General features: G+C 52.1%; 131 protein-coding genes, 2 tRNA genes, 2 pseudogenes and 1 other annotated feature. Of the genes and pseudogenes, 24 read left to right on the top strand and 111 right to left on the bottom strand.

Features of this window, described 5'->3' with window-relative positions; genetic code table 11:
• Positions 1–133: 133 nt before the first annotated feature.
• The 6 genes from D889_RS0106915 to D889_RS0106880 form a co-directional block, all read right to left on the bottom strand.
• Complete coding sequence (locus D889_RS0106915) at positions 134–1033, bottom strand: aldo/keto reductase (protein ID WP_010631452.1); 900 nt, start codon at positions 1031–1033, stop codon at positions 134–136.
• Positions 1034–1202: 169 nt separating this feature from the next.
• The gene (locus tag D889_RS0106910; RefSeq protein WP_018962228.1) at positions 1203–1358 is read right to left on the bottom strand and encodes a hypothetical protein; all 156 of its coding nucleotides are present in this window, start codon (positions 1356–1358) and stop codon (positions 1203–1205) included.
• 376 nt (positions 1359–1734) lie between these two features.
• Complete coding sequence (locus D889_RS0106900) at positions 1735–2844, bottom strand: hypothetical protein (protein WP_010631455.1); 1110 nt, start codon at positions 2842–2844, stop codon at positions 1735–1737.
• Complete coding sequence (locus tag D889_RS0106895; RefSeq protein WP_010631456.1) at positions 2825–4033, bottom strand: glycosyltransferase family 4 protein; 1209 nt, start codon at positions 4031–4033, stop codon at positions 2825–2827. The genes D889_RS0106900 and D889_RS0106895 overlap by 20 nt, the downstream gene beginning before the upstream one ends.
• A gap of 323 nt (positions 4034–4356) precedes the next feature.
• Positions 4357–5580 (bottom strand): peptidase U32 family protein, encoded by a 1224-nt coding sequence (locus D889_RS0106890; protein ID WP_010631457.1) that lies wholly within the window; start codon positions 5578–5580, stop codon positions 4357–4359.
• Between the two features lie 169 nt (positions 5581–5749).
• Complete coding sequence (locus tag D889_RS0106880) at positions 5750–6658, bottom strand: peptidase U32 family protein (RefSeq protein WP_026039055.1); 909 nt, start codon at positions 6656–6658, stop codon at positions 5750–5752.
• Between the two features lie 168 nt (positions 6659–6826).
• Between D889_RS0106880 and D889_RS0106875 the strand changes: the two genes are divergently transcribed.
• Entirely contained in the window at positions 6827–7687 is an 861-nt protein-coding gene (locus D889_RS0106875; protein ID WP_010631459.1) for an NAD(P)-dependent oxidoreductase, read from the top strand.
• Positions 7688–7908: 221 nt separating this feature from the next.
• Here D889_RS0106875 and D889_RS0106870 read toward each other — a convergent pair whose 3' ends face one another.
• The 7 genes from D889_RS0106870 to D889_RS0106835 all read right to left on the bottom strand — a co-directional run bounded on the left by D889_RS0106870 (position 7909) and on the right by D889_RS0106835 (position 16318).
• On the bottom strand, positions 7909–8331 hold the full coding sequence (locus D889_RS0106870; RefSeq protein ID WP_010631460.1) for a ribokinase: 423 nt from the start codon (positions 8329–8331) through the stop codon (positions 7909–7911).
• Positions 8332–8346: 15 nt separating this feature from the next.
• Complete coding sequence (gene manA / locus D889_RS0106865) at positions 8347–9303, bottom strand: mannose-6-phosphate isomerase, class I (protein ID WP_010631461.1); 957 nt, start codon at positions 9301–9303, stop codon at positions 8347–8349.
• 75 nt (positions 9304–9378) lie between these two features.
• Positions 9379–10305, bottom strand: a complete 927-nt coding sequence (locus D889_RS0106860; protein WP_010631462.1) for a DUF1861 family protein — start codon at positions 10303–10305, stop codon at positions 9379–9381.
• 286 nt (positions 10306–10591) lie between these two features.
• Positions 10592–12064 carry an NCS1 family nucleobase:cation symporter-1 gene (locus D889_RS0106850; RefSeq protein ID WP_010631464.1) on the bottom strand — a complete coding sequence of 491 codons (1473 nt, stop codon included), beginning with the start codon at positions 12062–12064 and terminating at the stop codon, positions 10592–10594.
• A gap of 290 nt (positions 12065–12354) precedes the next feature.
• Positions 12355–13728, bottom strand: coding sequence for an allantoinase (locus tag D889_RS0106845; RefSeq protein ID WP_010631465.1), 1374 nt, complete (start codon positions 13726–13728; stop codon positions 12355–12357).
• 78 nt (positions 13729–13806) lie between these two features.
• A complete protein-coding gene (locus D889_RS0106840; RefSeq protein ID WP_274517443.1) occupies positions 13807–15000 on the bottom strand; it encodes a pyridoxal-phosphate-dependent aminotransferase family protein in 1194 nt (397 codons plus the stop codon).
• Between the two features lie 76 nt (positions 15001–15076).
• On the bottom strand, positions 15077–16318 hold the full coding sequence (locus tag D889_RS0106835) for a Zn-dependent hydrolase (protein ID WP_010631467.1): 1242 nt from the start codon (positions 16316–16318) through the stop codon (positions 15077–15079).
• 305 nt (positions 16319–16623) lie between these two features.
• Between D889_RS0106835 and D889_RS0106830 the strand changes: the two genes are divergently transcribed.
• The 3 genes from D889_RS0106830 to D889_RS0106820 are packed head-to-tail and all read left to right on the top strand — an operon-like array spanning position 16624 to position 19339.
• Entirely contained in the window at positions 16624–17664 is a 1041-nt protein-coding gene (locus tag D889_RS0106830; protein WP_010631468.1) for an aromatic ring-hydroxylating oxygenase subunit alpha, read from the top strand.
• A 52-nt stretch (positions 17665–17716) separates the two neighbouring features.
• On the top strand, positions 17717–17983 hold the full coding sequence (locus tag D889_RS0106825) for a ferredoxin (RefSeq protein ID WP_010631469.1): 267 nt from the start codon (positions 17717–17719) through the stop codon (positions 17981–17983).
• Between the two features lie 18 nt (positions 17984–18001).
• A complete protein-coding gene (locus tag D889_RS0106820; RefSeq protein WP_010631470.1) occupies positions 18002–19339 on the top strand; it encodes a nucleobase:cation symporter-2 family protein in 1338 nt (445 codons plus the stop codon).
• Positions 19340–19475: 136 nt separating this feature from the next.
• On the opposite strand, the gene uraH is transcribed toward D889_RS0106820, so the two are convergent.
• From uraH to D889_RS0106800, 4 genes are all read right to left on the bottom strand, one after another.
• Complete coding sequence (gene uraH / locus D889_RS0106815; RefSeq protein ID WP_010631471.1) at positions 19476–19829, bottom strand: hydroxyisourate hydrolase; 354 nt, start codon at positions 19827–19829, stop codon at positions 19476–19478.
• Positions 19830–19880: 51 nt separating this feature from the next.
• Entirely contained in the window at positions 19881–20375 is a 495-nt protein-coding gene (uraD, locus tag D889_RS0106810; protein WP_010631472.1) for a 2-oxo-4-hydroxy-4-carboxy-5-ureidoimidazoline decarboxylase, read from the bottom strand.
• A gap of 29 nt (positions 20376–20404) precedes the next feature.
• Positions 20405–22054 (bottom strand): PucR family transcriptional regulator, encoded by a 1650-nt coding sequence (locus D889_RS0106805; protein ID WP_010631473.1) that lies wholly within the window; start codon positions 22052–22054, stop codon positions 20405–20407.
• Positions 22055–22149: 95 nt separating this feature from the next.
• Positions 22150–23337, bottom strand: coding sequence for an amidase (locus D889_RS0106800; protein WP_238537604.1), 1188 nt, complete (start codon positions 23335–23337; stop codon positions 22150–22152).
• Positions 23338–23632: 295 nt separating this feature from the next.
• Here D889_RS0106800 and D889_RS0106795 point away from each other — a divergent pair, with 295 nt between their 5' ends.
• Positions 23633–25057, top strand: coding sequence for an NAD(P)-binding domain-containing protein (locus D889_RS0106795; protein ID WP_010631475.1), 1425 nt, complete (start codon positions 23633–23635; stop codon positions 25055–25057).
• Positions 25058–25134: 77 nt separating this feature from the next.
• Here the strand turns inward: D889_RS0106795 and D889_RS0106790 are convergent, their stop codons facing one another.
• The 8 genes from D889_RS0106790 to D889_RS0106740 form a co-directional block, all read right to left on the bottom strand.
• Positions 25135–26028 carry an ROK family protein gene (locus D889_RS0106790; RefSeq protein ID WP_010631476.1) on the bottom strand — a complete coding sequence of 298 codons (894 nt, stop codon included), beginning with the start codon at positions 26026–26028 and terminating at the stop codon, positions 25135–25137.
• A gap of 334 nt (positions 26029–26362) precedes the next feature.
• Positions 26363–27649, bottom strand: a complete 1287-nt coding sequence (locus tag D889_RS0106785) for an MDR family MFS transporter (protein WP_010631477.1) — start codon at positions 27647–27649, stop codon at positions 26363–26365.
• Between the two features lie 350 nt (positions 27650–27999).
• Positions 28000–29061 (bottom strand): iron-containing alcohol dehydrogenase family protein, encoded by a 1062-nt coding sequence (locus D889_RS0106775; protein WP_010631478.1) that lies wholly within the window; start codon positions 29059–29061, stop codon positions 28000–28002.
• Positions 29048–29719, bottom strand: a complete 672-nt coding sequence (locus tag D889_RS0106770) for an MtnX-like HAD-IB family phosphatase (RefSeq protein WP_010631479.1) — start codon at positions 29717–29719, stop codon at positions 29048–29050. The genes D889_RS0106775 and D889_RS0106770 overlap by 14 nt, the downstream gene beginning before the upstream one ends.
• A 151-nt stretch (positions 29720–29870) precedes the next feature.
• Positions 29871–31757: a putative bifunctional diguanylate cyclase/phosphodiesterase gene (locus tag D889_RS0106765; RefSeq protein ID WP_238537606.1), complete on the bottom strand. Its 1887-nt coding sequence runs from the start codon at positions 31755–31757 to the stop codon at positions 29871–29873.
• Positions 31758–32083: 326 nt separating this feature from the next.
• Positions 32084–32698, bottom strand: coding sequence for a competence protein ComK (locus tag D889_RS0106755; protein ID WP_010631481.1), 615 nt, complete (start codon positions 32696–32698; stop codon positions 32084–32086).
• A gap of 364 nt (positions 32699–33062) precedes the next feature.
• Positions 33063–34109, bottom strand: coding sequence for a PTS sugar transporter subunit IIC (locus tag D889_RS0106745; RefSeq protein WP_010631482.1), 1047 nt, complete (start codon positions 34107–34109; stop codon positions 33063–33065).
• A 158-nt stretch (positions 34110–34267) separates the two neighbouring features.
• Positions 34268–36619, bottom strand: a complete 2352-nt coding sequence (locus D889_RS0106740; protein WP_010631483.1) for a YfhO family protein — start codon at positions 36617–36619, stop codon at positions 34268–34270.
• A 323-nt stretch (positions 36620–36942) separates the two neighbouring features.
• On the opposite strand from D889_RS0106740, the gene D889_RS0106735 reads away from it, so the two are divergent.
• Positions 36943–37851 (top strand): aldo/keto reductase, encoded by a 909-nt coding sequence (locus D889_RS0106735; protein ID WP_010631484.1) that lies wholly within the window; start codon positions 36943–36945, stop codon positions 37849–37851.
• A 314-nt stretch (positions 37852–38165) separates the two neighbouring features.
• Here D889_RS0106735 and D889_RS0106730 read toward each other — a convergent pair whose 3' ends face one another.
• The 6 genes from D889_RS0106730 to D889_RS0106705 form a co-directional block, all read right to left on the bottom strand.
• The gene (locus D889_RS0106730; RefSeq protein ID WP_026039059.1) at positions 38166–39005 is read right to left on the bottom strand and encodes an SAM hydrolase/SAM-dependent halogenase family protein; all 840 of its coding nucleotides are present in this window, start codon (positions 39003–39005) and stop codon (positions 38166–38168) included.
• A 75-nt stretch (positions 39006–39080) separates the two neighbouring features.
• Positions 39081–39349, bottom strand: a binding site (T-box leader).
• Positions 39350–39431: 82 nt separating this feature from the next.
• Positions 39432–40124: a YczE/YyaS/YitT family protein gene (locus D889_RS0106725; protein WP_238537608.1), complete on the bottom strand. Its 693-nt coding sequence runs from the start codon at positions 40122–40124 to the stop codon at positions 39432–39434.
• Positions 40125–40410: 286 nt separating this feature from the next.
• Positions 40411–41151 (bottom strand): gamma-glutamyl-gamma-aminobutyrate hydrolase family protein, encoded by a 741-nt coding sequence (locus D889_RS0106720; RefSeq protein WP_010631487.1) that lies wholly within the window; start codon positions 41149–41151, stop codon positions 40411–40413.
• 118 nt (positions 41152–41269) lie between these two features.
• A complete protein-coding gene (pepV, locus tag D889_RS0106715) occupies positions 41270–42682 on the bottom strand; it encodes a dipeptidase PepV (RefSeq protein WP_010631488.1) in 1413 nt (470 codons plus the stop codon).
• Positions 42683–42884: 202 nt separating this feature from the next.
• A complete protein-coding gene (locus tag D889_RS0106710) occupies positions 42885–44261 on the bottom strand; it encodes a sugar phosphate nucleotidyltransferase (RefSeq protein ID WP_010631489.1) in 1377 nt (458 codons plus the stop codon).
• Positions 44262–44388: 127 nt separating this feature from the next.
• The gene (locus tag D889_RS0106705) at positions 44389–46884 is read right to left on the bottom strand and encodes an excinuclease ABC subunit UvrA (RefSeq protein ID WP_010631490.1); all 2496 of its coding nucleotides are present in this window, start codon (positions 46882–46884) and stop codon (positions 44389–44391) included.
• A 237-nt stretch (positions 46885–47121) separates the two neighbouring features.
• Here D889_RS0106705 and D889_RS15585 point away from each other — a divergent pair.
• From D889_RS15585 to D889_RS15395, 3 genes are all read left to right on the top strand, one after another.
• Positions 47122–47193, top strand: a tRNA-Gln gene (locus tag D889_RS15585).
• A 289-nt stretch (positions 47194–47482) separates the two neighbouring features.
• The gene (locus tag D889_RS0106700) at positions 47483–48103 is read left to right on the top strand and encodes a ribonuclease H1 domain-containing protein (protein ID WP_010631491.1); all 621 of its coding nucleotides are present in this window, start codon (positions 47483–47485) and stop codon (positions 48101–48103) included.
• Positions 48104–48521: 418 nt separating this feature from the next.
• Positions 48522–48686 (top strand): LytTR family DNA-binding domain-containing protein, encoded by a 165-nt coding sequence (locus D889_RS15395; protein WP_010631492.1) that lies wholly within the window; start codon positions 48522–48524, stop codon positions 48684–48686.
• 45 nt (positions 48687–48731) lie between these two features.
• Here D889_RS15395 and D889_RS0106690 read toward each other — a convergent pair whose 3' ends face one another.
• Positions 48732–49376 (bottom strand): TetR/AcrR family transcriptional regulator, encoded by a 645-nt coding sequence (locus D889_RS0106690; protein WP_238537610.1) that lies wholly within the window; start codon positions 49374–49376, stop codon positions 48732–48734.
• 159 nt (positions 49377–49535) lie between these two features.
• On the opposite strand from D889_RS0106690, the gene D889_RS0106685 reads away from it, so the two are divergent.
• Positions 49536–51518, top strand: a complete 1983-nt coding sequence (locus D889_RS0106685; protein ID WP_010631494.1) for an ABC transporter ATP-binding protein/permease — start codon at positions 49536–49538, stop codon at positions 51516–51518.
• Positions 51519–51656: 138 nt separating this feature from the next.
• Here the strand turns inward: D889_RS0106685 and aroD are convergent, their stop codons facing one another.
• The 5 genes from aroD to D889_RS0106660 form a co-directional block, all read right to left on the bottom strand.
• Positions 51657–52424: a type I 3-dehydroquinate dehydratase gene (gene aroD / locus D889_RS0106680; RefSeq protein WP_010631495.1), complete on the bottom strand. Its 768-nt coding sequence runs from the start codon at positions 52422–52424 to the stop codon at positions 51657–51659.
• A 19-nt stretch (positions 52425–52443) separates the two neighbouring features.
• Positions 52444–53679: an MFS transporter gene (locus D889_RS0106675; RefSeq protein WP_010631496.1), complete on the bottom strand. Its 1236-nt coding sequence runs from the start codon at positions 53677–53679 to the stop codon at positions 52444–52446.
• A 62-nt stretch (positions 53680–53741) separates the two neighbouring features.
• Positions 53742–54959 (bottom strand): MFS transporter, encoded by a 1218-nt coding sequence (locus D889_RS0106670; protein WP_010631497.1) that lies wholly within the window; start codon positions 54957–54959, stop codon positions 53742–53744.
• 133 nt (positions 54960–55092) lie between these two features.
• Entirely contained in the window at positions 55093–55998 is a 906-nt protein-coding gene (locus D889_RS0106665) for a shikimate dehydrogenase (protein WP_010631498.1), read from the bottom strand.
• Positions 55999–56067: 69 nt separating this feature from the next.
• Positions 56068–58101 (bottom strand): oxidoreductase, encoded by a 2034-nt coding sequence (locus D889_RS0106660; RefSeq protein WP_010631499.1) that lies wholly within the window; start codon positions 58099–58101, stop codon positions 56068–56070.
• A gap of 196 nt (positions 58102–58297) precedes the next feature.
• On the opposite strand from D889_RS0106660, the gene D889_RS0106655 reads away from it, so the two are divergent.
• Positions 58298–59194 carry a LysR family transcriptional regulator gene (locus D889_RS0106655; RefSeq protein WP_010631500.1) on the top strand — a complete coding sequence of 299 codons (897 nt, stop codon included), beginning with the start codon at positions 58298–58300 and terminating at the stop codon, positions 59192–59194.
• A gap of 320 nt (positions 59195–59514) precedes the next feature.
• Positions 59515–62103, top strand: coding sequence for a bifunctional acetaldehyde-CoA/alcohol dehydrogenase (adhE, locus tag D889_RS0106650; protein ID WP_010631501.1), 2589 nt, complete (start codon positions 59515–59517; stop codon positions 62101–62103).
• A 133-nt stretch (positions 62104–62236) separates the two neighbouring features.
• On the opposite strand, the gene D889_RS0106645 is transcribed toward adhE, so the two are convergent.
• From D889_RS0106645 to D889_RS0106565, 17 genes are all read right to left on the bottom strand, one after another.
• Positions 62237–63388, bottom strand: coding sequence for a mannitol-1-phosphate 5-dehydrogenase (locus D889_RS0106645; RefSeq protein ID WP_010631502.1), 1152 nt, complete (start codon positions 63386–63388; stop codon positions 62237–62239).
• A gap of 5 nt (positions 63389–63393) precedes the next feature.
• Positions 63394–65502, bottom strand: coding sequence for a BglG family transcription antiterminator (locus D889_RS0106640; RefSeq protein WP_010631503.1), 2109 nt, complete (start codon positions 65500–65502; stop codon positions 63394–63396).
• 83 nt (positions 65503–65585) lie between these two features.
• Positions 65586–67502: a PTS mannitol transporter subunit IICBA gene (locus tag D889_RS0106635; RefSeq protein ID WP_010631504.1), complete on the bottom strand. Its 1917-nt coding sequence runs from the start codon at positions 67500–67502 to the stop codon at positions 65586–65588.
• Between the two features lie 332 nt (positions 67503–67834).
• Positions 67835–68476: a L,D-transpeptidase family protein gene (locus tag D889_RS0106630; RefSeq protein WP_010631505.1), complete on the bottom strand. Its 642-nt coding sequence runs from the start codon at positions 68474–68476 to the stop codon at positions 67835–67837.
• Positions 68477–68504: 28 nt separating this feature from the next.
• Entirely contained in the window at positions 68505–69149 is a 645-nt protein-coding gene (locus tag D889_RS0106625) for a M15 family metallopeptidase (protein ID WP_010631506.1), read from the bottom strand.
• Between the two features lie 59 nt (positions 69150–69208).
• Positions 69209–70276, bottom strand: coding sequence for an ABC transporter ATP-binding protein (locus tag D889_RS0106620; RefSeq protein ID WP_010631507.1), 1068 nt, complete (start codon positions 70274–70276; stop codon positions 69209–69211).
• 117 nt (positions 70277–70393) lie between these two features.
• The gene (locus D889_RS0106615; RefSeq protein WP_026039060.1) at positions 70394–72001 is read right to left on the bottom strand and encodes a peptide ABC transporter substrate-binding protein; all 1608 of its coding nucleotides are present in this window, start codon (positions 71999–72001) and stop codon (positions 70394–70396) included.
• 18 nt (positions 72002–72019) lie between these two features.
• Entirely contained in the window at positions 72020–73027 is a 1008-nt protein-coding gene (locus D889_RS0106610; protein WP_010631509.1) for an ABC transporter ATP-binding protein, read from the bottom strand.
• Positions 73028–73031: 4 nt separating this feature from the next.
• Complete coding sequence (locus D889_RS0106605; RefSeq protein WP_010631510.1) at positions 73032–73997, bottom strand: ABC transporter permease; 966 nt, start codon at positions 73995–73997, stop codon at positions 73032–73034.
• Between the two features lie 15 nt (positions 73998–74012).
• On the bottom strand, positions 74013–74936 hold the full coding sequence (locus D889_RS0106600) for an ABC transporter permease (RefSeq protein ID WP_010631511.1): 924 nt from the start codon (positions 74934–74936) through the stop codon (positions 74013–74015).
• Positions 74937–75033: 97 nt separating this feature from the next.
• On the bottom strand, positions 75034–75366 hold the full coding sequence (locus D889_RS0106595; protein WP_010631512.1) for a DUF3870 domain-containing protein: 333 nt from the start codon (positions 75364–75366) through the stop codon (positions 75034–75036).
• 333 nt (positions 75367–75699) lie between these two features.
• Positions 75700–76503 carry a serine hydrolase gene (locus D889_RS0106590; protein ID WP_018962222.1) on the bottom strand — a complete coding sequence of 268 codons (804 nt, stop codon included), beginning with the start codon at positions 76501–76503 and terminating at the stop codon, positions 75700–75702.
• A gap of 27 nt (positions 76504–76530) precedes the next feature.
• Positions 76531–77430 carry a C40 family peptidase gene (locus D889_RS0106585; protein WP_010631514.1) on the bottom strand — a complete coding sequence of 300 codons (900 nt, stop codon included), beginning with the start codon at positions 77428–77430 and terminating at the stop codon, positions 76531–76533.
• A 22-nt stretch (positions 77431–77452) separates the two neighbouring features.
• Positions 77453–78538 (bottom strand): mandelate racemase/muconate lactonizing enzyme family protein, encoded by a 1086-nt coding sequence (locus D889_RS0106580; RefSeq protein ID WP_010631515.1) that lies wholly within the window; start codon positions 78536–78538, stop codon positions 77453–77455.
• 118 nt (positions 78539–78656) lie between these two features.
• On the bottom strand, positions 78657–78839 hold the full coding sequence (locus tag D889_RS0106575) for a YvrJ family protein (RefSeq protein WP_010631516.1): 183 nt from the start codon (positions 78837–78839) through the stop codon (positions 78657–78659).
• Between the two features lie 74 nt (positions 78840–78913).
• The gene (locus tag D889_RS0106570; protein ID WP_010631517.1) at positions 78914–79129 is read right to left on the bottom strand and encodes a DUF2922 domain-containing protein; all 216 of its coding nucleotides are present in this window, start codon (positions 79127–79129) and stop codon (positions 78914–78916) included.
• A gap of 47 nt (positions 79130–79176) precedes the next feature.
• The gene (locus tag D889_RS0106565; RefSeq protein WP_010631518.1) at positions 79177–79395 is read right to left on the bottom strand and encodes a DUF1659 domain-containing protein; all 219 of its coding nucleotides are present in this window, start codon (positions 79393–79395) and stop codon (positions 79177–79179) included.
• Between the two features lie 178 nt (positions 79396–79573).
• Here D889_RS0106565 and D889_RS0106560 point away from each other — a divergent pair, with 178 nt between their 5' ends.
• A complete protein-coding gene (locus tag D889_RS0106560; RefSeq protein ID WP_010631519.1) occupies positions 79574–79960 on the top strand; it encodes a RidA family protein in 387 nt (128 codons plus the stop codon).
• 239 nt (positions 79961–80199) lie between these two features.
• Here D889_RS0106560 and D889_RS0106555 read toward each other — a convergent pair whose 3' ends face one another.
• From D889_RS0106555 to D889_RS0106510, 11 genes and pseudogenes are all read right to left on the bottom strand, one after another.
• Entirely contained in the window at positions 80200–80724 is a 525-nt protein-coding gene (locus tag D889_RS0106555) for a shikimate kinase (protein ID WP_010631520.1), read from the bottom strand.
• Positions 80725–80726: 2 nt separating this feature from the next.
• Positions 80727–81836 (bottom strand): prephenate dehydrogenase, encoded by a 1110-nt coding sequence (locus D889_RS0106550; protein ID WP_010631521.1) that lies wholly within the window; start codon positions 81834–81836, stop codon positions 80727–80729.
• The gene (gene aroA / locus D889_RS0106545) at positions 81833–83146 is read right to left on the bottom strand and encodes a 3-phosphoshikimate 1-carboxyvinyltransferase (protein ID WP_010631522.1); all 1314 of its coding nucleotides are present in this window, start codon (positions 83144–83146) and stop codon (positions 81833–81835) included. Before aroA ends, D889_RS0106550 begins: the two co-directional genes overlap by 4 nt.
• Entirely contained in the window at positions 83103–83708 is a 606-nt protein-coding gene (locus D889_RS0106540; protein WP_010631523.1) for a hypothetical protein, read from the bottom strand. The genes aroA and D889_RS0106540 overlap by 44 nt, the downstream gene beginning before the upstream one ends.
• 14 nt (positions 83709–83722) lie before the next feature.
• Positions 83723–84889, bottom strand: coding sequence for a chorismate synthase (gene aroC / locus D889_RS0106535; protein WP_010631524.1), 1167 nt, complete (start codon positions 84887–84889; stop codon positions 83723–83725).
• A complete protein-coding gene (locus D889_RS0106530; RefSeq protein WP_010631525.1) occupies positions 84886–86355 on the bottom strand; it encodes an MFS transporter in 1470 nt (489 codons plus the stop codon). The genes aroC and D889_RS0106530 overlap by 4 nt, the downstream gene beginning before the upstream one ends.
• Before the next feature lie 497 nt (positions 86356–86852).
• Entirely contained in the window at positions 86853–89522 is a 2670-nt protein-coding gene (locus D889_RS0106525; RefSeq protein ID WP_010631526.1) for a calcium-translocating P-type ATPase, PMCA-type, read from the bottom strand.
• A gap of 264 nt (positions 89523–89786) precedes the next feature.
• Positions 89787–91421, bottom strand: a complete 1635-nt coding sequence (locus tag D889_RS0106520) for a phospholipase C (RefSeq protein ID WP_010631527.1) — start codon at positions 91419–91421, stop codon at positions 89787–89789.
• A gap of 338 nt (positions 91422–91759) precedes the next feature.
• Positions 91760–91832 (bottom strand) — tRNA-Ala (locus D889_RS0106515).
• An 87-nt stretch (positions 91833–91919) separates the two neighbouring features.
• A pseudogene (locus tag D889_RS15825) lies at positions 91920–92099 on the bottom strand (DUF6366 family protein); the annotation flags it as partial.
• A 174-nt stretch (positions 92100–92273) separates the two neighbouring features.
• Positions 92274–93380: a metallophosphoesterase gene (locus D889_RS0106510; protein ID WP_010631528.1), complete on the bottom strand. Its 1107-nt coding sequence runs from the start codon at positions 93378–93380 to the stop codon at positions 92274–92276.
• A gap of 202 nt (positions 93381–93582) precedes the next feature.
• Between D889_RS0106510 and D889_RS0106505 the strand changes: the two genes are divergently transcribed.
• Positions 93583–94731, top strand: coding sequence for an amidohydrolase (locus D889_RS0106505; protein WP_010631529.1), 1149 nt, complete (start codon positions 93583–93585; stop codon positions 94729–94731).
• Between the two features lie 26 nt (positions 94732–94757).
• Here the strand turns inward: D889_RS0106505 and D889_RS0106500 are convergent, their stop codons facing one another.
• From D889_RS0106500 to D889_RS0106440, 12 genes are all read right to left on the bottom strand, one after another.
• Positions 94758–95048, bottom strand: coding sequence for a hypothetical protein (locus D889_RS0106500; RefSeq protein WP_010631530.1), 291 nt, complete (start codon positions 95046–95048; stop codon positions 94758–94760).
• Between the two features lie 160 nt (positions 95049–95208).
• Positions 95209–96345, bottom strand: coding sequence for a carboxynorspermidine decarboxylase (gene nspC, locus D889_RS0106495; RefSeq protein WP_010631531.1), 1137 nt, complete (start codon positions 96343–96345; stop codon positions 95209–95211).
• Positions 96346–96354: 9 nt separating this feature from the next.
• Positions 96355–97554: a saccharopine dehydrogenase family protein gene (locus D889_RS0106490; RefSeq protein ID WP_010631532.1), complete on the bottom strand. Its 1200-nt coding sequence runs from the start codon at positions 97552–97554 to the stop codon at positions 96355–96357.
• Positions 97555–97671: 117 nt separating this feature from the next.
• On the bottom strand, positions 97672–98529 hold the full coding sequence (gene speE / locus D889_RS0106485) for a polyamine aminopropyltransferase (protein ID WP_010631533.1): 858 nt from the start codon (positions 98527–98529) through the stop codon (positions 97672–97674).
• A 2-nt stretch (positions 98530–98531) separates the two neighbouring features.
• Entirely contained in the window at positions 98532–100004 is a 1473-nt protein-coding gene (locus tag D889_RS0106480) for an aminotransferase class I/II-fold pyridoxal phosphate-dependent enzyme (RefSeq protein ID WP_010631534.1), read from the bottom strand.
• Between the two features lie 20 nt (positions 100005–100024).
• Positions 100025–100834, bottom strand: a complete 810-nt coding sequence (gene speD, locus D889_RS0106475) for an adenosylmethionine decarboxylase (protein WP_010631535.1) — start codon at positions 100832–100834, stop codon at positions 100025–100027.
• A gap of 331 nt (positions 100835–101165) precedes the next feature.
• Positions 101166–102371, bottom strand: coding sequence for a teichuronic acid biosynthesis protein TuaH (gene tuaH, locus D889_RS0106465; RefSeq protein WP_010631536.1), 1206 nt, complete (start codon positions 102369–102371; stop codon positions 101166–101168).
• 68 nt (positions 102372–102439) lie between these two features.
• Complete coding sequence (gene tuaG, locus D889_RS0106460) at positions 102440–103198, bottom strand: teichuronic acid biosynthesis protein TuaG (RefSeq protein WP_010631537.1); 759 nt, start codon at positions 103196–103198, stop codon at positions 102440–102442.
• Positions 103198–103890, bottom strand: coding sequence for a YveK family protein (locus D889_RS0106455; protein WP_010631538.1), 693 nt, complete (start codon positions 103888–103890; stop codon positions 103198–103200). Before D889_RS0106455 ends, tuaG begins: the two co-directional genes overlap by 1 nt.
• Positions 103891–103897: 7 nt before the next feature.
• Positions 103898–105364, bottom strand: a complete 1467-nt coding sequence (locus D889_RS0106450; protein WP_010631539.1) for an O-antigen ligase family protein — start codon at positions 105362–105364, stop codon at positions 103898–103900.
• 37 nt (positions 105365–105401) lie between these two features.
• Positions 105402–106337, bottom strand: a complete 936-nt coding sequence (locus D889_RS0106445) for an NAD-dependent epimerase/dehydratase family protein (RefSeq protein WP_010631540.1) — start codon at positions 106335–106337, stop codon at positions 105402–105404.
• 61 nt (positions 106338–106398) lie between these two features.
• Positions 106399–107058 (bottom strand): sugar transferase, encoded by a 660-nt coding sequence (locus D889_RS0106440; RefSeq protein ID WP_010631541.1) that lies wholly within the window; start codon positions 107056–107058, stop codon positions 106399–106401.
• Between the two features lie 457 nt (positions 107059–107515).
• Between D889_RS0106440 and D889_RS0106435 the strand changes: the two genes are divergently transcribed.
• Both D889_RS0106435 and D889_RS0106430 read left to right on the top strand, forming a co-directional pair.
• The gene (locus D889_RS0106435) at positions 107516–108934 is read left to right on the top strand and encodes a lipopolysaccharide biosynthesis protein (RefSeq protein ID WP_238537619.1); all 1419 of its coding nucleotides are present in this window, start codon (positions 107516–107518) and stop codon (positions 108932–108934) included.
• A 26-nt stretch (positions 108935–108960) separates the two neighbouring features.
• Complete coding sequence (locus tag D889_RS0106430; RefSeq protein WP_010631543.1) at positions 108961–110103, top strand: glycosyltransferase family 4 protein; 1143 nt, start codon at positions 108961–108963, stop codon at positions 110101–110103.
• 11 nt (positions 110104–110114) lie between these two features.
• Here the strand turns inward: D889_RS0106430 and D889_RS0106425 are convergent, their stop codons facing one another.
• The 5 genes from D889_RS0106425 to D889_RS0106405 form a co-directional block, all read right to left on the bottom strand.
• Positions 110115–111347 carry a glycosyltransferase gene (locus D889_RS0106425; RefSeq protein ID WP_010631544.1) on the bottom strand — a complete coding sequence of 411 codons (1233 nt, stop codon included), beginning with the start codon at positions 111345–111347 and terminating at the stop codon, positions 110115–110117.
• A 111-nt stretch (positions 111348–111458) separates the two neighbouring features.
• Positions 111459–112778: a UDP-glucose dehydrogenase family protein gene (locus tag D889_RS0106420; protein ID WP_010631545.1), complete on the bottom strand. Its 1320-nt coding sequence runs from the start codon at positions 112776–112778 to the stop codon at positions 111459–111461.
• Positions 112779–113059: 281 nt separating this feature from the next.
• A complete protein-coding gene (locus tag D889_RS0106415; protein ID WP_238537621.1) occupies positions 113060–114025 on the bottom strand; it encodes a nuclease-related domain-containing protein in 966 nt (321 codons plus the stop codon).
• Positions 114026–114173: 148 nt separating this feature from the next.
• Complete coding sequence (locus D889_RS0106410; protein ID WP_010631547.1) at positions 114174–115586, bottom strand: sensor histidine kinase; 1413 nt, start codon at positions 115584–115586, stop codon at positions 114174–114176.
• Positions 115583–116281 carry a response regulator transcription factor gene (locus D889_RS0106405; RefSeq protein ID WP_010631548.1) on the bottom strand — a complete coding sequence of 233 codons (699 nt, stop codon included), beginning with the start codon at positions 116279–116281 and terminating at the stop codon, positions 115583–115585. Before D889_RS0106405 ends, D889_RS0106410 begins: the two co-directional genes overlap by 4 nt.
• A gap of 311 nt (positions 116282–116592) precedes the next feature.
• On the opposite strand from D889_RS0106405, the gene D889_RS0106400 reads away from it, so the two are divergent.
• The 4 genes from D889_RS0106400 to D889_RS0106385 all read left to right on the top strand — a co-directional run bounded on the left by D889_RS0106400 (position 116593) and on the right by D889_RS0106385 (position 121918).
• A complete protein-coding gene (locus D889_RS0106400; RefSeq protein WP_010631549.1) occupies positions 116593–117576 on the top strand; it encodes a glycosyltransferase family 2 protein in 984 nt (327 codons plus the stop codon).
• 77 nt (positions 117577–117653) lie between these two features.
• Positions 117654–119849 carry a glycosyltransferase family 39 protein gene (locus tag D889_RS0106395; protein WP_010631550.1) on the top strand — a complete coding sequence of 732 codons (2196 nt, stop codon included), beginning with the start codon at positions 117654–117656 and terminating at the stop codon, positions 119847–119849.
• A 90-nt stretch (positions 119850–119939) separates the two neighbouring features.
• Complete coding sequence (locus D889_RS0106390) at positions 119940–120788, top strand: glycoside hydrolase domain-containing protein (protein WP_010631551.1); 849 nt, start codon at positions 119940–119942, stop codon at positions 120786–120788.
• Positions 120789–120910: 122 nt separating this feature from the next.
• The gene (locus tag D889_RS0106385) at positions 120911–121918 is read left to right on the top strand and encodes an LCP family protein (RefSeq protein ID WP_010631552.1); all 1008 of its coding nucleotides are present in this window, start codon (positions 120911–120913) and stop codon (positions 121916–121918) included.
• 165 nt (positions 121919–122083) lie between these two features.
• On the opposite strand, the gene D889_RS0106380 is transcribed toward D889_RS0106385, so the two are convergent.
• From D889_RS0106380 to D889_RS0106310, 15 genes are all read right to left on the bottom strand, one after another.
• Positions 122084–123553 (bottom strand): NAD-dependent succinate-semialdehyde dehydrogenase, encoded by a 1470-nt coding sequence (locus D889_RS0106380; RefSeq protein WP_010631553.1) that lies wholly within the window; start codon positions 123551–123553, stop codon positions 122084–122086.
• Between the two features lie 174 nt (positions 123554–123727).
• On the bottom strand, positions 123728–124705 hold the full coding sequence (locus D889_RS0106375; RefSeq protein ID WP_010631554.1) for a phosphoglycerate dehydrogenase: 978 nt from the start codon (positions 124703–124705) through the stop codon (positions 123728–123730).
• A gap of 204 nt (positions 124706–124909) precedes the next feature.
• Entirely contained in the window at positions 124910–125980 is a 1071-nt protein-coding gene (locus tag D889_RS0106370) for a BtaManbiosPhlase (RefSeq protein ID WP_010631555.1), read from the bottom strand.
• Between the two features lie 13 nt (positions 125981–125993).
• Positions 125994–127988, bottom strand: a complete 1995-nt coding sequence (locus D889_RS0106365; RefSeq protein WP_010631556.1) for a beta-galactosidase — start codon at positions 127986–127988, stop codon at positions 125994–125996.
• A 200-nt stretch (positions 127989–128188) separates the two neighbouring features.
• Positions 128189–128566 carry an OsmC family protein gene (locus D889_RS0106360; RefSeq protein ID WP_018962218.1) on the bottom strand — a complete coding sequence of 126 codons (378 nt, stop codon included), beginning with the start codon at positions 128564–128566 and terminating at the stop codon, positions 128189–128191.
• Positions 128567–128690: 124 nt separating this feature from the next.
• A complete protein-coding gene (locus D889_RS0106355) occupies positions 128691–129089 on the bottom strand; it encodes a PTS glucitol/sorbitol transporter subunit IIA (RefSeq protein ID WP_010631558.1) in 399 nt (132 codons plus the stop codon).
• Between the two features lie 72 nt (positions 129090–129161).
• The gene (gene srlE, locus D889_RS0106350) at positions 129162–130178 is read right to left on the bottom strand and encodes a PTS glucitol/sorbitol transporter subunit IIB (protein WP_010631559.1); all 1017 of its coding nucleotides are present in this window, start codon (positions 130176–130178) and stop codon (positions 129162–129164) included.
• Between the two features lie 20 nt (positions 130179–130198).
• Positions 130199–130750 carry a PTS glucitol/sorbitol transporter subunit IIC gene (gene srlA, locus D889_RS0106345; protein WP_010631560.1) on the bottom strand — a complete coding sequence of 184 codons (552 nt, stop codon included), beginning with the start codon at positions 130748–130750 and terminating at the stop codon, positions 130199–130201.
• A gap of 6 nt (positions 130751–130756) precedes the next feature.
• The gene (locus tag D889_RS0106340; RefSeq protein ID WP_010631561.1) at positions 130757–131230 is read right to left on the bottom strand and encodes a transcriptional regulator GutM; all 474 of its coding nucleotides are present in this window, start codon (positions 131228–131230) and stop codon (positions 130757–130759) included.
• 30 nt (positions 131231–131260) lie between these two features.
• The gene (locus D889_RS0106335; RefSeq protein ID WP_010631562.1) at positions 131261–133171 is read right to left on the bottom strand and encodes a BglG family transcription antiterminator; all 1911 of its coding nucleotides are present in this window, start codon (positions 133169–133171) and stop codon (positions 131261–131263) included.
• 46 nt (positions 133172–133217) lie between these two features.
• On the bottom strand, positions 133218–134021 hold the full coding sequence (locus D889_RS0106330; RefSeq protein WP_010631563.1) for an SDR family oxidoreductase: 804 nt from the start codon (positions 134019–134021) through the stop codon (positions 133218–133220).
• 243 nt (positions 134022–134264) lie between these two features.
• Entirely contained in the window at positions 134265–136274 is a 2010-nt protein-coding gene (tkt, locus tag D889_RS0106325) for a transketolase (protein ID WP_010631564.1), read from the bottom strand.
• A gap of 18 nt (positions 136275–136292) precedes the next feature.
• Complete coding sequence (gene rpe, locus D889_RS0106320; protein ID WP_010631565.1) at positions 136293–136955, bottom strand: ribulose-phosphate 3-epimerase; 663 nt, start codon at positions 136953–136955, stop codon at positions 136293–136295.
• Between the two features lie 106 nt (positions 136956–137061).
• A complete protein-coding gene (locus D889_RS0106315; protein ID WP_010631566.1) occupies positions 137062–137955 on the bottom strand; it encodes an AEC family transporter in 894 nt (297 codons plus the stop codon).
• 106 nt (positions 137956–138061) lie between these two features.
• Positions 138062–138802, bottom strand: coding sequence for a YdcF family protein (locus D889_RS0106310; protein WP_010631567.1), 741 nt, complete (start codon positions 138800–138802; stop codon positions 138062–138064).
• Positions 138803–138976: 174 nt separating this feature from the next.
• Between D889_RS0106310 and D889_RS0106305 the strand changes: the two genes are divergently transcribed.
• Positions 138977–140344, top strand: a complete 1368-nt coding sequence (locus tag D889_RS0106305; protein ID WP_010631568.1) for a methyl-accepting chemotaxis protein — start codon at positions 138977–138979, stop codon at positions 140342–140344.
• Positions 140345–140519: 175 nt separating this feature from the next.
• Here the strand turns inward: D889_RS0106305 and D889_RS0106300 are convergent, their stop codons facing one another.
• From D889_RS0106300 to D889_RS0106285, 4 genes and pseudogenes are all read right to left on the bottom strand, one after another.
• The gene (locus D889_RS0106300; RefSeq protein WP_010631569.1) at positions 140520–141431 is read right to left on the bottom strand and encodes an LCP family glycopolymer transferase; all 912 of its coding nucleotides are present in this window, start codon (positions 141429–141431) and stop codon (positions 140520–140522) included.
• A gap of 226 nt (positions 141432–141657) precedes the next feature.
• The gene (locus tag D889_RS0106290; RefSeq protein WP_010631570.1) at positions 141658–143229 is read right to left on the bottom strand and encodes a TcaA 3rd/4th domain-containing protein; all 1572 of its coding nucleotides are present in this window, start codon (positions 143227–143229) and stop codon (positions 141658–141660) included.
• 6 nt (positions 143230–143235) lie between these two features.
• Positions 143236–143301 (bottom strand): annotated as a pseudogene (locus D889_RS15950) (zinc-ribbon domain-containing protein); the annotation flags it as partial.
• A gap of 176 nt (positions 143302–143477) precedes the next feature.
• Entirely contained in the window at positions 143478–144440 is a 963-nt protein-coding gene (locus tag D889_RS0106285; protein ID WP_010631571.1) for a DUF1861 family protein, read from the bottom strand.
• Between the two features lie 446 nt (positions 144441–144886).
• Here D889_RS0106285 and pflB point away from each other — a divergent pair, with 446 nt between their 5' ends.
• Positions 144887–147151, top strand: a complete 2265-nt coding sequence (gene pflB, locus D889_RS0106280) for a formate C-acetyltransferase (RefSeq protein ID WP_010631572.1) — start codon at positions 144887–144889, stop codon at positions 147149–147151.
• Between the two features lie 90 nt (positions 147152–147241).
• The gene (pflA, locus tag D889_RS0106275; protein WP_010631573.1) at positions 147242–148027 is read left to right on the top strand and encodes a pyruvate formate-lyase-activating protein; all 786 of its coding nucleotides are present in this window, start codon (positions 147242–147244) and stop codon (positions 148025–148027) included.
• 137 nt (positions 148028–148164) lie between these two features.
• Here pflA and D889_RS0106270 read toward each other — a convergent pair whose 3' ends face one another.
• The 10 genes from D889_RS0106270 to ilvB all read right to left on the bottom strand — a co-directional run bounded on the left by D889_RS0106270 (position 148165) and on the right by ilvB (position 159753).
• Complete coding sequence (locus tag D889_RS0106270) at positions 148165–149586, bottom strand: MFS transporter (protein ID WP_010631574.1); 1422 nt, start codon at positions 149584–149586, stop codon at positions 148165–148167.
• 367 nt (positions 149587–149953) lie between these two features.
• Positions 149954–150532: a 3-isopropylmalate dehydratase small subunit gene (gene leuD, locus D889_RS0106265; protein ID WP_010631575.1), complete on the bottom strand. Its 579-nt coding sequence runs from the start codon at positions 150530–150532 to the stop codon at positions 149954–149956.
• Between the two features lie 12 nt (positions 150533–150544).
• Positions 150545–151954 carry a 3-isopropylmalate dehydratase large subunit gene (leuC, locus tag D889_RS0106260; protein ID WP_010631576.1) on the bottom strand — a complete coding sequence of 470 codons (1410 nt, stop codon included), beginning with the start codon at positions 151952–151954 and terminating at the stop codon, positions 150545–150547.
• A gap of 117 nt (positions 151955–152071) precedes the next feature.
• Positions 152072–153169 carry a 3-isopropylmalate dehydrogenase gene (gene leuB, locus D889_RS0106255; RefSeq protein ID WP_010631577.1) on the bottom strand — a complete coding sequence of 366 codons (1098 nt, stop codon included), beginning with the start codon at positions 153167–153169 and terminating at the stop codon, positions 152072–152074.
• Between the two features lie 23 nt (positions 153170–153192).
• Positions 153193–154350, bottom strand: coding sequence for a 2-isopropylmalate synthase (locus tag D889_RS14890; RefSeq protein ID WP_010631578.1), 1158 nt, complete (start codon positions 154348–154350; stop codon positions 153193–153195).
• 484 nt (positions 154351–154834) lie between these two features.
• On the bottom strand, positions 154835–155611 hold the full coding sequence (locus tag D889_RS0106240) for an ABC transporter ATP-binding protein (RefSeq protein ID WP_010631579.1): 777 nt from the start codon (positions 155609–155611) through the stop codon (positions 154835–154837).
• A gap of 39 nt (positions 155612–155650) precedes the next feature.
• The gene (ilvA, locus tag D889_RS0106235) at positions 155651–156607 is read right to left on the bottom strand and encodes a threonine ammonia-lyase (protein ID WP_010631580.1); all 957 of its coding nucleotides are present in this window, start codon (positions 156605–156607) and stop codon (positions 155651–155653) included.
• Positions 156608–156755: 148 nt separating this feature from the next.
• Positions 156756–157823 (bottom strand): ketol-acid reductoisomerase, encoded by a 1068-nt coding sequence (gene ilvC, locus D889_RS0106230; RefSeq protein WP_274517444.1) that lies wholly within the window; start codon positions 157821–157823, stop codon positions 156756–156758.
• Positions 157824–157826: 3 nt separating this feature from the next.
• Positions 157827–158063: an acetolactate synthase small subunit gene (locus D889_RS0106225; protein ID WP_010631582.1), complete on the bottom strand. Its 237-nt coding sequence runs from the start codon at positions 158061–158063 to the stop codon at positions 157827–157829.
• 4 nt (positions 158064–158067) lie between these two features.
• The gene (gene ilvB, locus D889_RS0106220) at positions 158068–159753 is read right to left on the bottom strand and encodes a biosynthetic-type acetolactate synthase large subunit (protein ID WP_193379220.1); all 1686 of its coding nucleotides are present in this window, start codon (positions 159751–159753) and stop codon (positions 158068–158070) included.
• A 734-nt stretch (positions 159754–160487) separates the two neighbouring features.
• Here ilvB and ilvD point away from each other — a divergent pair.
• Complete coding sequence (ilvD, locus tag D889_RS14885; RefSeq protein WP_010631585.1) at positions 160488–162209, top strand: dihydroxy-acid dehydratase; 1722 nt, start codon at positions 160488–160490, stop codon at positions 162207–162209.
• Positions 162210–162479 lie beyond the last annotated feature (270 nt).

The following is a 162479-nucleotide window of genomic DNA, read 5'->3' as shown; positions in this document are numbered from 1 at the left end:
ACTACCTTTTAGCGAAAATGTTGCCTGCGTTCACACCTGAAACCAAAGAAAAAAATGATCTCTACCAGGAAGATGATGTTAAGTACCTTCACTGATAGGGATCATTTCAATTCTTAATCGATGATCTTACAACTCACAATACCTCTCTCCCCCGCGACACTTCGAGAATCTTGAACCAGTCCTTATTCGTCAGCCTGATGCTCTGGGCATCGATCGCCGACTGGATCCGTTCGAATTTTGTTGAGCCGACAATCGGGCAGATCGTCGCCGGGAGTTTATTGATAAAGGCGTAGGCGATTTTGTCGATCGAATCTGCACCATATTTCTCCGCCATCTGCCGGAGGATTTCGCGGACGCGGAACTGCTGGCCGGTTTCGGGATGGAAAAGCTTTCCGCCGGCGAGCGGCGACCAGGCCATCAACGGAATCTTGTGAATTAAGGCGCTGTCCATGACGCCATTGAAGAAGGTGTCGGTGTAGAGCGGATTGACTTCGATCTGGTTGGTGACGAGCGGCGTTTTGACATATTTGCTGACCATTTCAAAATAGGTGTAGCTGGCGTTGGAGATTCCGATATGGCGAACCTTGCCCTGTTTGATCAGGCTGTCCAGTCCTTCGGCGAGTTCTTCCGGATCGAGCAGCGGATCGAGCCGGTGGATCAGGAGGACATCGACATAATCGGTGTGCAGGACTTCGAGCGATTTGTTCAGTGATTCATTTAAGTGCTGCACTGAGGAATCATAGTAGTGCGCATAGCCGTTTTCCTTGCGCGGCAGGATGATGTTGAACTTGGTGACGATCTGCAGCTTGTCGCGCAGCGCCGGGTGATCCTGCAGCACCGCTTCACCGAACAAACGGCTGCTTTCGTAGTAACCGTAAATATCGGCGTGATCGAAGGTCGTCACCCCGGTATCGAGACAGCGGTCGACGAAATCGGCCATCTTGCTGCCGCTCAATCCTTCGCTGCTCGCCCGCATCGTTCCGGCAATCACTTTAGAGAACTTCAGGTCATCGGCAACAGTAACGTATTCCATCCATTCATCCCTCCAGATTACAAATTTTAAGACGATTTTCTTCCTTTATATTATATAACGGTTTCAAAAGGTTCTGTGTAGATGAGACCATTTCAGGACATAACTGGTCATCAATCCTCCCTCCTGAGAACGGCATCCTCGAAGTTCATTTTTCCGCTTTCAAATTGCTTTAACGCTTTTTTTCATCTTCGGTCAATTCCTCATCTTCAAAGGGAATTTTTGATTTTTTGAAATTATTAACCTGATGCTGAAGTTTCCATATTTCGTCGTCGGGAAGTTCCAGAATAGCTCGTATCAATTGCTCTCTGGGCGTCGGTTTTTCCATGGCCGTCTTTATCACCTCAAATTTTTTGGTACAAGCAGCAAGGATTCCGGCCAGTTCTCTCCAGAACACAGTTAACAGTTTATGTCTGCCTCATACATTGTCATCAATGAAATGTAGGCTTGCATCCTACACTATTGATTGTAAAAGGAGCCTCCCTGCTTATCAATATCGATTATACGCGAAATAGATTTTTCCACACTCGAATGCCTGAAACGAAAAATCCAGCCGTCACGGAGTAAAATCCAGCCGTCGGAGCGCAAAATCCAGCCGTTAAGGACAAAAATCCAGCCGTCACAGCGAAGAATCCAGCCGTCGCAGCATAAAATCCAGCCGTGATCCATTTTTTGGAAACCGAGGTGACAAAAAAACGGTCGTCTCAGACCGTCTGTTTCGTAAGCTTTTCAATGTTTTTGTGATTTTCCGTATACCAAAGTTCGGTGAGCAGATACGACAATGTGGATTCTGCGCCCTGATTCCGGTTAATGCCGTTGCGGCGGAGTCCGTCGTTGCCGCCGCCCTCCGCGGTGCAGGACACCGTATGCAGATCGTTGGCGCCATGGAACCAGGCGTGACATTTTCGGATCAGATCATAATATCGGTCTGGAACCGGAAGTGAGCTTGCTGCCTCATCGGCTGCCAGTGCCAGCGCCATGATTTCCACCGGCTGCTGATCCCACTGTGCCAGCTGTGTTCGGGTGCACCAGCCTTTATTACCGACCGGACGGAGGTATCCGGCCGGTGCGGTCATTTTTGTCATCAGAAAATCGAGCGACTGTTTCGCAATCGTCCGAGCCTGAGCATTCCCGGTCACTTTCCAGGACTTCAGGAGCGACCAGGGAATGATGCCGTTGCTGTAGGTGACGGCCGGTTCGAACCAGTGCCAGTCCGAATCGGCATTTTCCTGATACAGGGCGATCAGTTTTGCTTCAAACTGATGAACGCGCACACCAAGCTGCGGCTTCATCCGGTGGAGCCAGGCATCGTCTGCAACCGATGCGCACAGTTCGGAAGCGGCGGCCAGTGTATAGGCAAAGCCGCGCGGATGTTTCAGCGACGCGGCCGCATCAAAGCCCCGTTCCAGAAGCACCGACAGCGGATATTTCCGGTCCGCGCCGGGAAGATACTTCCAGGCCTGAACACACGACCAGAGTGTGCGGCCCAGACAGTCGTCGGACGGCGCTTCGTTTTCCTTATGCCGGTCGTAGGAATAGTTATTGTAAAAATGGCCGTCCGGCTCCTGCGCCCAGATCAGGAACGCAAGATAGATATCCGCCAGACGCATCAGCCGGTTCAGCATGTCCGCCGGAACATTTTTCTGCCGGCTCAGGCAGTCGTGCCATGCGGCCACGGTCCAGAGCGCCCGGGCATTGTCGTCGGTCGTATAGCCCTCGGCCCGTCGGGGAACGGCGCCAAAGGCATGTTCCAGAAGTCCGGTATCATCGGTCATCCGTTCCAGATGGGTAAAATCAACGGGGTTCGCCGGCAACTTTATCCGCCTCCGATAGGTCAATGACGTTTGCTACTGCTTTTTTTCCTGAAGCCGCTTCTTCAAAAATCCTGCTGTATTTCCGTCCGGCATGCGGCCAGCTCATCAGGTTGCCGATCCGGCTCATCTTTTCCTGATAGGTCTTCAGCGTTGACGGATCCGACAGCATCGTCGTGATCCGGTCCGACCACATCGTCTGGTTGTCAAACGGCACGAACAATTCTTCGTTGCCCTTCAGCAGATCCTGCGCATAGCGATACGGCGTTGTCAGCACCGGGCGGCCGAGACCAACAGCATAAGCCAGCGTCCCGCTCGTAATCTGTTCCATGCCCGGATACGGCGTGATATACAGGTCGCAGGCCGTGATGTAACGGGCGAGATCCTGTTCGGTCATGAACTTGTCGATCATCAGCACGTGATCCTGCAGCTTCTCGTCGGCAATGATCTGTTTGAGAAAATTGCGGTACGATTCGCCCTCAACGGCCTTCACATTCGGATGTGTCTGGCCGGCAATCACGTACAGGACGTCCGGAACTTTTTTAACAACTTTAGACAGAGCTTTCAGCACGGCTTCGATGCCCTTGTTCCGGCTGATAAAACCGAATGTCATGATCACTTTGCGGTCCGACCAGCCGAGTTTGCGGCGGAATGCTTCCCGGCCTCTCAGATCCGGAACCGGTGTGCCATGGGGAATGAATGAAATTTTTTCTTCAGGAATGTGGAATGCCCGGTTCAGATAGGAGATGGCCTTCCGGTTCATGACGACGATCCGGTCGCTTCGCTCGGCAATTTCCTTCTGAATCGGCGCGTAGGGTGCAACCGGCTTCTCAAAAACGGTATGGAAGGTCGTGACCAGCGGCTTCTTCAGCTTACGGACGAAATCGAGAATATCGATGCCGGCATTACCGCCGAAGATCCCGAATTCGTGCTGCAAGGATACCACGGAAACGGAACTCTTGTTCAGCGCTTCGGCCGCTTTTCCATAATCGCTGCGGCATTGCTTGTCAATCGACCATTTAAAAAAAGGATTGTCCGGATAGACAATATTTTTATCCTTGATCACAACAACGGGATCATCGAGTGTATCACGCTTGGCTTTCTGAACGGCTTGTCTGAGGTGACATGTATAAGTGGCGATACCACATTTCTGGGGAAGATACGTACTGACATAGGCTACCTGATTGCGCAAAATGAATCGCACTCCTTTTGATTTTACTCTCTCATTTGGCTTATCAGGAATAGTTAAAAATTAGCACTCAACACGTCTGACTGCTAACAATAGTGTAGCGCTATTGTCAGAAAATTTCAAGGTCACACCTTGACAGATTGTGAACAGGTGCACAATACAGGGATCCGTCAGTAAAAATTTTACGCCGCCTGCTGCCGGATTCAGCCAATTTGGGGTGTCATTCAGTCAAATCAGGCCCCTATTCAGCCGCTTGACAGATATTACCGGAAAAACAGTTCATACCGCTCCCATTTAAAAAAAACTCCGCTCAAAGCGAGCGAAGTTCATTTTTTCCTCATTAAAAAGTAAGGTTCGACCGGCTGATCAACGTGCATCGTCACGGTCATCATCGGGTTTGGCGCCCGGTCGATCGGCTCACCATCTTCGTTCCACAGATCGCGGACGGTCTGTTTGAAGTGAACGAATCCGGGACCATAGAACTCGACCTCTTCACCGACGCCGAAATTATTCCGCTGCTGCAGCGTGGCGATCTTCGTCTCCGGATCGTAACTCATCACCTGACCGGCAAAGGTGTACTTCGGAATCTTGCGCGGTTTGCCGAACAGCTGCTCCTTCTCGGTCGGCACCTGATAGTAGAATCCGGTCGACAGATCGCGCTGCGCCACCTTCCAGATCTCGTCGTCCCACGCCGGATCGAACGTGAAGTGTTCCGGATCGGCGCAGTACGTATCCACCGCTTTGCGATAAACGTTCGACACCGTCGACACATAATGGATCGACTTCATCCGGCCCTCAATCTTCAAGCTGTTGACCCCTGCCTCGATCATATCCGGCAAGTGATGGAGCATCGACAGATCGACGGCGCTCATCGAAAAGGGTTCCTCATCTTCCGGAATAAGGCTCTTCGCCGTGTTCCCGTCGATTTCGAACAGGTCATACTTCCAGCGGCACGACTGGGCGCAGCCGCCGCGGTTGGCATCACGGTTAACCATGTGATTGGAGAGCGTGCAGCGCCCGGAATAGGCGATACACATGGCACCGTGGACGAACGCTTCGATCTCGACATCTGTGTGGCGGCGCATTTCGCGGATTTCTTTAATCCCGACTTCGCGCGCCAGCACCACCCGCGCCACGCCGAGCTGTTTCCAGAACTCAAGCGCCTTGTAATTAGTCGTCGATGCCTGGGTCGACAGGTGAATCGGCAGACCCGGTGCGGCAGCAAAGCAAATCGTGATCATCGCCGGATCGGAGATGATCACCGCATCAACGCCGATCGCCTGCAGCGTTTTGAAAAACTGATCCGCTCCGGCCGCATCACCTTCGTGCGTCACCATGTTGGCGGCGACATAGACCCTGCCGCCGCGGCGATGCGCGAACTGCACGCCTTCACGCATCTCGTCATATGTGAAATTGCCGGCCCGCGAGCGGAGCCCGTAGGCCTGGCCGCCGATGTACACGGCGTCGGCGCCGTAGCGAATCGCCATTTTCAGTTTCTCCAGATTGCCGGCCGGAGCCAGCACTTCCGGTTTTTTTATTTGTATTTTCATTTTCTATTCCTTTCAACAGTTACGTTAAAAAGTGTGGTGAACCGCCGGATCAGTCCGCGGCCAGTCAGTTTCTGCGCAGCCTGATACTTCCTCACCGGATCCGGCCTTCCATCAGCATCCTGCCGCCGAAACCGCGTACCGGCTCGCCTTCATCAAGCCATATCCACGATTATTTTACATCATCCGGGTTTTTCAGATAGAACCCTGTGCCGAGCGGACGCGACGCCGGCTGAAACGCGCGCAGCCGATTGCTGAAACCGGCGGGCTCAAACGTGCCGTCTTCCACCGCGTCCCGCGCCGCGGCAAACAGCCGGGCAATCGCTGTAAATTTTTCCCCGTGAAGCAGGACACCGTTGAGCTTCCAGGTATGCAGGCCGGCCTTGTCGAGTTCCTGCAGCTGATCCATCAGCGACAGGTCTTCAGTAGAGAAGATATGTGTCCCGTCCTCATCTTCGAAAATCGGATACTGGCTGTCCGGATTTTTCGGGTCACGGAGATAAAGTCCACGGTCCTTGTCCGCCCGTTCCTTCAGGCCGGTATAGTGATAATAATTGGTCAGGAGCGGCCGGCCGGACTGGTGGATGCAGGTCGGGCCGTACGCGAGCACCTCGACCGGCACCGTCAGCTTCCGCTGCATCTCCTCGAGTTCAGTCAGTGTGAGTTCGCGCGCCGCCACCGCACCGGCCGCGCCGCGCTTCACCCAGAAGGCGATCTGTTCCGCCGACGTGACAAGCGTCTCCGCGTCATAGATATAGGGCAGCGGCAGACGCATCTGTTCCAGGGTAAAAATGGCACCCGGGTCCCCGATGGTGATCGCATCCGCCTTGATTTCCGCCAGACGCGAGAGATAGCCGCCCAGCCGGGAAACCTGTTCATTATGCATGATCGCATTGCAGGCCACCGTGACCTTTTTCCCGCGTTCATGTGCCATCCGGACAATCGTTTCGATCTCGTCCAGGTCAAGCGGACGCGGCAGGCGCAGCCCGAACGGGTGGCCGCCGACATAGAGTGTGTCGACGCCCGCCTCGAGCAGGGCTTCTGCCTGATTTTCCGATTCCGCCGTTGCAATGAGATTGATCACAAAAAAAGCCTCCGTATCCTGCGTCATTTCAGCTTTTTCATTATACCATGTCCCCCGCTGCTTTGTACGTCTTCTCTCAAGGCAATATTTTTCGAATCGGCGCGGCGATGTGCTATGCTTACGTCGGATACATTTTACTGAAACCGGATTAAGGGAGCGAATCAGATGATCGGATTTATCGGAATTGGAATTATGGGCAGCCGGATGGCCGGCCGGCTGCAGAACGCCGGGAAGAAGCTCGTTGTCTATAACCGGACAAAGTCCAAGGCGGATCCGCTCGTCGCCAGGGGTGCTGAGTGGGCGGACACCCCGCGCCAGGTCGGCGAAAAAGCGGACATCGTCTTCTCAATGCTGGCCAATCCTCAGGCGGTCGAAGCCGTCGCTTATGGGGACGACGGTTTGCTCAGCGGACTGAAACCGGGCAGCCTCTGGGTCGACAGCAGCACGATCAACCCGGGCAAGTCGGTTGAACTGGCAAAAGCGGCAGCGGAAAAGGGGATTCATTTCCTCGACGCACCGGTTGCGGGCTCGACGGCTCCGGCGGAAAAAGGCGAGCTGCTCTTCTTCGTCGGCGGGGATCAGAAAGATCTGGAGACGGCGCGTCCGCTGCTGGACATCATGGGCAAGGACGTCCATTATAAAGGTCCGAACGGCAGCGGAACCGCGATGAAACTGGTCAACAACCTGATGCTCGGCCAGTCGGTCGCCGCATTCTCCGAGGCAGTTGCGTTCGGCGAAAGTCTCGGACTCGACAAGAAAGGCGTGATTGAGTCGCTGTTTGCCGGACCGACTGCAGCCCCCGTGCTTCATTTTAAAAAGCAGAAAATCATCGACGGTGACTTTGCGAACGCCGACTTCAAGGTCGCCAGCATCTACAAGGATCTGGAACTCGCCTCGGAGGAAGCCTATGCGCACAACTTCGCGCTGCCGCTGTCCAATCTGGTCAAAGCATTCTACGGACTGATCAAGCAGCAAGGCAAGGGCGATTACGACTTCGCCGAGATGTATGACTTTCTGAAAAAATAAGTGCTGACAAAACAAGCCGTATTCCGGTCGCGGGTGCAACCGGAATACGGCTTGTTGTTTACCCTAATCATTTGGCGCGGAAGGTGCGAGACTCCTGCGGGATCAGCGAGCCGTCTGGCCTCGCAGGCGGTAACGAACGAGGAGGCTCACGGATCGCTCACGGATCGCCCGCGGAAAGCGAGCACCTGAAGCGGGAAACTGCCGCCACATATAAACAAAGTCTACCTTTTAAATTTCCGATTCTTGTATGAGCGCAGGCTGCGTTTTCGGAAACGGCGCTGAGCGGCCGGAAACAGCCGGATCGCCCGCTGAATTTTTTCCGAAAGTGCCAAAGCCGGGGCCGGATCGACAAGAATTTTCGCTCGGCGGTGTGCCAGCCGGGTGACCCTGCGGATGATGCCGACCGGGACGTCGAGCAGCAGCAGAATCACGCGGCTCCGGGTAATCCATTTGCCGGCTGCGCCAATGTCCGGCTGCGTCATGCCATGATCAGTGCCGTGAATCAGCACGACCAGCCAGTCCGGCTGCTCGACGACTGTGATTCCCCGGGACCGAATATTTTTCGTTTGTGTGCTGAAAGCAGACAGCTGCTCATCACTGAACAGCTGCTGCCCGATAATCGTGAGCGTCGGCTTTGGTTTCATTCACGCAGATTCATCTCAGACAGGATTGGACACAATCAGATCCAATGTCCCGTCGAGCGCCAGTTCCGGAACGGCGGACGGCACAACCAGATGATCTCCTTTTTTCAGATCATAGCGTTCTGAACCGATGACTAGCGAACCCGCTCCGTCGAGCACACTCATCAGCAGGAACGGCCAGTTTTTTTTGATCGGATCGGCATGGCCGCGGATCTCCCAGTGCGATACAGTGAACAAGTCGCAGCGCAGCAGTTCGGTGAACTTCGCTTCGGCTTTCTGCAGCACCTTATAGGTTAATTCCGGATCGACATGCGGGCAGTTGGCACAGTCGATCGACTGCTGAATATGCAGCTCGCGCGGCTTGCCGTCGATACCCGGACGGTCGTAGTCGTAAACGCGGTACGTTGTGTCGGAACTCTGCTGCGTCTCAAGAATGACGCAGCCGCCGCAGATCGCATGGATCGTGCCGCTCGGGACGAAGAAAAAGTCGCCGGGTTTCACTTTGACGCGGCGCAGCAGGCTGTCCCACTTTTTTTCATGTACTGCCTGGGCAAATGCTTCGCGCGTCGGCGCCGTATGGCCGTAGACAATTTCCGAGTCCGGATCGCAGTCGATCACATACCAGCATTCCGTCTTGCCGAACGGTACATGCTCGTGCTCCTGGGCATAGGCGTCATCCGGATGAACCTGAACCGACAGGTCGGTCCGGGCATCGAGAATTTTCGTCAGCAACGGAAAATGGTCTCCTTTATAGTTGCCGAAAAGTTCCCGGTGCGCCGTCCAGGCCTCAGCCAGTGTCTTGCCGGCGAGCGTGCCATTCTTAATCACAGCCGGTCCGTTCGGATGCGCCGAAATTCCCCAGCATTCCCCGGTATGTTCACTCGGGATATCATAGCCGAACTGATCACGCAGTTTCGTTCCGCCCCAAATTTTCTCATGCAGGGCAGGTTTCAGAAACAGAGGTGTCTGATCCATAATCGTCACTTCTCCCGTTCTGTCATTAATTCTCTATACACCCCTATTATACCATTGCCCGATCCGGGAAAAGTTTTAACCGGTTTCATATTTCAGAAACGGATCATCCATGACCAGCATCTGCGCTTCGACATCGCTCGTTCCGGCAAACAGGATCAGGTTTTTCCCCGAACGGACCGCGCCGCCGCTGAACACGATATCCTTCAGATCGGGGCGTTTGGCCGGACCGGGGAGGAAATCTTTCCGTGTCGCGATGATTTCCATCGGCGTGTGCCGCCCGGTCCTGATGTCGAAGGTAAACAGCATCGCATAATAGTGCCGGAAACCTTTTCCGTCAAATTCGGCGATATGGCCGAGCACGCCGATGCGCCCGTTCCGCAGCAGATGGAGGTCATTGGCGCCGCCCCATTCGTCAGAAGAGAACTGGCCCTGGAACAGCGGCGCATCAATCAGTCTCCGGTCGCTGAGTTCGTCCAGCCGGTTGACTATGCACCAGCCGATTTTGCCCCGTCCGGCGTGCCCGAGCTGCGGACGGGTAAGTATCACCATGCGGCGGTCCGGCAGCTGCATCATCCGTACATCCTTCATCCCTTTCGGCCCTTGAAAAAATGGGCGGAGCGACTGCAATGATTCACCGGTGTAAAAAACCATCCGCCAGGTCCGCGTCATGGTGCCGGTCTTATAAACAGACACACCGCCGACAACGATCCGCCCGTTGATCCGCGTCACAAACGGATCCTGAAGCGGCAGCACCGGCAGCCGTTCATCCAGTCTCCAGAACCTTCCATCCTTTTGGAAAAAGGCGACGATCGAGTCTTCGCTCTTCCGTGTCTCCACACGGCCGGCGATATACAGTTTGCTGCCGTCATGAAACGGCGCGGTAATATTGTAAACATCATGTTTTCCCGTTCCGGTGAAGTGCAGTTTCTCCACTGAATGGCGGACCGGGTGATGACGGTCATACTCCGCCAGCAGCAGATTGCAGTCTTTCGGATGGTTCACACGATCACCCCCGTTACTTCTATTATAGACATCGATTCCGGAGGGATTTTGATAAGCCACCAATATGTTGAACGTCGCGGAGTACCGGCGGGGAAAATCCAGCCGTCACGGAGCAAAATCCAGCCGTTAATGGTAAAAATCCAGCCGTCGCAGCGTAAAATCCGGCCGTCACGGCCTAAAATCCAGCCGTGATCCATATTATGGAAAATCAATCCCGTTTTTCAGATTTAAAAAAGCCTGCTTCCCTGGGGAAACAGGCTGAATCAAAAATGATCTTGCAAAAATTTTATCGAACTGTCTTCGGCTCAAGTTCTGACTGAACAGCTGCCTGCTCGTTCCAAACCAGTGCGCCGTACACAATGCTGGTTATCGCTACGCCAATCGGCCATGAGAAGGGGGCCACTAGTGAAAATGCCGGAACAAGGGCAAGAGGTACTGTGATAATTATGCCGATGATGAACGCAGCAAATGCTTTCACATGGTATCCTTTTGTATACCAGTAGTCATGTTCCGCGCCCTCCTGATACAGAGCGGAGACATTGATTTTCTGTTTTTTTATCAGAAAGAAATCAACGACGATGATGGCAAAGATCGGTCCGAGAAAGGCGCCCAGCCCGCCCAGAAAATAATTAACCGCAATCGGGCTGCTGTAAATCTTCCATGGCATGACGACGACTGCGAGAATCGATGTGATCATCGCACCGCGCCGAAAATCAATATGCTTCGGTGCGGCATTAGCAAAATCATAGGCCGGTGAAACGAGATTGGCTACAATATTAACGCCCATTGTCGCAATAATAAAGACAATCGCGCCGACGACCAGAAAGAACGGATTGTTCACTTTCTGGATCAGCAGTACAGGATCGGTGATCGCTTTTCCGAAGACAGTAATTGTCCCCGCTGTAATGACTACACTGGCTAATGAAAAAGCGGTGAAGTTGACCGGAAGCCCCCAGAAGTTGCCCCATTTCGTTGTTTTCGTTGATGGAGAGAAGCGTGTAAAATCACTGACATTAAGCATAATTGTCGAGAAATAAGCGATAACAAGAGAAATCGCACTGAAGAATTCAAAAATCGCCTGTCCCGGAGCGACGTGAACCGGACTGATGCCAATGTTGATTTTGCCACCTGCCTTTATAGCAATCCAGCCGATCAGAATCAGCATCATTGCATAAACAGCCGGCCCGCAAAGATTATCAAATTTCCGGATGAATTCCATGCCATATCGAAAGATCAGGAATTGCAGAAACCAGAGGAACAGAAATCCGATCCATCCAGGCAGGGACAAGCCCAGGAAAGTGGTGCCCATCATGCCTTTCATTCCCGGGAAAATCAGCAGCAGAATAGCCACAACAGCAACAGACGACAGATACGTCTGAATCCCATACCAGAACACGGCGATAAATCCGCGGATCATTGCCGGAACATTCCCGCCGAATACACCAAATGAAATGCGGGACAGTACAGGATATGGAACACCCAGTTTCGTTCCCGCCGTCCCGGTCAGATTGGTCAGATAACAGACGGCAAATGCACCGATAATTTCGGCGATCAGGACCTGCCAGCCGGTCAGTCCGAGAAAGAACAGCCCCGCAGCAAATGTGTACGTCCCGATACTGTGCACGTCAGACATCCACATCGAAAGCAGACTGTAGACATTCCAACGGCGTTCCGTTGCAGGAGCAAGATCCTTGTTATACAGGTGCTCGCTGCCATTTTCAATTGTTCCGGTAAAGATATCATGATTTCCGCTTTCCATGTCAATGACCTTCCTTCGTTATTTTTCAGCTTGACTCAATCTGTCTGTCCAGGGACTCGCAATCACGTGTAATGAACCTTTTGTCCTGAATAATGACATATAATGTTATTAATGATTACGAATACTATAATAATTCTGGCATTCCATTATGTCATTAGCCAGAATGGACAAAACTCACTGTATGAATGCAATAAAATAACTAAATAGCAGTTCCTATATGTAAGAAGATATGACAAATCCCGTATTCATCGAATACGGGATTTGGATGGATTCAGTTGTTTGCGATAAATTCAGTGCCTTGCCGACAGGGCTCTGTCTGTATGATGACGGAGCCACTGACCTTTTGCCGCCTGATTCACTTTGCCTTCTGAATAGACAAGATGTCCGCGGCTGATCGTTGCCGCAACGCTTGCCGGAAATGTGTGACCGACATAGAGACTGAATTTGTTCTTCTGGAAAAGGTGCTCCTTCGTGACTTTTTCCGGTTTGTGCAAATCCAGTATCGCCAGATCCGCATCAGCGCCCTGTCTGATCTCGCCTTTTTCCGGACTGAGTCCGAATCGTTTTGCCGGGTGGCCGGCTGTCCAGGCAGCAACCCGGGTCAGGGGCAGATGATGTTTCAGAGCGACCTCAACGACACTCTGTAACGTAAACTGGCCGCCGCTGATGCCGCCCCATGCTGTGAATACCGAATCGGTTTCTTTATCTTTCCATTCACACGGCGAATGATCGGACGTCACCATATCCACCTCATCATGGATCAGTTTATCGACCAGACCAACGCGCTCGGATTCGGAGCGCAGCGGCGGGGCACATTTTCCGACCACCCCGAGGCGGCGGAAGTCATCATGGTTGTAAAGCAGATAATGGGCGCACGTCTCCAGTGTGACGTCCTGTCCGTTCTTTTTCGCATTCTGAATTAAATTTACAGCCTCGATCGTACTGATATGAACAAAATGCAGCCGGCATCCGGTCAGTTCAGCAAACATCAGTGCCCGGGAAACGGCTTCAGCCTCGGCAAGCGGCGGTCTTGATGCTGCGTATGCGTCAAAATCGGTGAGTCCCTGAGCTTCCTTTTCCTGCTGAAGAAACGTAACGATGGGCGCACTTTCCGAGTGCAGGGCGAGGATTCCGCCCAGCGCTGCAATTTTTTTCATCCCGGCCAGGAGCGAGCGGTCGTCAACCGCTTCAAATTCCGGATTCCCGGACGGCGACAGAAAAGCTTTGAAGCCGACCGCACCGCACGTGTTCAAATCCTCGAGATCAGCAAGATTGCCCGGAACCAGTCCGCCCCACAGGCCGAAGTCGACATGGGACTCTTTTTCAGCAATACTTACTTTCTCTGTAAATGCCTGCTTGTTGACCGTTGACGGGATGCCGTTCAGCGGCATATCAAAATAGGTCGTGCACCCGCCTGCCGCCAGCATCGATGAACCCGTTTCAAAGCCTTCCCAAAAGGTTCTGCCCGGCTCATCGAAATGAACATGAATGTCGATCATGCCTGGAAAAATGGTTTTGCCCGCTGCATCAATGACTTTTTCATCCGGTTCGGACAGCCCTTCACCAATAGCGGCAATTTTACCTTTACGGATCCCGATATCTGCTTTTCGGACTTCGTCAGTCAGCACAACGATTCCGTTTTTCACCAGAAGATCAAAAGACATCGACAGTCGCATCCTTTCTTCATTGCTTAAAATGATGTAGCAGTTCACTCTCGGTCTTCAGCAGTGCACTTTCGGTCTTCAGCTGTTTTGATCGTACACATCCATCGCCGCCTGAGGACCTTTGCCGTGGTTGACTGAAGCGCCGCAGCGGATCAGTGCTGCTTCAAGTCCGGTCAGCACAGCCAGAACATGATCCTGGCGACAGCTGTAGCCCATCGTACCGATTCGCCAGATTTTTCCCTGCAATGAACCGAACGATCCGGCAATTTCGATGCCGAAATGTTTGAGCAGAACACTGCGGACTTCATCGGCGTCCACATTCTCAGGAACGGTGACGCAGGTGACCGTCGGCATCGCACAGGACGGATCACCGAAAAGTTCCAGGCCCATGGCTTCAATTCCGGCAGCCAGTGCCTGTGCATTCACTCTGTGACGGGCGAACCGATTCTCGAGCCCTTCTTCGAGTACCAGATGAAGGCCTTCGTGCAGAGCATATTCCATTGATGTCGCTTCGGTATGATGATTGAGGCGGCGTTCGCTCCAGTAATCCTGGAGCTGGCCGAGATCAAAGTAATTGCTGCGGATCGGCACATGGCCCTCGGCGGCTCTCCGGTCTTCATCGCTGGCAATGCCGCGTTCCACTTTCTTACGTTTCAGCACCTGCTGCTCCACGCGCGAATTGTACGTGATCGGCACAATGCCCGACGGAATCGACAGGCATTTCTGTGCGCCGCCGATCAGTGCATCGATGCACCACGCATCGGTCGGGATCGACACACCGCAGAAGGTCGCCACCGCATCAACGACCAGCAGCACGCCCAGTTCGCGGCAGGCCTTACCGACCTTATCCAGCGGCTGCATCCTTCCCGTCGATGTCTCGCCATGCACCAAAGTCACGACTTTCGGGTGCACTTTTTTAATTTCGGAAATGATCTCGTCCTGATCAAACACGGTCCCCCAGGAGCAGGACATTGTGTGAATTTCAGCACCATAGCGTTCACCGATTTCCACAAACAGATCACCGAAACGGCCGAAGATCGGTACAAGCATTTTATCGCCCGGTTCGATCAGCGCCGCGAGCAGAGCTTCCGTTCCGGCCCGCGATGTACCGTCGATCGGATAGGCCCAGTGATTTTTCGTCTGGAAAACGTCGCGCAGCATCGCCATGTTCTCGTTCATGATCCGGGTAAAAGCCGGATCAAACTGGCCAAGCATCGGCAGCGACATCGCGCGCAGGACGCGGGGATCCACCTCTACAGGTCCGGGAGACATGATCGTGCGCGGCGGTACAGATAGAGCATACGAACTGACGAGACTTTGTGTCATGCAATCTCACTCTCTTTCTTTTTTAATAGGCCAGCTGATAGAGTACTTTCATTAACATCCGTACGCCGACTTCCAGGTCAGCAAGCCGGGTATATTCAGACGGCGAATGGCTGATGCCAAGATGGCTTGGGACAAACATCAGAGCGGTCGGACAATACGTCCCGAAGATCTGTGAATCATGTCCGGCACCGCTGATCATTTTTCTGAAAGGAATCCCGGCATGATCCGCAATTTTCAGATTCATCTGTGTCAGCCTGGGATCAAGCTTCACCGGAGCCGCATCCATCCATTTAGAAACGTGGATCCGGATACCCAGATTGTCTGCGGTTTCCTTGAAGAAAGCCAATGCCTGTTCACAAAAGTGATCCATAACTTTAAGTTCATGATGGCGGACGTCCAGTGAGAAACGGCATTTCCCGGAAATGACATTCGGCACATTCGGATCCGCCTCAACTCGCCCGGCCGTTGCCACCAGTCCGTTCGACTGGTGGCTTGCTTCCTGGATCGCATGAGCGATCATCAGAGAGGCGGCAAAAACCGCATCATGACGCCTGTTCATCGGCGTCGTCCCGGCATGATTGCTTTCCCCGGTCAGTGAAATCGTATAGCGGCGCTGGCCGACGATCGCGCTGACCGGCGCCCACGTTTTCTGCTCCAGTTCCAGGGTCCGCCCCTGCTCAATATGTGTTTCAAGGAAGCAGGCGATGTCCTGCCTGACCGGTTGAGGATAATTTCCCTTCCCGAATCCGGCTGACTGCATTGCCTCGGCCAGAGAAATCCCTGATCGGTCAAGCAAACCGGCCGCACTTTCCATTTTATATTTGCCTGTGATCGTTCCCGATCCCCAGAAAGAGAGGGGAAAACGGCTGCCTTCCTCCTCGCAGAGCGAGACCGCTTCAATCGTCTGCTTCGGGGGGCCATACAGATGAAACAGCCGGCTGGCAGCCATTGTCGAGGCAAGGACCCCATAAGCGCCGTCATATTTCCCGCCGTCAACAACCGTGTCCACATGTGAACCGGTCAGAATGACTTTTTTATCTTCTCCCCGGCCGGAAACGCGTCCGAAGAGATTACCGGCATCATCAAACCGGGTTTCAAGATCCATGTCCTCCATTTTTTGCTTCAGTCCGTACTGTGCTTTCTGCCATGCTGCATCATATAACAGCCGGGTGACACCGCCATTTTTGGTTTTCCCGAACATGGAAAGCCACTCGATTAAATCATGCAGTTCATTTTTTAAAGTCATTGAGGTCTGATCGATCATCATTCCTCGCCTGCTTTCTCCGTTAGATCATCTAACATTTCTTGAAAGGAATAATTTTATTTTAGCAAACAACTTTTTACCGACCATCAGCAAATGATCTAATTCTCTCCATGAACATTAGTCAGAATGGCTAAAATTCATGATATAAAACAATAGCCACATTTTCGTCACATCCTACAAAGGAATTCTTGTCCTTAAACTTTACCTACAAAAATCACCATTTATTGTGAGATTTTCTGACGTATGTGTTCATTTGTTTTCAGATTTGTTATAAAATTTCCTCAATTGAGCAAGGGGGAATGGCGATGGCAATGGCGTTTACGGAAAAGCGCACATCCTGTCCGACAGAATGTACATTTACTGAAACAGACTGGAATGTCCTGGCAAAGTACTGGTATCCTGTAGCCAAAAGTGAAGATGTGATGAATAAACCATTGCCTGTGAAGCTGCTTGATGTGGAACTGGTTGTTTACCGGGCCGGCGACAAGGTAGTGGTGGCCCGTGATCTCTGCGTCCATCGCGGTACCCCGCTGAGCATGGGCTGGATGGACGGTGAGAATATTGTCTGTCCCTACCATGGATTCAGCTATGCCCCGGGCGGTCAGTGTGTCGCCATACCCGCTCATCCGGAGGCTAAAATTTCTCCCCGCCTCTGTCTGACTGTTTTTCCCTCTGTTGATCGCTACGGACTGATCTGGACGACGCTTAACGGTGAAGAAGAGACGGTTCCGCCATTTCCAAAGTGGGGCGATGCGGGCTACGTCTCGTTCATTGCCCCGGTCATCGACATCAACGGATCAGCCGGACGTCAGGTTGAAGGATTCCTCGATGTTGCCCATTTTGCCTGGGTGCATACAGCTACTTTTGCTGACCGTCATAATGCCTTTGTACCGAGTTACAAGGTCACCCGTACCGGCAGCGGGATTCACACCGACTATCTGAGCACTGTCAGCAATTATCCGAAAGGAATGAAAGATCCATCTCCCGCCGGGTTTAAATGGCTGCGCGAATATGACGTCTATCCGCCGCTTACCGCCCGGCTGGTCGTCCATTTTCCGGATGAGAAACAGCTGTGGATCCTGAATGCGGTCTGTCCGGTCTCCGCCAGAAAGACCCGTCTCTTCTGTCCGATCAGCCAGAATTTCGATAAGACGCTGTCCGTCGAAGATGCCTGTGCATTTAATCTGAGAATTTTCAATGAAGACAGGGAAATGGTTGAGAATCAGAAACCGGAAGAACTGCCTCTGGATCTGCAGACTGAAGCGCACATCATGGCGGATAAAACGTCGATCGCTTACCGCAGGCTGCTTAAAGAGATGGGACTGGGCAAGCAGTACACAAGCTGAAATTCTGCGTTTGCGGCTCCGGAGTTCTGCTAGAATAAGGAGGTATCATGCGTTGAAATATGTTATTGTCGACAAGGAGACGTGCATTGCCTGCGGGGCATGCGGCTGCGCGGCACCGGCTATTTTCGGTTATGACGATGATGGGATTTCACATGTCCTGCTCGATAACAATCAGGGGACAACAGCGATTCCGGAAGACAGTCTCGATGATGTGATCGATGCCTGTGAAGGCTGTCCGAGTGAATCAATCAAACTGAGCGGCACGCCGTTCAACGGCAATCCGTTAAAAGAAGAAGTTCTTGATTCTGAATTTTTGTGAACAGGAGTGTGATTCATCATGGAAACGACGCACAAACCCGGGAAAATTTTTTCTCTCGGTATTCAGCACATGCTTGCGATGTACGGCGGCGCGGTGATTGTTCCGCTGATTGTCGGCGGTGCCGTAGGTCTAAAGGGCGCCGAGCTCGCTTTGCTGATTTCGATTGATCTGGCCGCCTGCGGAATTGCCACATTGCTTCAGGCCTGGAAAAACCGCTTTTCCGGAATCGGTCTGCCAATCGTCATGGGCTGTACATTTACCGCTGTCTCACCGATGATCGTCATTGGAAAATCATACGGCATGCCCGGAATTTGCGGTGCGATTCTCGTTGCCGGTCTGGTCGTCCTGGTGATGTCCACCTTTTTCGGTAAAATTGTCACTCTGTTCCCGCCGGTCGTTGTCGGCTCGGTGGTCATGATCATCGGCATCACGCTGATTCCGGTCGCCATCAACAACCTTGGCGGAGGCGTCGGTGCCAAAGGATTCGGCAGCGCGCAGAATCTGCTGCTGGGCTTCGGCGTGCTTCTGCTGATCATTCTGATGAACCGTTTTTTCAAAGGATTTATGCAGACGATATCGATTCTGGTAAGCATTATTGCCGGTACGATCGTCGCCTGGTTCATGGGTCTTGTCGATTTCTCTTCGGTCGGCAGCGCCGGCTGGTTCAGCCTGATCAGTCCGTTCAGTTTCGGTCTGCCGACGTTCCATCTCGACGCGATCATTGCCATGTCGATCGTCGGCATCGTCAGCATGATTGAGACAACCGGGGTTTATCTGGCACTGAGCGAAATCTGCGATCAGCCGATTAACGACAAAGATATGCAGCATGGCTATCGGGCAGAAGGTCTGGCGATTCTCGTCGGCGGCCTGTTCAACGCCTTCCCGTATACGACCTTCTCCCAGAATGTCGGGCTCGTCCAGATGACCCGTGTCAAAACAAGAGCTGTAACGATTGTCTGCGGCATCAGCCTGATCGTCCTCGGGCTGATCCCGAAAATCGGCGCGGTGACCATTCTGATTCCAAATGCTGTGATTGGCGGTGCCACACTGGCAATGTTCGGCATGGTGATCGCTTCCGGTGTGCAGATGCTGGGCCGGGTCGATTTCAAGCGTCAGGAAAATCTGCTGATCATCGCCTGCTCGGTTGGCGTCGGTCTCGGCGTCACCGTCCAGCCTGAGCTATTTGCCAAATTCCCGACGCTCGTTCAGATCCTGACCAATAACGGGATCGTCTCCGGCAGTCTTACCGCTCTTATTCTTAATCTGGTTTTCAATGTCGGACGGCATCCTGAAAAAGAATCCGTAACCAAATTGTCCAAACAGATGGTGGCGGAAACGAGCGCAACCAAATCGTGAACGGATCGTTTCTCACAGGCACTGCGATTGTGCTGCAGAATCGTCATCCGTTCCAAATCATGGGGCAGTGAAATTATCTCTATTCACTAAAGCGGCACACGAATTTTTTTATCCGTGCGCCGCTTTAGTGTTCTGTTCAACTGCCGCGATACACCTGATAGCCGTAAGGAGATACGAGCAGAGGAACGTGGTAATCCTCCAGAGGCGAAGCCACGTTGAAGCGAACAGGGATGATGTCCAGAAAAGGATGCGCGCCTTTCACTGAGACCGACTCCCGAAAATAATCGCCAATATGAAACCGCAGCTCATAGGTTCCCGAATGCAGCTTACCGGCATGGATCAGCGGCTCGCTCATCCGGCCGTCTTTGTTCGTCGTCCGGCTGCACACAAATGTTGCCCGTGCATCGTTCACTTCGTAAAGGTCAACTCTGACATCTGCCGCCGGCCGGCCGTTGACCAGGTCCAGAATATGTGTTGTTAACGCCCCCACAGCATTTTCCCCCTATGACGGACGATTTCTCGCCGCCTGTGTCCGCTATCGCTATGATTCCATCAGGTCATCGAATCTGAAGCGGGCGATCCTGACGATTTCCCGGATTGCCGTATCAAATTCATTCTGCCTGCTGTTGTTCAGCCGCTTGCGAATCGCCCGGTCGATTTCCTGCCTGCTGCGTCCGCGGACGGCGATGATAAACGGGAAGGCAAAGCGGCGTTCGTAAGCCGCGTTCAATGCAGCCAGGTCCGCCGCTTCAGCGTTCTCCATGCGGCGAAGCCCCGCCTGCTGCTGTTCCCGGTCCGACGCTCCGGTCAGTTTCCCGGCACCGCCGAGCCGGGGATGCGCCAGAATCAGCTGTTCTTTCTGCTGCGCGGTCGCCGACAGGACAATCGCTTTTATCGTCTGAAAAAGATCATCTTTTGAAAGGAAGGGCCGGCTATTCATCGCCTCACGGATAATCCACGGGGAATGTTCAAAAATCCCGCCAAGCTGGTTCACACACCACTCACGGTCCGCTGCGTTCAGCGTTTCAATGTTCACCCTTTTCGCCCCTCTTTTGCCTTTTTGCATCACTTTTTCCGTTTGCCTGCAGCTGTTCCGGTTTCATCAATCAGCGGTTTCAGCCGCAGCGCAAAGCGAAGCTGAAACGTTATGTCGGGATCCTTCAGATCTTTTCCCAGCATCTGTTCGCACTTGTCAATCCGGTAGATCACTGTATTGCGGTGGACATACAGCTTTTTCGCCGTCTCCGAAATCTGGCAGTTCGATTCAAGATAAACATAGAGTGTATGCAGCAGCGCCCGGTTTTCTTCCTTCTTCGGAAAAGCCAGACTCTGCAGTGTATCCTGATACAATTTACGCAGATCTTCAGCCGGAACCCGGTGCAGCAGATCCGCGATCCCGCGCGCCTGATACGCCTGGATAAAAGACCGCCGGCCGATCTGCATGCCGGCGTGCAGGGCATCGACCGCTTCCTGATAGGCCGACGGGATTCCCGACAAATCCGTAAAAATATTACTCAGTCCAAAAGACAGGGTCTGCGGGAAAAAACGTGTGACCTGCTTCTGGACATTCAGTAAATAGGGCTTGAGAAAACGATAGCTGTTCTCCTCAGAGGCCATCATTTCCACAATCAGAACACAGATATGGTCTTTCACGAACAAATGAGCCGGGAAAGGGAAGGCCCGGATTTCCCCTTCGATATATTCATAGATCTCATTCGTCTCCATTTGATAATGAATAAAACTAATCGGTTCCCGGACCGTATCAAGCTCACCGGCCGCGCATACCAGGGTCTGGCCGTCCCGGAGCCCGAATTCTGTCGCCCTGCTGACAATCTCTTCATCGGTCGAAAAGGAACCAAGCACGAGATTGGAAAAGAAGGCATCCCGGACTTTGCGATCTGTTTGCCGCAATGCCTCATCCTTCATCAGCTCAAAGGCAAGCACATTCAATGCCTGCTCAACCGTCAGGGTCAATAGGCGATCCGTCTGCGGCACCAAACCCTCAATGAGTAAAAAATACCGTTTCTTTTTATAGGTGTGAAGCACAAACAGCGAAAATGTACGATGCGTCCCAATAACGGAAAACGCTGAATAAGCAGCCCGCTGCTTCCGGAAGACTGACTGATCAGCGGCGGGAATCTGTTCTGCCGTTTTAAGGCCTTTCGGTTCACGGCCGGATGCATCGATTCTTTTAAAATAGGCATCAAGTAAAACAACCTGGCAGCCGATCATATCGGACAACTGACTGAGCAGACGGCCGATGCCTTCACCGCTCATGATGTGTCTTGTAAACTGCTGGTGGGTATCGATCGCGAACTGAAGCTCCTTGGTCCGTGCATCGAGGATCATCGATAGCGTCTGGTTATCAATGTCAACAAGTGCCAGGCTGTTGGGCAGATCAATCAGCGGAAAAGACAGACGGTTGGCCAGCCTGATGACTCTTTCCGGTATTCCGCCGATAAATCTGCGTGTCTTGATCCCCAGAGCGGCACACCCCCGCCCGGCCATCTGATTGACAAGCTGATAAAAGAAATCAGGATTATCCTGCAGATGGTAACCGCTCGTAATCAGCCAGTCATTCGGCTTGAGATAGTCAATAATATCCGGAGCGTCCATCATGTTCACATTGCAAATTTCTCTGTCTGTTCCCTTTCCCCCGGCAACAAGCCGTAATTCATGGAACAACGGTATTTGAAACAGATCGGAAACCTTCATATACCTGCGCCTCTATCATGAATGGATAACTGCCTTTGTTCCATTGAACCATTTTTTGACTATTTTGTCGATTCAATAATCAGGCGAATCCAGGTTCATGCCCGGCTGTTTTTTTCATCATTTGCAGGCAGATCATGCACAAAGGCAAGCAGCTGGCGATCCGTCCCTGCTCCGGAGATGAAGGAGAGGCCGACCGGGCGGCCCTGATCGGCGAAGGGAATCGTGATCTGCGGCAGGCCGGCAACACCGGCGATGCACGTCAGTTTCATTGTCTGCGCCCTCACCCTGCCGCCTGCTGCCGCTGAATCCGTGCGTGCCGGCGCGGGGCCGAACGTCGTCGGCAGAACGATCAGGCCGTCCTGCCCAAGCAGCCGGCTCATTGCTTCCGCAAAATGGCGCTTAACCTCTGCGGCATGACGCCAGACGTCGTCTTGTTTCATTTGTGATGCAGCTTCAAAACGGCCGGCAATATCGCTGCCGAAGCGCGGATGATTTTTCTCAATCCACGCGCCGTGAGACTGCCAGGCCTCTCTTCCCTGAAGAATCCGGAAAGTTTCCGAAAGCAGCTCAGGGCTGGAGTACGGGAGTGTACATACCTCAAGACCAGACGGAAAGTACCTGAACACGGCCTCATTCAGCACCGTTCCGACCGTCGATGAGGCCACCAGATCCCAGGCTTCCCGCAGCAGATAGAAATGCCTGAACGTGCCGATCTCCTGTTCAGGCAGCAGGCATTGGCCGATTTCTTGCAGCAGGCCGGAACTCCCTGCCATCCATCCGACGGTGTCAAAGCTCGGCGCCAGCGGAATCACGCCGTCCAGTGAAACCGACCCGTGAGACGGCCGCATGCCGAACAAGCCGCAATATGAAGAGGGGATGCGCACGGAGCCGCCGGTATCTGTGCCAATCGCAAAATCCGCCAGGCCCCCGGCAACAGCCACCGCAGATCCGCTTGACGAACCGCCGGAGAAGGCATCGGGAAGCCGCGGATTAATCGTCGGCGGATAGTGGATGTTGTCTCCCCTGAGGCTGTACATCAGCTCGTCGGTGACCGTCATCCCGCGCAGTGTTGCTCCGCTCCTGAGCAGCCGGTCGATCACCTGGGCATTCCGGACAGCCGGGCGGTGCGTCTTCTCCCAGTCCGGATTGCCGGCACTGTTGCGGTGCCCGCTCACTGCAAAGACATCCTTAGCTGCAAAAATCAGATGATCGAGCATACCGCTGCTCTTCGGTTTAATAAACAGTTGATCCTGAATAAAGGCACCGAATGGATCCTGTGTCATCGTGTCATCCCCCATGATCAAAATTTCATGATAGCTGATGGCGTTTCCCATTTTAGTAACAGAATACCGTGTTTTCCATAAAACCGGAATGGGTGATCCTACAATTTTTTCCCGGCTGTTTGGTTGATTTTCTTACAGAAAAAGATCGTCATTCCTTTCAGCCTCAATAAATTGGTGATATCAGCTAACATAAATAAGAATATTTAGATCATTTTGTCTTGTATGACTTCTTTAAAAACAGTAGGATGGATACAAATAGTGTTATAAGACTTCACATCAGAGGAGCTGGTGCGTCATGAGTCTGAAAACATTGAATGAACAAGTAAGAAGGGACCTTTCCTGCCTTGGTTTCCCGGGTTCTGACTGGGTCCGGCCTGCGCGTCATCCTGAGGGCCGCGTCTATGATGCCGTCATTGTCGGTGCCGGCCAGTGCGGCCTGGGCATTGCCTTCGGACTCTTGCGCGAGCGGGTTACCAATATTCTCATCATTGACGAAAACGAAGCGGGGTCAGAAGGCCCGTGGGTCACTTATGCCCGGATGGTGACGCTCCGGACGCCTAAACAGCTGACACCGATCGACTTTGGCGTGCCCTCTCTGACTTTCCGTGCGTGGTGGGAAGCCCGGTTCGGCCCGGAGAGCTGGGCCGCCGTCGATAAGATCCCGCGCGAGGACTGGATGGCTTATTTGTGCTGGTACCGGAAAATTCTCGGGCTTCCCGTCAGGAACCGGATCAGACTCGATCTGATTGAACCGCGGGATGACGGGATCTATCGTCTGCATATTACCCGGAACAACGCATCCGGCGAAATCATACTGGCTCGGAAAGTGATTCTGGCGACAGGCATTCAGGGCGGCGGCCAATGGTATGTCCCGAAGATGATCCGGGAAAAACTGCCGAAGCCGCTTTACGCTCATACATCTGAGCAAATTGATTTCAGTGCACTCCGCGGGAAAAAGATTGCCATTCTCGGCGGCGGTGCCTCAGCTTTTGATAATGCCAATTATGCCCTTCAGGAAGGCGCGGCCGAGGTCCACGTCTTCGTCCGGCGCAACCATTTACCACGCGTCAACCCGATCCGCCAGATGGAGCCTTCCGGACTGATCGCTCACTTTCACACACTGACTGATGCGGAAAAATATGCGGTGATGGCCCACTTTTTCAAACTTAACCAGCCGCCGACCAACGACACATTCCGGCGCGCCTCTTCCCGGCCGGGATTCCACCTCCATCTCGGATCACCGTGGCTCGATGTCGGCGCAAGAGCCAACGCTGCCAGCGTCACAACGCCGCAAGGCACTTTCCGTTTCGATTATCTGATCATCAGCACCGGTCTGCGTACTGATCCTGAACTGCGGCCCGAACTGAAGCTTGTTGAAAGCCATATTGCCCGCTGGCGCGACCGCTATCACGCACCGAAAGACATCGCCAGCCCGGTACTCGATGCCCATCCCTATATGAGTTCCGGTTTTGCCCTGCTCAGCCGCGATGAACCGGGAAAAAAACTGCTGCACGGCCTGTTCGCCTTCAATTATTCAGCAATGATCAGCTGCGGTCTGTCGGCTTCAGCTCTGTCCGGTATGAAATACAGTTTGCCTGCCATTTCTTCAGCAGTGGCCGATCAGCTTTTCACTGATGATCATCAGGATTATCTGAAAAGCTTTTTCGCCTATGATGAGCCTGAATTTGTCGGCGATTGGCCGAAAAAGGTACCAGGCTGAAACGCTGATGCCAAAGAACATGAAGGAGCGGCAATACTCAATATGAGTGTATTGCCGCTCCGTTTGATTTCCATCTCTCAGACGCGTGACTCGTGCTGAGCTTTATATACCCTTTTGGCCAGAATCAGCGCTCCGGTGATGCCTGAGTTGTCGCCGAGCTCCGGCGGAACAATATAACTGTCGATGCCGCCCCTGACTTCAGGGAAGTCGATGTAACCGGCCAGCAGTTCCTGAACATTCCGCCGGATCATTGGAAACAGCTGCTTCTGTTTCATAACGCCGCCGCCGATAATGATCCTTTTCGGTGAGACAATCAAAATATACTGCATCAGTGCCTGAGCCAGGTAATCTGCCTCCATCTGCCAGGCTTCATGATCCGCCGGCAGCTCCGAAGCCGATTTTCCCCAGCGGGCTTTAAGTGCCGGGCCTGAAGCGACGCCTTCCAGACAGTCTTTATGATATGGACAGATGCCCTCGAAGTGATCCTTCGGTGAGCGGCGCACCAGAATGTGCCCCATTTCCGGATGGGACAGACCCTGGAACAGCTGATTCCGATTGACCAGCCCGGCACCGATGCCCGTGCCCACGGTCAGATACAGGCAGCCGTCAAGACCTTTGGCTGCACCGTGATACAATTCACCGAGCGCTGCACCATTGACGTCCGTAGTAAAACCGACGGGAAGATGCAACGCATCCTTCATGGTCCCGACAAACGGATAATTTGCCCAGCCCGGCTTCGGCGTTGATGTAATCGATCCGTATGCAGCGCTTTCCGGGTCCAGATCAATTGGCCCGAAAGACGCAATTCCCAGTGAATCAATCTGGAAATTTTTAAAAAAGTGAATGACCCGGTCCATGGTATAATCCGGATCTTTCGTCGCAATCCGTTCCTTTGCCAGAACATTTCCTGACTCATCGCCGACTGCACAGACAAATTTCGTCCCGCCGGCTTCAATGCCTCCCAGATACATAGAATCACATGTCCTTTCGTGACGATTTGATCAGATAATATAGTGTAAGCGTTTCCCCATCTGCTATTATAGCAGATTCATTGCCGGACAGAAGTTTCTTTTGTGCGACTTTTTTGAAATAAGCTAAGTTTGTTTAAACGATCATTTTCTGATTTATCTGCTAATTGCATCTGACTTTTAATCGTGTACGGAATCCAGCCGGAGCGCGGTTCCGTGATTCCGAGCGCTTCAAAATTTCGGCCTTGCCTCTTCACGTATTGCACTGCAAATTTTGATATAAAAAAAACCGTGCTTCCGCACAGTTCTTCGATCCGGCATGGGGACTGCCGAAGGATCAGCTATTGATCACATTAAGATCTTTTTTTCGATAAAATTGCGAGAACATGACGCCGTAGAGGACCATCCCGATGAAGGCAACAAAGCCAAGTATATAGAAGGTCTGCGAATAGCCGAACCAGACGGTCATCGGAATGGCGACCGGTGCAATCGACCGCCCCACGGACAGGCGAAGTCCGGATGCAGCGAAATACTGGCCGCGGAGGTGCTCCGGGGACAGTTTCGCTACAAAGCTGTCCTGAAGTCCGACCTGCATCAGTTCCGCCCAGGAGAACATGACGATGCACAGGAACAGTACCCAGGCATTGACCGTCGTTCCCATAATGATCATCGCCGCGCCGTAGCAGAAGGCCGAACCCATGAACACATTGCCTTCGCGGAAACGGGTCATCCATTTGGTCACGATGACGGTGAACAGGGCGACGCAGAGCCCGTTCAGCGAGACCATCATGCTGAACAGCTGTTTGCCGTCGACGGCCAGAGTCCAGGTGCCGAGTGCCAGCAGATTCTGATGCGGCACCTGACTCGTTGTGTATACGGCAATCAAGAGATCCAGCTGCATGAACGTCTGAGCCACGAGAATACCGGCGAGGAGATACAGCATGAACAGCCGGTCTTTTAAAATAATCCCGTAATCGCCAAACTGTTTTTTCAGATAGTAGAGCCAGTTTCCGGAAGTTTCCGGTGCAGCGGATTTGTCCGCACTGACGACGGGTACGGTCTCATGAATCCAGTGATTCAGCGCCCAGAGAAGAATGAAACTGACGACCGTGCAGATGCTGAGGAGAAGAAAACGGTCGTTAAAAAATAGGATACCGCCGATCAGCGGACCGATGACGACAGTCACATTGATCGATGTATAAAAGATGGCGAACACACCGGGACGGTCCTTTTCAGAGACAACGTCGGCGATCATCGCGCTGCTGGCCGGCCAGTACAGCTGGCCGAACAGACCGAGCAGGGTAAAACAGAGGAACGTCAGCATCGGCGAGTCCAGCCAGGGTGAATTCGCCAGAGCGAAGAAGACAAAACAGACCGCCTGACCGGCAGCTGAAAAAATCATCATCCGTCTTCTTCCAAAATGATCGGCGCAGTAGCCGCCGAGAAGACCGATCACCGCACCGATCACCTGCGACAGAATGAGCAGAATACCGGCTGATGTCTGCCCAAAGTGGTCGGAAAAATAAATCGCCATAAACGGAAAAAACATCCAGAACAGCAGATTGAAAATACCTTCCCCGATAAAACGGACTTTCAGATTAATATCCCAGTCACGCCATTTCATTGTAAAGCCCTCACCTCTCTCTGTCTTTTCGGATTCATCAAGGGCCGGACCGGCAGAAACAAACGTGTTTTCTCATCATGATTGAAAAGCACAAAAAGCCTGCTGATCCGGCATACAGATACATGCCCGGTTCAGCAGACTGCGTCAGTCAGCAGATTGTCAGACATGGTCAGACACTTTCGGGCAAAAGAAAGACGACAGTCTGAAAACAGGCTGTTTTAAAAACTTTCTGTTGCCCGATGCTGCAGTGAAGTGACCATGTGAAAAACTCCGATCCGTTCTCAATACTTTTTTACCAATGAATGAACCATTAACGATTATACGCCGGGTGCAGCATTCCTGCAATCGGCTTAGCCGAGCACGTCCTGCAAAATCGGATCCTCATGCAGGATCTGATGCGCGCGTTCGCGGTATTTTGCTACATGAAGATAGGTATAGCGCATCGGCTTCACATTCGGTGCCTTATCGATCGCCATGTCGAAGTCGGCCGTCGTCATTCCTGCAGATTTGGCAAAATCGAAGAACCCGGTCGCCTTCAGTACGGTAATGATCCGCTCAAACCGATGATTCTGAACCTTGCTCATCAGATAGGAAGCGACTCCGACCTGGAGGCCGTGCAGCTGCGGATGCGGCGAATACGTATCCAGCGCATGCGAGATCAGGTGCTCGCTGCCGCTGGTCGGGGCGCTGCTGCCGGCAATCTCCATTGAGATCCCGGCCATCGTCAGGGAATCCGCCAGCTCTTTGAGAAACAAGTCGTCTTTGATCGTCCCGAAGTCGGTACGGACGAAACTGTTAACGGCCTTCTTCGACAGCATCAGGGCGCAGTCGTCGACTCTCGTCCGGCCGTTCTGTTCTTCGAAAATCCAGTCTTGAGCCGCCGTGATTTTGGAAACCAGATCACCGACCCCGGAATAAATAAAGCACTCGGGCGCGTTCTTGATCACATCGATGTCGATGATGATCCCATACGGCATTTTGGCATGCACCGAGATCCGGCGGCCGTGAATCGTCAGCGACGTATTGGAACTGGAGAAGCCGTCGTTCGACATCGATGTCGGCACGCTGATGAACGGCCATTTTCTGAGCAGCGCCGTATATTTTGCGGCGTCGAGCGCTTTACCGCCGCCGATGCCGATCACCGCTTCGGTCTGAAAAGGGAGCTGGAACGCCCGGTCGACGACGCCGTCAATGTCGATATCCGCGACCTCCTCAGACTTCAGCACATCGATTCCGGACGCTTTCAGCGAGCCGAAGACCGGATCACCGAAGAGTTCGGTCAGTCCTGAACCAAACAGGATGACCACCTTCTTAAATTCATGCCGCTGGAGCAGCGGACCGATTTCCTTTAAATTTCCCTTTCGGACGTCGAGCAGGGTGGGAACAACAATCTGATGATTATCGACTGCCATGGGTCAGCGCCTCCTCATGCTCTGTCAGGTATTTCTCGACATCAGCGAAACTTGTGATCGCAACATAATCCTTCTTTTCAGCATCGAGCAGGCCCTGCAGTTTACCCTTGGCAAAAACCGTGTCGGCAAGCATGGCCGCTTTCAGATCAGGCAGGCTGTCGCCGGCAAAAAAGACCTGATCGTAGTCCTTACTCAGATCGCGTGCGACTTTTTCCTTGTCCACGCCGTATAGCCGCGAATAGTACGGCCCGTCGGCATCAACATCCAGATGAATCCCGCGATCCCGGTACACACCGGGATTGGAAATAATGCGGACATCCCGAATCCCGTATTTCTTAAAAATTCGTTTGATATAGTAATCGGTTCCCGCGCTGATGACCACAAAATCACCGCCCAGACGCCGGACATGGTCGATCACTTTCCCGGCATCAGGGTCAAAAGGAATCTGGTCAATATCCTCGTCAATGCCCGCTTGATCCCGGCCGATCGCGGCAAACAGCCGGCTCAGATACTCCAGATCGGTCATCACTTTCCTGTCCCAGTCTGAATAAAGTTTCTCACTTTCTTTCTGAAAATGGTTGTCAATCACAACATGGAAAAAATCTTTTTCAGAAAGTGTTCCGTCAAAATCCGATATGAACAGGAATCGTTTGGTCATCGACTGATTCTCCTTATCTCATCTGTTATATTACAGTTATCAGTATAGCAAAGCAGGACGAACCATGTCCGTCCTGCAAGCGTCGCCAATATGTCTAAGTGTTGAAAATCACGGACACTCCACAGTGTGCCCGGAAAACGTGCCGGTTAATTTACTTTTTGGAGACTCCGGTCATTTGTTGCGCGCTGCCTCCGTCGGGCGGCTGCAGCAGACGGAGCACGCCGCTTGCTGTTACCGGTCTGCCATAGAGAAAGCCCTGGATGATATCACACTTTTTCAACCGGAGAAAATCTCGCTGCCATTCATTTTCCACGCCTTCAGCAAGTGAGGGGATGTTCAGCTGACGGACGATCATCAGAATGGAACTGACAAACTGATTACTCTTCATATCCTGATTGATTTTATCAATAAATGATTTATCAATCTTAACCAGATCGATCGGCATCTGCTGAAGAAAGCTTAATGAGGAATAGCCGGTGCCGAAATCGTCCAGAGCGATGACGATGCCCAGTTCCCTGAGCATGTCCATTTTCTGCATGACAACCGAGACTGAATTTGACAGGGATGTTTCGGTGATCTCCAGCTCAAGGCAGTTCGGGTCGAACGCCGTTTCCTTCAATATCTGTTTCACATCATCAATAAATCCGGGATCCATCAGCTGGACAGGAGAAACATTGACCGCCAGTCTGCCGAGAAACCCGTACTGCACCTGCACCTGTTTAAAAACTTTGCAGGCCGTGCGCATCACCCATTTGCCAATCTGGACAATCATCCCGTTCCGTTCGGCGAGCGGGATAAAGCTCCCCGGAGAGACCATCCCGAATTCGGCGGATTTCCAGCGAATGAGCGTTTCAAAGCCGCGAAGCCCGCCGCTTTCAACAAAAAACTGCGGCTGAAAAACAAGGAACAGTTCATTGCGACCGATCGCTCCCTTAAGTCCCTGAATGATTCGCGTTTCTCTGACCAGCTGATCATTCATTGATTTCTGGAAAAGGCGAATCTGATTCTTCCCGCTTTTTTTTGCCTGATACATGGCCATGTCGGCAAAGCGCATCAGTTCGGGCACATGATCCGTGTCTTCCGGAAAAAAAGAAATACCGAAGCTGGCGCTGACCGACACCGTCGCTTCGCCAAGCCTGACCGGCCGGCGTACCATCTTGCCGATATAGTCGATGTATGTCCGGATTTCCTCCCTGGTCATCTTTTGGCGGATAATCAGGACAAATTCATCGCCGCCGATATGGCCGAGCGAATCACCTGTATTCTTGAGCTTGCTTAAAAGGAAACCGGTGTACCGGATCAGTTCGTCGCCCGCATGGTGCCCAAGCGTATCATTGACACTTTTAAAGTTGTCAAAGTCAATGAATGCCAGAGCAAACGGGCGGCCACTTACCCCGAACGATGCGGCGATCTGATCGAGATCGATCTGAAATTTCCGGCGGTTGGGCAACTGTGTGAGCGGATCAATATACGCCAGCCGGTACATCTGCTCCCGGTCGTCGGTGATAATTTTATTGGATTTCTCAAGTTCCTGGTTTTTCTTCCACAGCTGCTCTTCAGAAACCGATGCCTGATAATAGGCCTTTGTGATCAGCTCTTTCTTCTTCAGTGCGTCATCGTAGTTCCCGGCATTGCGCATGGCATAGAAAGCGAGCAGTGACCCTGCCAGGATCGCGTCGATGTAAAAAGTCATGGCCATCCGCGCGTTCAGCCCGCCGATGCTGCCGCCGGTTCTGACAAGATATATCTGGCGGATCAGTGCCAGTCCGTTCAGGCAGGTGGCCATCAGAAAGCCGGACCTCCGGAATCTCAGGATCAGGTAGACTGTTACAGCAAGCTGCCCCTGGATCAGCAGCAGCGTCACTACCCAATTGCGGATCAGGAAAACCATCAGTGCATCCAGAATCAGATAAACCATGCCCGCAATGGCGATCCTGACCGTTGCCAGTGCCGTATCATCAGGAAGCATGAACCGATCCGTGATGCGCCCTATGGATAATCGGCGGTTTTGATGTCTTTTTTTTGGTGTATCGCTCACAATTTCAGATCCATTCATCGAATTAAGTGGTCATTTGCCAATCATCGGAACACAGGACAATAGGACTCACACAGTTCCCTGAAAAGAATATAATCACTTTTACTATCGGCCGGAAAGTCATCGATGTTAATTCATTTAATATTTAGCATTTTAAACCGGCCGGCAGGAAAATCAAGAGATCTGTACACTTTCAGGGACTGATGACCTGTTCATTCTGTCCCGTAAAAGGGAAAAAAACCTGATCTGAACTTCTGCAGACAGTCTGCGTCCGTTCAGCCAGGTTTTTAGAATCGGGTAAGTTAGCTTATGCGTCACGTAAAGCCGGTTCATACGGAAAGGTCTTTCTCTTCTCCGCCTGCTCCGCCTTCCGTAAGCCGATTTCCCCGGTCAATCATATAGTGGCCGAATTCATTCACCACCAGGCGCCGTCCCGTCCTGTCTTCCGGCAGTTCATGGATCCTCTCTGTCCGATAAGAACTGACCCGTTCACGCAACTGGATTCTGAATTGTGCGGTCCGCATTGCTTTGCGCTCAAAAATGCTCATACGGACCGGAAGATCAATGATATCCCCATGAATCGTCAGCACTCGGACACTGTTCTTATCCTTACTGTCCGGGAGCCAGGTGCTGATATGCGAGTGGGCGATCCAGATATTGTCCCGGTGCGCTTCGGATTTCAATGGAAACAAGTAGAGATTGAGTTCGCTGCAGACGCAGATCGGCGGCATGCTCTTATAGCCGAGATACGCAGCCCCTTTCTTTCTGCCGGCATATGTGGAACCAAAATAAGCGCATGATTGCTGAACAATTTTGAGCGGTGTGGCCCTGGTAATAAATTCACGGTTTTCTTCAATGACGAAGGTCTCCAGACTTCCGTTCTCTGCGTTATGAGGCAAAAGAGCAATCGTTGTTTCATTAACCACATACTGCTTTTTTTCCATCTGCGATCTCCTATGAGGTGTAGTGATTTGGAAAGATTTTCGTCCCTCGCCGTTCCCGACATGACGGGCGCCCGCATCATGAGGGTCCGGCAGCAGTACGGACACGTGCTGAAGAAACTGGCTGGTGAATCTGAGGATTGCATGCAATATAGGCATTTTGTTCAGGTAAATATTTACCTATAAGATCTTATAGGATAATTATACAAATAATACAATTATATTCAATATTTTGACAGCAAAAAACAGAACCGTCATCATACTTTTTACCAAATTGTTCAAAAGATAGACATAAACGGAGCCGGATATTTCTCCGGCTCCGATAGGAACAGACGCAGCGGTCCTTTTCAATTTATATTATTTCTGACTAGGCACGATAATCCTGTGGCGTGTACAGATGCAGGACACGGCGGCAGAACCATTCAAAGAAAATACCGCCCGCGAACGGAACGAGCAGATAAACAAGGCCAATCACGAGCAGGTTGCCGAACCCGGATCCAGCAGGCATGAAGTGCATCGCATTGATCGGCCCGACCAGTCCGGAAAATCCGAAACCGGCGCTGATCGGTGTCCCTTTAATCTGAAAAAGGATGCCAAGTGTCCCGAGTAAAGCCGCATTCAGCATGATCGGCACAGCAATCGCCGGTTTCCGGACCATGGCGGCGATCATGATTTTCGGTGTCCCGATCAGCGCAGACAGCGATAAGCCGATGGTATTCACTTTGAGGCCACCGACGAACATGCCGACTGCGGCCGCCACGCAGCCAAGGTTTCCGGCTCCGGAAGCCAGGCCCGTCATGCCGATCGCCGTCGCAATGGCAACGGTTGAGACCGGTGAAATCATGATGACCGAGAAACTGGCCGCAACCAGAATGCCCATCAGCACAGGCTGCAGAACAAAGAAACTGTTGATCATCCGGCCAATCCCCAGCGTCAGTGCATGAACAGCCGGGAAAGTCAGCAGTCCCAGGGCACCGCCAATCACACTGATCACCAGCGGCATCAGCAGCGGTTCAAACGAACCCAGATGTTTGCCGACAATCAGCACGAGACCGCTCGCCATACTGACGGTAACCAGAATGTTGACCAGATCGCCCATTCCGGAGAGAACGACCCCTTTCGGCGTGAACGTCAGTGCCCCCGAACCGATCCAGGCTGCCGCTGCCACACACACCATCGGGATCGGCCTGAAGTGGAATTCAAACGCCACTGCCATACCGATCAGCAGCGGAACGGCCAGCATATAGATGCTCACCAGCTGATAGATTGTTCCGAATAATGGGTAGTGCCCCATCAGCGCTTTACACAGCTCGCCCAGCAGTGCGGACGGAACCAGTCCGGCAACAATGCCGACTGCATGGCCGACCAGAACATGATTGACGAACACTTTCACCGTCATTTTTTCCTTTACCAAACCTTAACAACCTCCGCTCCTGTTTGCAGTCTCTCTATATAGGAAAAAGTACTGTGCCTGCTATTTTAACAGCTTTGATCTGTTTTGTCGATAGAACGCGTTTCATCACTAAAGTATTTTGTGAAAAATAAACTGCCGATCGCAGCTGCTGAACCCGATCAGATTTTTTCAGAAAAAGCCGGGGTGCCCCTGCCCGCCTGATGAACAGCGGATCTGCGTCTGAACACCTTTTCCAACACCATCCAGCCGGAAAAAATCAGCAGCGAAACGAAGGTCAGCGCCGCTCCGGGAATCAGTCCGGGCGTCTGATAGTGAAAACGGATCGTGTTGACGCCTGAGGTAACCGGGACGATCATGAAACCGTCTGAGTTTAGAATCTTTACTGGTTTTCCATTGACCGTCGCCGACCAGCCCTTGTCATAGGGTACACTGAAGAAGGCATATTTGGCGGTGTCCGCCTTAATCTTCGAGACAAAACCGCGCGCATCATGACGGAATGAAAGCGACGACTCGGAACGGCGCTGGGCGATATCCTGCTGAATGCTGTTCCCGCCCAGAGAAAGCAGCGCATTCTCCGAGATCTGCTGCAGCTTTCCTTTTACCTGACGGATCTGTCCGTCCGACAGAACGACGGCTTTAAGCAGCGTATAATTTTTATTTTCATCGGGAATCCGGTTAAACTGTGCCCGCGTCATATAAAGGTTATAGGTAAACCCGATCGGCGGAATCGACGGATTCTCATAGATATACATCATATTCGTCCCGTTGTTAAACTGTGCGTAAAGCTTCAGCTCCGGACGGCGGACCGTATCCACATAAAACCGGTTGGACAGCAGCGGATTAATGCCGCCGTCGTTTGCCGGAATAATCGTTTTAACGTCGCGCGGCGAACCAATCGACTGATAGTACTGGAAAATCGATCCGTTAACCATACTGGTAAAAGAATTAATTGTCGGCAGTCCGGCAACCATCGCCAGATTCCATCCGCCGTCGCTGAGACTGATCCGGTAATCCTGACTTTTCGGCAGCGCCCTTTTCAGCATCTGACCGCTTTTCACCACTGTGTTATAGGTCTGAACGGGACCCTGATAGCTGTATACCGAATGCGTCACCGTAATATTGAAGAGCCCCGCGATCCCGGCAAACAGGACAACAGCTGCTGTTGTCAGCACCAGCCAGTGCTTTGCCCTGCGGAAACGCCAGACCAGAAAATACGTGCCGACGAGGCCGGCCAGTGCCAGCGCCAGATAGACAAGGAATGTCTCATAGTGAAAGATGGCATTCTTTTCACTCGGGCTCCACGGATAGAAGAGCAAAAATGCCGCAAGCAGCAAGGTTGCTGAAGCACTGGCCAGCAAGCCACCGCGGATCTGCACTTCTTCCCGGTGCTCGAGAACCACCGCGGTCATCAGTGCCATGATCAGCACCGGCATATAGAACCAGCGGGCGTAATAGGATGCGTTGAGCATGTAGAGCAGGCTGTTCAGCAGCGGGATGCACGCCATCACGGCTGTAGCCAGTGTCATCCGGCTCATCCAGCTCTTCTTTTTCCAGAGTATATAGCTGATCACGGCGGACAGACCGAAAAGCGGCAGATAGGCACCGCTTGAGGTAAAGTCCGACGGGTAGATGGCCGACTGATAGGGCATGATATCGGCCGGCATCAGAAAAGCTTTGATGATTTCCAGATAGCGGGCCCCATCGAACACGAGCGCACTCGGGCCAAACAGGAAGGAATCCAGCCGCGGATTCTGCAAGGTAAAAAGAATCGCCGGTAAAAACAGAAAGCAGGACATACCGATACCGATCAGCCCGCTGCCAAGGATCAGCGGCAGACGGCGAATACTTTGTCTGAAGTTTCCGACCAGGAAGCGGACACAGTAATAGAGGATCAGAAAAACAAGTTCCCCCATGAAAAAGAAAAAGTTGACGGTGGCGTTCAGTGCCACGGCGATGGCAAACCAGCCGTATTTGTGATCGATCATCAGCCGGTCGAGGGCAAACAGCAGCAGCGGGAACAGCGCGACGACATCGTGAAAATGATTGAACATCAAATTCACGGCGGTGAACCCGGAAAAGGCATAGAGCAGTGCGCCGATCATCGCATAGTTTTCATTTTTAACATAACGGCGTATATAAGCGAACGATGTCATCCCGGCGACGCAATATTTCAACATAAACATCGGGCCGACAAGATAAGGAAAGAAGAACGGCGGGAAGAGCAGGCTGAGCCAGAAAAACGGACTGCCCAGTGTATAAAAACTGTATGATCCGATGAAACTGCTCCCCAGATCGGTGTACCAGTTCCAGAAAATGTCTCCGCTTTTGATCGCCCGGTTGCTCAGAATATTGAACGGTATCTGCTGATAATTGAAATCGCCGACGAGTGAAAACAACCCTTTATTCGCCATCAGCGAAGGCAGGAACATGATGCCCGAAGTCAGCAGACAGAGCAGGAACACTTTTAGATAACCCGAATGGACTAGTTTTTTTATGTATACCGGCATCATGGAAAAGACGACTCCTCATCAAGCATAACTATTCGCGCAGTCTGGTAAAACGACTATAATTCTATTATGAACGATTCAGATGAAATGCGAAACACGGAGAATAATGAACCCTTCTGACAAATCGTGGTAATAGCCGCCCGCAGACTGCTATGAAACAGTCATTCGTCGGACAGAGAATTTTTCTGCCACAGAACCAGCAGGGCGGATCAGGATTCGGGGCGTTTCAAAAACCTCGGGGCACGCTTTCCAGCAAGGAACAGCACTTTCCCGCGACAAATCGCAGCATCTGAATGGCGCAGCTATTCATAAGGGGGATGTTTTTCTTGTTACAGATAGAGGACCAGAAAATAGAGAAAATCCGCCGGGCCGTTCTCAGCCGCAAGGTAAAATTTGCCGACGGCACCGAAGTACCGGCGATCGGACAAGGAACCTGGCATATGGGCGACGATCCGGAAAATCATCAGGATGAAGTCGACACACTGAGGCTCGGTATCCGCCTCGGCATGACGCTGATCGACACTGCCGAACTGTATGGATATGGAAAATCCGAACGCGTCGTCGGCGAAGCGATCCGCGGCCTCCGCGATCAGATCTTTCTCGTCAGCAAGGTCATGCCGAGCCACGCCGGCGGCCGCAATCTGGTCAGTGCCTGTGAAAGCAGCCTGAAGCGGCTCGGGACCGATCATCTCGACCTCTACCTCCTGCATTGGAAAGGCGGAGTCCCGATCGAACAGACCATTGACGGCATGGAGAAGTTGAAACAGAGTGGAAAGATCCTGCGCTGGGGAGTATCCAATTTCGACACCGCAGATATGAAGAATCTGATTCATCGTCCTGACGGTGCGCACTGTACCACCAATCAGGTCCTCTATCATCTCGGGTCGCGCGGCATCGAAGTCGATCTCCTGCCCTGGCAGAAAGCGCAGCACATGCCGGTCATGGCGTATTCACCAATCGCCCAGGGCGGGTCACTGAAAAAGCAGCTGACGACTGAGCCGGCGTTGAAAAAGATAGCGGCCGCGCATGACGTGTCGCCGATTCAGCTGCTGCTTGCCTGGTGCATCCGCCGCGCCGAGACAGACGGCGTGATTGCAATCCCGAAAGCGAGCCGGCCGGAACATGTCCTCGCCAATGCGGAAGCCGCATCTGTGCACCTGTCCGCTGAAGAACTTCAGACGCTGGATCGCCTCTTCCCGCGCCCGTCACATAAAGTGCCGCTTGACCTTCTCTGACATGATTGAAAAACACGATGACCGGCTCACTGCGATAACCACTCCGCGGCGAGCCGGTCATTTTTAATCGCGGCGATGTTAACGTTTAATATTGGTTTATCCGCTGATTTTTTCCGTATTTTCCGTCGAAACAGTGAATTTCTTTCCTGAGAACAGCGAGCCAAGCGAGCCCCCGCAGCGCTTTCATTCGATCAGCGGGGAGGCCGCGCGAAGCGCCCGCGGAAAGCGAGCGTCTGGAGCGTAAGGCAACAATTGCGTTAACATAGCCTTAATCGTAGTTGGAAGAGAAACGCATGGTCACCTCTTCCGATACCTTATAACTTTTGAAAAGCGATATGCCAGTTGCTTCCGGTGCCGATGGTGTATGCCTTGGCAAATGACCCCTGATTGATCGCCACGCCGACATTTTCCAGCGAGTTAATGTAGATCACCGGCTCGCCGATCGCCACCGCGGCAAATGACCGGGCAAAAACAACTGTATTTTTATAAACATTGCGCGTGTCGTTACGGATGGTGACTTCCAGGCGGTCGCCGTGTGTCACATCCAACGCGTGAAACAGATTGTGGTCGATATTCGTCCAAAGATTGCCGAAGCGCACATCCAGAACGTCGATCATGCCGACAACCCGCTCCCCGTCGCGATATGCAGGAATCACCGGCAGTTCGACGATCGATTCCACCGGGACCGCTTCACCGAACACGTCGAAATCGATGAGCCCGGCCGCCAGCCGCGCGCCGGTGTAAGCATAAATGTCCCGGCCATAGAATGTGTAGGATTCCCCTGCACTCGGCAGCTTGTTGGCTTTCTCATCGAAGACGTGTACGGCCTTGATACCTGCAACTTTTTTGATGTGCGTCAGCGTGCCGTTATCCGGCGTGATGATAAACTGGTTGCGGCTGGTTTTCGCAATGACACTGCGCCGTGTAGAGCCGACACCGGGATCAACCACGGAAACAAACACGGTGCCTTCCGGCCAGTAATTAATCGTCTGGCGCAGCCGGTATGAGGCTTCCCAGATGTTATATTGGGGAATATCATGAGTCAGGTCAAAAATACGCAGGTTCGGATCAACGGTATTCGCCACACCGTACATTGCGGAAACCGCCCCGTCACCCAGTCCGAAATCTGTCTGAAATACCAATGCATTGCTCATGCCGATCACCCTTTTTTTAAAATCGATTCTGCTTCTGAGCGGATTCACCGGGGCAGCAAAAAACCTCGCCCTGAAATAAAGGACGAGGTTTGAATTCGTGTAACCACCTTAGTTTACCGACAACTTACATTGCCGGCCTCAGCAAGTACGGAACCGTTTTGCAGCTCTTATACTCCGATTTTTGTAACGGGAATCCATCCGTTGCGGCTTACTCGGACATGAAGTCCCCTTTTCAGCCGCACAGCTCAGAGGCCATGTTCGAAGGTTCACCTCTGCTCCCTCTCACCTGCCGGAGCTCTCTGCGGAGAAGCCTGCCTTCTACTTTTTCTCTTCATCGCTTTTACGAGAAAATCATGATTGTTTCACTTGAAACAGTTTAATTATTGACATCTTTTCAGAAAAAGTCAAGCTGTTCTTCTCCGCAACTCAGTGATGCGTCGCATGAGCCAGCTTGTGTGCATGGTGTCCGTGATGCAGCGGCAGAAAAATGTGCCACTCCGAATCCAGATGCAGTTTCACCAGTTTATCGAACAGTACAATGAAGTACCCGGTGCAGAGAAAACTGATCGCTGTGCCGAGACTGATGCCGATCAGATCATGACGGATAAGTCCTACAGTCAGTCCGATGACGAGCGGAATGCCCAGCGACAGACGCTGGGCCGGGACGATGTGTCCATGGAAAAATTTCTCCCGCATAATCTTCATCAGGTCGTCGAACGGATGGAGCACGAGATTGATACGGAAGTAGATCGACAGCGCGCAGCCGACGCACAGAATACCGAGCGTGCAGACGGCAGTGCGAAAAATCATACCATTTACCACAATATGCTGCATCACAAACAGCCAGGCGTCGATCAGATAGCCGAAAGACAAGACATAAAGAAAGTTAAACAGATCTTTCATCCGGTTCCAGTGTCCGCGCAGGAAATCGTCGACAATCAGGACGATCCCGCCTGCAATAATCAGCGCCTGACCGACCGTAATCCCTAAAGCGGAAGACACATTCAGGCTTGCCGCCGTCCACGGTGCCGATCCCAGGGCCGCCTTTACCGTCAGCGCATTCCCGAATGCATTCAGCAGCACCGACACAACCAACCAGACCATACTCTTTGCCAACACGTCAATAAGCCCCCAACACGGTTTGCATTCTTTCACCGACTCCAGTGTCGATCTGTTTCAAAGGATGCCGCCGGTCACCGGAAACCGCATGATCCGCCGGGAAATTCGTCTTTCTCGTATCCTATGCCTGTTCTTTTACAGTAAACACATTTTATCAGCTTTGATGGGAAAAAGTAACCGGAAATCCGCAACTTTTTGTGACAACCGGCACTTTAGCGGTGAATCTCTCTGAATCGGTTCAATTTGTTAAAAAGAGCAAGGGCACTGTGCCTTTGCTCTTTTTAACCTATCTGACCTTTTCGTCGCTCAGACCGCAGGCAGTAACAAACGTCTGGAACAGGCGGCGCATCAGCGGATCGCCGCCGGCCGTCAGCGACTCGGGATGCCACTGAACGCCGAACACCCGGCTGTGGGTATCGCTCTCAACAGCCTCAATGACGCCGTCCGGAGCATAAGCCACAGCCCGGAAACCGGGTGCCAGCGCCTTGATCGCCTGATGATGAAGACTGTTGACATAAATACTCGTTTTCCCGTCGAAAAGCCGGCACAGGCGGCTGTCCCCAAGGAGCCGCACGCTGTGGCTTGTCTGCACACGCGGAATCTTCTGATCATGCAGAATCGGCTGTTTCCACTCTGCAGCCAGATCCTGAATCAACGTACCGCCATAGGCCACATTGAGTACCTGCAGCCCGCGACAGATGCAGAGCACCGGTTTGCCGGCTGCGACGGCCTTCTTCAGCAAGGTGATCTCAAAGCGGTCCCGTTCGGCGTCGAAGGGCTCGATGAAGGGTGACGGCGCTTCGCCGTAGAACCGGGGATCCACATCGCCGCCGCCGCTGAAAATGAAGCCGTCGCATAAACTCAGGTATCGGCCGGTCAGGTCATCCGGCGCAACTGGCAGGAGTACCGGCACCGCGCCCGTCAGAAACAGGGACTGCTCGTAATCCTGATGGACGTAGGGTCCCTGCGAGAATTCATTCCTTTTTGCAAATCCGGTGGTGACGCCGATAACCGGTTTTTCTCCCATATTCATCGCTCCCGCACGTACAACTTTTACAACTAATATATGCGAGATTTCCTGCGTCGTCAAACAGTTGATTCGTTTTCCTATGGGTTTAATGGGCTTTCATGCCGTGCATGGGCCGTTATTTAGCCAAATTGCCCAGTTCGTACATCGCATCGGCATAGATTTCAGAAGCTTTCAGCAGATCGTCAACCCGCACGTGCTCGTCCACCTGATGGCCGGTATACGGATAATCCGGCATGCAGGCGCCAAATGCCACTCCGGCGTCGAGATACTGTGCATAGGTACCGCCGCCGGAGGTCAGTAAAGTCACATCCTTGAGCCCCATATGCTCCTCATACACTTTTTTCAGAATCTGCACCCCAGGGTGGTTCGGATCCATATAGAGCGGATCGCTCGTACCCAGTGAACCGACTGTCAATCCCAGTCTGGAAACGGTAGCCTTCAGCGTTGCTTCAATCTTCGCAAGATCGGCCTTGACCGGGCAGCGCAGATCAAGCGACACCGAGCCGCCCTTCCGGACATCATAGCGGATCACACCGGCATTGACCGTCAGCTCCCCGGACACATCATCATGGCAGGCAACGCCGAGCCGTTCGCCGGCAAAGTCATTGTTCAATGTATCCGCCAGAAAACTGATGAACGTCTGTTCCGAGCTGGAAAATGGTGCTTTCTGAAGCGCGGAAGCAAGCAAAAAAGCGGCATTGACGCCATGGGCCGGATCGGAACCGTGCGCCGACTTCCCCTTAACGGTCAGTTTGACGCCGTCCGTCAGTTTTTCCGCACGGTATACAATTTTTTTCGCTTTAAGATCGTTTTCCGCGGCAGCCGCAGCTTTTTCCGCTTCCGGTCCGGATACCACGGCGCAGGCATGATCCGGTACCATGTTGATCCGTTCGCCGGAATAAAATGTACTTAACCGGACAGGTGCTGCTTCCCCCTTTTCCGGAAGATCGATGCGAATACGAATCTGGCCTTTTTCGGCAAAAATCAGTGGAAATTCCGCATCCGGCGAAAAACCGAACAGCGACATCGGTTCCAGTTCATTGTACTTAACGAGGCATTCGCAGCCGCTCTCTTCATCGGTGCCGACGATCAGCCGGATCCGGTGCCGGATCGGCAAGCCGGATTTCCGCAAGGCCTTCAGCGCATAATAAGCCGCCATGGTCGGGCCCTTGTCATCGATCGCGCCCCGTGCATAAAGCGTTCCGTCTTCGATGTAAGGCGTGAACGGATCGTGCGTCCACTGGCCTGTGGCCGGAACCACATCGACGTGGCCGAGCACGGCGATGTAATCTGCTGCGTCTTCCGGACCATATTCAATATAGCCGACGTAGCCTTGCAGATTTTTGGTACGGAAGCCGTCTTTTTCTGCCAGTGCCAGCATTTTGTCCAGCGCCCGGCGCGGACCCGGGCCGAACGGTGCGTCCTTCGTTGCCGCGGCCGCATCCTTGGCACTGTTTACCGACAGGAGATCGGTCAGATCCCTGAGAAAGTCATCTCTATCCGGTGTGACGGTTACTTTCTGAGTCATTGGTTCATGTCCCTCTTTCTTTTTCATTGTGCAGAACGTATACCCTCATTTTACCATATCAGGATCCCCGGTTCCGGCGTTTCTCATGTGCCGGCAGAGATCCGGACGAATGAACTGGCGCCATCACGCTTCAGTCTGAAGGTCAAAAAAGATCCGGGCATCCGCATCGGCTGCGGCGTCCGGATCTTTTTACATTACTGCTTCAGCTTTTTACTGATGAGCAGTTGGCTTCGATTTCTGCCCAGCTCATATATTTTCTGAGAATGTCTTCTTCGATCAGCTGGCTGCCCATCTGAACTTCGATCAGTTCCATCGGCTCATCGGCAATAATGGCGTGGAGCGTTTCGGCCGGAACGATGACAACGTCGCCCGGCTTGATCGAACGAATCACACCGTCTTCGGCATAACGGCCGCGGCCGCGAATCACCGTCCAGACTTCCTGGCGGAGATGATGGCAGTGGTAGCTGAGATTGCTTCCGGCTTTGATTTTCAGTTTCTTCGTCAGCACTTCTTCATGATCTTTCGTATAGCTCGTATAATCAAGCACCTGATATGAGCCCCAATGCCGCTCTTCATACATCGGCCGCTGCTGGAACCCTTTCATGACTTCCTTGATTCGCGGACTCTGATCCTTGTCCGAAACGAGGATGCCATCCGGGCTGACCGCGACGACCGCGTTGGAAACGCCAAGGACGGTGACCGGCAGATCCAGTTCATTGATCAGATTGGTATTTTTCGAATCCTCACTGATAATCCCTTTCCCAATCTGCTGCGTCGCCATTTCTTCGGTCAGAGTGTTCCAGGTACCGAGATCCTTCCAAAAACCGTCATACGGCAAAGCGACAATGTTTTTCGCCTTTTCAACGACCGCATAGTCAAAACTGATCTTCGGCAGTTTGCGGTACTGCTTCTTCAGGCCTTCATAATGGAGCGGAAGGCCAAGTGCCTGCAGCTTGTCGATCATATATTTCAAACGGAAACCGAACACACCGCAGTTCCAGAGTGCAGATTTTTCAATCAGCTGCTTTGCCAGTTCCTCTTTCGGCTTTTCGGTAAAATGATCCACTTTGATATAGCCGTCGGTCCTGCTCTTGTCCGGGACCATGTAGCCGTATTTTTCCGATGGATAAGTCGGCCGGACACCCATCAGAGCCAGGTCGGCATCCGTATTCTGAACAAGCGGTTCAAGATCCAGGATGCGCTTGAAGAATCCGGCATCCACATAAGGATCTACCGGCAGGACGGCGACCACTTCGTTCGGGTCCGTTTCCATAACCGAATAGAGATAGGAAGCTGCCAGCGCAATCGCCGGAAAAGTGTCGCGCCGCTCCGGCTCGACGATCAGCGGCACATCGGTACCCAGCTGGTTTTGCAGCGTTTCGACCTGGCTCTTCCCGGTCGCGATCACCGTCGACCCGCCGAGACCGATGGTGTTCAGCTGCCCGAAGACCCGCTGAACCATCGACAGCAGATGATTCTGACGATCCTGAAGCACGCGCAGAAACTGTTTGGAGCGTGCATCATTTGAGAGCGGCCAGAGTCTTTTGCCTGAACCGCCTGAAAGTAATACTAGGTGCATAGTTCATATCTCCCCGTCATTTATAGCCAATTATAACGATCTATTTGCGTTATCTCTATTATGCCACTAAATTCACATACTTGGCTAGTAGATCATCGGGCGGCCTGCAGGAAAAAGGGACACCCTGTCACAGACTGCCGTGTCCGGCAAGATATTTCCCCGTCAGGCTGTCCGGATTCGCCGCGACCTGTGCCGGTGTACCCGAAGCAACAATGTGTCCGCCCTCCGGACCGCCGCCCGGCCCGAGGTCGACTACGTAATCGCTGCAGGCAATCACATCCGGATCATGATCGATCAAAATGACGGTCGAGTCGTCACCCATTAGCCGGTCCAGAACGCCGATCAGCAGTTCAAGATCATGAACATGCAGCCCGGTCGACGGTTCGTCAAGCACGTACAACGTTCCGGGATGCCGGTGAACCAGTTCGCCGGCCAGCTTCATCCGCTGCGCTTCGCCGCCGGACAGACCAGGTGTCGGTTCCCCGAGGCGAAGATACCCGAGACCGACGTCGTGCAGAATCTGGAGTTGCGCCGCCAGTCCCGGATCATCCGTAAAAAAGTCAAGTGCATCGTCCACAGACATCGCCAGCACATCGGCGATCGACTTTCCCCGGACACGGACCTCAAGAGTTTCCGGCTCATAGCGGGTGCCGCCGCAATGCGGGCAGCGGACATGCTGCTCCGGCAGATACTGCATGTCCAGAGCCATGTCGCCGCGGCCTTCACAGACCGCACAGCGTCCTCCTTTGACATTAAAGGAAAAATGTCCGGCATCCCAGCCTCTGCGATTCGCTTCTTCCGTTGCGGCAAATAACCGTCGGACCTCATCAAAAAGGCCGGTATAGGTAGCCGGAGTGGACCGCGAATTTCGCCCGATCGGCGCGGCATCAACTTTCAGGACGCGGCGGATAGGATCCGCGCCTGTCAACGCAGCGACGTGAGCAGGAAGCGGCCTGCCGATCAGCTCGGCTTTCACTGCCGGAACGAGACTGTCCAGAATCAGCGCTGTCTTTCCCGCACCGGAAACACCGGTCACAGCGGTCATCCGGTTCAACGGAAACGCTGCGGCAACATGGTCCAGATTGTGCTTTCTGGAAACAGTGATCCTCATAAAAGCGGCATCGTCATGCGGCACCGGACGCCGGTTGCGGCCCCTGACCTGCCGGACGCCGGAAAGGTATTGTCCGGTCAGTGTTGCTCCTTTTTCAGCCACATCTTCAGGCCGGCCGGCTGCAACAACCCGCCCGCCGTTCACTCCGGCCTCTGGACCCATTTCAATCATATAATCTGAATGGCGGATAATCTCCAGGTTGTGATCGACCACTACCAGACTGTTGCCGTTCCGGACCATTCGCCGCATGACATTTTCCAGCCCTTCGACATTGGCCGGATGCAGCCCGACCGACGGCTCGTCCAGAATGTAGAGAATGCCTGTCGAACCGCCCCGGGCCATTGCCGACAATTCCAGACGCTGGCGTTCCCCGGTGGACAGCGTCGCCCCCTGGCGATCCAGTGTGAGATAGCCTACTCCCAGTCCGAGCAGCGGTTCCAGTTCCTCGTGGAGTCCGGAACTGAGCTTTTCCGCAACTGTCCGTACCGATTCCGGCACCGCGCGGGCCAGGCCGTCACCCAGCCGGTCAATTTTTTCCAGCGGCAGTGCCGCCGCCTCAGCGATCGTCATTCCGGCCACGGTAGTCTGCAATGCTTCCGGACGGAGCCGGACACCGTGACAGGTTTCACACGGACGGATGCTGAGAAATTTTTTCATCTTTGCAAAACGCGTCTGGTTCTTGTCGCCGACCAGTGCCTGACGTACCGAATCCAGCGCATTTTCGTAGGTAAACAGGATCGGATATTCAGCACCGGTATCCCGGTTGTGGAAAATCAGCGGGCGCCGTGTCCGCTTGCCTTCCATCACGATGTGCTTCTCTTGCTCCGTCAGCTTATTCCACGGCACATCAAGCCGCACACCGAGCAGCGCTGCCAGACGGATCATATAGCCGCGGCCGGCTGATCGCCAAGAGGCAACCGCACCCTGCTTCAGTGTTTTTGAAGGATCCGGAACAACCCTTGACGGATCCACTTCCGCCCGTTCACCGAGTCCTCCGCACGACGGGCAAGCGCCCAAGGCCGAATTGAATGAGTAAAATTCAGCACTCGGCAATTTAAATGAAACCCCGCATTCCGGGCAGATACAGCGTTCTTCCATAATTGCCTGAAGGGAAGGCGGCACCGCATGACCATTCGGACAACGGTGTGTCCCCAGCCGGGAAAAAATCAGCCGGAGAAGATTATAGATTTCTGTGATTGTCCCGACTGTGCTTCGGCGCCCGGGAACCGGCGGACACTGGCGCAAAGCCAGGGCCGGCGGAAGAAAGTCGATCCTTTCCACCGATGCCCGCTCTGCCTGATGAATCTTCCGGCGGGTGAAGGCGGACAAACCCTCTAAGTATCTGCGGCTTCCTTCAGCATAAAGTACTCCCATCGCCAGCGAGGATTTCCCTGATCCCGATACACCGGCAATCGCCACTTGTTCATGGAGCGGCACATGGACCGTAATATCTTTCAAATTATGAGTTTTTGCGTGATAAATATCGATTGTATCCGGCAGTTCATTCACCATCCGGACCCTGCCTTTCTGTTATCTCAAAATGTTATTTTCATCTATTCATTCTATCACCGGCGGAAAAAATCAGGTACCTGCACCCGGAAAAGCGGATCATAGCGGGATTTTTTAATGGATCGGGCAGTTCTATTTTCTCCGTTAAGAGAATTCAGAACTCATTGATTTTTGCGTCTTTAAGAAATAAGGTTGCATTATTCATTATTTCTGGGTATACTATTTCTTGTTCTGATTCATTACCCCATGGCCAAACGGTAAGGCAACGGTTTCTGGGGCCGTGATGTTCTGGTTCGAATCCAGATGGGGTAATCGCATAAGAGCCCGAAAGCTTTGATATATCAAGGCTTTCGGGCTCTTCTCTATGGAATGCTAAAGACTGACATCCGAACGAATCCATCCGGATGTCAGCCTTTTTTACGTCGGAATACCTCCAGTCAGTCGCAGAAGAGCAAGGGATCAGCTGCTCGATAAAGCAAAATGCTCATATGCTCCCTTTTCACAAATACCCCATCCATTCGCCCATACAGAAAAAACACCTCTGAATAAAATACGGACAAAGACACCTTTCATAACCTCTAAAGAAGGGATCTGATCCGTCATGTCTATTTACGCCATCCAAAGTGGAAAACGAGCCGGGCTCTTCTCAACCTGGCACCAGACGGAACGCGAAATTCGCGGCATCCGCAGCGCCGAATGGCGGCGGTTCGACCGCAAACGCGACGCTGTCCTGTGGCTCCTGACTGAAAGTGAACCCAATCTTGCAGAAGGCTCAGCCGCCGCTTTTGTCGACGGCTGTTACGATCCCAGAAACAGGGCTTACGGCGCCGGGGTCCTGATCGTGTCGCCGGAGGGTGATATAAACCGGCTCAGCTTGTCCATCAAAGACCCCGACTGGACCAATCTGACCAATATCGCAGGCGAGCTTCAGGCCGTCATTCACGCAGCCACACTTGCCGCCGACTGCGGCTACCCCGCACTCACCATCTACCACGACTACGACGGCATCGCCGGCTGGGCAACCGGCACCTGGAATGCTGCGACAAAGGCAACGGTCGCTTACACTTACCGTATGCGCCAGCTGGAAAAGGAGCTCGCCATCCATTTCATCAAAGTACCGGCTCACCAGAACCGCGGCAACCTCGCCGCCGACACACTCGCAAGGGCGGCGGCAGGGCTCACGCCCCGATCCAGAGGATGGGAACTGACGCTGAATACGTAAAATGCAAGCGCACGAAACTCTGCCTGGAGAATCAGCCTCCGCTATTATGCCAAGCACACCCAAAATATTTTCTCATCAATGCTTTTCTCCGGATGTACTGCGTTGATCACCATTTGTCTTCTGTACCGAACCACTTATCCTGAATCTAATGTTCATTCGGGTTAAAAATGTTACAGTCATAAAGAAGAGCAGGTGATGATCTTATGAAAATTGATGTCCGAATTGATCATGATGCTCCATTCCCATATGCCGTGATTCATATATCGTCAATAACCGGAGAAGTGAACGAGGCGATTAAATCATTAACTGCCAATTTTCGGCTATGATCATGAAAAGCTGACTCCACTGGATCCTGACGAAATTATTCGTTTTTTTACGGACAACCAACGAGTCCGGGCACAAACAATGGAACACGTCTATGAAATCCGCAAACGTCTGTAATCAATTGGAAAACCTTCTGAATCCAAGTGACTTCATCCGGATATCCAACAGCGAGATTGTGAATATCCATATGATTCAGAATCCGGAGCTGACTTTTAAAGGTACATATAAGATCAATTTAAGAGATGTTGCAATGTATTGATCGCGGTTAACACTTACAACTTGATCATCCTCGCTGATTTCAAACTCAATCAGAATTTTTCTCAGGCTTTGTTTTACACCCAATACAATCATTGCCGATACCAAGCAGTCCCCGAAAAAACATCTTGTCCAGTTCATGATCTATTTTCTGCCATAATTGAGGGGTCATCCTGAACTTATCCATATGTTCCTGATTGCGAAAGTATTGGGAGAACATGTCTATGTAAATAAAAACCGCAGTGTCGCTTAGATCCTCGGCAATGTAGCCGTCCGCCCGTCCGCGTGCAACAAACCGCCGCCAGAAACGGCTCTGACTGTCAAATAGCCGGTTCATTTCATGATTGTCGTCCTGATATATTTTAAAGAACAGATCCATCGTTTTCATATTCATATTATTGCGTGCTCGTCTCGAAAAACGTTGCATACGCTGCAGGATCTCCGGGAATGTCCGCGTCGGATCATTTAAATCATCGATAATCGTCTTCTGATACCGGGTGAGTATTCGCATCACCACTGCCCTTGATAACTCGTCTTTGCTTGAAAAATAGCTGTAAAGCGTTGCCGATGAAATGCCAATAGTGCGCGCTAATTCACGCATTCTGACTTTCTCCGGATCTGTCTTTAAATACAGTTCAGAAGCGGTCTGTAAAATGCGTTCGCGCATCATGTCCCTTCGCTCGCTTCGTTTCATATCTGCTCACTTCCGCACTTCTATTCTCATTTCTCATTCTTTCTTTGTAAAAATAATTGTAAAAACAATCTTGCATTTTGTCAAAAAAACTAAAACAAGGTTGACTTAAAGTTTTAGTTTTCGTATATTAATCCGAGATACTGAAATAGGAGGAGACTTATGCCCTTTCTCGAATTGCAAGATGTCCACAAGTCGTACTTTTTAGGAAAAGAAGAATTCCCTGTCCTGAAAGGTATTGATCTTCAGCTGGATCGCGGTGAATTCGTATCGATTTTAGGTGAATCCGGGGGCGGCAAATCAACCTTGATGAACATCATTGCCGGATTGGATCGTAAATTCACCGGTAAGGTAACCGTCGAGGGAAAACTGCTGGATCATACTAAAGAAAAACAGCTGGACAACTACCGTCGCAGTACGATCGGCTACATCTACCAATCATATAACCTGATCACCCATCTAAACATCGTTGAAAATGTTTTAATGTCCCTGGACATGACGACACTCACCGGAAGCCAGCGAAAGAAACGGGCAATCTCATTGCTCAAGAAGGTCGGTCTGGGCGATCAATTAAAGAAACGACCGAATCAGCTCTCAGGCGGCCAGAAGCAGCGTGTAGCCATTGCCCGTGCTCTGGCCGGCGATCCTGAAATCATCATTGCCGATGAACCTACAGGCGCTCTGGACTCCGGGAACACCGCAGAGGTTCTTAAACTTCTGGACCAGATCGCAGCGGAGGGAAAACTGGTCATCACCGTGACTCACTCCCAGGAGGTGGCTAACCATGGGACTCGTATCGTCCATCTCACCGACGGAAAAATCGATGGCGACAAGCGCCTGAAACCGGCCTATCCCGTTGCAGGAGAAGCTCAGTCCGGATTCCGGTCAAAGCCTCTTTCTGCCGGAGCGAGTTACACCAATGCGTTCAGACACCTCACATTTAATTTCTGGCGCAATTCGATCATCATGCTGGGAACGGCCATCGGGCTGTTCGCGGTGCTGAGCTTCAGCGGTCTGGGCAATGGGATTAATGCTTTCCTCCAGGATCAAATCAACTCAATGGTCAATCCCGATTCGGTAACTGTACTAAAGAACCCCGCTGGTAAAAAAATGAGCAGCACTGAATTGCAGCAATCAATGCAGCAGTTTGCCAGTGATCCGTCCAAACTTCTGCTTACCGACAATCAGGTAAACCGCCTGCGCCACTTAAAACACGTCAATAAGGTCGAGCCTGGTTATCAGCTAAGTACTTATACCGTTTCTTATAATGGGAAGAATTCAAACGGCTCGGGGATCCAGACATGGACCAAGGGCTTTGCCGGCGACACCGTAAAGAACGGGCATATCCCCGGAGACAACGAAATTGTGATCAATAAGAATCAGGCGATTGCACTTTCCAGCGCCAAAACCTATAAACAGCTTCGTGGGAAAACAGTCCGGCTGACGATGCAATGGATCAACAAGAAAAACCAGCCTGTTCAAATTACCGGAAAGCTTAAAGTTGTCGGATTCACAAGCAATGCCCAGACGCTGCCGGCAGCGACCAACTATCATACGATGCGCCGGATGATCGAAAAAAAGAATGGTGTGACCGAGGCAAACTATGTGTCCGTTAATGTGACGAAGTCAACTTATGTCAAACAGGTGGCTAAGACGATCCAGGGATTAAAGGATAACGGTAAATACACCTACGGCGCGATCACAGTCGGCAATATTCTCGATACGGTGAATCAATATGTCCAGATTGCCTCAATCGTCCTCTCAGCGATTGCCGGCATTTCGCTCATCGTTTCTGCACTCATGATCATCGTAACTATGTATATGTCAGTGTCTGAGCGAACAAAAGAAATCGGTATTCTGCGCGCACTCGGCGAACGCAGAAAGGATATACGCCGATTGTTTACGGCTGAATCGATTCTGATCGGCTTGTTTTCAGCAGGACTTGCGCTTATCCTGGCTTATGGCTTCAGCATGCTGCTCAACCACATACTCTATAAAATTGTTAAATTCAACATGGTTCAGATTTCAGCAGCCAATATTGTCTCAATCGTGATCATCGCGCTGCTGATCTCATTTATTGCCGCACTCCTCCCGGCAAGACGCGCTTCACGGCTTAATCCCATTGATGCGCTGTCCGCAGATTAACTTGCCGAAAGTTTCCGGATTGCCCGGGCGCGGATTTATCCCGGCAATGAATAGCCAGGTTTTCTTCGCTGGCAACCTTTATAAAAAGCAGTGGCTGAACCATTGGGGTTCAGCCACTGCTTTTTAATGCCTTCGCGATCATCGCGCCGACTGTTGATGGAAAAAGTTCAGCAGTCCGGCCAGCTGATCGGCGCGGACCTGACCGGGAGCGGACGGTTTTTCCGCACACCCGAAAGAAAGTGCCGATCCGAAAAGCTCGCCCGTCAACCGGCTCACCACGCCTTGTCCGGACATAGACATCGTTATGAACGGCCGATCGGCAAATGTAGTCCGCATCAGATTGGTTGCCCGGAGCAGAACGAGAACATCATCTGCTGATTCAGGCATGACCGCTATTTTCGAAATATCCGCACCGAGCGTCTGCATCAGGCAAAGACGACGGATAATCTCCTCTACCCTTGGCGTCTTATGAAATTCATGATTGGAAAGAATCACTTTCACACCGTACTGATGCGCTTCCTCAACAATTTTATGCACAACGGCATCACCGCGGAACAGTTCGACGTCTACAAGATCGATAAGCCCGCTCCGGATCATTTTTCGGTTCAGCGTCACATAGTTTTCAGGAAGAATCGCCTTCTCTCCTCCTTCATCTGCCGTGCGGAAAGTGAACAGAACCGGAAGATCCGGAATCCATGTCCGCAGCTTCTCAGCCGCCTGCCCGACAATGCCGGGATCGTCTCCTTTTTCAAGAAAATCAACCCGCCATTCAATAAGGTCAGCCGGAAGATTCCGAACCAGAGAAACCTCTCTCTTCAAATCGGCCAGCTTTTTCCCGACAATTGGAATTGCTATTTTCGGACTTCCCGCGCCGATTTCCACGTTCTTTACTTTTACAGTTCTCATATGTCTCACTCCACTCTCTTTACCGATTCACAGCTTCTGCAGACTTCGGTTCCAGTTCATCATCTCTGCCGGCGAGCAATCTCCTGTAACGATAGTTGACCAGTAAACCGAGCAGTATGCCCATTCCGTTAACCGCCAGGGAGAAGAAGAAAACGCCCTGAATATCCGTATTTCGCAGGATCAGTCCGGTGACAAACGGAATTCCTGCCTGGGCAATTCCTGTGGCAGTGTCGATTGTACCGGTAACGGTCCCCTTGCGATTCCAAAAAAATTCGCAGAAAACGGCAATACACAGTTGAAAGACTCCGGCGGTAAACACACCGATTAAAAATGCTGCAAAGTCAGCGACTGCGAAGGAACGGGTGATCATAAACAGCACGGTCGACAAAAAGGATGCCACCGGGAACACGGCCAGGATTGTCACCGGCCTCAGCACCTTCATCAGCAATAATGCCAGACAGACAACCGATAGAATCGCACCCATATTGTAATAGCTGACAAGCTTCAGTGATTGGCCAAGCTCCATACCGGTCACCTGCTGCCCATAGGTCGGCAGCCATGTTCCCATAATATAGAGCAACCCGGGTGCTGTAAATCCAATCAGAACAAATGCTGCTCCATCCAGCCAGAATTTTGGTTTCTTTTTAAAACGGACATGCGGCGGCGTCTTTCCGGAAACTACCGCAGATTCTTTTCTTGGAAAAGGCGCTCTGATCAATAACAGAAATAAAGTGATATAGATCAGTCCGGGCAAAAAGAAAGCCAGTCCGTAAAACAAATTCTCTTTATTGAGGAAGATAATCAGCAGCGGCAGCAGTGCCGAACCGAAAGAGATAATTGCTTTCAGAATTACCGTTGAAGAGCTGCCGTACTTTGGAAAAAACTCCATGAGTGAAGGATAAGTGCCTGTATCCAGACAGGCGATCGACAGCCCGCCGAATGCTGAAAAGCACAGTGCTACAAAATAGCTGGGTGCCAGTGGAACACCGAAAAGGAAAGCAGCCATGAATATCGTTCCAATCATAATCATTCCTTTGCGGCCGATTTTGTCGACAATCATGCCGTCGATAAATACCGTACACAATCTGCCCAGTCCGAATGCGGCAATCATGAAACTGATTCCAGCCGCGTCTGTGTGAAACTGCGCCTGCAGAAAGCTCATGTTCTGTGCCAGCATAATATAAGCCATACCAAATGCAAAATATGCGCTGTAACAGCAAACTGCCGAAAAAGTATAGCCGTCTTTTCTCTTCACCTTCTACGCCTCCCGGATTACTTCTGACAAACTGAGGCTCTGCGCCATTGCCCGCTTTTTCTTTATGAAACTTTTTCTTCAGCGTCCGGGACAATGCGGATGACCTTATGATAACGATACGCAATGATCAGTGCCAGCACAAATCCGGCTGCTGCAATCCACGTGTCGAAAACCATGATACTGGCGATGCTTGTGTTGGACAGACTGCCGGTAATTAAAGGGATCGTAAATGAGGCAATACTGCCCAGTGTGTAAAATGTGCCGGTAATCGTTCCCTTCCCTTTGGGAAATACTTCCGCCATAAGGACAAGAGCCAGCTGCATCACACCGCCGGCCGCCGAATAACCGATTACAAATGAGAAAGCAACACAAACGGCTGGATCGGGAAAGAGAACAAGTGTCAGCAGAGCGATCATAGAAATGAATGTGTAACCAACCAGAAAGAACAGCGTATGAAATCTTTTTACAAGTACTGCCGTGACGAATACGCAGATGATGGAACCAATCGCGTAATAACTCATCAGTGCACGCGAAGATGTATCACTCATTCCTGCGACGCTGCTCCCATATTTCGTCAGCCACTGACTGACGAGGTAAAATGTTGCCTGTGAAATATAACCGTACAGGCAAAAGCAAACGCCTTCAATCCAAAATTTCGGTTTTTCGACAAAGTGAATCGTTGCAGCCTGACTCGCTCCGCCATCATTCTGGCTTTTTTGCCGCATCGGCGGGAAAGGCCGGCGGAACAGGAAAATGGCATTGGCAGCAAGAATGATCGCTGCAATCAGAAATGACCAGCCGAACCAGATATTTGCTGCAACAAACAGACTAATGATCAGTGGAAGGAGAAACTGACCGCCGGAAATAAATGCCTTCAGCATAATATTCGCGGTTGATGCCGATTCCGGATAGGCTTCCATCAGGGCAGGATACGTTCCGCAGTCCAGAAATGAATTTGCCACACCGGCCAGGATGCCGAAGAGATAGGCAACAGCAATATTCGGACTGATCAGGATACCGACAAAGAAACAGATGTAAGTCGTCAGGCCGAGAAATACAAATGGTTTTCGGCCGAATTTATCCGACAGAATTCCGGAAACAAACAAGACCAGCAGACGTCCGATGCCCAGGGCAGAGATGACAATAGCGACACCGCCGACATTTGTATTCCATTGTTTCGCCAGCGCATCCATATTCTGTGCCAGAATGATCACGCCCATGCCATGAACAAAGTAGTTGATATAGAGGCCAAGTACAGTAGGAAAATATTTATTTTTCATCCGAGACAACCCCTCTTTTTAGAAAGTGAATTCAGGATAGCAAACACATGATGCCTGTCTATGACAAAAGCGCAGGATAAAATGTGATTTAATTCACATACGAATGTAAGAGCATCAATTGCTCTCTTTTTTATCACCTGGCAGATGAGGCAGAACCTTTCTTAGTGTCGTCGGCCAGGAATGGTAATGACCGGATATAATCGACCGGCATTTGTTTCCCTGTCCAGATTTCAAATGCCCGTGCCCCCTGCCAGAGCATCATGCCGAGTCCATTAAAAAAGCGGCATCCTTGTGCTTCAGCGATCTGGAGCAATTTCGACTGCCTCGGGCTGTAAACAACATCAGTAACAATAAGATCGGGCCGCAGCATTGACGGATCCTTGATCACACTCTGCCCCTCCAGAGGTTTCATGCCGACTCCGGTGGCGTTTCCGAATAGGACGCTGTCGGCAATTTCTGTCCGCAGACGTTCCGTATCATTAAGGTCAAACAGGGTTGCCCTGCAGGAGGTCTTTGAATTGATTTTTTCCACAGTCCTTTTACCATTTTCATAGAACTCGTCTTTCCGGTTAAAAATTGAGATTTCCCGGACGCCATCGAGTGCGGCCTGTACACAGATGGCCGTCGCGGCGCCTCCTGCTCCGACAATGGTAATTTTCTTGCCAATAATGTCCACACCGTTTTCTTTCAGATTTCTCATATAGCCCGTTCCGTCAGTGATGTCACCGGTCAGAACACCGTGGTCATTGACGACCGTATTTACTGCACCGACAAGTTGAGCTGCCGGAGTTAGTTTGTCAAGATAGTTGCCGATCAGACGTTTATTCGGCATGGAAACATTCCAGCCGCGTAGTTTGAGTGCACGAAAACCTTTGATGACGTCAGGTAATTCCTGGTTGTTTACTTCAAAAGCCAGATAAACATAATCCAGTCCCAGTTTTGCAAAAGCCTCATTGTGCATCGTCGGCGAAAGGCTGTGCCGGATCGGTGTGGCAATTAGTCCAATCAATTCAGTGTGTCCAGTGATTCTTTCAGTCATAAGTCATCGTTCCCTTCCTGATCGTTAATAGATTTATTTGATGTCGTGCCGGAAACAGCGATCCATAGATCACTTTATCCCGACAGCAACAGGAAAACCACTCTTCAGACTGTCAACTTTCTCAATCGTTTTAAGAATGTTTCTTCCTTCCTGAGTGCCGTTAATCAACCGGCGAGCTGCCTTACTGTCACCGATAGTTATCTGTTCAATCTTATTAGAAAGGCAGAAATCAGTCAGTTCTTTGCCCATCGGATTGAATGACCGCATTCCAAGGCAGATAAAGCCATAATCAAAGTTAACCGAACGCTCGACTCCCTCTGCGCGGACATCGAAATGGTCTGCCGCAACACGTACCAAAGCGGTATTCGTGAATTGATTGACGTGGTACTTCCTGAGCATCGCCTTCATTGATACTTTAGTAACCAGATCAAGATCTTTACCCAGAACCGGCAGCATTTCAATGATAGACACGGAACCTGCACCTCGACTGGAGAAATACTCCGCCACATCGAGGCCAACTGCTCCGCCGCCGACAATGGCTACATTTTTACCTGTAAATGGACTGAACCTCTTCAAGTCCGCCAGGAGATCGAAGACCGAAAATACTTTCCGGTCAGCTTTATCCAGTTCCTCATGCAAACCGGTAATCGGCGGAAGGAGCGGTGTAGCGCCGCTGGCTGTCACGACAATATCCGGGCGCATCTGTGCAACATCGTTGAGAGTAGCCCGATGGTTCAGAGAAATACTCAGATTGGACAGCCGCCTTGCTCTGTTCTCCAGATAATCCGGGAAATCTGCAATTCTTTTCTTATCAGGAAGTCTGGAAATCTCGCGGGCAAGCCCACCAAGATATGGCTTGGCTTCGAATAGCTGAACGTCGCAGCCAACTTCTGCTGCGGTGCAGGCGGCTTCCAGTCCAGCCGTACCGCCGCCGATGACTGTCACACGAACCGGATGGGCAACTTGATAGAGCTTGTAGTCATCGCCATGGATCAGATCCGGATTAATCGTGCAGCGGATCGGTTTGCACTGGGCAATCCGGTTGTCGGCACAGCCGATGTTGCAGGAAATACATTTTCTAAGCAGGTCTTCCTGACCATTCCGAACTTTGTTGACCCAATAGGGTTCCGCCAGAAGCCCGCGGCCGAGAGCAATGAGATCTGCCTGTCCGTCTTCAAGAATCTGCTCGGCTGTTGCAGGAGTACGAATATTCCCTGAAGTCACAGTAACTTTTCCAAACTTTTTCCTCACAGCTTCTGCCATATACGCACGCCAGCCGTCCTTCAGTGACATTTCATCGATCTGGTACTGAATTGAATCATTCAGTGCCGCCGACACATTGAAGATATCAATCTGGTTATTTAGAAAGTCCAGCAGTGCCAACGTATCTTCCAGTGAATTGCCGCCCGGTACAAACTCATCGGCACTGAAGCGCAGCGCAATCGGAAAGTGCGGACCGACTTGCCGGCGAACTTCATCAATGACCATTCGGGTGAACCGGGCACGGTTTTCCGGACTGCCGCCGAATTCATCGTGACGCTGATTGTAATACGGGGATAGAAACTGGCTCAGCAGGTAGGAATGGCCGGCATGAATTTCGACACAGTCAAACCCGGCGCGCTGTGCTCTCCGAGCTGCTTCACCGTATTTTTTGACAATCGCAAGAATCTCTTCCCGGCTGAGCGGACGAGGCACAGATCCTCCCTTTTTAGATGGAACCTCAGATGAGGAAACCGGCCGGGCTCCGTTGAGGCGTCCGGGATAAGCTGAAGCACCGGCATGGTTGATCTGGACGGAAACACAAGTGCCATATGCATGCATCGTTTCTGTAAATTTGTAAAGGCCTGGAATAAACTGATCATTATCCATTCGCAGCTGTGTTGTTCCATTCGTGCCCATCGGGTAGTCGATACAGACGTTTTCAAGAATAATCAGGCCCGTACCCCCCCTGGCCCGGTCACGATAATATGACAAATGATCTTCACTCATACTTCCATCCAGATTGGCAAAATTGGTACCCATCGGCGGCATGATGATCCGGTTCTTAATTGTCATTCTTTTAACCGTCAGTGGTTTAAAAAGCAATGGATAGTCAGTTACCATTACCAGTCACTCCTCTTCTTTTTGTGATGTAATTCACATTAAATTGATTTGTTGTAAAATGACTGGACAGTCATCATAAAAAGATTGTTAATTCATTCACAAATTTATTGTAGAATTCGCTTACATTGATTACAATAAAATTATCATCCATTATCTATTGATTTTATCTATAGTTTAATTGAAGAGGCGATTCTTGTTGAACTTGAAACAACTTTATTATTTCCGTGACCTGGCAGAGACAGAAAACTATTCACTGTCGGCAGATCGGCTGACCATTACGCAACCGACGCTCAGTCATGCCATTTCCCTGCTTCAGTCGGAACTGGGTGTATTACTGTTTGAAAAGCAGGGACGGAATGTTCACCTGACCCATTATGGAAAATGTTATTTGACCTATGTACGGAAAGCGCTTGATGAACTGAAAAAAGGAAAGGCAGCACTTGATACCCTGATTGATCCTCATTCAGGCACGATAGAATTGGCTTTTATCTATACAATGGGTGCTGCATTTGTCCCTAAAATGGTCCGTGAGTTCTCGGACAAGCCGGTATATGGCCGAATCCGTTTTAGTTTTCACCAAGGGACAACTCAGGATGTTACGAATAAACTTATCGACGAATCTTGCGATCTTGCTGTCTGTTCCTATGCTGAAGGCCATCCGGAAATTAGTTTTACCCCAGTATATCGGGAAGAACTGGTGCTGATCACGTCAAAAAATCATCCGCTCGCCAAATACGACCGCATCGATCTCCGACAAACCACCGATTATCCCTATATCCTGTTTAATCGAAAAAGCGGACTCTATCCATATATACGCGACACCTTCCGTTCACTTCGGCTCCAGCCGAAGATTGCCTGTATTGTTGAGGAAGATCAGGCAATGGCCGGACTGGTGTCGATTAACTACGGGATTGCGATCATCCCGAAAATGAAGATGCTTGACACATTTGATGTAAAAATATTGAAGATCACGAATAAGATTCCTGCCCGGATCATCTATCTCGCATATTTGAAACACAGTTTCATGAGTCCCGCAGCGGACGCATTCAAGGACTTCCTTCTGAAACAGAATCATCCGATATCATTGGATTAAGGCTTTTATGATTTCAGACGGAAATTTTGAACAAATTGTGAATTCAGAAATTTAGTGCGCTATCTGAGGCCAAAGGGTTTACAATAGTATGTGAAATATTTCACGTTTATTATTGATCCATTTAATTACATAGCACTTAACCGAGGTGACAGGAAAGCAGCAGCAAGATGTGCAGATCTTTATCCTTTCAGTTGGTAAGTCGGCAACACGAATACCGTACAGAGCGGCCGATTATTAAAGCAGGTTAGTCTTTTATGTGAACTAATTCACATAAAAAGTCCGCTCTGTGAAATATCAATCACACCAGGAGGTTTTTGATGATGGCTATTAAAGAAAGCGAAGTTAAAAAGGGACAGACCGTACAGCAAATGGTCGATCAGCTGGTCGACAATGCCCGTCAGGCAATCAAGGACTTCGAGCCGCTGAACCAGGAGCAGATTGATGAAATTGTGAAACAGATGGCGATCGCCGGACTGGATCAGCACAAGCAGCTCGCAAAATTGGCCGTTGAAGAAACCCGGCGCGGTGTCTATGAAGACAAGATCATCAAAAACATCTTTGCCACTGAATATATCTACCATCACATCAAACGTGACAAGACGGTCGGCATCATTTCCGGAAATCCTTATGATGAAACAATCAAAGTCGCCGAACCTGTCGGCATTATCGCCGGTGTCACACCGGTAACCAATCCGACATCCACCGTGCTGTTCAAATCGATCATTGCCATGAAGACAAAGAATCCGATCATCTTCGGCTTCCATCCTTTCGCGCAAAAATCAAGTTCGGCCGCGGCAAAAATTGTTCTTGATGCGGCTGTCAAAGCCGGCGCACCGAAAAACTGCATTCAGTGGATCGAACATCCGTCGCTGGAAGCAACCCAGGCACTGATGCACCATCCCGGAATCGCCCTGATTCTGGCTACCGGAGGTCCCGGAATGGTCAAAGCAGCATACAGTTCCGGCAAACCGGCTCTTGGCGTCGGCCCCGGCAACGTGCCTTGCTATATCGAGAAGTCGGCCGATATTAAAGAAGCCGTCAACGATCTGATCATGTCCAAGACCTTCGACAACGGTATGATCTGCGCGTCGGAATCCGCAGCGATCATTGATAAAGAAATCTTCGAACCTGTGAAAAAAGAACTGCTGGCCAATAACTGCTATTTTCTGAACAGTGAAGAGAAGAAAAAGGTTCAGAAAGTCGTCATCAACGAGGAAAAATGCTCCGTCAATCCGAAGGTCGTCGGCCAGACGGCGGCGTCCATCGCCAAGATGGCCGGGCTCACCGTACCGGAAAACACGAAGGTCCTGATTGCCGATATGAAGCGCGTCGGTCCGGACGACCCGCTCTCAAGAGAAAAGCTGAGTCCGGTTCTCGCCTGCTATAAAGTCAATTCGACTGAGGAAGGCTTCAGACGGTCTGAAGAGATGCTTAATTTCGGGGGCAATGGCCACTCCGCAGCGATCCATACGACCAATCACGAGATTGCCGTAGCCTTCGGGAAGCGTATGCACGCCGGACGGATCATCGTCAACGCACCGTCTTCGCAGGGCGGCATCGGCGATCTGTATAACGCCTTCCTCCCGTCACTGACGCTGGGCTGCGGGAGCTACGGCGGCAATTCCGTTTCGCATAACGTCGGCGTCGCCGATCTGATCAACGTGAAGACGATCGGCAACCGGAAGAATGAGATGCAGTGGTTTAAGATTCCGCCGAAAATTTATTTTGAAAAAAATGCGACACACTATCTGACACAGATGCCGGACATCTCACGGGCACTGATCGTCACCAGCCCGGATCAGGTCCAGTCCGGGAGCACTGACCGGATCGTCTATGCCCTCAGCACACGGCCGCATCTGGTTCGCACGGAAATCTTCTCCGATGTCACACCGTCGTCGCCGGAAACCCTGGAAAAAGGGACAGCTATGATGAACAAATTCAAACCGGACGTCATCATCGCCTTAGGCAGCGGTTCCGTCCTGGATGCCGCCAAGGGCATGTGGCTCTACTATGAAAGCCCGAATGCAGATCTGTTCGGCATGAAGCAGGCCTTCCTCGATATCCGGAAACGTGCCTATAAATTCCCGGTACTCGGCAAGAAAGCCAAATTTGTCGCGATTCCGACGCACAGCAGCAACGGCTCGGAAGTCACGCCGTTCGCAGCAATTACCGATAAGAAAGGAAATGCTTATCCGCTGACCGACTATGCGCTCACCCCTGATGTGGCCATTCTGGATCCGCAGTATATTCAGCCGGTATCCGGTCGTGAAGTCGCCGACACCGGACTCAACGTGCTGACCCAGGCCACTGAAGCCTATGTTTCCGTAATGGCCAATGACTTTACCGACGGGCTTGCCGTGAAAGCCATTCAACTTGTTTTCCAGAACCTTCCGAATGCTTACCGTGGAAATCAGCAGGCGCTGGAAAAGATCCACAGCGCGTCGACACTTGCCGGAATGGCGTTCTCAAACGCGTTCCTCGGCGTCACCCACAGTCTGGCTCACGAACTGAGTATGACCTTTAAGCTCCCGCAGGCACGCTGCTGCGCGATCATGCTGCCGGTTGTCGTCCGCTATAATGCTCAGAAACCGGAGAAGTTCGCCGAATTCCCGAAATACAAATACTTTATCGCTGACAAACGTTATGCGGAACTGGCGAAAGCCATTGACGCACCCGGAAGAACTACAGCCGATGGCGTGGACAATTACATCCGCGCGATCAAGAAGCTGGCGGCCGATGTCGGGGAGCCGATGAGCCTCGAAGCCGTCGGTATCCATAAAGAAGAACTGGAAAAGGTCATCGACGATATGGCGGATCGTGCTCAGGGCGACCAATACACGATCACCAATCCGAAATGCCCTCTCGTCAAAGAACTGGTTGACGTCTATCGCCAGGCGTTAAAGGGGTAAACCAGAATCTGATAAGGAACAGGCAGCTGAGATTCAGCTGCCTGCTCTTTTTGGTCAGACAAAAAAGGTATCTGCACGCCGCCTGGCGACTGCAGATACCTTTCTTTCATATACCTGAATTTTTTTACAGATGTTATTTGCTGACGGTTTTGGTCTGCTTGTACTGGCTGACCACTTCCTGGGTGATCGGATCGGATTCTTCCAGTCCGGATACTTCATGCAGAACCGCAATCAGGCCGTTTTCTTTCAACTTCTTCTGAAGTTCCACAGCCTCTTTGTCGGTTTCGGCGTCAAAGTGCAGGCAGGCCGCAATGGCTTTGGCCAGATAGTCGTACTTCAGGCCCAGCTTCTCCGCCTGAACGGCCGGTCTGACGAGCCGGTCCTGCGCGCCGAGCTTACGCAGCGGGGCACGGCCGACACGAGTGACATCATCATTCAGCTTCGGGTTCTGGAAACGATGGAGAATTTTTTCAATATAGGCCTCGTGAACTTCCGGCTTAAACCCGTATCTCTTGATCAGATAGGCACCGGTTTCTTCGATGGCCCCTTTAACATCCTTATAGATTTCCGGATCCTTGAGCGTTTCGTGGATCTTCTCCTTGCCGGCAAGATAGCCGAGATAGGCCGTTACCGCATGTCCGGTATTAACGGTAAACAGCTTCCGTTCGATATAAGGGGCCAGATCCGGAACCGTCTGCATGCCTTTGACTTCAGGTACCGGTTCGGACGATTCGACGATCCATTCATGATAGTCTTCAACCAGCACATCCAGCAGTTCCTTATTATGCTGCAGCGGCACGATGCGGTCGACGGCCGAATTCAGGAAGTAGACCCTGCCGTCCAGTTTCTTTACCGTTTCCGGATCAAGATGGCTGAGCACATAACCCTTCAGGAGATCCGTTGCGTTAATCTGGTTCTCGCAGGCGATGACATACACCTTTTCGTCGGTCGTCTTAAGCCGTTCCGTCAGACCCTGTGCAATCAGCGGTGCAATGAACTTGAGCACTTTCGGGCCGATCGCCGTGGTGATGAACCTGGCTTCTTTAATCGCAGCGATGACCTGTTCCGGATGTTCCTTGTTGTTGATTCCCGATACATTATGAATCTGGAAGACCTGCTGCGGATCGGATGCGGTCCGTACAGTGTAGGTTCCCTTTTCATTTAATGCATCGATAATCGGTGCTGCCAGATCTACGAAAGTGACATGATAACCGGACTCTGAGAACAGTCCGCCGATAAAACCCCGTCCAATATTTCCTGCACCAAAATGTACAACCTTTGCCATAATGATCAGTCCTTTGAGAATTTATTTAGTAGATATTGGTAGAAAATATCTTCAAGCTTCTCGCGAACGACTTTTTCGTTCGCTGAAGTAAAAACCAGTATGCTTTCTTTATCTTCAACAAGTGAGGCGCTGATTCTGCCGATGACTTCATTTCCGAACTGGTCTGTCGGCTCCGGTGCCAGCAGAATCAGGAAGTTATTCACCGGCAGTTTTTCTTCATCCATGCCGTTCAGGACGAAATACCGGTCCGAGCGGACAATTTCAAAGGTCAGCGATTTTACCGCCTGATCCCGGCAATGAAACAGAGCCATTGTGGTTCCGGGAATGGCGAGACCTGCCAGCTTCTCCCGCGCCAGCAGCCGAGCGGCAATCCGGTCCGCATCGGACACGACGCCCTGGCTCTGCAGCAGTTCCGCCGCCTTGCGGATGACCTGTTCCTTACTTTCCTGCGCCTTGAGCCGGTAGACAGTAAAATGAGCCATGATCTCCCGGATTGCAAGCTGAACATGATCCACGGCATCCATAAAATGTTCCAGTGACGGAGCCGGTCCCTCATCTGCAGCCGGTTTCATCAGCGCCGGCTCAGATGACGGCCGGACGACCGGTATTAACTTCTTCCGCGCTACCAGGTGCCGGGTCGTTGAATGAATGTCGTCGGCATCTTTTTTGCTGAGCAGCGGATTAACGAACATGCACGGGATGACCTGTTTGGGCAGATGAACGGTGGACAGAATCAGGTCGTACTGTTCAAGTTCAAGTCGTTTCATCTCGCTGATCGACGAAACCGAAACGGATAAGAATTCCGGGAACTCTTTCCTCAGCCGTGATGCCAGCATTTTTGACGCACCAATGCCTGTCGGACAGACAACCAGAGCACGAAGTTTCACATCCTGCTTTCGCTGCTCCAGTGCCGAACCGAAGTGGAGCACAACATAAGCGATTTCATCATCGGGAAAAGAAACCTGTTTGAACACCTGTTTCAGGCACTCCGCAATGATGGCGAAAAGATCCGGAAAGCGGTCTCTTACCTGTTCGGTCAGCGGATTGAATGCCGGGAGCTTCTCTCTGATCCGGAACAGCGACGGTTCAATGTGTGCCATCAGCCCCTGAAACAGGGAAAAGTCATCCGTCAGATCCACATTTACTTTTGCTGAAACCTGCAGGATCAGCTGCCGGATCGCTCTTCCTGTCGCCGCACTGTCAAAATGGACCGATTCTTCACTTCTGAGACGCGACCCCTTCAGAATCATGCTCAGAAACATTTTCTCCTGAGCCGGCAAGTGAATCGACAGGCGCTCACCGATAATGGTACTGACCTTGTCGACAAATGGCAGAATCGCTTGCGTGCCTTGCTGCCCGAATTTCCGGGCATTGGGCAGTGTCAGAGGATTGCCGCCGTGATAGCGCTGCAGGGTGATGCACACCTGAGTCAGAAAACCCATATAGTCATTGTCCGCAAGTTCTGCATACATATCCTTGATATTCTGCCGGATCGCCCGGTCTGCTTCCCACAGATAGTCCTGCCGGAAGTAGTGAAGGATCAGCCGGTCTTCCGTCACCTTTTCATCGCGCAGGTGAAAGATCGCATCCATCATTTCCTGGTTAAAGTAGTGCAGGTAATAGTTAGCCAAGGCAATACGCCGATCACTTTCAGCGCCTTCAATCTGAATGCCGACGCCTCTTTTTCTGCTGAGGCTGACCTGAAACTCTTTCATCCAGCCGGACAGTTCGTCGAGATCACTGAGCAGCGTCGCCACTGAAATGGTCAGATCACTGGCAAGCGATACGGTTTTCTGCGGACCTTTGGCGTCCAGCAGTTGAAGCAGCAGGCACAGCCGCCTTTCTTTTACCGGAAGATCCATCGGTTTGACTTTGGCCAGTGTCTGAATTAGCTTGAATATCGATCGATCCGAGCCTTCAATATGAAGATTGTTATTGTCCTCATGAACCAGCTGAAGATCGAATTGTTCCAAAGTGTTCTCGATTTTGTTCAAGTCCCGGTGCACGGTCCGGACACTGACCCGAAGATAAGTGGCAATCGACGAAGGTGTATGGCGCCCGCTTGTCTTAATCAGCAGCTCGATAATCGTTTTTTCTCTGTTGGTGACAAACATGGAATCAACCAACCTTACCTTTTTTCTTTACCGTAACACATCCGGTAACTTGCTGCACCTGCTCCGGCTGACTGATCCGCCGCTTATGAATTCTTTTCAATCGCCTGATTGATGACCTGAAGCAGCTCATCAACGGATCCGGCACGAACCATCGCTTCAACGTTTTCCATTTCTGCGCAGGCAACCGCGATTTTCGACAGAATGGCCAGGTGACTGTTGTTCTTGCCGGCAATGCCGAAGATCAGGCGAACCTTATTCCCGTCAAAGTCAATCCCCTGAGGTACCTGGACAATGACGACACCGGAAGCAATGACTTCCTTTTTCACTTTCTCTGTGCCGTGCGGAATCGCAATCGAGTTGCCCATGTAGGTCGACATATCCTTGTCACGTTCAATCATCCCGTCAACATAAGAAGGATTGACATAACCTCCGTCGACCAGCGCCTGACCGGCGAAACGGATTGCTTCCTCTTTGCTTGAGAACGATTTATTCAGGAAGACATTTTCCTTCTTTAATACCTTTTCATCGTTGAGAATCGTCTTCGGCTCACCGGTATCCGCAGCCTTGGCCGATTCATGTTTTGCACCCTTCTTCAGATCGTTGATCAGTGCGTCATAAGCCGGACTGGTCAGGAAGTTATCTACGGAAACGTGATACGCATTCGGTGCCTTGTCCTTCGCACGCGCCGTGAGTCCGGACTGCGTGACGACCACCTGGGCATCTTCAGGAATCGCACTGACTGCCGAGTTGGTGACGTAAATATCAAGTCCTGCTGCCTTGACTTTCTTTCTCAGCAGCGAGGCACCCATGGCACTTGATCCCATGCCGGCATCGCAGGCGAAAACGATTTTCTTGACTTTGGCCGGATTTAAGTTCTTCGAAGCGGTCAGAGTTCCGGAAACACTGCTCTTTTTCCCTTTCATGCTTTCCATCTGTGCCGTGGCTTTTTCCAGGTCTCCGGCTTCTGCTTCGCTCTTATCCATTTTCAGGATGAACGCAGCAACGACAAACGTTACGGTCATTGAAATCAGCACATCGAGCATATTGGCCATGAAAGCGGTCCCGGAGCGCGGTGTTGCTGCCAGTACGGCGAGAATGCTGCCAGGGGAAGCCGGCCCGACCAGCCCGCCTTTCAGTGTAACCAGTGTGAAGACACCACTCATACCGCCGAGCATCGTTGCGATGATCAGTACTGGTTTCATCAGTACATACGGGAAGAAGATTTCATGAACACCACCGATGAAGTGAATGATCGCTGCACCGGGTGCCGACTGTTTTGCGTTGCCTTTACCAAAGAAGCAGTAGGCAAGCAGAATGCCCATGCCGGGTCCGGGGTTGGCTTCAAGCAGGAACAGCACCGATTTGCCATACTGTCTGACTTGTTCGATTCCGATCGGTGTTAATACACCATGGTTAATCGCATTGTTCAAGAAGAGGACTTTCCCTGGTTCAATGAACAGACTGGCAAGCGGAAGCAGGCCCGTATGGATTAGCCATTCAACACCGTCTGCCATTGCCACACTGACGATATCGACAAGCGGTCCGATACCAAAGAAGGCAATGATCGCAAGAATGCCGCCAAGAATGCCGGCTGAGAAATTGTCAACCAGCATTTCGAAACCGGTCTTAATCTTTCCTTCGACCGACCGGTCAAATTTTTTGATGACATAGCCGCCAAGCGGTCCCATGATCATCGCGCCAAGAAACATAGGAATATTGGTTCCGACGATGACGCCAAGTGTTGCGATCGCGCCGACGACGCCGCCGCGATGGCCGTTAATCAGTTTGCCGCCGGTATAGCCAATCAGAATCGGCAGCAGATAGGTCACCATCGGCGTAACAAGCTGAGCTAAGCCTTTGTTCGGCAGCCAGCCATTTGGAATGAACAACGCTGTTATAATGCCCCATGCCAGGAAGGCACCGATGTTCGGCAAAATCATCGAACTCAGGAAGTTGCCGAATTTCTGTACCGCCAGCTTAAGGCCCTTTGTCTCTGTCATGTTAAATCCTCCTCCAGTTTGAAAAGCACGGGAATGAATGATGAAATGATTGCGCTTTCAAAGTAAGCGTTCTCACTATTGCCCTGCTTTCTTTCTACACCTTTATTATAGGTACGGCCGGACGGGGGAAACAACAGTTACTAATGCTAACTTTGTCATGGTGCCAGAGACAAAGCTTAAACGAGCTATGCCGTGCCCGGTCTGTTCTTTTTCCGGTACCGCCCAGAACCGGGATGGCACTGTCTGCAAAAAAAGGCCGTCTCATCTCCCAAAAACTGCAGATGAGGCGGCCATACGATGAAATGCAGAAGTTCACGTCTTCTGCCGGAAATTCAGAACCTGCCGACCTCCTGTTCACTGGTGCCGTTGATGATGTATGCGCCGGGACGGAGCAGCCGCACCAGCCGCTGCATTTGATCGGCCGGAACAGAGACGCAGCCGGCAGTCGGCCCGCCAGTTGCGCAATGGAGAAAAAAACCCGAGCCGGCATAAGGCGTTCGCGACCTATTGTACTGAATCACCACCGCATAGCGGTAAGCATCCGGATAGTCAGCCAGATGCTCGCTGGGCGGATTGAAGTGATCTCCTTCCTGCCAGGAATTATAATCCGGGCTCGCGCTGTCTTCCACCCACCAGGAGCGCGGCGTAATCTGCCGGAACGGAAGTTCAGTTCCGGGATTTTCCGTGCCGAACGCCGGACCGAGCGGGAATGCACCGACGGGTGTTGTCTTTCGGCCTTCTTTTGTTAAACCGACACCGTTCGCACCCACATAGCCGCGGGTCGCCAGTGTGTTGCGCCAGATCCCGTTTTCATTTTGCCAGAATGTCACCTGCGCGGTACTGCCGTCGGCTATGACGGCGACAATCTGCCGGGTACGCAATCCCGTTTTTGTACGCGCCACAACGGGTTCATGATTGTTTTTCTCTGCTTCGGCAGAGGGACCGGATGAACGCGCCGGTTTTGATTTATGCATGGCACAGTTCCCCTTTCCCGTCAGACATTCACTTCTCCGTTCCGCCATACAGGGGGATGGTATGATTCGCGTTTGCCCATGTCCGGTCCCCGTAAGAGTAATGCCACCACTCGGCTGGATTCGGTACAAATCCGGCACATTCCATCAGGTGCCTTAATTTTCGCCGGTTGTTCCGCGCCCGGAGTGCACTTCCGGATAACCCCTCTTTCCCTTCATAATAGGTGAGTCCGGCTTTGTCAGTAAAGTCATCAAAATCCGTTCCCATCTCCAGCCAGTCCTGCCCCTCCGCAAGGGTCAGATCAATGGCCGATCCTGAATAATGCGGAGCCGGACAGGCTGGATCCCGGGAAGGGAAAGCGACAAACCCGGTCATCTCCTCTTTGACTTGCTGCTCTGTATGTCCGAGTTTGCGGAAACGGGCAGCTGCCCGGTCATAGAGACACCGCTGCGTTTCATAGGACCGCCAGCCATCAATCAGAACCAGGGACAACTGACCGGGCAGACGGTCTGCCAGCCGGATGATTCTTTCGGCAACGCCCTCCCGGAGAAAAAGCAGCGGCGAGGTTCCCGGGAGCTTTTGCAGGTAATAGGAGGGATAAATCGTTATTTTTTTCGAGACATTTTCCATAGCTACAAGCTTTTCACTCTGTTTCGTGAATACACTGCTGGTCATCAAATAACAACACCTTAAATATTTAGTTAATAAGTTTCTGGTCTGAACCACGCCCTGCACTAAAAGTACAGGGCGTGGTTCAGATATGGGAAGATCGACTGGAACGGCCGGTTTTCCTCTTTATTGAAAACCTGCTTCATGCGTGCCGCGTGGCCTGATTTTGCACTGGGATGGAGGTGACAGGCGACATAATGACCTTCAGCAACCTCTTTCAGAGAAGGCTTCTCCGACGCGCAGGCCGCCATCGCCAGCGGACAGCGTGTCCGAAATACACACCCGCTCGGCGGATTAATCGGACTCGGCAGATCGCCGGACAGAATGATTCTTTTCCGTTTCTCTTCCACGTCCGGATCGGGAATCGGTATCGCCGAAAGCAGTGCCTGTGTATATGGATGAAGCGGCCGGTCATAGAGAACCCGGCTCGATGTCTGTTCGACAAGATGGCCGAGATACATGACGGCCACATCATCGCTAATGTATTTCACCATCGACAGATCATGAGCAATAAACATCATCGTGAGCCCTTTTTCCTTCTGAAGCTGTTTCAGCAGCTGGACAACCTGCGCCTGAACGGATACATCAAGTGCAGAAATCGGTTCATCAGCGATGACAAATTCCGGATTCAGTGCCAGTGCCCGCGCGATCCCGATCCGCTGCCGCTGACCGCCGCTGAATTCGTGCGGATAACGATTGAGAAAATCCGCACTCAGACCGACTTCCTGAAGCAGCTTCTCCACACGGGCGCGGCGGTCCCGGCCATTTTTGCAGAGATGGTGGATATCCATCGGTTCGGCGATCAGGTCGAGAACCGTGGAACGCGGATTCAGTGACGCATAAGGATCCTGAAAAATCATCTGCATACGTTTCTTGAGTTGAAAATGTTCCTTTTCACTCATGGCATCCGTGTCTTTGCCGTCAAATACGACTTTGCCGCCGGTTTTCTCATAAATGCCGAGAACGGTTCGTCCGAAAGTCGTTTTTCCACATCCGGATTCGCCGACGATGCCCAGTGTTTTCCCTTTCCGGATGTTCAGGCTCACGTCATCCACAGCTTTAAGCAGTCGGTCATGGCCGAGATCGAAATACTTTTTTAAATGTTTTACTTCCAGAAATGCGCTGTCCGTCATGTTTAACCCTCTTTCCCTGTCCGGTTCGCTTCAGGCAGAAGCGATGTACAGCCGGATAAAAAGCCGTTTCCTGGACTGAGGAAAGCGGCCTTCTGTCGTTGATCATTTATTTCCCGGTTATTTCGCTTTTGCTGCCCATTTCAGTTCCATATAGCCGACCGGATGATAAACAATACCGGAGACTTTCGGATTGAGCAGATATGCCTGATTATAGAAGTAAACCGGGAACAGCGGCATCTGATTGATCAGCAGTTTCTCCGCCTGATACATTGCGTTGTAACGCTTGGTGTTGTTCGCTTCCGTCGATGCTTCTTTCGTCAGCTGGTCATACTGCTTGTTGCTCCACTGCATGCTGTTCATCTGATTGCCGGTCTGGAAGTTGAGCAGATAATCAATCGGATCGGCAAAATCAGCCAGGAACGAGCCTTTGGAAAGCTGGAACTTGCCTGCCTTCTGCTGGGACTGATAGACATTCCACTCCATATTTGCCAGACCGACGGAGACGCCGAGATTCTTTTTCAGCATCGCCTGAATGGCTTCGCAGACTGCCTGGTTCTGAGGATCCGTACTGTATGTCAGCGTGATTTTCGGCAGTGTCTTATACCCGGCCTCCTTCATGCCCTTCTTCAGCAGGCTCTTGGCCAGTGTCGGATCATACTTATACAGATCGCCGTTATGGGCACGGAAATCCTGACCGCTCGGGTCCTTGAAACCCGGAGAAACAAAGCCGTAGGCCGGGACATTTTTCTGTTTGAGGACATAATCTGTGATCTGCTTATTGTCTACAGCGTACGCAAATGCTTTACGAATATTTATGTTCTGGAACGGCGCCTTTTTCACGTTCATACTGATGAAAAAAGTTCCCCCCTGCGGCGCTACTTTGACCTTCCCGGACTGGAACAATTTTGTACTCAGATCGGCCGGAACGCCTGAACTGTCAAGCTGCCCGGACTTATACATCTGATATTCCGTATCTGGATTGTTCACCATTGCCCAGTCAATCTGATCCAGTTTGACTGACTTGCTGTCCCAATAAGTATTGTTCTTCGTAAACACCATACTGGCGTTATGTTTCCAGGAAGTCAGTTTATATGGGCCATTGCCGACAAATGTTTTGGCGTTTGCAAACCACTTTGGATTCTTTTGTGCCACTTTTGCGTCAACAGGGAAGAAAGCCGGGTTCGAAATCAGGTTGGTAAAATAAGATTGTGCGGCTTTCAGTTTCACAACGAGTGTTTTCGATCCCGCGGCTGTCACCATCATGCCGCTTGCCGGACCCTTGCCGGCGTTATAAGCCTCAGCGCCTTGAATGAGATAGCCGAGAAAGGCAGCCGGTGATGCCGTCTTCGGATTCAGAAGCTGTTTCCAGGAATACACAAAGTCCCCGGCTGTCACCGGATCGCCATTGGTCCATTTTGCGTCCTGACGGATGTGGAACGTATACGTTTTCTGATCTTTGGACACGGTCCAGCTTTGCGCCATCGCCGGCTTTGGATTATTCGTCTTATCCAGCCGGGTCAGCCCTTCAAGCAGGTTGTTCAACGGGTTCAGAGAATACGAGTCAAAAGCTACGGCAGGATTAAATGTTGTCGGTTCCGACCCGTTGTTCAGTTTCAGCACGGACTTGCCAGCCGACGCATTCGGACGGGCGGTACAGCCGCTGAACACAAAGACCAGGAGTAATGAAAGACTCACAAACAAAACTCGGCTAAACCACTTCTTCAAGGCAATTCCCCCTCATTTCTATTTTTCAACCGCTTCTCTGACAGCCTGCGCTCTTTTATCTAAAAGCCAGCAAGCCGCACGATGATGAAGATCGAGCCAGGTTGTCGGCGGTTGAACATGATCACACACTTCCATCGCGAATGGGCAGCGGTCGCTGAAGGCGCAACCTGCCGGAGGAGAGAACAGATCAGGCGGCGCCCCTTCAATCGGATGGAGTTCATCCGAAGGGAGGTCGATCCGGACAATGGAATCAAGCAGCGCTTTCGTATATGGATGACGGGAATGGTAAAAGATATCCCGCTTATTCCCTGTTTCCACAATTTCACCGGCATACATGACCGCAATACGGTCGGCTATTTTCGCCACAATGCCAAGATCATGCGTGATCATGATCATCGCGACCCCTGTTTCCCGCTGGATCCGTCCGAATAGCTCGAGAATCTGGGCCTGGATCGTCACATCCAGAGCGGTCGTCGGTTCATCGGCGATGATCAGTTTCGGCTGGCAGATCAGCGCCATGGCAATGACGATGCGCTGCCTCATCCCGCCGCTGAATTGATGCGGGAATTCTTTCATCCGTTCCTGAGGATTCGGGATACCGACAAGTTTCAGCATATCCACGGCCCTTTTTCTGGCCTCGCTCCTTGGTACTTTGTTCTGATGCACCAGTCCTTCCGTCATCTGAGAACCAATGGACAGCGTCGGATTCAGCGACGTCATCGGATCCTGAAAGATCATTGAAAGGTCGACACCGCGGATCCGGCGCATCTGTTTCTTCGTCAGCCGGGTCAGTTCCTGATGATCAAACCTGATCGATCCTTGTGTTATTTTTCCGGAAGCCGGAAGCAGACCCATCACCGACAGGGACGTCACGCTTTTTCCGCAGCCGGATTCACCGACGATTGCCAGAGTCTCACCGCGGTTGACGGAAAAATCGACACCGCGCACCGCACTGACCCGGCCGCCATGCGTTTTGAAAGTCACATGCAGATGACTGACTTGAAGCAACGGTTCTTGATCACTCATCAGATCAGCTCCTCAGATTCGGATCCAGCGCGTCCTGAAGTCCGTCGCCAACGATATTGAAAGCAAACATCGTCAGCGAAATAAACAAGGCGGGAAAGAACAACTGCCACCAGTAACCCGAAAGAATCGCTGACAGCGAATCATTAACCATCACGCCCCAGCTGGCAAACGGTGCCTGAACGCCAAGTCCCAGAAAACTGAGAAAAGCTTCCGAGAAAATGGCAGACGGGACGGTCAGTGTCACCTGAACGATAATCGGACCCATCGTGTTCGGCACCAGACTCTTCCGGATAATCCGGGCAGTGCCGCTGCCGAAGGATTTCGACGCAATCACAAATTCATAGTTTTTCAGCTGAAGCACCTGCCCGCGGACAATCCGCGCCATATCTGTCCATCCGGTTGCCGAAAGGGCGACCACAATCGTCAGCAGGCCCGGACCCATGACAACCATCAGAAGAATGACAACCAGTAAATACGGAAGCCCGTACAGAATTTCAACGATCCGCATCATGACATTATCTGTCCGCCCGCCCTTATAGCCTGACAGGCCACCGTAAGCCACGCCGATCAGCAAATCAGCCAGTGCTGCAACGATACCGATGAATAAGGAAATGCGAGCGCCGTACCAGGTTCGTACAAAGACATCCCGGCCCAGATTATCCGTACCGAACCAATGTGCCGGGGACGGTGCGAGATCCTGCATAACAAGATTCTGGGCCGTAACATTATAATGGGACAGCAGCGGGCCGATCACAGCCATGATCCCAAGCATAATCAGGAAAGCAAGGCCGCCCATCGCGAGTTTATTCTTTCTGAACTGAATCCATGTATCTTTCCAGTATGATGTGCTCGGCCGTACCAGCCGTTCCGCACCATGTTTTTTCCTGCTCCGCGGCCGGAACCAGTCGTCCGGAATGGGCTGGACGACAGCGGATTGAAGCCGGGATTCTGAAACGTCATCTGCGCTCATTGCTTTCCCTCCTTCCTAATGGAGATTAATCCTTGGGTCGAGCCATCCGTAAATAATGTCAACAAGAAAGAGAAGGATGATCAGAATCGTACTGTAGAAGACCGTTGTTCCCATAATGACCGGATAATCCCGGGAGTTGATGCTGTCAACAAAGTACTTGCCCATTCCCGGTATGGCAAATATCTTTTCGATAACAAAAGTTCCGGTCAGAATGCCGGCCGCAAGTGTACCGACAACAGTGACGACCGGGAGCAGTGCGTTCCTGAGCGCATGTTTGAAAACAATCAATACCGGAGAAAGCCCCTTTGCTTCCGCCACTCGGATATAATCCTGATTGAGTATCTCCAGCATACTCGACCGAGTAAGCCGGGCAATAATCGCCATCGGACCGGTTGCCAGAGCGATTACAGGCAGCACCATATAACTGACACCCTGCCATGTCCCAACCGGGAACCATACGAGATTGACGGCAAATTCCTGAATCAAAAGTGTCGCCAGCACGAAATTGGGAATTGAAATACCGAGAACGGCGATCGTCATGGCCAGGTAATCAATGATGCCATTATGTTTCAATGCAGCGACAACACCCAGAGCGATACCCGAAATAATCGCCACAATCAATGTCCACATGCCCAGCTCAAACGAAACGGGGAAGCCTTGTCCAATCAGATCATTGACCGTCTGTGTCGGCTGCCTGATCGACGGGCCGTAATTAAATGTGATGATCGATTTCAGGTAAATCAGGTACTGAACAGGAAGTGGCTGATCCAAATGATAATGGGCCTCGAGATTTTTCATCGCCACAGCGTTGATAGACTTCCCGTTGCTCGTATTGAATGGTGAGCCGGGGATCGCGTGCATCAGTACGAATGTCAGTGTGGCGATCACCCAGATCGTCAGCAGCATCTCAAGAAACCGTTTGAGTATGTATTTTGCCATAGCCTTAACTCCTCTGTTTTAGTGTACCGGCGGCATCATGGCTCACACTGTCCGAAAACAATAAAATCCAGTCCTGATCATAAGGGCTGGATTTTATCTAGGTTTGATTACTAGATAAAGCGGCGGAAATCTGATTATATTTTTTCAGAGCGTCATTATAGGCAACAATCAGTGCCTTCTGTGATGAACCGAAATAACGGTTGCTGATATTTTCCAGAATCGCCGGGTCATCCATCAGCTGATCCACAAAAAGCGAATGGATGAACCGGTTTGTCAGCCCGATGGTTGCGGAACACTCGGCATCCACTATCCGGCCGCTGGACATATCGATCACCAGACCGAGAAAGAACTGATTGTACCGCAGTGTAATCGGGTTATTTCTACTTGACTTCGAATCTCCGATAACGAAAATCGTATTTTTACTGAACATAGTACATTTCCTTCATTATGCTTATTTCAGGTGACTCAAGGGGCTGGCAATGGGAAATTGCAGATACTTGAATCATGTAAACATGTTCAAAGGAATATTATAATTATAATATTATTCAGACAAATAAAAGTCAATGCTTCCAATCATCATTTTGTTAGATTTTATTACATAAACTGTATGCCAGTCATCTCATGTATCTATTTTATAGCGATTTATGGAATTAAAAACCATATGTATCGGTTATAACAATCCATTTTGTAAAAAATCCTGACCCTGTTTTTGATTCAGAAGACACGAGGCATCTGCCCTATTACCGATCAGTTAACCTGATTTTCAGAGACTGAGCAGATAATCGGCGGTTTTCCGGCCGATCGTTTGTATGGCGGCCAGTACTTTTTGCCTGTCTTCGACCCCTTCTGACAGAACGGCAATTGTCAGCCGATGTTCCCCGCAGACAAAACAGGCTGCGTCATGATCCACTTCCTCCATCTCGCCAGTCTTGTTGTACACGTCCACGGGGCAAGGCAGTTCATCAAAAAGGGCCGGAAGCTTCCCCCGGAACTGCTGATGCAGAAACCAGCGTCGAACGTCATCTGAAAACGGACCTTCCATCGTCATCACTCGTTCAACCATGGCACAGGCATCTGCAGCACTGATTCTGTTCCTCCGGCCGGCCGATTCCGCTGCTTCATCCATTAATTTTCTGCCAAGTACAGTGCCAGTGAATCCATTCTTCCGTATCCAGTTCTGAATCACATCGCTCCCGAGGTAGTCGATCAGTAAATTGGTAGCTGTATTATCAGAGACATTGATCATCAGTGCAAGCAAGTCGCGCACGGACCACGTCCGGCCACTCAGAATCTGAAGGACTCCGGAACCGCCGACAATTTCCAAATCGGTGAATTGTACCTGATTTTGGAAAAGCCCGGGGTTGCGGGACGCCTGTTCGCAGGCACAGAGCAGAATCGGCAATTTGATCAGACTCGCCGACAGCATCGATTGAGATGCATTCAACGAAAAATAAAAACCGTCAGTGCCAGCGGCCCGGACAGCCATTTGTTTGCCGAACGGCGCAGACAGATCTTCCAGAGACCTGGCGAGAGCATCTTTCTTCTGTTGGTACGTTTTATCCATCATCACCAGCCTGCCTTTCAGTCGATCAAATCAGTTTTCCTTCCAATAGCGCCGGACCGTGCACAGTTCTTCTTCAAAGATCGTTCCGGCAAGTTCTGTCAGACTGACTATCTTACCTGGTGTCGGTGAATGGACCATTTTTCCATCACCGGCGTAAATGCCGACATGATGGACATAGCCCCTGCCCTGTTCATACGCAAAGTAGAGCAGGTCACCCGGTTTCATTTCCGCTTTTGCGATCTCCCGGCCCTTGACCGACTGGTCATCAGCGTCGCGCGGGATCAGGTAGCCGCCGGCGCGCAGCATGGAATAGCTGAACCCGGAACAGTCATACCCGTAGGCACTCATCCCCGACCACAGATAGGGAAGATCTAGAAAGCGCATCGCGTTGGCGACGATTTTTTCACCGGTGTCCTTTGGACGACGGAACGGAAAAATCACATCTTCCGAATTGAGGTAACCGTTCCCGGACGGACTGGCAACCTTCACGCGAGTCCCTTCACCACCAAGAAAATCCAGAAATGTACCGAAGCTGAGAGTAAGCACAGGCGTCTGATGCCGATCAAAAAAAGGCGCCAGTTTGCTCTGAACCATCACCTTTTCACCGCCTGCCGCCGCGTGCGGTGCGGTCAGCTGTCCGGCCGGCATCCAGCCTGGGTAGCCGCGGCTGTCTTTCGCCGACATCTGAGCGGGCACCATGACATAGGCCCAGCCGTCCCGGATCGAGCCAACGATCACTTTGTCCCCGAAAAGGACCTGTGTTTGCACGCGTTTCTCATCACAAAGATCGATCGTCTGCTTCCGGGTCATCTGAGCCAGCCATCCGGGAATATCCGGATCGGCAGCAGCCGCCGGCCCATCAACCGGACGCACCGAATCCGGATCGGTCCAGACGGTTGCCACGGGCACACGGACTTCTTTAACGAGCATCTTCATCGCCCCATTCCATTATTCAGTCGTCAGCATGAACAGCCGTAATGCCGAGACCGGGCTGTTCAGGCAGGAAAATCCGTTTTCCCTGATAACTTACGCCGCCTTCCACCGGATCGGCGGCCAGCATCAGCGGCGCATCAAGATCGCAGCGTGTGACATTGCGTTCTGCCGCGGCAAACTGGCACGCCGCTGTGACCGATACTTTCGATTCAATCATGCAGCCGCACATGCACTCTATTCCGTAAGCTTCGGCGATATGGCAGATCCTGACCGCATTGGCGATCCCGCCGGCTTTCATTAACTTAATATTCAGGATGTCGCAGCCGTGCATCGCCAGAAGCCGTGCCGCATCATGGAGGCTGAATACACTCTCATCCGCCATGATCGGCGTAACGACCGATTCGGTGACCTGCTTCATTCCGGAAAAATCCCAGGCGGGCAGCGGCTGCTCGACGAGTTCGATATCCAGATCGAGATGCTCCATTTTCCGGATGGCTGAGATCGCTTCCTTCACCGACCAGCCCTGGTTGGCATCAAGACGAATCTTGATGTCCGGACCCACAGCCCGGCGGATTCCGGAGACACGTTTGAGATCTTCCTGTTCCGTGGAATTGCCAACCTTGATTTTTAATGTGTCATAGCCCTTCTGAACCAGTTCCAGCGCATCGGCAATCATCTCATCGGTTCCGTTGACACTGACCGTAAAATCGGTACACAGCTGATTCCTGTACCCGCCAAGCAGCTGATAGAGCGGCAGGCCGGTACATTTCCCCAGACAGTCATACACCGCCATATCGATTGCTGCCTTTGCGCTCACGTTATGAACCATCGCTCGCTCAAGTACCGCGTCAATTTTCGCTTTCTGTTCGATCTGAAGACCGATCAGCTGCGGCCCGATAACTTTTTCAACGGCATAACGGATACTTTCCAGACTGTCCCCGGTAATGACATGCGTCGGCGGCGCTTCGCCGATGCCTGTTGTCCCGTCATCACAGATGACGGTAACCAGGATATTGTTCAGATGGGTCACGGTCCGCAGCGCCGTTTTAAAAGGTTTATTCAGCGGTATGGACAGCATTCGGGTTCGGATATCGGCAATTTTCAAAGTGTGAGACTTCCTTTCGGCAGTTCTGTGCCAACATTTCCTTTCATACTGTCATTTTACTCCTGTTACGTAAAAAGCACCCGCCGATGTGGCAGGTGCTCCGCCTTTCTGTTCTGATTTATCCTTGCTTTTTCACTTCCCGGATTGCCGGCTCTTCAGGGCGGCCGGCCGCCGTGACGCCGGGCAGCGCCCGAACCGACTGAATCAGCTCATCCAGTTTTCCTTCAATCCGGTACAGAAGGAAAAAGGTGACGACAGCCGGAAAACCGATATCCCTGATCATCGGCAGCCATACCTCCATCTGATCCGCCTCCTTTCATTTAAAAAGGGCCGAACGATATGAAGCTTCGGCCCTCTTCATTCAGTTCACGCAGCTCAGACAATCTGGATCGGCGTGGTATTATTTTCAGAAATACGTGCCGATTTCAACTGTGTCAGTAGGCCCCCAGTCGACACGAACACATTCTGCGCGATAACTTCGTCCATTGCCGCTTTTACTGCAACAGGATCTGCAGGCTCAATCGGATCGTTGAGCGAGAGTGTGACCGACTTCCCCTGTTCGTTGAGAAAAACGAGATTCAGTTTCTTCATTAACTGTTCCTCCTTTCTGTCATGATTTCCTGATCCGTTTTACCGGATCAGGCCGTGATTGTCGCTGTATCGTCGCGCTCGACGGTTACCAGCGGATGCTGCTGCAGCGGTGCCAGTTTGCCGGCAATTGCCAGCAAAGCGTCATAGGACGCAGCTGCCTTGATGTTGCGGAACGTCTTCGTCAGAACGACCGGGTCGCCGTTCTGATCCAGGCCGCCGTCAAAGCTCAGCACCAGGGCAGATGCTGTAATCGTACTGTTGGCCATCATCATCACCTCCTACATCTATCAGGTAGGAGATTCTTCCCGAAAATGGTGATAAACGGTGCCGGAATTCTTTTTTTCGTGGGGACTCGGCCCGCCGTTGTGTTAAAATAAGGACTAATCCCGGCGTGAGGCCGCCCTTCAGCACTTGCGCCCATACATAAAATGGAGGCAGGACAGAATGAAAAAGCAGATTGCGACCAGGCTTGCTCCGCAGGCCGTCGGTCCTTATTCACAGGCTGTCGCAGCGGGAGGGTTCGTGTTTGTCTCCGGACAGATTCCGCTCGACCCGGAAACCGGCACGATTGTTGCCGGTGATGTAAAGACCCAGGCAGAACGGATCTTTAAAAATATCGGTGCGATTCTGAATGAGGCCGGTCTTGATTTTACCCATGTGGTCACAGCAACCGTTTTTCTGACGGATATCAGCGACTTTGCCGCGGTCAATGAGGTCTACGCAGGTTATTTCAAAGGCGGCGTGCTCCCCGCCCGTTCGGCAGTGCAGGTAGGCGCCCTGCCGAAGCAGGCGAAGCTGGAGATTTCCTGTGTTGCCGGTACAGAAAACTGAGTTTCCTGTCTAATAAGAAATCCACTCTGACGTCGGCAGAGTGGATTTCTTATTATGTAAGTGAAAATGAAGAGAATCGGAGAGTTGCTCCTATTTAGGGAAAACTTGATCCTAATCAGGACAAAGTTGCTCCTATTTCGCTAAAACTTGATCCTATTCGGGCTCAAGTTGATCCTATTAGCCTGCCGCAAAAAACTACGGACAAGTTTAACAGAGCCCGTTAAAAAAGAAAACAGAATTCAGTGCATCCCATCTTCAGCGGAAATGTGTGCCCGCTCCATAATCTCACGAACGATCTCGATCGGCGTTTTCCGGTCGGTGGAGATCCTGAAGTCCGCCGATTGCCGGTAGCAGCTTTCCCGTTCCCGGTACAGCTGAAGTAGTTTGTCCGGATCCAGTGCCTGGACAAGCGGACGGTTCCGGTCATTTTTCAGCCGTTCAAGGATCATCTCCGGAGACGTTTCCAGAAAGATGACCGGCGTCTTGATCCGGCGCAGCAGCAGATTGTTTTCCATTCGTACGGGCGTTCCTCCTCCGGTTGAGAGAATCCCCGCCCGAGCGACTGCTGCGGCAAGCAGCTGCGTTTCAAGGTCCCGGAAATAGGGCTCCCCCTCTTCGGCAAAAATCCGGCTGATGGACTTCCCGGCCTTTGCAACGATCGCTTCGTCAAGATCGATGTGCGGGCAGTGCAGCATTTCCGCCATTAAACGGCCGATCGTTGTTTTCCCGCTGCCCATAAAACCGGTTAACACAAATTCTGTCATGTTTAATCACTCCTGACTGCTGTAAATCCGTATCGGGTCAGCGCGTTTCTCGCACGGATCAGATCCTGGCGGTTCGAGAACGACAGTTGCAGGACGCCGTCGATTTCTTCTCTGATCTCAAGGATATGGATATTAATCAGATTGATTTGTTCTTCTTCTAGAATTCGTGTGACTTTAGCGATTTCTCCGACCCGGTCGGGAATATTCAGGAACAGATCATGAAAACCGGGAACATGTTCACGGGAAGCATCGGTAATGCCGTCCCGGGTGACCTTGGCTTTCAGAAAATAATTGCGGATGGCTTCCTGGTCGGACCGGATGATCGCCTGCCGGAGGCGCTGCAATTCCTGGACGAAGCCATCCATTCTGGCAACGATTGTCGCTTTGCTGCTTAACAGGATATCCGTCCACATCGTCGGGTCGGAGGAGGCGATCCGGGTAATGCTTCGGAAACCGCCGGCAGCCAGTTTTAAAGAAAGCGGCGAGTGGCTGAACTCCGTCTGCGACTGATTGACTAATCCGGAGGCAATGAGGTGCGGCAGGTGGCTGATCTGGGCGACCACCCGGTCATGCTCGGCGGCCGACACGAGCTGCCACTTGACATGCGTTCCTGAAAGCAGAGTCTGCAGTTCATCGGCCGCACGGCGGTGCCGTTCATCCGTTATCGTATCGGTAATCAGAAAATAATAGGCGCTTTGAAACAGGTCGGCGCGGGCGGCACGAACGGTCGTTTTATGCGAGCCGGCCATTGGATGACCGCCGATAAAGATCACGCCCCGGCCGCTCAGTCTCTGCGCTTTTGCCGTGATCTCCTGTTTGGTACTGCCGACATCCGTAACCAGGACATCTGTTTTCAGTGAAAGTTCCGCCAGCCGGTCCAAATGTGCCAGAATCGTTCCGACGGGGGCTGCCAGTACAATCACATCAGCCGCCGGAGCGATATCCCGCAGCTGTGCAAAACCGCCGTCGATCATGCCGCGGTTTTCAGCAAAAGTCAGCAGCTGCTGATTCACATCAACGGCATAAATCCGGTGATCCGGCCACTTTTTCCTGATCGCCAGGGCCAGAGACCCGCCGATCAATCCCAGTCCGTCAACGACGATGGTTTTCATGGCCGCACCGGCCTTCCTGCAGACAGCAATTGATCCAGATCGCTGAAAAATTCCGGATAGGAAACGGCGACGGCATCCTCCCCGCGCAGCCTGAGTTCATGCCTGCTCAGCAGCGCTGCGACCCCAAGCATCATGCCGATCCGGTGGTCGCCGTGTGTGTCGACAACATGGGTCTCCCGCGGACTGAGCGGCGTTGGTCCCTGAATCGTCATGCCATCGGGCAGTTCAGTGACCGACGCGCCAAGTTTTCTCAGTTCTTCCGTCACAACGGCGATTCGGTCCGTCTCTTTGACACGCAGCTCTTCCGCGCCGTGAATCACCGTGATCCCCTCCGCCTGAGTCGCCAGCAGCGCGATCAACGGCAGTTCGTCGATCGCTCCCGGAATGTCCTGGCTTGAAAGCGACACCGCATGAAGGCCGGCATGGCGAACGAGAAGATCTCCGGCAGGTTCGCCGTCATCACTTCTGTTCAGAACAGTCACGTCGCCGCCCATTCGCCTGAGAATGTCCAGGAAGCCGGTACGCGTCGGATTCAGCCCGACATTCGCCAGTCGGATTTCACTGCCCCTGACCAAAGTGGCCGCAGTAATAAAGAAAGCCGCTGAAGACAAATCTCCGGGGATCTTCAGGGAACGGCCGACGAGCTCCGGTCGACCGCTGACCTTTATTTCCAGACCCCGCTGCTCAATCTCCGCACCAAAAGCGCGGAGCATCAATTCCGTATGATTCCGGGTCGGCTGCTTCTCGACAATCGTCGATACCCCGTCCGCCTGCAATGCTGCAAGAATCAGCGCACTTTTCACCTGAGCACTGGCCACCGGCAGCCGGTAATGAATCGGCGCAGACTGCGGCCGTCCACAGACCGTGATCGGCAATGTTCCGCGGGCACTGACTTTAAAGGCCGAACCCGATTGGGTCAGGGGCTCGGTGACCCGCCGCATCGGCCGACGACTCAGGGACGCGTCGCCAATAAGTTCGGTCGTGAAGTCCTGTCTGCTCAGCAGCCCGAGCAAGAGGCGCGTCGTTGTTCCGGAGTTTCCCATGTTCAGCGGAAGCCGCGGCTGGTTCAGTCCGTTCAGTCCGGCCCCGTGAACGAGCACGTGGTCGTCCCTGCGTTCAATCGCAACGCCCATATCCTGAAAGGCGCGGATCGTCGACAGACAATCCTCCGACAGCAGAAAATGTGTCAGTTCCGTGGTGCCCCGGCTGATTGCGCCGAGAATCACCCCGCGGTGTGAAATACTTTTATCACCCGGCACCGCAAGTTCACCGGTTAATCCTGTCCGAAGATTTGTATGTAAAATTTTCATGCCCTCTCACCCGATTCTCTTCATTAGATTTAATCTGATAGACACACCAGACCATGTCAGGCGTCCACGATCGCTCCACGTCTTCCCCTGAAGTCAGATGAACATTCCGCTCGTTCGTCAGGACAAACCGTGCCTGCGTTTCCTGATACTTCCGGTACGCAAGATATTTACTGTCTGCATACTCAACTTTCGGGCAGGCACCGACCGATTTCAGATAACTTTTCAGCAGTGCCGAAGTCGACGGATGGGTATAAGCCGCATCCTGCACCGCGTTCAGCCGACGGATCAGGACCAGACGATTCAATGGATGGCGGAAGCAGTCAATCAGGGTCAGTTGGGCGACATGTCCGTAATGAAAATCTGCCCAGTCCGTGTGGTTTCGAAACGACTTGAACGCGGCTGGAATCAGCAGACAGTCGCCCTGATATATCCCGAGATGATCGGTAATGTCTTCGAAACAATCGTGAAGCACAACCTGACTGATTCCGGTTTCTCTTTTCAGATAATAATCCGCCGCATCGTTGCTGTCGGTTGCTTCAGGTCCAAGTGTATGAATGATCACCGGTCAGAATCTCCTCAGTAATTTTTTAATTCCTCACAGTAGTCCTGATACTGCTTTTTCAGCCGTTCCATGCTGCTCGAATCAAACGTATCCAGTATGGCCTTGCACAGTTCGATGGCGACAACTGCTTCGATAATGAGAGACGCCGGAACGATCGCTGTCACATCGGAGCGTTCGATGCTGGCTTTATGTTCTTCCTTGCTGTCGATCGAGACACTGTGCAGCGGTTTGTAAAGAGTCGGGATCGGCTTCATCGCCGCATTGACGATGATCGGCATCCCGTTGGTCATGCCGCCTTCGAACCCGCCGAGATGATCACTGCTGCGGTACCAGCCGTGCTCCTTATCCCAGTAGATCTGATCCATATCCTTACTTCCGGGACGGACGGACAGATCGAAGCCGTCGCCGAAAGATACGCCCTTAATCGCATTGATGCCGATCACTGCGGCAGCAATTTTGGCGTCCAGTTTCTCATTCCAGCTTGTGTAGCTGCCGAGACCGGCCGGAACGTTTTGCACGACGACCCGGATGATCCCGCCAAGGGTGTCACCTTCCTTTTTCGTCCGGTCAATGAGCTCGTGAATCGGCAGGACTTGATCCTGGTCGACGATCCGGAGATCATTCTTACTGATCTCACGCTCAATTTCTGCCGGCGTCAGCAGCCGGCCGGCATCCGCGTCAATCGGCCCGACCTGACGTACATATCCGGCAAGCTGAATGCCAAGCTGATTGAGCAGCTGGCTGCAAACCGCACCGATGGCGACCCGCATCGCCGTTTCCCGGGCCGACGAACGTTCCAGTACATTGCGCAGATCCCGATGCCCGTATTTCATCCCGCCGACCAGATCGGCATGGCCCGGACGCGGATTCTTCACTTCCCGCATATTCGTTTCCGGATCCGGTTCACCGACCGGATCCATAATTTCACCCCAGTGTTTATGATCGATGTTGGCGATCCGGAGGGTGATCGGCGAACCCAGAGTGATGCCGTGACGCACCCCGGATGTGATCTTCACCCGGTCTTTTTCAATCTTCTGCCGGTACCCGCGTCCGTAACCTTTCTGCCGCTCACTCAGCTGCTGATCGATCTGATCGGCCGACAGCTGCAGACCGGCGGGAAACCCCTCGATCAGTCCCGTCAGTTCCGGGCCGTGCGACTCACCTGCTGTAAAGTAAATCATCGGATCCTTCCTTTCTCCTGTATCTGTGATTGATAGCGTTTCGAATTGATCAGAATGGTCTGGAAAATCGCCTGATAATAAGCAACATTTTCATGATCCCTGATTTGCCGGTGAATCCGGTCCATGATCTCCTGCTCGCGTGCCCGATCAAGAATCTGCCCCTCCTGGTCACGTTTTTTAACACCGATGATACGGACCATCCGGAAGCGCCACTGCAGCAGCCTGAGAATCAGGAAATCGATCAGATTGATCCGGCTCCGTTCTTTGCGATAACTCACATTCTTCTCTGTTGAAGGGCGCATCAGCCGGTAACCGATGAGCCAGAGAATACAGGAAGCGGCGGCGATAATCAGATCGCTGCGCAGTGCTGCGACCGTGCTGAGGGTCGACAGCATCCCGGTGAAGATCGGCACCGTGAACGAAGCGAGACTGCCGAACGAGAAGAAGATGCCGGTCACGCGGCCCCTGGCTTTCGGAAACAGGGAGATGAAAATATTCAGACCGACCTGCATGATCCCGCCGGCCGCCGTTATGCCGAAAATAAATGAAGCCGCGCTGACGACGAGCGGATTGGCCGAAAAGCAGATCACCAGGAGCGCCAGCAGAGCCAGTCCGCTGAGCGTCAGAATCAGATGAACATCCTTCACCAAGGCGCGTTTCAACAAGGTGAAAGTGATCAGAACACCGGTAATCGATCCGGCACTGTACAGAGACAGCAGAAAATGAGCCTGCATATTGCTCATGTGCAGATCGCCAATCCCGTAGAGCGTGATCCACTGCGTATAGAGGATCATCAGGGCCATCGACGTGTAACCGTACAAAGACAGAATGGCAAGCAGTACGATTTTTCGGGCGGTCACCGTACCCTTTTCAAACAGCCGGTGATCTGCCTTCCCGCCTGGACGCGACTGTTCCGGAAACCGTGTCCGGATGAGCACGAGACAGTTGACGAGAAGAATGGCTGCAGCAAGAACGAAACTGAGACCGTACCAGCCGCCCAGATTCTCATTCAGCCCGATGAAAAGAGGCAGGATAAATTCCCCGACAGACATGGCTGCCTTGATCAGGATATTTGCCGCCCCATTGTTCCCGCCCATTTCCATAAAAGTTGGATAGGTTCCCGAATCCAGCGCCGAGTTGGCGATACCTGCCAGTATGGCCAGCAGGTAAGCCACCTGGAAATCCCGGGTCAGGACAATGCCGATGAAAAAGACTGTGTAGCTGACCATGCCGATTGCAATAAATACCTTCCGGCCGTATCGATCCGACAGACTGCCGAACAGATAATAAGCCAGAAGCCTGCCGATCCCCACACCGGAAATGACGTAAGAAACGGTTGCCAGCGGCGTTCCCCACACGCCGCTCAGCGCCTTCATGTTCTGTGTCAGAATCAGCAGGCCGATCCCGTGAATAAAATAATTCATGTAGAGGACCAGACTCAGCCTGATTCTGTTTGATTTCGTCATCCTTCCCAAACACCCCTTCTGTTTCTATTGAAAACGCTCTGTCTAAAAAATAATGTTGTTTTTCTCACTCGATCGTTTCGAGCGGAAGGCACGAATCTCCTGCGGGAAAAGCGAGCGCCTGCAACGGAAAACAGCACCAGATATAACAGAGTTATTGAAAAAGCCAGTCGGATTGTTATATCCGGCTGGCTGCTTTGAACAGGAAATCTATTGCAAGATCCGTATCGTAGTGGCGACCAATTAGGATGTAACAATCATCTCTAGTTGGTTGCGCTATTGTCGCTTCCCAACTCCAGATGCTAAAACGCATGGCGTTCGCACCCGGAGCGGATACGAACGCTACCTAAAGTAGTAAAAGCGATAATAGTAAGTAAAAGCCACTGCGATTCGTTTCATCGGATCTGTTCCCTTCTATGAGGATTACTCATCATTTAAACACCACAACTGCTGTTTGTCAATATCCCTTTTTTCTCATCCTCCGGCAGGATGATACTCAATCAGCTGCGCGAAGCCTTTTGCCGCATTCTCAGTCCGATTTTGACGCATTCATTGACGGCCAGCGGAACAAGAGAAAAGGCGACAACGATCACCCAGTCACGGAGACTCAACATCTGCACATGGAATGCACCGGCCAGCACCGGAATCGAAATGACGAGAAACTGCAGCACCATGCCGAGCACGATGGCACCGGTCAGATACAGGTTTGAAAACCATCCGATTCTGAAAATCGACTGCGTCGGATGGCGCATCGCCAGCGAGTAAAAGAGCTGCGATACTGCGAGCACGACGAAGGCCATCGTTTCCGCATAGTTCAGGACATGTCCCGGGATTCCTTTCGACCACATGCTGTAGCCGTATTCATTCAGCCCGAAATAAAAAGCAATCAAGGTCAGAAGGCCGATCAGCGACCCGCCGACAATCGCACGTACAGCGGCGCCTCCGGCAAAGAAGCTCTCTTTCGGACTCCTTGGCTTGCGCTTCATAATCTCCGCATCGCCGGGATCAATGCCGAGGGCGATCGCCGGCAGCGTGTCGGTGATCAGGTTGATCCACAGAATCTGCGTCGGCATCAGCGGTACCGGCCAGAAGAACAGAACGGAAATGAAGATGGCCAGAATTTCCCCAAGATTGCAGGACAGCAGGAAAACCACCGATTTACGGATATTGTTATAGATATTCCGTCCTTCTTCGATTGCCGCGACGATGGTCGTAAAATGATCATCGGTCAGGATCATATCACTCGCACCCTTGGAGACATCGGTCCCCGTGATCCCCATCGCCACGCCGATATCCGCCCTTTTCAGCGACGGTGCATCATTCACTCCGTCTCCGGTCATCGACACGATATTGCCCTGCGCCTGAAAGGCCTTGACGATCCGGACTTTGTGTTCCGGGGAGACGCGGGCAAAGACGCGGTACCGATTGATTTCGTTTTGAAACGCATCATCCGGAATCGCATCGATGTCACTGCCCGAAATCGCCTGATCCGGAGTATCGGCGATCCCGAGATCCCGGGCAATCGCCAGCGCGGTATGCTGGTGGTCGCCGGTAATCATCACTGGTGTAATACCTGCTTCCTTCGTTCTGGCGATCGCCTCCCGGACCTCGGGACGCGGCGGATCGATCATCCCGACAAGGCCGAGCACGATCAAATCCTGCTCCATGTCCTCCGCCCGGACCGGTTCCACCGTATCTTTATAGGCTGCACCAAGTACCCTCAGCGCCTTGTCGGACAGCGCTTCAGCAGTTTCGAGATACGCATGCCGCAGGTCGTCGGTAAGCGGGACAACCTGTCCGTCGACCCGTGCCCGGGTAGCGATCTTCAGAATATTGTCGATGGCCCCTTTCGTATTGACCCGGAAGCCGTCTCCCTCCCGGTTCACAGTCGACATCAGCTTCCGGTCCGAATCAAACGGCTTTTCCGCAACTCGCGGGCAGGCGGCTTCGAGTGTTTTTTTTGTCAGCTGATATTTTTCGCCAAGCACGACCAGCGCAACTTCTGTCGGGTCACCGGTACTCTCGCCGTTTTCATAAGTGGCGTCGGAGCAGAGCACCAGGGAGCGGATCAAGTCTTTCAGATCGTCACGCTTCACCGCGCGATTCCCGGTTTCCGGCACATCGTCAAGATTTTTATAAGTGTACGTGTTCAGGACCGTCATCCGGTTCTGTGTCAGCGTTCCGGTTTTATCGGAACAGATGATGGTGACGGAACCGAGCGTTTCCACAGCCGGGAGCCGTTTGACGATCGCATGGATCCGTGACATCCGCGTCACGCCAAGGGCCAGTACGATCGCGACAATCGCCGGAAGCCCTTCCGGAATTGCGGCCACAGCAAGGCTGATCGCCGTTAGAAACATTTCGAACAGATCCCGCTTCTGAATCAGGGCAACGATGAAAATCACCGCACAGATCGCGATGGCGACATAGCCGAGCATCTTCCCGAGTTCCGCCAGCTTCTTCTGCAGCGGCGTCAGCTCTTCCGTATCCTCGTCAAGCACTTTGGCAATCTTGCCGATCTCCGTCTGCATACCGGTGGCTATCGCTACCCCTTCGCCGCGTCCGTACGTCACCAGTGTGGACAGAAAAGCCATATTTGCCTGATCCCCAAGCGGTGTCTTCTCATTGTCAAAAGTTTTGCCGGCGTGCTTTTCCGTCGGTACGGATTCACCGGTCAGTGCCGATTCTTCAATTTGCAGATTAGCGCTTTCAGTCAGCCGCAGATCAGCCGGCACATAACGTCCGGCATCAAGCACCACCACATCCCCGGGCACAATCGTCCTGGCCTCCACTTCCCGGATCTCGCCATCGCGCCGGACCAGTGCTTTCGGCGCCGTCATTTTCTGGAGCGCCTCCATCGCCTTTTCCGCCTTGAATTCCTGAAAGACGCCGATCACAGCATTCAACACAACCACAATCAGAATAATCACGGTATCCGCGTATTCGCCGATCACCAGTGTGATCACGGCCGCTCCGAGCAGCACGTAAATCAGCATGTCCCGGAGCTGCGAAAAGAACAGGGCCAGCACACTTTTTTTCGGTTTGCTTTTTAACTTATTTTCTCCGTATTCCGCCAGTCTCCGCTGCACTTCATCACTGGAAAGTCCCTGTTCGGCAGTCACTTTATATTCTGAAAAAACCTCTTCTGCCGGTCTGGAAAACCATGCCATAGCCGATCGCCCCAATCTCCGAATGTACCGGTTTCGATCCTGTTCCGGTTAGTTTTGCCAAACAGAACAAAACTAGTCTGACTTTTTCGACCCGGTGAGTGATACCTTCTGTCGGAAAGCAGTGCCTCTGTTACCAGTTTATCGGAGAACTGGATGCGATTTCAACTGTGCATCGATCGGAAACTTCTGAAAGGCGCACCGAAAACAGGCCGAAGAAGCAACTCTCCGGCCTGTCTGCAAAAATCAGGATGAAAAAGATTTATTTCACTTCGCCGGAGCAGTGACCCCGGCTTCTTTGTAAAGGGTCTTCAGATAGGCTGCGCCTTGCTTCTTCGCCGCCTGCTTGCTTTCAACAAGGCCGGTATCCGGATTCAGGAACAGCGGTTTGTTGCCGCCGTGCTTTGAGAAATCGAACATATTCTCCATCGATCCGGCCATCGCGTCGAACGACTGGTCGCCGATCCGTCCCAGCTTCCAGTTGTCTTCAATGAACCGGAGGATGGATGTCTGATCGGTCAGCGTGTTATCGACAAAATTGGCTTTCGCATACGGTGAGATGACCAGCAGCGGCAGTCTCGGCCCGTACCCCGCACGGTCCAGATAGGCACCCGGTTTGACCTGGCCGTTAAGGGCATCAACCTGCGGATCATTCGACCCATTCACAACCGGCGGCATGACATGATCATACCAGCCGTCCGAATCATCATAAGCGATGATGATCGCGGTGTCTTTCCAGGACGGGAGCTGCTCCAGAGTGTTGATCGTGTTGGTCAGGAAGGTCTGCTCGTCGAGCGGATCAGAATAGCCGGAATGGCCGTCCTGATTCGCCGGTGCTTTCAGGAAGCTGACGGCAGGCAGATTCCCGGCTTTGGCTGCCGTCCAGAAGTCGGTCAGATCATACTGATGATTGGCCTGATCGGTCTTGCCGATCAGCGACGGTTTAGAGGGTGCCAGATGGTTCGGATTGGAGGTGGACTGATAATACTGGAACGGTTCATGATGCGGGATATAATCGGTCGACTTGGCACCGCCGACATTGCTGTGCTGCTCGGCCGCGTTGTGGAATCCGCCTTCAAACCAGCCCCAGGTAATGTTTTTATCGTTCAGCATATTGCCGACGTTCTTGCCGGTCAGCGCGACCGTCTTTCCTTTTGAGGCCTTGTCATAGTAAGGATCAGGGTCACCATAGGTTGACCCGTTGCTGTTCACCGAGCCGCTGATTACATTGCCGGGAATGGTCTGGCCGCCTGCCGTCGAATTGGCCGTATAGGCAACAGAGCCGTGCGTCTGCCCGGATACGAGATTCAAAGCCCCGGGTGTGGACGGCCCGTAGACAGTCCCGAACGAATTATCATTCAGTGAATAATTCTGAGCATAGTTCCACATCGCCGTGACCGTGTTCCCGTCATAGTAATTCATCACATTGGTCGATCCGTGGCCGCCGTACTGAACGTACTTGTCCATCAGTCCGCCGTCGGTCGCCTTCTGTTCATTCGTATAACTGTGGTCATTGCCGCCGGTCACCGCCTGGTTGCGATCCAGTCGCTGCGAGTTTACACCGTTCGGATTATTCGTCAGCAGCGCCCCGCTGAGTCCGTTTACCGTCGGGGTGTTCGGAGCCGCATGGAAGGCCGGTTCCCCTTTTGGATTCTTCGCATTCGGATACGTACCAAAATAGTGGTCAAATGAAATATTCTCCTGGAAAAGAACAACAACATGTTTAATCGGTGTGGTCGTGGCCGACTGTGACCGGATTACCGAATACTTAGAGGCGTGTTTTGTCACCGACTTGGCATCTGTCGTCTGTGTCCCCGGCAGTGCAAGCGTGCTGCACGTTGCGACAAGCAGCAGCGCAAGCAGCCCCGCCGTCCATTTTTTCTCTCTTTTCAATCGAATCATGCCTTCTTCTCTCCCTTATTTTAGTGATTTAACTCACAGGTTTATGATAGATGGGACAAGTTAAGCCATGATGTTCGTCATGTTTTCTGATTGTTAAAAAATTGTGAAAATGGGATGCAGGAACTGTGACATAAGGAGCAAGTAATCAGTGATTACCCTTGACTGGTGCATAGGTGCATACGTGCCCTGCTGGAAAATCCAGCCAAATCAAGGGGTCATTCAGCCAAATCCTATTTTGTGGAAATTTTGTGCCCTGAGTGTCTCATGCAAATCTTTGTCCCTAAGAAAAATGTGACCCCCAGGAAGAGGGTCACACACTTCATGATGCTATACATTTATGGAGCATAGCGGGCTCGAACCGCTGACCTCTTCGCTGCCAGCGAAGCGCTCTCCCAGCTGAGCTAATGCCCCATCGCAAGGCTTTAAGCCCGCCCGAGTCAATAACATAGTAATGTTACACTATTTGCTTCACAGCGGTCAAGTCGGTCGGAAAAGAATTTAACGGGTACATTGAGAAAGAATAAGTAATCCCCCGCCGACAAAGATAATAATTACAACCAGGGTAATGATGTTTGTAAGACAGCCGCCTTTGGTTAATGATTTTAAATCACCGGCCATTGAACGATTCATCGAGTCTGAGAGATTGTTCATCGGATGTTTTTTGTATTCCTCAGACTGTCTTTTATCTCGTCCAGATTAGTGATGCGGATATGCTTCGACTAAACCTTATGTCTGTTAAAGATTACCACACTTTAACTAAATCTAAAGTTATGTCCTTCGAGAAAAATCCGCTTAGGCATATTCAAGATTAATTCCTGGAAAACAACGTCAGGATTGTTGGTTAAAAACTGTCTATTTTTCATGCATTTCCAGCGATACTGTAAAGTTTTCCTGATCGTTCCTGAAAACATGGGTTTTCCCGTTCAGCGGTGAATAGGTACGCACGTACACGCGGCCATGGGACAGATCAAACCCCATGACACGGATAAATCCCTGGCCGCCCTGGAGGGACTGATAGTCGGTCAGAATCTGAATCACTTTTCTGTCGGGCCGGCCGTCCAGATTGTCGTCGATCTGATCCACCCGCCTGGCTGCGCCGTAAAAGTGGCCGCTCAGTACCATCCGTACATTGGCATTTGTCCGGACCACCTTTTCATAGACCAGGTTTCCCTCGATCGAGCGCTGGCTTTCACCATTCAGGTATTCATGGACGCAGAGGATGGCGGTCCGGTCTTTATAGTGTTTTAGCGTCTGATTGAGCCAGGCCACTTCTTCACGGCCGATCCCCCAGCCCATGCCGATCATGATGAACTTCTTGCCGCCGGCATCGATCAGATCATAATGTCCGCGGTTGTCCTTATAGGACCCGCCGTACCAGGGGCGGTCCCTGAATCGCTTTTCGCCAAAATACTTACTGTAGATCTGATAGTCGATGCTGTAGCCGACATCGTGGTTTCCCGCAATAACACCGTACGGCACTGAGGCCGCATCGAAGCGGTGCATTGCCTGTGAAGCGGTATGCCATTGATAGGGCTGGTCGAGATTGTTGACGATATCCCCGAGGTGAAATACATATTTTAAATTCAGTGCTTCTCTGTTAGCCACGAGCCACTGATTCATTTTTGGAAAGATTTCCGGCAGAGACTTGCTGTAAGCCTGAGTATCCGGGAGCACGCCCAGTGTAAAATCAATGGAATGGACGCCCGTGAACAGCGGGAAAGCAACCTTCCTGCTGACCGATGCTGCGGGAAACAGCTGATCCGGCGGCTTGACGGGAAAAGATTCCGTTGCGCCTGTCAGAGCCGCCCGGGAAGGCATCATTACCCGTTCAGAACCCGGGCCCTGGCTTGCATCCGCTGAGGCTGTCACCGTAAGAGACAAGAACAGAACGAAACAGAATGTGGCCTTACCCGTCCAGATCAGGACATTTTTCATAAAATGACGCGTGTTCCCCGCCATCAATCGACCGCCTCCTCCGGAATAATGCAATCACGTTAGTATGCCCGTGATCCTGAAAACTTTTCACCGGCATCGTGGAGGCCGGCCCCGGCGATGGTTGTCCCCGGTTCATGAATCATGTATTCTAACAGTAACGTGATGACAGAAAAGTGAAGAAAGAAAAGTAAAGACAGATGTGTGACAAAAGCGGAGGCGCAGGGCGATGACCATAAAGGAAACGGATTCACTGGATGAGATGCTGATTGAACGGCGCAGGGAGCTCCACCGGCATCCGGAACTTGCTTTTGAAGAAAAGGAGACGACCGCGAAGCTCAAATCGTGGCTGACCGCAGCGTCGGTCACACTGGCCGATCTGCCGCTGGAGACCGGCGTGCTCGGGGTGATCGGAGGGAAAAAGCCGGGGCCGGTGATTGCGCTTCGGACGGACATCGACGCCTTGCCGATTGCCGAGCAGACCGGACTGCCCTTTGCGTCGGAGGTGCCGGGAAAAATGCATGCCTGCGGGCACGACCTGCATATGACGTCGATGCTCGGTGCCGCGCTTCTGTTAAAAGAACGGGAAAATGAACTGAACGGGACGGTGAAGATCATTTTCCAGCCGGCGGAAGAAATCGGTGAGGGTGCCCGGCGCGTGCTGGAGACGCACCTCCTCGATGATGCCCAGGCAATCTGCGGCATGCATATTATGCCGGGTCTGCCAGTCGGTACGGTGGGCATCAAATCCGGGCCGCTGATGGCCGGAGTGGACCACTTTATTATTGATCTCAACGGTAAAGGAACTCACGGTGCCGTCCCGGAACAGGGGGACGATCTGATTGTCGTCTCAGCACAGATCATTTCCGCACTGCAGTCGATTGTCAGCCGTAACCTGTCGCCGCTTGATCAGGCAGTAATCAGCACGACGCGGATAACGGCCGGCAACACATGGAACGTCATGCCGGATCACGCGCAGCTTGAGGGGACGGTTCGGACATTTACAGAGCAGACGCGAGGAAAAATCGAGCAGCGGATGAATGAACTGGTAACCCGGATTGCCGGGGCATTTTCCGTGTCCGGGAAAGTGCATTATTTACGTCAGGGTCCGCCGATCGTCAATAACCCGCAACTGGCGGACCTGGCGGAAGAAGCGGCCCGGGCAACCGGCCTTAAGGTTGTTGATCCTGAGCCGACAACGATTGGCGAAGACTTTGCCTATTATCAGAAACAGATGTCATCTCTGTTTGTGTTTATGGGCGTTTCGGGCAACAGCGGGCTTCATCATGCGGATCTGGTCGTCGATGAGCGTGCGATTGGCAAAAGTGCCCGTTTCTTTGCTGCACTTGCTGAACAGCTGCTGAACAAAACAGAATAAGTGTTATACCGCTCCGGACCGTTACATCATTCTGAGGGCGAGCTGCCGGACTTTGCATCAGAATCCGCGTCATCTGCCGCACAAACATAATAAATGACCTCCTGAGCGTGATGAAATAACTTTTTGCGTGAATAAAAAGCCCGCATCGACCCCTCATCCAGCTCGTCGAAGTGTGTTAACCGAAGTTTGTTCCGGTCGGCGAACTGGCGGATAGCTGTCAGCATCGTCTCCGCCGGCAGCGTGAAACCCGGCCGGCCGAGCAAAACGGGGCGTGACGCATGCCCGTCAAATTCTTCATAAAAAGCATAGTGATTCATGATTCATTCCTCCTCAAGGGTTGGAATCCGCATAATGAAAAAATATTTCTGTACTACTTAAAAATTCGTCGGACTACCGATGATTACGACATCCCCCTATCATCATCCATAATAAAAAGGCTGCCCATCAGGACAGTCCTTTATTTCAGATTTTAAAATTTCATGAGAGCCGGTTTTTGAAATCGTCATAATTAAATTCACGGATGACTTGCAGTCCGTCTTTTGCATTAAAAGTCGTGATTGCCGGCAACGCAATACCGTTAAACGTATTATTCTTCACCATCGAATAGATCGCCATATCACAGAACACAAGGCGGGAACCCACATGAAGCGGCTCACGGAAAGAGTAATCGCCGATCACATCGCCGGCAAGACAGGTCGGCCCGCCCAGCCGGTACGTGTAGGGAAGCTCACCGGACTTGCCGGCACTGATGATTTTCGGACGGTAAGGCATCTCCAGTACGTCCGGCATGTGGCAAGTCGCCGATGTATCGAGAATGGCGTTCGCCATACCGTTTTCGGTAATATCCAGCACGGTGCTGACAAGATAACCGGTGTTCAGCGCCACGGCTTCACCCGGTTCCAGATAGACATCCAGGCCGTACTTATTCTGCATGAACCGGATGCAGCGGATCAGCCGTTCCACGTCATAATCCGACCGCGTGATATGATGCCCGCCGCCGAAATTGATCCACTTCATCTTTTTCAGGTAAGGGCCGAACTTCTGATCGACAGCCTGCAGCGTATGTTCGAGCGCGTCCGAATTCTGCTCACACAGTGTATGAAAATGCAGACCGCTGAGCCCGTCCAGGTCATCGGGCTGAAAATTAGCCGCCGTGACACCCATTCTTGAAAAAGGGGCGCACGGATCATACAGCCCGGTTTCCACTTGGGAGTATTCCGGATTCACGCGGATCCCGCATTCGATGTGCCGTGATGCATGATTGACCCGGTCTTTGAAGCGGTCCCACTGACTGAACGAGTTGAAGACGAGATGATCGGCGACGCGGAGTATCCTGTCAAAATCTCTGTCGCTGAATGCCGGGGCATAGACATGGACCTCCTTGTCCATCTCTTCGCGGCCGAGCCGTGCCTCGTACAGGGAACTCGACGCAACGCCGCTCAGATACTGTCCGATCAGCGGATAAAGGGCGAACATCGAAAAAGCCTTCTGGGCAAGCAAAATTTTACAGCCGGTCCGGTCCTGAACCGATTTCAGCAGTTTGAGATTTTTCACCAGCAGGCGCTCATCAACGACATACCCCGGTGACGGCACCTCATTGAAATCAAGATTCATAGGGCGCCCTCACTTGACCAGTTCCGGTGCAAAACTCTCCTGCCACGGAAGCCCGAACTGATTCAGTGCCGCCATGAACGGATCCGGATCAAACTCCTCGATGTTGTGCACGCCCGGCACCTTCCATTTCCCGGTCAGGACCATCGATGCACCGATCATCGCCGGTACGCCGGTAGTATAAGAGACGGCCTGTGAACCGACCTCTCTGTAGCACTCCTGATGATCGCAGACATTATAAAGATAATAAGTGACCGGTTTGCCGTCCTTCTCACCCTGGAAGATGCAGCCGATGTTGGTCTTGCCCCTGGTTCGCGGTCCGAGCGAGGCCGGATCCGGCAACACTGCCTTAAGAAACTGCAGCGGCACGATCTTCTTTCCCTCAAAATCAATCGGCTCGATCGATGTCATGCCGACATCCTCAAGCGCTCTCAGGTGATCGAGATAGCTCTGCGAGAACGTCATCCAGAAACGGATCTTCTTAATACCCCTGATATTCAGTGCGAGCGATTCCATCTCTTCGTGGTGCAGCAGGTAGATATCCTTCGGACCGATTTCCGGAAATTCATAGACACGCCTGATCGACATCGGATCGGTCTCGATGAACCTGCCGTTGTCATAATAGCTGCCCTTCGCGGAAACTTCACGGATATTGATTTCCGGATTGAAGTTGGTCGCGAACGCGTAGCCGTGGTCGCCGGCATTCGCATCAAGAATGTCGATCTGCCGGATCGTGTCAAAATAGTGCTTCTGAGCATAGGCCGAGAAAACACCGGTAACACCCGGGTCGAATCCGCTCCCAAGAAGTGCAGTGATCCCGGCGTCCTCAAAACGTTTTCTGTAGGCCCACTGCCATTTGTATTCGAACTTTGCCGTGTCTTCAGGTTCGTAATTCGCCGTGTCGACATAGTCGACCTTCGTCTCGAGACAGGCGTCCATGATCGTCAGGTCCTGATAGGGAAGCGCCAGATTGATGACGATATCCGGCTGGAATTTACGGATCAGCGCGACCAGTTCCGACACGTTATTGGCATCAACCTGTGCCGTCTGAATTTTCGTCCTGCCGCCTTCCAATTTCTTTTTCAGCGCCTCACACTTCGCTACTGTCCGGCTCGCAATGCAGATTTCTTCGAATACGTCCGGGTTCTGACAACATTTATGAATGGCGACGCTTGCCACACCGCCGGCTCCGATAATCAACGCTTTACCCATTAATGAACGCCTCCTCTAATATGTCAATCGATTTTTCATTCTATCCAGCCAATTCGGCAGCTTATTCAGCCAAATTCAGAAGGGATTCAGCCAAATTCCATATTTTGGATGATCCACTTACCCTTTCTCCTCTTCTTCAAGCAGCGCATTCACATAGTTCGGCAATGCAAACGCGCCGACATGAAGTTTCGGATTGTAGTAACGGGTTTTCAGGCCCAGCGCCAGCCACGCCTGCGGATCGAAGTCCCGCACCGGATGATACTTCTTCGACGCGAAGCCGAACAGCCAGTGCCCTGACGGATAAGTCGGAATGTGTGCCTGATAGACGCGGCTGATCGGAAACGACTCAACGATCCGCTTATGGGCGCGCTGCATCGCTTCTGCATCGACCGGGTAGAACGGGCTCTCGTGCTGATTGACCATCAGACCGTCCGCCTTCAATGCCTTGAAGCAGTTGCCGTAAAATTCACGGGTAAACAGTCCTTCACCCGGTCCGAACGGGTCGGTCGAATCGACAATAATCAGATCGTACGCGTCCTCTTCCGCGCGCACATACTTCAGGCCGTCCTCATAGAAGATCCGTACCCGCCGATCATCCAGTTTGCCCGCGGTCTGCGGCAGATATTTCTTGCAGACATCGACCACCTGAGGATCGATCTCTACAAGATCGATCTGCTCAATGCCCGGATAGCGGGTCAGTTCGCGGACCGCGCCGCCGTCACCGCCGCCGATCACGAGCACTTTTTTTGCTGCCGGATGAACCGCCATCGGTACATGGACGATCATTTCGTGATAGATGAATTCATCTTTCTCCGTCAGCATCATATAACCGTCCAGCGTCAGGAACCGGCCGAACTCCGGAGAGTCGAAGATGTCGATCCGCTGGAACTCGCTCTGCCCGGAATAGAGCTGGCGGTCAACCTGAATTGAGAACCGGACGTGGTCCGTATGTTTTTCCGTAAACCAAAGTTCCAAGCCTACCCCTCCCTGATCACCTGTAATCGGTTCACCTGACTGTCCTGCGTGCCGGTCAGGAAACAACCTTTTTCCTTGGCATAATGGATATATTCCAGCACTTGCGGCGTCACTTTTTCACCCGGAGCGAGAATCGGAATGCCCGGCGGATAGCACATGACGAACTCGCTGCAGATCCGGCCGATACTCCCATCCAGCGGCACCGATTCGCTTTCTGAATAAAAAGCGGTCTGCGGTGCCATCTCTACCTGCGGCCGGATATATTCCTGGCTCAGCATACCCGCCTTATCCTTCATATAGCGCCGCTTGATTTCAGACAGGGCCGACACGAGCCGTTCCAGATCAAGCCGGCGGTCACCGATCGAAATATAGGCAAGAATATTGCCGATATCGCCGAATTCGATCTGAATGTCATACTCATCGCGAAGCAGATCGTAGACTTCGATTCCGGCCAGGCCGATGTCACGCGTGTGCACGGAGAGCTTGGTCACATCGAAATCGAAGACCGTGTCGCCGTTCACCAGTTCCTTTGAGAAGGCATAATAGCCGCCGATCCGATTGATCTCTGCGCGTGCGTACTCGGCCATGTTACTGACTTTCTGAAAAATGTCCTGCCCGCGCAGTGCCAGATTGCGCCGTGAAATATCGAGCGACGAGATCAGCAGGTAGGAGCCGCTCGTCGTCTGCGTCAGATTGATGATCTGACGGACATAGCCTTCACTCATCCCGTTGCTGATCAGAAGCAGCGAACTCTGCGTCAGCGAGCCGCCCGACTTATGCATACTGACCGCAGCCATGTCGGCGCCCGCAGCCATCGCCGTCAGCGGCAGATGCGCCCCGAAATAAAAATGGGTGCCATGTGCCTCGTCGACAAGAACGCGCATCCCGTGTGCATGTGCCATGTCCGTGATTGCCTTCAGATCGGAACAAATGCCGTAGTACGTCGGATTGTTGACCAGCACCGCTTTAGCATCCGGGTTTTCAGCAATCGCCCGGGCCACGTCATCCAGCGACATACCGAGTGAAATCCCCAGTTCACGATTCATCCCCGGGTTCACGTAAACCGGAATCGCACCGCTGAGAATCAGCGCGTTGATCGCGCTGCGGTGTACATTGCGCGGCATAATGATTTTATCCCCGCGCTTGCAGACACTCAGCACCATGCTCTGGACGGCAGACGTCGTTCCATTGACCATAAAAAACGCATGTTCCGCCCCGAACGCTTCGGCTGCGAGCGCTTCGGCATCCTTGATCACCGAAACCGGGTGGCACAGATTATCGAGCGGCTTCATGGAATTAACATCAACGGTCAGGCACTTCTCCCCAAGAAAATCGGTCAGCTCACGGTTTCCCCTGCCTCGCTTGTGTCCGGGTACATCAAAAGGGACAACCCGCATCGACTTGTAGCGCTGCAACGCTTCAAGCACGGGTGCCCTGTCCTGTGAAAGTCGGTTCTTATCTGTATCCTGCTTCAATTTTGTCGTCTCACCCGCTTTCAGTCAAAAATATTGGCACCGCTGAAAATTTCAATCATTTCCCGGCGAAGACTGGTGCTGATCTTCAGCCGTTCTTTCGGAGGGATTTCCAGAACATCCCGGTTGAACAGATAGTTCTGCAGATCCAGTTCTTTGATCAGCATTTTTGTATGGAAAAGATTTGCCTGGTAGACGTTAATGTCCACCGCATCATATTTTTCAAGGGTTTCCGGATCAATATAGTTCTGGATTGAGGTCATCTCATGATCCATGAACAGCTTCCTGCCATTGACGTCGCGGGTAAAGCCGCGCACGCGGTAGTCGGCCGTAATAATGTCGGAGTCGAAACTGCCGATCAGATAGTTCAGGGTATTCAGCGGTGTGATCTCGCCGCACGTCGCCACATCGATATCGACGCGGAACGTAGCAATCGCATTGCCCGGATGAAATTCCGGATACGTGTGCACGGTCACATGGCTTTTATCCAGATGGCCGAGGACCGTATCACGTCCGTAATTGTCCCCGATCCGGCCGAGATTGCAGGACTTGTCGATCTTGTCTTTCGGAAATTCCTGTTCGGCGATCAAAATCGTGACGCTGGCACCCTGCGGATCATAGTCCTGCTTGCTGATATTAAGCACATGGGCACCGATCATTTCCGTCACCTTGCAAAGAATATGGGTCAGGCGCTCCGAATTGTACTGCTCATCAATATAAGATATATAGTCACGCTGCTCACGCTCGCTCTTCGCATAGCACACATCGTAAATGTTGAAGCTCAGCGCCTTTGTGAGGTTGTTAAAGCCGTACAGCTTCAGCTTATTTTCCAACCCTGTCCTCACAGCCTTTCTGAATAATCGGAATCTCGCAGCAGGACGACCAGTCAGGAAATTCAGAAGAAAATAAAGATAGCGACCGGATGGAATCCGGTCAGGTGACACAGAGTTTTTATCCATTGCCTGCAAAATTCTATACTCATTATATATGGATCAAGGGTTTAGTCAAGCCGAAACGAGGCAACCGTAAAAAGCCGGCCCGCCCCCGCAGGAACGCCTGTATTTACAGGGTCAATTTTACTAAATTCTGCATTGGTTTCAGCATCCGCTTCCGGATCTCCGCTCCAGGCCGGACGACCCGCGAGCCTCCTCGCAGAAGGGGCGGTCAGTGTTCCCAATAATCCTGCTGAATCAAAGAGTCCATCCGGGCGAAGAGCGCATTCCAGTCCTTTGTCCCGGCCAGTTCCTGCCGTTTCCTGATAAAAGTTTCCATTCCTGCCGCCTGCTCCATCTCTTCGCAGACCTTGATAAATGCGGCGGTATCGCCGTCTTCCAGTTCACGGTAGACGCCCGCCTGATCGTATTTCTTTGTCGACGGAAGATGGAGTCCGACGGCCGGCTTGCCTGCCGCAAGAAATTCAAACAGTTTCAGGGGGAAAACCGCCTGATTATAAACTGACGGCTTATATGGCATAATACCGATTGTGACAAGCTGAGTATACTGCGGTACTTCTTCCGGTGACACACTGCCCGTCCACAGGACATTCTTCTTTTCACGCAGCTTTTTGAACAGACTGTCCGGGCCAGTTCCGTCCGGACCGACAAACAGAAACAGCCATTCCGGTTTGCGGCGTGCAGCCTCCCGGATCAGGGCAAAATCCAGTTTCGGTTTGATCCCGCCGATGTAACCGAGAATGGTGCCCTGAAAGTGCTCGGGCAGAACTTGCGTCGCTCTCCGCATCTCCGAGAACCGGCTGAACGATACGCCGTTTTCGATCGTAAAAATGCGCGATTGCTTCGCCTGGGCCGCCCGTTCGCTCACACGGTCATGCAAGTAATCCGACGTGCAGAAAAGTGTATCGGCGGCATTGATCACACGCTGCTCCGAACGGGCAATCAGTTTCCGGCGCAGCACAGACAGCGGCGAATGCCCGCCGCCGATCGGAGCCGCCCACAGATCACTGCAGTCGTAGATGACCCTGGTCCATGGGAACTGTTCGGCCAGTTTCGGAAAAATCGGGCAGGTGTACCAGAGAAAAAAGTGAAAGTTGCCCTCCATGTGCTCAAGCTGTTTCGCAAAAAGGCCCGTTTTTTTTTGATAAAAAAGATCCAGATAGCGGCCGAAACGAAAGAATTTCTGCGGCAGCAGATCTGAAATTGCCCACTGACTGATCCCATTACGCAAATCGGTAAATTCCGGATCCTCTCCTTCAGGCGACGGACAGACCCAGATTACGCCGTCCGTGTCCGGCAGCCGGTCAAGATATTCGGCCAGACGGTGGCGCCTGTACTTCAAACGATCCCCGGTCCACTTTGCCGCAGCGACAATAATATGTATGTTTTGTTTCATCAGCCATTCTGCTCCCAGCATGAAGTTTACCCTTTAACACCTATTATAGATCTGTATGAAAAATGTCCGAAGCCCTGAACATTTCGGTGTCACAATCTTTTCAACACGGCATTTGCCGCGTAGTTGCAGAAATACCAGCAGGCACTCAGCACCGGAAGCTTCTCCACTTTCCGGTAGACATACCAGGTTTTTTCCGCCGACTTCCACTTGTTCCCGGACACGGACCCCTTGCCGCTGATCCTGTACTCAGCCAGACACTGATCCAGCCCGTAAGCACAGATCCCCTTCTTCAGTAAAGCAAGCCAGGTCGCCAGATCCTGTCGCGCCCGCAGCGGCGGCATCCGGAACGGTCCGGTCAGTGAGCGGTCGATCATTACCGTCAGGCAGCCGACAATTGTATTTTTCAGCATATCCGTGTATGAAACGCATTCCGGAACAGCAACCTTCTTCCCGGTTGCCGTTCCGTCGGCCAGAATATACTCGTATCCCGTGAACGTAAATGCATAATGATGATTTTTCATGAAAGCCAGCTGATTTTCCAGCTTTTCCGGCTTCCAGCGGTCATCACTGTCCAGAAAGGCCATATAGCGGCCGGTGGCCATATCCAGCCCGGCGTTGCGTGCTGCCGCAGCGCCGCTGTTCCGGTTGAGAAACACGGGATGAATCCGTTCATCGACGAATTCCCAGGAGGCGATCTTTTCACGTGTCCGATCGGCAGACCGGTCATCGACGACGATCAGTTCCCAGTCAGAGAAGGATTGCTCCCGCACAGAAAAAATCGCTGCATCGATCGTTTTTTCCGAATTATAAGCCGGCATGATGATTGAAACCTCGGGACCTTCCAGCACTATGAACGCACCTCCTGATCTTTTTCTCCCGGACGGACCAGTTCCGGCAGCGCCAGCCAGGCCAGTGCCAGCGTCAGGCCGAGCATGATGCCGAGCAGCGCACGCTTCTTCGATGTAAACACCGTGCTGCCGCTGCTCCGCGATGGATCCGCGGCTTCCATCAATTGTGCCGGCTTCAAAGACAGTTTCTTCATCTTCAGCGTGTAAATCAAAGAATCACTTTCCGCCCGGGCGGCAGCATCAGATTTAGTCATCTGTGCGCGTGTAATTGACTCGTCGACAACGGCGACGTGTTTCTGGTATTGCACCTTGTCAGCTGCTAAAAAGCCGGATGCGATCTGATTCGCGCCGAGCGCTGCCTCTTTTTTTGACGGCCCGGTGAAAGTGACCTGAATCAGCGGACTTTTCCCCTGAGTCACTGTCAGCCGCGGAAAGAGATCTGCTCTGTATGCCTTCCAGACGTCCGGCATGTGCGCCTGATAAAATTCAGGACTCATCAGATAGACGCTGACCCGTGACCGGTAATTATAATCGGGGTCATCATAGTTTCCCAGAGCGATGGTCGTCGTTGCTTTGTAACTGGAGGGCGCTTTCCCCGCCGGAACGAACCAGCCAAGCAAGCCGAGAATCAACGGTACAGCCACAATTAATAGAAGATATTTTTTTGCCCTGACGGCAATTCGGTGTCTCATGTGTTCACTACGCTCCTTCAGGTTTTTCCAGGCGACGCCTGCTGATTTCATTACTGAGTACCGATACGCACGCTATAATAAAGCCAAGAAATACCCAGTGAAAATAGAGATTGCTGATCGAGCTCGGTCCGATACTGGAAAAAAGAAAGGCGATCTGAGCGGTCATACAGGCTTCAGCCAGCATGCGCTGCTCCTTGCTGAAGCAGAAACGGTAAAGCCGGCAGAGGCGGACAAAAAGAACCACGTACATAATCAGATACCCGGCAGCGATCAAAATGCCGAAATTTGCAGCGATTTCCGCCAGCCAGTTGTGTACTTCGTATATATGATCTGTATTGAACAAAGGACGGGTTTCCAGGGCATACGAAATGTTTCCCGGGCCAAGGCCGAAACCGAATGTATCCGCCAGACTGCTCAGTGCACTCTGGAGCAAATGCAGCCGGACTGAGGTTGACTCCGGTGCTTCATACGGAGAATAGTAAGCAAGAACAGCCATAAACCGGCTGATTTTGCCGGACAGCGTCATCGAGAAAGCGGCGATTCCTCCAATCAGCATCAGTCCGGCAGACCAAAGCCCTGCTTTCTTCCAGAATTTCGGCACTAACAGATACAAATAGAAAGCCAGTCCGCAAATCACGGCCGCCACACTTGCCCGGGCGCCGGCCAGAATGATCAGAGCAAGTGAAAGTATCGTAAGCATCAAAAGGGTCACATTCCATCGAGAGCTCAGATGTGCCCTCAGCCAGGACAAATAAAAAAAGAAGGACAGGGACAGCATGGCGGCAAAATCATTCTGGTTGGTAAAGGTTGCCGTCGGAAAGCCAAGCTTATAATCCGGCCCTTCGTAAAGTGTCGACGTGGGCAGCTGAATGTGACCGATGACATTCACCAGTCCCAGTGCGATCAGCACTGCGCTCATCGTCATCCAGATGCTGTGAAACACAACAAGCCGTTCTGTCCGGTTAAACACGATTACAGACATAAGGACAAACAGGATGCCCATCGCGACAAGAAAGAGATACTTGATCCCCTCCGACACCGAATCCGACCAGATGAGTGCAACGGTACCATAAGCCAGCCAGGCAAGCAGGAAACAAATCGTTCCCTTAACCTGCAGCTGCGTCCATTCCCTTCCAAGTCCCTCGTTCGCGGCAAGATGCTTCAGGAACAGAAGAAGACAGGCAATCAGCATCAGCCGATAAATAAACAGTGAGAACCCACCAATTTCGATACGCAATAACCATTGATTTAAAAATGTTGCAGCGATCAGCAGGTACATGCCCGCGGGAAGAATCCGGCTGCCGTCCTTCATTCTTTTTAGTAAAAGGCTTGCTGCAATCAAAGCCCATATCCAGATCAGAATCAGATATAATCTCTCCGGAACCGGATTGATCTGGATGACACCGACAAATCCCGCAAGAAGAACAGCAAGGATTGCCGTTACCCGACTGGCGGCCCGGATGTTTTCGCCCATAACATGCACTCCTGTCTCTCATGATGTTCGTTTCCGCTCAGTGCGCTACACGCTTTCTGTGTTGCCGTTTGCCGATTGTTTCACCGAGGCCGTCATACAGACTGGTCACCGGTTTCCAGTGCAGCAGCGTTTTGGCCGCTTCGTTGGAAAGCACGCTGTCCCGGATGTCACCATCTCTTTCCGGTCCGTAGAATGGCTGGATCGGGGAGCCGGAGACTTTCTTCATCATGCTGAACAATTGATTGACAGACAGAGGTGCTCCCGACGAGACGTTGACGCAAAGACTTTCTGCAGGTTCAAGTGCCAGGACAACCGCAGAAGCGACATCACGGACAAAGATGAAGTCACGCGTCTGGTTACCGTCTCCGAAAATCATCGGCGGTGTGTCCTTGCGAATCCTGTCTGCAAAAATCGATACAACGCCGCCTTCTCCTTCCGCATCCTGCCTCGGCCCATACACGTTGCTGAAGCGCAGAATGCTGTAAGACAGGTGGTAGAATTTATGAAACATTTTCAGGTAACTTTCTACAGTCAGTTTGGCCAGTCCGTATGGTGATTCCGGAGCAGCAGGCTGTTCCGGAGTCACCGGAAGATCTTGAGGCTCACCATAAACAGCAGCCGAAGAAGCGAAAACCACACGTGAAGCCCCTGCCTGGTGTGCCGCCTGAATCACATTCAGCGATCCTCTGACATTGATACGCTCATCGGCCAGCGGATCAGCAACCGATTTGGCAACGCTGATCTGAGCTGCCAGGTGAATGATACAGTCCGGTTTGATCGACTGAACAAGATTAATCACAGAAGGATCAGTCACGTCGCAAATATACAGGTCGACCGGCAATCCCGAAATGTTTTCAAGACGCCCGGAAGAAAAATTATCAATCACAGCGACCTCATATTTTTTTCGGATCAGGGCTTCAACGACATGGGAACCAATAAATCCGGCTCCGCCGGTAACCAGTACTTTTTTCATAAGACGTCCTCCGATTTAACCTAATTCATTGTTGCAGGGCGCGACAACTGAGTAGAACATGTCAGCGCGCGCCTTCACCGGTGAGAAGCACACGGATGGTTTTCAGCATAATCAGAAGTTCCAGTGCCGGAGACAGCCCGCGGATATAATCGAGGTCATAGATCAGCTTTTCCTGAGGTGTCAGATCATACCCCCCGCTCACCTGAGCCAGCCCCGTCAAGCCGGGACGGACCATCAGACGCTGCTTAAAGCCCGGTATTTCCCGGTTGAATTTTTCGGTGAAAAACGGCCGTTCGGGACGCGGACCGATCAGGGACATGTCCCCTTTCAGCACAGAGATCAGCTGCGGCAGTTCATCAATTCGCGTTTTCCGTATAATCTGTCCGACCCGGGTGATGCGGGGGTCATCCGTCCGCGCCCACTGTGCGCCAAGTTTCTCAGCATCCCTGCGCATCGATCTCAGTTTCACAAGAATGAATCGTTTCCCGTCCTTACCAACGCGTTCCTGCTCATAAAAAGGAGAACCCGGCGTCTCAAGAACAATCAGGGCTGAAAAGAGCAGAATGATCGGTGCCGCCAGGACGATTCCAATCGCTGAGAAGACTACATCAAAGCCTCTTTTAATCACAAGATAGGCATCAATGCCGTCCGGCAGGACAACCCTTTTCCCGCTGATCAGCCGATAGTCAGGAAATGATTTGATCTGTTTTTCTGCATTCACAGAAAGCCACCTCTCCGCTCTATAGGTCATTTAAAGTCCATGAATAAAGTATAAGAGCTGTTTATAGAGCTTCTGTATAAAGCGGGTGAAGATTGTGTAAAAATACCACAGGTGAACGGGCAGAGCCGAAATCTTATGTCTGACAACAGCTGACAATCCTGGATTAATGACGGTATGGTATTAGGTTTTACAAATTTGTCCCGGGTCATACGTGAAACCTGGATTAAATGGATAGAGCATTCCTCGGTTTTTATGAATCTAATGTAAAATTTGTTGAGAATCCGACAACTTTATTGCACGGAAATAGTGATTGCGGTAAATTTTGGAGAGCAACATCTAGCGGAATGCATGGAGACCTGTGTGGTAACAATGTCGTTAACCGGTACTTTGGATTACGCGCCGGACTTACTGACTATACTAAGGGAACAATCAGAGCAATATGGGTAAGGATCAGGCTATGAACACATTCATCAGAAAATTTATCGGCTTTTCGATAGGTCCGGTTGTCGGCGCTCTTCTTTCCTTTGTGACGATTCCGCTGACCACTTACTTTATCCGTCCCGACGAATACGGAAAAGCGAGTATGTTTCTGCTCGTTCAGATGATCTTTGCGACCTTCCTGTTCCTCGGGATCGATCAGGCCTATACCCGGGTATATCATGAACAGCAGGATAAACGCTGCCTTTTCCAGAATGCACTGCTGATCCCACTGATCCTTGCCTGTCTTACACTCATTCTGACGCTGACCATGCCCGGACGGGTATCGCAGATTCTGTTTGGTACTTCTCACCATGGCGGATCGGCCGTGCTGTTTGGCGTCATGATCATCTTCATGGTTCTCGAAAGGTTTATTCTCCTGTCCATCCGAATGCGCGAACAGGCACTGGCGTATTCTCTGCTTAATATTTTTGTGAAATTTGCGGTTCTGACGCTGACACTGATATTCGTTCTGTTTATCCGTCGCGACTTTCTTGCCGTTGTCTATTCCGCCGTATTCGGACAAATTCTAGGGGATCTGTATTTATTGTTCCGGTACAGAAATCTTTTTCAGCTGAACCACTTTACCGTCGACAGACGGCTGCTTAAAGGAATGCTGACATTCGGTCTGCCCGTCGTGGTGGCCACGTCCCTGTCCAGCCTGCTCAATTCGATGGACCAGTTTTCCTTACGGGCGTGGAGCAGTTTCTACCAGATCGGGATTTTTGCGGCAACACTGAAGATTGCTGCAGCCCTGTCAATCATTCAGACCAGCTTCACCAGTTTCTGGATACCGACCGCTTATCGCTGGTATTCAGAAGGCAAACCGATCAGATATTATCAGATGGTCAGCGATGCCATCCTGCTTGGTATGTCCACTATCGCCGTGTTCATCCTGATTTTTAAAGATCTGATCGTGGCGCTGCTCTCCTCAGGTTACGCGGACGCGCGCTATATTATCGGTTTCCTGTGTCTGCCGCCGATTATCTTCACCGTCAGTGAGACGACGTGCCTTGGGATTGTCTTTTCGAAAAAAAGTTATCTGGGAATCTGGGTCGGCCTGATCGCCCTGATTCCAAACATCATCATCAATCTTCTGCTTGTACCCCTGTTCGGCGCTGTCGGTGCGGCCACAGCGACGGCAGTTTCCTATATCTTCTTTTTTGCCGCCAGAACTTACTTCTCGGCAAAAAACGGATTGGCTTTCCCGGTCCTGAGACACTACAGCGTCTTCTTGCTGCTGTTCGGCGGAGCCTTCCTCAACTTATTGCCTTGGCAAACCGTCACGCTGCTCAATATCGGACTGCTGCTCGTGGTTCTGCTTATTCAATATCCGGCAATCCATCAGATCTGGCTGCGATTTCGTCGCCGGGAGGTAGCCGGAATCGGCAAGAATTGATTTAATAACAGGAAAGAAGGAAGACGATGCTGCGGATCAATTTCGGTATGCAGGAAGTCAATCATTTCAGCACTGGTATCGGAGTGTTCAATAACCGGATGATATTGGAACTTATGAAGTATCCCGATCTTAAGTGCTGCGGCAATATTTTTTACACGCCGGGACTGAAACGGTCCGATCTGAACCGTTTCAATTTTCCTGTAAAAATTTCCTGGCTGCCGGCAAGGTTTGCCTATAATCCGCATTTCAGCCTTTTACCCGTGACGATGGACAGCATCTGCCGCAGGCAAAGCGAAGTGAATTTGTTCTTTAACTATAAATTGCCGCGTGTAAGGTTCAGGGGGAAAGTGGTCACAACGATACATGATCTGATTCCCTTGAAAACGGAAATGGAAAATCAGTCGGTTAAAGCGCGCTATCTGGCCCGGGTCCGGGATGCCGTTAATCGTTCTGACCGGATTCTGACGGTATCGGAGCATTCAAAGAGAGATCTGATGTCCTGTTTCAATCTTCAGGATAACAAGTTATTCGTGGTTCCGAACGGTGTCGATTATGCGGCATTCAATTCCCCGGTAGGACCTGAACAGAGAAATGAAGTCCGTGAAAGATATCAGCTCCCTCACCGGTTTATTCTCTATTTCGGTTCAACCAGAAAACATAAAAATGTGGTGTCTCTGCTTCAGGCTTATATGCGGCTCCCGGAGCGTATCCGGAAGGCCTATCATCTTGTGATTACCAATGCCAGTGAATCGCTGAAACAGATCGCATCCGAATCCGGAATGCAGCAATATATCCGTTTCATCGGTCGTGTTGCTGCTTCAGATAAGGTTGCCATCTATCAAATGGCGGACCTGAATCTTTTCCTTTCCCTGTATGAGGGATTCGGCATACCGGTGATTGAAGCGATGGCTGCCGGCGTCCCGGTGATCACATCGAATACATCTTCTCTTCCGGAGGTAGCCGCCGATGCCGCAGTCCTGGTCAATCCGCTTGACATAGACCGGATTGCCGGTGCGATAGCCGATGTCCTGACCAGCAATGGACTGCGCAGGGATCTGATCCAAAGAGGACAGCTTCAGGCTCAAAACTACTCCTGGGAAAATGCGGCGAAGAGGCTGCATGACTGGCTGATCGACGAGTTCTCATCAAAAAGCGGAACGACAGACTAGCCGGATGCCGATCAGTCTGCCGTACCTTTTTCCATCATCTCGATCAGTCGTCTGTTCTGCACGTCCCGGTTAAACTGCTGTTTAACCGTCCAGCGTGCCTGACGGGTAATGCGGTCCCATTTTTCAGGTGTGTCGATAATCCGCATCATCGCCTGTGCCAGTTGTTCCGGACTCTTTTCTTTAACCAGAAAGCCGCTCACACCATCCTCAATCAGTTCAGGAATACCGCTGTGATTTGTCGAGACGACCAGTTTTTCCATCGCCATCGCCTCCATCAGCTGAACAGGAATACCCTCCATATCCCCGCTTCGCGCAGTGACGCTCGGAGCCAGGACGATCTGCGCCCCTTTCATGAGCGAAATCCATTCCTCCTGAGTTTTCCACCCGAGCAGACGGACATGGCCGCCTAAATGCAGTCTGTCGATCAGTTCCTTAAGCTCTGCAGCAAGCGGGCCGTCTCCGGCCAGATCGTAGCGAACCGGATAACCGTGTGAAATCATTTCGGCAATCGCTTTAATGCCATATTCCAGACCCTTTTTTTCAACAAACCGGGCTGCGGAGACAATGACCGTTTCTTTTGCCGGCCGGGCCGGACAGACAGTAAACCGTGACAGATCGATGCCCATATGGTGGACGATAATCCGGTCCGGATCCGCGCCAAGAACGATCAGACGGCGTTTCCAGTATTCACTGATCGGGAGAAGTGTGGATCTGGATGCAAAAAGATCCTGATAGACATTTTCTCCTTTTTCGTTGATATAGCGAAGCATATCGTAACCATGGAATGCGATATACAAATCGCCCTGAAGCAATCCCAGGTCGATGCATTTTCGGGCCAGCAGGCCGTTCGGACCGAAATGGGCGAGAACCGCGTCGCAGCCGCGCAAATTGATCCGGCTCAGAGTGCGGATCAGGAAGGCCAGATTCGGCTGGCGGAATAAATCTCTGTAAGAAAATGATTTCCAGTCTTTTTTCTCAAAAAGCCGGGCTATTGATACGGACGCCAGTGCCGCTGCAAAATGAACAGCCTTCTGCAATTTGCTGTTGCTGCCGGCTGCATCGTAATATATCGTCCGCTCGTCCAGACGGTAGTTCGCAACATCATCGTGAACTTTCTGCCCCGGCGCTTTTCTTTTAGCAATGATTCTTACATCGTGCCCGGCGTCAATTAATCCGGTTATCTGGTTTAAGATAAATGTTTGCGAAAGTTTTGGAAATTCGCCGACAAAAAAAAGAATCTTCATTGCTTATGTTCCTCACTTCATCGTTTCTGTTTGCTGATCCGACGATTTTGTCACTCATCATGAAAAAAGGCAGAGCCTCAGAAAATCGAATGCTCTGCCCGTCGGAACCGGTCAGCGAATCAGTTCCGGCAAACAGCTCGGCCGTCCGATTGAATGATACTCAATCCCGGCACGAGCTGCAGCATCGAGACTGTAACAGTTCCGGCCGTCAAAAACAACCGGCGCAGCCATCAGACGGACATAGGTTTCAAGATCCATCTTTTTTATGTCCGGCCAGTCGGTGATGATCAGGGCGCAGTCTGCACCGCGCAGGGCATCACTGATATTCTCCGTAAAAACGGCCGCGGAGCCAAGCTGTTTCTTTGCGTTCCCCGCAGCAATCGGATCATAAGCCGTAATCTGTGCGCCAAGTGCGTTCAGTTTCGGAATCAGTGCAAGTGCCGGCGATTCGCGCAGATCATCGGTATTCGGTTTGAAGGCCAGGCCAAGCACCGCCACTTTTTTCCCTTCGAGCGACCCGAACCGGCCGAGCATGCGTTCCAGCAGAATCACCTGCTGATGATTATTGACTTCAATGACCGATTTTAGCAGATTGAAATCATGGTGATGATTGCCGGCCAGCTGAACGAGCGCCTTCGTATCCTTCGGGAAACAGGAACCGCCATAGCCGATCCCGGCTTTCAGAAACTGGCGGCCGATCCGGTGATCCAGCCCCATGCCGCGGGCAACTTCATCGACATTCGCCCCGAGCTGATCACAGATATTGGCGATCTCATTGATGAAACTGATTTTGGTGGCCAGAAAAGCATTCGACGCGTATTTGATCATCTCACTACTATACAGATCGGTTTTCAGGACCGGGATGCCGAACGGCCGGTTGATTTCTTCCAGGACATCCGCTACCCCCGGTTCGTCTGCACCGATCACAATCCGGTCGCCGTGGAATGTATCCTCGACGGCCGAGCCTTCACGCAGGAATTCCGGATTTGATGCAATATCAACCCGGATTCCGTCTTTTGTGATCGCGTTCATCAGTCGACGGATCCGTTCATTCGTCCCGACCGGAACCGTACTCTTGATGACGACGATCACCGGATGGGTGATGACAGCTGCAACATCACGGGCAGCCTGCATCACATAGTCCAGATTGGCCGAACCGTCCGACCGCTGCGGCGTTCCAACTGCAATATAGACAACCCGAGCTTCCTCCACGCCTGTCCGGTGATGGGACGTGAAAGACAGCCGGCGCGCACGCATATTTTTCTGCATCAGTGCCTCAAGCCCCGGCTCATAAATCGTCGGCACGCCCTGATTCAGCGTCTTCACTTTCTCCGGGTCGATATCAATGCATGTCACGATGTGGCCAATGTCTGAAAGGGCGACACCCGTAACCAAACCTACATACCCCGTTCCGATCACAGCGATTCTCATACCGCCACTCCTCGCATTTTTATCCTTTATGAATAAACTATCCTGGCAAGGCTCGTTTCATACCCTTCTCATGAGTTTACCGCGCCAACTTGAAGCGCTTGTAAAGACCGATAATCATTTTTGTAAAAAAATAAGAGACTAATTTACCATTCAGGTATAAAATGTCTCCTTTATTTTCCACATTATGGTATTTTATGCGAAATGCGCGCATTTATTTCAATTTGCGCGCATTTTTCCGGAAATACGCGCGATTTTTCAGAAATGCGCGCATTTCCGGATGATCAATTAAAATTCAAGTGATAAACAATGGCCTTTCCCGTTCCGGATGGGGATGCACCTGCCGCACTTAATAGTCTTCTGGCCAAGTCGCGTGACTCCAGATGCAGAAACGCACGACACTGCTGGTTTGTGATTTTCGGTCCGAAGATCAGCCGATAATCCTTTAGCGCCTGAATATGCGCATCTTTTGACACACCGCCGCAGGACCCGCAGGACCAGCGCGCCTTCAGTCTTTGCATCGGAAAAGTACCACATTCCGGACAGCAGACACCGTGCCGGATTTGGTTTGGATCAATGTGATAAGCAGCAAAAACATTTTGTTCAAGTTCCTGATGAGCAGCACACAACTTTTTCGAAAACGCACGCAGCATTTTCGGTGTTACTAATGGCTCAGCATGAAGACGGCTGATTTCCAGAACCCGTTCCGCCAGCCGGTCGACAAAAGTTACGGACCGATAAAAATTCGAATCTGCCGACTCCGGCAAGAGTACCGCATTGGGTGAAACCAGTACGACCAGTTTTTCGATCGGCATGTGAGCAAACTTGCTCCCGCCCAGCCATACGCGAAACTGCCGGATCAACCGTTCGGCCTGTACGAACGGATCAGAGAAGCGTTGCACCTGCTCTTTCTTTTCACGAAAAAACTGATGGAGTTTTGAATCGACATGAAGTGTTCCTGAAATGTTTTTTATTTCCAGAAGGAGAAAAAAACGAGTTGTAAGCAAGAGGCAGTCCATCTGAAAAAGATGCACGCCATTCGGCAAACGGAGCGAGTGAAGAATCCGGAATTCTCTCTCCTGCAGGAGGCTGAGCGGGTAATCTACGGCGGACTCTCCTCTGCAGCCGGCATAATAATTTTTCAGCTGTTCTTCGAGTTCCATTTTCTTTTTTCGGTCTCCGCTGAACCGGTGAACGGCCGCCTCAAGCTGACGGACATGGAAGGGAATTGTAAATTTGCGGTCAAACATAGGCCACCTCAGTCTGCAGAAGTTCAATGGGTTGATTTTAAATCGGGGCGTCAACAGATGATCGAACCAGGGAGGTACATGATCATAAATTCGACAGGGGCCGCCTTTTTCCTTTAAAAAATCTTCCGCAAAAAAGGTGCTCGAACCATTATTCACTTTCAGGAGCACCGGTCTCCTTTTTATCCGGATCATATCCCGTCAGACGGACGACAAATTCATTACCCGCCGGCACAATGTTCCGTACCCAGATCGCGCCCTTGTCCAGTTCAACCAGCTGACGGACAATTGCCAGACCAAGGCCGGAACCGCCGGCAGCGCTGGATCGGGACTGATCGGGCCGGTAGAAGCGGGTAAAAATTTTCTCTTTCTCCGCATCGGGAATCTGCGGCCCGGAATTCTGCACGCGGATGCAGGCATACCTGGCATCGCGGTTGACGATAATCCGGATTTCTCCGTCCTCCGGTGTGTATTTACGTGCATTTCCAAGCAGCGAGACGATGACCTGGTGCACATAATCTTCATTTGCCAGCGCGTAAACGTCATCGGTGACATCGGCAGTGAATCGTTGCGTTACACTGGCTGTATAATCGGAAATTACATTGCGGGCGACCATTGAAAGATTGACAGGTCCCAGTTTCCCCGATCGCCGGTCCAGACGGGCGATCATCAGCAGCTGTTCGATCAGCCGCTGCATCCGTTTGGATTCCTGATCGACAAAATGGATCGACTGCTCAATCACTTCGGGGTGCCCTGCCCCATGGCGCTGAATGAGTTCGACATGGCCGCGGATCGCAGCCAGCGGCGTTCTCAGCTCGTGGGACGCATCAGAGACAAACCGGTGATCCCGTTCAATCTGCTTATCGAGCTGATCCATCAGCTGATTAAAAGCCAGCGCCAAGTCGTGCACTTCTTTCGGCAACTCCGGAACATAAACGCGGCGCTTCAGATCGTTGGTCTCCGTGATCTTATTGATCATTCCGGTGGCTTGCATCAGCGGCCGGTTCAGCCGCCGTGACAGTCGGTAAATGGCCAGGGCACCGATCAAAATACCCGACAGGACAACAAGCGACATGACCCTGAGCATTAAGACGATAAATCGGTGAATGCTGACCATCCGAATGAACAGTTTGAACTTATAGCCGTTATACATAAACTGATATTCATAAATAGGGACGAATTTTTTCTTGAATGATATCGAGGAAAACACCGACAGCGTGATCCGGTACGCATTCTGATCCGTGATGCTTTCACTGCCCTTGGAATAGATCTGTTTTCCATTCGGTGTCTGAATGTGCAGATAAAAATTCGGATGCTGATTATAGAGAATCGTATTAATGGCCTGATCCCAGTTCGGATGAGCCTCTTTGGACTCGTGGATCAGCTCGTACTCGACATATTCCGCTTCCTGCTCCGTCCCTTTATAGAGAGAATAACTGACAATAATGATGGCCGCAGTGCCGATGAACAGGGCGGTCAGCAGCAAAATCAGAAGGTACCAGAAGTTCATCTGGAACACCGTTGTCTTTCTTTTCAGCCGGAACGTTCTCATCCAGTTCTTCATTCATCCACCCTCAGCGCATAACCGACCCCGCGGACCGTATGAATCAGCCGGTTTTTCGGACCCGGATCAATCTTGCTGCGCAGGTAGCGGATGTAGACATCGACAATATTGGTCTGCCCCATATAGTCGAAGCCCCAGACTTTAGACAACAGTTCATCCCGGGTCATCACTTTGCCCTCATTTTTCATCAGCATCGCCAGCAGATCGAACTCCCGCTGAGTCAGTTCAACCGACTTTCCGCCCCGCGCGGCGGAACGCTTTTCGGTATCCAGAACAAGGTCCCCGGTCTGATAAATATGCGATGCCGGTCCCTCCATATATTTTTTCCGCCGCCGGATGGCCACGCGGACACGGGCCAGCAGTTCCTCAATCTCGAACGGCTTCGTAATATAATCATCCGCCCCGCCGTCGAGCCCGGCAACCTTGTCGCCGACATAGTCTCTGGCCGTCATGATAATGATCGGCACCAGACTCTTCTTCCGGATCCGTCGGCAGACTTCCAGCCCGTTCAGCTTCGGCAGCATCAAGTCAAGCAGGATCAGATCCCATTTTGATTCATCGTCGAAAAAAAGCTTCAGTGCCTGCTCTCCGTCACCGGCTTCGGTCACCTGATAATTTTCAAAGCTCAGTTCTGTGGCCACAAAGGAAGCCACACTCTGTTCATCTTCGACCAGCAAAATGTTTATCTGTGCCATAGAAACAGCCTGCCCTTTCCATTTAACGCCGGCTCCATGCCGGCAGATCTTCTGTCATTTTCGATTATAGACGATGCATGACGGCTGTACCAAAAGCCGGGTAATCCCATTTCCTTCCAACTTCCATTATAGTCGGTCCGTGCACGCACAGGGATGAGAATTTTATTAAGAAATTCTAATCTTATTTTCACCAAATATTGGTTACCCGGTAACACGGTCTCCCTATCATGGATAGTGGAAACAGAAAGACGGACGGGCATCAGACAATCCCGCCGCGAACTTATGACCGATAGATCAGGAGGAATAAACAGATGAATGAACCTGTTCTGACGATTGTCGTCCCCTGCTTCAATGAGGAAGAAGTACTTGAAGAAACCAATAAAAGGCTGCGTGCCGTGCTGCAGCACGCCGTCCATGACCATCTTGCCGCCCACGGCAGCACGATTCTGTACGTCGACGACGGCAGCAAAGACCGGACCTGGGATCTGATCAGCCGGTTTATCCGCGACTATGCCGATGTCACCGGGGTCAAACTGAGCCGGAATTTCGGGCATCAGAATGCCCTGATTGCCGGTATCGAATCCTCCCGTCCCTATTCGGACTGTGTGGTCACAATTGATGCGGACCTGCAGGACGATGTGAATACAATCACCAAGTTTCTGGAAAAATATCAGGAAGGCTACGACATCGTTTACGGCGTCCGGGATAAACGGGACACCGATACTTTCTTCAAACGGAATACCGCACTGCTATTCTATCGGATCATGGACAAACTCGGTGTGAAAATGGTCCCGAACCATGCCGACTTCCGTCTGCTCGACCGCCGAGTACTGAATGAGTTCGTCAAATATCAGGAAGAAAATGTGTTCCTGCGCGGCATGATCCCGCTGCTCGGTTTCCGGAGCACCAAAGTATACTACAATCGTGCCGAGCGCTATGCCGGAAAATCGAAATACCCGCTGAAAAAGATGCTGAATTTCGCCATCGACGGCATCACTTCCTTTTCGATTGCCCCGATCCGGATGGTAACCTATCTGGGCATGGGCGTTGCCGGTATCGGTTTCCTGGCTGCTCTCTACGCCGTCATTCAGAAAATACTCGGGCATACGGTCACCGGCTGGTCGTCCGTGATCCTGTCCATCTGGCTGATCGGCGGTCTGCAGCTGATTGCGACCGGTGTGATCGGCGAATATATCGGAAAGATTTTCAAGGAAACCAAGCATCGCCCCCGTTATACCATCGAGAAACAGACATTGGCGGACCAGCATACCGCGTTTACGAGACGGGCGCTGTAAAGCGTTCTGCAGTGAAATGACGACAAATACGCAAACTGCGGTCACCAGTGCCGCACAGTTTACCACCTGGATGGGATGTGGGTGCAATTTTAAAGTGGAAACACGGATTACTGTCCGTATTCAGTATTGTTTTTGCGCTTTGTTTTTTTGCGGCCTGGGCCGCTGGTTTTATTTATCCATTCATTCAACTATCTGACTGGAACCTGACTTCCGCAGCACTGGCACTGGCTTTGTTTTCAATCATCGTCCTGCTGTTTTTTCTGGCCCTGTACCGCTGGATGGACTCACTTTCAGCCGCTGTAATCCGGCGCATATCACTGGTCCTGATGGCCGTCATGGGAGGCTTTGAGGTCTGGCTGATCCTGGCTTTTCACACGCTGATTCCGCCGCATGTCGATGGCGGCCATACTTATGCCGAAGCCTTGTATCTGCTGGCGCATCATCATGCGTCGGGGCTGCCTTATTTTCAGATCTACCCGAATAATATTCCGGTGACTCTGCTCCGCTATTTTATTTACCAGGTCTTCTCATGGGTACATCTGTCCAGCTATATGGTCATCGACTGGGCATTCTGTGCGGCGATGCTCGATCTGGGCATTTTCTTCGGCTGGAAACTGGTGCGCAAACTGACCGATGAGCGCGGCGGCTGTTTCTTTCTGCTGTTCACGTTGACCTGTCTGCCGCTGTTCTTCTACACCTTATATTTTTATACCGACACAACGATTATCGCTTTTCCGGTACTGCTCCTGTATTGCTGGTATCAGTACCGGCAGTCCGGAAAAGCAGGTTATCTGCTGCTCATCGGACTGCTGGTCGGCATCGGCTATCTGATCCGGCCGAACCTGATTCTCTTTCTTCCTGCCCTGATCATCTATATGTTCTTTGTATTGAACTGGAAAAAGGTGATTATCAACAGCCTGGTGATCAGTGCCATTGTCGGTCTGATCAGTTTCTCGGCTGTACCGGTGGAACGCCATTACGGCTATGTACCGAATCCGGCACTGGCGACGCCGACTGTCCATTGGATGGCGCTCGGCCTGTCGCCGAACGGCGGTTATAACAATGCCGACATGCAGCGGACTCTGAAACAACCGACACAGGCGGCGAAGAAACAGACGGATCTGCAGCAGATCAGGGACCGTCTCAGCCGTTACGGCCTGACCGGGCTGACCCATCTTGCGGCGATAAAGGCGGTGCGAACCTGGTCATCCGGGGCCCACGCCTACTTCTGGTACACGCACTTAAATGCGAAACCGACGACCGTTTATGAGTATCTGCTGAACCGCCGTAAGAGCCTGATGCTGCTGATTATTCAGATATTTTATATGGTCAATCTGTTCCTGATGATTTTTTCCATCGTACACTATTTCAGAACGCGCAAAGCCGATCTCAATCTGCTTATTCAGATCTGCCTGTTCGGAAACTTTCTCTTCTACACGTTTGTCTGGGAGGCGGAACCACGATACAGTCTGCTGTTCAGTACATTTATTCTGATCAGCGATGTGTACGGGCTCAAAGCCTTGAATGACCTTATCGCGAGAAGTGCCGCACCGGCCGGAGATGCAGTCCGCGGACGCACGCTGCGTCTTGCGCTGGCAGCCGTGCTGGCGGCGGCCGTGCTCGTCACCGGTATAGCAGGATACCACCCGCTGACTCAGACAGAGGCGAGCCAATATCAGTACAGCGTCGACCAGCCGTACATCAATGGCAAAAAGAGTGCACGTGTCGACCCGTCACATGTGGTCACCCAGACATTCCGGTCGCTTGGAACCTTCAACCGGATCACTGTGTACACCAACCGGGCAACAGGACGGGCTGTCTATTCAGTGTCGCTGACAAACCTGCATACGGGGAAAATCATTTTTTCTAGAGATCTGCGGATCAGCAGCATGAAAAAGAATCAGCCGCTCTCTTTCCGTGTGCCGGCTGTCCCCGACGTATCGCTACCTTACCGGCTGACCTTTACCCAAGTGGCTGGCCGGCCGGGATCTGTTCTGGCACTTCAAAAAAGCGGATTAGGATATGATCAGCGCGATCTCTATCCCGGTGGCCGGCTGCTGCAGAGCGGCAATATCACAAAGAAACAGGATCTGAAGTTCAAAGTATACCATGTCGATCAAAAGCCTTATCTGAGCACCCGGATCTACTTCAGTCTGCTCACCGTGCCGCTCCTGATGCTGCTTTTCTATGCATATATATCGGTACGACGGATGAATCCGCAGACCACCGGGAAAAAGCAGGGCGCACATCGATTGAAAGAACAGCAAGTTTGAAAAACCGGGAGTAATTGACCGGTTTTTTGCTTCGCTCACTATCTATTTACTATGGGAGAGGTCTTCCTGAAATGAGAGAGGAGTGAGCAGATGAAAGCGATTGACTGTGCAACGAAACTGACTGAAGACGCTATCGGACGTTTGCGGCAAACCGGCGTCGGGGCCATCGGCCGTTATCTGGGACCGGAGCATTCCTGGAAATCCGTCGACAATCAGGAGGCAAAGGTCATTTTAGCGGCCGGACTCGGTCTTTTCAGTATCTGGGAAACCAATCCGGTCAAACGTGCGTATTTTACCGAAGCCCAGGCGAAAAAAGATGCCGCTGCAGCCGAGCGCTATGCAGCGGCAATCGGACAGCCTCCCGGCACACCCATTTACTTTACCGTGGACTATAATGCCGGCGGGGAAGACCTCGGCACCATCATCAATTATTTTCGCCGCATCCGGGGGATCCGGTACCGAATCGGTGCCTACGGTTCCTTCCGTGTCGTCGAGGCCGTTTCACGTGCCAAAGCCGCCGACTTCTTCTATCAAACCTATGCCTGGTCGGAAGGCCGGTTATCCGCCTGCGCGCATATCTATCAGTATCGTAATGACCGGATCCTGAGCGGCGTCCGCGTCGATGACGATCTCGTCTTAAAGCCGGACGGAATCTGGCCGGCGGATACCGGAAAGAACAAAAGCAGCACACGTATCCCCGGAAAAGCCGCACCCGCCGCGAAAAAGAATATATCGTCCGGATCTGTTCCTTATCCCGGACATCTGGTACGTGAGGGCAGCCGCGGTGATGCTGTTCGCCGGATTCAGCACATCGCCGGTGCAGCTGAGGATGGTCTTTTCGGACCTCAGACCCGGCAGGCAGTGCGCAACTGGCAGAAAAAGCACGGACTGAAGCCGGACGGAATCGTCGGACCGTTAACCTGGAACGCGATGTTCTGACGGCCTCCGCAGCAGCCGGAATTGCCGGGCCGGATGGAAACCAACACCAGTCACGTGTAGAATGAAGATATGGCGGGCCGGGCAACACGCCCCCCCCGAATCAATTAAAAGGACCCGAAACCATGCGTAATTACAGTGAAAATGAATCAAGGCAAGAAATCAAAAAACATCAGAAGCGCCACCGCGTGTTCCGCAGACTGGTGGTTCTGCTCGTACTCATCCTTGCGATTGCCGCAGGCTTCACAGCGTTTGAAGTACACCGGCTGAACCCGGAGAACCGCTTTGCTCATCTGAAAGTCATTGGTGGAAACAGCTCGGCTCCGGTCGCCTCCGGAACATTCAACCTGCTGCTGATCGGCTCCGATGCGCGAAAGGGCGATACAGCCAGCCACTCAGATTCAATGGTCCTGATCCATGCCAATCTGAAGAAACATACGTATGATTTGATCAGTATCCCGCGCGACACGCGCGTCTATATGAACGGCTATGGGTATACCAAACTGACCAGTGTACAGTACGTATCGCAAATGAAGAACGGGCAGCAGCAGGGGATTCTTGATGCGGTCAGCGCCGTATCCGGACTGACCGGCGTGCCGATCAATTTCTATGCGGAAACAAACTACTGGGGACTGCGGGATATGATCAATACGCTCGGCGGTATCGAGATGAACCTGCCGTTTAAAGTAACCCTGACGCATCCCTGGAACAAATCATTTACCGGTAAGACATACCCGGCCGGCCTTCATTCTTTTGACGGTACGACCGTGACTGAACTGGTTCATGAACGCTACTCCCTGCCGGGGACCGATTACGGCCGCCAGCAGCTGCAGGAGGCCGCGCTGATGGGGATTGCGAAGAAAGTCATGCAGCCCTCTAACGTCACTAAGCTTCCGGCGCTGTCCCGTTCTCTCTCCAAGTTCCTTGTAGCGACCAACTTATCTTCCGAAGACCTGCTCAGTGCCGGCCTCAGTGCCAAGGGTAATTTCAACCCTGCCAAACAGATCCGTTACCGGCAGGTGAAAGGCACCAGCGTACGGATGCACGACGACGTTCTGAATGCCGACAATGCACAGATCATTCTCGATAAAAATCAGCTGCAGACAATCATCAGTAAATATTTCAAAAGTTGACGCCGCACCCCAAACAGGAGAGGCACCCGGATGTCCGGGTGCCTCTCCTGTTGGATTCACGATTCGTCCGAAGTCAATTTAGGCCTTGGTCAGTCAATTGGCATATTTCTCCAAACAAACCGTCACCTGAACACCATTTGTTCAGGCTGAACCTATATGATTGACTCAGACTTCGTAGTTCAAGTTAATAAACTTCGTATTGACATAGCCGTCAATACCCTGGCGTCCGTTTTCGCGGCCGAGGCCGGAGTGCTTGATGCCGCCGAACGGTGCCTGCGGAAAGGCAACGGCACCGCTGTTCACGCCGACCATCCCATATTGCAGTTTCCGGCTCATTTTTCCTATAGTTGCCGGATCTTTTGTATAGAAATAGCTTGCCAGACCGTACTCCGTGTCATTTGCCAGGTCGATGACTTCATCAACCGTATGAAACGGGATCACCGGGAGAACCGGACCGAAAGTTTCCTGGTAAAAGATGTTCATCGCGCGTGTGACGCCGGTCAGCACGGTCGGCGCATAGAAGTAACCGCCGGCAAACGCACCATCGGTCAGCCGGTGACCGCCAGTAGCGACCGTCGCCCCTTTTTTGGCGGCATCGGCGATCTGTCCGTCGATCTTGGCAATGGCGTCTTCCCGGATCAGCGGTCCGGCGTCGACGCCTTCGTCCAGCCCGTTGCCCACTTTAACTTTTTTAACAGCCGCAATCAGTTTACCGGTAAACTCCTCCAGAATCGGCTGCTGAACAAAGATCCGGTTCGGTGAGGTACAAACCTGGCCGTTATTGCGAAATTTTGTTGCAACAAGTTCGGTAACTACACGATCCACCGGAGCATCGGCAAGTACGATGAACGGGGCATGCCCGCCCAGCTCAAGAGACAGTTTCTTCACCGTATCGGCAGACTGGCCGAACAAGAGCTTGCCGACTGCCGTGGATCCGGTAAAGGCAATCTTCTTTACCCGGTCGCTTCCTGTCAGAACGCCGCCGATCGCGCGGGCATCGCCGGTAACCACATTGACCACGCCGTCCGGCAGCCCGCCTTCCTTAAACAGCGCCATCAGCGCCGTTGCCGAAAGCGGCGTCTCAGGAGACGGCTTCAGCACAACGGTGTTTCCGGCAGCGATGGCCGGGGAAATTTTCCGTGTAATCATCGATGATGGAAAATTCCAGGGCGTAATCGCACCGACGATGCCAAGCGGTTCCTTCTGAACGAGGAACAGCTGTCCGTTCGGACCGGGAACCGTCTCACCGTAAATCCGGCGCAGCTCTTCGGCGTACCAGCGCACGCTCTCCGCGCCGATCAGCACTTCACCCCGTGCCTGGGCGACCGGCTTGCCCTGCTCCAAAGTCATCAGCACCGCCAGTTCGTCCGCATGGCTGACGATCAGATCGGTAATCCGCCGCATGATCGCCGCCCGCTGATCCGGGTCTGTTTCCGCCCAGCCGGGGAACGCTTTTTCCGCAGCATCAATGGCTTTTTCCGTATCCGCAGCACCGCCGCGGGCAACATGCGCAATAACCTGTCCCGTCGCCGGGTTCACCACAGCATCCGTTTCACCATTCTCAGCATCAACCCACTGTCCGCCGATAAACAACTGCTTCGGTGCTTTATCCAGGATCTCATCCGTCCTGCTCATTGCTTCACCCCATTTTTAAGAAAGCGCTTATAATTTAGTCCTGACCGCTGTAATTTCAGCATACACGAACAACCGCTCCCGGACCAAATAAACTGCCTGAGTATTGTGATCGCACCGCGAAATGTGCCGCCCGATAGACAAAAAAAGCCGGCACCGCAGCGCCAGCTCCTGGTTTTAGATATGATGTGCTTTTTTCAGTTCATTCCCGTTTGCCAGATGATTCAGCGGCTCGCCGTGCATGAACCGGCGGATGTTGTCGATCGTCACCTGGGCGACCCGCTCGACACTTTCTTCCGTCGTTCCACCGATATGCGGTGTTGTGATCAGATTATCGAGGCAGGGCAGCGGTTCCTCCGGCGGTTCCTGCTCGAACACATCCAGTGCCGCACCGCCGATCGCCTTTTTCCGGAGTGCCTGGAAAAGCGCCTGTTCATCCGTCAGCGCGCCGCGGGAAATATTGATTAGGAAGGCCGATGGTTTCATCTTCTTCAACGCTTCGGCATCAATCAGATGGTAATTGGTCTTTCTCAGCGCCGTGCTGATCATCAGATAATCCGAGTCGCTCAGCACCTGATCCAGCGTGACAAATCGCGTGTTCAGCCGCGCAGCCGCGTCATCGTCCCGATAGGCGCCGTAAGCGATCCGGTGCATCCCGAACGCCCCGGCGATTTTCGCTATTTTCTGACCGATCGTGCCGAAACCGATAATTCCGAGCGTCTTGCCGTTGAGCTCAAACCCGTTGCTGTGGAACCAGGTGCCTTCCTTCGTCTGCCGGTCAAGCTGCGGAATCTGCCGCGAAATCGCCACCATCAGCCCGATCGCCAGCTCGGCAACCGACATCGCATTCTCCCCCGGCGCATTGCTGACCAAGATGCCCTTCTCCGTCGCATACTCAATGTCGACGTTATCCAGACCCGTGCCGGTCTTCAGAATATATTTTAATCCGGGCGCCGCATCGATCACTTCACGATCCGCCGGCGCCACCGCCGTGATGTAAACGGCCGCACCGCCGATCGCCCGGACGATGTTCTGTTTATCCCGCGCCTGATCGTACATCAGGCAGGTCACATGCGCACCGAGCGCCTCAAGCCGGCGGACAATCGACGGATAAATCGGGAAATAAGACTTCCCGACACAAAACAGGACATTCATGATTCTTCCCCCCAGTTTCCAGGGACAGTAACTGCACCTTCAGAATATACGTTTATTTTAACAGGTCGGCCGAATTACACCAACCAAAGCACATTATCCTGTCAGATTTTCCGTCATCAAGCTCTGATTCAGGCGTTTTTTGTCAAAAGGTGCGGCCGGCCGGCCGACGTCTCGCGTGCATGCCGGTCATTTTGCCAGGCAGGATCAGATGCGCTCTGTTTTCAGCCCCGCCAGAATCTGCCCGAGATCCAGTTCGGCCCCCGCCATCGCCCGGTCCGAGACGCCGTAATAGAGCTGCAGTACGGAGCCGTGAACCAGGGCCCCGCAGGTGAACACCACCGCCCCGAAGAAGCCGTGTTTTTCATAGTCTGCCTCCGGTTCGAGAATTGGTTTCGCCGACCGGGCAAGAATTTTTGCCGGATCCTTCAGATCAAGCAGCAGCGCACCCAGACAATACCTGTTCTGCGCATCCATGCCGTGATAGATCTCCAGCCAGCCGTCCGCTGTCCGAATTGGAACCGCCCCGCTGCCGATTCGTGCGCTGTCCCAGAATCCCTTGCGCACGCCGAGCAGGTGGCGGTGATGCCCCCAGTAGCGCAGATTGTCGGATTCCGCCAGCCAGATATCCGGGTTGCCGACACTCTTCAGCGACGGGCGGTGCAGCGCATAGTAGCGGCCGCCTATTTTTTTCGGAAAAATGACCGCATCCTTATCCTCAGGCGAAAAGATCAGACCGTGATCCGCATACGTTTTAAAATCTTTCGTCGTCACCAGATTGATGCCGATGCCGAGCGGAGACACGGCACTGAAATAGATGTAATACGTGTCGCCGATCTGCGTGATCCGCGGATCCTCAATCCCGAATGTCTCGTAACGCGTCGCCGGATAAATAAACGGCTTCGGATCGACCGTGAAATGCCGCCCGTCACGGCTTCTCGCCAGACGAAGATAGGACAGCGACGTCAGCCCGGCAAACTGATCCGGATGAGCGGACAGACCGACGATCCGGCTGTCACCAAACTGGTACGCCGGATCCCTTTTGTTAAAATAGCGAACCGAGGTTTTCCTTGCGTCAAAGTCATAATATGGAGAAGGCACGCGGGACGATTCCTTCGACAGCGGCCGTTCCGCAACCCTCAGAAGGAGTAAAATTTCACCATGATAGTCCGCCACGCCGGCATTAAATGTACCGATCACTTCAAAACCGTCATGATATGGCGGTACATCCTCCGGGCGGATCAGAGGATTCTCCTGATAACGTTTTACCGTAACCATCAGTCACGCCTCTTCATTGTTGCTGTTTCTTTAAAATTTTTACGCCGCGGGCCGGAAGGGTGATCATTCCGGCTTCAGGCTTGCCGTTCAGTAGATCCTCATAGCTGCCGGAAACGACAAACATTTTCTGCCGGCCGGTATGGTTCAGCACAAAGTAATAATCATACCCGTGATTCTGCCTGAGCGCGACTTCGACACCCTCCGGCACAGTCAGCGGCGCCTGAACCCCCGCTTCCTCCAGCACATCGCCGAAGAGTTTCCGCAAATACGCGTTGTCCGGCTGCGTGCCGACATAATAAGCAGCGCCCTGTCCGTATGTATGGCGCGTCACCGCCGGATGCCCGGCGAGGTAGCCGTTTTTGAAAGTGGCCAGAGCTTCCGCACCTTTCAGATGGATACACTCTTCCCAGATCCGGATCTCCGCGTCCCCTTCCGGCGTATGGATCTGATGCACCTGATTTTTCGGCATCGGTGCAAACTCTTCGATAGAAATACCGAGCACATCCCGGTAGGCTCCGGGATAACCGCCGGGGTAAACCCGGTCATTACTGTCGACAATCCCGCTGAAGAAATGGGTCAGAAAAACACCGCCGTTCCGGACATATGTTTTCACTTTTTCAGCGAAATCCGCCGAGACCTGATAGCTTGCCGGCGCAAATACGGCCTTGTAGGCGGACAAGTCCTCATCGGGATGGACAAAATCGACGGCGATATTCAGTTCGCGCAGTGCCCGATAGTAACTGCCCAGCTGTTTTGTGTAACGCACCAGACTGGAAGGCTTCGAATCCATTTCGAGGGCCCACCAATTCTCCCAGTCAAAGACGATCGCCAGCTGGGCCGGATTGGCGGCACCGACCAGTTCACGGCATTTCTTCAATTCCTGCCCCAGCGCCGCGACTTCCCGGAAACTGCGGCTGTTCTCATCGCCGGAGTGGGGCACCATACCGCTGTGGAACTTTTCCGCGCCGCCACGTGATGCGCGCCACTGGAAAAACATCACGCCATCCGCGCCGTGAGCGACCGCTTCATAGCTCCACAGCCGCATCCGGCCCGGCGTCTTCACCCCGTTTACGCCGCGCCAGTTGACCGCGCCGGGCGCCTGTTCCATTAACAGAAACGGCTTCTTTTTCAGGCCGCGCGTCAGATCGTGTGCCATAAAATAGTCATAGGGAACGTTCCAGAAGGGATCCGGATAGGCGTCCCAGGAGACCTGATCCATATATTTTGCCCACATGAACCCGTTGATCGGCTTGTGCAGACCCATCAGGTTCGTCGTCACCGGAATGCCCGGCGCATTTTTTCTGAGGATGGCCCGTTCCATTTTAAAAAGATTCAGGATCGATGCATTCATGAACCGCATGTAGTCTGCCTGCTGATTCGGATTGTGATGCGTCGGCATCTTCCCGGGCAGGTTGATCTCGTTCCAGTGATAATAGTGCTGGCTCCAGAAATCAGTTGACCAGCTGCGGTTCAGCCGGTCGATCGTCTGGTACTTCAGCTGCAGCCAGTGCCGGAATTCAAGTTTACACGTGTCGCAGTAACAGGCGCTGACATGACAGCCGTATTCATTATTCACGTGCCACATCGTCAGTGCCGGATGGCTGCTGTAGCGCGTGGACAGTCGCTCAACCAGCGCGGCAGCCAGCCGCTTGTAATCCGGACTGTTCGGACAGTAGTGCTGCCGGGATCCGGGCAGCAGGCGCACACCGTTGATGTCCACCGGCAGCGACTGCGGGTAGTCCCGCGCGATCCAGGCCGGCGGCGCGGCGGTCGCCGTAGCCAAATCGGCGTGGATCCCGTTTGCCGCCAGCATGTCCATGATCCGGTCGAGCGTGTGGAAATCGTAGGTTGCTTCATCAGGCTGCAGCAGCGCCCAGCTGAATATGTTAATGCTGACGAAATTGACACCCGCCTTTTTCATCAGCCGCATGTCGTCTGCCCATACCGATTCATCCCACTGCTCCGGATTATAGTCGCCGCCATAATAAAATTCCGTCTGCGCCTTCACCGTTCCGCTCCCCCCTGGTAATGCGCGCATTTGCTGGAAATCGCGCGCAAATCGGAAAAAATGCGCGTATTTCTCAAAAATTGCGCGCATTCCAAGATAACTGCGCGTATTTCTCAAAAATTGCGCGAATCATGCCTTTGCATCTTTCTCAAAAGGCCCTCACGACTTAATTATAGGTCGTTTTTTGCTTTCATGCCTTTTTAGGAGGTAAAATACACCGATTCATTGCTCCGGATATTCGGATTCAATGACTGAATCACTGGACAATGGCCGGGAATCTCTAAAAAAATCTGCTTCACCGCTTCCTGCACCGGCCGCGCCGCCTCAAGCAGCAGCCGGACATCAATCTGCGCAATCGGATTCGGCGGGTACGGGTTCTCTGTGTAATCCACCGATACCTGGACCAATCGGTAGGAAATCTGCCGCTGATCCAGTAATTCTTCAAATACATAGGCACTGCAGGCAGCCGCCGAGGCCGCAACCAACTGAACCGGCGAGAACCCCTTTCCCCGTCCAAGCTGCCAGTTTCCGTTCTCATGAATGAGTTCGATTGTTTCTGTCGGCTGAATCAGATCCATTTTTGCCACTCTCCCTGAAAACAGTTTCCCTTTCCGGAGGGTATGACACCGGTACCCGGTTTATGTGACCGGCAAAAAAGAGGAGCCCATTATGGACCCCCCTGTCTCTGTAATTCATCCGGTTTCAGGCGGAAACACCGTCTTCTTTCTTGTCGGATTCAGATCCCTGTATGCAGATCTTCGTACCCACCTGAATGTTGGGAACTTCTTTATCTTCGAGATAGAGTGTACCTGCCAGATCGGCCTTGGTACTGCCGTCGAATTTCATCGTGATATGGCCCAGGTTAACCAGATTCTTCTGAACAAGGTTACCCACGGCAGTGATCCGATAGACCTGGTCATTGAATACGACCTGATCATCGGTGGTGATCTTTCCGTCGATCGGATTCAGATCTACCGCGTAGCAGTAGTCTTTCAGTCCTGCCGGTGCTTCATCACCGAACAAAATCAGCATTTTCTCCTGTAAAAAATCATGAGCCATACTCCCGATACTTTTTACATGATTTTCATAAATGGTTTTCATCTTATTTCGGTGTCCGCTGATTTAAGTACGGATACCATCTGCCCTCCTTCAGAATCGTATCTGTTAATCTTTTTATTTCACATAAAGTCCGAAGCTGCACAGCCAGGCAAGAGCAACACGCGGAACACCGGTCAGGAAGCGGGAATAGAGAACCGATGGAACACCGACTTCAACAGTTTCCGGTTTGGCTTCGGCAAGGCCGAGACCGACAGGAACAAAGTCACAGGCGTTCTGTGTATTGATGGCAAACAGCGCCGGAAGGGCCAGCTGCGGTGGTACATTCCCCTGAGCAATCTGAACGCCGATCAGTGTCCCGATAATCTGGGCGATAACGCCGCCAGGTCCGAGCAGCGGCGACAGGAACGGCAGTGAGCAGACAAACCCGATCAGCAGCAGCCCCCAGATATTGCCGGCAAGCGGGGTCATGATTTTTGCGAACAGCGTGCCGATTCCGGACCCCTGAATGACGCCGATCAGCATCGCCACAAAGGCCATGAACGGCAGGATCGTCGTTAACATCGTCTGGATCGAATCACGGCCGGCCTGATAAAAGGTATCGATGACTTTCCCGGCACCCAGCCCGATCCGGGTCAGCACGCTCTGCTGATCACTGGCTGCTTTCGTTTTCGAAATCGTTTTGTCTGTACTGTATTTGAACTGCCGCTGCTGTGCTCCGGCACCTGCATCCTGTTCGGATTCATTCGAAGCCGGACCGGCAGCAGCGGAAATCTGATCAACTGTAACATTCGATACATAGATCTTTTCCGTGATATATTGAGCCAGCGGGCCGCTCTTTCCGGTCGGCATCACATTGATCGTCGGAATTCCTTTTTTCGGATAGATGCCGCAGCGCAGTGTCCCGCCGCAGTCAATGATGATTGCTGCTATTTTTTCATCGGGAACACTGGTTTTGAATCCATTGACCGGAACCCCTCCGGTCAGTTCGACGAGTTTATCCACGATTGCCGGACGGTTGCCGCCGCCGACAATATAGACGATTTTATCTTTGCCTTCACGCGGCGTGATGATCAACGGGCCGCCGAAACCACCATGTCCTCTGACTACTTTTGCTGATTTATATTCTGTCATTTTAATTCACCTGCCCCGGTTTATGATTTAATCTCTATTTCTTTACTCAGTTTGACATTCTGCTGCTTCTCGACCCATGGTGTAGTGAAGTCGGTGATCCAGCCGCAGAAGAAGTTGGCAACCAGCCCGACCAGCAGATACCTTAAAGCAAGGGGCGTCGTATCAAGGCCGAGTTTCTGAACGCCCTGGGCAATGCCCAGCCAGATGAACAGCTCCCCGGCATTGATATGCGGGAAAATACCGTTGCTCGTATGGCAAAAGTACGCGGCCGATGCATAATAACTCGGTTTATATCGCTCAGGCAGGAACCGTCCGAGCGACAGTGCCATCGGATTCGCCAGCATGAAGGCCCCGAGAAACGGGAGCACCATGTAACGAAGCAGCGGATTCTTAGATGATTTCGCGGCAAGTTTGTTTATCCGGTCCTGTCCGATCAGGCGAATCAATGAGTTCATGGCGACAAGTAACATCAAAACAACGGGTACGATGCCGCTCATCCAGGAGATAAAGGTTTTTGCACCGTACTGGAATAATCCGATGAAGCCTTTGGCCAGAAAGACAAGTATATCCAATTCTGTTCACCCCTTTTGTCTTTTTGAATGAAATTTTCCTGTAAATACGGATTTAATCCCGATCAGGGTTGTGCTGAGCGGTGTGCTGCGATTTTCCTCAATCGTTCCACCCTCGGCAACAATTCGGTAATTAGTGACGGCATCCGCAATTGCCTGACGAAGCAATTTGTTGTATACGCTTACTTTTTTCTCATCAATAGACTGGATCTGTTCGCCGATCAGCGGTTTCAGTTCACGAAAGCGGGCAAGAATCGTCACGCCCTGCATCTTTCGCGCATCAAGAATCTTCCCATTCTTATCGATGGCCAGAAACACAATCGTTCCGGCGCGTAAATTTCCGCGCTTCCGGCCGATCGCCACACGCCCCTGGCGTCTCATAACGATGAAGACGCGGGACATATGCCTCATCTGAAAATAACCAAGAAAAATCTGCAACAGAAACGCACCGCCGATAAACAGCATCAGTGTGAAGAACAGCATGACGACCCCACCTCTTTTCAATCCTGCGGTTTATTTGAATTCCGTCCGGAAGAATCGCTTCAGTTCCGGATAACTGGTTACCCGGGAAATTTGATTGATCCACTCCGGATGACCGGATAAGACAATCATTTCATCATACACGTCAATCAGCAGCTTCTCATCGCTGTTTTCTTCCGGAACACCGAGAAGAAAGACCAGACGAACATCTTTCCGGCCGACGCGGATCGGCTGATGAAAAATTCCCAGCGCCAGGACGATCCCATGCGACGTTTTGTTCACCGCATGCGGAAAAGCAATTTCATGATTGAAAATCATCTGACTCTTCTTCTCACGGTCAGCAATCCTCCGGGCAAAGCCTGCATCCACATATTGCTTCCGGGTCAGGTCGGCGATCATCATCCCGACATTTTCCTGATAAGACTTCTGTTCATCAAGGATGAAAAACTGATCCTCTGCCAGCAGATTGCCCAGAATTGAAAAGTGTTCTTCATCCGGCGCTACGTCCAGCTGCTTCAGTTCGAAAAGCTGATTGATCTTCTTCATCAGCAGCCGTTCATCGAAAATGTCCGTGATATGAATGACCGGCGTGCGTACAGCCGAATCAAGCGGCACCGTTGAGAAGATCAGATCCAGCTGATTCAACTCGCCGGCCTGCACCGCATTGGATGAAAAAAGCTTTTTTTCAACCTTACCGGTCAGAATCTTGCTAAGCTGCACTTCAATAATACGTGCGGCACTGTGCCCGGTATCGCAGACAATGCCGACGGTCCGCAGACCCATGAGCGGATTGCTCTGCTCGTCCAGCATAATGCCGAAATAATAGGCCAGATAGCCAAGTTCGGCGTCCGTCACCTTAATATGATAGTCACGGTAGATCACATCATAAGCAATCTCTGCCATCTCATATGCGAGCGGATATTTCTTTTTGACTTCCGTAATCAGTGAATTATGCAGCTTCACGCCGAATACCAGCCGGTTCATCATGAACATCAGATGATAGCTGAGCTCTTTCGCCACTTTGTCCAGGGAGAAGGAGATATTCAGTTCTTTTTGAACTTGCTTCTGTATATCACGAATCATTTTTTTTATGCTTTTCGAAACCGGGACGCTCGTCAAATCCAGCACATTGACCGGCGACCGTCTGCCCAGAATCGGCACCGTGATGAACAGGCGTTCCAGCACGGAAAAATTTTCACCGGTTGCACTTTCGAGCTGATCGGAGAAGACACCGACCTGCCGGAATTCGGGCGAATCCTGAGCTGCGGTCAGAAAATCCGGAATGCCGTCCCAGGACAGGGGATGCCCGTCGCGAATGCGCCGGAGCATGACTTTAATGTAACGTTTCCACTCGGTCTCGGTCTGCTGTTCCAGGAAGAACCGTTCGGAGAATGTCCGGATCAAGCCTTCCAGGCCATTTCCCCATTCTTCCGGCACATCAATCTTGTTCTGCAAAATGTAGATGCGCTTCTTCCACTCGCTCCCGGACAGACGGATGCCTTCGTTCGGCTTTCCCTTGATTTCAAGATCAAAGCTGTCAAAAGTCACCCTGAGTCGTTTCAGATCCTCAATCAATGTCGTTCTGCCGATATTCAGCGATTCTGCCAGTTCATCAATTTTCAGGGCTGTTGTTGCCCGCAGCAGTTTAAGCGCAAGATCCTGATCACGTTTTTTTAACGAATCCTCTGATTCAGTAGTCAGTTCATGGTCGGCAAGAAACTTTCTGTAACGCGCCTCATCATCAAGATGAAGCCAGTAACTTCCGCGGACCAGCTGAAACTGGGCAATGCCGCTCAGCGCCCGGTTGAGATCATGAATGTCGTTGCGGATCGTTCGCGTTGAAACAGACAGTTTTCCGGCCAGCTGCTTCAAATTGATTTCGTTCATCGACCGGCTTTCCTTCAGTATTGCTGAAAGACGGTCTTTCTGTGCCAGTTTGACCATTTAATCCCTCCGCGTCTTTTGTTATAAACGGTCGGGTCGGCGTCAGTCAGCCTCTGGACTTTCCGCCGGTGATGTTGACGGTTGTACCGGTGATGTATGCGGCACGATCGGAAAGCAGGTAAGTGACCAGGTTACCGATATCGTCCAGTTTCCCGGGGCGCCCGAGCGGGATGGCCTTCGAGTAATCCGTGCCGAGTTCGCTGACGGAAATGTTTCTTGTATACGCCAGCGCTTCATTATAAGTATCCGTCGTCAGTCCGGTTTTCTCGTTAATCCCCGGTGCGACACCGACGACACGAATATGGTGGCTGCCCAGTTCTTTGGCCCAGGAACGTGTGAACCCGTTCACGGCGCCCTTTGTTGCCGAATAAACACTCTGGCCGTTCGAACCTTCCATACCGGCTTCAGAAGAAATGTTGACGATCACGCCGGAACCTTTCTTCAGGAACTGACGAACCACTGCCTGAGAGGTCAGGAACACGCCTTTCACATTGACACCGATCATCAGATTAAAATCTTTTTCACTAAGTTCATACTGTGGCTTTTCACCGCGAAAATCAACAAGCAGGCGCGGCAGATTGATGCCGGCATCATTGACTAGTCCGTCAATTCCGCCGAACTTTGCCGCGACGTGAGAAACCATGTTCTCAACACTTTCCTTGCTGGTGACGTCCATCTGTACATAGTACACGCCATTCTCACTCTGATCTCCGGTCTTCACATGTATGTCACAGACAACGACCTGTGCGCCGGCTGCTGCCAGGGTCGCGACAATATGTTTGCCAATCCCTGAAGCACCGCCCGTTACGACAATTACTTTTTTCTCTAATCCAAGCCAGGATTCAGTCATCCTCAAACGCCTTCCTTTATCCATTGGTTATTGTCATCCTCTGACTACAGTTACATTGTAATAGCGCTTACACAGACAATTAATACCGTCTTTTTCACGCGGTTTTGAAAAACGCTGTGCGCATTGTAATCATTTTCCTGCATGGGAAGGCACAAAAAGCCCGGATAAAAAGCAATCCGGGTTCACTCTGAATTTATATTTTTTAAAAGGAACGTAATGGCCCGAGAAAACAGCACAGACCGGTCATTTTGCCGCTTTCAGGAAATGCATGAATACGTCAGCGACATGTTCCGGGGTAAAGCCGTATGCAGCGGTCACGTCCGTGCCTTTTCCCGACGCGCCGAACCGGTCGACGGCGACCATACCGCCGTCCGGACCGACATAACGATCCCAACCGAATGAAGCGGCCATCTCGATACCGACACGCACCGTCAGTTCCGGCGGCAGTACATGGTTCCGGTAAGCCTGACCCTGAGCATCAAACAGATCAAATGACGGCAGGCTGACGACGCGGACATTGGTGTGTTCCGCAGCGAGCCGCTTCTGCGTTTCGATGGCTAGACCCACTTCGGAACCCGTCGCAATCAGGATGCCCGCCTCCGGCTTTGCCGGGTCGGCTGCCGATACAATATAGCCGCCGCGTCTTACGCCTTTCGGGGCACCGAACACCTCACCTTCATACGTGGTCGTACTCTGGCGGGTCAGCACGAGCACCGTCGGACGATGTGTGCTTTCAACAGCCAGTTTCCACGCCTCCCGCGTCTCGGCCGCATCGGCCGGGCGTATGACCTGAAGACCGGGCATCGCCCGGAGCCCGGCCAGCTGCTCCACCGGTTGATGCGTCGGTCCGTCTTCTCCGACGGCAATGCTGTCATGGGTGAAGATAAAAATCGACGGGATTTTCATCAGTGCGGCCACCCGCAGCGCCGGTTTGAGGTAGTCGGAAAAGGCAAAAAATGTGGATCCATAGGCTTTGACGCCGCCGTGCAGCGTCATGCCGTTGACGATTCCGGCCATGGCGAATTCCCGCACGCCGAACCAGATATTGCGCCCGGCATAGCTGTCCGGCTGAAAGTCGCCCTCCCCTTTCAGATACGTCTGCACCGATGAAAACAGGTCCGCCGATCCGCCGAACAGGAACGGAATACTCCGGCCCAGATTCTGCAGAATGTCGCCGGACAGCTTGCGTGTCGCCGCCTGTGTACCGACTTTATAGTCGGGAAGCGCTGCATCGTAACCATCCGGTATTTTTCCTTCGATTGCTTCGTTCAGCGCCCGGTTTTCGTCCGGATACACTGCGGCAAAGTCTTTTAAGAGTTCAGTCCATGCGGCCTCCTCAGCCCGTCCGCGTGCACCGCTCTCAGCACATCTGCGATAGACCGGATCCGGCACGAAAAAGGGTTCGTGGGTCCAGCCGTAGCCCTTCTTCGTCAATGTCATTTCCTCTGCACTCAGTGGTGCACCGTGTGCCGTATGCTTTCCTTGAATGTCCGGCGCGCCGTAACCGATCACCGTATGCACTTCGATCAGCGACGGGTGGCGGCTGTCCGCTTTCGCTTTTCGCAGCGCTTCGTCAATGTCATCCAGACGATTTCCGTCTTCCACCGTTAAGGTTTGCCATCCGTAAGCCCGGAACCGATCCTGCACATTTTCTGTGAACGACCGGTCGCTGCCGCCATCCAGCGTGATTCGGTTCGAATCATACAGTACGATCAGTTTGCCCAGCTTCAGATGACCGGCGAGGGAAGCCGCCTCTGAAGTGATTCCCTCCATCAAGTCCCCGTCGCCGCAGAGCACATAGATAAAATGATTGACGACCGGAAAGGCGGGCCGGTTAAACTGACCGGCCAGGTGCGCTTCTGTGATCGCCATACCTGTTGCCATAGCGAAGCCCTGACCGAGCGGGCCGGTCATCGCTTCAACGCCGGGTGTCAGACCATATTCCGGATGACCGGGCGTTCGGCTCCCGAGTTTTCGGAAGGCCTTCAAATCATCCACCGTCAGGCTGTAACCGAAAACGTGCAGCAGACTGTACAGCAATGCCGAGCCATGCCCTGCAGAAAGCACAAAACGGTCGCGGTTGAACCAGTGCGGATTGTCCGGATTAAAAGTCATACAGCGCGACCAGAGGGTATAGGCCATCGGAGCGGCGCCAAGCGGCAGACCGGGATGGCCGGAATTTGCCTGACTGATCATATCTAGCGACAGCATCCGGAGTGTATCAACAGCAAGCTGATCGACAGATTTTCTCATGATGGTCCCTCCGGTTTATTATTTATTAACGGATCGTGCCGACTGCTTCAGTGTCTCGATCGCCAGATGCCGGTTCGTCTGGCCGAAGATCGCCGAGCCGGCGACAAACAGTGAAGCCCCGGCTTTCCGGCAGACAGGCAGCGTTTCTGCATTGATCCCGCCGTCGACCTCGATCACAACCGGCAGATTTCTGGAATCGATCAATCGCCGAGCTTTCCGGATCTTCTCCGTTATCGTTTCCAGAAATACCTGGCCGCCGTAGCCGGGATCCACAGTCATGATCAGCAGGCAGTCAAGATCGCTTAAGATGGGTTCAATCGCTGTGACCGGTGTTGCCGGATTTAAGGCAACGCCCGCCTTCGCGCCCCCATTCTTGATAATCTGGACGGCACGGTGCAGGTGCCTGCAGGCTTCGGCATGGACTGAGATCATCTCCGCTCCTGCGTTCAGAAAGGAGGGCAGCAGGTGAATCGGTTCTTCGACCATCAGATGCGCATCGACCGACACATCACAGGATTGCTTAACAGCAGCGACGACCTGGGCGCCCATCGCGATCTCCGGAACAAAATGGCCGTCCATCACATCGACGTGAATGAAGTCTGTATCCTGCTCCACTTCATGAATTTCTTCTGCAAGTCTGGCCATATCCGCTGCCAGAATCGATGGCAAAATCTGAATCATACGTTCACCCCTCTCTTCACATTGCTCCTGATCAGTGGTATGTAAATGTTATCATCATAGTCTGTGCACACCTGGTGTCTCAGATGCACAAGCCAGATGAAAAAAATTAAACAAAATTAAGTAAAACCGTTAGCGTCACCACACTGAGCAGTGTCGTAATCAGTGTACAGCTGGAGACAAACTGCGGCCGGGCGTTGAACTGAATGGCGTAAAGCGTCGTGTTTGCAGCGCTCGGCATCGCGGCCATGACAACAATGACATTTCTCAGCAGCGGACCGACCGGCAGCATCAGGCAGACGGCTAAAGCAATCAGCGGGGAAATGATCAGACGAAGGACGGATGCAAGACCGATCTGCCCCCAGTTGATCTGTTTCACGGTCACATTAGCCAGCTGCATGCCGAGAATGATCATGACGACCGGGATTGCCGTATTACCGACCAGCTCAATACTTTTCAGAAAATTACCCGGGATCGAGATATGCAGCTGCTGCAGAATCACCGCCGCAATCATCGCATAGTTCATCGGCTGCTTCAGCACGGTCTTCAGCGATACCTTCACGCCGCCGCGACCGTTTGCGGCAATGTAGATTCCGATAACGCCCATCAGAATCGCATGACAGATCATCAGCGGCATGGCATACGCAACACCCTGTCTGCCGAATGCAAAGAGCACAATCGGAATGCCGTAGTTCCCGCTGTTGGGAAAAACAGTGGACAGGAGAAATGCATTGGTTTCACTCTTATCGTAATGCAGCAGCCGGCACAGCACAACACCGGCACCGATCAGCACGGCCATAATCAGTACAGACGTCAGCGCAATATAGAAAAAATTCATATCCAGCGGCTCTGTATAAAATGTTTCGAACACGAGGAACGGAAGGAGCAGATATACGGCGAGTGTCGATATCGGTTTAATATCGAGCAGGAAGACCCGCTGCAGGATAAACCCGCTGACAAAGATCAGAAATACAGGCAGAATCACTTCAACAAATATGAGCATCGCGGATCCCTTTCACCGGTCATTTTTTAAGTTGCCTATCCTTTCAACTCATTCGGGAAAGAATAGATCACCCTTCACGGGAAGAGACAATGAATAATCATTTATTTTAAAACAGTGTTGCCAGCAGACCGGCGTATTCTTTAAGCGCAGTCGCCGCTGTTGCGGCATCGGACGGGACGAATTGCGCCGGGTAAAGGGCGATCCGTTTGCTGACCAGATAATCGGTCGGGTACGGAATCACTTGGGCACCGACTTTTTGAAAGTTTCGAACAGCGCGCGGCATGTGGAACGCGGAGGTGACCAGCACCGGCCGGACAAAGCGGCGCTGCTTCAGAATCTTTTCCGTATTGACCGCATTCTGGCGTGTCGTCAGGCTCTGATTTTCGGCGATGACCTTTCCTTTCGGTACACCGAGAGCAATCAGCTCCCGCCTGGCAATATCCGCCTCACGCCCGCTGTCCGGATACACCTTTCCCCCTGAGGCGATGATCGGCAGTCCGGTCTTCTGATATAAACGGTACGTCATCAGAAGCCGGTTCGCTGCATCGCCGGAAAGCTGACCGGTCCCGTTTAGATCCGGCGTGCCCTCTGTGGCGCCGCCACCGAGCATGACAATCACATCACCGTTTACCTGTGCGGGCGGCTGGTACCTGTTTTCCAGCGGATGAACGAGCAGGGCTCCGGTCAGCGGCAGGAATGAGAGGTAGAGAAGCACCGAAAAAGCGCCGCAGAAACAGGCTGCTTTCCGCTTCTGCCTCCACAGCCACACTGCGGCGGCTGCAGTCAGCGTGACGAACAATCCGGGCGGCAGCATAAAACCGTAGATGAACTTAATCACGTACTCCATGTTGGACGTTCACTCCTTCATATGTCCTGATTTTACACGATCATGATGTCGTCTTACCAGCAAAGCAGCAAAAAAAGTTAATGTAAACGCTTTATGATCTGACAAAAAATGTCGATAGAGAAATATGGATAGGTACGACCTAGAAATTTTTTCGCTGCTCCGGGAGGCTTTTACATGAAATGGATTCAATCTGTTACAAAAATCACCGCGAAGTTTCACATTCGCGCGCTGTTTATTCCCTTTGTCCTTGCGATTGTCCTGATTCCTGATCTGGTTATCATGGCTTTCGTCCGCACGGATGTCCTGAAACTGGCGGCAGACAGCGGGCCGCTGAACAGTGCCCATATTGCATCTGCAGCCTGGCTGCTCGTCGGGAAAATCGGACTGATTGTGCTGATCACACTCGTTGTCCTTGCCATTCTCGTCTGGCTGGTCTGCGGCGCTGTATTTCTTCAGCCGATGGACCATTTTATTAAAAGTCTGGAGGCGATTAAAAATCATGATCTTTCCCAGGTACTGGACGACTCCGTGGCAACAAACAGGGAATTTGCCGGGATGCGGCAGAGTCTTAATGCCATGGCGGCATCGCTTCGCAAAATGATCGAATCGATCAGCCGCAAATCGGAAACCGTTGCCGCTTCCTCCGAACAGCTGACTGCTTCTTCAGAAGAAAACAAAGCGACAACCGACGAAATTGCCCGGTCACTGCAAAAGGTCGCCACGGAAACGGAGGAGGATCTGAAGAGGGTCATGGAAGCGAAAAAGGAGAATGACGGCATTAACCAGTCGGTGGCCGCGATTACAATGGACACACTTTCGCTTGAAGCCACGTCCAAAGAATCGGTCCGGACCGCACTTTCAGGGGAGCAGGCGATGGGTGACGCGACCCGGCAGATGCGTGAGATCAAACAGACGGTTACCGAACTCTCCGGGATGATCGATCACCTGAACCGGCAGACGCAGGACGTCAATCAGATCATCCGCGTCATTAACGACATTGCCGACCAGACCCGGCTGCTCGCACTGAATGCGTCGATTGAAGCCGCACGCGCCGGTGAACAAGGAAAAGGATTCTCCGTCGTCGCTGAAGAGATCGGCAAACTGGCCGATCAATCCGCTACATCTGCCCGGCAGGTCAACGACATTCTCGCTGCCATCCGCTCGGAAACCGGTCAGGTCGCCCAGTCGATGTCTGCCGGTGTGTCGAAAGTCGATGAAGGAATGGCCACCGTTACCCGCAGCGGTGCATCCTTCCGGAAGATCGAAGCGTTCGTCACCGAGACAAGCGAGAAGATGGCCAAAGTCGATACCGAAGTCAACACGATCTCAAAAGTATCGTTCAAAGCAGCACAGGCCTATCGGGCCATGGAGTCTTCTGCCAATGAAACGTCCTCATCCACACAGACTATTTCCGCAGCTTCTGAAGAGCAGGCTGCAGCTGCCGAAGAAGTTGCCGGCAGTGCTGCTTCGCTGGCATCCGTCGCCGATGAGCTGCATCAGCTGGTCTCCTCTTTCAGGCTGAGAAACGGTAAGGCATTATAAGGTCTGCTACGCCCCTATTAAAAAGGAGTATCCGGAACGCGCCGTCTGCACTGCGGCACTCCCGGATACTCCTTTTTTAACTTTTTCACAGACGTCCGCGGGCGGACAGAAAGGGGATCCGTCCTGACCACGTGCATCAGGCATCGCCTGCCGTCAGGATCCCGGTAAAATACGCTTATTGCCGGCCAAGCTGGCTCTGAATCATCTTGTGGATTTTCTGCTTCTCGGCGTCGCTGGCGACCAGATAGTCGACCCCATTGATCTTCTGCGGTGATTCATTCACTTCGTAGTTGATCGTGTGTTTCCGTGTGTTCCGGTAGTTCAGCGCCACATTTTTCATGTCGTCAAAAGTCATGTTTGTTTTCACATTGCTGCCGATCGCCTGCAGAAGCTGGTTGTAACGGGTCAGCGAGGAAACGCCGGACATTTTGTTGATAATCGCCATGATCAGGATGCGCTGACGCTTATTGCGGCCAAGATCGCCCTGCGGATCCAGATGGCGCATCCGCGCAAAGCCCATCGCCATCGCACCGTCTTTCAGGAATATCTTACCCTTTTTAAATTGATAGCCCTTCTTGTAATAGCCCTCATCCGTCCAGGCAATCGGGTTGTCCACTTCAACACCGCCGATCGCATTGACCAGATCGCTCATACCCTTCATATTAATCTGGATGTAAAAATCGAAGGGAATGTTGCCAATAAAGTTGCTGACCGTATTCTCGGCCATCTGAACACCGCCGTACGCATAGGCGGAATTGATTTTATCAATTGTTCCATGGCCGACGATTTCCGTCCGCGTATCACGGGGAATCGAGATCATCTGAACCGTATTGGTCTTCGGATTAAGTGTCATTGCGATGATCGTGTCGGACCGGCCGCTGTCATTTTTTCGTTCATCGACGCCAAACAGAAGCAGACTGATCGGTTTGGTCGCTTTCACGGTCTGATGGTCACCAGTACCGCCCTTCGTCTCATACATCTGATTCGCCGTCGCCGTTGCAGAATGCCACATCCACCAGACATAGCCGCCTCCGGCCGATACGGCGATGAGGACAACGATCAATCCCCCAAGCAGGAACTTTTTCATTTACTTATGATTCTTCCTTTACTGTCAATTTCCGATAAAAAATTACACTTACACTAGTATACTATTCGCTAGTTTACCGCAAAACAGGGGGACTTTCCATAAGTTTCCGAATGAAAAAGTGTCCGTCGGAAAACTTGCTGCTCGCCTTCCGCGCCCATCATCGGCACGACCGGAATCAGCAGGTCAATGCGCCATCTCCGTGGCCTGAACTGCTTATGGCAACAGCTTAATATGAACTGTCAGACGATGCGTCGGAATCCTGTCGATGACTGATTTTCTGACCGACAATTTTCAGCTCGCCCGGTGCCGTTTCCTGCAGCTGATAAGTATTGGTATAACTGAAGTCCTTATCCTTCGAATCACCTGTATCCGGGTCTGTGATCGATTCGCTCCAGCTCTCATCCGTTGTCGCTGCGTATAAACCGTCGCCGATCTTCTTCACATGATCGACGGTGAAATCCTGAATCGACTCGGTGATACCCTGATCATAGAACTTCTTCGCGGATTGCAGCTGAGCCTTCTGATAACTTGATCCGTTGACAAAATAGGTTTTAAAATCGTCAGGCATGTCGTCCGACACGGCTGAAGAAAGCGCGTCGTAAAATCCCTGGAAATAACCATTAAGGTTCTGGCTGTTCGACTGTTCATCATTGCCGTCAAGCGCGTAGAAATCACTCGAAGGATCGACGTTGTCGAATTCGAGATCGATGCCGCTGCTTTCGGCTTCACTCAGGGTGATGCGGTTTCCGTCGCCACTGTCCATGGCACTGTCACGAACAATTGTGACCGAATTCGTCTTTATGGATTTTCCGCCAACTGTATATTTGGCATAGAACACCGGCGTTTCGCTCTTCTTGAAAGGCCCGTAGGTTTTTGCCGCCGAAACGGTTTCGCCGGTATCTTTATTATCCACATATAACTCAGCACCATTGAGATTGCTTTGAATCGTCAGGTACACTCCGGAAAAATCAATGGTTTTCCCCGAGCGGGTCAGATCCGCCGTTTTTGCCGTACTCAATTTGTCCGAATCCCCATAGAAGCCATATTCACCGGGGATCACGGGACCGACAGTCAGCGACTGCGGCGACTGATCATCCGCCTGGGCTGCCGTTTGGGCCCGGCCGACACCTTTAATCCCGACGGACATCCCTTTCAGGTTGGTCAAAATTTTCGCCTGGATCGGCGTCGTGCCGATCTTATAGTTATCAAAAACCAGATATTTCTTACCGTCTTTCTGAAGGTAATATAATGCATGACTGAGCGCTGTACGATCTGGATGATGCGCCGATGCGGCCAGATCGCTGACAACCTGTGAATAGATCCCCGGGTGACTCTTGAATAAAGCCAGCATCGCTTTAATCTGGGCGTCATTCACATGCGTATGTTCACTGGGCAGGATCAGCGATTTCAATACTCCGGTATTCTGATCGCGGACCGCCTGCTCGAATGCGTCCACTGTGCGAACCGGTGACGTCATATATTTCCCGGAAAAGTATGCCGCCACAAGCAGCACCAGCACGATAACCAGCGGAATCATATATCTTTTTTTCCTGTAAAAGGGCTGCTTGCCCGACATCGCAGTGCTTCGGTTTGCCGCTTCAGTCCCGTCCTCTGCCGGAGCGGGGGCTGCCGGACTGACGTATTCGGAGGGAATGCCGGGAATGTACGCTTCGTCCTCCGTATGTCCTTCATTTCCTTCTCGTTCCCTGTTGCCGCCCGGTTCACTGCCGGATACCGGATTCTTTTCAACCGGATTTGCCTCTTCCGTCCTCCCGGATGTCCGGACGTCAGCCGGCAATAAAGGCTTTCCGCACCGCAAACAGAATTTAGCGTGATCCGGATTTTTCGTGCCACAATACCTGCAATACATGGACAGATCCTCTCTTCCTAAGTTCATTGATACAGTCCGATTATATCATGATTGAATACTCACTTTATCTCCGTTCTCCTGATTTTTCCAAATAATAAAAGCAAAAGGGAAACGCCCGGCTTCCGGCCGGTGTTTCCCTTCCTATATCCTCGTTCATTTAATTGTGTGCGGCATTATTAAAACTCACCGTCGCCGACAGCAACCGGTTCATCTTCACGCTCATATTTTTCAAACGGGTCATTCAGCACAATGCGCTGCGCCTCGGTGTCACTTGTTCCTGCATACAAAATCAGCTTTGCATCTTTACGAATTGCACCACCGCTGAACACGATGTCCTTTAAATCCTCACGTTTGGCCGGGCCGTCGATAAAGTCGCGGCGTGTCGCAATGATTTCGAGCGGCGAATGGTGACCGGTCTGCGGATCCAGCATGAAGACCATCGAATAATAGTGGCGCTTCCCCGTCTTATCGAACCGGGCGACATGACCCAGCACGCCGACCTTTCCATTCTCCAGCTGATGAATCTCATTGGCACCGCCCCAGTCGTCACCGGTAAAATGTTCATCGATCAGCGGCGCATCCTCAATTTTCTTCACCGTCAGTTCAGACAGCGATGAGAGCAGCAGGAAGCCGATCTTCCCGCGTCCGCCCTTTTTACCCTGAGGACGGGTAAGCACCAGAATCTCTCCACTGCGTAACTGGCTCAGACGCAGGTCCTTCATCCCATCCGGCCCCCGGAAGAACGGAACCAGCGATTTCACATTTTTCCCCTTATAGAGAACCGTCCGCCATAGGGTCCGTCCCTGATGATCAGTGAAAACTTCGACGCCGCCGAAAACCAGCAGTCCGTCGACTCGGGTCACAAACGGATCCTGCAGTGAAAAAGTCGGCAGGTCTTTCAGCAATTGCCAGCAGTCCCCGTGCCTTTCAAAAAAAGCCACTTCAGACTGTTCATTGTCACGTGATTCCACACGGCCGGCAATCAGTTCTTTCCCGCCATCTGAAAACACCGCCGTAATATTGTAGACATCCTTACCCCCAACCCCGGTGAACTTCAGTTTCTCCACGTCATGAATCGATGGACGATGGGCCTCGTACGCCTTCAGCAATCTTCGGCAATCTGCCAGCTGAACAGTCATTTCTCTCTTTGATCCTCCTGAATAATGTGTCTTAACCTTGTCTTCAGAATCAGAAGTTTAAACCACTAAGAATCGATGTTCAAGCGTTCTGCCCGGATTTTTCAAAAAAATTTTCATGTGAAAAAGAGAACAATATATTATAGAAGAAAGTGGGATATCGTGTGCCCTTTTAACCGCCCATTCACCCGCTCCGGACAGGCCTGCAGAATGAGTTTCTCCATGTCCGGCAGCAACAAAGATACCGGAGCCTGACCCTTCTGAGCTTTAGACCTTTTTAAAAATCAACTGTTGTTTGCCAGTCTGTGAAATATGGAGCAATGACAGCGCAGCCTTTATGAACATTATGTGTCTATCACTGGATATCGTACATTAAAGCCGATAAATGCGCTAAACTATATTTGTAACAAGGCAAGGATATGAGATATAGACACACTGGAGGGATAGAGATGGCATTAACTCAAACAGTTGATACGAAATCTGACCTTTTTTGGAAGGGCTTTCAAAGCGGAAGCTGGCAAACTGAGATTGACGTTCGTGATTTTATTTTCCATAACTTTAAACCCTATGACGGAAATGAATCATTCTTAACCGGACCGACCGCAGCTACGACAGCACTGAACAACAAGCTGATGAGCCTGAAGCTGAAAGAACGCGAAGAAGGCGGCGTGCTCGACGCCGACACAAAAGTGGTCTCGACAATCACCTCTCACAAGCCCGGCTATCTGGATAAAGATCTTGAAAAAATCGTCGGCTTGCAGACCGACAAACCATTGAAGAAAGCCCTGATGCCGTTCGGCGGCATCCGTATGGCTCAGGAAGCACTCGAGGCACATGGGCTGAAACTGGATCCGGAAATTGAACATATCTTCACAGAGTATCACAAGACACACAACCAGGGCGTTTTCGATGTCTATGATAAAGAAATGCGTAAATGCCGCCACTATAAAATCATTACCGGACTGCCGGATGCTTACGGCCGCGGCCGGCTGATCGGGGATTTCCCGCGAATTGCCCTTTACGGCATCGACCGCCTGATTGAAGCAAAGAAGGAAGACTTCGAGAATATCGGCGACGGTGAAATGTCGAATGATGTTATTCAGCTGCGTGAGGAAGTATCCGATCAGATCCGCGCACTGAAAGATATCAAAAAGATGGCCGCCAGCTACGGATATGATATTTCTAAACCGGCGAAAAACACCCAGGAAGCGATTCAGTGGTTGTACTTCGGCTACCTGGCTTCGATCAAGCAGCAAAACGGTGCCGCTATGTCGATCGGCCGTGTCGATGCCTTCCTCGATATCTACATCGAACGCGATCTGAAGAACGGCACTTTGACCGAACAGGCTGCTCAGGAACTGATCGACCAGTTTACGATGAAGCTGCGGATGGTTGAATTTATCCGTACACCGGAGTATGATTCCCTGTTCTCCGGCAACCCGATCTGGGCGACACTGTCGATCGGCGGCATGGCCATGGACGGCCGGCACATGGTGACGAAAACATCCTATCGTTTCCTGAATACCCTGGCCGACATGGGGCCGTCGCCGGAACCGAACATCACACTGCTCTGGACCGACAAATTGCCGAAAGCCTTCAGACGTTATGCGACTCAGGTATCGATTGACAGCTCGACGATTCAGTACGAAAACGACGAACTGATGCGCACCCAGTGGGGAACGGACTATTATGCCATCGCCTGCTGCGTATCTGCTCAGCCGGTTGCTGACGGCATGCAGTTCTTCGGCGCCCGGGCGAATCTGGCCAAGGCCGTTCTCTACGCCATCAACGGCGGTGTCGATGAAATCGGCAAGGCTCAGGTCGGCCCGGCTTACGAGCCGATCACCTCTGAATATATTGATTATGATGAATTTATGAAGAAGCTCGATCCGATGATGGATTGGCTGGCCGATCAGTATGTCAACTCGCTGAACATCATCCACTATATGCACGACAAGTACTATTACGAATCGGCACAGATGGCGCTGAAGAACACCCATCTGAACCGGACTTTCGCAACGGGTATTTCCGGATTCTCCGTGGCTGTGGATTCGATCGCAGCGATCAAATACGGCCATGTCCGCATCGTTCGTGATGAGAACGGACTCGCGGTCGATTACAAAGCGGATCACGATTATCCGAAATACGGGAACAACGATGATCGTGCCGATGATATTGCCGTCTGGCTGATCAAGACATTCTATAAAAAGATGGCGCGTCATCACCTTTATCGCGGTGCAAAACTGTCGACCTCCGTTCTGACCATTACGTCGAACGTCGTCTACGGCAAGAACACCGGCTCGACACCGGACGGCCGTGAGCAAGGCAAACCGTTTGCACCGGGTGCCAACCCATATTACGGAGCAGAAACCAATGGTGCATTGGCTTCCCTGCTGTCCGTTGCCAAGATTCCTTATAAGTACGCGACCGACGGAATTTCCAACACATTCGCGGTGACACCATCAACACTCGGTGCCGATTCCGAGACCCGGAAAGACACGCTGGTACACATGATCGATGGTTATATGGAGAAGAACGGCCATCATCTCAATATCAACGTGTTCAAGCGCGAAACCCTGATCGACGCGCAGCAGCATCCGGAGAAATATCCGACACTCACCATCCGTGTTTCCGGATATTGCGTCTACTTCGCCGACCTGACCAAGGAACAGCAGGATGATGTGATTTCCCGTACCTTCCACAGCAGAATGTAACTGAACGACACCATAGAATGGACAGAATCAGAACAAAGAAGCAGGCAGAGGTTCTGCCTGCTTCTTTGTCGAAAGGCAGGGTGATTTGACATGGCCACAGAAGAACGCAGCTTATCCGGACAGCAGGAAGTTTACGGTTATATTCATTCAACAGAGAGTTTCGGCGCTGTCGACGGTCCCGGAATCCGCTTCGTCGTGTTCGTCCAGGGATGCAGAATGCGCTGCCAGTACTGCCATAATCCCGATACCTGGAAAACCCGTGTCGGCACAAAGCGAACCGCCACGGATATTCTCAACGAGGCACTCCCCTACCGCAGCTTCTGGGGGCAAAAGGGCGGGATTACGCTGAGCGGCGGGGAAATCCTGCTGCAACCGGAATTCGCACTTGATTTATTCCGTAAAGCGAAGAAACTGGGCATCCATACCTGTCTCGATACGAGCGGCAATCCGTTTACGCGGGAAGAACCTTTTTTCAGTACATTCAAAGCACTGATGGACGTGACCGATCTGCTGCTCGTCGACATCAAGGAAATCGATCCTGACAAGCATCGCAAGCTGACCGGCTTCACGAACGAAAACATCCTTGATATGTGCGCCTATCTTTCCGAGATTGACAAACCCGTATGGATCCGCCATGTTCTGGTTCCGGAACGGACGGATAATGACGAGGATCTGAAACATCTGGATCAATTCATCAGGACACTGAAAAATGTCCGGCGCGTCGAGATCCTGCCTTATCATACGATGGGCGTCGCCAAATATCAGGAACTGGGCATCCGCTACCGTCTGGAAGGCATTGAGCCGCCAACCGCCGAACGTGTGGCCAATGCCGAACGTCTTCTGCACTGCGCGGATTATCCGGATTATGCAGGCTGACCGAAGCACCCGTCCCGTTCCAGAGCGACGGACATCGGCCCAAAGATCTTCAATAAAATAATAAACAGCCCGCAGACAGGTCAGTATCCCTGTCTGCGGGCTGTTCTTGTGTCAAAGAAACCGCCGAACCATAAGACTTATCGCAGAATCTGCTTTTTCGTTTCCGGTCCGAAAATCATCGTGAAAACGGCCACGATAACAAGGAAAATGCCCATTATTACAAAAATGCTTACAATACCCTGGTTAATCAGCAGCCAGGCGACGGCATAAGGTGTTGTAATTGTAAACAGTCGTCCGAATGCCTGAGCCAGTCCATTTGAGCGCAGACGAACTGGTGTCGGAAAAAGCTCCGGCACGTAAACGGCCAGACCGACGGCCATCAGGACATACAGACAGATCGTCATCAGAAACCCGAGAATCATAATCATCACTGGACTTGTCTGGAACGCATAACCAATACCCAGAATGGCAGCCAGGATGAATGCCCCGACAATGTTCCACTTACGACCGATTTTATCCACAGTAGCCCGGCCGACAAATGCGCCGATTGGTGCCCCAAACATCATCAGCATGGTAAAGATCAGGGAATGAGAAATGGTAATGCCCTTCTTAACGAGTAACGTCGGAACCCAGGTAACAAAAGTATAAACAGCTGTGTTGATTGCCGCCAGAATGAGACACGCAAGGATGAACCGAATCACCATATTTTTATTGAACAGCTTGCTGAAGCTTTCCTGCTTCATGATCCGATGATATTGAGAGGCCTGATAGTTATGGTCAGCCCGGTAACCTTTTCCATACTTTTCTTCAGCTTCATTCTCAAAAATATTCACGACTTCTTCAGCTTTCTGATAATTGCCCCTGGAAAAATTCCAGCGGGGCGACTCCGGAAGATTGCGCCGGAAATACCAGACAATAACGGAGCAGACACCGACAATGACGAACATCCAGCGCCAGCCGATGGTCGGGATCACCAGATAGGCGATAAATGTTGTGATTGGCGCGGTACAGTTGGCGAGGAAGGAAAGCGATGCGACCCATTTCCCTCGCGATTGTGCCGGTACGAATTCACCGAGCAGAGCAAAACCTGTCACGATTTCAGCACCAAGCCCGATTCCGCTGATCCCTCTTAGAATAATCAGTGTCATCATGTTCGGTGCAAAAAAGCTGGCCAGCGATGCCATACCAAAAATGAGCAGGTTAATCTGATAGGCAAACTGACGCCCCTTCCAGTCGCCGACAAATCCGGTGACAATGGATCCGATGAACAGTCCGATAAACGTTGTTGAGATAAATGTGGCGTTTAATGTGACAGACGACCAGCCTGTCTTGACCAGCTGTCCGAGCACACCGCCGGCCAGATAGACATCGAAGCCATCCAGCATCATACCGAGCGTAATCAGGGCAAAGACTTTATACATCGTCCGCGTTACCGGCAGATTATTGATCCGCGCTTCAAGTTTTTGCTTTTCCTGTTCCGTATCGTTGTGAGTCTCATGACCGCCCTCCGACTCCCTGGTTCTGACTCTCTGATTCGTCATCACGCCTTCTGCATCCATACAATTTCTCTCCTTTTTCTATGTAAGAGCAGAATCTTCTGCCCACACTGTTTTCCTTAAAATATAAAAAATCCTGTTCATCAACGAACAGGATTTCAATGCGTATCCTTACGTTCATGAACAGAACACGCAAGCGATTTATGAAATTACCGGCGATTGCTGTGTTCTACTAGTGAATGAAATTAAGCAGGGGCAAGCGACGCAATTCCTGCAAACGTTCAACGAGTAGATTCTGCAACCGGCGGCTGATAGACATCTGAAAACGACCTTTCTTTTTGTTCTTAAGCGTTGTTATGACTTTACAATTGATTACTAATAATGTCACATTTTAAATTAATTTCCATTCCAATATTGGGAGCGAAGCTGTTCAGGCGCGCTGTTTTTCAAAGGCGGCAATCTCGTCCTCATAGGACATCGTCACAGCAATTTCATCCAGGCCCTGAATGAGCATCTTCTTTTTGTACGGGTCGATGTCGAAGTGCTCCTCAAAGCCGCCGGTGATCACCTGATTTTCAAGGCTGACTGTCAGTTTCAAAGATTTTTCCTGGCTTGCCCGGATCAGCCGGTCGACCTTCCGGGGATCCAGTATCACCGTCAGAACCCCGTTCTTCTGACAGTTGTTGTAAAATATATCGGCGAAACTCGGTGCAATAATAACCTTAAAGCCGTAGTCCTGCAGGGCCCACGGCGCATGCTCACGCGACGAACCGCAGCCGAAGTTGTCCCGGGCCACAAGAATGGATGCACCTTTATATTTTGGCTGATTCAGAATGAAATCCGGATTTTTCTTGCCGTCCTGATCAAAACGCCAGTTGTAAAAAAGAAACTGGCCGAATCCCTGGCGCTCCACACGCTTCAGAAACTGTTTTGGAATGATCTGATCGGTATCCACATTGATGCGGTCAATCGGGCAGACGAGCCCTTCAAATGTGTTGAATGGTTGCATGGAATTCCCTCCTCACTTTGTTTCGACAAGGTCACGGACATCGGCAAAGTGTCCGCTGATCGCCGCTGCCGCAGCCATCGCCGGGCTGACGAGATGGGTTCGCGATCCTGCACCCTGCCGTCCTTCAAAGTTGCGGTTCGACGTTGACGCGCAGCGCTTTCCGGCCGGCACGATGTCATCGTTCATCGCCAGGCACATGCTGCAGCCCGGCTGGCGCCATTCAAATCCGGCATCGGTAAAAATCGTGTCCAGGCCTTCTGTCTCCGCCTGTTTCCTTATCTGCTGAGAACCGGGAACGACAAGGGCGCGCACCCCATTGGCAACGTGATGGCCGCGGACAACCTGGGCAGCCTGTCTGAGATCGCTGATCCGGGAATTCGTACACGATCCGATGAACACGACATCAATTGGAATATCGCGGATCGGTGTGCCCGATTTCAAATCCATATATGCCAGTGCTTTGGCGGCTGACTCACGCTTCTCTTCTGTGGCAAACGAATCCGGGTCCGGCACCGTATCCTCGATCGAGGCACCCATCGACGGATTCGTTCCCCAGGTCACCTGCGGTTTGATTTCATTCGCATCAATTTCAATCGTTTTGTCATAGACGGCACCTTTATCCGTTGCCAGAGACAGCCACTCTCGCGCCGCCTTTTCAAACGCCGCGCCCTTTGGCGCAAATGGTCGGTCTTTGACATAGTCAATGGTCGTCTGGTCCGGACTGATCAGTCCCGCCCGGGCACCGGCTTCGATCGACATGTTGCAGACCGTCATCCGTTCTTCCATTGACAGACTGTGGACAGCCTCCCCGGTATACTCTGCGATACAGCCTGTTCCGACAGCAATGCCGTATTTGGCGATGATCGCCAGAATCAGATCTTTGGCACCGACGCCGAATCCGAGCCGGCCGTTCACTTTGATTTCCATCGTTTTCGGCTTCTTCTGCCAGATGGTCTGGGTCGCCAAAACATGTTCGACTTCACTCGTGCCGATGCCGAACGCCAGAGCACCGAATGCTCCATGCGTCGACGTATGGCTGTCGCCGCAGACAATCGTTTTTCCCGGCTGAGTCAGGCCGAGCTGCGGTCCGATCACATGGACAATGCCCTGCATCGGGCTATAGATATCCGCCATCCGGATGCCGAAATCCTTACAGTTTTTCTCCAGTGTGCTGATCTGCACCTTGGAAATCGGGTCTTTTGTTTCCCGATTCTCCGATGTGGGTACATCATGATCCACCGTTGCAAATGTCAGATCGGGGCGTCTGACTTTCCGGCGGTTCATCCTCAATCCCCCAAACGCCTGAGGTGTCGTCACTTCGTGGATCAGGTGCAGATCGACATAGAGTAAATCCGGTTTTCCTTTTTCCCTGTGCACCACATGTTTTTCCCAGATTTTATCGGCAATAGTTCTTGGTTTCATGCTGCTTCCTCCTTGTTCATACTGTTTCAGCGGAACGCCCCTTTAACTTCCCGGCCATGCTGTGGCACCGCAAAGTCTTGTTAAACGGAGTAGCCGACTACCGGACGGGCTGGAACTTTATACTTGTTCGGGGATCTGCGCAGCGATCGCGGCAATGACCTGATCCGTCATCTCCGCGGTATTGACCGATGTCGTCTGTGCCGCATTCACTTGCAGATCCGGTGTATGGTAACCTTGCTCGAGGACACGCTGAACTGCGGTTTCAATAAGCTCGGCTTCCTTGTCCAAATCCAGCGAATAGCGAAGCAGGAAAGCCGCCGACAGGATTGTGGCCAGCGGATTGGCTTTGCCCTGACCGGCAATATCCGGTGCTGATCCATGAACCGGTTCATAGAGCCCCAATTTGTCGGTACGCAGGCTCGCCGACGGCAGCATGCCGAGCGAACCGGTGATTACTGATGCCTCATCGCTCAGAATGTCGCCGAACATATTCTCGGTCACGATCACATCGAACTGCGACGGGTTCCGGATCAGCTGCATCGCCGTGGAATCGACCAGAGCATGATTGACTTCGACATCCGGATAGTCCTGCGCTTTTTCCGTAACCACTTCGCGCCACATCCGGCTTGACTCCAGCACGTTCGCCTTGTCGACCGATGTCAGTTTCTTCCGGCGTTTCTCAGCCATCTGAAAAGCTTTATCGACGACCCGTTCGATCTCATATCGGCTGTAGGCCAATGTGTCGACGACATCCTCTTTGTGCGGTCCGCGGCGCTCGCTCGGTTTGCCGAAATAGAGGCCGCCGGTCAGTTCACGGACGATCACAAAGTCGACCGATGTGACATATTCTCTTTTCAACGGTGACGCATCGATCAGCGGTGCAAAAGTTTTCGCCGGACGGATATTGGCAAACAGCTCCAGCGCCTTTCGGATCCCCAGCAGCCCCTGCTCGGGACGTACGGTCATTGACTGCCGGTCCCATTTGGGCCCGCCGACGGCGCCGAGCAGAACGGCATCGCTCGCCTTGCACTGGTCGATCGTCTTCTGCGGCAACGGCGTTTCTTCGGCGTCGATCGCCGCACCGCCAATCAACGCCTTTACAAAATGGACATCATGGTGAAACTTTTTAAACAGATAGTCCAGCACGCGTACGGCTGAATCCGTCACTTCCGGGCCGATTCCATCGCCCGGCAGAACGGTGATTGTTTTTGACATGGTTCTGCTCCTTTTTCATCCCGTCAGATGGATACTTGCTCATGCTTGAAAAAATTAACCAGATCAGTATCTGAAATGGTTTTCTTTTCATCGGCCATTTCCTTAAATGCCTTAAAGCAGTGGTTCACCTCATTCTCCTCGAGATGAAAACCGAGTTCAGAGGCCTTGGCAATCAGGGCGTGGCGGCCGGAATGCTTTCCGAGAACCAGTTCCGTCTTATCCAGACCGATCAGGGACGGCGACATAATTTCATAGGTCTTCGGATTTTTCAGTACGCCGTCCTGATGAATGCCGGCTTCATGAGCGAAGGCATTGGCACCGACAATCGCTTTATTGGCCTGAATCGGGCTGTGCATCAGCCGGCTGACCATACTGCTCGTCTTTTTGATCTCTTTCATGTTGAGCTGCGTTGTGACATGGAAGACATCCTTCCGGACATGCAGCGCCGCACCGACTTCTTCCAGCGCGACATTGCCGGCCCGCTCGCCGACCCCGTTGACGGTACACTCAACCTGACGGACACCGGCTTCAACCGAAGCCAGCGTATTCGCCGTCGCCATCCCGAGATCGTTGTGGCAATGGCAGGAATAACGCACTCGGCTGTCATCAGAAACATGATTCCTGATATAGCGGAACATGTTGGCAAATTCTACAGGCGTCGAATAGCCGACCGTATCTGGAAGGTTGATGACCGTTGCGCCGGCCTGAATCGTCGCGTCAACTACTTGACTCAGAAAATCGAGATCGCTTCGGGAAGCATCCTCAGCGGAAAATTCAATTTGCGGGAAAAATTTTCTGGCGTATTTCACGGACTGAACGGCCATTTCGATAACCTGGTCCGGCGTCTTTTTCAGCTTATACGCCATATGAATCGGCGACGTGGCAATGAACACATGTACCCTTGGACTTTCTGTGTCTTTCAGAGCTTCCCAGCAGGCATCGATATCGCTTTTCACGCAGCGCGCCAGTCCGGTTACAGTGCTTTCTTTAATCTCATGCGCGATATCCTGAACAGCTTTAAAATCGTCCAGCGAAGAAGCCGGAAATCCTGCTTCAATGACATCGACATGGAGACGCTCCAACTGCTCTGCCACCTGCATTTTTTCTTCATCATTCAGGCTGCAGCCCGGAGACTGTTCGCCATCGCGCAGTGTTGTGTCGTAAATTTCAACCTTTTCCATTTTTCGTACTCCTCTCCTGTTCGTTTTTCCGGCCTCTTTGCCGGTGCTTTATATTTTTTTATATAAAAAAAGCCTTCTCACCCCACACCCGGTCTTGCGATCGGTTCTGCAGGGGCGAAAAGGCTTCTTTTCACGGTACCACCCAACTTCTGATAGATCTTTCGAAATATCAGCTCATCGGCATCTGTTTATTTTTTCAAACAAAGATGTCTTTTTTTAACAAGTGTCTGGAACACTCGGCCCGGCCTAATGAGTTCGGACGGACGCTCAGAGGTGAGTTCATCATCGGGATATGCTGCCGGATTTCAGCGTGTTCCGGCTCTCTGTAAGCAGCGGTCCCGATGATTTAATCCTCGTCATCGGTTTATTCGCGGCGAACGGATCAGCTGTCCGCCGTCTTCTTAATTTTAAAAACTATCGGTGAATTTCATGTTACACTCTGAAAATTATTTGTCAATCTTTTTTTCAGATGCATCCGGCAAGTTTACGACCGGAGAGCAAGCGAAAGACGCGTCCCATGACGTTCCACGATGACGTCGCCGCCGTAAAATTGTGTCATCTTCTCGGGCGTCATCAGATCCCGGGTTAAACCGGCCTGATATACACCCCCGTTTTTCAGCAGCAGGGTATGCTCGAAGCAGGGCAGGATCTCGCCGACGTGGTGCGTGACAAAGATCATTGTCGGGGCTTCGGGCGATGATGCCAACTGCCGGATCAGCGAAAGCAGGTGTTCCCTGGCAAATATATCGAGCCCGTTGCACGGTTCGTCCAGAATCAGTAATTCAGGTGACGCCATCAATGCACGCGCAATCAGTACACGCTGCCTTTCCCCTTCGGACAGAGTAGAATAATCCCGGCCGACGAAGCTGCTGCATTGCAGGCGTTCCATCAGTTCCGCAGCTTTGTTTCTGTCGTCATCCGTCGGCTTGTCATATAAACCGATGGACGCGAACTTCCCGCTCAGGACAATTGATAGCGGATCGTCACCGGAAGACAGCCGGGCTGCCAGTGCCGAACTGACCCAGCCGATTTTTCGCCGCAAAAGGCGCAGGTCGACCGTGCCGAACGGGTGGTCAAGTACCGACAATGTGCCGCTCGTCGGCCAGATATAGCCGTTAATCATTTTGAGCATCGTCGTTTTCCCCGACCCGTTCAGACCGACAAGCGACCAGTGTTCCCCCTTGCGGACTTGCCAGGTAACGTCTCTGAGCACCACTTTGTTTTTTCTTTTCCAGCTAATATGAGTCGCATCGATAATCATTGCTTCACCTCCCTGATGCCCCGCAGCCAATGTCTGTCATTATGTTCCATACTTTTCCATCGATCCGGAAACCAGCTGATTCAGAAGCGGAATCCGATCCGGGTCGGCGTTCCCGCCGCTGACGATCAGCCCGACGTGCCGGCCGCGCACCTGAATGCGGCCGGAGAGTACGGCAGCAAGCGCCGCCGCGCCGGCACCTTCCACGAGCAGTTTGCTCCGCTCAAGCAAGAGAAGCATTGCACCGGCAACATCCTGATCGGTAACGGTCACGATGTCGTCAAGATAGCGATGCAGAATCGGGAAAGTCTGTTCCCCAGGTTTTCTAACCAGAATTCCTTCCGCGATGCCGCCGGTGAACTTCCGGTCCCGGTTCCCGGCATAATGGTGGAACCGGTTGTACATTGCCGGCGCCCGGTCGGACTGCACCCCGATCACACGAATATCCGGCCGCACCGACTTCACGCAGGTCGCCACGCCGGATGCCAGTCCGCCGCCGCCGACCGGTACAACCACTGTCTGAAGCTGCGGGCACTGCTCCAGCATTTCGACAGCGATCGTACCCTGTCCGGCCATCACCTGCACGTCGTCGAACGCATGAACGAACGTTGCGCCCGATGCCTGCTGGTCACGGAGCGCAGCCTCATACGAGTCCTGATAAGATCGGCCGGCCAGAACAACTTCCGCGCCGTATGCAGCGGTTGCCTGCACCTTGGGTTTCGGTGTCGTTTCCGGCATATAGATCCTTGCCCTGATATTTCGTCTGGCGGCAGACAGAGCTACACCCTGGGCGTGGTTGCCGGCCGAGGCGGTGATAATGCCCCTTTCTGCCTGCTGCACGGATAAGTGAGAAACTTTGTTATAGGCGCCGCGCAATTTAAATGATCCGGTACGCTGCAGGTTTTCCAGTTTAAAATGCAGATGAGCACCGGTCATCGTATCAAATGTCGTTGATTCCGTCATCGGCGTCCGGTGAACCACCGGTGCCAGACGCTGCATCGCGTCCTGTATGTTGTTTAGCTGCAGGGAATCCCCAAGCTGTTCACACTCCCATAGTGTTTTTTACCCATTTTTTTAGACAAGAGAAACAAGAAGATGATTTGACAGACATCTTCTTGTGTTTTAGTATTTTTGTGTATCTATTTTGTTATTGTGCGACGTTGGCGGTGATGTCTTCGCTGTCTTTCTTGCCTTGTTTAACAAATGGCATAAGTTTGCGAAGCTCTCTGCCGACCCGCTCAAGTTCAGAGTTGTTTTCTTTTTCCTGGAGTGCATTGAACATCGGTCTGCCAACCTTGTTTTCAAGCAGCCAGTCGCGTGCGAACTTGCCGGACTGGATATTCTCCAGGACTTTTTTCATGCGTTCCTTTACGCCTTTATCAACGATATACGGGCCGACGGTGAAGTCGCCGAATTTGGACGTATCCGAGCAAGAGTAGCGCATTCCGGTAAGTCCGTTTTCATAGATTAGATCCGTCAGCATTTTCATTTCGTGACAAGTTTCAAAATAGGCATTTTCCGGCTGATAGCCGGCTTCAACGAGCGTGTCGAAAGCGGCTTCGATCAGATGAGTCATGCCGCCCATCAGTACGGCCTGTTCGCCGAACAGATCGGTTTCCGTCTCTTCTTTGAAGGTGGTCTTCAGAACGCCGGCGCGGGCGGCACCGAGGCCTTTTGCCCAGGCGAGCGCAATTTTTTCAGCGTTTCCGGTGGCATCCTGCTGTACTGCGTAGAATGCCGGAACACCGCCGCCATTGAGATATTCACGACGGCAGAAATGGCCCGGACCTTTAGGCGCAACCATGAAGACATCGACAAAGTCCGGCGGAACGATCTGCTTGAAGTGGATGTTGAACCCGTGAGCGAAAGCGATCGCATTGCCCGGCTTCAGGCCTGCTTCAACTTCTTTGTAATAAACAGCCGGTTGTTTTTCATCCGGAAGCAGCATGATCATGACATCTGCTTCTTCAGCGGCTTCTTTGACCGACTTCACGTCGAATCCGTCACGAACGGCCTTGTCCCAGGATTTGCCCGGCCGTGCACCGATCGCTACCTGAAAGCCGCTGTCGCGCAGGTTCTGAGCCTGAGAATGGCCCTGTGAACCATAGCCAAAAACGGCGATTTTCTTATTGCGGAGTACGTTTTCGTCGATATCGTTGTCATAATAAACTGTAGCTGTCATTTCTCTATCCCCTTCATCTTTTCTGTTTTGTATTGTTCAGGTCATATCGGCAACCGAAATCACGTCAACGAACCTGTCCATCTGTTTAATAAAGTGGTCAACCTTGTGTGCATCATCCGTATCGATCAGCATGCTGATGTCGGACATGCCCTTTCCCGGAAGCTTCTGCATTGTCAGGCCGTCAACATCCAGCTGTGCCCGTGACAGCAGATTTCCGATCCGCCCGAGCACACCGGAATTCGTCGTGACAATGGCAATAATGTTTCGTTTCATCACCTCACACCCCCGTCATTTCCTGCAGCCCTTTGCCGGGCGGCACCATCGGATACACATTTGCCATCTGGCGGACATGACAGTCAATCAGGACGGGCCCGGGCGTCTGCATGGCCGCATCCAGAGCCGGATCGATATCCGCCTTTTTCCCGATTCTCCGTCCGTCAATGCCGTAGCTTTCTGCAAGCCGGACAAAATCGGGCTGGAAAGACGACCGGGAATGCGAATAGCGCTGTCCGTAAAAGGCTTCCTGCCACTGACGGACCATGCCGAGCGCATGATTGTTCAGAATAATGATCTTAACCGGCAGATTTAACTCCCGCACCACAGCCAGTTCCTCCAGAGTCATCTGAAATCCGCCATCACCGACGATCGCGATGACTTGCTTCCCGGGTTCGGCAACCTGCGCACCGATCGCTGCGGGAAAACCGAAGCCCATCGTACCGAGTCCGCCGGAACTGGCCAGATGATTCGGACGTTCAAACCGATAATACTGAGCCGCCCACATCTGATGCTGCCCGACATCGGTTGTCACAATCGCGTCCGGTCCGGCATAGTGGCAGATCCGCTCGATCAGAAGCTGCGGCGGAATGGTCTCATCCCCGGCGGTGTCGTCATAATGCTGCGGATGCTTCCGGGTATAAGCGCTCAGACGGGCCAGCCAGTCTCTCCGGTCTTTGCAGGGGATCATCGCTTTTTCAAGCTTTCCCAGAGCGGCATTCGCATCACCGACAACCGGATAATCAACCGGAACATTTTTACCGATTTCCGAAGGGTCGATGTCGATGTGGGCAATCTTTGCGCCCGGAGCAAACCGTGTCAGATTGCCAGTCAGCCGGTCATCGAAGCGCGAGCCGACATTGATCAGTAGATCGCACTCCGAAATTGCCATATTTGCCGTGTACGTGCCGTGCATCCCGCCCATACCGAGAAACAGAGGATGCGATGCCGGAAAGCTGCCCAGTCCGAGAAGTGTGCTGACCACCGGGATCTGCTGACTTTGTGCGAAAGCACGCAGTCGTTCGCTGGCCATGGCATGCTGGACACCTGCCCCGGCCAGCAGCACCGGACGCACTGATTTTTCTATGGCACCGGCCAGGTTCCGGATCTGCGCTTCACTGACCTCTCCGGGAATGTGATAACCCCGAAGATGAATCGCGGGTTCTTCTGCCTGCGGATCGGGCTGCGCCTTACAGATATCTTTTGGCAAGTCAACAAGGACAGGGCCGGGTCGGCCGGTCGCCGCAATATAGAACGCCTCGTGAACCATCTGCGGCAAATCCTGTACATCCCTCACCTGGAAGTTATGTTTGGTCGCCGATGCCGTGATTCCGATAACATCTGCTTCCTGAAAAGCATCCGTGTTGATCACAGCCCGGGTAACCTGACCCGTAAAAACAACAACTGGCAGGGAATCCGTGTATGCGTCCATCAGACCGGTAACCAGATTGGTCGCACCGGGTCCGCTTGTCGCAATCACAATGCCCGGTTTTCCGGAGATCCGCGCATAGCCTTCTGCTGCATGGATGGCGCCTTGTTCATGCCGGGTCAGGATATGCCTGACTTTCTGGCGGTAAAGCGCATCGTACAAGGGAAGAACAGCCCCGCCCGGATACCCGAACACGACATCCGTACCCTCTCTTAGAATTGACTGGACCAGAAGATCCGCCCCCGTATTACAGGCAGACATCGGTTCATCCTCTGCTTTCGTGATTAGTGTCACACCATTTCTCCTCCTTTCTCAAAATTCAATGGCAATTGCTATTCCGGTCCGGCTGCATCCGGCGCTCCGGATGATGCCTTCCGTGTTCGACTCCCGGATACTTTTTTCGGATTCTGAGAAATTCAGGATCCGTCGCTTGCGGGAGTGACACAAATCTTAGTACGCTTACAAAAATCAGTCAACCCCATGTTTTTCATTTTTTTGAAAATTAGTACGTTGAAAATCGCCGCCACTTTATGAAGCAATTTGCTGCAGCACAAGGCAAAAGAAATTTTTTCGCCAACACTTTGTACACCCTTTATGCCGCTGTTTTTGTTACGGTCTTCCGGAAGTGCAGTCCCGCTATTCACCGTATCAAACACCGGATTATTTGTTCAAAAGCATGCAAATAATCAAAAAATAGAAAAACTTGTCTGCAAAAGCGGTTGACATACACCTGAAGCGGCTTTATACTTGCGATACAAATTCAAAACAACAATGTTCCAAGCGAGGTATTCGCATTATGTTATTCCCATTCAACAATCGAGTCGTGAATGTGTTGATTATTAGCTAGGGCCTTGGCAATCGCTGAAAAACTTAACGATTGTCCGGGTCCTGGTTTGTATGAATGGGGACCCGGCAAGAAAGAGCTCCCGTTCAATCAGGAAACGGGAGCTCTTTTCTATATACACATACAGAAAAACAGAGAGGATGAAGTGAAGTTGCGAAGTGATGAAATCAAGAAAGGGCTGGACAGAGCGCCGGCACGAAGCCTGCTGAGAGCAACCGGAGTCGTCAGAAATTCGGAGGATATGAAGAAACCATTTATTGCCGTATGTAATTCATACACGGATATTGTTCCCGGCCATGTCCATCTGAAAAAGCTGGCAGAAGTAGCAAAGCAGGCGATCCGGGAGGCCGGCGGTGTCCCGTTCGAATTCAATACGATTGCTGTGGACGACGGAATTGCCATGGGGCATATGGGGATGCGCTACTCCCTCCCCAGCCGCGAATTGATCGCCGACTCCGCCGAGACAATGATCAATGCCCACTGGTTCGACGGTGTATTCTTTATGCCGAACTGCGATAAAATCACCCCGGGCATGCTGCTCGCCGCTGTCAGGACCAATGTTCCTGCAATCTTCTGTTCCGGCGGCCCGATGAAAGCCGGGCTGTCTGCAGAAGGTAAGGCATTGACTCTGTCCTCCGTCTTCGAAGGTCTCGGCGCCTACAAAGAAGGACGGATCACAAAGGAGCAGTTCCTCAATATCGAAGCCTCTGCCTGTCCGACATGCGGTTCCTGTGCCGGAATGTTCACTGCCAATTCGATGAACAGCCTGATGGAAGTTCTCGGTGTTGCGCTCCCCGGAAACGGAACGAAACTGGCCATTTCTGAAGAACGGCGCGAACTGGTCCGCAAATCCGCTTTCCGGCTGATGGACCTGGTAAAGAACAACGTCCGGCCGCGCGACCTGATCACTGCCGAGGCCGTCGACGATGCATTCGCGCTCGATATGGCAATGGGCGGATCGACGAACACCGTACTCCATATGCTGGCTGTTGCCTCTGAAGCAGGCATCGATTACGACCTGAACCGGATCAACCAGGTTGCTGAAAAAGTGCCTTATCTCGCTAAAATCGCACCAAGTTCCGCGTATTCGATGCAGGATGTCGACGAAGCGGGCGGTATCTCCGCCATCATCAAGAGTCTCGTCGACATGGGCGGCGTTCTTCATCCTGATCGCCCGACAGTGACCGGAAAAACGCTTCGGGAGAATGTTGCAGATGCCTCCGTCAAAAATCCTCAAGTCATCCATCCGCTGGAAAGGGCCTACAGTAAAACCGGTGGCCTGTCCGTGCTGTTCGGCAACCTCGCGCCGAAAGGGGCCGTGATCAAAGTCGGCGGCGTCGATCCGTCAGTCAAAGTCTTTACCGGCAAAGCCATCTGCTTCAATTCTCATGACGAAGCCGTCGAAGCCATCGACAATCATACCGTCCAGAAAGGGCACGTGGTGGTCGTCCGGTATGAGGGGCCGAAAGGCGGACCGGGCATGCCGGAAATGCTCGCGCCAACTTCTTCGATTGTCGGCCGCGGGCTGGGCAAAGACGTTGCGCTGATTACCGATGGCCGGTTCTCAGGAGCTTCACGCGGCATATCGGTTGGTCACATCTCCCCGGAAGCCGCTTCCGGCGGACCGATCGCTTTAGTCAAAGACGGCGACACAATTACGATCGATCTGACGCATCGTACCATTCATCTTGCTGTTTCCGACGCCGAACTTTCAGAGCGGCGCAAGCAGCTGACACCGTTCCGTCCGAAAGTCCGGACCGGCTATCTGGCACGCTACGCTGCTCTGGTCACATCCGCTCATACAGGCGGCGTCATGCGTCTGCCGGAGTCGTGGACCGAACAGCCGGACAAAGAGACGGAACCAGCCAAATAAACAAAGCCTTTAGAAAAAGCATTCGGGTTTCTGACTGTTTCTTCTATTATATAGCGGCTATTTTTACATTACAGAAAAAGAAAAACTGATTATTCCGTTCGCTCATAATCCACCATTGTCTATTTTCGTGAAAGGCGATATATTCTGCTGAGCGTCGATATATTTTTGTGAAGGGCGATATATTCTGCTGAGCGTCGATATATTTCGCGAAGGGCGATATATTCTGCTGAGCGTCGATATTTTTTCGCGAAGGGCGATATATTCTGCTGA

This window comes from Sporolactobacillus vineae DSM 21990 = SL153 (assembly GCF_000377985.1).
Classification (GTDB): domain Bacteria; phylum Bacillota; class Bacilli; order Bacillales; family Sporolactobacillaceae; genus Sporolactobacillus; species Sporolactobacillus vineae.
The sequence above is the reverse complement of the archived record's forward strand: the minus strand, read 5'-3'. Positions and strand labels throughout refer to the sequence as shown.

Bases quoted from the DNA above. Each gene is read 5' to 3' on its own strand.
- D889_RS0106915 (WP_010631452.1), bottom strand. From the start codon at position 1,033: ATGGAATACGTTACTGTTGCCGATGACCTGAAGTTCTCTAAAGTGATT.
- D889_RS0106910 (WP_018962228.1), bottom strand. From the start codon at position 1,358: ATGGAAAAACCGACGCCCAGAGAGCAATTGATACGAGCTATTCTGGAA.
- D889_RS0106890 (WP_010631457.1), bottom strand. From the start codon at position 5,580: ATGAAAATACAAATAAAAAAACCGGAAGTGCTGGCTCCGGCCGGCAAT.
- D889_RS0106875 (WP_010631459.1), top strand. From the start codon at position 6,827: ATGATCGGATTTATCGGAATTGGAATTATGGGCAGCCGGATGGCCGGC.
- D889_RS0106870 (WP_010631460.1), bottom strand. From the start codon at position 8,331: ATGAAACCAAAGCCGACGCTCACGATTATCGGGCAGCAGCTGTTCAGT.
- manA (WP_010631461.1), bottom strand. From the start codon at position 9,303: ATGGATCAGACACCTCTGTTTCTGAAACCTGCCCTGCATGAGAAAATT.
- D889_RS0106850 (WP_010631464.1), bottom strand. From the start codon at position 12,064: ATGGAAAGCGGAAATCATGATATCTTTACCGGAACAATTGAAAATGGC.
- D889_RS0106845 (WP_010631465.1), bottom strand. From the start codon at position 13,728: ATGTCTTTTGATCTTCTGGTGAAAAACGGAATCGTTGTGCTGACTGAC.
- D889_RS0106840 (WP_274517443.1), bottom strand. From the start codon at position 15,000: ATGTCTCCCGGACCTGTAGAGGTGGATCCCCGCGTCCTGCGCGCGATG.
- D889_RS0106835 (WP_010631467.1), bottom strand. From the start codon at position 16,318: ATGATCGATCAGACCTCAATGACTTTAAAAAATGAACTGCATGATTTA.
- D889_RS0106830 (WP_010631468.1), top strand. From the start codon at position 16,624: ATGGCAATGGCGTTTACGGAAAAGCGCACATCCTGTCCGACAGAATGT.
- D889_RS0106820 (WP_010631470.1), top strand. From the start codon at position 18,002: ATGGAAACGACGCACAAACCCGGGAAAATTTTTTCTCTCGGTATTCAG.
- D889_RS0106805 (WP_010631473.1), bottom strand. From the start codon at position 22,054: ATGAAGGTTTCCGATCTGTTTCAAATACCGTTGTTCCATGAATTACGG.
- D889_RS0106800 (WP_238537604.1), bottom strand. From the start codon at position 23,337: ATGACACAGGATCCATTCGGTGCCTTTATTCAGGATCAACTGTTTATT.
- D889_RS0106795 (WP_010631475.1), top strand. From the start codon at position 23,633: ATGAGTCTGAAAACATTGAATGAACAAGTAAGAAGGGACCTTTCCTGC.
- D889_RS0106790 (WP_010631476.1), bottom strand. From the start codon at position 26,028: ATGTATCTGGGAGGCATTGAAGCCGGCGGGACGAAATTTGTCTGTGCA.
- D889_RS0106785 (WP_010631477.1), bottom strand. From the start codon at position 27,649: ATGAAATGGCGTGACTGGGATATTAATCTGAAAGTCCGTTTTATCGGG.
- D889_RS0106775 (WP_010631478.1), bottom strand. From the start codon at position 29,061: ATGGCAGTCGATAATCATCAGATTGTTGTTCCCACCCTGCTCGACGTC.
- D889_RS0106770 (WP_010631479.1), bottom strand. From the start codon at position 29,719: ATGACCAAACGATTCCTGTTCATATCGGATTTTGACGGAACACTTTCT.
- D889_RS0106755 (WP_010631481.1), bottom strand. From the start codon at position 32,698: ATGGAAAAAAAGCAGTATGTGGTTAATGAAACAACGATTGCTCTTTTG.
- D889_RS0106740 (WP_010631483.1), bottom strand. From the start codon at position 36,619: ATGATGCCGGTATACATAAAAAAACTAGTCCATTCGGGTTATCTAAAA.
- D889_RS0106730 (WP_026039059.1), bottom strand. From the start codon at position 39,005: ATGAGCAATGCATTGGTATTTCAGACAGATTTCGGACTGGGTGACGGG.
- D889_RS0106720 (WP_010631487.1), bottom strand. From the start codon at position 41,151: ATGGGAGAAAAACCGGTTATCGGCGTCACCACCGGATTTGCAAAAAGG.
- pepV (WP_010631488.1), bottom strand. From the start codon at position 42,682: ATGACTCAGAAAGTAACCGTCACACCGGATAGAGATGACTTTCTCAGG.
- D889_RS0106710 (WP_010631489.1), bottom strand. From the start codon at position 44,261: ATGCACCTAGTATTACTTTCAGGCGGTTCAGGCAAAAGACTCTGGCCG.
- D889_RS0106705 (WP_010631490.1), bottom strand. From the start codon at position 46,884: ATGGTGAATGAACTGCCGGATACAATCGATATTTATCACGCAAAAACT.
- D889_RS0106700 (WP_010631491.1), top strand. From the start codon at position 47,483: ATGTCTATTTACGCCATCCAAAGTGGAAAACGAGCCGGGCTCTTCTCA.
- D889_RS15395 (WP_010631492.1), top strand. From the start codon at position 48,522: ATGAAATCCGCAAACGTCTGTAATCAATTGGAAAACCTTCTGAATCCA.
- D889_RS0106690 (WP_238537610.1), bottom strand. From the start codon at position 49,376: ATGAAACGAAGCGAGCGAAGGGACATGATGCGCGAACGCATTTTACAG.
- D889_RS0106685 (WP_010631494.1), top strand. From the start codon at position 49,536: ATGCCCTTTCTCGAATTGCAAGATGTCCACAAGTCGTACTTTTTAGGA.
- aroD (WP_010631495.1), bottom strand. From the start codon at position 52,424: ATGAGAACTGTAAAAGTAAAGAACGTGGAAATCGGCGCGGGAAGTCCG.
- D889_RS0106670 (WP_010631497.1), bottom strand. From the start codon at position 54,959: ATGAAAAATAAATATTTTCCTACTGTACTTGGCCTCTATATCAACTAC.
- D889_RS0106665 (WP_010631498.1), bottom strand. From the start codon at position 55,998: ATGACTGAAAGAATCACTGGACACACTGAATTGATTGGACTAATTGCC.
- D889_RS0106660 (WP_010631499.1), bottom strand. From the start codon at position 58,101: ATGGTAACTGACTATCCATTGCTTTTTAAACCACTGACGGTTAAAAGA.
- adhE (WP_010631501.1), top strand. From the start codon at position 59,515: ATGGCTATTAAAGAAAGCGAAGTTAAAAAGGGACAGACCGTACAGCAA.
- D889_RS0106645 (WP_010631502.1), bottom strand. From the start codon at position 63,388: ATGGCAAAGGTTGTACATTTTGGTGCAGGAAATATTGGACGGGGTTTT.
- D889_RS0106640 (WP_010631503.1), bottom strand. From the start codon at position 65,502: ATGTTTGTCACCAACAGAGAAAAAACGATTATCGAGCTGCTGATTAAG.
- D889_RS0106635 (WP_010631504.1), bottom strand. From the start codon at position 67,502: ATGACAGAGACAAAGGGCCTTAAGCTGGCGGTACAGAAATTCGGCAAC.
- D889_RS0106630 (WP_010631505.1), bottom strand. From the start codon at position 68,476: ATGCATAAATCAAAACCGGCGCGTTCATCCGGTCCCTCTGCCGAAGCA.
- D889_RS0106625 (WP_010631506.1), bottom strand. From the start codon at position 69,149: ATGACCAGCAGTGTATTCACGAAACAGAGTGAAAAGCTTGTAGCTATG.
- D889_RS0106620 (WP_010631507.1), bottom strand. From the start codon at position 70,276: ATGACGGACAGCGCATTTCTGGAAGTAAAACATTTAAAAAAGTATTTC.
- D889_RS0106610 (WP_010631509.1), bottom strand. From the start codon at position 73,027: ATGAGTGATCAAGAACCGTTGCTTCAAGTCAGTCATCTGCATGTGACT.
- D889_RS0106605 (WP_010631510.1), bottom strand. From the start codon at position 73,997: ATGAGCGCAGATGACGTTTCAGAATCCCGGCTTCAATCCGCTGTCGTC.
- D889_RS0106600 (WP_010631511.1), bottom strand. From the start codon at position 74,936: ATGGCAAAATACATACTCAAACGGTTTCTTGAGATGCTGCTGACGATC.
- D889_RS0106595 (WP_010631512.1), bottom strand. From the start codon at position 75,366: ATGTTCAGTAAAAATACGATTTTCGTTATCGGAGATTCGAAGTCAAGT.
- D889_RS0106590 (WP_018962222.1), bottom strand. From the start codon at position 76,503: ATGATGGATAAAACGTACCAACAGAAGAAAGATGCTCTCGCCAGGTCT.
- D889_RS0106585 (WP_010631514.1), bottom strand. From the start codon at position 77,430: ATGCTCGTTAAAGAAGTCCGTGTGCCCGTGGCAACCGTCTGGACCGAT.
- D889_RS0106575 (WP_010631516.1), bottom strand. From the start codon at position 78,839: ATGGAGGTATGGCTGCCGATGATCAGGGATATCGGTTTTCCGGCTGTC.
- D889_RS0106570 (WP_010631517.1), bottom strand. From the start codon at position 79,129: ATGAAGAAACTGAATCTCGTTTTTCTCAACGAACAGGGGAAGTCGGTC.
- D889_RS0106565 (WP_010631518.1), bottom strand. From the start codon at position 79,395: ATGGCCAACAGTACGATTACAGCATCTGCCCTGGTGCTGAGCTTTGAC.
- D889_RS0106560 (WP_010631519.1), top strand. From the start codon at position 79,574: ATGAAAAAGCAGATTGCGACCAGGCTTGCTCCGCAGGCCGTCGGTCCT.
- D889_RS0106555 (WP_010631520.1), bottom strand. From the start codon at position 80,724: ATGACAGAATTTGTGTTAACCGGTTTTATGGGCAGCGGGAAAACAACG.
- D889_RS0106550 (WP_010631521.1), bottom strand. From the start codon at position 81,836: ATGAAAACCATCGTCGTTGACGGACTGGGATTGATCGGCGGGTCTCTG.
- aroA (WP_010631522.1), bottom strand. From the start codon at position 83,146: ATGAAAATTTTACATACAAATCTTCGGACAGGATTAACCGGTGAACTT.
- aroC (WP_010631524.1), bottom strand. From the start codon at position 84,889: ATGATTTACTTTACAGCAGGTGAGTCGCACGGCCCGGAACTGACGGGA.
- D889_RS0106530 (WP_010631525.1), bottom strand. From the start codon at position 86,355: ATGACGAAATCAAACAGAATCAGGCTGAGTCTGGTCCTCTACATGAAT.
- D889_RS0106525 (WP_010631526.1), bottom strand. From the start codon at position 89,522: ATGGCATGGTTTTCCAGACCGGCAGAAGAGGTTTTTTCAGAATATAAA.
- D889_RS0106520 (WP_010631527.1), bottom strand. From the start codon at position 91,421: ATGATTCGATTGAAAAGAGAGAAAAAATGGACGGCGGGGCTGCTTGCG.
- D889_RS0106510 (WP_010631528.1), bottom strand. From the start codon at position 93,380: ATGGCGGGGAACACGCGTCATTTTATGAAAAATGTCCTGATCTGGACG.
- D889_RS0106505 (WP_010631529.1), top strand. From the start codon at position 93,583: ATGACCATAAAGGAAACGGATTCACTGGATGAGATGCTGATTGAACGG.
- D889_RS0106500 (WP_010631530.1), bottom strand. From the start codon at position 95,048: ATGAATCACTATGCTTTTTATGAAGAATTTGACGGGCATGCGTCACGC.
- nspC (WP_010631531.1), bottom strand. From the start codon at position 96,345: ATGAATCTTGATTTCAATGAGGTGCCGTCACCGGGGTATGTCGTTGAT.
- D889_RS0106490 (WP_010631532.1), bottom strand. From the start codon at position 97,554: ATGGGTAAAGCGTTGATTATCGGAGCCGGCGGTGTGGCAAGCGTCGCC.
- tuaH (WP_010631536.1), bottom strand. From the start codon at position 102,371: ATGCTGGGAGCAGAATGGCTGATGAAACAAAACATACATATTATTGTC.
- D889_RS0106455 (WP_010631538.1), bottom strand. From the start codon at position 103,890: ATGAGACACCGAATTGCCGTCAGGGCAAAAAAATATCTTCTATTAATT.
- D889_RS0106450 (WP_010631539.1), bottom strand. From the start codon at position 105,364: ATGGGCGAAAACATCCGGGCCGCCAGTCGGGTAACGGCAATCCTTGCT.
- D889_RS0106445 (WP_010631540.1), bottom strand. From the start codon at position 106,337: ATGAAAAAAGTACTGGTTACCGGCGGAGCCGGATTTATTGGTTCCCAT.
- D889_RS0106435 (WP_238537619.1), top strand. From the start codon at position 107,516: ATGAACACATTCATCAGAAAATTTATCGGCTTTTCGATAGGTCCGGTT.
- D889_RS0106430 (WP_010631543.1), top strand. From the start codon at position 108,961: ATGCTGCGGATCAATTTCGGTATGCAGGAAGTCAATCATTTCAGCACT.
- D889_RS0106425 (WP_010631544.1), bottom strand. From the start codon at position 111,347: ATGAAGATTCTTTTTTTTGTCGGCGAATTTCCAAAACTTTCGCAAACA.
- D889_RS0106420 (WP_010631545.1), bottom strand. From the start codon at position 112,778: ATGAGAATCGCTGTGATCGGAACGGGGTATGTAGGTTTGGTTACGGGT.
- D889_RS0106415 (WP_238537621.1), bottom strand. From the start codon at position 114,025: ATGTTTGACCGCAAATTTACAATTCCCTTCCATGTCCGTCAGCTTGAG.
- D889_RS0106410 (WP_010631547.1), bottom strand. From the start codon at position 115,586: ATGAAGAACTGGATGAGAACGTTCCGGCTGAAAAGAAAGACAACGGTG.
- D889_RS0106405 (WP_010631548.1), bottom strand. From the start codon at position 116,281: ATGGCACAGATAAACATTTTGCTGGTCGAAGATGAACAGAGTGTGGCT.
- D889_RS0106400 (WP_010631549.1), top strand. From the start codon at position 116,593: ATGAATGAACCTGTTCTGACGATTGTCGTCCCCTGCTTCAATGAGGAA.
- D889_RS0106390 (WP_010631551.1), top strand. From the start codon at position 119,940: ATGAAAGCGATTGACTGTGCAACGAAACTGACTGAAGACGCTATCGGA.
- D889_RS0106385 (WP_010631552.1), top strand. From the start codon at position 120,911: ATGCGTAATTACAGTGAAAATGAATCAAGGCAAGAAATCAAAAAACAT.
- D889_RS0106380 (WP_010631553.1), bottom strand. From the start codon at position 123,553: ATGAGCAGGACGGATGAGATCCTGGATAAAGCACCGAAGCAGTTGTTT.
- D889_RS0106375 (WP_010631554.1), bottom strand. From the start codon at position 124,705: ATGAATGTCCTGTTTTGTGTCGGGAAGTCTTATTTCCCGATTTATCCG.
- D889_RS0106370 (WP_010631555.1), bottom strand. From the start codon at position 125,980: ATGGTTACGGTAAAACGTTATCAGGAGAATCCTCTGATCCGCCCGGAG.
- D889_RS0106360 (WP_018962218.1), bottom strand. From the start codon at position 128,566: ATGGATCTGATTCAGCCGACAGAAACAATCGAACTCATTCATGAGAAC.
- D889_RS0106355 (WP_010631558.1), bottom strand. From the start codon at position 129,089: ATGAAAACCATTTATGAAAATCATGTAAAAAGTATCGGGAGTATGGCT.
- srlE (WP_010631559.1), bottom strand. From the start codon at position 130,178: ATGACAGAATATAAATCAGCAAAAGTAGTCAGAGGACATGGTGGTTTC.
- D889_RS0106340 (WP_010631561.1), bottom strand. From the start codon at position 131,230: ATGCTGTTCTTCACACTGATGCTGTTTATCGGCGGTGCGTTTCTGTTG.
- D889_RS0106335 (WP_010631562.1), bottom strand. From the start codon at position 133,171: ATGGTCAAACTGGCACAGAAAGACCGTCTTTCAGCAATACTGAAGGAA.
- D889_RS0106330 (WP_010631563.1), bottom strand. From the start codon at position 134,021: ATGACTGAATCCTGGCTTGGATTAGAGAAAAAAGTAATTGTCGTAACG.
- tkt (WP_010631564.1), bottom strand. From the start codon at position 136,274: ATGAGAAAATCTGTCGATCAGCTTGCTGTTGATACACTCCGGATGCTG.
- rpe (WP_010631565.1), bottom strand. From the start codon at position 136,955: ATGATTCAGATTTTGCCATCGATTCTGGCAGCGGATATGGCCAGACTT.
- D889_RS0106315 (WP_010631566.1), bottom strand. From the start codon at position 137,955: ATGCTCATATTTGTTGAAGTGATTCTGCCTGTATTTCTGATCTTTGTC.
- D889_RS0106310 (WP_010631567.1), bottom strand. From the start codon at position 138,802: ATGGAGTACGTGATTAAGTTCATCTACGGTTTTATGCTGCCGCCCGGA.
- D889_RS0106305 (WP_010631568.1), top strand. From the start codon at position 138,977: ATGAAATGGATTCAATCTGTTACAAAAATCACCGCGAAGTTTCACATT.
- D889_RS0106300 (WP_010631569.1), bottom strand. From the start codon at position 141,431: ATGAAAAAGTTCCTGCTTGGGGGATTGATCGTTGTCCTCATCGCCGTA.
- D889_RS0106285 (WP_010631571.1), bottom strand. From the start codon at position 144,440: ATGACTGTTCAGCTGGCAGATTGCCGAAGATTGCTGAAGGCGTACGAG.
- pflB (WP_010631572.1), top strand. From the start codon at position 144,887: ATGGCATTAACTCAAACAGTTGATACGAAATCTGACCTTTTTTGGAAG.
- pflA (WP_010631573.1), top strand. From the start codon at position 147,242: ATGGCCACAGAAGAACGCAGCTTATCCGGACAGCAGGAAGTTTACGGT.
- D889_RS0106270 (WP_010631574.1), bottom strand. From the start codon at position 149,586: ATGGATGCAGAAGGCGTGATGACGAATCAGAGAGTCAGAACCAGGGAG.
- leuD (WP_010631575.1), bottom strand. From the start codon at position 150,532: ATGCAACCATTCAACACATTTGAAGGGCTCGTCTGCCCGATTGACCGC.
- leuC (WP_010631576.1), bottom strand. From the start codon at position 151,954: ATGAAACCAAGAACTATTGCCGATAAAATCTGGGAAAAACATGTGGTG.
- leuB (WP_010631577.1), bottom strand. From the start codon at position 153,169: ATGTCAAAAACAATCACCGTTCTGCCGGGCGATGGAATCGGCCCGGAA.
- D889_RS14890 (WP_010631578.1), bottom strand. From the start codon at position 154,350: ATGGAAAAGGTTGAAATTTACGACACAACACTGCGCGATGGCGAACAG.
- D889_RS0106240 (WP_010631579.1), bottom strand. From the start codon at position 155,611: ATGATTATCGATGCGACTCATATTAGCTGGAAAAGAAAAAACAAAGTG.
- ilvA (WP_010631580.1), bottom strand. From the start codon at position 156,607: ATGCAGCGTCTGGCACCGGTGGTTCACCGGACGCCGATGACGGAATCA.
- D889_RS0106225 (WP_010631582.1), bottom strand. From the start codon at position 158,063: ATGAAACGAAACATTATTGCCATTGTCACGACGAATTCCGGTGTGCTC.
- ilvB (WP_193379220.1), bottom strand. From the start codon at position 159,753: ATGTCTGCCTGTAATACGGGGGCGGATCTTCTGGTCCAGTCAATTCTA.